Here is a 224,299-nt window from a genome sequence, read left to right as displayed (position 1 = left end):
CGCAGGCGTACCAGCAGAGAGATCACGGCCAGCACCACACAGGCGTTGATCAGCACGACCAGTGAGCTCGTCAACGCCGGGTGATAGGGAGCCAGGGCCTCGATCGCCAGGGGATTCGGGATGACCTCGGGCCAGCGGTAGGTGCTCGCGGGCGGAGTCGGCCGCACGGTGTTGCGCACGCCCTCGATGAGGGTCGCCGCCACACCGGTGATCGCCACCGGCAGCCAGCGGCGCGAGGGCAGGCGATCGTCCGGTGAGAGCAGCGGTATGAGGATCCCCAGCGCGCAGGCCCCGGCCGTCCAGCCCGCGATCGCCAGGATGCGCAGCCATCCCGCGCTCTCCAGGTCACCGGCCGCCGCCTGCGTGAACTGCAGCCCGGTCATCATCACGTTGACCGCGCAGCCGAGGCCGCCGGCGCACATCAGCCAGGCCAGCTTCAGGCGCGGACGGTACGCGATCAGGAACGCGCCGATCAGGGGGAACGTCAGGCCCGCGCCGTGGTCGGGCGCCATGGGCGGCCACGGCGCCCACGCGTCCGGCAGGGAGAACTGGATCGCGGTGCCGGCCACGGTCAGCGACACCGACAACACGGCCAGCACCGCGGACACCCCTCGCGCCCACGTCACCCACCGGGCGTCCGGGTGGCCCACACCCGGCTCACCGCCCCCACGCGGCTCACCGCCCCCGCCCGGCTCACCGCCCCCGCCCGGCTCGCCGCCCCCGGCTCCGGTCATCAGCGGATCGTCGCGGACGGTGTCGAGCCTGCCCACGACCTGGGCGTCATCGTGGTCGTCTGCCGCGCTGGTCACGCTCGCGGCGGACGTTCGGTCTCCTGCCCTTGATCGTGCTTCGCCGGAGGGCGTCGATCACCTCGTTGGCGGCGTGCGCCGGCACCTCCACGAGCGAGAACCGGTCGGCGATCTCGATCGCGCCGATGTCGCGTCCGCTCAGGCTCGACTCGCCGGCTATCGCGCCGACCAGGTCCTGGGGCCTGATGCCCGCGCTGCGGCCCAGGCTGAAGAAGAGGCGTGCCATTCCACCCGCCGGGGGGCGGCCGTATCGCTCGCCGTCCGAGGCGCCCTCCCGCTGCCCACGCCGCTTCTCCACGGGCCGCGCGGCGATCTCCGGAATCTCCTGCTCGTCGAGCGTGGCGCCACTGGACTCGTGCGCCAGCTTGACGGCGGCGAGCGCCACCTCCATGAGGTCGAACTCGTCGGCGAGCGACTCGACCACGGCGCGGAAGGGCTCCAGGTCGTCCTGCAGGAGGCATTCCTCCAGCGCGGCCCGGGTCAGCTCCATCCGGCGCGCCTGGAGGTCGGCGACGGTCGGCAGCCTCTCCACCGGGATCCGCTGTTTGGTCACCCGCTCGATCGCCTTGAGCATGCGGTGCTCGCGTGGCTCCACCAGGGTCAGCGCCACCCCTTCGCGGCCGGCGCGGCCCACCCGGCCGATGCGGTGGACGTACGCCTCGGGCGCGGACGGGACGTTGTAGTTGACGACGTGGGTGAGTTGTTCGACGTCGAGGCCACGCGCGGCCACGTCGGTCGCGATGAGCAGGTCGGCGGTCCCGGCCCGCAGGCGGGACATCACCCGGTCGCGCTGCTCCTGCTCCATCCCGCCGTGCAGGGCCTCGGCGCGGTGGCCGCGGCCGTTCATGGTCTCCGTGAGCTGGTCGACCTCCTCACGGGTGCGGCAGAAGATGATCGCGGCCGTCGGCGCCTCGATGTCGAGGAGGCGGCCGAGCGCCGCGGGTTTGTGCGCCCTGGCGACCAGGTAGGCGCTCTGCTCCACCAGCGGAGTCGTCTGACGGCCCTCCGCCGTGGTGTGCCCCATCTCTATCCGTACCGGGTCGCGCAGGTGACGGCGGGCGATGCCGTCGATGCGCGGCGGAAGCGTCGCGGAGAACAGCACGGTCTGGCGGTTTTCGGGGGTCGCCGCGAGGATCGCCTCGATGTCGTCGGCGAACCCCATGTCGAGCATCTCGTCCGCCTCGTCCAGCACGACCGTGCGCAGCCCCTCCAGGTCGAGCGTGCCCCGGCCGATGTGGTCGAGGGCCCGGCCCGGTGTCGCGACCACGACGTCCACTCCGCGGTGGAGCGCCTGCAACTGCCGCCCGATGGGCGCTCCGCCGTAGATCGGCAGGACGCGGGCGCCCAGCACGCGGCCATACCGATGGAACGCCTCCGAGACCTGTATGGCCAGCTCGCGCGTGGGCACGAGCACCAGCGTCACCGGCCCGGCGCCATCGCCGGGGCGGGGCATGCGCTGGAGCGTGGGCAACGCGAACGCCGCGGTCTTCCCCGTGCCCGTCGCCGCCTGGCCGAGCAGATCACGACCCTCCACCAACGGGGGGATCGCCTCCCACTGGATCGGGGTGGGCTCTTCGTACCCCAGGGTGGACAGGACGTCCAGGAGCTCGGCTCGGAGCCCCAGATCGGCGAAGGTGCCCTCGCCACCGGTCGCGTTCATGCTCATCTCCGACTCCTCACGAACTACCACATCCACGTCGACACCCCCGCTGCCGGTCAGCTCCCGGGAAGGGCTTCGACCCTCCTCTGCCTCCTGCGCACGCCGTCCGGCGAGAGGCCGGCGCGGGAGGCATCAGGGTGCGGACCCACCCCCGCGGAACACGGCGGGCGTGACCCTCAAGTCGCCTTCGATATTACGGCGATTTCGCAGGACACCGCCCCACACACCCTGAGTGACGATCAACGACTCAGGGTAAAGGGTCGATCGACGGTCCCCCCGATCATGGAGTGCGCATGGAACGAACGGTCCTCGCCGCGGTCGCGGAACGCCCCGACGCCGACACGGCTCTCGCCGAGCAGATCCGCCGCGTCAGCGCGGCGATGGACGACCTCGGCGTCCAGTTGCGCTGGACGCACCGCACCGAGGACGCGCTGGCGGTGGTCGGCTCGGACGCCTCGCTGGCGGGCATGCTGGCCGACTGGGACACGCCCGGCGCCGCTCAGGTGCTGAGGGCGGTCACCCAGCGCTTCCGCGGCCTGCCGGTCTTCCTCATGACCGCCGAGCAGGAGCTCCCCCTGTGGGTGTACGAGGTCATCCAGGGCTACGTGTTCCCGCTTGAGGACACCCCTGACTTCATCGCCGGCCGCATCGCGCACGCCACCGAGGAGTACACCGAGCGGATCCTCCCGCCGTTCTTCCGCGCGCTGCGCAAGCTGCAGGACCACCACCAGTACTCCTGGCACACCCCGGCGCACGCCGGCGGCGTCGCCTTCCTGAAGTCGCCGGTCGGGCGGGCGTTCTTCGACTTCTACGGCGAGCGCCTGCTGCGCACCGACCTGTCCATCTCCGTCCCCGAGCTCGGCTCGCCACTGGACCACACCGGCCCCATCGGCGACGCCGAACGCAACGCCGCCCGCGTCTTCGGCGCCGACCGCACCTTCTTCGTGATGAACGGCAACGCCACCGCCAACCGCATCGTCGGCCACCACGCCATCGCCCGCGACGAGACCGCACTGGTCGATCGCAACTGCCACAAGTCGCTCCAGCACGCGCTGACCATCAGCGGCGCACGCCCCGTCTACCTGGTGCCCGAACGCAACGGCCTCGGCCTGGCCGGCCCCATCCCGCCCGCCGCGCTGCGGGCCGGCACCCTGCGTGCCCGGCTGTCCGGCCACCCCCTCGCGGAAGGCGACCCGGCCTACGCCGTGATCACCAACTCCACCTACGACGGGCTCTGCTACGACGCCGTACAGGTCGCCGAGCTGCTGAGCGAGAGTGTCCCCCGGGTGCACTTCGACGAGGCGTGGTTCGCCTACGCCCGCTTCAACCCGCTCTACGCCCGCCGCTACGGCATGGCCGTGGACGAGCGGACACTGCCGGGGCCGGGCCGTCCCACCGTGTTCGCCACCCAGTCCACGCACAAGCTCCTGGCGGCCCTGTCGCAGTCGGCGATGCTGCACGTCCGGTCCGCCGGACGCGCCCCGGTGGACTACGAGCGGCTCAACGAGACCTACCTGATGCACTGCTCCACCTCGCCGCTCTACCCGATGATCGCCTCGCTGGACGTCGCGGCGGGGATGATGGACGGCCCGTCCGGGGCTTACCTGACGGGCGAGGCGGTCCTTGAGGCGGTCCGGTTCCGCCAGGCCATGGTCCGGCTGGCCGCCCGCATCCGGGAGGACGGGCGGCGTCCCGACTGGTACTTCGGCGTCTGGCAGCCCCCGCAGGTCACCGACCCCGGCACCGGCCTGCCCATCCCGTTCGCCGACGCCGATCCCGTGCTGCTGAGCACCGATCCGGCGTGCTGGACCCTGGAGCCCGGCGCCGCCTGGCACGGCTTCCAGGGGCTGACCGACGGCTACTGCCTGCTCGACCCCGTCAAGGTGACGATCACCTGCCCCGGCGCCGACGCCGCCGAGGGCACACTCGACTGGGGCATCCCCGCCCGGATCGTGGCCACCTACCTGCGGGGGCGTGGCATCGTCGTGGAGAAGACCGGCGACCACACGCTGCTGGTGCTGTTCTCCATGGGCATCACCAAGGGCAAGTGGGGCACGCTGATCGACGCGCTCACCGACTTCAAACGTGCCTACGACGACGACCTGCCCCTGGCCGAGGTGCTGCCGGGCTTCGGTCCGCCGGCGACCACGCTGCGCCGCTTCTGCACCGACGTGCACGACCGGCTCCGTGCCCTCGGGCTCGGCGCGCTCCTCGACCAGATCTTCACCACCCTGCCCGAACCCGTCCGCACCCCGGCCGACAGCTACCAGGCCCTGATCCGCTCGCGCACGGAACGCGTCCCTCTGGCCGACCTGCCCGGCCGCGTCTCCGCCGCCACCGTGGTCGTCACCCCGCCGGGGATCCCGATGCTGATCCCCGGTGAGGCGACGGGGCCCGCCGACGGCCCGCTGATGACGTTCCTGCACGCCCTGGAGGACTTCGACCGCTCGTTCCCCGACCTGGCCACCGACATCCACGGCGCGCACCGCGACGAGGGCGGCCGCTACCACGTCGAAGTCGAACGCTGAAGCCGAACGCCGAGGCCGAACGCTCGGATGTTGGTCATGGTCGAACACCGGCTGATGGCCGCGGCAGGTCGTGGCCGGTGAATCCCAGCTCGCGCGGTTTGAGGAAGCGGCGGCGTTCGGTGGCGTAGAAGGTTCCGGCGAGCCCGATGACGAGCCAGAGCGCGAGATGCGCCAGGCCGCCGGGCAGGCCCGCGTGCGCGCCACCGGCGATGGCGCGCAGGGCGGAGATCGCCCCGTGTGTGGGGAGCGACGAGGCCACCGAGGCCAGGGGGCCGGTCGACTGTTTGATCTCGGTCGCGGCGCTTTTGGCGCGGGCCTTCATGCCGTCGATGTCGCCGGCGATCGAGCTGAGGCGGTTCGAGGGAGCACTGGGCGCCGCCCTGGCGGCGGCCAAGGTGCCGTCGGACTCCCCCGAGCAGGCGCTGGCCCGCCAGACCATCGAGCTGTGGCGCGTCGGCGACTCCTGATCGGAGCGGGGGTCCCTTCCGACGGCGCGCGCGGCACCGTGGCCCATCTGCCCCCCGGCAAGAATGAGCACGTACGGGAGAGCACCACGAGGCGAGAGGGCGGCGCCGGCGCCCGCGTCACCAGTCGCGGCCGGCGACCAGCTTCTCCGCGTCCGCCTCCGCGAACCCGTACGCCGAGGCCACGAACCAGAAGTCCTCGGCGATCACCTCTCGCGCGACGGTCTCGATCTCACTGCCGGCCGCCTCGAACTCCGCCTCCAGGGCGTTGAACTCCTCCGTCGCGGTCCGCGTGAGCGCGTAGAGTGCCGCGAGCTCCGCCGGCCGCTCGGCCTCGATCCGCCCGCACAGCCTCAGCAGGATCGCCTTCGCCTGGTCGAGGACGTGATCCGGGTAGTAGTCGTCTGCGTACAGGTCCTTGAGAAACGCGTGCTTGGCCACCTGCTGGTTCGTGAGCGACATCTCGATCTCCCGTTCTGCGCGTACGGCTGAATCTCGATGCTGCACCACACCACCGCCCCGACGCCCACCGGCCGGTTCCGCGTTCACGCGCACCAGCCGTTGTCGCGCTTCGGGCCCTCCGGGCCTTCTGTAGTGGAACAGGTTCTATTACGCTCCTCGCATGCGGTTCACCTATGCCGAGGCCATGACCGATCCGTCGTTCCATCTCCCGCTGGCCAAGGCCGCCGAGGCGGCGGGCTACGCGAGCATCAGCGTCGCGGACTCCCTCGTGTATCCGGAGGAGTCCGACGCGAGCTATCCGTACACCGCGGACGGCGACCGGGCCTTCCTTGAGGACAAGAGCTTCATCGAGACGTTCGTCCTGGTCGCCGCCATGGGCGCGGTGACGTCGACGATCCGGTTCACGCCGTTCGTGCTCAAGCTGCCGGTCCGCCCGCCGGTGCTGGTCGCCAAGCAGGCGAGCTCGATCGCCTGTCTCACCGGCAACCGGCTCGGCCTCGGCGTGGGGCTCAGCCCGTGGCCCGAGGACTTCGCGGTCATGGGGGTGCCGTGGGCGCGGCGGGGAAAGCGGATGGACGAGGCCATCGAGGTGTTCCGCGGCCTGACGAGCGGCGGCTACTTCGAGTATCACGGCGAGTTCTACGACCTGCCGCCGGTGAAGATGTCACCGGCGCCCAGCGAGCCGATCCCCGTCCTGGTCGGCGGGCACAGCGACGCGGCGCTGCGCCGGGCCGCCCGCCTCGGTGACGGCTGGATGCACGGCGGAGGCGACCCCGGCGAGCTGGACACGCTGCTCGCCAGGCTGGCCGCCCTGCGCGCCGAGGAGGGCACGGCCGACCGGCCCTTCGAGGTGCACGTGATCTCCTACGACGCCTACACCGTGGACGGGGTGCGGCGGCTGGCCGACAAGGGCGTCACCGATGTGATCGTCGGATTCCGGAACCCGTACATCAAGGGGCCGGACACGGAGCCGCTCAGCAAGAAGATCGAGCACCTGGAGCGGTTCGCCGAGTCGGTGATCTCCAAAGTCACCCCTTAACCGGCGAACAAGAACGGGTTACAGTTTCGATGTGACTGATTCCACCGCCGTCACCTGGGACGCGCCGGACGACGACCACGCCGCGCGCCGGGCGGCCCAGGCGTCCATGGCCGCGGTCGTCGCCGGGCGCAGATCCGACTGGCTGGGCCTGTTCGGTCCGGACGCCCTCCTGGAGGATCCCGTCGGCCCCTCGATGCTCGACCCCGAGGGCAAGGGCCACCGGGGCCACCAGGAGATCGGCACGTTCTGGGACACCAACATCAGCTCGGTGCGCGCGTTCCGCTTCCACGTCAGCGACTCCTTCGCCAACGGGCCGTGCTGCGCCAACGTCGCCGCCATCACCATGACCATGGACGGCGGCACGACCATGACGGTCGACTGCGTGATCGTCTACACGGTCGACGACGCCGGCCTGATCACCTCCATCCGGGCCCACTGGGAGCCCGATCGTGCGATGGCCACCCTGACCGGCCCCGAGCGCCGATAGGCCGCGCACTCTCGGCCGCCACCTCCCGCATGCGGGCCGCATGACGCCGCTCAAGCCCGCGCGGCGTTCGTGCCGAGCGCGGCACCGGCGCGCAGGGCGGCCCGGAAGCCGGACGCGGCGGCGAGCTCCATGTTGCCGAGGTCGCCGAAGTAGTCACCGCAGAAGTGGACGCCGACGTCGGTGCGACGGCTGTGGCGGAGCATCGGCTCGAAGGAGAAACCGGGGCGGCGGTAGGGGATGCCGTGTTCCCAGCGCTGGATCCTGATCTCGCCCAGGTTGCCGCGCAACTGGGGGTAGACCCCGACGAGGTCGTCGGCGTAGCGCGACTCCACGCCGCTGTCCTCCAGGTCCAGCATCCTGCGGGCTCCGTCGCCTCCGGCGTACACCATGAGGCTGCCGCCGGGACGCCGGGTGCGGCCGGTGCGCAGCGGGTTGGCGTGGTTGAACATCATGTCGAAGGACTGTTCCGTGGCGGTGAGCGCGTAGACGTGGTCCCACGGCATCCGGCCGCGCTCGGTGGTGATGACGCCGGCGCTGACGAAGGGGCCGTACGTGATGTCGGCCAGCACGTCGGCGACGTCGCTGGGCAGGCCCTCGACCACGCGGTGCGAGACGTACGCCGGCGTGGCCATGATCACCTTGCGGGCGCGCAGCGTCTTCTCCTCGCCGTGTTCGCGCACGGTGACCGTGACGTGGCCGCCGTCCTCGCGGACCCTGGTCACGGCGGCGCCGTAGCGCACCAGGTGCCCGAGCTCGGCGGCCATCGCCTCGCCGAGCCGGCCGGAGCCGCCGTCGAGGTTGTACGACAGCAGGCTCTTGCGCCCTGCCCACACCCCGCCGAACAGGGCGCCGCCGGTGCTGACACTCTGCTCCTCCAGCTCGGAGGCGGCGCGGTGCCCGGCCGCGCGGAAGATGCCGTCCACCCGGGCCGGCGGGCGGCCGATCAGCTCACGGAACGACCGGTTGGCCAGGTAGCCGCCGAAGCGGTTGGCCGCCCAGCCGGGCCGCTCCCGCTGGGTGTCCTGCCACACCTTGACCGCGCCCACCGCGCGCAGGCCGACGTTGGACAGGGCGACCCGCTCGCGCAGGGACAGGGGCAGGGTGAACGGGTAGGTCTCGACGCGCTTGTTGGCGTACACCTTGCCGGCGAAGGTCAGCGCGAACTTGGCGCCCGGGATGCCGATGGTCTCCAGCCCGAGGGCCGACGTCATCCGCTCGACGTGCGAGCCGGCGCCCGGGAACAGGTGCGCGCCGAGGTTCATCCAGTAGTCGCCGCGCGGCAGCGACATCAGCCGGCCGCCCAGCCGATCGTCGGCCTCCAGCAGCACCACGTCGCGGTGCCGCAGCTGCCAGAGCGCCGAAAGCCCGGCGACTCCCCCGCCGACGATGACGACGTCGTGGATCTCGGCATTCATCGGATTTTCCTTTGCTGGAGACCCCGGGCTTCAGCCCTGGGGAGGAAGCGAACCTGCCGCGGAGCGGAGGTCAGGCGGCGCTGCCTTCGAATTTCGTGTGTTCGGCCAGGAACTTCCTGGTCAGCTGCTCCTGCGGGTTCTCGGCGATCTGCGCCGGGGAGCCCCGCTCGATGACCTTGCCGTCGGCGATCATCAGGATGGTGTCGGCCACGTCGAGGGCGAACTTCACCTCGTGCGTGACGATGATCATCGTCATGCCTTCGGCGCTGAGGTCCTTCATGACGTTGAGCACGTCCATGGTCGACTCGGGGTCGAGCGCCGAGGTCGGCTCGTCGAACAGCAGGGCCAGCGGGTTCATCGCGAGCGCGCGGGCCAGCGCGACCCGCTGCAACTGGCCGCCGGACAGCTGGCCGGGCATCGCCAGGGCCTTCTCCTGCAGGCCGACCTTGCCCAGCAACTGGATCGCGGTGTCCACCGCCTGCTCGTGGCCGGTGCGCAGGCTCCGCACCATGGGCAGGGCGACGTTCTCCACCACCGAGAGGTGCGGGAACACGTTCAGCCCCTGGAACAGCATGCCGACCTTCCGGCGCAGCGCGACCAGGTCACGGCCCTTCGCCGCCTTGCGGTCGGCGAACGCGGTCATCCCGCCCACGGTGATGGTGCCGCTGGTGGGGGTCTCCAGGAGGTTCACGCAGCGCAGCATGGTGCTCTTGCCGCTGCCGCTGCGGCCCAGCACGGCGACAACCTCACCCGGCTGGACGTCGAGGTCGACGCCGCGCAGCACCTCCAGGTCGCCGAACGACTTGTGCAGGTCTCTGATCTGGATCGTCGGTTCGTTCATCGGCCGACCTTCCCCCCTGTGGTCGCGGTGGCGGCCTGGGCGAGCTTCGCCCTTGTGATCCTGCGCAGCTTGCGGTTGGTCGGCGACATCGCCGTGCCCTCACGCAGGTGGGATTCGAGGTAGCCGGCCAGCCGGGCCAGCGGCCAGCTCATCGCCACGTAGATCAGGCCGATCACGATGTAGACCTCCAGCGGCTGGAAGGTCTCCGACGTGATGATCGTCGCCTGGGTCATCAGCTCGCCGCCGCCGATGGTGACCAGCAGCGCGGTCCCCTTCAGCAGGTCCACCAGCATGGTGGCGGTGGCCGGCAGCGCGAGCCGTACGGCCTGTGGCAGCTGCACCGTCATCAGCACCCGGGACGAAGTCAGCCCGAGGGCGCGAGCCGCCTCGGTCTGCCCCCGCGAGACGCCCTGCAGTCCGCCGCGGAAGATCTCCGCCAGGTAGGCGCCGTAGAACAGCGACAGCGCGAGCCAGCCGGCGGTGAAGGCGTCCAGGACGAGCCCGATGCCGGTCAGGCCGAAGTAGATGATGAAGATGCCGGTGATGATCGGCAGGTTCTTGAACAGCTCGGTGTAGAGGTAGCCGGCCGCCTTGATCACGCGGTTCTGCGACATCCGCAGCACCGCCACGACGAACCCGACCAGGCAGGCGCCGACGAACCCGATCGCGGTGAGCTGGACCGACTTGACCAGCCCGTCGACCAGGACGGGAACGTAACCGCCCCAGTCGACGGAGAACAAGCTCACTGACCCTCTCCGGCGGTGGGCGCCGTCCACGTGTCGGGCCGGTCGACGCCCTTGCGGACCGTGGTCATCTCCGGGGACGCGGTCAGGAAGTCGGTGGCGTTGACGCCCCACTTCGTGAGCACCTCACCGGAGGTCTTCGAGGCGAACCAGCCGTTGGTGACCTCGTCCAGCTTGCCGCACAGCTTCTCGGCCTTCTTGGAGCAGTACCAGACCACCTGGTACGGCCGGAAGCCCTGCAGGCCGGGGTTGGCCGCCACCTCCTCGTCGGTGGGCGGCGTCATTGTCTGGACCTCGAGGTCCTTCAGGTCCGGGCGGGTGTCGCGCAGGTAGACGGCGGTCAGCGGGTCGATGTTGATCGCGTCCAGCCGGCCCGCGGCCAGGTCGGAGATGGCCTGGGCCCAGGCGGGGTAGGTGCGGGCCTTGACGCCCGGGGTGGCGCGGACCGCCTCGTCGTTGATCGATCCGGTGACCGCGCCGACGTTGAGGCCCTTGAGCTCGGCGACCGAGGTCGCCTTGACCCCGGGCCGGGTCAGCATCAGGGCCGGGCTGTAGTAGACGGGATCGCTCATCACGCCCACCTGGGAGCGGTCCTTGGTCCAGGAGATGCCGCCGATGCCGATGTCATAGCGGCCTGCCTGGACACCGGCGATCATCGCCGAGAACTCCATGCCCTGCGCCTGCACCTCAAGGCCGACCTCCTTGGCGGCGAGCGTGAACAGTTCGCCCTCGACACCGGTCAGGGCCCCCTTCTCAAGGCCGACGTACGGCATCAGGCCGTTCATGAAGCCGACCGACACCTGACCGGGCTTGTTCACTCCGAGGTCCTCGGCGGCGGCGGCGGTGCCCGAGCCGGAGTCGGAGTCGGAGCCGCAGGCGGCGAGTCCCCATGTGGTGGCGAGCGTCAGGCACGCGGCCGCGACAAGCTTGCGGGATCTCGCGGCGTTCGGGGTGCGCGTCATTTTCGGTACCTCGTGTCCTTTGTCAACGGAACCAGCTGCCTCAGGTGCGGGGCACCGTCCACCACCGTCCGCGAGGGCTCGCGGTGGTCAATAGGCATACGTGGACCGCCGGCTTGTTCCTGGGGGCGGGACGATCACGATGTTCACGTGGCTGATCGAGCCCGTTTCAGCCCGATCTTGTTGTGGTAATTCGAGGGATTCTGCCCGTGAACATGTGGGTAACGTAGGAATCCGTGGGAACTTTGTCAAGGTGACCAGCGTCACAAGAGGCCGCAAAGCGCTGGCAAACCGGAAAAGATGCCATGTGACCAGCGTGAACATGAGGGTCTCAGGAGCTGCCAGTCCATCCGCATTGACAGCAACACACCGCAGAACCCACAATATCGGTCATGATCGGTCAAAGATTGCTCCGCCCGACGCGGAGGTGGTCCGGGTGCTAGCGGCGGAACGCCATGACCGGATCCTCACCCTCCTGGCCCCCACCGGGCACGCCCGCACGGAAGAGCTGGCCCGCTCGCTCGGCGTCTCGGACGAGACGGTCCGGCGAGACCTGTCCGCGCTGGAACGGCAGGGCGTGCTGGTGCGTGTGCACGGCGGAGCGACCCTGCGCGCGCCGATAGCCGGCGAGGAGGCATCCTTCCTCGACCGCGCGACCCTCGCCACGGAGGAGAAGGTGGCCATCGGCCGCAGCGCGGCCTCGCTGGTGCGCCCCGGGATGACGGTGATGATCGACGTCGGCACCACCTCCCTGGAGGTCGCCCGATCGCTGCCGAACGACTACCACGGCACCGTCGTCACCTGCTCGCTCCTGGTCGCCTCCGAGCTCGCCGGACGGGCCCGGATCGAGGTGCTGGTCTCGGGTGGCCGGGTCCGCGCGGGCGACCTGGCGCTGTCCAACGCGACGACGCTCGGCTTCTTCCAGGACCTGCGGCCCGACATCGCCTTCCTCGGCTCCGGCGGGGTGAGCGCCGACGCCGGCCTGACCGACTTCCACGTGGACGAGGTCGCGACCAAGCGCGCCGTGCTCGCCACCTCGGCCCGCTCGTACGTGCTGGCCGACTCCACCAAGCACGGCCGGGTCGCCGCGTTCCGCGTCTGCGACCTCGACGGCTTCACCGGGCTGATCGCCGGCACGATGACCGACACGGCGCTGACCGAGGCGCTGCGGAACGCCGGCTGTCACGTGGTGACCAGCAACGACCTGTCCGGCCGGCCATGACCGCGATTCTGGCCGTCGACCAGGGCACCTCGGGCACGAAGGCGCTGGTGCACGACGGTGAGCGCACGCTGTCGGTGGTGGAGGTCCCGGTGCGGCCCGCCTACCTGGACGGCGGGCGTGTCGAGGTGGACCCGCTCGACCTGCTCGAATCCGTGCGGCAGGCCGGGACCCGCGCGCTGCGCGAAGCCGGAGACCCGCCGCTGGCCGCCGTCTCGCTGGCCAACCAGGGAGAGTCGGTGCTCGCCTGGGATCCCGCGACGGGCCGCCCGCTGTCGACCGTGCTGGTCTGGCAGGACGGCCGCGCCCAGGACGTCTGCGCCGATCTCGGCGAGCACGCCGAACTCATCCGGCGGCGCACCGGGCTCATGCTCGACCCCTACTTCTCGGCCCCGAAGATGGCCTGGCTGCGCCGCCACGCCACCCGCGCGGGCGTCGTCACCACCACCGACTCGTGGCTCGTCCACCAGCTCACCGGTGAGTTCGTCACCGACGCGACGACCGCGAGCCGGTCGCTGCTGCTGGACCTCGACGAGGTCGCCTGGGATCCCGGACTGCTGGCCCTGTTCGGCCTCGACGACGAGGCGCTGCCCCGGGTGGTGCGCTGCGACGAGGTGGTGGGCGGCACGTCGATGTTCGCTTCGGGGTCCGGCGCGTCGGGGTCCGGCGCGGAGGTCCCGGTCGCCGGGCTGGTCGTGGACCAGCAGGCCGCGCTGGTCGCCGAACGCTGCCTCGACCCCGGCATGGTGAAGTGCACGTACGGCACCGGCGCTTTCCTGCTCGGCGCCACGGGCGAGCGAGCGGTGCGGTCCACGCGCGGGCTCACCTCGTCGCTCGCCTGGTCGCTGCGGAAATCCACCGGCTACTGCCTCGACGGACAGGTCTACACCGCCGGCTCCGCCGTACGGTGGCTGGTCGACCTGGGCCTGCTGTCCGCGCCGGACGCGCTCGACGCCGAGGCGGCCGGCGACTCCGGCGGGGCCTGCTTCGTGCCCGGCCTGGCCGGACTGGCGCAGCCGTGGTGGAACCCGGAGCCGTGCGGCTCGTTCACCGGCCTCGGCCTGGCCACCACGCGGGGCCGGCTGGTCCGCGCCGTGGTCGAGGGCCTGGCGGCGCAGGTCGCCACCCTGGCCCAGGCGATGAGCACCGACATCGGCGTGCCACTGACCCGGCTGCGGGTGGACGGCGGGCTGACCCGCTCGCATGCGCTGATGCAGGCCCAGGCCGACCTGCTGCAGGTTCCGGTGGACGTCTACCCGTCACCGCACGCCACCGCGCTCGGCGCCGCGGCTCTGGCCCGGCTGGCGCTGGACGACGAACTGTCCCTGCCGGGCGCGATCGACGTGTGGTCGCCTGCCAGGTCCTTCGAACCGATCTGGACCGAGCAGAGGGCCGCCGAGGCGATGGCGCGCTGGGAGCAGGCCGCTCGTTCCGCTGCGGCCCGAAAGGACAACGCGTGAAGATCCACGATGTCGCGATCATCGGCGCCGGGGTGGTCGGCTGCGCCGTGGCCCGTGAGCTGGCCGCGTTCGAGCTGGACGTGGTGCTGATCGAGGCCCGTGACGACGTGGGCGACGCCACCAGCAAGGCGAACACCGCGATCCTGCACACCGGCTTCGACGCCACCCCCGGCACGCTGGAGTCGCGGCTGGTGCCGCGTGGCTACGCACTGCTGTCGCGGTACACCGGCGAGACGGGCATCTCGGTCGAGCCGACCGGGGCCGTCCTGGTCGCCTGGGACGACGACCAGCTCGCCGCGCTGCCGGGGCTGCGGGACAAGGCCGTCGCCAACGGCTATCACGCCGCCGAGATCGTCGGCCGGGACACCGTCTACGAGACCGTCCCCGCCCTCGGACCGGGGGCGCTCGGCGGGATGACCGTGCCCGGCGAGTCGATCATCGATCCGTGGTCCACCACGCTCGCCTTCGCCTACGACGCGCTGGCCCGGGGCATCGACCTGCGGCTGGGCACCCGGGTCGAGTCGGTGCAGGCCGGACCGGAGCTGACCACGCTGCGCACCTCGCGGGGCGACGTCACGGCCCGGTGGGTGGTCAACGCGGCCGGGCTCGGCTCGGACGTCATCGACGCCCTCTTCGGCCACCGGCGGTTCTCCGTGACGGCCCGGCGAGGCGAGCTGATCGTGTTCGACACGGCCGCCCGGCCGCTGGCGCCGAAGATCGTGCTGCCGGTGCCGACCTCACGCGGCAAGGGGGTGCTGATCAGCCCGACCGTGTTCGGCAACGTGATGCTCGGCCCCACCTCCGAGGACCTGCCGGACCGCACCGACACCTCCACCTCCGAGGCCGGCATCGCATCGCTGCTGGAGAAGGGCCGCCGGATCATGCCGTCACTCCTGGAGGAAGAGATCACCACCTCCTACGCCGGGCTCCGCGCCGCCACCGAGCACGGCGACTACGTCGTCGACGTGGACGCCGGGCAGCGCTACGCGTGCCTCGGCGGGATCCGCTCCACCGGGCTGACGGCGAGCATGAGCCTCGCCGAGCACCTGCGTGACCTGCTGGACGAGGCCGGGCTGCCGCTCAAGCCGCGCTCCGACCTGCCGCCGCCGGTGCGGGTGCCGGTCCTCGGCGAGGCGTTCGCCCGGCCGTACCAGAGCGACGAGCTGATCAGGGCGGACGCCGAGTACGGGCGGATCGTGTGCTTCTGCGAGAAGGTGACGCGGGGCGAGGTGCGCGACGCGTTCGCCGCGCCGATTCCGCCGCGCGACCTCAACGGACTGCGCCGCCGCACCCGCGCGACGCTGGGCCGCTGCCAGGGGTTCTTCTGCGGCGCCGAAGTCGGCCGGCTGTTCGGCGAGGCCACCGGAACGGGGGACTGAGGCATGGAGACGATGAGGCCCGCGGTGGCCGTCGTCGGCGCGGGGCCCGCCGGGCTGACCGCCGCCGCCGAGCTGGCCGGCCGGGTCGACGGCGAGATCCTGGTGCTGGAGCGCGAACGCGTGCCGGGAGGCATCCCCCGGCACAGCGACCACACCGGCTACGGCCTGCGCGACCTGCACCGGGTGATGAACGGGCCGGGATACGCCCGGCTGCTGCACCGCCGCGCCGAGCGAGCCGGGGCGCGCATCCTCACCGAGGCCACGGTCACCCAGGTGTCCGACGGCCGCGAGCTGGAGGTGACCACCCCGTCCGGGCTGGTGCGCGTCGAGCCCCGCGCGCTGGTGCTGGCCACCGGCGCCCGCGAACGGCCCAGGCCGGCCCGGCTGATCACCGGTGACCGGGGCGCCGGGGTCTACACCACCGGGCACCTGCAGAACCTGGTCCACCTCCAGCACGGGCGGCCCGGAAAGCGGGCGGTCATCGTCGGAGCAGAGCTGGTGAGCTGGTCGGCGGTGCTGACCCTGCGCGAGGCGGGCTGCCGCACGGTGCTGATGACCACGTCGCAGCCGGTCCCCGAGTCCTACGCCGCCTTCCACCTGCCGGGCCGGGCGCTGCTCCGGGTGCCCGTGGCCACCGGCACCCGCCTGGTCTCCGTCGAGGGCGACGCCGGCCGGGTGAGCGCCGTGGTCGTCGAGCAGGTCGGCACCGGGCGACGGCGCCGGGTCGAGTGCGACACCGTGGTGCTGACCGGCGACTGGATCCCCGACCACGAACTCGCCCGGGGCACCGGGCTCGCCCTCGACCCGCGCAGCCGCGGCCCGGTCGTGGACACCGCGCTGCGCACCAGCCGTCCGGGCGTCTTCGCCGCCGGCAACCTGATCCACCCCGTCGACACCGCCGACATCGCCGCCCTGGACGGCCGGCACGTGGCCGCCGCCGTGCACCGCTGGCTGGCCGACGAGCGGCCCGGCGAGGTCGCCTTCGACATCGAGGTGGACGCCCCGCTGCGCTGGGTGGCCCCGTCGGTGGTCCGCCTCGGCGACCCGCCCCCCTCACGGGGCCGGCTGCTGCTGTGGACCGACACGCTGGTCCGCTCCCCCGTCGTACGGGTGCACCAGGCCGGGCGCCCTCTCGCCCGGCGCCGGCTCCCGTGGCCGGCGTCTCCCGGCCGGGTGTTCCGGGTCCCCTGGTCGCTGCTCGCGCGGGCGGAGCCGGGTGCCGGGCCGGTACGGCTCTCGCTAGACGGATGACGCATTCACGACTTGTCGTACACACCTCTATGTATTGGACAGAACAATGAGCAGTAAGGTCGGCGTCCGAGTATGAGCGCCCTCTCATCGGTCACCGTCGTCGGCGGCGGCGCGGTCGGCCTGGCCACCGCCTACTACCTGCGGAAAGCCGGCCTCGACGTCACGGTCGTCGAGTCCGGCCGGCCCGGCCGGTCGACCTCGTGGGGCAACGGCGGCTGGCTCAGCCCGGTGCTGAGCATCCCGACGCCCGGGCCGGGCATGCCGAGGATGGGCATCGTCGAGTCGTTCCAGCGTGACTCCGCCGTGGCGGTCCGGCCGCACGCCGCGCCGAGCATGATCCCGTGGCTGCTGCGGTTCGCCCGCCACTGCACCCGGTCCGCCTTCGAGAGCGGCTCGGCCCGGCTCGGCGCGCTGTCGCGGGAGATGTTCGACGGCTTCGACGAGCTCGCCGACCTCGGCGTGCCGGTCGAGGTGCCGCGCCAGGGCAACCTGCGCGCCTGCCTGACCGAGGCCGAGGCCCGCCACCAGCTCGCCGGGCTGGCGCCGATGCGCGCCGCCGGCTACGCCGTGCCCGACCGGATCATGGGCGCCGAGGAGATCCACGAGCTGGAGCCGGAGCTGTCCGACAACGTGCGCTACGGATTCAACCTGCCCGAAGAGCGGCACGTCGACCCGGGGGCGTTCTGCGACACGCTGGCCGATCACCTGGTCAAGCAGGGCGTGCGCCTGCTCACCGACACCCGGGTGACCGGGGTGCGCGCCGCCGGCGGCCGGGTCACCGCCGTCGAGACCACCGGCGGGCAGGTCCGGGCCGACGCGCTGGTGATCGCCGCCGGGCTGGACACCCGCCTGATCGCCGGCTGGCTCGGCGCCCGGCTGCCGATCCGGGGCGGCAAGGGATACAGCTTCTTCGTACCGTCCGAGCACTCCCCCTCCCACCCCCTCTACCTGTCGCACACCAAGGTCGGGGTGACCCCGCTCCAGGGTGGTTACCGGGTGCTGGGCGGCATGGAGCTGGCCGACGAGACGCTGCGGATCAACCCGCGGATGATCCGGGGCATGATCCGCGTCGCCCGCCGCTACCTGCGGCACATGCCCGCCGACGAGTCGACGGCGGAGCTGCCCGACCTCTGGGCGGGCCTGCGCCCGATGACTCCCGACGGCCTCCCGGTCATCGACCACCTCCCCAACCTGTCCAACGCCTATGTCAACTCCGGCCACGGCATGCTCGGCGTCGGCCTGTGCATGGTCTCCGGCGCCGCCCTCACGGACTTCATGGTGAGCGGCCGCCGCCCCCACGTCCTGGCCCCCTTCGGCGCGAGCCGCTTCTGACGCCCTTCGGCACGAGCCGCTTCTGACCCCCTTCAGCCGCCCAGGGCACCCGGGCGGTGACGTGGCGCGTGCCCCATGTGCCCGGGACACCGGGCGGGCGAGGCTTCAGGTGTTCGAAGAGCCGGGATCACCGGCTCGGAAAACCCGAGAAAGGGAAACGCTCATGAAGCGCATGCTCGCCGCCGCAGGGTTCCTGATCGCCCTGGCCGGCTTCGCCCAGACCGCCGCCGCGCAGACCACCGAAGCCCGGCAGCCGGGCACGGTGGTATCGGCCGCGTCGCCCGCCGACCTGCCCGTGCACCGGGGCAAGTTCTGGTTCCACAGCGACTGCATCACGGCCGGCCAGCAGGGGGTCGACCGCGGGCACTGGTCGCAGTACCAGTGCGCGGAGGGCTGGATGTGGAACCTGTGGACCGATCGCTGACGGCCGGATGACGGGGGCTCGGGATGTCCCCCCTCCGGTCATCCCGAGCCCAGCCCCGCGTCACGGGCCCGGACGATCGCCGCGGCCCGGTCGGGCACCCGCAGCTTGGCGAAGATCGAGCCGACGTGGTTGCGCACGGTCTTGTCCGTGACGAACAGCCGCTGGGCGATCTGCCGGTAGCCGAGCCCCTGGGCCAGCAGGTCGAGGATCTCGCGCTCCCGGGCGGTCAGGGTGGGGAACGCCTCCTTGGCCGGGGCGCCCGAGAAGGCGGCGAACAGCCGGGCCAGACGTTCGGCCATGTGCGGGCTGAATACCGCGCCTCCCCGGCAGACCGTGCGCAGGGCCAGCAGGATCTCCTCACGTACCGCGCCCTTGAGGAGGTAGCCGCGGGCCCCGGCGCGGATCGCCGCCAGCAGGTTGTCGTCGTCCTCGGACATCGTCATGACCATCACCCGGATGCCGGGATGGGCCCGCAGCAGGTCACGCGTGGCCTCGATGCCCGACCGTCCCGGCAGGTTGAGGTCCATGACGACCAGGTCGGGGGCGGTGCGGGCGGTCTCGGCCAGGGCCTCCTGGCCGGTGGCCGCCTGCGCCACCACGGTGAACTCGGCGTCCAGGCCGACCGCCGCGGCCAGCCCCTCCCTGAACAGGGGATGGTCGTCGACCAGCAACACCCGCCAGACGCGTGGCCCGGTCTCACTCATGGGGATCTCCGAGGGTGGTGGGCAGAGTGGCGGTCACGGTGGTGCCGCCGGGCGCGGTGGCGATCGTGGCCGCGCCGCCGATCTCCTCGGCACGTTCGGCGATCGACGACAGGCCGGTGCCGGGCACGGTGTCCGTGCCGAAGCCGGTGCCGTCGTCAGTGACGGTGACGGTGAGCGCGCCGGGGCCCGCGGTGAAGGTCACCTCGACGCCGCGCGCCCCCGCGTGACGCACGGAGTTGGTCACGGCCTCGGCGGTGATGCGGTAGGCGGCGGTCTCCACCGCCGGAGGCAGGACGGGCAGCGGGGTGGCCGGATCGGTCACCGCCACGCGTACGGCGTCTGTGGTGAGGCGGTGCGCCAGGATCCGGGTCGCGTCGAGCAGCCCCCGGTCCACCAGGGTGGCCGGGGTCAGCCCGGCCGTGATGCGGCGCACCTCGGCCAGCGCCTCGCCGAGGACCTCGACGGCCTCGCGCAGGTGGGCGTCGGCGGCGGACGGCGGGCCGCACGCCTGCGCGACGCCCAGCCGGAGCCGGACCGCGGCGAGCTGGGGCCCGAGGCCGTCGTGGATCTCGCGGCGCAGTCGTCTGCGCTCCTCCTCCCGGGCCAGCACCAGGCGCTCGCGGGCGGCCCGCGCGTCCTCGGCCAGCCGCAGCGCGGCCAGTGCCGGGCTGGCCTGGTCGGCCAGCAGTGACAGGAGCTCGGTGTCGCGCTCGGCCGGCGTGCTCGCGCCGTCGCGGGCCACCTCCAGGCGGCCCACCACCTGCCCGTGGTGGCGCAGCGGGAAGACCTGCCGGGGCCCGCTCACCGGGGAGCCGGCGGCGGCCAGGACGCGCGGGCCCGCCCGGGTCTCGACGCCGATCCGCGCCCCGGACAGGCCCAGATCCTCCACGACGCTGCGGCAGATCTGCTCGGGCACGGAGCCGGGATGGGGGGCCTGCTGGAGGCGTACCGCCAGCGCGCGGACGGCTTCGTGCGGGCGGGCGCGCGGGCCGTAGAAGGCCCGCTCGATCGCCATGACGGCGTGCCGTACGACCGGCCGGGCGGCCCAGCCGGCCGCCAGCGCGCAGCAGGCGGCGATCACGGTGGCCCCGGTGCGCGCGGTGGGAAAGGCCGCCCACGCTCCCGTCGCGGCGCACGTCACGGCGATGACCAGCACGGCCAGCACGAACGCGCGGGCCATCCGATGGCTGGTGACCCGCTCCAGCCGCCACATGCCGCCCCGGGAGGCGGCCAGGCAGATCATGGCTCCCCACAGCGTGACACCGGCCGCCCGCGCCACGACCGTCCAGGTCTCTCCCCCCAGGTCGGACAGCAGCAGGCACACATAGAGCGGGTACGCGGTCGCGATCAGCCCTCGGACCCCGCGCCCCTCCCCCGCGGGCGCCCGCCACGCGCCGCGCGCCAGATCGACCGTCATCGCCACGGTCACGGCCAGAGTCACCCAGTCGAGGAGGGCGTGGCTGTCGTGCAGCAGGTCTGAGGCCCACTCCCCCGCCGCCGTCTCCAGCCACGGGCTGGCGAATCCGGGGAGGCCCGGGGTGCCCAGCGTCCAGATCACCGCGTACTGGACGCTGGCGGCGACGGCCACCAGCACCACGGTCCGCCGCCACCGGCGCGAGGCCGAGCCGGGCAGCAGGCACAACGGGAACAGGAGCACGGTCAGCGGCTGGCAGACGGCCCCGACGGTGCCCAGCAGGATCGCGGCGGCGGCCACGGGAGCCGCGGGGCTCCGCAGGTGCGCGAGCACGTCGGACACGGCGGGCAGCACGATCCACGCGACCCCGGCGGCCAGCACCAGCCGGCCCCTGCGGAACGCGTAGCGGTCGGCGAGCAGCAGCACCGCGACCACGCACACCGGCAGCCCCACCACCAGCCGGGTCACCTCGGCGGTCACCCGGGCCGGGCCGGGCGGCGACAGCCCCTGTAGCCCCCAGTCCGGCAGCATCACCGCGAACCTCGCCACCAGGACGGCGAGCAGCAGCGCCGAGGCCATTCCGGCCAGGTGCGCGCCACGGGTGTGCCACCGGACGGTGGTGACGAGATCCGAGGTCAGTCCACCCAAAGGTCCCACGTGCCGAGGTAGAAACGGATCGACTTCACACAGACGGGGTTGGTCCAGTGCCCCTTCCTCACCCCGTCACGGGCGGCCGCCCGGCACCCGGACTCGGAGTAGTAGGAGGCGATGTAGCGCTTGGCGGCGGACTCGGCGGCCGCGGCGGCCCCGGCGGGCGTCAGCACGGCGCCGGCGACCGCCAGGCAGGCGAGCACTCTGAAAGAGGTGCGCATGGGGAGCTCCAATGAAGGAGGGATCACGAGGTGTGATCGTTCGATAACTCATCGTAGCAACGAGCTGCGGGGGATCCCCTGTTTCCGCCGATCCGCAGGGGCTTCCCACCCCTGCCGGGTCATCGATCTTCGTGAACGCCCGACAGATCGCAGTGGCAGCCCCATCGGCGGCGCCAGGCGCTCAACTCCCCCGCCTCCCGTACGCCGGTCCGCGTGAAGGTGCGCAGCGCGGAGCGCCAGAGGTCGTGCGCGGACGCGCAACCGTCGAGCAGGGAGCGCGCCGCGCCCAGGTCCCGGCGGGTACGGGCGGCCCAGAGATCGTGTTCCATGTCCTCCCACGCGGCCAGGGCCAGGTGGAGGTGGTCGAGCGCCTGTTCGGGACGTCCCGCCGCGAGATGCGCCTCACCGAGGGTCCGCAGGGCGAGTGCCGTGCCGAACCGGTCACCCAGCTCGGCGCTCACCTCCAGCCCCGCGGCGAGCAACCGCTCGGCCTCCGCCGTTCTCCCGGCGCGGAGCCAGACCTTGGCCAGGGCCTGGCCGGTGTAGCAGCGCAGGTGCCGGTCGGCGAGTCCGGCCGCCCGCCGGTGGGCCTCCGCGCACCACTTCTCCGCCCCCACGAGGTCTCCCCTGGCTCGGAACACCAGGCCGATGCCGCGGATGGCGATGATCTCCCCGGGATGGTGTCCGGCCAGGCGGAACGCCCCCGCCGCCAGGCTCAACCGGCCGAGCGCCCGCCGATCCGCGCCCAGCTCACGATCCGCGACGCCCAGGCCGTAGCTCGCGTGCGCGACGCCCTCGACGTCGCCGAGCTCCTCGCACATCCGCCACCCCCGGGCCAGCAGCGGTCTCGCCTCCTCGTGCTCGCCGAGCTCCTTGTGCACGGTTCCCAGGCCGTTCAGCGCGTTCGCCTCACCGCACGCGTCGCCGAGCTCCCGGTAGAGGACCAGCGCGCGGGTGAAGTGCCGTTTGGCGTCGGCGAACCGGTCCTCGCAGTAGCGCAGCTGCCCCAGCCCGCTCTCGGCGGTCGCCTCGACCCGGCGGCTGCCGCCGGCGCGCGCGGCGGCGTGTGCGGCGGCGAGCGCGCGGTTCCAGGGATCGAACCGGTTGCGGACGGCGAAGAGGGCGTGCACCAGCGCTTCGGTGAGGGCGTAGGCCAGCTCGTCGAACCCGGACCGCGCGACGCGCTCGACCAGGCCGACGAGGAACTCCTCCTCGGCGGCGAGCCAGTCGGGAGGGGGGATCACGGTGGGCTCGGTGGGCTCGGGCGGGTGGTGTCTCCTCGGCAGTGTCAGGGGCAGCCGCGCGACCATCGTCCCCATCGTCCGCAGACCGGCGACGGCCACCCGTTCGATCGCGGCGGCCGCCTTCGCGGGGAGCTCCACCTCCGCGGCCCGCTCGGCCGCGTAGACCCGGACGAGGTCGTGCGTACGGTAGCGCGCGCCGGCCCCCCGGCCGCCGACGATCTCCAGGAGCCGGTGGTCGGCCAGGTCCTCGACCAGTTCGAGTGCCCGGCCGGGCGGCAGGTCGAGGAGCGCGGCGACGGCCCAGGCGCCGAACGCGGGCGATCCCAGCAGGCTGATCAGCCGCAGGGCCCGGCTCCGGTCCGCGGCCAGGCTCCGGTAGCCGAGCGCGATGCTCGCCCGGACGTCGAGATCGTCCACGGTCAGTTCGTCCAGGCGGTGGCGCTCGTCCGCGAGCCTGGCCGCCAGGTCCGAGATCGCCCAGTGCGGGCGCGTGGCGAGGCGGGCCGCCGCGATGCGCACGGCCAGCGGCAGTCCGGCGCAGAGCCGTACGACCTCGGCGGCGTCGCGGGACTCGGCCCGCACCCGCTCGTCACCGGCGACGTGGCTCAGCAGGCGCACGCCCTCGGCGTCGGAGAGCACCCGCATCTCGACCCGGGCGGTGCTCGGCAGGCCGGCCAGCCATCGGCGGCTGGTGACGATCACGCCGCAGCCGGGGTCGCCCGGGATCAGCGGCCGGATCTGCTCCACGCTCCCGGCGTCGTCGAGGACGAGGAGCAGCCGCCGCCCGTCCAACGCCTGCCGGAACCGTCCGGCCGTCTCGTCGAGACCGGCGCCGTCGCCGGGCGCCTCGACGCCCAGGCTGCGGAGCAGCCGTTCCAGCGCCTCCGCCGGCGGCAACGGCTGCGCTTCGGTTCCCCGCAGGCCGATGTAGAGCGACCCGCCGGGATAGGACTCCCGGAGCCGGTGCGCCGCGCGCACCGCCAGGGTGCTCTTGCCCACGCCGCCCTGTCCCGTCACGACGACCACCGGCACCGCGCTGGACTCGGCTCGCGGGTTCCGGTCCGACAGGTGCTTCTCGATCAGGGCGAGCTCGTCGTCGCGGCCCACGAAGTCGCCGATGTCCGGCGGTAACGGGCTCGGCGGCCCCTGCAGGCCGGGCAGCAGGCGTACGTCGTCGGTGAGCATGCGCCGGTGCAGCTCCTGCAACTCGGCGCCGGGTTCGAGCCCCAGTTCGGCGACGAGCTCTCCCCGGATCCGCTGGAAGATCTCCAGGGCCTCGCCCCTGCGGCCCGCCCGGTAGAGGGCGAGCATCAACTGGGCGCTGAACCGCTCGTGCAGTGAGTGCCGGCTCGCCAGCCCGGACAGCTCCGGGATCAGCGTGGTGTCCCGGCCGAGCGCCAGTTCCGCCTCCGCGCGGCGCTCCTGCGCCGCGATGCGCAGCTCCGTGAGCCGGTCCGCCTCGAAGGCGAGAGGCGGGCATTCCGGGAAGTCCGCGTACGGCTCGCCCCGCCAGAGCGCGAGCGCCTCCCCGAAGCGCTCGACCGCGCGGGCGGGGCTGCCCTCGGCCAGCGCGGCGTCTCCCTCACCGGTCAGCCGCCGGAACGTGGCCGCGTCGATCTCCTCGTCGGCCGCGTCGAGGGAGTACGCGTCCCGGTGTCCGATGATGCGGTCCCGGCCGAGGGCGCGCCGCAGCCGGTGCACGTACAGCTGGATGTTGCGCCGGGCCGAGGGCGGGGGGTCGTCGCCCCACATGGCCTCGGTCAGCCAGTCGATGGGGGCCGGTGCGCGCGCCCGGGACAGGAGAAGGGCGAGCAGGAGGCGCGGCTTGCCCGCGCCCCCGATGTCGACGTCTCCGTCGGCGCCCCGGCCCGTGCCCCCGTCCGACACGGCCATCGGCCCCAGAATGCGGAACTCCACTCACGCCCCACGTTCGTGAAATTTCAATCAATGACCATCGCAGCGAGCCCGTCGCCCTGTCAAGATCACCCAAGGCGGGCCTCGTCGAGCCGTGACCGTACCACCTACATCTGCCGATATACCGGCGGTATACCGACATGCCGGATCCTCGCCCCGAACACTTCTCACCAACACCGGGGGCACAGTGAAACGACCTCTCCTCGCCGCGCTCGCGGCCGGCGTGGCACTTACGGCGCTCGCGGCGCCATCGGCCGCCTCAGCGTCGGCATCGGTCCAGAACGGGATCGACGTCAGGACGTCCAAGATCTCCTACCTGCAGTATCCGCAGACCGGCAAGGCCAGGGCGCAGCTGCGGAACATCACCGTCACCTGGCGCAGGGACCGGGTCGAGAAGCAGGTGTGGGTCACCGTGACCGCACAGCTGCGCGACTCCGGCCCGGGCGACGGGCACTGCGCGCGGATGACGCTCTCAGCGGACGACGGGTATTTCGCCGACTTCAGGGAGACCACGGCCAAGGAGTGCAACGGGGTCTGGCAGACGAGGTCTCTGGCCACCGCGCCAGGCAACTTCGAGGAGCCGGGCAGCTACGGAGCGACCAAACTCATCCTCCGCACGAACCCCAACGGATCCGGGACCTACTGGGGCCTGAAGAACCCCTGGGCCCCGAACTCCGGAAACCGCTGACGATCCGGCCAGGTCATCTCACGGGTCATCGCCCGTTCTTTGCGGCCGCAGTGGTCGCACCTGAGGTTGCGCACGGGGCCCGCACCCTCACAGCACGCCAGATCATCTCGACGCCGTCGCCCGGACGGGGAATCCGGGCGACGGCCACACCTCACCAGCACTGGGGGCACAGTGAAACGACTTCTCCACACCGCGCTCGTGGCCGGCCTGACGTTCACCGGGCTCTGCGCGACGTCGCCCGCCGCGTCGGCGCAGACGGGCGTCATCAGTAAGACGTGGAATCTCCCGAACCTGCAGAACCCGTCATCGGGCCGGGCGAAGGCGCAGATCCGGAACGCCAGGGTGACCTGGTACATCGACCGCACCGAAGGCCGGGAGTGGGTCACGGTCACCGCGCAGCTCCACGACTCCGGGCCGGGTGACGGCTGGTGCGCCCGGATCCGGCTCGTGGACTGGACCACGCCGGGTAACGAACCGGCTTACGCCAAGGAATGCAACGGCGTCTGGCAAACCAGGACACTCTCTGCGAATTACACGCATTACGCCCGCCCGTCTCACCGGGCCCGGGTCGACCTCGATCTCTACACCTCGAGCGTCAGCTACGGCACATTGCTGCACATCAACCGCCCCTGGTAGGGGCGCCTGAGGCGCGTCGGCGCCGCCGTCCGGACGGGGAAGCGGGCGGCGGCGCCGGCGTGCTGGTGCTCACCACCGCCCTGAGCGGCTCCAGGCATGAATCACGGGTTTAATCCGAGGTTTTTCGGCATGGGCTTGGCGATCTGCTCGAGAACCGCTTTCTGCTTGACGACGATTTCCCTTGCCTGGCCCACGTTCTGCTCGAGCTGAGACGTGAGCGGCTTCATGCCGAGGTCGAATTCATGGACGAGGGACCGGGATCTATTTTCCACCTCGCTGCGGTCACCCCCCATCGAGAACCAACGGGACCACCACCATCCCTCGGTGTCGTCCAGCGCCTTCTTGAGATCCAGAAGACTCAGCATGGCGGTCTCCTTGAAGGCGGAAAGGTTTCGATTCAGCGCCCAGACCGCTCCCCTCATCACCTCGGATGAGTGGGAGATTTCCCTGGCATTCTGCAGAGGAATGGAATCCCAGTACTCCAGGAAGGCGTCCAACGCCACCCCGTCGTTCTTCTCCCCCATCTCCTTGAACTGTTTTTTCAAGGCATCATTATCTTCCAGCTGCGCCAGCAGCACATCGCGCACATCACCCCAGGCCTCGAACGCGTCGTAGTATTCCGAGTTGTCGTCCGCCGGCCACTTGAATTGCATCACGCCTTTTTGGCCCCAGTGCGAGAGAAGCTTCTCCACCTCTTCATGATCTGCGAAGTCCAGGTAGTACGGAGTTCTGCGGAAGTCGATGTCGTTCACGACGTCTCCCCTTCCGGCCGATCAAGGGCCTTCTCAAGCCTGCCGTACGCTGCGGCGAGGTTGTGGTCCTCCACGGCGGTTTCTTTTTTGGCCATCCTGGCGAGCCCGTCCGACCCCCACGTGACCTGGCTCCGCAGGTTCGACAGCGCGTCCAGCACCGCCTTAGCCGCCGCATTGACCTCCACGGCGAGTCCGTCGGCATAGAACCACTTGTAGTGGTGCGGGATCGGATCGCGTTTGCCCGAGGGCCGGGGGGCGCGCTGGTCGTAAGTGCGATCATCCGTTATGGTCAGCTCTGTTACGGCACCCGCAATGCCCTCTATCGCTTTCGATCCTTTGTTGAGGGAATCGGGGTTCCACGTGGCGCCTTCGGGGCCGGCCAATCAACACTCTCCTTGTTCGGCGGCCGACGCCTTTGCAGCCGCGACGGACGGGATCGACAGCTCAGCGGTCTTGCGACAGTTTGGCGAGCGTTTCCTGGATCTCCCGCGTTCGATACGCGTACATCTGCGCGTTCTGCTCCAGGCTCTTCCGCAGGCGCTCCTGGATGTCGCGCGCCCGCTCCTCACGCAGGGGGGCGGTCGCTTGGGCGAAGCGGCGAAACCAGTCCTCCTGGGCGTTCCGCAGCGCCTCCGCAGCCAGCTCGGCCAGCTCCTCGGAGCCCCTGCGCATCACCCGGGGATCCATGTCGACGAGTTCGACCAGCCCGTCCCCGCCGATCGTCACCCGGACACTCCGGTCGCCCGAAAACCCCTGCCCCACCAGCTGAGCAGCCAACTCACGGGATTCGGGAAAGACTGATTGCATGGTGTGGCCCGCTTCAGCCGGGTAACGGTCGTTCATCTCTACTCCGATACGGCACTCGTCGTTCGCGATCGCAGGCAGGAAGCCATGACGACCGCTCGGGCGCAGCCGCGACGACGCTGATGCCGTCCATGCCCCTGGCCGCCAAGACCTGCCACCACCACAATCGCCTCCAGCTTCACCCCGCGCCCATCTCCACGACCGGGAACATCCTCACCGAATGGCATTCGGATTACACCAGGACCACAGAGGCACCGCACGCGAAGAGATGAGCCACCGCGAATGTCGTAGCGGCTCTGAAACCAGCATGATCCTATATAAAGATCGTCAAAAAAGGGGAAGAGTCGCACGATAGCCGTACATCGCGACCGACCTGAGGCCATCGATCAACGAAGCAGCCAGACCATGGTCAGCCGATGCGGAGCGTGCACGGCCGAGGACCTGGCCTGTGGCCTGGGTCACCGCGAGTCGAGGCGGATCCGGAGACCCGCAGTCGTGGAGGTGGGCCGTGGCGGCGGTCAGGGCTCGATGCCGCCGCGGAGCAGTCTCCACATGCGCCGGGCGGTCTCGGGCCGCTCGGCGGCTGGAAGGTTGGCGAGGAGGCTGGCCAGCATGCCGACGGCCAGGACCAGGTCCTCGGCCGTCACGTCGGCGCGGACGCGGCCGGCGTCGCGGGCCTCGGCCAGCCCGCCCTCCAGCAGCCTCGCCACGCGATCGCGCAGGACGATGACGCGCGGGTCGGGATGCGAGGGCGTGCTGACCACGGTGACGAACGCGGTCGAGGCGATGGTCTGCTCGGTGATCAGGGCCAGCACGTCGTCGAGATCGGCGCTGGGCTCGGCGGCCAGGGCCTCCAGGTCGGCGACGCTGTCCTCGAACACGGCCAGCGCGAGGCTGATGCGATCGGGGAAGTGCCGGTAGAGGCTGCCCTGCCCGACTCCGGCGGCGCGGGCGACCATGCTGAGCGGCGCGTTGTATCCGGCGTCGGCGAAGACCTCACGGGCCGCCGCTATGAGTGCCGCGCGGTTCTCCGCAGCGGCACTGGGCCCTCTGTTCGGTCGACGCGCGGCAGGCATAGCGGCTATCGTAACAACCGGACATTGTTGTCCGGTTGTTACGACCCGCGCCGCCTTCAGCGCTGTCCCGCACCCCCATCGGGAGGACGAACCCTTGACGACCAACACCTTCGACAACCGCGTGGCCCTCGTCACAGGCGCCGGCTCCGGCATCGGCAGGGCGATGGCCATCGCCTTCGCCAAGGCCGGCGCCCGCGTGGTGGTCTGTGACGTCAACGGCGAAAGCGCCGAGCTGACCGCCTCCGACATCGGGGAGGCCGCCATCGCCGTGACGGCCGACATCGGCGACGAGGCGTCGGTCGCCGACATGGTCGAGACCGCGATCAGCGCGTACGGACGGATCGACGTGCTGTGCAACAACGCCGGCATCATCGACAACATGGCCCTGCCCGCCGACCTGTCGATCGAGATGTGGGACAGGGTGCTGCGCGTCAACCTGACCGGCACCTTCCTGGTCACCCACGCCGTCCTGCCGCACATGCTGCGCGAGGGACGCGGCGCGATCGTCAACACCGCCTCCGAGGCCGGCATCCGAGGCGGCGCTGCGGGCGCCGCCTACACCGCCTCCAAGCACGGCGTGGTCGGCCTGACCCGCAGCGTGGCCTGGGCGTACGCCAAGGAGGGCATCCGCTGCAACGCCATCCTGCCCGGCCCCACCCTGACCAACATCGCCACGGCGGAGGGCGCCGCCGCCTTCGACACGGCCGGCGTCACCCGGCTCAGCCCCGTGCTCGCCCTCGGCGACCAGATGGCCCAGCCCGAGCAGATGGCCGACGCGGCCCTCTTCCTCGCCTCCGACGCCGCCTCGTTCGTCAACGGCGCCATCGTCCCGGTGGACGGCGGCTGGTCGGCGGGCTGAGGCCGGCGGTCCGCGCACCTGTTGACTCGGCGAACGCTCATCGCACAGACTACGAACCGTTAACCGGACAGAACTGTCCGGTTGGTGAGATCGCCTTCCGGGCCGTCTTCGCGTGAAACGAGGGAGCTTGATGACCGATCAGTGGGACGACCTCGTCGACGTACTCGTCGCGGGCTCAGGCGCGGCTGGCCTGACCGCGGCGATCGCCGCGGCCGACAAAGGGCTGACCGTCCTGGTGGTGGAGAGCACCCCGAAATGGGGCGGCACCACGTCCATCTCCGGAGGCGGGCTGTGGATGCCGGCCAACCCGCTCATGATCCGGGCCGGTGTCCAGGACTCCACCGGCGAGGCCCGCCAGTACATGGACGACGTGATCGGCGACGTCGGGCCGGCCTCCTCGCCCGAGCGCAGGACGGCCTTCCTGCAGACCGTTTCCGAGGTCGTGACCTTCCTCGGCCGCCTCGGCGTCAAGTGGAGAAGGTCCGCCGACTACCCCGATTACTATCCGGACCGGCCGGGCGGCAAGGTGGGCCGCTCCCTTGAGGTCGCGGCCTTCGACACCAAGCTGCTCGGCGACTGGTACGCCAGCTCGCGCGCCAAGGACAGCATCCCGCTCCCGCTCATGACCGACGACGTGTGGCTGCTGGCCCGCGCCTGGTCCACCCCCAGCGGCTTCGTGCGCGGCGCGCAGTTCGTCTTCCGCTCACTCGGCCAGCTCGCCGCCGGCAAGCGCCCGGTCGGCATCGGCGGCGCGCTCGCCTGCTCGCTCATGCACATCGTGCGCACCCAGCAGACCCCCGTCTGGCTCTCCACGCCGATCGTCGAGCTCATCGTGGAGGACGGCGACGTGGTGGGCGCGGTCGTCGAACGGGACGGCCGGCAGCGGAGGGTCCGAGCCCGGCACGGCGTCGTCCTGGCCGCCGGAGGTTTCGCGAACAACCGGGAGTGGCGCCTGAAGCATCACGGCGTCCCCGGACACTCCTCCGCCCCCGAAGGCGACCTGGGCACCGCCATCGAGGTGGGCGCCCAGGCGGGCGGCGCGCTGGCGCTCATGGACGACGCCTGGTGGGGCGGGAGCCTGATCGGCCCCGACGGCAAGAGCAGCTTCCTCGTCGCCGAGCGGTCGCTTCCCTTCAGCATCGTGGTGGACGCGAACGGCGAACGCTTCACCAACGAGTCGCAGTCGTACATCGACCTCGGGCATGACATGCTCCGGCACGACGTGCCCGGCCCGATGTGGATGATCACCGACGTCAGGCACGCCCGGCGCTATCTGAACACCGCCTATCTGGGCCAGAAGAAGAAGTGGATCGAGGCGGGCCTGCTCGTCGAGGAGCCGTCCCTGAAGGCGCTGGCCGCCAAGATAGACATCGATCCGGAACGGCTGACCGCGACCGTCGAGCGGTTCAACGGCTTCGCCCGCACCGGCGTCGACGAGGACTTCGGCCGCGGCCGGACCGTCTACGACAACTACTACGGCGACCCACGGGTCAAGCCCAACCCCAACCTGGGCGCGCTGGAGCGGGGTCCCTTCCGCGCCGTCCGCATCCATCCCGGCGACCTGGGCACCAAGGGCGGCCTGCTGACCGACGAGCACGCCCGCGTCCTGCGCGAGGACGGGTCGGTCATCCCGGGCCTGTACGCCGCGGGCAACACCACCGCCTCGGTCATGGGCCGCACCTACCCGGGCCCCGGCTCGACCATCGCCCCCGCCGTCGTCTTCGGCTACCGAGCCGCGCGGCACGCCGCGTCCCGCTGAGCCCGGGCTCGGGTCCGCGGATCGATCCTCACCGATCCGCGGACCGGAGCCTGGCCGTCATCACCCCACCCCTGAACGCTCCATCCCTGAAGCTCCATCCCTGAAGCTCCATCCCTGAACGCTCCATCCCTGAACGCTCCAGCGGGCGGGTCCGGGCGGTGGGTGGGGGCTCCTACCATTCGCGCATGACCACGCACGGATTCACGCTCACCGCCGAGGGGCCGTTCAGCTTCGACGCCTCGCTGCGTTTCGTCGAGGACTGGCCAGCCACCAGCGCGCTGCCCTCCGACGGGCGGGCGCTGCGCTTCGCCTACTGCGCGGAGACCGACTGGCGGCCGATCGGCGTGACCGTGACGGCCGCGCCGGGCGGGGTCGCCGTCGCCACGACGCGGGCCGCCGGGCCGGGGATCCGGGGCGAGGTGGCCCGGATCCTGTCCCTCGACGTGGACGGCGCCGGGTTCGCCAAGCTCGGCGAGGCCGACCCGGTCCTCGGCGACCTGCACCGCCGCAGCCCCGGCCTGCGGCCGGTGTGCTTCTGGAGCCCGTGGGAGGCGGCCTGCTGGGCGGTGATCGTGCAGCGCTCGTCGATGCTCATCGCCTCGCGGATCAAGCAGCGCATCGCGGAGCGATGGGGCGCGAAGGTCGCCCTGGACGGGCGGGAGTACCCGGTCTTCCCGCCGCCCGTGACGCTGCTGGACGCGGACGGGCTCGGTCTGCCCGCGCAGAAGGAGGAGTGGGTGCGCGGGCTGGCCCGCGCGGCGCTCGATGGCGTGCTCACCACCGAGCACCTGCGCTCCCTGGCTCCGGAGGAGGCCCTGGCCGAGCTGCGCGCCCTGCCCGGCGTGGGACCGTTCTCCGCCGGGCTCATCCTGATCCGCGGCGCGGGCGCGCCGGACGCGTTCCCGGGCGACGAGCCACGGCTGTTCGCGATCCTGCGCGAGGCGTACGGCCTGCCGGAGGACACCCCGCCGGCCACGTACCGCGGGCTCGCCGAAATGTGGCGGCCCTACCGCTCCTGGGCCTCCTTCCTGTTTCGGGCGTCCACCTATGGCGCCGTGGACGATCGCGCCGGCGCCCGGCGCCCGGCGCCCGACGACAGATGATCACTGACGGCGACCTTGACCGCACGTTCAGCAATGCGTCACAACTCCATTACAACCGCCCGCAAAGGACTTTCGGACACTGGCCCATATCCAGTGATACTGACACCGACAACATCAACGTCAATCAAGGCTCAGACCGCGCGGTGGCGGTCCGGGGCACAACCCAGAGCGGGTGGCTCTCTGGGCGATACGACCGTCTGTTCGCCGGCAGTTCACAAGACCCATGGCGTTCCAGTCGGCGTGAAGAACCCAAGGACGGCAGTGGAGATTGACCTCGTCATAGCCGGCGCCGGGCTCTTCGGCCTCACCGTGGCCGAACGATCAGCGCGCGAGCTCGGTTTACGGGTGCTCGTCGTCGAGCGCCGCGACCATATCGGCGGTAACGCCCACAGCGAGATCGAGCCGACCACCGGCATCGAGATTCACACCTACGGCACCCATGTCTTCCACACCTCCAACGAACGCGTCTGGGAGTACGTCAACCGCTTCACCGCCTTCACCCCGTACCTGCACCGGGTCTTCTCGGTGTTCAAAGGCCGCGTGTACTCCATGCCCATCAATCTGGGCACGATCTGCGAATACTTCGAACGCGTCCTGTCGCCCGGCCAGGCCCGCGCGCTCCTCGCCGAGCAGGCGGCGGAGTTCCCCGACCCGGCCAACCTCGAGGAGAAGGCCATCTCCCAGGTGGGGCGCCCGTTGTACGAGGCGCTCATCCGCGGCTACACGGCCAAGCAGTGGCAGACCTCGCCGCGCGACCTGCCACCGGAGATCATCGGCCGGCTGCCGGTCCGGTACACCTTCGACGATCGCTACTTCGACGACACCCATCAGGGCCTTCCGGTCGACGGGTACGCGGCCTGGCTGGAGCGGATGGCCGACCATCCCCGCATCGAGATCCGGCTCGGCACCGACTTCTTCGACCTGGACGCCGCGGGCGCCGTCCCCGTCGTCTACACCGGCCCGCTCGACCGGTACTTCGGCTACGCCGAAGGCGCCCTGACCTGGCGCACGCTGGACTACGAGATCGAGGTCGCGCCGACGGGCGACTTCCAGGGGACGGCGGTGATGAACTACGCCGACGAGGACGTCCCCCACACCCGCGTCCACGAGTTCCGCCATCTGCACCCGGAACGCGGCCATCCGGACGACCGGACCGTCATCATGCGCGAGTACTCCCGCTTCGCCGGCGCGGGAGACGAGCCGTACTACCCGATCGGGACCCCTGCGGACCGGGCCCGGCTGCAGGCGTACCGGAAGCGGGCCCGTAGCGAGCCCGGGGTGTTCTTCGGCGGCCGGCTCGGCACCTACAGGTACCTCGACATGCACGCCGCCGTCGCGTCCGCGCTGACCATGTACGACAACCGGATCCGCCCGCACTTCGCCACGGGCCGGCGTTGACCACGGGCGACGGCCCGGCCGACGCCGGGCTCTCGATCGTGATCCCCTGCTTCGACGAGGCCGACAACGTCGGCCACGTCTACGCCGAGGTGGTGGCCGAGTTCGGCGACCTCGACCTCGAAGTGATCTTCGTCGACGACGGCAGCGGCGACGGCACCCTGCCCGCGCTCAAGGCGCTGGCGGACGCCGATCCCCGGGTGCAGTACATCTCCTTCACCCGTAACTTCGGTTTCGAGGCGGCGTTCTCCGCCGGCTACCGGTACGCGAGCCGGCCGTGGGTCCTGCACCTCGACGCCGACCAGCAGTTCCCCGCCGCCGAGGCGCGCCGGCTGATCGAGGCGGCGGCGCGGGGGCGGCACGACGCGGTGTTCGGCGTCCGGGCCGGCCGCGACGACCCGTGGATCCGACGCCTCGGCTCGGCCGGCTTCCACGCCCTCGCCGCCCGGCTGGGGATCGAGGTCCCCCGTGGAGCCACCGCGTTCCGCCTGGTGCGCACGTCGCTGGCGCGCACCGTCGTGGACCTCCGGCTGGGCTCCCCGAACTTCCTGGCGACCGTGCCACGGCTGACGAACCGCTACACCACCGTCCCGGTGGGCCACCGCGCCCGCCTGCGGGGCACGTCGAAGATGAACGTGCGCGGGCTCGCGCGGCACGCCGTCGACCTGTACGTCAGCGTCGGCCGGCGGCTGACCACGGTGGTCACCGGCCTGGCCGTGGGCGCCGGCGCGGTGGCGCTGCTGTGCGCCCTCGCCACCGCGCTCGGGCTGCTCGGCCCGGCGGCCGGCCGCGCCGCCGGGTTCCTGCTCGCGGCGGTGGCGCTGGCGGTCCTCGGGTTCACCGTGCGTCACCTGGTCTCGATCGCGGCGGGCCAGGCTGCCCGTCCCAGGCTGTTCTACGTGCGGGAGTCGACCGTGCCGATCCGCGACGAGGACCGTCTGCTCGACCTGGCGGACACCACGAGGGCGCCGTCGTGACCACCGTGACGGTGGCCGTCCCCCGGACCGCGACGATCCTGCGGCTGCTGATCGGCCGGGGCGCGTTCCGGATCGGGGTCCAGGTGACCGCGGTCGCCCTGGTGGCCGTGTGGGACGGGCCCGCGTTCAGCCTCTACGCCGGCGCCGTCGGGCAGTGCGCGTGGCTGCTCCTGGCCGGCGACGCGCCGGAGAAGGCGGCGCTCAAGACGTTGCCCCGCACCAGGCGGCTCGGCCCCGCGGTGGCCCGGCTGTCGCTCGCCATGGCGGCCGTCCCCACCCTGGTCCTGCTGGCCGCGCTCGTCCCGGTGGCGGTGTTCGCCCCGCTGTCGGCGGCGACCGCCTACCTGGCCGCCGGGACCTGGTCGGCCTGCACCGGCCTGCTGATGGCGGTGTCCGGCCTGCACCGGCTGCGTGGCCGGCCGGGGCTGGACACGGTCGCGTTCGGAGCGACCGGCGGTGTGGTGCTCGCCGTCACCGCGGCCACCCTGCTGGTCGGCTGGGCGCCTCAGGTCCATCTGCTGCTGCTGCTCGCCGGCACCCTCGTGGTCACCGCCGCGGCCGTGGCGGCGCTCCCCCGCGACTGGCTGCGGAGACCGCCGGGCGCGCCGCGCCGGCGGCTGCTGGGCAAGCTGGCCCGCCTCACCTGGCTGCTCGGCGTCGCCGATCTGTGCGACGCGCTCTGCTTCGCGCTCGTGTACCTGGTGCTCGCCGTCTCCGGGCTGGCGAGCCAGAGCGGAACGCTCTATCTCGCCCTGCTCCCGGCGGTCGCGGTCTGTCAGGTGGTCGTCTACCTGCTGCGGGTGACGCAGCCGGCCACCTCCCACCGGCTGCGCGGCGTCCAGGGCCGCTCGGGCCGGTCCCGCGCCCGGCGGCTGCTGCGTCTCGGCGAGCGCCTGGGCGCCGGGTTCGCGGCGGTGTTCGCCCTGCTGCTGGCCGTACCGGTCACGCGGGGGCACCTGACCGCCGGCGAGCCGCCCGTGCTCGCGCTCGGGCTGCTGGTCGGCGTCGTGCTGATCCTCTTCCTGATCGTGATGTACGCCGGCTACCTGGTGGAGAACACCAACAACGACGTGCTCGTCGTGACCTCGTCGGGCGCGCTGGTCGGCCTGGTCGCGACGGGCCTGCTGGCCGCCGCCCTCGTGCCGTGGCTGGGCGCGCTCGGCGCCTTGGCGGCTTTAGCCCTATCAATCCCGATCAAGGCTCATACGATGCGGCGAATGATGATTTTCCGTGAATTGGAGCGAACAACATGTACGTACTAGGCATCTCCCGGGTGCACGACTCGGCCGCGGCACTGGTGCGCGACGGCGAGATCGTCGCCTTCGCCGAGGAGGAGAGATTCACCCGGGTCAAACACGACGGCCGGTTTCCCGCCCGTGCGATCGAGTTCTGCCTGGAGCAGGCCGGAATCGGCCTCGACGAAGTGGATCACGTGGCGTTCTACTGGCAGCGCTGGCGGGAGGCCGCGCACGCGGCGAAGGTGTTCGCCCGCTACTTCCCCGGCACCCTTGACGTGTTCCGCAACGAGCGCGAGAACGGCGCCAAGTCGGCCGGCCTGGTCGAGACCCTGCGCCACGGCGGTGGCCCCAAGAAGAACGACGACTACCACGTCGGCGGGGCGGTCCTGGCCCACATCAAGCGCACCTACACCCTCGCCGACGACGTCAAGGCGGCCGTCGGCCACACCGGGCCGACCAAGTTCAAGGTCCACCTCATCGACCACCACCGCTCGCACGCGGCCAGCGCGTTCTTCGTCAGCCCGTTCGACAGAGCCGCGGTCCTCACCCTGGACGGCGTCGGCAGCGACGGGACGACCACCTGCCTCGCGGTCGGCGACGGCAAGCGGATCAGGGACCTGAAGCGCATCCGGTATCCGCACTCGCTGGGCGCCATGTACGCGATCGTCACGGGCTACCTCGGCTTCTACTCCACCCGCGACGCGGGCAAGGTGATGGGCCTCGCGCCGTACGGGAACGACACCTACGTGGAGCAGTTCGCCGAGCTGCTGCACCTCACCCCGGACGGCGGATACGAGCTGGACCTGAGCTACTTCCAGCACCACCGCAACGGCAAGCACATGGTGTCGCGGAAGTTCATCGACACCTTCGGCCCGCCCCGGCCCCAGACCCGGATCACCCAGGACAATCCCGTCCCGCAGCACTACATGGACATCGCCTACGCCCTTCAGGCCACGCTGGAACGGGCCGGCCTGCACTTGGCCCGCTGGCTGCACGAGGAGACCGGGATGACCCGGCTCGCGGTGGCCGGCGGGGTGGCGCTCAATTCCGTGATGAACGGCCGCATCCTGCTGGAGACCGGGTTCGAGGAGTTCTTCGCCCAGCCGGCCTCCGCCGACGACGGGTCGTCGCTCGGCGCGGCGCTGGAGGTGAGCGTGGGCCGGTTCGACCGGCCCAGGCCGACGACCGGTTACGTCTTCACCGGTCCGGAGTTCACCGAGGAGCGGATGGAGCAGGCGTTACGCGACGCGGGCGTCGAGTACCAGCGGGTGGACGACATCGCCCGCCACACCGCGGCGGGGATCGCCGAGGGGCTGATCGTCGGCTGGTTCCAGGGCCGGATGGAGTGCGGTCCGCGAGCCCTGGGCAACCGGTCACTGCTGGCCGACCCGCGCGATCCCCAATCCAAGGCGCGGATGAACGAGAAGGTCAAGCATCGCGAGCCGTTCCGCCCGTTCGCGCCGTCCTGCCTGGAGGAGCGGTCCGGCGAGTACTTCGCCAGTGACCATCCGTCCGAGGTCATGCTGCTCGTCTTCGACGTGCTGGAGCACCAGCGGGCCGTGGTGCCCGCGATCACCCACGTGGACGGCACCGCCCGGGTGCAGACGGTGAGCCGCGCCGACAACCCGCTCTACCACGAGCTGATCAGCCGGTTCGACGAGCTCACCGGGGTGCCGATGCTGGTCAACACCTCGTTCAACGACAACGACGAGCCGATCGTGTGCACCCCGGAGGACGCGGTCGCCTGCTACCTCAAGACCGACGTGGACGCGCTGGCGCTCGGGCCGTTCTGGGTGCGGAAGCCGGCCGACGAATCGGGCGCCGGCCGATGACCTCCGTTCGCCCCGCCCGCCGCGGCACCGCCCGCGCCGACGCCTGGATCGCGGCGGCCCACCGGAACCGGAGCCGGCTGTGGCTGGTGTCCGGCGTCCCCACCGCCGTGCTCGCCGGGCTGATCATGCTCGTGCTGCCGCCCCAGCAGACGCTGGGCGACCTGGCCGACTGGGCCTTCCGGCTCAGCCCGTTCGTGTTCGGGGTGGTGACCGTCGCGCTGCTGCCCCTGCGGCGGTTCGGACCGCCGCTGCTGCTGGCCGCGGTCGTCTTCTACATGGGGGTCCTGGACACCGGTCTGGTGCTGCGGATCCTGCCCTTCGGCGCCGCGTCCGGCGATCAGCAGGACCTCCTGTTCCAGACCATCTACCAGTGGATCCTGCTGACCGTCACGTTCGTCGTGCTGTTCGCGCTGCTCGGCTACCGGATGGGGGGAGCCCGGACGACGTCGGTCCTCAAACTGGGGCTCGCCTCGGTCCTGGTGGTCATCTCCGGGCTGAACGATCTCACGTTCTGGCTCACCTACGACTGGCCCGACGGCCCGCCGTCGCACCTCCACTACGCCTCCCACATCATCGTCTTCACCGGTGGACCGCCCAGCATCGCGACCGCCGTCGTGTTCATGGTGATCCACCTGGCGCTGGCCGTCGCGGTGCTGTCGCTGCCGCTGGGACGCTACGTCGACCAGGCGGTCGCCCGGCACCGGAAGCACCTGTCATGACCTCACTACTGATACTCGGCGCCGCCGACGGCGCGCTGTCCACCTACCGCGTGGCGGCCGAGATGGGCTACCGGACGATCGCGGTGGACCAGTCGGCCACCGCGCCGGGCGTCGCCCTCGCCGACGAGTACCTGCCGGTCAGCACCCGCGACGCCGGGGCGATCCTGGCGGCACTCGGCGGCCGTACGGACGTGGCGGGCGTGGTGGCGCCGTCCAGTGACGTCGCGGTGCCGGCGCTGCGCGCGCTGGCCGTCGCGCTGGGGCTGCCGAGCCGGCTCTCCGAGGAGGCGGCCCGGGCCTCGCTGGACAAGTGGGTGGTGCGCGGCATCCTCGACGAACTCGGCGTGTCGTCCTATCCCTGGATCATGGGCGACGACCCGGCCGAACTCGCCGCGCGGGCCCGCGCGCTCCGCTTCCCCGTGTTCGTCAAGCCCGCCGACGCGCAGAGCGGGCGCGGGGTGACCAGATGCGCCTCCCCCGGCGCCGTCCTCTCCGCCGCGATGGCGGCCCGTGACCGCTCCTACAGCGGCATGATCATGGTCGAGGAGGAGATCCCCGGAGTCCTCTACAACTGCGAGTGCGTCGTGGACGACGGACGCGTGGTGTTCATGGCGGTGAGCCGGCAGACGGTGAGCCCACCGCCTCTGGTGCTGACCCTGCGCCGCGACATGCCGGTCGCGCTGCCACCGGACGTCGAGGACACCGTCCGCTCCGTCGTGGACAAGGTCTGCGCCCGCCTGGACTACCGGCGCGGGCCGCTGAACCTCGACCTGATCGTCACTCCGGACGGCGAGCCGTACCTCATCGAGCTGGGGCTGCGCACGGGAGGCAACGGAACCGACGACATGGTACGGCTCTGCCACGGCGTGGACCCCGTACGGGCCGCCGTGCAGGCCGCGACCGGTCTGCCGATCGAGCTGGATCCGCATCCGCCACGTCCGGTCCGATGGGAGGTGATCACCGCCGAGCGGGCCGGGACCCTGGTGTCGGTGTCCGGCGAGGAGCGGGTCAGGGCCGTCCCGGAGGTGGCCGAGCTGGTGGTGCTGGCCCGGCCGGGCCGGCGAGTCCGGCCCTACCAGGACGTGTCGGACCGGCTCGGCTGGTTCGTCGTGCGGGCGGCCACGACCGCCGCGCTGGACGCCTCGGCCGACCTCGTGGCCGGGACCATGAGGTTCGAGGTGGCCGGGCCGGAGAACAGTGATGCACACGGTTGACGTGCTCACCTCCATCGAGGGAGTGTCACCCGGCGAATGGGACTCGCTCCGCGGCGAGCTCCCTTTCGTCCGGCATCGCTGGCTCCACCTGGCCGAGACCGTCCTGGCCGATCACCGGCCCAGATATCTGCTGGTACGCCGGCAGGGAAGACTCGTGGCGGCCGCCGTCGGCGCGCTCGAACACCGGCTGCAGAACCCCCGGCTCGACGCGCGGTTCGGCCGGCTGCTGCGCCGCTCGCCCTTCCTGCACGTCGCCGTACCGATGACGGCGTCCCCGGGGCTGCTGGTGGGTGACGGCCCCGATCCACAGGCCGAGCTCGACGTGCTGCTCCGGGAGATCCGGGACCTCGCCAGACGAGAGCGGTCGCCGTTCTGCGTCGTCGACCATCTGCCCGCGCCGGATCCGGCCCATGCGGATCAACGCGGTTATCTCCGGCTCGGCTGGCTGCCGGACACCCGTCTGGATCTGACCTGGCCGTCGTTCGACGACTATCTGGCCGATCTGCCGAGCAAGAGGCGCCGTGAGATCCGCCGCACGCAGCGGCGCGCAGAACGCGAGGGCATCGTCGTCCGGCCGCTGATCCCGACGGCCGAGGACGGTCCGGCACTGGACCGGATGGTGGCGGACGTGACGCGCCGTCACGGCGCGGTCCGGCACTACGGGCCGGATCTGTTCGTCAAGGCGGCCACCGTCCTGGGCGCCGACCTGACCCTGCTCGCGGCCCACCGGGACGGCACGCTGGTCGGCTGCATCGCCCTGCTCCGCGATGACGACGACCTGGCGGTCAGGTGGATCGGGCGTGACTACGAGCGCACCGCCGGCACCGCCGCCTATCACGCCCTCCTGGCCGCCTGCGTGCGGAACGCCATCTCGTCGGGCGCCCGTACGCTGCGCTTCGGCGCGGCGGCCTACGAGACGAAGAAGCAGTTCGGGGTGAGCCTGGAACCGCGGAGCCGGCTGTTCACCGCCCGCAGCCGGGCCGTCACCTCGCTCATGGGCCTGTTCAGCCGTCGTTTCGACCCACCTGACCTCCCGGCCGGCTGAGGACGCACGCCACCACGGAGATCCGCTTCCGGCGGGCTCCGCGAGCTGGCGGGTTTCGCCTGACAGATCGGGGGCACCAGGCGGGCCAGGCGAACGGAGGGAACGGGGTGTCACGCAAGCTGGTGGCGATCGGCAATCCGGCCGCGGGCGGGGACGACGACGAGACCCGCCGGGCGGTGCTGCGCGCGCTGGGCGACGAGGCCGACGTGGTGACCTGCGTCGTGGAGGAGCCGGGCGACATCGACCGGGTGCTGGACCGGCACCCGGACCGCGCCCCCGTCGTCCTCGGCGGCGACGGCTCGCTGCACCGGGTGGTGGCCGCGCTGCGCGCGCGGGGCGAGCTCGGCACCCGGCCGGTGGGCCTGGTCCCGATGGGCACCGGCAACGACCTGGCTCGCACGCTCGGCATCCCGCTGGATCCGCGGCAGGCCGCGACGCTCGTCCCGCGCGGAGTGGAGCGGCCGCTGGATCTGCTCGTCGACGACCAGGGCGGGATCGTGCTGAACGCCGTGCACGTCGGGGTCGGCGCGCTGGCCTCCGAGCAGGCCACCCCGCTCAAGCCGTTGCTGCGGCGGGCCGCGTACGCGGTGGGCGCGCTGGTCGCCGGAACCCGCGCGCGGGGGTGGCGGCTGCGGGTCCGCGTGGACGGCCAGGTGATCGCCGACGGCCGCCGGCGGATCCTCATGGTGGGCGTCGGCAACGGCGGCTCGATCGGCGGCGGCACCCCGCTGGCACCGGCCGCCCGGCCGGACGACGGGCTGGCCGACGTCGTCATCTCCTACGCCGTGTCTCCCTGGTCCCGCCTCGTCTACGGGCTGCTGCTGCGGCGCGGCAGGCACGGCCGGCTCAACGAGGTCACGACCGTCAGGGGGACGTCGATCGCCATCGACGGCGAGCCTGTCCCGGCCAACCTGGACGGCGAGCTGCGCCCGGCCGCACCGCGCTGGTCCTGGACGCTGCGCCCCGCGGCCTGGCGGGTCATCGCCCCCGGCGGATGAGCCGGAAGTGGGCCGCCCACTGAGCTCCAAGCCGCGTACAAGAGCGCGCCGGTAGTCCTTGGGGTGACGACGACCCACTATCCCGGGAGACCCCTCATGCGCATCGCCGCCCGCTTTCTGACCGGCATGACCGCCGCCGCCATCGCCCTGGCCGTCCAGGGCGCCCCCGCCGCCGCTGATCCCACGTCCTGGAAGTGGGGTGGCGTCCACTCCACCGACGGCAAGGCGACCGCGTGGGGGCGCGTCGTGGCCGGGCAGTCGGGGCTGATCGTGAAGGGGTACCTCGACGACACCCATGGCAAGGGCTGCTCGTGGGTGCTCATCCGGCGCCAGAGCGGGCAGAACGGCCGCTGGCGGACGCACGGCGTGTACAACTGCGTGCCGGGCACGGGCTCGTTCAGCAAGAGCGTCGGCGGGGTGCTGCAGATCAGGGTGCAGGTGTGCCGAGGCAACGCGACGCGCCCGGTCGGCGAGTGCTCCCGCTGGAAGACGATCTACACCCAGGGGGGCTGACGCGCGAAAAACATATATTTCCGGCTTGTTTACTTCTGTAACCTGAGTGACTCGACGAGTCGAAGAGAGTCAGGAGACGGGAATGACATCGCCGGCCGATCCGTTCAGCGACACCAGCGACCAGGAGTTCAGCAGGCTACTCGACCGCTTCCGCCAGGAGACCGCGGAGCTGGAGCGGTTACGCGAACGGATCGCCGCGGTCCGGGGGCGGGGCGAGGCGGCGGAGGGGCGCGTCGTGGTCGAGACGACGCAGACCGGGGCCCTCGCCGGGCTCGTCATCGACTCGCGCGCCATGCGGCTCAACTCCGCCGAGCTGGCGGCGGCGATCCTTGAGGCGTCCGCTGAGTCGGCGCGGGACGCCCAGCGGGCGGCGGGCGACCTCATGGCGCCGTTCGTCACCGGCACCGTGCTGGACCACACCGGACCGCCGGGCGCCCGCCGCGCGCACGGGAGCCGCCCATGAGCGTCAACCCGGCCCGCATGAGCGTCTACGGCCTCGGCACCGTCGGCATCGCGGCCTTCGTGTTCAAGATGCTCGCGGTCGACTACCCCGAGGGCGACCCGGCGAAGGCGCGTCAGGCCGCCGCCGTCTGGTCACGGCTGGCCGACCGCATCGAGCGGACCCCGGACAAGACGTTCGCCGCCGCCGAGTCGGTGTGGAAGAAGAACGCCGGGGACGACGTGGCCGCCTACCGGAAGGCCGTGACGGCGGCGCTGTATCCGCAGCCTCTGGAGTCGGGCTTCACCGCCCAGGTCGCCCAGCGCTGCCGGCGGAACAGCGCGGCCTGCGCGGAGTTCGCCGAGGTGATCGAGACGGCCCGGCACGCGTACTGGACGCTCGCCCTGGCGAACTTCGCCAGTTTCGTCTACATCACCACCTTTCCCTGGCAGGCCGGCGCGGCCTACCAGATCACCCAGTTCCTCATGCGGCGGGCGCAGGCGGGCCTGCTGGCGAAACTGCTGGAGCACAGCCTCGCCCGGATCCTGCTGAGCAAGCTGACGGAGTACACGATCGGCAGCGCGTTCTTCGCCGTCGGGGACGTGACGGTGGTGGCGGGCGTCAAGGCGTTGTGGGGCGACGACACCGGCTCCCTCGGGGACAACGCGACCCAGGCCCTGAAGGAGTTCGCCGCGTCGTTCGCCTTCTACGGCGTGTTCGACGCCGCCGCGCCGCTGGCCAGAAAGGCGACGGCGAACGTGGACGTCCAGTACTTCCTGAACCGGCTGGCCGGCGGGTCGCTCGGCTACGGCCCCACCTACGACACCCTGAACGGCCAGGAGGGCTCGGAGCTCGTCCCCACCTGGAAGGAGACTCTCGGCCGGGTGCTGCTGTACTTCACCATGGCCCACAAACCGGCGGGCTGACGCGATGACGACGAGGAGGAGAGCGTGGAGAACCATCCGTCCCAGATCCGCTCGGCGGCCAAGGCGTTCGACATCGAGAGGGAGGAGCTCGGCGGGTTCGTCGACGACGTGGCGAAGGAGCTGGGCGCCATCGGCGCCTTCTGGGGGCAGGGCAAGGAGGGCGTGACGTTCTTCAAGGGCCAGGGCGGGGGCACGGGCTACGAGGCGGTCACCGGTCAGATCACCGAGGCCATCGAGATGATCCTCGACGCCCACGAGGAGATCCCGAGGCGGCTGCGCCTCATGGCGGACAACGTTCAGGTGACCGACTGGGCGAACGTGGCCCTCGTCCTCTCGGCGCTTCCCCGGGCCGAGCCCGGACAGCGGATCTGGGGGCAGCCGTAAGGGGATCTCGCGCGGCGTCTCCTCATCCTCGTTTAAGGATGGCCGCCTAGGGTGTGCGGCTGTGCTGACGCAAGCTGACACAGAGACGACGAGGCGGGCGCGGCCCCGCCGGGCGCGGGCCGCGCGGGTGGCCATCGGGGTGGCCGCGCTGTTCGCGGCGGGGACGGCCATGCGCGTGGGCGGGCTGGAGTGGGGCGTGTTCCTGGTGCCGATGGTCGCCTTCACGCCGTACTTCGGGGTCGCGGCGCTGGTGCTGCTGGCGATCGTGGTCGCCCTGCGGAACAGGGCGGCGAGCGCGCTCATGCTGGCGGTGTGCGCCTGCCTCGCCTGGTGCGTGGCGCCGCGCGCCGTGGACGCCGCCGCCGACGTCGCCGAAGGCCGGCCCTTACGGGTGCTGACCGCCAACCTCAACGGCGGGCGCGGGGACGTGACGGTGATCGTCGACCTGGTACGCCGGCTGGACGTCGACGTGCTGAGCATCCAGGAGCTGACCTGGTCGGCCCGGCAACGGCTGGACGCGGCCGGACTGGAGGGGCTGCTGCCGTACGAGGTCAGCCAGCCGGAGTCGCGCGGGCCGGAGGGCAGCGGCGTGTACGCGCGCCATCCGCTGCGCGAGCGCGGCGGGCTGTTCCGGCCGGTCGGGCACCACATGCCGGTGGCCGAGGTGGCGCTGCCCGGCGGCTCGGCGGTGGAGGTGGTGGTCGTGCACCCGGTCGCGCCCGTGCCCTCGACGGTGCCGGAGTGGGAGGCCGGCATCGCCACCCTGCCGCCCGCCCCGGCCGGGGGCCCGCCGCGGCTGCTGGCGGGCGACTTCAACGCGACGCTCGACCACGCGGTCTTCCGGCGGTTGCTGGCCACCGGCTACACCGACGCGGCGGCGGCCACCGGGCAGGGCCTGGTGCCCACCTGGCCGGCCGGGCGCGGGCTGCCGCCGCTGGTGGCCATCGACCACGTGCTCGGCGACTCCCGCGTCCGGGCGGTCGCCGTACAGGTGCACGACCTGCCGGGCTCCGACCACCGCGCCCTCTTCGCCGACCTCCGCGTCCGGCCATGAGCAAGCCCGAGGTGCGCTCCGGCCGTGGGGCGAGGCTCACCCCGCGGCCGCGAACCGGCGGCCTCGCCGCCGAAGGTCATTCGGCGGCGAGGCGGGCGACGTCCAGGTCGCCCAGCGCGCCCTGGTAGGTGCGTACGTCGTCGAGAGTGCCGGGCCAGTGACCGGCCATGACCCCGTCACGCAGGGCCCGGCCGAGCTGGAGCGGACCGGTGGAGTTCCAGGTGCTGGAGTGGTTCACCTCGGTGGTGGACACCAGGTGCCCGCCGACGTAGATCCGGAGCTTGTGCGCGAGCGCGTCGTAGACGCCCGCTACGTGCGTCCACTCCATCGCGTACGGCACGACGTCCGAGCGGGCCCGCACGACCGAAGCCGCGTCCGCGTCGGCGCCGGCCATGCCGAACATCCAGCGCGGGCCGTCGGCGGCGTAGCCGAGGACGAAGCCGCTGGCGCGGGTGCCGCTCTGGGCGACCGCGGCGGCGTCGCGGGCCGGCAGCGTGTCGAGCTGGGTCCAGGCGGTGACGGTGAAGCTCTGGTCGGTGCGCGTGGCGGCGCGACCGGCCTGGGCGTGGCCGCCGGCTCCGTCCAGCGAGAGCGCGCCGTCGAGCCAGCCGCTGGTCCAGGTCGCGGTCCCGCCCAGGGTGAGCGGGCCGGTCCGGGCGGCGGCGTCGGCGGCGGTGGCGCCGGACTCCTCGTCGAGCTTCCAGTGCCCGGTCAGCGTGGCCGCCTGGCTGACCAGCAGCGCGACCTCCTCGCCGAAGACCGCCCGGTCGTAGACCCGCACGTCGTCCACGTCACCGGGCCATGGGTCGGTCATGCCACCCTGGTAGAGGGCCCGCCCGAACTGCAGCGCGGTCGCCGGTCCCGCGCCGCCGTGGTAGGGCACGGGCCCGGCCGCCGGCGCGCCGTTGACGTACAGGAAGAGCGCCTTCGCCGCCGAGTCGTAGACGCCGGTCAGGTGGGTCCACTCGCCGAGTCGTGGCACCACCGCGGCGTTCAGCGCCCACACCGTCTGGGAGGTGCCGCCGGAGTGGTTCATCATGAACCCCCACGACTTGACGCCGGCCCGGTAGCCCAGCCAGAAGCCGCTGTGCAGCTCGCCGCTCTGGCTGATCGCGGCGACGTTGTACGCCGGGAGGGCCGTGCCGCCGAGCCGTACCCAGGCTGAGACGGCGAGGTTGTCCTCGGTCGGCACGATCGGCGCGCCGGTCACCGCGTGCTGCCCGGCGCCGGCGAAGCGCAGCGCCTTGCCCGCGCGGCCGTCGACCCAGGCGCCGCCGCCGAGCGTGGCCGGGTGACCGCCCGCCGAGTCGGCCGCCGCGGTCCCCTGTCCCTCGTCGAGGCGCCAGTGGCCGGCGGGGGCGGTGCCGTCCCTGACGTTGAAGACGTAGCTGCGGATCGGCCCCAGCCCGCCCGCGGCGTTCTTGCCGCGCACCGACAGGACGTTCGGCCCGTCGTCGCTCGGTGTGAGCCGGACCGTCGCCGACCCTCCGGGGGCGTCGGCCCGCACCTCGGTGGCCGGGCCGGTGTTGAGCCCGTAGAGGAACGCGGTCACGTCGGCGGCCCCGTTCGCGGCGAAGGTGAAGGTCCCGGCGCGGCCGACTCCGTCGCCCCAGCCGTTCTCCGGATACCGCTGTGAGGTCACCACCGGCTCGCGGCCGGGCTCGGTGGTGTCCACGTCGAGCTCGCACCACGGGCTCCACCCGCTGGTGGTGATGCCGTCCTCGGCGCGCACCCGCCACCGGATCACCGAGCCGTCGGCGTACGCGCCCGCCGGGACGCTCGCGGTGAACGCGTTGCCGGAGGAGGCCACGGGCGTCACCCACTCCCCCACCATGCTCCCGCCGGCGTCCTGCCACTCGAAGCGGCCCTTGACCGAGTCGTCGGCGTCACGCAGCTTGGCCCAGAGCTTCGGCGTCGCGGTGCCCACGACCGGCCGGGCGGCGCCCGAGACGCACGGGCCGCCCGGATCCGTCCAGGCGTCGGCCGCCACCGGCGTGGCCGGGACGCTGTTGTACTCGACGACGAGCACGGGGTTGTTGCGGAACTTCTTCCACGCGTACGTGTCGGTCTCGCTGGTCGCCCGCAGGCCGAGCGTGATCGTCCCCCAGTTGGCCGCCGCCGCCTTGACCGCCGCCGCCGTCGCGTCGAACTCGACGCCGCCTGCCGGGCACCCCGAGCTCCAGCCCTTGGCCACGGTCTCGGTGTCGAGCTTCTCCGACCACGACGGCTGGTTGTTCCAGGTGGTGGACTTGCTGATCGCGCCGGTGAGCCACAGCTCGACCGCCTTCTTGGTGCAGGACCACGACCAGGTCTCGTACGTGCGCAGCGTGGCCTTGATGATCTGCTTGCCGTGGATGGCGGTGCCGGTGTTCATCGTGAAGAAGGAGCGGTTGGTCTGGCCGGTCTCGTTCTCGTGGCCGACGCGGGCCACGTCGCTGGAGTTGAGGTAGTTGGTCGTCGGGTACTTCTTCCAGACCGATGTCCACGAGCCGCGCGGGGCCGACACCGACGGGTCCAGGTAGACCGGGTAGCGGGTGCCGGGCGCGGCCAGCATGGCCCGGTCGGGGACGAGCGTCAGCGTCTCGCCGGCCAGTTCCAGGCCCATCGCCTCGTGCCGCGAGCCCGGGCTCGGCCCTTCGCCAGGCCGGGTGGCCGGGGCGAGGCGGCGGCCGTCGGGAGTGGCGGGCGAGTCCCACATCAGCGGCACCGGGGCGGCGAACACCTCCGCGCCGGCCCGGTCGACCGCCTCGACGCCGCCGCCCCGGCTGCGCCGCACGGACAGCCCTTCGGCCCGGAGGGCGAACCGCAGCCGGTCCAGCCGGCCGTTCAGGGCTGCCTGCCGCGTCTTCACCACGAGCACGTGCGAGAAGCCGTCCACGTCGGCCGTGACCTGGAGGTCCACGCCGGGCAGCACCTCGGCGTAGGTGGCGGTGGGGCCGTCGAGGGCGGGCGCCGGCAGGCCGCCCGGCCAGGACACGGCCAGTGACTTGGCCCCGCGCGCGACCGTCGCCATCGGGGCCGCGCCGCCGCCGGAGAACCGCAGCCGCGCCGCCGTCGCGGCCGGGGCCACCGAGCCGTCGGGCAGGCGTCGCAGCGTCGTGTCCACCTCGGCCCAGCGGTTGTCCTGGCGCACGCGGATCGGGCGGGCGTGCTGTTCCAGTACGAGGGCGCCGCCGGGGGTGGCGTAGACCGTGCGCGTCTCGGTCCGCAGGGAGCCGACCTCGACCCGCTCGCCGGTCAGCCGCGCCGCCGACAGGGCTCCCAGCTCCGTGGCGGTGCCGGCCGCGGGCGGCTCGGCCCGCTCGGCACCGGAGGCGGGCGGCCCGGCCCGCTCAGCGCCCGAGGTGGCGGTCGCCGGCCGGACGACGGCGACGCCGGCAACGAAAAAAGCAGCCGCCATGGCGACTGCTGTGACACGTCGGGTGGTGTGACGGGGACCTGATGGGATGTGCCCTCTCGCCCGCACCGCTTCACCGCTCCGATAACGCGACGGGCGGGTGTCCGCATGGATCCACTCGACTCTCCTCCGGCTGGTACGGGGGCGGCCCGGGATGGCGTCCGACGAGGGAAGGGGCCGTCACGGCCGCCGGCCGATCCCGGCCGAACCACGATCTTGACCGCACTATACGACGCCGTGGTCATCCCGTCATCAGCCCGCCGCCGCGAACCCGTCCGCCGTCCTCCGGAAACGACGATCCGCGCCCCGCTGTGCGGGGCGCGGATGTCGTCCGGACGGGGGATCTCCGGCGGAGGGGGTCGGGAGGGGGCAGGCGGTCAGGCCTTGTAGGCGGGGTAGCCGTAGCCCGTGACCTGCGTCTTGGGCCGGACTCGCTCCTCGACCTTGCCGTTGCCGGTGTTGCCCTCGATCGCGGTGATCGTGCCGTCGCCGTTGTCCTTCTTGACCAGGCCGACGTGGTCGATGCCGCTGGTGGACTTGCCGCCGTTCCAGTCGTAGAAGACCACGGCTCCGGGCTTGGCGACGTCGCCCCAGCGCTTGTTGGCCTTGAACCAGTCGGCGTAGGTGACGGTGTAGGCGTCCCAGCCCATCGTGTGCCGGGCGCCGGCCTGCTCGCCGACCCAGGAGACGAACATGGCGCACCACGGGGCGTTGGCGTACAGCTTCGGGCTGCCGCCGCCGTCGCGGGCCAGGGTCTCGCCCGCGCGCGGCGAGGACATGTACCAGCTGTGGTACGGGGTTCCGCCGCCGGACTCGTTCTCCTTCACGCCGACCTGGGATTCGGCGATCTGGAGCACGCTCTGGGTGCTCACCTGGTTGGCGGGGGCAGCGGCGATCTGCTGCTGGGAGGGGTTGGTCTGCGCCGGGCGCTCGGCCGCCAGGGCCGGTGCTCCGACGAGGGCCGCGCCGGCCGCGATGGTCAGCCCGACTGCGATCCGGGAGGCGTTAGCCTTGATCTGGGCGCGGTTCAGGATGTTCTTGGCCATGCAGAGATTGCTCCTTGCTTCCATTCCGCCTACCGGGTTAGCTGCCGGGTTCGGGCGTGGAAGTGCCCTACGGACCGTCTCTGAGAGAGAGCGACCGATTCACCCCAGAAAAGAAGTGGGTCCCCGGTTTCGCGATGTCGCGGATTCGGCGGGCCACGTTGCTCTGCGTTGAAGGTTCACGCAGGCCAGGACGTGGTCTCCGGCAATTGAGCGGTAACGCGGGCATCTCGCTCGCCCCTGGCGTCTACCGCATATGTCCACCAAGGTATGCGCATCGTATAGAGCAATGCAAGCGCGGTTAGGGTCCCCCCAACGAAACCCCCTATCTCGTAAGGGGTGCCGGCTCAATCTTTTACCTTTCCACTCTCAAACGGGCCTCTCGGAAAGGTAAAGCAGAGGCGCTCCGCACCACCCCGCGATAGATCGAACCGATACCGGCATGGTGTTCGATGAGACCTGTCCCACTGTCGTGACGCCCGTGAGGGACCCTCATGCCGCTCTCCTCCGGCCCGTTCGCCGGCCGTACCGTCACCGAGCTCGCCCGCGACCTGCGCGCGGGCCGGACCACGTCGGCCGAGCTGGTCGAGCTGGCGCTCGACGCCATCGCCGAGCTCGATCCGCCGCTCAACGCGTTCGTGACCGTCGACGCCGACGGGGCCCGGGCGGCGGCGCTGCGGGCGGACGGCGAGCTGGCCGAGGGCGCCGACCGAGGCCCTCTGCACGGCGTGCCGGTGGGCGTGAAGGATCTGATCATGGTCGCCGGGCTGCCCGTGACCATGGGATCGCGGCACTTTTCCGGCCACGTCGCCGAGGCCGACGCCGAGTGCGTGACGCGGCTGCGCCGGGCCGGCGCGGTCATCGTCGGCAAGACCACGACCCATGAGTTCGCCTACGGCCCCACCGGCGACCGGTCGGCCACCGGCCCCTCACGCAACCCCCACGATCCGGCGCGCATGTCGGGCGGCTCCAGCGGCGGAAGCGCGGCCGCCGTGGCCGCGGGCATGGTCCCGCTGACGCTCGGCACCGACACCGGCGGCTCCGTGCGCATCCCCGCCGCGCTGTGCGGCGTCGCCGGCTTCAAGCCCGCGTACGCCGCCATCCCGGCCGGCGGCGTCTTCCCCCTGTCGAAGACCCTCGACCACGCCAGGCTCGCCGAGATCGTCGGCGCGCTGTTCGACCGGCACGACGTGCTCGCGTTGCCGACCGTGCCGCTGACCGCCCCGCTGCTCGACCGGCGCGAGACCGAGGTCGACGGCGAGCCCGTCGCCGTGCGAGCGGCCCTGCTCGCGCTGACCAGCCCGTGGAACGTGCTCGGCCTGCCCGCGCTGACCGTGCCGGCCGGCACCATCGACGGCCTCCCGGCCGGGCTGCAGCTGGTCTGCCGGCCCGGCCGGGAGCACCTGCTCCTCTCAGCCGCCGCTCGGCGGCCCGCGCCGCGTCGCTCCCCCGCCCCCGGCCCGGACGCCCGGCCCTGACCCTGATCAACGGAGACCCCGGACCTCCTCGGGCGGGACGGGCTCCTCTCCGGCCCGCGCGGCCAGCGAGGTGTAGACGGTTACCTCGTCGGGACTGATGAGCCCGTCCTGGATGGCGCAGATGAGCAGCTTCTCCTTGGTGGGCGCGGGCCGTCCCGCCGCCGCGTACTTGACCCGGGCCCGGTCGATGTACTGGCGCACGGTCCGCTCCTTGATCCCCATCCGGGCCGCCACCGACGCCTTCGACATCGACTGGAACCAGAACAGCAGGGCGGCCCGCTCCTTGTCCGACAGCTGCGGCCGGTGCGGGCTCTCGTCCGTGGCGATCGCCTGCGCCATCGGCGGCGTCACGCTCGGCCGGTCGGCGGCCACCTCCAGGACGGTCTCCAGGCAGGACTCGCGGGTGGCCCGCCCCTTGCCGATGAACGCCGAGGCCCCCGCGTCGAGCACGACGCGCACCGTCTCCGGCTCCTCGTGCTCAGAGAAGACGATGACCCGCTGCCCGCCCCCGCACAGCTCGGCGACGCGGTCGATCACCATGGTCCCGTTGAGGTGGAGATCGAGCAGCAGCACGTCGGCGGGCACGTCGCTGACGGACTCGATGGTGGGCCCCTGTGCCACCAGCTCCACCGGCCCCGGCGCGGCGAACCACGACCTGACGCCGTCCACCACCACCTGGTGGTCCTCCACCAGGGCGACCGTCACGGGCCCTGCCAGATGCTGTTGATCCATACCTCCCCTTCCTGCCGCTGGTACGTGACGACGACCCCACTGGGCTCGCGCACCGAGGTCGCGCTGATGGGCAGGTCGTCGTTGTCGGCCACGACGGCCACGCTCACCATCGTGGACATCGCGGACACGGTGACCCTGGCCCGCGACCTGGCCCCGTCCAGCGCCCGGATCGGCGCCCTGAGCAGGTCCTCCCGCACGCCGTCGGGCAGGTGGGGCAGGTGCTCGCCGAACGGCGGTGCCGTCACCAGCACCCTGCGCCGCTCGGCCGCGTCGATGCGCTCGCGCAGCGCCGACACCAGCTCGTCGGGCACGTCCTCCCGTTCGGTGATGAGGCGGCGCAGCCGCATGGCCCCGGCCGTACAGTCCGCCCGCACCCGCGGATCACCGGGATCGGCGCCGTCGGCGAGCTCCCTGAGCAGTGACTCGGCCGCGTCGCGGATCACGGCGTACCTGTGCAGCCGGTCGGCGTGGATGCGCCGGGCGGACTCCCGCCAGGCGTCGTCGGTGGCGAGCCTGCGGGCCAGCAGCACGGCGTCCTCGGCGCGCTGGCGCAGGGTGTGGCAGCCCGCCAGGTAGCCGAGTTGCAGGGTGACGGCGCCGACCATGACGACCAGGTACTTCGCGATGGAGACGCGGTCGTACGTCCCGGTCACGGCCATGGCCGCCAGCATGATGCCGGCGTTGGCGGCGAGGAACACGATCAGGTCGCGCCGCCGGCGCGGCCGGTTCCACACCAGCATGACGCCGAGCCAGCCCACCGAGCCCCAGCCCCAGTCGATCGGGCCGAGCAGGTCCTCCGGCCGGCAGGACACGATCACCGCGACGTCCACGGCCAGCACGGCGACGGCGAGTTCGCGTGCCCTGGCCGGCGGGCGGGAGCCTCGCAGCATGGCCAGCGCGGCGATCACCCCGATGGCGGTGTAGACGATCCAGGCCACCGCCGCCAGGGCGGGCCACCGGAAGGACTGCCAGCCGGTGACCGTGACCGTGAGGTCGTAGCCCGTGTGCCAGACCGCCGCGATCACCACCGCGCCGATCGCGGTGTAGCGGGAGTAGCGCTGGGCGACCTGCTCGATGTCGTCGGTCATGGCCGCCACCACAGGCTGACGCGGGTGCCGTGGCCGCCGGAGGAGATCTCGGCGCCGCCGTTCGGGAGGGAGCGCATCGTGGCGAGGATCGACCCGCGCACGCCGAACCGGTCGGACGGCAACCGGTGCTCGTCGAACCCGCGGCCCGCGTCCGCGACCTCCACGCGGACTTCGCCGTCGCGCCTGCTGGAGACCAGCTCCGCCTCGCCGACGCCGGCGTGCAGGGTGACGTTCGCCAGGGCCTCGGTGACGGCGCGGGCGAAGCTCTCGGCCACGTCCCCGGGCACCGTCCCGGGCGTCAGCCGCCGGTGGACGACCAGGCCCGACGCCCGCCCGGCCACCTCGTCCAGCAGCGCGTCCAGGGCGATGGGCGCGGAGGTGGCCCGAGGGATGTCGCGCAGCTTCTCCAGCGCCGCCAGGTCGGTCGCCACCTGCTCCCGCAGGGTGGGCGACGGCTCGTCATAGGTGCCCAGGCCGACCATCGTCAGCGTGTGCAGCGACGTCTCGTGGATGCTGCCGACCTGCCTCAGCTCGTCCTCGCGCCGCAGCCGTTCGACCATGAGCGCGATCCCGGCGCGGGCGCTCTCCCTCAGGAAGGCGTCGGCCAGGGCCGCGGAGCGGCGCAGCAGCGTCATCAGCACCGCGATCGACACGATCTGGACGAGGTGCACCCCCAGGGTGCCGGTCACGTCCTGGCCCGGGGACGCGAGCCGCACACCGGCCAGGTAGGCGCCCGCCACGACCAGCCCGGCGGGGACGGCCACCCTGGGCCGCCAGGAGAGCCCGGTGACGACGATGCTCATCGTGGCCAGCCCCGCGACCCAGCTCGCGCCCCCTTCGAGGGCCTCCTCCGCCACGAGATGGCGCTGCGCGAGGCAGAGCGCGACGGTGACGGCCACATCACCGGCCACCAGCCAGCCCGGCAGCGGCCCGCCGCGCCAGGCCAGGCGCAGGAACAGGGCGGTCGCCACGAGGTCCGCCGCGAGCATGGGCACCAGCCACAGGGCCGAGACCGGCGGGTCGGCGCCGAGCGTCGCGGCGACGACCGCCACCAGGCCCACCGCGCCCCGCGCGCCCGCGCCGGTGCGCGCGACGGCCTTGTCCAGTTGCCTGGTCGCCGAGTCGTACCTCGTGGAGGGGAGAGCCATGTGCCGTCCGCCCGTTATCAGAGCACAAGACGGACTTCACCCTAACGCACCCGTTAAAGAGGAGAAGGGAGTGCAAGAAGGTTTCTCCGGCCGTCGCGGCGGACGGGATGCTGGGTCGCATGGCTGATCCCTCGGTCCGGCTCGGCTGCGGTCTTCACCGCCTTCTCGCACCCTGGCCCGCCGATCTCCAGGCGGCATGACGGTCGATCGGCCGTCAGTCGCCGCGCCCCGCGCGGGCGTCTACTGGACGCCTATCGCGATGACCTCGTCGCAAGGGGGGCCTATGACCTTCATCGTGATCACGATCCTGCTCGCCTGCCTGCCCGTGATGGCCGTCAGCGGCCGTCGCGCCGCCTGGCCGCCCGGCCTGCCGGTGCCGCGGCCGCGGCTAGTGGCGGCGGGCGGCACGTACGAGGGCTCGCACGGCCACCCCTCCGACGCGTACGTCATCCAGGAACGGCTGATCGCGGTGGCCGACGGCGGGGGCGGCGCCGGACTCGGCCCGGCCGCCGCGGCCCTGGCGCTGAGCGCCGTGGTCGCCGCCGTCCCCGACCACGCGGGCACACGGGAGGAGGACCTCGACGGCCGCGCCCGGGCGGCGCACCGCGCCGTGCGCACCGCGGCCACGGGCGACCCCGTCAGGTCCGGCCTGGTCAGCACGCTGGACCTGGTCATGCTCGATCCCGGCGAGAACCCGTGCCTGCGCTTCGCCCACGTCGGCAACGGCGCGATCTGGCACTTCGCGAAAGGTGAGGCGCCTCAGCCGCTCACCACGTCGCACTCCTTCGGCGACGGCCCGCCGCTGCACGGGATCGGCTCGGCCTCCGCCCTGGCTCCCGAGGTCGGCACCGTGCCCCTGCGGCCGGGCGACCGCGTCGTCATCGTCACGGACGGCGTGATCCAGGCCGTCGGCATCCCGCGCATGGCCGAGCTCTTCACCGACGGCTCCTCCCCCGCCGCCTGCCTCGACCGGCTGTTCGACGAGATGGCCGCCATCGAGCCGAAGGACGACGCCACCGTGGTCATCGCGGAGTTCGTCACGGTCTGAACGGCTCGAACCGGGCCGCCCCGGTCAGTACGGCGGGTGAGCGAGCCGGTCGAGACGCTGGAACAGGCCGTACACGAAGAGGGCGCGGTAGTCCGTGTCCTCGTGGACGAAGTCGACCGCCCAGTGCTGCGGGGCCGACCCCTCACGCTGGGCGGCCCCGGGGAAACTGGTGCCGACATCGCCGACGACGCACCGCCACGGAACGAGGTCATCGAAGGCCAGTGCCCTGTCGCCGCCGGGGCGGACGAACCACTGGTTCCACACCTCGCCACCGGGACCGGACAGCACCTCGAACTCCAGACCGGGCCAGGACGGCAGCGCCCAGCGGGCCACCCGGCAGGTCACGCTCCCGATCGGCCTCGTGCCCTCGTACGACGGCGGCCCGAGTGCCGTCCGCAACGCGGCCCGCCCCCGGGGAGCCCGCACGGCGTAGGCCCTCCTCGTCCACTGGGCGTGCGCCGCCCGCACCTCGGCCCGGGACGCGCCCATGTCACCGAGCGCGTCCTCCACCCTCTCGGCGTTGAGGTCACGCATGCGATGCATCAAGGTCAGCTCGAACTGACGAACCCCGAATCCCATGGCGACCAGCCTGCCAGGCCCCGGGAGCGACCCAGGCCGTGTCAGGTCCGGCCGAACCGGGTCAGCGTTCCTGGTCGGGCCCGTCCCGCCGGCCGCGCCGCAGCCTGATGCCGACCGCCGAGGTGGTCACCAGGACGACGCCCGCGATGATCAGGGTGACCGAGCCGCCGACCGCGCCGCCGGTCCAGTCCCACACGGCCTCCGGGATGGCCAGGGTGAACCCGATCACGCTCGCCACGAGCAGCACCCAGGCCCGTTCCCGCCGGTAGAGCAGCAGGCAGGCCAGCGCGACCGCGAACGTCAGCCCGTACGCCCACGCGGCCGTGTGCTCCTGGCCGAGTGCCCACTGGCCGCCGAGCAGTGCCATCGCGGCGCCGAGTCCCAGCCCCAGCCGCCGTTGCCTGATCACCCCGGTCAGCACCAGGACGGTCCAGAGCACGCCCGCGCCGATCATGGACAGGCCCACGGCCAGCGCCGAGTGGGTCAGCTCGCCGGCCAGCGTGCCGGCCGTCAGGACGGCGAAGGCGGCGCAGGCCAGCGCTCCCGGCACGGCGGGAAGCAGGGCGTAGCCCGCCGCGGCCAGCACCAGGCCGGCCGTGGCCGCGATGACGCCCCCGTCGGCGGGCAGCACGTCGGCGGCCAGTACGTCGGCCGCCAGCGCGCCCGTGCCGGAGGCCAGGGCCAGCGACACCGCGGTCGAGCGGGCCTGCGCGCGCCCGGCCCGCGCGGGCGGACGCCAGGGCAGCCGCACGCCGCCGAGTGCCACCCCGGCGGCGAGCAGGCCGCCCGTCGCGGCCAGCAGGATCACGATCCGGGCGGTGCGGGTCAGCTCCGCCCAGGACAGGCCGACCAGTGAGAGGGCGCCCATGAGCACCAGGCCGCCCCCGACGTATCCGGCCACCTCCACCCACCGCGCCCCGGCCGGGCGCGGCTCCGCCTCGTCGAGCGCCCGGCCGACGGCGGCCGCCTGCTCGGCGGACAGCACGTTCTCGCTCACCAGACGCCGCAGGACGTCGTCACGGCTCTCGGCCACGGCCTGCTCCCTCCCGCATCGTCGGCGCAGGCTGACCTCCTACCCCGTCGCGGTCGCGCATCTCCGCGCGCGACCGGCGGGACGTCACCAGGACCACGTCTCGATCAGCGGGCCTCGCGGTGGTCGGCGGCGACCCCGATCAGCGCGATGAGGCCCGAGGCGAACTCCATCGCCTCCTCGTGCCCCTCGCTGAACGGCGGCTGGAAGCCCACGCCCTCCCATTGGCCGGTCGCGGGGTTCCACAGGTCGCTGCCCACCTCGAAGTCCCAGCCGAAGACGCCGTAGTCGTACCAGAGCTCGTCGGCGGAGTTGCCGGCCGCCGAGTAGAGCACGTCGGTCACCGGCCCGGTCTGCTGCGGCCAGGTGACGGTGCCGCGTTCGGCGGCGATGGCCTCCTCGATCGTGCGGGCCGAACGCAGGAAGTACGCCTCCTGCGCGGCCGTGGGCCGGGGCAGGGTGACGCGGCCGTCGAGCTTGTAGGCGCCGGGCGGCCACATGAAATAACCGCCGTAGCTGTGCACGTTCAGCGCGAACCTGATGTTGCGGTACTTCTGCGCCAGCCAGATGACGTTGCGGCTCTCGGGCTCGGAGTGCTCGGCGGGCCCGGCGAACGTGCCGCTCTGGCAGTTGGCCGAGGCGCCGAAGTAGCCGTCCGAGAGCGAGCCCACGGCGTAGTTGCGGTTGACGTCCACGCCCCACGTGTTGCGCAGCGCCGGGTCGGACTGCTGCGGCGGGCAGTGGTTGGTCATGTTCTTACGCTGGGAGTTGAAGTCGTAGAAGCTGTAGTTGGCGCCGTCGGGGTTGACCGTCGGCACGATGAACACGTCGGTGCTCCTCAGCAGCCTGCGCGTCGCCGCGTCGCGCGCGTGGTTGCGCAGCAGCCGCTCGGCCGCCTCGATGGTGACCAGCGGCGTCACCCACTCCCTGGCGTGCTCCTGGGCGTAGGCCAGCACGCCGGGGCGCGAGCCGTCGCGGTGCACGCCGATGCGCAGGGCCAGCACCGGCATGGGCCGGCGCGAGACGTCGGCCGGGGCCTGGAGGAAGTCGCTGAGCTGGGTGAGCGGCGCGGGCGCCATGACGCCGGCGCCCGGGTCGGTCCGATAGGTCGAGGCCTTGACGGGGCTGCCCGGCGCGCCGCTGATGGCCGCCGCCACCTGGGCGGCGGTGCTGGTGACCACGCCGGAGCCGTCGGTGGCCAGGCTGACGGTGATCTGCTTGCCGTTCACCGTCACCTGGAGCGGCCGGTCGGGCGCGCCGGGGGTGACGAGCTCGACGGCCAGGTCGTTGCCGCCCTCGGAGCCGTAGGCGCCCGAGGTGACCACGACGGCGGCGCCGGGCGGGGCGCCGATCAGCGCCTGGGCGTGCCGCCGGTAGCCGTTGGTCGGGTTGGGCAGCGTGATGATGTCGGTGAGCTGCGGGAAGCGCCGGTGCAGCGCCTTGATCCGCTCGTTGAGCTGCGCGGGCGGCATGTACTGGCTGACGAAGTCCTTCTGGTAGCCGGGGCCCGTGCGATCGGGCCGCTCGCCGTCGGGCCACTCCCTGACGCGCGCCTCCGCGCTGCCGCCGCCCGCCGAGGTGACGGTGACCCACTGCGGCTGGTCCGTGGCGGGCACGGGGGTGCTGAGCTGGTGGCCCAGGTACGCCCCCGCGTCGACGTACGGCACCATGGGCGCCTGCCCGGTGGAGCCGCGCCTGCCCTTCCAGGTCACGCTGAGCGTGGCCGCCGCCCCGGCGCCGCTGGACGCCTCGACCGACAGGAAGTAGCCGTCGCGGGACTTGAACCAGACGGCGCGCTCGACCACGATCTGGTCCCTGGCCGTCGTGCGCTCCTGCGCGGGGCGGGACTCGGAGGGCGAGCCGGGCGCGAGGGTCGCACCGAGCGAGCGGAGCCCGGCCAGCTGGCTCGGCGTGACGACCGCGTCGATCTGGATGCTGCCGTCGGGCTGCGGGCGTACCCGCTCGGTCAGGTCGGCGCCCGAGGCGACCAGGCGCTCCATCGCGGCCAGGTCCGGCACGGAGAGCGTGACCAGGGAGGCCGGCTCCGGGTCGGCCGGGCCGGCGACCGCCGGCGTGGACGGCCCTGAGGACAGGGCCGTCGCGAGAACGATCGTCAGTAGTACCGCGGACGCCCGTAAGCCACGCATCGGCTCCTCCAGATCACCGGTATGGGGATCATTGAAAGCCGACTTGGCCCGACCGGCAAGACCCAGTCAGGCCGTGAGGGTGTCACTTGCCGAAGCCGACGGTCAGGCCGCTGACGAGCTGGCGGCGGCCCACCACGTAGAGGAGCAGGATGGGCATCGTGGTGAGGACGACGGAGGCGAGCACGGCCGGCACGTTCACGCTGTACTGCCCCTGGAAGGTCCACAGGGCGAGCGGCAGGGTCCGCTTGTCGGGACTCTGCGTGAGGATCAGCGGCAGCAGGAACCCGTTCCAGATGGTCAGCGCGTTGTAGATCGACACCGTCACCACGGCCGGCCGGGTGAGCGGGAACGCCAGCCGCCAGAGCGTCATCCACTCGGTCGCGCCGTCCATCCGCATCGACTCGAACAGCTCCCTGGGCACGTCGCGGATGAAGTTCGACAGGACCAGCACCGACAGCGGGATCGCGAAGGCGATCGACGGCAGGATCAGGGCCAGCAGGGAGTCGTAGAGCTGCAGCCGGATGATGATCAGGTAGACGGGGATGATCGTGGCCTGGAGCGGGATGGCCAGGCCCATGAGGAACAGGCCGTTCACCGAGCGCAGGAACCTGCCGGAGCCGCCCCGCACGATCGCGAAGGCCGCCATGAAGGAGATCACGACCGCGGGGACCACCGCGCCGACGGTGGTGATGAGGCTGTTGAGGAAGTACAGCGGGAAGTCCGACTCGATGACCATCTGGTAGTTGCGCAGGGTCGGCTCGCCGGACGGCACCAGCGGGTTGGTCGCGTAGTAGGTGCTCTGCGACTTGAAGCTGGTGATGACGATCCAGTAGATGGGCACGATCACGACCGCCAGCCAGAGCCAGCCGGCCAGACCGGCCGGCCAGTTGCGGCGACCGGTGGCCGGGCCGCGCCGGGCGTGTCTGGGCGGCCGCGCGGCGGCCCGCTTGGGCCGGGTCGTCAGCGTCGTCTGCATGATCAGGCGCCTTCCAGCTGGCTGTGGGCGGCGTTGCGGCCGCCGAGCCGGCGCAGCAGCAGCGCCAGAACGAGGCCGACGAGGACGAGGATGACGGCGATCGCGCTGGCCGGGCCCATCAGGTTGGCCTGGAAGCCCCGTTTGTACATGTCCAGGGCGAGCACCCGGGTGGTGTCCCCCGGACCGCCCGCGGTCAGCACGAAGATCAGGTCGAAGAAGGTCAGCGAGCCGACGACCATGAGGGTCGAGGACGTGATGATCGTGTACTTCAGCTGCGGCAGGGTGATGCTGAAGAACTTGCGGACCCGCCCGGCGCCGTCGAGCTCGGCGGCCTCGTACATGGAGCGGGGGATCTGCCGTACACCGCCCTGGTAGATCAGCGCGTGGAACGGGATGAACTGCCAGGACACCACGAAGATCACCACGCTGAAGGCGAGGACGGGCTCGCCGAGCCAGTCCTGGACGAGCAGGGGGACCCCGAGCCCCGCGCCCAGCCCGAAGTTGGGGTCGAGCAGCGCCTTGTACGTGATCGCGATGGCCGCCGAGCTGAGCAGCAGCGGGATGAAGTACAGCACCGACAGGAAGGCGCGGTAGCGCTGGTCACCGGCCAGGAACGTGCCCAGCAGGATGCTCGCCGGCGTCTGGACGGCCCAGGACGCGGCCATCACCAGGAACGTCACCCACAGCGCGTGCGGCAGCTGCGGGTCGGCGAGCACGGCCCGCCAGCTGTCGAGGCCGCTGAAGCCGATGTCGCCGAGCCCGTCCCACGAGGTGAAGCTGAGCACGAGGACTCCGGCCAGCGGGATCAGACCGAACCCGGTGAAGAGGACCAGGGCCGGCACGGCCAGCCACGCGAGCGAGCCGGAGCGGCCCGCTCGCCTGGTGGCCGTGGCGGAGGTCATGACCGTGCTCACTTGCCGATGACCGCGTTCATGTTCGTGGCGAACTCCTTCGGCGAGATCGACAGCTGGAACAACTTGGAGATGTTGTCCAGCAGCACCTCGGCGGCGGTCGGGCTGAGCGCCTGGTCCCAGGACTGGGCGAACGTCTTGGCGTTGACGGCGATGCCGTAGACGAACTTCAGGAACTCGGCGTCCTCGGCGCCGCCGAACGCGCTGTCGGCGCCCTTGACGATCGGCACCGCGCCGGTCCCGACCCACTCCTTGATCGCCTGGTCGCCCATCAGCTCGGTGGTGAAGAACTTCTTGGCGATCTCCTTCTGCTCGGGGGTCGCCTGGGAGGAGATCGACATGTACTGGCCGGGGTTGCCGACGGTGTTGCCGGGGTCGCCCGTGCCGCCGTCGACCGGCGGGAAGTTCATGTAGCCGAGGTGGCCGCCGGAGACGAAGTCGCCCCCGTCCTGCTTCATGCCGCCGTAGGTCCAGCCGCCGTGCAGCATCATCGCGGCCTTGCCGGTGTAGAGCAGCGCCTGGTCGGCGTTGGAGTCGGCGGTGATCGAGGAGAAGCCCTTGATGAACCCGTCGGCCTTGACCAGCTCCTGCACCTTGCCGAGGGCGTCGAGGGCGATCGGGTTGTTCCAGGCGTCCTTCTCCTCGTCGAACACGGCCTGGAACACCTCGGGTCCGCCCATGCGGTCGAAGAGGAACTCCAGCCACATCATGTTGGTCCAGCGCGACTGCCCGCCGAGTGAGAACGGCGCGATGCCCTTGGCGTTGAACTTGGGGACCAGGTCCATGATGTCGCCCCAGGTCTGGGGCGGCTGCGCGCCGATCTTCTCGAACACCTGCTTGTTGTAGTAGAGGACGATCGGCTGCATCGTCTCGCAGGGCATCGCGTAGATCTTGCCGTCGATGGTGGCGGCGCCGAAGGAGGAGGGGAACAACCGGTCCTTGAGGGCGGTGTTCTGGTCGAACCACGAGGTGAGGTCCTCGACCTGGCCGGCCTGCACGTAGCTGCGCAGGCCGCCGCCGCCCCAGCCCCAGATGAGCGTGGGCGCCTGGCCGGCGCCGATCGCCGTCTTGATCTTCGTCTTGAAGGCGTCGTTCTGGAGGATCGTCCCGACGATCTTGCCGTTGGGGTTGGCAGCGTTGAACCGCTCCATGGTCCTGGTGCGGACGCCTTCCTGCGGCTGGGTCGACAGGTACCAGTAGGTGGCGGTGGCGCCACCCCCGCCACCGCTCGGGCCGGCGCCGGGTCTGGTCGGTCCCGAGGTGCCGCACGCCGCGAGCGCGGCTCCGAGCGGCAGGCCCATCGAAAGGCTGAGGAACGTACGGCGGGATGTTGTCCTGGAATCCACGCTGATCTCCGTACTCGAATGCCGGGGGCGGGCCGCGGCGCGTTGATCATCGGTTGCGGTGGCCGGCGGTCATGGACCAGCACCCCCCGATGCCGCTCCTCCCATCCTCTGAGCAGGTCTCGAAACTTTTCCGAAATGACCGCGCGGCACGTCAATCTAGATTTCGGCCCTTGGCCTGTCAACCCCCTGCGGGGACACGAAATCGGCTCGGCGGAGCGCAGGTCGTTGGGGTACCCTCGCATGGGCGCTTAGCTGGTTATCCAGGTCAGGGACAGACCTCCCGGTCAGCCCGCCCGACAGTACCGAAACATTGCGAAACATGTGTCAGGAACCGTCTGTTAAGGAGACCAACAATGACGGCGCTCGATCGGACCCCCACCGCGGGTCAGGACCTCCGCCCTTGGCAGGACCCCACCCTCCCCGTGGCCGACCGGGTGGAGGTCCTCCTGGCGGAGATGACGCTGGAGGAGAAGATCGCTCAGCTCGGCAGCCTGTGGGTGGGCAACCACACGCGAGCCGGCGACGGGCCGGCCGACGCCTCCCTTGACGGCCCCGAATTTGACGGCCCTGGACGTGACGGCCCCGGACTTGACGGCCCCGGCTCAGAGGCCGAAGGGACGCCGAACGTGGCGCCGGCGCAGGACACGTTCGCGGCGTTCGGGGCGCTCCCCTTCGACGAGGCCACCCGCCACGGGCTCGGTCACCTGACCCGCGTGTTCGGCAGCGTGCCCGTGACCGTGGCCGAAGGCGCCGCGGAGCTGGTCCGGCTGCAGCGCTCGGTCGTCGAGCGCTCCCGGCTCGGCGTTCCCGCGCTCGCCCACGAGGAATGCCTCACGGGCTTCACCACGTACGGCGCGACCGTCTATCCGGCGGCCATCGCCTGGGGCGCGACGTTCGACCCCGAGCTGGTGGAGCGGATGGCCGCCGCCATCGGCCGCGACATGCGCGCGGTGGGCGTGCACCAGGGCCTGTCCCCGGTGCTGGACGTGGTGCGCGACTACCGCTGGGGCAGGGTCGAGGAGACGATGGGCGAGGATCCGTACCTCGTCGCGATGCTCGGCGCGGCCTACGTCCGGGGCCTGGAGAGCGCCGGCGTCATCGCCACCCTCAAGCACTTCGCCGGCTACTCCGCCTCGCGCGCGGCCCGCAACCACGGCCCCGTCCCGATGGGGCGGCGCGAGCTGATGGACACGATCCTGCCGCCGTTCGAGACGGCCATCACCGAGGGCGGGGCTCGCTCGGTGATGAACTCCTACTCCGACGTCGACGGCATCCCGGCCGCCGTCGATTCCTGGCTGCTGACCGACCTGCTGCGCGAGGAATGGGGGTTCACCGGCACCGTCGTCTCCGACTACTGGGCCGTGCCGTTCCTCGCGACGACGCACGGGGTCGCCGCCGACATGGACGACGCCGGCGTCCAGGCGCTCACCGCGGGCCTCGACGTGGAACTCCCCGAAACTCTCAGCTTCGGCCCGCACCTGGCCGAGCGGGTACGCCGGGGCGAATTGCCGGAGTCGCTGGTGGACCGGGCGGCACGCCGCCTGCTCACCCAGAAGGCGCAGCTCGGGCTGCTCGACCGGGACTGGACCCCCGAGGGCTCGGTCGCCGCGGCCGGCGACGTGGACCTCGACTCGCCGGCCAACCGCGCGCTGGCCCGCGAACTGGCCGAGCGGTCCATCGTCCTGCTCGACGCCGGCACGGCGCTGCCCCTGCTCGGGGAGGGGCGCCCGGCACCGCGCCGCGTCGCCGTCGTCGGCCCCGCCGCGGCCGACCCGCGCACCTTCATGGGCTGCTACGCCTTCCCCAACCACGTGCTGCCCCGCCACCCCGGCCTCGGGCTCGGCATCGACGCGCCCAGCGTTCTCGACGCCCTGCGGGCCGAGTTGCCCGACGCCGAGATCGTCCACGAACGGGGCTGCGACGTCCGGGACGACGACCGCTCGGGCTTCGCCGCCGCGGCGGCCGCGGCCCGCGACGCGGACCTGTGCGTCGCCGTCGTGGGCGACCTCGCGGGCATGTTCGGGCAGGGGACCTCGGGCGAGGGCTGCGACGCCGAGGACCTCCGGCTGCCCGGGGTGCAGGAGGACCTGCTGGCCGGCCTCGCCGCGACGGGTACGCCGCTCGTCGTGGTCGTCGTCTCGGGCCGCCCGTACGCGCTGGGCGAGACGCACGCCAGGGCCGCGGCGCTCGTGCAGGCGTTCATGCCTGGTGAGGAGGGCGGAGGGGCGATCGCCGGTATACTTTCCGGACGTGTCCAGCCCGCAGGCAAGCTGCCCGTGCAAATCCCCCGCCGGCCGGGCGGTCAGCCGGGCACCTATCTGCAGCCACCGCTGGGCGCCGACAGCCAGGGCATCAGCAACCTCGACCCGAGCCCCCTGTTCCCGTTCGGCCACGGCGCCTCCTACACCACCTTCGACCTCGGTGACCTGCGCGTCAGCGACACCGAGGTGCCCACAGACGGCGAGTTCACCGTGTCGGTCCGCGTCCGCAACACCGGCGGCAGAGCGGGTGAGGAGGTCGTCCAGCTCTACCTGCGCGACGTCCTCGCCCAGGTCACCCGGCCGGTGAGGCAGCTGACCGGCTTCGCGCGGGTCCGGCTGGAGCCCGGCGCGAGCACCGAGGTGAGCTTCCGCGTCCACGCCGACCGCACCGCCTTCACCGGCCGCGACCTGCGGCGGATCGTCGAGCCCGGCGACATCGAGGTGCTCGTCGGCACGTCCGCGGCCGACCTGCCCTGCCGCGGCGGCATCCGGCTGACCGGCCCGACGCGGGTCGTCGGCCACGGCCGGCGGCTCGTCACGCCCGTGGACGTGGGTTCGCCGCCGGGCGCAGCCGCCCGGCGACAGGAAGGAAGAGATGCAGGTCAGTCCTAGACGCACCACGCTGGCCACCGTCGCGGCCTCGGCCGGAGTGTCCGTCGCGACCGTCTCCAAGGTGCTCAACGGCCGCAGCGACGTCGCGCCGGCGACCCGCTCGCTGGTGCAGGCGGTGCTGCGGCAGCACGACTACGTCGCGCCGTCACCGCGCCGGGCCGAGGCCACGCCGTCCGCCACGATCGAGGTGCAGTTCGACACCGACCTCAACGCCTACTCCACCGAGATCATCCAGGGTGCGGTGGAGGCCGGCGCCGAGGTCGGCGCCGGGGTCGTGGTCAGCATCCGCAAGGGCACCGACCGCACCGCCGCCTGGGCCCGCGACCTGGTCGCCGCCGGTCGGCAGGCGCTGATCGCGGTCACCAGCGAGCTGACCTCGGGCCAGCTGGCCGCTCTGTCCCGGGCCCGGCTGCCGCTGGTCGTGATCGACCCGCTCAACCTGCCGCGCGCCCGCGTGACCAGCGTCGGCTCGACCAACTTCGCCGGCGGCCTGGCCGCGACCCACCACCTGCTCTCGCTCGGGCACCGGCGCATCGCCTACATCGGCGGCCCGGCGACGGCCGCCTGCAACCAGGCCCGCCTGCACGGCTACCGCGCCGCCATGGAGGCCGAGGGAGTGCCCGTGCCGCCGGGCTACGTGCAGACGGGGCACTTCCGCTACCCCGACGGCGTGGCGGGCGGCGCCACCCTGCTCGACCTGCCCGAGGCGCCGACGGCGATCTTCGCGGGCAGTGACGAGACCGCCCTCGGCGTCATCGAGGCCGCCCGGGCGCGCGGCCTGCGCATCCCCGAGGACCTGAGCGTCGCGGGTTTCGACGACACCCAGATCGCCCGGATGGCCTCGCCGCCCCTGACCACCGTCCGCCAGCCCCTGCGGGAGATGGGCCGCGTCGCCCTGCGCACCGCGATGCGGCTGGCGGCCGGCGAGCAGGTCGACTCCCATCATGTCGAGCTCGCCACCGAGCTGGTCGTACGAGGATCGACCGCCCCCGCGTCGGCCGCGTCGGGCGAGCGGCCCGGACACCCGGGAGCGTGACGCGGGCCGATCACGGAGCCGGACCCCGAGCGCCTGACCCGGCAAGATTGATGAGATGCCCTCATGTTTGGGCCTTGTAGAGGCGCCGGCGGGGGCGGATGCTGGCGATGGGTCCGGTACCCCCGTCCTGTGTGAGGTGTCCGTGATATCTCCCCGCCCCCTCGCCCACCGCCTCGCCCGTCAGGCGGTCGCCGTCGTCCTCATCCTGTCCGCCTCGCTGGTCTCGCTGGTCTCGCAGGCGGAAACCGTCGCGGCGACCCCGCCGAAGGCCGTCGTGGCAGCCCCGCCGAAGGCCGTCGCGACCGCCGGCGGCGACGTCCGCGGGTTCGTCGACGCGCACAGCCACCTGTTCTCCTACGAGGCGTTCGGCGGCAGCCTGATGTGCGGCAGGCCGTTCCACGCCGAGGGCATCGCCAAGGCCCTGACGGACTGCGCCGACCACCACCCCAACGGCGAACTGGCCTGGTTCGAGAACTTCACCCGCACCGGCTCGCCGACCGGCACCCACGACCCGGTGGGCTGGCCCACCTTCCGCGACTGGCCGGCGCACGACTCGCTCACCCACCAGCAGGCGTACTACACGTGGGTGGAGCGGGCCTGGAGGGGCGGGCTGCGGATCATGGTCAACCACCTGGTGGCCAACCGCCAGCTGTGCGCGATCTACCCGCTCAAGAAGAACTCCTGCGACGAGATGAGCTCGATCAGGCTCCAGGCGCAGCGGGCCCGCGAAATGCAGGACCATATCGACGCCGAGCACGGCGGGCCCGGCCTGGGCTGGTTCCGGATCGTGCGCGACACGGCCGAGGCCAGGCGCACGGCCGAAGCCGGCAAGCTCGCCGTCGTCCTCGGGATCGAGACCTCCGAGCCGTTCGGCTGCCGCCAGACCCTCGGCATCCCGCACTGCACCAAGGGGCAGATCGACCGCGGCCTGAACGAGATGTACGAGCTCGGCGTCCGCAGCATGTTCGTCTGCCACAAGTACGACAACGCCCTGTGCGGGGTCCGCTTCGACTCCGGCACCCAGGGTGCCATCGTCAACCTGGGCAACTTCCTCAGCGGCGGCTCCTTCTGGAAGGCGCGCACCTGCACCGGGCCCTATCACGACAACCCGATCGAACCCGGCGGAATCCTGCCCGACCAGCTCGCGGGACTGCTGCCCCCCGGCATCTCGCTGCCGGTCTATCCCCCCGCTCCCCACTGCAACACCAAGGGCCTGACCTCTCTCGGCGAGTACATGGTCCAGGGGCTGATGCGACGGGGCATGCTCGTGGAGGTCGACCACATGAGCGTGAAGGCCGCCGACCGCACGCTCGGCATCCTCGAAGCCGCCGGCTACCCCGGCGTGATCTCCTCCCACAGCTGGACCGACCCGGGCTACTTCGACCGGATCTACGCCCTCGGTGGCATGATCACGCAGTACGGGCATGACGCGTCGGACTTCGTCGCCGAGTGGCGCCGCACCGAGCCGCTCAGGCAGGCGCGCCAGATCACCGGGTACGGCTACGGCCTGGACGTCAACGGCATGGGCCAACTGCCCGGCCCTCGCGCGGGCAACTCCGCCGCCCCGGTCACGTACCCGTTCGCCTCCTTCGACGGAAGCGTGACCCTGGACCGGCAGCGGACCGGGCAACGGGTCTGGGACGTCAACACCGACGGGGTCGCCAACTACGGCCTGGTGCCCGACTGGATCGAGGACATGCGGCTCATCGCGGGCCCGGACCTCGTGCGGGACATGGCGGCGGGCGCCGAGTCCTACCTGCGCACCTGGGAGGCGGCCACGGCCCGCGCCCAGCGGTGAGCCACCCTGCCACGTTCCGTAACGTCCTGGCACCGGGTCCGCACGGGAGGTGGTGGCAGGCTGGCGGCGTGCGCCGCCAGCCCCTGCGGGAGATGGGCCGCGTCGCCCCGCGCACCGCGATGCGGCCGCCGAAATGGCTGGATGATCTAGGTTGACGTTTCGTTCCGGCTAGGGCTTGGATGATTGCCCGTGAGCCGGTGTGCGGCGAAGGGGGCCGATGAAGCCGTTACGCGTTCTCGTGGGGGTCGTGGTGGCGGCGGGAGCCGTGGTGGCGGGGGTCGCGGTGTTGCCGTCGCTGTGGGACGGCGCCGGCGGGACGCCCGCCCGAGACCGGCTGCCGGTCGCGCCCATGGTGGTGCGGAAGAACGTGTGGCTGGACGCCCAGGGGACGGTCGTCGAGGAGCTTCCCGACGACTGCGCGGACAGCCGGCACCCCTACTTCTGCCAGCGGGTGAAGACGGAGGTCGGCACACATGACGAGCGGCTTCTCGCCCGCGGCGGCCTGACCATCAGGACGACGCTCGACCAGACGATGCAGGAGGCGTCACAGCGGGCCGTCGACGCCTACGTCCACCGCGACGATCCGCAGGTCGCCGGCCAGGCGATGGTCGTCCCGGGCAGCGGTGAGATCAGGGCCCTGGCCACCAGCAGGGGCACCGGCGAGCCGCGCGGCCTCCAGCAGGGCAGCACGGCGATGGCCTACACCCTGGCCGCCGCGTTCGAGAACGGCCTGCGATCGGAGGACGGCTTCGCCGTCTCCGGCAGCTACCGGATGCCCGGCTTCGCGGCGTTCAGGGACTGCCAGGACAGGAAGGTCGGCGATCCGACCCACGAGGTCGTCGACCCGCGGCGAGCCGACCGGTTCCACACTCTGCGGTCGGGCACCCGGGAGACGGTCCCCACCTTCTTCATGAGGCTGGAGGAGAAGGTCGGCCTGTGCGAGACGGTGGAAATGGCGCGCCGGCTCGGCCTCGCCCGCGCCGACGGCCATCCTCTGAGCGAGTACGCCACCTTCACGCTCGGCATCAACGAGGTGGATCCGGTCTCCGTCGCCACCTCCTACGCCACCTTCGCCGCCCGCGGCCGGCACTGCGCCCCGATGGCGGTTACGGAGATCCGCGCCGACTCAGGCACCGTGCGCTCCTTCGTGCCGCGCTGCCGGCAGGTGCTGGACCCGGCGGTCGCCGACGCGGTGACCGGCGTACTGTCCGACGCGGCCGGGGACGCGGTCAAGGGCATCGGCCGTGACGTGGCGGGCCTGCCGGGGACGGTCGACGCCCACGCCGCGGCCTGGTACGCGGGCTACACCCCGGGTCTGGCCTCGGCGGTCGGCCTCGGCGACTCTCGCGGCGGCTTCCGGCATCCGCTGACCGACGTGACCATCGGCGGCCGCCTTTACTCCAGCGTGCCCGGCAGCTCGATTCCCGCCCGCATCTGGAAGGACTCCATGACCGCGGCGGTGCGCGGCACCGAGGAGACGGCGTTCGTGAAGCCCGATGCCGGGCGGTTCGGCGGCTGCCGCGAAGCCTGCGCGAGGTGACGGCCCCCTGGTCTCGAGAGGCTCGAGCCCGCGAAGGGTAGCATCGCTGAGTGACACCTCTGCTACCGGCGGTGACCGGTGCGAGCGAATCCATTCGGAGAGGGGCTCAACCATGCCACAGGACTTCGGCAAGCTCCCGCAGCCTCAGTCGGTGCGGCTCATCGACTTCGACGAGGCGAAGGTCGTACCCGGGATCGTTCCCGGCACGTTCATCCTGATCGTGAGCGGCGAAAAGCCCTATCAGAACATGAAGGTCCGGCTCTCGCCACTGGTGTACGTCCAGCGGCCGGAATACTGGGGCATCGAGGTCATCGGGATGCTTCCCGGCATCGGCCTGCCCGCGCTGGCGCCGTACACGGAGTCGCTGCCGCTCGACAGCGTCCTCGGCACCAAGGGGATCGAGGTCATCGGCGCGACCACCCGCGAAACCTTCGACGTTCCGTAGCTCTCTCCGCACCGGGTCCCGCGCGGGAAGTGGTGGCAGGCTGGAGAGATGCGCCTGGCGGCATGGAACGTCAACTCGGTCAAGGCACGGCTGCCCCGGCTGGTCGACTGGCTGGCCGGGGTCCGGCCCGACGTGGTCTGCCTGCAGGAGACGAAGTGCGCCGCCGAAGGCTTCCCACGTCGAGGTGTCGATCAGGTAGGGGAAGGTCAAACGTCGAGGCCGTGCCACTGCCGGACGGCGGCCAGGTGGTCGGGCCGGCCGATCGCCACGAGGTTGGAGCGGTAGAGGCCGATCGCGTCAGGGCTGTCGAGCTCGGCTCGCGTGCACGGCCGCAGGACACCGTCCAGCTCGTCCACCAGGAAGACCCACCGGTAGTGGGCGAAGACGAGGTCGAGCAGTTCGCTCGCGTCACAGCCGCAGTTCGCCTGGAGCTCGGGGTGCAGTTCGAACAGCAGCGTCGGCGAGGCGGCCAGGGCCTGGGTCGCGCCGCGCAGCACGAAGCCCTCGTAACCCTCGACGTCGATCTTGACGAGGTCGGGAGGGGCGAGGCCGCGGTCGGCGAGGTAGGCGTCGATCGACGTCATGGGCACGGTGATCGTCTCCACCGGCGTCCCGACGTTCGCCGCGGCGGCCGAGTGCTTGCCGGACTGCTCGCCCGACAGGTGCACGGTCAGCTCGCCGGGCGACTCCCCGACGGCCAACGGCTCCACGGACACGCGGCCGATCAGCTCGTTGCGCTCCACGTTGCGTCGCAGGTAGGCGAGGTTCTCCGGCACCGGCTCGAAGGCGACCAGCCGGCCACCCCGCGCGACCCGCGCCCCACCGGTGCAGGCGTAGACGCCGATGTTCGCCCCGACGTCGAAGATCGACTGACTGACCGAGGCCAGCCGCTCGAAGACGCCGACCTCGAACTCCTCGTAGTAGCCCCCCGAGACCGACGGCATGATCGTCGCGTCCCACACCGGGCCGGCCAGCACGACTCCCCGGTAACGCGCCTCCATGTCCCGATCGCCGGTGGCGACGCCCAGCCGGAACACGGCGTGGTAGATCCGGTTGACCAGGGGGAAACGCCGGACGCTGCGACCGCGCAGCAGGACGCGGGCCGGCCGGCTCCGGTTCGCCGCCCTCGCCGCCCGCATCAGCCCGATGGCGATCCTTTTCCGCACTCGCCTCATTGCCTTGGTCACGTTGTGAAGTTTGATCGAGTCACCGCCACATAGGGCGGACAATCGACCAGACTGTTCTCCTTTCTCGGGAATCGCCGTACCCGATGGATGCACGCCGATTCGAGCAATTTGCAGGCATTTTTCACCATAAATACCTTGAACGTCCCCAGCTCTTCCGCAGGCGGGCCGGCTACGAGGCGAGGAGGCCCGGCGAGGAGGCCCGGCGAGGTCGCCGGGCGGCCTCACGCCGGGCCGGTCGCCCGGCTCTCCGAGGCGCGCAGGGCGGCTCGCGCGTGCGCCAGCGCGCCGGTGGCGCGGGGGAACTCGGTGAGCCGGCTCGCGAGCAGGTCCAGCGCGGGATAGAGGGTGCTCGCGGGGACGCCGCGGGCCGTGAGGATGCCGGCCATCCAGGTGAGGAAGCCGCCGAAGAGCTCGGGGTCGTTCAGGTAGAGCGCGGTCGCGAGAAAGTCGACGAGGTGGGCGATGTCCTCGGCGGTGTGGCGGCGCTGCTGGACGGTATAACGCGCCATCTCCGGGACGCGCTGTTCCAGCTCGCTCATGACGTGCCTGACCAGCCGCGAGGCCGACCGGGTGACCAGGGTGTACTCCTGGTCGTCCAGGTGCGGCAGATCGTCGGTGGAGTGGCGGCTCGCGGGCGCGACGGCGGGCAGGTCACCGTCCAGGCGGTCGGCGGCGGCGCGCGCGTCGGGGGCCCAGGCGTCGGCTCCCAGCAGGCGGGCGTAGCGGCCGTCCGGGCCGAAGGCGGCCCCGCCGACCAGCACCGGCGTGCCCGTCGCCTGGCAGGCCGTGATGGCGGCGTGCGCGGTGGGCAGCCGGGTGGCGATCGAGCTCGACAGCGCCACCGCGTCGGGGCCGGTGCGGTGCAGGTGCGCGATCAGGTGCGGGGTGGGTACCTGGGCGCCGAGGTGGTCGACCCGCCAGCCGCGCAGCCGCAGCACCTCGGCCAGCAGCCGGGCGGGGAGCCCGTGCCACTCGCCGTCGACGCACGCCACGGTGATCCTGCCCCGGCCCGGTTCGGCGCGTGCCGCGTCGCGCGCGGCCGGGTGGAGGGCCAGCGCGGCGATCACGCGTTCGTTCACGGCGGTCGCGGAGTGCTCCTGCGCGACCGTGATCCGGTTGGCGGCCCACTCCTGCCCGACGCGCGCCTGGACCCGGGCCACGACCTCGATCAGCAGGGTCTCCATGCCGACGCCGTGGTCGAGGGCGGCCAGGGCGGCGTCGGTCGCCGCGTACTCGTCACCGGCCACGGCCGCCTCCCAGAGGCCGTCCGTCCAGGTCGCGAGGCCGTCGTTGCGCTGTGCGACGTCGGTCAAGGGATCTGCCCCTCCTGGCCGGCCGTCCGGGCCGGACGGGCCGCGGTGATGGCGATGACGGCCATGTCGTCGTGGTCGCCGTCGCCCGCCCACTGGGACGCCAGCATCTGCACGCGTTCGGCGAGCGCCTCGGGCGGCATGCCGGCGCACTGCGCGAGCTCCTCGCGCAGCCGCCGCTCGCCGAACATCTCGTCGCCCAGCGGGCCGCCTCTCGCCTCGGTGATCCCGTCGGTGTAGAGGACGCAGGTCTCGCCGGGGTCGAGCAGCACGGTGTCGGTCGTGCTGGTGATGGTCTCCAGCATCCCGATCAGGGTGCCGCCGGTGCGGGCCGCCTCGACCCGGCCGTCGGCCCGTACGATCAGCGGCGGCGGGTGTCCGGCTCCGGTCAGCCGGAGCGACACCCGCGTCCCCACGCGCCGCGCCGAGGCCAGCACGAGCGTGACGAACAGCGACCGGTCGCCGCTCAGCAGCGCGCCGTTCAGCAGTTCGAGCACTCGGTGGTGGTCGTCGGCCATCGGCAGCAGCGCCTGCAGCGTGTTGCGGATCGTGCCGGTGAGCACGGCGGCCTCCAGGCCCTTGCCGCACACGTCGCCGAGCACGATCAGCGACTCCTGGCCTTCCTCCGGGGCGGGGTGCAGGTCGTAGAAGTCACCGCCGACGCGCTCGCTGAGCCCGGAGGGCCGGTAGCGGGCCGCCAGCTCCACGCCGTCCAGGTGCCGCGTCCGGGGCGGCAGCAGCTCCCGCATCAGGGTCTCGGTGATGGACGCCTGCTCGGCGTACAGGCGTGCCGCCGACATCGCCGCGCCGGCCCGTGCGGAGAACAGCCGGGCGGCCACCTCCTCACCCTCGGAGAAGCCGGCCTGTCCCGAGCGCCGCAGCAGCACCAGCGCGCCCGCCGACACGCCGTGGCCCGGGAGCGCGGTCACCACCATGGAGCCCAGCTCGCCGAGCCCCTGGCGGGCCACCCAGCCGGGAGCGGCGGCGGGGTCGATCCAGCGTGAGGGCATCGGCGGGAACCCCTGCAGCGCCTCGGCGAGGCCCGGCAACTCGTGGGGGTCCACGGCCAGGTGCTCACGGACCACGCGGCCGTCGGGGCCGCAGTAGGCGACGGGATGGCGGCGTCCGGCCAGCGGGAGGATCACCAGCGCGGCGTCGGCCAGGTACCGCGTGGCGAGGCGCGCGACCACCTCCATGCAGCGGTCGAGGTTGAGGGAGGCCAGCAGTTCGTTGGACGCGTCGACGAGGAACGCGGTGCGTTCCCTCTCGGCCCGTAGCGCCTCGGCGACCCGTTCGTGGTCGGTGCGGTCGGTCAGCCACCACACCAGGCCGTCGTGGTCGTCGTCGCGGACGGGCCGCGCCTCGAACACGCGATCCCCGATCGGTCCGCGCACCGGGCCGGAACCGGCTTCCTCGACGAGCCATGCCGGTGCGACGGCGGCCAGCGGCACTCCGGGGGCGGCACCGGGCAAAATCAGCCGCGCCGGCTCGTTGAGCTGCTCGATGACGCCGTCGGCGTCGACCACCAGCACCGGATGCGGCGCGGCGCGCCACACCGCACCGGTCGCCTCGCGGCCCAGCCCGCTCGTCAGCCCAGCCACAACAGCGAGCCCGCGCGGGGCTCTGCCTCCCTTGACGACATATCAGCATTTACTAGGGTCAAGCTGCCATTCTAGTCGAGTATCCCGTTCTGCCGGTGAAGGCGGGGCGCGAGGCGGGGGGCGAATGACCCACATTTCACGAAACACGGGCGCCGCCCAGGGGGTCGCTCGCGGACGGGCGGGACCACCCGGGCGATGATGGTCGGCGAGTTCGCCAGCACGTGACGGGAGCCATGCATGCGGATCGGTGTCGTCTTTCCCCAGACCGAGATCGGGGCGGACGTGGGCGCGGTGCGCGCCTACGGCCAAGCGGTCGAGGAGCTCGGTTTCCAGCACGTCATGGCCTACGACCACGTCGTCGGGGCCGACCCGGAGGTGCACCAGGGCTGGCAGGGGCCCTACGACGTGCGGAGCACGTTCCACGAGCCGATGGTGCTCTTCGGCTACCTCGCCGCGCTGACCTCGCTGGACCTGGTCACCTCCATCATCATCCTGCCCCAGCGCCAGACGGCTCTGGTGGCCAAGCAGGCGGCCGAGGTCGACCTGCTCAGCGGCGGGCGGCTGCGGCTGGGCGTGGGGCTCGGCTGGAACAGGGTCGAGTACGAGGCGCTCGGCCAGGACTTCACCACCCGGGGCAGGCGGATCGAGGAGCAGATCGCGTTGCTGCGCCGGCTGTGGACCGAGCCGTCGATCACGTTCGACGGCGCCTACGACCAGGTGACCGGAGCGGGGCTGGCGCCCCTGCCGGTGCAGCGGCCCATCCCCGTCTGGTTCGGCGCCTTCTCGCCCCCGGCGTACCGCCGGGCCGGGCGGCTGGCCGACGGCTGGTTCCCGCAGATGTCCCCGGGTCCCGAGCTGGACGAGGCCAAGGCGATCGTGGACGGGGCCGCCGCCGAGGCCGGCCGCGACCCCGCCACGCTCGGCATGGAGGGCCGGGTCAACTGGACGGGCGACCCCGAGGCGCTGGCCGGCCTGGCCGGCCGGTGGCGGGAGGCCGGCGCCACTCACCTCGCCGTCAACACCATGGGTGCCGGCCTCGGCTCGGTCGACGGCCACCTGACCGCGCTGGCGCTCACCGCCGAGACGCTCGGTCTGGGCAAGGGCTGACGCCCGCGGGCCGGCGACCTGGTCACCGGCCCGCGGGCCCGAGGTCAGGGCGTGGTGACGGCCGGGGCGGTCACCGAGGCCGACCAGTACAACGCCCTCGCCACCTGCGGGAACGATCCCTTGGGGTGGTTGCGGAACATCGGCTCGGTGCCGAACAGCACCACGGCCGCGCCCCGCTCGTCACGCCCGCTGACCACGGCCGCCTGGTTCCTGGCCGCGTCCTGGCCGCCGGTCCCGTTGGCGTTGGGCCGCCAGTGGCCGGAGACCAGCGGCCCGTCGGCCGCGTACGACTGCTCGACCGTGACCTCGGGGCCGAGGCCGGTGAACCAGCGCGGCGAGTAGACGAACGAGTGCTCCGGCGAGCCGTTGCCGACGGGTCCGGCCGACGAGGTGACCCGCACGACACCGTTGGCGTCGCCGCGCCCGGCGACCGCCGTCGCGGTGAGCAGCCCGGCGGCGGCGTTGAAGGTGGCGCCGGTGCCGCCCCGGGTGACCACGCCGCCGGTGGCGAGGAACCCGTCGAGCGCCGCCCGGGCCGCCGGGTTGAGCGCCGCGTGGCTCAGCCCGCTGGAGACGAAGAGCACGTCGGTCCCGCTCCAGTCGAAGCCGGCGTTCAGGACCGCGGTGGAGACCGGGGTGACGGCGAAGCCCATCTCACGCAGCGTGAACAGCTCGTCGGCCGAGACGGCCGCGGCGATCCGCACCGGGGAGAGCGGGGTGCCCGTGGTCGCGCCGGCCGGGGTGAACGCCACGCCGTACGTGCCGGACACCGCCCTGGCGGCGGCCCGCGCGGCGGCCGGCACGATCGCGGTGCCGTCACTCGCCCAGGTCACGGCGACGCCCTGGGCCAGCAGCTCGTTCAGCGCCAGGACCTCCTTGGCGTCGGTCACCTTCAGCGCCAGCGCCCCCGGAGCCTTCGGGACCGAGCCGGTCGGGGCCGCCGCCCTGACCGGCTCGCCGGACACGCGGAGGGAGCCCGAGGTGACGGTGTCCACGGTGGCCCCCCAGATCAGGGCGTGGCTCCAGCCGGAGATGTCGTACATCGCGTCCACCCTGGGCGAGATGTCGGCGCCGGGCTCCAGCATCACGTTGGCCAGCCCGCGCTTGGGCTGGTGCATGTCCACGACGTACGAACCGGCCGGGTAGGTCTTCCCGTTCAGCGCGAACGACCGCCTCGCCCGCTCCACCCTGACGTCGTTGGCGACCAGGTGGTCCACCAGGCGTGCGGCGGCCGTGGCCGAGCGCTGCCCGGCGCCCGCCGGGATCACGTACGCCCGGGGGTAGGTGGTGGTGTAGACGTCCTCGGGGCCGAAGCCGGGCACGATGCCGAGCGGCACGGTCCTGGCCGGCTCGCCCGCCGCGCCGCGCCGGAAGACCTCGATCTGGTCCGCGATCAGCTGGTCGTGCCTGTCCCGTACGAAGCCGTGCGTCGCCCGGATGGCGGCGGCGGCGATCTCGGTGTTGATCGCCGAGCGGCGGCGCAGCTCCTCGGCGGGCAGGTTGGCGTAGTCGGAGCCGTTGACCCGCAGCGGGATCTCGACGGTGTGCGAGGCGACCGCGCCCTGGAACGGCGCGTACTGCGGGGTGAAGATCGGCGGCCAGTCGTCCCAGCCCTCCGGGGAGTCCCGGAACGGGATCTGCGGGGGGAACACCCCGTCGGCCTCGGGCGTGTGCCCCAGCGCCTTGACCGCGGCCTCCATGCCGAGCCCGTTGGCGTAGGTGTTCCTGATGAACAGGTCGTACTCGTAGTTCGCGCCGTGCGGCGGCGTGGTGGGCTCGATGAGCGTGCCGTTGACGTAGCCGTGCAGGTCGACCATGGCGACGGGCTGGGTGTCGATCATCACCTGGCGCATCGCCCTGACCTCGGGCTGCGAGGCGGTGACGAAGTCGCGGTTCAGGTCGAAGCCGGCGCCGTTGGCGCGCACCCCGTTGAACCGGCCGTCGGGGTTGGCGGTGACGTTGAGGTGCAGCCGGGTCCGGCCGAGCAGGTCGGCGACCTTGCGGTCGGTGCTGGTGGCCAGTTCCTCGATCACCCGCAGGGAGGCGTCGGTGCCCTCCCACTCGTTGCCGTGGATGTTGCCGTTGACGAAGATCGGCGCCTTGTACTTCTTCGCCAGCCCGCGGTCGCGGGCGGCGGCGGCCGGGTCGTTCTCGATGCGCTCGCGGATCCGGTCCTGCTCGCGGGCCTCGGCGCGGTTCTCCGGCGCGGTGACGGTCACGAGGTAGAGGTCGCGGCCCTGGTGGGTGCGGCCGATGACCTCCACGCTCACCCGCCTGCTCCGCTTCTGCAGGTCGTTCAGCCTGGGCGCGATGCCGTGGTACGGCACCAGGCCGAGCTTGATGGAGGCGTCGGCGGGATTCTCCGCGGGCACCGGCAGCAGGGTCTGCCGGGGATACCCGCGGTCGCGGTCGGGAACGTGCCGGAACGGCTCCTCGGCGGGGGCGCGGAGCGCCTCGGCCCGCTCGGAGACACCGGCCGCCTCCTCGCTCCGCTCGGGACCGTTGCCGAAGTCCCGGACGGCGGGGGTGGGTGGCGCGACCGGATCGGCGGCCGCCGCCCCGGGAGGAAGGAGAAGAACGGCCGAGACGGCGACGCTCAGGAGGGCGATGGGTAAACGCAAGAGGACCTCCACGGGAGAAGTGCGTCTCGTACGCAATGATCTGGACGGATCCGACACAAGATGCCGTGATCAGAGCGACGCACAATCCATGCCAATCCGTCACAGAACGCCGCCGCATCAGCGTCCGCCTGTCACCTTCGGCGCCCCCGCGGGTTCCCGCCTCGGCGTCCCGCGATCAGCCGCGTGGCCTCCGGCTCCACAAGGCAGCCCGCCCTGGGACAGCCTGGCTGCACCGCCAGGCCTCATTTGCGCGACCGATACAGCGTGGTGTTATTTCATTGCGGGGCTTTCTCCCGGGCAGGCACTTTGAGGCCGGGGGCGGATCGCCTTTTCCAGAGAAAGTATGGTCGTTCGCCGGTCTTTTTGTGACCATAGGATCATGTCCTCACGGCGGAAGTGGCCGAAGAGATTTCTGCGTCAGCTTCAGCTGTGGGGGTTGCCGGGCTCGTTCTCGCCTTTGCTTCCGCACTTTCGCTGATCACGGGCGACAGCAAATCGATGCTGGCCCTGATTCCGGTGTTCGTTCTGGCGTTCGCAGTCCTCCCTCGTGCAGGGCGGGGTCATCCCCTCACTCACCCGGAGGGGGACGCGGTGGCAGGTGATCCCGCCGTTCCAACCAGGCGGACAGCCCTTCGCCGCTTTGGCGCAGGTGTTGGCCCAGCTGCCGCCCGTGACCGACGCCGATACGCTGGAGCCCGAACTGCGTACTGGCGGCTACCAGGCCCTCGGACGGCGGCTACGGGCAGTCGCAGGGCAGCATCGCCGGCTGATCGTGATCGACCAGTTCGAGGAGCTGTTCACTCTCGCAGGACGGGCGGAGACCGAGGAACTACTCGACCTCCTGCACGAGACGCTGCGACACGACCTGAACCTGTGGGTCGTCGCCACCATGCGGTCGGAATTCCTGACCGAGCTGCTCAGCTCCAGGTTCGCGCACCTGGCGCACAACCCCGTGACCGTAGGGGTGCTCGACGGGCACGCGCTCAGCGAGGCCATCGAAGGGCCGGCCGCACTGGCCGGGATCATGTTCAGCCCCGGGCTGGTCAGCCGAATGGTCACCGACACGGGCGGCGGAGACGCACTGCCATTGCTGGCCTATCTGCTCCAACAGCTGTACGAACGCTCCCGAGGACGGCAAACGCTCAGCCTCGAGGACTACGAGCGGTTCGGAGGGGTCCGAGGAGCCATCTCGCGACGGGCCGAACGGCTCATCGGCGAATTGTCCAGCACCTTCGGCGAAGCCGAGGCGCTGCGGATGCTGCTGAAGTTCGTCACCTGGGAAGGGCCCGAGCCGACCCGCCGCCGAGTACGCCGGACTGACCTGGCCGACGACGAACAGCAGATCGCAGACGCCTTCGTGAATGCACGGCTGCTGACTAGCAAGACCGACGGCGAGGACACGGTGCTGGATGTGGCTCACGAGGCACTGTTCCGGCACTGGGTGCCCCTGCGCCAGGAGGTCGAGTCGCACGCCGACGAACTCCGACGGCGCACTCAGCTGGAACGCTGGGCGGCCGAATGGGTCAGGTCGAACCGGCAAAAGGCGTTCTTGCTACGCGGCGAACGCCTCGACACCGCGATGCGGTGGGCCGAGCAGAACGCCGACCACGAGGTATCCGAGGTTGCCGAGTTCCTCGCTGCCTCGCGCAACGACGACCTGGTCTGGCGTGAACGGCTATCGGACTCGTTGGCCGGGCAGGCTATGCTGACCGCCGGACATGACCCTGAGCTGGGGATTCTGCTGGCCATAGCGGCCATTGAGGAGTGCGCACCGCGCGTCCCGGCGTTCCGCGCGCTTGGACGAGCAGGCAGCGGATCCAGCTGCGTGGGCACGACGACTGGGTGTGGGGCGTGGCCTGGTCGCCGGACGGCACGACGCTCGCCTCGGCGTCACACGACCACACCATTCGGCTGTGGGACGTGAACGGATCGCATGAGGTGAGGGTGCTGCGAGGGCACTCAGACCGGGTGTCCAAGGTTGCATGGTCACCGGACGGGACGCGGCTGGTGTCGACTGCGTACGACCAGACAGCACGTGTGTGGGACGTCGCCAGCGGTGCCGAGATGTTCGCTCTTGCCGGGCACACGAACCGGCTGGAGTCGTGCCACTGGCGGGCGGACGGGCAGATGATCGCCACCTGCGCGCGCGACGGCCAGGTGCGTTTGTGGTCGGCTGAGAACGGTGCACCGCTCGACACACTGATCGGGCACGAGGACTGGGTGCAGGACGTCGAGTTCTCCCCGCACTCTGTGAGCTTGGCCTCGGCATCGGGGGACGGCACGGTCGGCGTGTGGTCGCTCGGCTCGGACCGTCCGCCGGTCATGCTGCGCGGCCATCGCGACTGGGTCGAGGCCGTCGTGTGGTCGCCGGACGGCACACTACTCGCCAGCGGTTCGCGGGACATGACCATCAGGGTCTGGAGCGTTTCCCGCTCCGAACAGCGACTGCTGATGCGCGGGCACGAGAGCAACGTCGAGTCGCTCGCCTGGTCACCAGACGGCACCCGGTTGGCGAGCTGCTCACGTGACGCGACCGTCCGGCTGTGGACGGCCGGCGAGGGCGAGGAGGAAGCCGTGCTGCGCGGCCACGGCGACTGGGTGGAGGACGTCACTTGGTCACCCGACAGCCGCCGTGTCGCCAGCGCGTCCCGCGATGGGACGATCCGCGTCTGGGACGCCGCGCCGTCCCCCGAACGCGTCCGTCTCACCGGCCACACCGGCTGGGTCCGCGCAGTGGCCTGGTCTCCTGACGGCGTAGTGGTCGCCACCGGCGTCGAGACCCGCCGCCTTACCGGCCACGAGGAAGGAGTCCGCCGAGTCTTCTTTTCACCGTCTGGTGACCGCGTCGCCACCTGCGGCCGCGACGACACCATCCGACTCTGGAACCCCGCGTCCGGCGAGCAGACCGCGGTCCTGCGCGGTCACCGGGCGCTAGTCCGCTCCCTGGCCTGGTCTCCCGATGGCACCCGCCTGATCAGCGGCTCCAACGACGGCACCGCCCGCCTGTGGTCAGCTGAGTCCGCTATCGAACTCGCCGCCTTCGCCACTCATACTGACTCGGTGACTGGCGTCGCATGGTCCCCCGATGGGGAAACGGTTGCCACCGGCTCCCGAGACCGCCGCCTCCTCCTTTGGAACCCCGCAACGTTCGACCTCATCAAGGACCTGGGCCAACAGGAAGAGGTTGTCCGCGACATGTCATGGGCCCCCAGCGGCAACCGGCTGGCCCTGGCCCTCGACGATGGCACCGCCCGGGTCTGGGACACCGACCTGGCGGTCGAACTGGCCATCCTCCGCGGCCACCGAGCTTGGTCCGAGGGCGTCTCCTGGTCCCCCGATGGCACCTCCTTGATCACAGCCTCAGGCGATGCGACCGCTCGCGTCTGGCCGGTAATCCTCAACACCGAAGCTCTGCTCGCCCTGGCCCGCTCCCGCGTCTTCCGTCTGCTCACCCCCGATGAACGCCACCGCTTCTTCCTCCCGATCGCTCCTTGAACCGGGGTCCCTGAGGGATGATCCGTCGCCGCGCCGCACGGCTCACGCCCCGGAAGGGGACGCGAGCCGTGCGGGAACCGAGGGTCAGTGCGAGAACGCCTGGAACTCCGCCGCCCGGATCTGGTCGCGGAGCGGGCTGGCGGTGGCGCAGTCGGTCGCGGAGTTGGGGTCCTCGTCCTGCTCACCGGCGTAGCGCGGGTTGCCGGTGCACTGGCTGGTGACCGTGCGGAGCATCAGGTGGGTGGCGGTGGTCGGGGGGACGCGGAACGACTTGATCAGCAGGTCCGCTCCCCTGGGCCGGGGCAGCGTGGCGTCGAACGCGTCCGCCGGGCTGGTGTAGATCTTCGTGAAGCCGGCCGGGGTGGCGCAGTCCTGCTTGCAGGCGAGCACCTCGAAGGAGCGCAGCGCGCTGAAGCGGTTCTGCCCGCCGGGGTCGGCCGGGTCGCCGACGTTGGGCCTGAGCATGGCGCTCACCTGGACGCGGCGGACGGTGACGGGGCCGTCGCCGGCCAGGTCCACGGTGACCGCCTTGCCTGCGGGGGCGCCGGTGAGGGAGGCCCAGTTGGTGGCCTCGGTCTCGTCGATCAGCTTGGCGTGGTTGACGCCGTCGCCCGTCGCCGTGGCGCCGGCCGTGGAGGAGGCGTGGTTGCGGGACAGCGGCAGCGGAAGGGGCAGCTTGACGCCGCCCACGACGACGAACTTCAGCCGCGTGTGCCCGAACCCGTTGCCCGTGACCACGAAGTCGTAGACGCCGGGCGTCATCTCCACGGTGTCGCCGAGTTCGGTGGCGGGATCGGTGTCGGCGACCGGGACCACGCGTCCCTCGTAGTCGCCCACGTAGAGGCGCAGCGCCGCGCCCTTGGCCTCGCCCAGCGGCTTGAGCTGCAGGGAGCCGTTCTTGCCGGCCGGGTTGACGAAGCTCGGCGTCGGGTCGGGGTCGTTCGGGCCGTTGCTGGCCGCGGCCTGGCCGAGGCCGTGCTCGGCGAACGCGCGCCACATGATGTCGTGGTTCTTGCCGCCGAACCGGATCGTGTCGGCCGCGAGCAGCGCGTCGCGGTGGTCGACGTAACTGACCGCGCCCGAGGCCATCAGCAGCAGGGCGTCGAAGGAGAGCTGGGCCCAGCGCCGGTTGCCCGGGCACTCGGCGACCGGCTTCTGGCCGTCCGCGCAGGCCCGCTGCTGCTTCGCGGTGCCCGTGCCGTACCTCTTGACGAAGCCCGCCCGTACGTCGAACTGGGTGGCCGACCAGATCTCGCCGTCGGCGTGGACCTGCTGGCCGACGAGGTCGTAGGCGATGTCGCTGTAGTTGAGCGGCGACTTGGACATGTCGTAGTTGCGGATGCCCCGGCCGGGGTCGCCGGTGACGTATCCGCCGGTGACGTACGGGGTGAGGCCGGCGGGACGGAAGCCGTACTCGAACAGGTACTCCATGGCGACCAGGTCGGAGTTGCTCTCGTTCATCGCGCCGGCCTGCGCGCCGCTCCATCCGGCGTTCGGGCCGCCGATCATGCGGCCGGAGATCGCGTGCGTGTACTCGTGGCCGATGACCGACATGTCGTAGTCGCCGTCCGTGCACGGCGAGTAGAACGAGCCGGCGATCGGCTGCCACAGGTACATGTTGGTGATCGGCGCGACGCCGTCGGGGCCGGTGATCTGGTTGGCGTTGTCGCGGACGGACAGGACGCGCGCGCCCGCCTGGGCGTTGCCCTGCTCGGGATCGTTGCCGAGCCCGCCGCGGTCGCCGTTGTCGGTCTGCATGTTCCACGCGGTCTCGGTGAAGCCGAGCCGGTAGGACCAGTCGTGCATGCGGTTGTGCATGGAGTGCAGGTTGGAGATCGAGGCCTCAAGGTCGTTCTCGCCCGGCTGGTCGAACACCGCGGGGTTGCACTTGGCCTGGTGCCAGGTGTTCTGCCACGGATAGACGTACTCGCGGCTCGGCGTCGCCACGTTGCCGCGGGTGCCGACCGTGAACGGGTCGCCGCTCGCCCGGTTCTCGAAGGTACGTGCCGCGTTGCCGAGGCTGGTGTTGCTCGGCGTCTGCGTGGCGTGGTCGACGTCCCAGGCCCGGCCGGTCGCCGGGTCGCCGCCCACCACGAGGTCGCAGCCCGGACCGGCGACGAAGCACCAGGTCTGACGGGTGTCGGTGGACGAGTAGTCGGCCGGCGGGTTCGCCGGGAAGGCGGCCCACTGCGGGTGGTCGGGGTCGAGGTGGTCGACCAGGTTCTCGCGCACCAGGATCTCGCCGCTGACCGCGTCGACATGGGTGGTGTAGGCGGCGGGCTCGGCCTGGTCGCCGCCGATCAGCACGACCTGGTACGCGCTGTGCACGCCGTCCGGCGCGGGCACGGCCACCGCGGTGGCCTGCTTGGTGAGCGCCGTGGCCAGGTCGATCCCGCCGTCACGGGCGGCGATCTCCAGTGCCCGCTGCCCGGTGATCGCGGCGGCCGGGGGCGCGGCCGTTTCACGCGAGAGCGAGGAGGTGACGTGCCTGACCTTCCCCTCGGCCACGCCGACCGAGACGAGCCCGTCCACGCCGGCCGGCAGGTCACCGAAGCGCTGGCGCAGCAGTACGGCGTGCCCCGCGCCGATCGGGTTGACCGCGACCTTCTCCAAAGCGTCGACCGAGGCGGCGGACAGGCCGAAGAGGCGCTCGTTGTCCTTGAGGTACGCCCGGGCGGCCTGCTCTGGGTCGGCGGCCAGGCCCTCGGCGAGAGGTTCGGCGCCGGTGACGACGGCGGGCGTGCCGAGCGTGTTCCAGCGGATCTCGGCCGCCGGTCCGGCGGTCCGCGCGTTGGCTCCGGCGGGCGGCGGGACGCTGCCGCGCCGGTTGTCGAGATCGGGCTTGCCGTGCTCCTCGGCCTGGAAGTCGTGGACCACGGACGCCGTCCCGCCGGGTTCGCCCCGAGCGGCCCCGGCGATGGGGAGGGCCAGGGCGGTGACGGCGATGACGACGGTGCTGCGTAACCAGGGTCTGGTGGACAATGTACCCCTCCATGCACGCGTAGAACGCGCGAAATTACACGCGTCCCCGCAAGAGGTAACACTGCTTTTATTGCTTGACAAGATCTTGTAAAGGCTGACATATCAGCGTATGGGGGATATCCAGATGACACGCTCACATGAAATTACGGGTGTGTAAGCGGGACAGCTCGACCGCCTCGTCAGCGGGGAACCCGAGGCGGACCAGCCGGTTCCTGCGCCCCTCGAACATCTCCTCCTGCAGCCGCAGCACCGCCGCGTGCCCCCGGGCGATCGCGGCCGGGCTCCACTCGCCCGCGGCCAGCACGGTCAGCGCGTCGAGCACGTCCTCGTTGATGCCCGCCGTGTCGGCCAGCGCGTCGTGCCGCCGTTCGATCGCGGTCCTGAGCCGGCCCCGGAACACCGGGTCGCGCCGGGCCTGCTCCTCCAGGTGGGCCATGCCGAACGCCACGTGCCGGGCCTCGTCCTGGTGCGCCAGCGCGACGACCCGCCGGGTCACCGGGTCGGGCGCGTGCCGGTCCAGGAAGGACAGCAGGTTGAGGAAGCTGCCCTCGCCCAGCACCGACAGCAGGAACGAGGCGAGGGAGAAGTCGGGCTCGGCCAGCAGCGACATCAGGGAGGCGCGACCGCCGGCCGAGGAGGTGCCCAGGTCGTCGCCCTTCAGCGTCGCCCGGCGGGTGAACACCTCGACGTGCCGGGCCTCGTCCGCCGCCTGCACGGCCAGCAGCTGGGTCACCTCGCGGAAATGCGGATGCACCCGGGCCAGCAGCCGGGCCGGGACGACCAGGGCCGCCTGCTCGTTCTCCACCAGGTAGGTCATCACCTGGACGACCGCCGCCTCGATCTCGGCGGGCAGCTCGAACGGGGTGTCCCAGGCCACCGCCGCCTCCGGGTCCCACTGCCGCGCCGCCGCCTGCGCGTACAGCCGGGGCGCCAGCTCGGCCCAGACGGTCTCCTTGCGGTCGAAGTCGAACGGCGTCTCGGGGCCGCCCGACTCGACCAGGGCACCGCGGGCCGCCAGGCCCCAGTGGGACGGCGGCCGGGACACCACGCGGGCGGGGGACGACCCGCCGGCCCGTTCGGCGCCGGCCCACCGGTCGTGACCGGCCCGGCCGCGCACCACCCACGCCCGCGCCCCGTCCTCGTCGCCGCCGGTGACCGGCCCGCACGCGTGCCCCTCCTTCCGGCACCAGGCGGCCAGATGCACGACGAGCGCTTCGTGCGCGCCCGCGACGCGGAGCCGCCCGCCGACCGGCAGGCGGGCCAGCTCCCGGCGCAGAATGAGGTGCGCGCCCTGGTCGAACCCGAGCTCCCGCAGGTCGGCGACCGGGTCCGTCACGGCCGGTAGCCGTCCGCGGTGATCCGGCCGGCCCGGTCGTAGAAGCCGCACGCGTCGACGGCCGCCTCCAGCTCGCCGTAGCCGGTCGTGCGGCCCTCCACCCAGGCGGTGAGCCCCTCCAGGTCGAGCAGGGGCCGCACCTCCGGATCGGCGTAGGACATGCCGGTCAGCAGGGCACCGAACCGGCGCACCGGCTCCTCCGGCGCCGTGTCGACGACGGTCATGTTGCAGTGGTCGTACGGCTCGGTGGTCGTGAGGATCCGGGTGGACCCGGCGGGCAGGGTGCCCTCGCGGCTGAAGAGCAGGTGGTCGGCGTCGAGCAGGCAGGCCGCGGCCACGTCGCCGGACATCAGCGCCCGGGCGGCCTCGCGCTCCCCGCCGATGTGGTCGCCGTGCAGCCCCACCCCCACCTCGAAGCGCCGCACGTCGAACTCGCCCCCCAGGCTCCGCAGGTGGTGCAGCGGCAGGAGCGTGGCCTGCGGGGAGTCGACGGCGCCGGTGCCCACCGTCCGCCCCTTGAGGTCGTCCACCGAGAAGATGCCGGAGTCCGACCGTACGACGACGACCGAGCGCAGGTCGCGGTCGGTGTCGCGCATCACCAACGGGGAGACCGAACAGCCCTGGGCGGCGGCCAGGCGCTGGGCGCGGATCCAGGCCAGCGGTGAGTTCCACGCGGCGTGGACGCGGCCCGCGACCAGGTCCTCGACCTGCCGCTCGTACGTCGAGTAGAGCACGAAGTCGAACGGCAGCCCGTGGCGCAGGAACCAGGAGCGGAACCCCGACCAGATCGGCACCACCTTGGCGTCGTAGGCGACCGCCCCCATCAGCAGCGTCATGACGCCGCTCCGTCGAACAGCGGCAGGCCGAGGCAGACCCGGCCGACGAAGTCGTCCAGCGCCTCGGTGGTGGGCGCCATGACCCGGGCCGCGAGCGCGTCGCGGAAGTGGCGCTCGATGCCGAGGTCACGCCGCAGCGCCGACCCTCCGCACAGGCGCATGACGTCGTCGCCGATCGCGGCCGCCGCCTCCGCCGCCACCGCCTTCACCTGGAGCACGCGGAGCGTCGCGTCCTCGCGGCCCGTCTCCAGAGCGGTCAGGGTGTCGTCCAGGAACGCCCGCGTCTGGTCGGCGCGGGTGCGGATCCGGGCGAACGCGGACCTGCCCTGGGGCTGGTCCGCCAGCCGCTGCCCCAGGTGGGCCAGGTGCGTCCTGGACAGGTGCTCCCCGGCCTTGGCCGTCAGCGCCTCGATGACGCCCACGGAGCAGGCGGCGTTGAGGACCAGGAAGGTCGGCAGGACCGTGGCCAGCGCGATGTCCAGCCCGTCGCCGTCGGCCCCCAGCATGGCGTCGGCGGGCACCCGCACGCCGTCGGCCTCCATCGGGCTGGAGGCGTTGGCGCGCAGGCCGAGCCCGTCGAAGGAGCCGGCGACCCGCAGCCCCGCCGCGTCTCGCGGCACCAGCCACAGCGTCATGGGGCCGGGCCGGGACAGGGGCCGGCTCGACCAGACGTAGCCGTCGGCCTCGCCGGCGGCGGTGACGAAGCTCTTGCGCGCGTCGAGCCGCGCCTCGCCCCCGTCGGCCGTGGCCGTGCTCACCGGGGCCCAGAAGTGGCTGCGCGAGCCGGTCTCGGAGAACGCCAGCATCGCCAGGTAACGGCCCTCCGCGATGGCCCGGCGCACCTCCTCCGGGCCGTGCGCCTCGAGCGCGGCGGTGGCCGAGTAGTGCATGAGGGTGATCATCGCCGTGGATCCGCAGACCGCCGCCAGCGCGGTGACGACCTCGGCGGCGGCCCGCAGGCCCTGCCCACCGCCGCCCACCTCGACGGCGCTGGTCAGGCCGAGCAGCCCGGCCTTGCCCAGGGCTTCGAGCCCGGCGCGCGGGAAGGCGCCGGTGCGGTCGGTCTCGGCCGCGGACGGGGCGATCGCGTCAGCGATCACGGCGTCCAGATCGGTGCTCACGGGTGACCTCCAAGGATCTTCGTCATCCCCGGCCACGGCACGCCGAACCGGCCACGGTCATCCGTGGCTGTGACGTCAAAGGAGGCGTTTCGCGAGAACGGGCCGCCCAGGAGCGGCCGGGGCCGGCTACGTCCTGAACGTACTTGAGCCGTTGGAGATGATCAAGGTTTTGCCCGACCCATGGTCGACATGTGGCCCGAAATGGAAGTTCTGGATCTCCATTAATGGCGCCTTTCCCCCTTGCCGTCACCGGGACGTCGCGGCCCGATGGCGAGGCGCGGCCCGGTGCGGAGGCGCGGCCCGATGCGGGGGCCCGGCCCGGCGCGGGGGCCCGGCCCGGTGCGAGGGCCCGGCCGCACAAGCGGGCGGCAATCCGGGTGCAAGCCGATGTCACTACTGTTCCGGGCATGTCACGACGATGGGTGCCCGGTGCGACCGCGACGACCGCGGTCGCCGCGCTTCTGATCGCGTCCTTCCCGGCGGCCGCGAACGCGGCGGCCCGGGCGGGCACGTCCACCCCGGCGACGACGGTGTCGCCCGCGAAGACGGCTTCACCGGCGAAGGTGTCCAATGCGTTGTTCCGCGCCTGGAACGCGCGCGACCGAGCGGCGGCGGCCCGGGTCGCCACCCCCTCGGCGGTCAGGTCGATCTTCGCCTACGTCTACCGGACCCCCGACGTGTTCGCGGGCTGCGCCGGCAACGCCTGCCGGTTCACGCACACCAGCGTGCGCGTGCCGGGCGGGCACAACGGTCTGCTCCTGGTCGTCTCCGGCTCGAAGGTGACCAGGGTCTACCAGTCGCGGCACGTGACCAAGCCGTCCACCGCCGCCGGGCACCTGTTCAGGGCGTGGCAGAAGGGCGACCGTAACCTCGGCCTCGAAGTGGCGGCCAGACCGGCCGTCAACACGCTCTTCCGCGTGCGGTTCGACCCCAGGGGCGTGCCCTACTTCTTCCAGGGCTGCACCAAGGAGAAGACGGGCTACGGCTGCGCCTACTCCTACGAGGGCGGGGCCATGTTCATGCGGGTCAAGGGCTCGGCCGTGCGCGGTTACGAGGTCCGCTCGATCGACTACATCGCCGACTGACGGGGCTCGCCGGGATCCGCCTCGTATGCCCGGGCGAGGCGGTCCTGGAGCTTGGCGTGGCGGAACTGGTACACCGCTCCCACCTCCCGGAGCAGGCCGACCCGGTGGGCGTCGTCCAGGAAGCGCATCAGCCGCCGCGGCACCTTCCGGCGGGCGTACAGGAGTGAGAGGGCGGCAGCACGGCCAGCGTGGTCTTGCCCGCGCCCGCCTCACCGAGGATCACCAGCCGCCGCCGCGCCAGCTTGCGGAATCGCCGGGCCATCTTGTCCATCCGGTCGGTACGCCCGCTGAACCGGACACCGGCCGGCCGGAGCCAGGCGCGCAGCAACCGGGAGACGTCGGCCCGCTCCCCGCCGTCGACCTCACCGGGTGACCGACACCAGCTGGGCGACGTTGGCGGCGGTCGGCAGGTCACTCCCCCGCAGGGCGAGCCCCATCGCCGCCACCATGAGCGCCAGGCCGCCCATGCCCACCACGACCACGACCACCCGCCAGCGCGAGCCACCCCCTGCCGCCATGCCGCCCCCTCACTCCGCTCGCCTCCATCGGTAGATCGTGCGGAACGGCGCGACTGTGACCCACCGTCTTCTCGCAGGCGGCCCGGCACCACGCACCACACGGAGGCCGGGCACGCCGACCAGGGAGCGGCTGCTCGCGCTTTGCGCGACTTTGCCTGCTATACCGGGTCATAGCCCTCTACCATCTCGCGGATGCGAATGATCGGTACTCTGCTCGTCGCACTTGCCGTGACCGCGGCGGCCTGCGCCCCCTCGAACGGTGGTAAGGCCACCACGCCGACTCATCCGAGCGACGCGCCCACGGTGTCCGCACCCGAGGAGACGCCCGAAGGGGACGATCCCGAGGAGACGCCCACACCGGGGCCGGTCGCCATGCCCACCGGTGACGGCGCCGGCTGGCGGTACGCCTACATCAGCAAGCAGCGGAAGACCGAGCTTACGGATGTCACCGTGGCGGGGCCGAAGGAGGCCTGGGCGGTCGGAAGCTCGGGAACCAAACTGCTGCTGCTGCGCTACGACGGCAGGCGTTGGCGGGAGGTCGATCCTCCGGCGGAGCTGAACGGGGTCCTGCCACCGACGTACCCCCCGGCCTCGGACGAGGGATTGCTTCCGGGCGAGGAATCGCCCCCGAATGCGGAACCGACATGGGGCGACGTACACGTGGCCGCCTCGGCGCCGGACAACGTCTGGCTCCTCGTTCCGAAGGGGCCGCTCCCGGCGGACGGCAACTACTTTGCTTTCCGCTGGAACGGGTCACGCTGGCTAAAGATGCCAACCATGCACCATACCGCGCATGTCGCCGATTTCAAGGTATTCGGCCCCGACGACGCCTGGACTCTCCACGGCTACTACAAGCCCGACGCCATGCACTGGAACGGCCGGTCCTGGCGCAGGACACGGCTCCCCGCGGATGCGCACTCGCTCAGCGGCACGGGCCCTGAGGATGTGTGGGCCGTGGGCGCACGAGATTCCGGACCAGCGGTGACGGGCGCCGAGCTGAACCAGCCCGCCACGATGCACTGGAACGGCCGCTCCTGGCGTCTGATACCCACCCCGACCTACGCGTTCGCCGAGCCGAAGCCTCCGGAAGGGAGCGCCGTACTGTCCTCGGTGGTCGCACTGGCCCGCGACAACGTGTGGGCCGCCGGCAGCCACAGCTACAACCACGGCGAGGGGAGGGACCTTCCTGTCGATCCGCCGCCGATCCTCCTGCACTGGGACGGTGAACGGTGGACCAAGCACACGGCCCCAGGCTGCTGTGGAACAGACCTTGCCGCAGACGGATCCGGCGGGATCCTCCTCTCGACACCAGGAACCTACCCATTCCACACGTCGCGATTGAGCCCCACGGGTCAGTGGGGGGATGTGCCGCGGCCGCCAGCCGCACCAAATTTCCAGTACCTACGAGACATCGATGTGAAGGCGCTGGCCAGCGCGCCGCGCAACGGATCAGCCTGGGCCGTCGGCCGACTGTTCAACCGTAAGTCCCAACGCGCCGTCATCATCGGTTATGGCTGATCATCGTGACTCAGATCGAGCTCGTCAGCCCGACCCGTCACGAGTCCACGCGGGCGCGGGTGGGCGACGAAGCGGCCGAAGCCGCCCTGGTGGTAGAGGAGGGGACGGCCGGGGCGGTACACGGTCGCCTCGGCGACCAGGCCCACCACGAGGATGTGGTCGCCCACGCCGACGGTCTGGTCGGGGAAGCAGACGAGGTGGGCGGACACGTCCTGCAGCAGGGGCGCGCCGAGGGGGCCGCGCGGCGCGAGGCTCTGCCGTATTTCCTACTAAAGCAGTCTTTTTAATCGGTTTTGTGGGGAGTGTGTGGGAGCGGTGATCCGCGGCGTCGGGCTTCGCGTGGGAGGCGTGCTCCTGCTGGCCGGGATGCCCGCGCCCCGGCGCCGCGAGCGCGCCGCCGAGCTGCTGGAGCTGGTCGGGCTCTCCGACTCCGCCGGGCAGCGGCCGTACGAGCTGTCGGGCGGGATGCAGCAGCGGGCGGCCATCGCCCGCGCGCTCGCCCCCGATCCGGCGATCCTGCTGATGGACGAGCCGTTCGCGGCCCTGGACGCGCTCACCCGCGAACGTCTGCAGGAGGAGATCCGCAGGATCTGGCAGGCCACCGGCAAGACCGTGCTGTTCGTCACGCACAGCGTCGACGAGGCCGTCTACCTCGGCACCCGGATCCTCGTCCTCAGCAGGCGGCCCGGCCGGCTCGTCCTCGACCGGGCCTCTGACCTGCCACTGGCCTCTGACCCGCACACCCATCCCGCGTTCACGAGTGTGCGGGAGACCATAGCGGCAGCCGTACGGCGATCCGCGTCCGACGAAGAGGTGACCTGATGCGTTTCCACTGGTTCCTGCCGACGACCGGCGACGGCCACGACGTCCGATCCGCCATCACGACCACCGACAGCTTCCGCCCCGCCGCGCGGGCCGCCACCGTGACGTACCTGACCCAGGTGGCCAGGGCCGCCGAGGAGGCGGGCTTCGAGGCGGCGCTCACGCCGGTCGGGGCCGGCTGCCCCGACCCGTGGATCGTCTGCGCGGCGCTCAGCCAGCACACCGAACGGCTGAAGATGCTGGTCGCCTTCCGGACCGGCTACACCCTGCCCACCCTGCTCGCCCAGCAGGCGCAGGCGTTCCAGCAGGTCTCCGGCGGGCGGTTGCTGCTGAACGTCGTCACCGGTGGCGACCCGGTCGAGCAGCGCTCCTACGGCGACTTCCTGGACCACGACGCCCGCTACGGCAGGACCGACGAGTTCCTCGACGTGCTGCGCCGCACCTGGGCCGGCGAGCCGTACGACCACCGGGGCGAGCACTACCACGTCGAGGCGGGCGGGCTGGCCGAGCCGCTCGACCCGGCGCCCGACGTCTACTTCGGCGGCGCCTCCCCCGCCGCCGAGCAGGTCGCCGCCCGCCGCGCGGACGTGGCGCTCATGTGGGGCGAGCCACCCCAGGCCGTGGCCACGCGCATCGCCCGCCTGCGCGACCTGGCCGCCTCCCTGGGCCGCGCGCCGCGCTTCGGTCTGCGCGTGCACGTCATCGCCCGCGACACCGCCGCCGAGGCCTGGGCCGAGGCCGGCCGCCTGCTCGCCGGCATGGACCCGGCCCGCATCGCCGAGGCGCAGCGCCGCTTCGCCCGCTTCGACTCGGTCGGGCAGCGCCGCATGGTCGACCTGCACGCGGGAGGCACCCGCGACCTGGAGATCCACCCCGGCCTGTGGGCGGGGGTCGGGCTGGTCCGCGAGGGCGCCGGCACCGCCCTGGTCGGCTCGTACGACGAGGTCGCGGCGCTGCTGCGGGAGTACGCGGCGCTGGGCGTGGAGGAGTTCATCCTGTCGGGGTGGCCGCACCTGGAGGAGGCGTACCGGGTCGGCGAGTACGTCCTCCCCCGCCTGCGACGCCTCTCCGTCGCCTGACGGCACATTCGGGCGGCGGCGAACATCGAACACGCGCCCGCCTCGCCCATGCCAAGGCGACGCGGAGCGAGCCCAGGCCGCATCACCGCGCATTTACAGTCTCTCGGGGTGAACGCTTTCGGCATCGACCTGTCGCCGAAGATGGTCGCTGTCGCGCGCCGAAGCCATCCGGATCTGCGGTTCGAAGAGGGATCCATGACCGCGATGGACCTGGCGGTCCGGAACCTTTACGCCGACCCGAAACCAATTCTAATGTGAAGTTCCACTATCAGGAGGGGTGACGTGGGCGTTCTCGCGGGCAAGGTGGCCGTCGTGACCGGGGCGAGCAGGGGGATCGGAGCCGCCATCGCGACCCTGTTCGCCGCCGAAGGAGCCCGGGTGGTGGCCGCCGCCCGGACCCTCGAACCGGGGCAGAGCCGCCTGGAGGGGACGCTGGCCGACACCGTCGCGAAGATCGAGGCCGACGGCGGCACCGCGTTCGCCCAGCCGGCCGACCTGTCGCGGCCGGCGGATCGCCAGGCGCTGATCGAGGCCGCCGAGAGCCGCTACGGGCCGGTGGACGTGCTGGTCAACAACGCGGCCGTCACCTACTTCACCCCGGTGACGGACTTCACCGACCGGCGTTACGAGCTGATGTTCGAGGTGCAGGTGAAGGCGCCGTTCCATCTGTCGCGGCTGGTCGCGCCCGGCATGCGCGAACGGGGCCGGGGGTGGATTCTGAACATCTCCTCGATCGCGGCTCGGCACCCCGACTTCCCGCCGGGCCCGTACGCGGCGCTCGGCGGGACGGTGTACGGCATGTGCAAGGCGGCGCTGGAGAGGTTCACCACCGGGCTCGCCGCCGAGCTCTACGCCGACGGCGTCGCGGTCAACGCCCTGTCACCCAACGGGATCGTCCCGACGCCGGGCACCCTCTTCCACCACCTGACGTCGGTGGACGCCCCGGACAACGAGCCGCCCTCGGTCATGGCGGACGCCGCCCTCGCGCTCTGCCACCGGCCCGCCACCGAGCTCACCGGCCGGATCGCGTACTCGCAGGACCTGCTGGCGGAACTGGCCGACCGGCACTGACCCGCGCGGGTCAGGCGGGCAGGGTCAGGTCGGGCGGGAAGCCGCCGGTCGCGATGGGGCCCCAGCGGTCGATGTGGATGCGGATCAGCGACTTGTCCTGCCGCCGCATGGCGGCACGGTACTCGTCCCAGTCGGGATGCTCCCCGGCGATGGACCGGTAGTAGTCGACCAGCGCGTCGAGGGCGTCAGGCATGTCCAGCACCTCGGCGCGCCCGTCGACCTGGACGTAGGGGCCATCCCAGTCGTCGGACAGCACGCAGATCGAGGCTCGTTCGTCACGCCGGGCGTTGCGCGTCTTGGCCCGCGTCGGATAGGTGGACACCACGATCCGGCCGTGGTCGTCCACGCCGCATGAGACGGGCGAGACCTGGGGCCGCCCGTCCTGGCGGGCGGTGGCCAGCAGGCCCCGGTGCCTGGGGCGCAGGAATTCGAGGAGTTCGGGCAGGTCGACGCGGCGCGCGGTGGCGATCCTGGGAGCCATACCGGCAGCCTTCCACATCCGCTTCGTCCAGCGCCCGCCTGGCGGGCCTCGGACTCACTGAACGGCTCGGCGGGCCGCTCCCCTTCTGCGGATGGTGAGGATGGCGAGGTCGTCGCGCGTCGGCGACTTGGTGAAGTCGGACAGATCTGCGCTCAGGGTCTGGGCGAGCCGCGCGGGCGGGTCCCGGGCCCAGGAGCGCAGTCGCTCCTCCAGCGGATAGAACGCGCCGGCGCGGTCGCGGGCCTCGGTGACGCCGTCGGTGCACAGCAGGACGGTCGCCCGTGCCGGGAAGGCGAACCGCGCGACCCGGCGCGGCTCGGGGGATAGTTCGGCCAGGCCGAGGGGTGGCCCTGGCTCTCCGATGTCCACCTGCCCCGCGTGGCCGTCGTGGATCAGGTAGGGCGCCATGTGCCCGCAGTCGACGACCTCGGCCCACCGCCCCGGCCCGATGCCGAGCACGAGAGCGGTGACGAAGCGCTCGGGCTCGCCGGTGCGCGCGACGGACGTGTTCTGCCTCGCCACGGCGCTCTCCAGCGCGTCGACGACGCCGAGGAGCGTGGGCTCGCGGTGGGCCGCCTCGCGGAACGCGCCGAGGACGACGAACGCGGTCCCGATCGCGGTCAGCCCCTTGCCCTGCACGTCGGCGATCAGCACCCGGGTCCCGTACTCGGAGGCGGCGACCTCGTACATGTCGCCGCCGATCATGGCGTCCTCCTCGACCGGCCGGTAGACGCCGTCCACGACGACGTCCGCGGTGCGCAGCGGCAGCGGGCGCAGGATCTGCCGCTGCAGGGCCGACGCCGCCGAGCGCAGCCGGCGGATCTCCTCGTCGCGCCGGGTGCGGTAGCGGCAGCCGAGCACGCTGAACAGGCCGAACAGGGCGGAGAACCCGGTCGCGAGCAGGTTGCCGAGCAGGTCCCCGCCAAGGTAGGTGACGGACGCGGCCACCACCAGGGCCACCCACACGGAGGCGAAGGCCGTCTGCCCTACGGTGCCGAGGCCGGACACGATCGCCGGCAGGAACACCAGCAGCGGCACCAGCCACGCCGCCGAGGCGGTGATGAGGTCGAGCCCGACCACCACCCCGGTGACGACGACGAGCAGGACCGCGAAGTTCGCCGGCGACATGAGGGGCCGCCACCTGCTCGGCCCCCCGGTCTCCCACACGACTCCTCCTCACCCTCTGGCACTTTTACCCGGGGCCGGTCCATCCCCTACCCGCGAACACGCCCGTTCCGGGCCAAGGACGGCCCATGCCGCAGGATCTGCGCATCCGCCCCACGGATCGCCGGAACCGCAGGTCAGAGCCGTCCCTGTACCCTGAAGGTCAGGACGCTCGCCGGTCGATCCCGGGCGCTGCCGCGGGGGACGGCGGGCACGACTCGCACACGTGCGGGAGGTGGGGCCGATGCGGCTTCACGATGCACGGCTCACCGGGACGATGAGCGCGATCATGCTCGCCGCGGCCCTTGCCGGGTCGCCCGCGGCGATGGCACGCACTCCGGACCTGGGGGAGCACAGACCGTCCCAGCAGGAATGCACCCCGCCGCCGCTGCCCGGCAAGGTGGTGGACGTGACCGTGAGCGACCAGCCGTCGGGCGGCAAGCGGATGACCCTGTCGGTCAAGCCGGACCAGGTTCCCGCGGGGACCGTGTCGCTGCGGGTGTACAACAAGGGCCCCGACCTGGCGCACGAGGCCGTGGTGCTGCCGCTGCCGTCCGGGCAGGCCGCCGGGAAGCGGGCGGTCGACTCCCAGGGGCGGGCCGACGAGACGGGAGCCCTCGGTGAGGCGGCGCGCAACTGCGGCGCCGGCGAGGGTGCGGGCATCGCTCCGGGTTCCGTGGGCTGGACCACGGTGACCCTGCGTCCGGGCCGTTACGAGATCATCTGCAACTTCCCCAGCCACTACGGCGCGGGCATGTTCGCCGAACTCGACGCCACCGGACAGTGACCTACGCGACGTTCCCGAAGGGTGATCAGTGGGTGCGAAACTGGTCAAGTTAGGTTAGCCTTCCCTAAAAGGAGGCAAAGAATTGACCACGCCTTTTCGCATGTTCGGCGTACGGGTGAGCAGGCTGGACCGGCTGAGCCCGTCGTTCCTCCGGGTGACGTTCGCCGGGCCGGACCTGGCCCGGTTCGCCGACAACGGTTACGACCAGCGGATCAAGCTCGTCCTGCCGCTCCCCGAGCACGGCCTGACACACCTGCCCATGGGCTCGGACTGGTTCCAGCGCTGGCGGGAGCTGCCCGAAGAGCTGCGCAATCCGTTCCGCACGTACACCGTCCGGGTGGCCCGCCCGCAGGCGTGTGAGGTGGACGTCGACGTCGTGCTGCACGAGGGCGACGGCCACAGCGGCCCCGTGGCGCGCTGGGCGGCGAACGCCCGGCAGGGCGACCTCGCGGTGTTGTGCGGCCCGAACGCCGACTATCCGGGAGAGCAGGGCGGTCTGGAGTTCCGGCCACTCGCGGAGACGGGCCCCGTCCTGCTGGCCGGAGACGAGACGGCCGTGCCCGCCATCGCCTCCGTGCTCGAACGGCTGCCCGCCGGCTGCACGGGCGAGGCGCTGATGGAGGTGCCCTACGCCGCCGACTCGCTCGACGTCCTGACCTCCAGCCAGGTCAAGGTCACCTGGCTGCCCAGGGACGGCGCCGAGCGCGGGAGCCTGCTCCGGCCCGCCGTGGCCGCCGCCGCCGACCGGCTGCTCCCCCCGCCGCCCGGCCCGGACTCAGGTCAGGAGGGGGGCCGGAACGGGTTCCAGGACGTCGACGTCGACGCGGAGGAGCTCTGGGAGGTACCGCAGGAGGAGCGGCCACCCGGCCCGCTCTACGCCTGGCTGGCCGGCGAGGCGTCGATCATCAGGGCGCTCCGGCGGCACCTGGTCGCCGAGCGGGGCATGGACCGCCGCTCCGTGGCCTTCATGGGGTACTGGCGCCTCGGCCGCGCCGAGCTCTGACCGGCCGTTGACCTCCCCCGCCATGCCCAGGGGGTCCGAGTCGGCCGGCGAAACCGTTCGATCGGGCGAGAGCCCCGTGTTCAAGGAGAGAGCATGGCCCACCCCCCGCGACGCCGCCTCATGGCCATGGGCGTCGCCGCCCTCATCGGCGTCGCCGCCTGTGGCGGCACGTCCGCGCCGCCGGCCGCCGCTCCGTCCGCCACGGCCCAGCAGAGCGCCTGGACCTGGACCGACGACCGTGGCAAGAACGTCTCCACGCCGCAGCGGCCGCAGCGCGTGGTGGCGCAGTCGGGAGCGGCGGCCGCGCTCTGGGACTTCGGCGTGCGGCCCGTCGCGGTGTTCGGCCCGCACAAGCTCAAGGACGGCGGCCGCGATCCGGAGGTGGGCGAGGTCGACATCGCCACGGTCGAGTCGATCGGCAACGTCTGGGGCGAGTTCAACGTCGAGAAGTACGCCTCGCTCCAGCCTGACCTGCTGGTCGCGGGCATGTACCAGCGCGACACCCTGTGGTACGTGCCCGAGGAGTCGGCCGCGGCGATCGACCAGATCGCTCCGTCGGTGGGGGTGCAGCTCAGCGGCAAGCCCCTCGTACAGATCATCGAGCGTTACGGCGAGCTGGCCGCCGCGCTGGGCGCCGACCCGCGGGCCGCGCCCGTGACCGAGGCCAAGGCCCGGTTCGAGGCGGCCGGCGCCGCGCTCAGGACGCTCGGCGCGGCCAAACCCGACCTCAAGATCATGGTCGTCACCGGCACCCCCGAGTCCCTTTACGTCGCCTACCTGCCCGACCACCCCGATCTCTCCTACTTCGGCGAGCTGGGGCTGAACATGGTCTCCCCGGCCAAGCCCACCGAGAGCGAGGGCGGCTTCTGGGAGGTGCTGAGCTGGGAGAACGCCGACAAGTACGCGGCCGACGTCATCCTGGTCGACGCGCGCGCCCAGTCGATGAAACCCGCGGAGATGGCCGCGAAGCCGACCTGGGCCAAGCTTCCCGCGGTCAAGGCCGGCCAGGTGTATCCGTGGCACGCGGCCGAGAGGTACAGCCACCTCGGCTACGCCAAGGTCATGGAGGAGCTCAAGGGCCACCTGGAGAAGGCGCGCGACGACGTCGTCAACTGAGCCGCGCCGCCCGAGCGCCCGCGGCCCGAGCGCCCGGCCGGCCGTACCCGCCCCCGGGCACGGCCGGCCCCGGGATCAGCCCGTGACCACGCCCTTCACGTCCATCAGCCCGCGACCACGCTCTTCACGTCCAGCGGGTCCTTGAGGTAGCCGTAGTCGCGCATGAGGTCGGCCACCCGCTGCAGCCTTCTCTCGTCCATCACTTTTCCGGTGGCCATCACGGGAGGGTAGACGCCGAGCCTGGTCTGCGCGGCGCTGTCGGCGTCGATCTTGAGGTAGGTCGGCAGCACCGCCTCGACCTCGGCGCGGTCGCCGGCGGCACGCTGCCCCGCCGCGATCCCGCGTTGGAAGGCGGCCAGCGTGGCGGGGTTGGCGGCCCTCCATGTGCCGGCGGCCACCCAGCCGCCGACCGGCAGGTCGGCCAGGTCCCCGGTCATGGGGTCGGCGAGCCGGCGCAGCGAGCCGCTCCGCTGGCCGGAGGTGCCCCAGGGCTCGGGCAGCCAGGCGGCGTCGACCTCGCCTGCGGCGAGCCGGCGCTCCATCTCCGGGAAGGGAACCTCGATGAATTTGACGTCTTTCTTCGTCAGACCCGCGCCCTTGAGTGTGGCCTCACTGGCGAGCATGCCGATGCTCAACAGGTTGTTGACCGCGATCGACTTGCCCTTGAGCCCGGCCACGGTCCCGACCCGCGAATCGGCCTTGACCATCAGGCCGAAGGCGCCAGGCGCCGCCTGGTACAGGTCCGCGATCACCTTGACGTCCTCATCGTGCCGCTGGACCAGGAGGGCCGTGACGTAGTCGGCCTGAGTGAGGTCCAGCGCGGCACTCTTGAGTTGAGGTATCGCCGCGGCGCCGCCCGTGATCATGGTCGCCTTGACCGTCAGTCCCTCCCGCTCGAAGTAGCCCTTGGCCATGGCCAGATAGAGAGGCGCCGAGTCGGCGCTCGGCACGACCCCCACCGTGATGACGCTCTTCTCAAGCGGAACCTTCTTCGGCGAGGGCTCCGCCGGGCCGCTACAGGCGACCGTCATCACGGACAGGACGATGGCGGCGGCAATTCCCCGGCCACGAGTCACGCGTGTCATCGGACTGGCTCCCCACGTAAGGCGATCATGGCGGCGAAGCGTAGCCGCCAGCGATCACGCCCGAGAATGGAACGCCTTTATTGATGAAATTTCGCGACTTCAGCCGAAATTAAAGCTTTTATCGGAATTGTCCGCTACCAGGCGACTTCCAGCGAGGCCAGGCCGTACACGATGTTGAACGAGCGGAACCGCGCCTCGGGACCGGCCAGGCGGAGCCCCGGGAAACGCCGCAGCAGCGCCGGGAAGGCGATCCGCATCTCCATCCGCGCCAGTGGCGCCCCCAGGCAGTGATGCACGCCGTGACCGAAGGCCACGTGGCCCGGCTCGCCCCGGGTGATGTCCAGCCGGTCGGCGTCGGGCAGCAGCGCCGGATCGCGGTTGGCGGCGGGCAGCGCGCACGCCACCAGCTCCCCCGCCCCGATGGTCTGGCCGGACAGCTCGACCTCCGTGGTGGTCACCTTGAAGGTGCCGGAGTGGACGATGCTGAGCCAGCGCAGCAGCTCCTCCACCGCGGCGTCGATCCGTTCGGGCTCCTTGCGCAGCAGCTCAAGCTGGTCAGGGTGGCGCAGCAGGGCCAGCGTGCCGAGCGAGAGCATGTTGGACGTGGTCTCGTGCCCCGCCAGCAGCAGCAGGGCGCCGATGCCGATCAGCTCGTTCGCCGTCAGCTCGTCGCCGTGCTCGCGCACCAGCATGCCGAGGAGTTCCTCGCCGGGCTCGGCCCGGTTGCGGGCGACCAGCCCGGCCATGTAGGCGCGTGACTCCATCTGCAGCGCCATCCGCTCCTGGATCGGCACCGACATGTCGAGCATCCGGGTCGTGCGGTGCTGAAACCCGTCCCGGTCCTCGTACGGCACGCCCAGCAGCTCGCAGATGACCAGCGACGGGATCGGCAGCGCGAACGACGGGACCAGGTCGGCGGGCGAGCCGGCGCTCTCCATCGCGTCCAGGTGCTCCTCGACGATGCTCGTGATGCGCGGCTCCAGCCGGCGCATCCGGCGGATCGTGAACTCCGGTGTCAGCATCCGGCGCAACCGGGTGTGCTCGGGAGGGTCGACGCCGAGCAGGTTGCCCGCCCGCAGCACGGCGAGCTCCTCGTCGCTCAGCTTCGGCGCTCCGGGCAGCTCCGCGATGCCCCTCTGGGCCAGTTTGAAGCGCTCCGCGTCGCCCAGCACCTCGCGCACGTCGGCGTGGCGGGTCACCAGCCAGGCATCGATGCCGAACGGCGTGCGGACGCGGGCGATGCCCTCCTTGTCGCGCAACGCCCCCAGCTCCGGAGCCGGGTCGAACTCACTACGCCGCATGTAGAGCGGCAACGTCTCGGACTCGCTCATGTAGCCCCCAGGATCGGCTCGTCGTCCCGGCCCCGGAATCGGGGCGGGGCCTTCTCCGCTCTGATCTCTCAGGCTCCACTCTGGCCGCTGCGCCCGAAGTCCGCCAGGGGGCGCCACGAGGCGGTCCGGGCTCCCGCGCGCCGATCTCGCGGGTCAGGCCGGGCAGGGTGACGAGCAGGTGAGCCACTGCCACGGGCCTGATGACCGGATCACTCAGGTGAACTTCCCGGTGACGGCGACCTGACGCGCCGGGTTGACAGGCGTGCCGGGCTGGTCTTCTCTGCAACGAGACGCACGACGTGGGGGCGCGTGCCGGTGCCGAGAGGGAGCATGGCATGCCCACAGCCCGCACACCCCGCACTGTCCGATCGTTCCGGCGGTTCGCCCTCGCCCTGGCCGTCGTGGCGTCGCTGGTCACGGTCCCCGCCGTTCCGGCGGCGGCCGGTGGCCCGGCTCCCGGGGGCCCCGGAGCGGCCTCGCACTTCGGCCTGGCGCGCAAGGACTGCGTGGGCACGGCGACCGGCAGGGCGTCCAAGGTCTGGTACACCGTGGCCGGCGGCGTCCTGTCCGACGTGTACGAGCCCACCATCGACAACACCAACGTCGAGACCATGCAGTTCGTCGTCACCGACGGCCGCACGTTCACCGAGTTGCAGGCCCGCGACACCACCTACCAGGTGGCCACCGACCGCTCCGGCATGACCTGCACGATCACCTCCTCCAGCAGGACCGGCCGCTACCGGCTGACCACCACCTACGTCACCGACCCGGCCGGCGACGCGGTGGTGGTCCGCACCCGGCTCCAGCCGGCCGGACTGCGGCTGTACGTGCGGCTGGACGCGAGCGTGAACGGCAACGGAGGCGGCGGCCCGGCCAACGGCGGCGCCGACAGCGGCGTGGTCGACGGGCGCACCGGCGCCCCGGTGATCTCCGACGCGAACACCGAGACCTCGGCGCCCGCCCGCGACTACGCGGTGCCGACCCACCTGGCGCTGCGCGCGGAGCGGCGGCTGCCGGAGGCGAGCGTCGGCTACGCGGGCACGCCGAGCGACGGCGCCGTGCGGCTGGACGCCGACCGCGCGCTCGCTCCCTACACCTCGGCGCCCGGCGGCAACGTGGTGGCCACCGCCCGGCTGCCGATCGACGCCCGGGGCGAGGCGACGTTCGCGCTCGGCTTCGGCCGCACCGCCGCCGACGCGCTGCGGACCGCCGGCGACGCCGCCGCCCGCCCGTTCGAGGCCACCCGGGGCCGGTACGAGGCGGGCTGGGCGGCGTACGACGCCGGGCTGCGCAGGCCGCCCGCCGCGCTCGCCGGCCGTTACCGGCTCTCGGCCAACGTGCTGAAGGCCAGCGAGGACAAGACGTTCCCCGGAGCCGTCGTCGCCTCGCTCGCCAGCCCATGGGGCCAGGCGGTCGGCGCGGGCACCGAGGCCGGCGGCAAGGCCGTCTACTTCGGCTCCTACCGCGAGATCTTCGCCCGCGACCTGTACCAGGCCTTCACCGGTTTCCTGGCCGCCGGGGACCTGGAGACCGCCCGGGCCACGGTCCGGTTCCTGCTGGAGCGCCAGCAGCTGCCCGACGGCCGGCTGCCCCGCAACTCGCTGCTCAACGGCCGGCTCGCGCCCGACTCGGGCGGCGACCAGCTCGACGAGACCGCCTATCCGCTTCTGATGGCCTACCAGGCCGGACTGGCCGGCGACGCCGGGCTCTGGGAGAGCGTGCGCGCCGCCGCCGACTTCCTGGTGGCGCACGGCCCCGAGTTCGGCGTCGAACGCTGGGAGGAGCAGTCGGGCTACTCGCCCTCCACGATCGCCGCCGAGATCGCCGGGCTCGTCGCGGCCGGGGAGATCGCGGACCGGCAGGGCGACCCGGGCCGGGCCAGGCTCTACCGGGCCACCGCCGACCACTTCGCCCGCTCGGTCAAGACATGGACGGTCACCACCACCGGCCCGTACGGCCCTCGCTACTTCCTGCGCCTGTCACGCGCGGGCGACCCCGACGCGGCCGTGTCGTACAACCTGGGCAACGGAGCTCCGGCCGAGGACCAGCGACGGGTGGTCGACGCGGGCTTCCTGGAGCTCACCCGGCTCGGCGTGCTGCCGCCCACCGACCCGGACGTGCTCGCCAGTCTGGCGGTCGTGGACCGCGTGATCCGGCGCACGACGCCGAACGGGCCCGGCTGGTACCGGTACGGCTCCGACACCGCCGGCACCGAGGACGGCTACGGCGACTGTCACGAGCCCGACCCCACCTCCTGTGCGCCGTCGGGCGCTCCCTGGCCCACCACCAACACCGGCTCCGGCCACCTGTGGCCCGTCCTGTCCGGCGAGCGGGCCGAGCACGCCCTGCAGACCGGCGACACCGGCACGGCCACGTCGCTGCTGACGGCGATGCACGCGATGTCGTCGGGCACCGGCCTGATCCCGGAGCAGGCGTGGGAGAACCCCGGCCTGCCCGCCTCCCCCTACGGCAGCGACCCGGCCACCGCCTCGATCGGGCTGCGCACCGGTGAGCCGGCCGGCTCGGCGTCGCCTCTCACCTGGGCGCAGGCGCAGGAGCTGCGGCTGATCCTGTCACTCGGCGCCGGTCGCCCGGTCGAGCAGCCCGACGTCGTCCGCCGCCGCTACGCCGACCACGGCATGCCGTCCGCCGCTGCGCTCACCGTCACCGCCCCGGTCGACGGCGCCGCGGTCGCCGGCGCGTCGGTCACGGTCCAGGGCACCACCACACCCGGCGCGCGGGTCGACATCGCGGCGGCCCCAGTCGACACCGGCGCGCCCGCCCGGGTCGTCTCGGTGCGGGCCGGGGCCGGCGGCGGCTTCACCGCCGAGGCGCCGGTCTCGTTCGGCGAGGTCGTGCTCACCGTGACGGCGACCGCCGGCGGGCGCACCGCCTATGACCAGCGGACGGTCGTCGGCGACATCGTCGGCGCCACGACCGTGCTGGACGTCGCCGACCCCGGCGGCGACGACGACGGCCCCGGCACCTACGCCTATCCGACGGCCACCGACTTCCGCCCGGGCGCCTTCGACCTGCGCCGGTTCCAGGTCATCACCGACGCGTCCACCGTCTACCTGCGGGCCGAGGTCCGCGACCTCACTCCCACGTTCGGCAACCAGATGGGCGCCCAGTTGCTCGACGTGTACGCCCAGGATCCGGCCGTGGCCGCCCGGTCCACGGCTCCGGCGTTCCCGCAGCGCAACCACCGCATCGCCGAGCAGGACGCCTGGACGCAGCGGGTCGAGGCGCAGGGCTTCGCCGCCCCGGCCTGGGTGACCGCCGCCGGGGACGCCCAGGCCGGCGCCGCCGTACGCTCCTCCGGGACCACCCGCACGATCACCGTCGCGCTGCCCAGGGCCACGTTCGGCACGCCCGGGCCGGGCTGGCGGTTCGCGGTGGTGCTCACCGGCCAGGACGGGTTCAGCGCCGACCAGGCCAGGGGCTTCGGCGCCACGCCCGAGCCGTACCGGTTCGGCGTCTGCGCGCCCGGCGGCACCGCGCCGCTGTGCTCGTACGATCCGGGCGCCGTGCCCAAGGCGCTCGACGTCATCACCCCGCCCGGACAGTCACAGGCCGACCTGCTGAACCCCCTGCTCGGCCCGGTCACCCTGCGGGCCGTCACCGTCCCCTGACCGTTCTCTCCGACAGCCCTTGACCGTGCTCCGATGGGGCGGACAATGGAGGGCGCTCCACCGTCACCGCGCGAACCGACAACGCCGACCGAGCGAGGCGAGTCACATGGCGCCACTCGCACGACTGGGGAGACTCTCCGGGCTGATCCTCCTGATGGCCGCCGTGGTGGTGGCCGCCGGAGGCTGCGTCATCAAGAAGAACCAGCAGTTCGAGGTGGACTACACGGTGCGCCGGGTGCGCATTTACATCTTCGAGAAGCCGACGTACCAGATCGCCTGGCAGTTGCGTGACTACTGCAGCGCCCAGAACGGCGGCAACCGCGAGCGCACCGGCCGGTGCATGCTGAAATTCCTGCGCGAACAGATCGACCTCAACGACAGCGGCGTCATCGGGGAGATCTCCGAGCGGACGGCCGAGACCGAGTGGAACCTGTTCACCCGGGGCGGCTTGTGGAAGGACATCATGTCCGCGACGGACGACGTGCGCCGCGCCGGCACGGGCACGGACTCGCGCGGTCAGAAGTACGCGCGGCGCTGCCTGACCGGTGACCGGCACGTCTTCCGGTCCGCCAACTGGACCTACCGGGCAGGCGGCGACAGCCACTGCAAGCGGGGCACGTACGGCGCCCGGTGACGCGATCGGCCTGAGCGACCGCGTGGTCTTCCGACCCAGGTCAGTCGGCTCTCACAGGCGTCGCTGGACACGGGTACGGCCGCCGGGAGCGGGGTGCCGGGCGCCTTTGCGGCAGATGCCGGTGGCGCCGAGGCCGCGCCGGGCGTAGAAGTCGTCCACGGCGGCCAGGACGTTGGCGATCGTCGCCGGGGCGTACCCGCGGTCCCTCAGGTGGCGGTCGTAGTCGTGGGCCGTCACGATGGCCGCGGACATGTCGGCCAGTGGGCCGCGGGTGTGCCCGCCGTCGGCCTCGGCCGTCCAGGCCAGGAAGCAGCTGACGTGGGAGAGATATTTCGCCTTGCTGGAGGGCTTCAGCGGCGAGCCGGCCAGGGCGGCCGCGTACGCGGACAGCATCCCGCCGTAAGGGGGCGGGAGCTGCCGCGAGGAGGAGCTGATCATGCCTCGAACGCTAGGGACGGGCCGGTGCCGCCGCCACGGGCGCAGGTCCCGTGGCGGAGGGACTTCCGGCCCTATCGGACGACCGCGGTGATCGAGCAACCTGGCCGGTCACCGTCGTGAGAAAGGGACCGGGGTCCACACCCTTCGGGACCTTCGTCACTACAGCCCCGCGCCTCCGGGCTGATGGACTTCTTGCCGGCCCGCGAGTGGGGCCGACCGGGAGGACCCGGAGGGGCGCGTAACCGGCCTCCGGGCGGAGCGTGGAGGTAGGACATCGTGCTGAGCTGGGCTGACCCGATCCGGGCCCGACGTGGCTGAGGCGAAGTGGCCCGTCCTGATCCAGGGCGGCATGGGCGTGGGAGTGTCCGGCTGGCGGCTGGCCCGCGCCGTCGCGGCCACGGGACAGCTGGGCGTGGTGTCGGGCACGGCGCTGGACGCGACACTGGCCCGGCGGCTGCAACAGGGAGACCCGGGCGGGCACCTGCGCCGGGCGCTGGCCGCCTTCCCGGCGCCCGAGATCGCCGGGAGGGTGCTGGACCGCTACTTCGTGGCGGGCGGCACCGGGCCGGACGTCCCCTACCGGCCCGTCCCCCGGCTCGGCGTACGGCCCGGCCGGGCCCGTGACGAGCTGGCCGTGGTCGCCAACTTCGCCGAGGTCTTCCTCGCCAAGGAGGGGCACGACGGCCTCATCGGCGTCAACTACCTGGAGAAGATCCAGCTGGCCACGCCGGCGGCGGTCTACGGGGCGATGCTCGCCGGGGTCGACTACGTGCTGATGGGGGCCGGGATCCCGGCCGAGATCCCAGGGCTGCTCGACGAGCTGGCCGCGCACCGGCCGGCGGAGATCACGGTCACCGTGGCGGGCGACGGCGAGGCGCGGCACACGGTGGGCCTCGATCCGCGGGCGCTGCTCGGCCGCGCCCTGGCGCCGCTGCCCCGGCCCCGGCTGCTGGCGATCGTCTCCTCCCACGTGCTCGCCGGCTACCTGGCCAGGTCGCCGCGGACCCGGCCGGACGGGTTCGTGCTGGAGTCGCCCGTGGCGGGCGGGCACAGCGCGCCGCCCCGGGGGCGGATGCGACTGGACGCGGACGGCGAGCCTGTCTACGGCCCCCGCGACGAGGCCGACACCGGCAAGGTGGCGGCGATCGGCCTGCCGTTCTGGCTGGCCGGCGGGTACGGCGCGCCCGGCGGGCTGACCCGGGCGCTGGAGGTGGGGGCCACCGGGATCCAGGTGGGGTCGGCGTTCGCGCTGTGCCGGGAGTCGGGACTCGACGAGGACCTCAGGCGGCGGATGCTGCGGAGGGCGGCCCAGGGGGTTCTGGAGGTCCGCAACGACCCGTGCGCGTCCCCGGCGGGCTTCCCCTTCAAGGTCGCCCAGGTGCCCGGCACCCTGTCGGATCCGGAGGTCTACGAGGAGCGGCCCCGGCTGTGCGACCTGGGCTATCTACGCACGCCGTACACGAAGCCGGACGGCGGGCTCGGCTACCGCTGCCCGGCGGAGCCGGTCGAGGTCTACGTGCGCAAGGGCCGCCCGGCCGAGGAGGCGGCCGGGCGGCGGTGCCTGTGCAACGGGTTGCTCGCCGCCATCGGGCTCGGCCAGCGACGGCCGGACGGCTACGAGGAGCCGCCGCTGCTCACGCTCGGGCAGGACGTCGGCTTTCTCGCCGGGCTCCCGGAGGACCACTCGGCGGCCGACGTCGTGGCGAGCGTCCTGGGGGCACGGCTGCCGGGGTGACCGAGCCCAGCGGGGCACGGCTTCCGGTGCGACCGAGCCCAGCGAGGGTGCGGCTCCCGAGGGTGACCGGGCCCCCGGCGGGGGCCCGGTCGAGGGTGGGTCAGACGGAGATCCGGCCCGCGCCGGCGCCCGCGGTCACGATGGACTTGACGCCCGAGGCGCCGTCGAGCGAGTAGGAGTAGGGGATGGACGCCACGCTGCCGCCCGACTGGCCGGTGCCGGAGTTGACGAAGTGGTTGGAGCGGGCGACCAGCGTGCCGGGGCCCGAGTCGCCCTCGCCGAGGTGGAAGGGGTCCTCGGTGTTCTCGAAGTAGTTGCCCTCGACGAGCACGCCGGCGCCTTCGGTGGAGGCCACGCCGTAGGAGCCGATGCTGCCGTAGTAGTTGTTGTAGACGTGCACGGGGTTGCCGAAGCGGACCCGGGGGTGGCGCTGGTTGGTGCCGTCGAACCAGTTGTGGTGGTAGGTCACCCGCAGGTGGCCCCGGTCCTCGCCGCCGTTGCCGTCGTCATGCCCGAGCAGCATGCTCTTGTCGTGGTCGGTGACCTTGTTCCAGGAGACGGTGACGTAGTCGCTGGCGCGCTTGATGTCCACGGCGCCGTCGTAACCGTCGCTGAAGGTGTTGTGGTCGATCCATACACGGGTCGAGTACTGCACGTTGATGGCGTCGTCGTTCCAGCCGCGGAAGGTGAGGTTGCGGACGATCACGTTGGACGCCTCGGCGATGTTGAACCCGCAGCCCACGATGGCCGCGCCGGAGTTGCCCAGCACGCTCTTGTTGGAGGTGACCCGCAGCATCCCGGAGCAGGAGATCGTGCCGGACACCCGGATCACGGACGTGCCGCTCGCCGACAGCGCACTGGTCAGCGCGGACGCGGTGGAGACGGTCACCGGCGAGGCGTTGCCGCCGCCCGTGGTGCCGCCGCCCTGGGTCGCCCAGCCGACCAGGCCGGTCGGGTTGCCCGGGGGCGTCGTGATGGTCGGGGTCGGCGTGGGCGTCGGGCTCGGCTGCGACCCGGCGGGAACGAGCCGCCACTGCTTGGTCGCCACCGAGTCGCAGGAGTTGGTCTGCACCAGGGCGCCGGAGGACGTGGAGTTGTCCTTGGTGTTGAGGCACTTGCCGCCGTTGGCATTGGCCACCCGGTAGGCGGAGCCCGACTCGGTGAGGTTCCACGTCTGGGAGGCCGTGCCCGAGCAGCTCTCCTGCTGCACGGCCTTGCCCGCGGAGGTGCTGGCGTCCTTGACGCCCGCGCACTTGCCGGTGTGGGCCGCCCTGAGCTGGAAGGAGCCGCCGGCGGCGACCAGGTTCCAGGTCTGGGCCGCGCCACCGCAGCCGCTCTGGGTGAGCTGCACGCCGTCGGACGTGCTGCCGCCCGGCACGGTGAGGCACAGCCCGCTGCCGTCGTTCACCACGGTGTACGCCCCGGGCGCGGGGGCGGCCGAGGCGGGCGAGGCGGTGGCGACGCCTGCCACCGCCGTTCCCGCTAAGGCGATGACACCGGCGATGACCGCGGCCGTTCTGCCGCTGACTCTCTGTCGCACGATTGAGCTCCTTGCTGGCCCGGCAGGCCCTGGTGGCCTGCTCCTCGGTGTCCCCCCAGCGAGATCTCGTTCATGTACGTGAACGCCATACGTATGAGCGAACACCTGCAAGATAGGTAAGCGCTTTCCCAGTGTCAACAAGCCGTGAAACTTTCATAACGGGCCCGGTCAGCCCCCGGTCAGACGACGCCCGCGTAGACCCAGCGGCCGTCGAGCCGGACGAAACGGCTGTGCTCCTCCAGCTGCCCCGGCCGCCCGCGCTCGACGAAGCGAGCCCGGAAGCGCACGGTGCCCTCGGTGTGGAAGACGGTGCCGCCGGTGGTCTCCAGGATCTCCAGGCTCACCCAGCGCAGCCCCTTGTCGGAGCCGGCCCGCGGCGGACGGACGTCCGGATGCCAGGTGCGCAGCAGGTAGGCCTCGTCGCCCACGCCGAACGCGCTGAACCGCGACCTCATCAGCTGCTCGGCGGTGGTGGCCGCGCCCTCGCCCCGGTGCAGCCGGCCACAGCAGGCGGAGTAGGGGGCCGGCAGGCCGCAGGGACAGGAGGCGGTGGCGGAGCGGGACATGGCCCTCATTCTGTCGCAGAACCCGCCGTGAGGCGGCCCGCGAGAGCGCTCAGCGTCTCGCCGAGCGGCGCGTCCAGGGTCAGCGTGGCGTCGGCGTCGCCGCCGGTCGGCCCCTGGTTGACGATGGCGATCGGGATGCCGAGCGCGGCGGCCCTGCTGACGAACCGCAGACCCGACCTGATCGCCAGCGACGAGCCGAGCACGAGCACCGCCCGCGCCCCGGTCACCAGCGCGAAGCACTCCTCCACCCGGGGGCGGGGCACGTTCTCGCCGAAGAACACCACATCGGGCTTGAGCAGGCCCCCGCACCCCGCGCAGTCGGCCACCTGGAACCCCGCGACCTCGTCGTCGGTGAGCACGGCGTCGCCGTCGGGGTTGATCTGGCCACTGGCCTCCCAGCCGGGATTGGCCGACCGCAGCCGGCGCTCCAGCTCATGGCGTGGAGTCCGCTCCCGGCACGACAGGCAGACGACCCGGTCGAGCCCGCCGTGCAGCTCGATCACCCCGCGCGCCCCCGCCGCCTGGTGCAGCCCGTCGACGTTCTGGGTGACGATGCCGTCGAGCAGCCCACACCGCTCCAGCTCGGCCACGGCCCGGTGCCCGGCGTTGGGCGCGGCCAGGCCGATCTGCCGCCAGCCGACATGGCTGCGCGCCCAGTAGCGCCGCCGCGCCTCGGCGCTGCCGACGAACCGCTGGTAGGTCATGGGCTCGGCCCGGCGGGCACGGCCGGTGGGCCCCCGGTAGTCGGGGATGCCCGACTCGGTCGACAGGCCCGCCCCGCTGAGCACCACCACGCCACCCTCCGCCAGCAGCCCGGCCAGCGAATCGAGGGATCCACGGGTTTCGGTCACAGTCACATGGTGCCCGATCCGCGGTGGCGCTCGGTGGCCGCGGTGGCGCGTTGGACGTCTCCGGCCGCGATGGCCTCGACCAGCTCGGCGTGGATCTCGACCCGCAGGCCGAGGTAGCCGTCGCCCGGCCCATCGGGGTCGGAGCCCGCGCGGGTGGCCAGGTCGGCGATGCAGCGGGACATGCTGAGGTAGACCGCGCGGGCGAGCGGGTTGGGCGAGATCTCGGCGATCCGCTCGTGCAGCTCCCAGTTGGCCCGCATGAAGCGGTCGGCGCCCCCGGCCGCGGCCCGCCGGAGCCTGGTCAGCAGCTTGCGCAGGGCCGTGATGTCCTGGGCGGTGCGATGGCGGGCGGCGTCGGTGACGATCAGGAGCTCCAGCGCCTCGCGTACGGCGATGGCGTCGGCGACCGTGGTGGGCTGCCGGCGGACGGTGAGCAGGGTGTGCCGGAGCCGGACCACCGGGTCGGGGTCGGCCACGAACAGCCCGCCGCCCCGGCCGGGGCGGATCCGCACGGTGCCCCGGTCGCTGAGCAGCCGCGCTGCCTCGCTGATGGTGGCGCGGCCGAACCCGGATCGGTCGCGGAACTCGTCCATCGTGCCGATCGGGTCGCCCGGCCCGAGCCCCTTTTCGGCGATCATCCGCTCGATGTCGGCGGCGAGGACTTCGGCTCGCGTCTGGGGTGCACCGATGACCACCTGCGCGAATCTACCAGATCACTGGCTCTCGACCTGGTCTGACGCTACGCTCCTGGATTTAATAAACCAGCGAAAGGTACGGGTGTTTATGCGCGCGCCTGATGGCGACCCGCTGCTGCGGCAGGTGTTACGCGGGGTCAACGGATCCGACGAGCGGCTGAACGAGGTCGTCTCCTCGCTGATCACCCACCTGCACGCCTTCGTGGCCGACGTGCGCCCGACGGAGCACGAGTGGCTGGCCGGCCTGGCCTTCCTGGCCGAGACGGGACAGCGGTGGTGCGGCCCGCATCGTGACGAGTTCATCCTGCTGTCGGACATGCTCGGCCTGACCACGGCGGTCGACGACGTGAACCACTCCGGCCCCGAGACGATGACGCCCTCGTCGGTGCAGGGCCCGTTCCACTCCCCCGCGCCGCCCCGCGAGCTCGGCGACTGGATCGCCCACGGCCCCGAGCGTGAGCGCGCGACCCCGGCCGTGGTGCACGGCCGGGTCCTCGACTGCGACGGCGCCCCGGTGCCCGGAGCCGTCGTCGACGTGTGGCAGGCCAACGACACCGGCCTGTACGACAGCCAGGACGACGCCCAGGAGCTGGGCAACCTGCGCGCCCTGCTGACCGCCGGCCCCGACGGCGGCTACTGGTTCCGCACCGTCCGGCCCGCCAGCTATCCGGTTCCCACGGACGGCACCGCCGGCCGGCTGCTGAAGGCGATCGGCCGGCACCCGATGCGGCCCGCCCACGTGCACGTCCAGGTCACCGCCCCTGGCTACCGGCCGCTGACCACCCACGTGTTCCTGGCCGGCGACCCCTACCTGGACTCCGACGCGGCCTTCGCGGTCAAGCCCGAGCTGATCTGCCATGCCGTGCGCCGGGAGTCCCCCGGCGACCTGCGCCGCCGGCAGATGGACGGGCCGTTCGAGGAGATCGAGTTCGACCTGCGGATGGTGCCGCTCGACTGGGCGGAGGAGCGGCCGTGAGGCTCGTCGGCGCGATCCTGCCCGGCCACGACCAGGTCCAGGTCGCCCGGCTCGACGGCGACGAGGTCCGCCCGGTCGCGGAGGTGGACCGGTTCTGGTCGGACACCGCGCGCTGGACCGCGCGGGCCGCCGCCGCCCCCGGCGACGCCGTCCCGGCCGAGTCCGTGCGGTTCGTGCCGCCGGTGCCGCCGACGGCGCGGGTGATCTGCGTCGGCCTCAACTACCGGGCCCACGCCGCCGAGGGCTCGTTCGCCGTACCGGAGCATCCGACGCTGTTCGGGCGGTGGACCGCGTCGCTGAGCGTCGGCGGCGTGCCCGCGCCGGTCCCCGTGGACGAGGCCGGTCTCGACTGGGAGGGCGAGGTCGCCGCGTACGTCGGCGCGCCGCTGCGCGAGGTGGACGCCGACACCGCGCGGGCCGCCGTGCTGGGCTACTCCACGTTCAACGACCTCACCGCGCGCCGCGCCCAGAAGCTGACCACGCAGTGGACGCTCGGCAAGAACGGCGACCGCACCGGCCCGATGGGACCGGTCGTCACCGCCGACGAGGTCGGCGACCTGCGCGACGGGCTGCGGGTGCGCACCCGCGTCAACGGCACGCTCGTGCAGGACGGCGACACCAGGGACATGATCTTCGAGGTGGGCGAGGTGCTGTCGCTGATCAGCCGCACCCTCACCCTCAACCCCGGTGACGTCGTCGCGACCGGCACCCCCGAGGGCGTCGGGTACGTCCGCACCCCGCCCTGGCTGCTGCGCCCCGGCGACGTCGTCGAGGTCGACGTCGACCGCCTCGGCGTCCTGCGCACTCCCATCACCGGCCCCTCCGGTCTCTGACAGCCCGGCCACCAGGAAGAAGCCCCACCAGTGATTGAACCCATCGAGACCGAGGTCGTGATCGTCGGTGGCGGCCCGGTCGGCCTGACGCTCGCCCACGAGCTGGGCTCACGCGGCGTCGCGTGCGAGCTCGTGGAGCCGCGGCCGGAGGCGGGCCAGGGCTCGCCGCGATGCAAGCAGATCAACCCGAGGTCGATGGAGATCTTCCGCCGGCTCGGCGTGGCCGGGGCGATCCGCGACAACGCGCGGCTGCCGTTCGGCTGGTCCGACACGGCGGTGTTCTGCGCGAGCCTGACCGGGCACCGCATCGAGCGCTTCGACGGGATCTTCGGGCTGTCCGACATCCAGCGCGACGAGCTCGCCGAGCCGGCCCAGTGGTGCGGCCAGAACCGGGTCGAGGAGGCACTGCGTGGCTGCCTGGACCGGCGTCCGACGGTGTCGGCGCGCTGGGGCTGGACGGTGGACGGCCTCCGGCAGGACGCGGACGGCGTCACCGCCGAGGCGGTCGACGCCGGCGGGGAACGCCGGCTGATCAGCGGCCGCTACCTCGTCGGCGCCGACGGCGGGCGCAGCGTCGTCCGCCGCGAGCTGGGCATCCGGCTGTCCGGACAGACCCACGAGGTCCGCAACGTGCAGGCGGTGTTCAGCGCGCCGGGCCTGTCGCAGGCCCACCCGCACGGCCCGGCTGTGCAGTACTGGGTGGTCAATCCCGAGGTCAACGGCCTGATGGGGCCCCTCGACACCGAGGGCACCTGGTGGGCGATCATCATCGGCGCCCCCGAGGACCCGACCGCCGCGTGGGTGGAGCGGGCGCTGCACACGATGATCGGCGCCGCCCATCCGCTGGAGGTGCGGCTGCTGGACCCCTGGACCTCCCGCATGCTGGTGGCCGACCGCTACCGGCAGGGCCGCTGTTTCCTGGCCGGCGACGCCGCGCACCTCAACCCGCCGTGGGGCGGGTTCGGCGCCAACACCGGCATCGGCGACGCCGTCGACCTCGGCTGGAAGCTCGCCGCCGACCTGCGCGGCTGGGCCGGACCCGGGCTGCTGGACGGCTACGAGACCGAGCGGCGGCCGATGGCGGTCCGGGCCATCGCCGAGGCGGCCAACAACATGCGCGTCCTCACCGGCGAGCTGGCCCGGCCCGCGCTCGACGACGACACCGAGGAGGGCGGGCAGGCCCGGCTCAAGGCGGCCGAGCTGGTCAGGCGGACCAAGTCCAGCGAGACGTACACGCTGGGTTTCGTGCTCGGCGCCACCTACGCGGGGTCGCCGCTGGTCGTGGCCGACGACGGTCCGGCCCCGGAGTCGCGTACCTCGGTCTACCGCCCGTCGGGCGCGCCGGGCGGGCGGCTGCCACACGTGTGGCTGGGCCGTGACCGCTCGCTCTACGACGAGCTGGGGCCGGGGTTCACGCTGGTCGAGGTCGCGGCCGAAGCGGCCGACGCGCGCTGGGAGAGCGCCGCCCGTGAGCGCGGCGTGCCGTTCACCCGGCATCACCTGCACCGCCCCGACCTGACCGGCCTGTACGGCGCTCACTACCTGCTCGTCCGCCCCGACCAGCACATCGCCTGGCGCGGCGACGACCCCTCCCCCGACGCGGGCGCGATCCTCGACCGGGCGCGGGGCGCGAGCTGACCCGCCCGTAGCTGTCAGACGATCATCCGGCGGGCCACGGTCGTCCGGGGATCGCCTGACCGGCCCATCGTCAGGTGATCACTCGATGTGGCCGGGAGAGGTGGACCCGGCGGATGTCCTCGCGGCCGGCGATCCGGTCGATCTGCGACCGGGTGAGCCGGGCCGAGACGACGGTCGCCAGCACGTGGGGTCGGACGTCGGCCGCGCCGAGCCGTTCCAGATCGGCCACGATGCCGGCCAGCACGTCACCCGTCGCCCTGGGCAGGTCGCCGGCGTCGGGGATCGCCGTCGCGGGGGTGACGTGCTCGATCAGCACCGTGACCCGGGCGGGACCGGCATCGGAGGACTCCTCCGCGAGCCGGTCCAGCTCGCGGAAGACGTCCTCGTCGACCTTCGCGCGCACGATCACACCCCCTTGCCGAGCCCGCCCATCAGCGCGCCGAGCGTGTTGACCAGACCATAGCCGGTCTCGTTCGGCGCGAACGGCAGCGGCTCGGCGCTCATCTCCAGCAGCTTCTTGACCTGGGCCGGACGCGCTCCCGGGAAGCGCTCCAGCATCAGCGCGGCCAGTCCGGCGACATGCGGCGCGGCCATGGAGGTGCCGCTGAGCGCCACGAATCCGCCGCCCAGCGCGCACGACGTGATGGTCTCTCCCGGCGCGGCCAGGTCGGGCTTGGTGAGCCGCGTCGGCGACGTGGGACTGAGCCGCCCGGAGCCGGGCCCGATGCTGGAGAACGCGGACAGCTGCTTGGCCTTGTCGACCGAGGCCACCGTGATGACCCGCCTGGCCGCGCCGGGGTGCCGGATGTTCGACAGGCCGGGCGGGGCCAGGGCGCCCTCGTTGCCGGCGGCTACCACGACCGTGACGCCGAGCCGGGCCGCGTTGTCGGCCGCCTGGCAGAGAATGCAGTCGGCGTTGTCGCAGAACCAGCCGTGGAAGTACTCGCTCCAGCCGAGGCTGAGGTTGACGACGTCCGCGTTGCGCCGGACGGCCTGCTCCAGCCCCGCGACGACGTTCGCCGGCTGGCCGAATCCGAACGAGGTCAGCACCTTGATGTCGATGATGCTGCTCTGGTAGGCCACACCCTGGTAGACGGCGTCGTTGCCGGCGATGATGCCCGCCACGTGCGTGCCGTGCGCGCCGGGGACGATGCCCTCGCCGGACGTGTCCACCTGCTCGACGACCTTGCCGGACAGGGCGGGGTGGCCGCCGTCCACGCCCGAGTCGAGCACCGCGACGCGCACGCCGCGCCCGTTGACGGCGAACTCCTCGCGTCCGCCGGCCACCTCGATCTCCACCGCGCTCTCGTTGAGCGTGGTGACGGCGTCCATGCGTTCCAGCCGAACCACCTTGACCTCGTCGAGTTCGGCGACCTGGGCGATCTGGGCGGGAGTGAGCGTGGTGGTGACCGCGTTGGTGAGCGTGTGCTGCACCACCGCTCCCTCCGGCGCGAGGTCGCTCAGCCGGTCGAGGATCGCCTGCTGGCTCGGGCGGGTCCGGACGCGGAGCTCCTCCAGCGCGTCCTCTCCGTGCCGCCCGAGGCCCCCGGCCTCGGGGGCGAGGACCGGTTCCTGGTGCGAGATCGTGACCCGGAACCGTTCGGTGCGGTCCACGTCGGCGGCCAGGTCGCCCTGCGCCGTGGCGCGCGTCTTCTCGTGCTCGATCGCCTCGATGAGGCGTGGTTCCATCTTTCCCGTCAGCATCGCTCAGCCTTTCGCCTGGATCGCTGGGAACGGTCCAGACGCTACGGATCGGCGGCCCGCCGTCGCATCAGGGCGGCTCCCGGGAAAGTCCCTAGGCCGGGGCGTCACCGTGCCCGATCAGCACCCGCGCCCATGGTCGTTTCACGGAGAACACGAGCCTGGAACAGGACGCCTGAGGGGGCCGGTCCGGGTGGGCCGGCCCCCTGCGGACGACCGGTCAGGAGCCGAAGGCCTTCACCTCCAGCAGGCCGACCGAGGAGGTGCCGTTGCCGGTGAGGAGCACGCGCAGGCGACTGGTGCTCGTGGCCGTGAAGGTGACCGGGTTGTACTGGTTCTTGGCCAGTGTGTACGCGCTCGCGCCGGGCACGTCCACGTACGCGGTGCCGTTCCAGTACTGCAGTTTCCACGACGCCGGCATGTCGATGCCCTGGTCGTCGTCGAAGAAGTACACCTCGGCCCGGTTCATGGTCTGGGCCGAGGGCCAGGTCAGGTCCACCCACTGCTGCCCGGTCTGCGGCCAGCAGCCCCAGCGCGGGTTGACCGTGTCGTTGGAGGAGGGCGGGTCGATCCCGTCGTTGACGGCGGCGACGCTCTCCCAGGCGGAGGTGTAGGAGGCCGTCGGCGTGGCGGAGCCCGCCAGGTTGCCCGGCGGCTGGACGCCGCCCCGGTTATGGATCTTGATCTCGGTGAGCCCGGTCTTGGCGCCGGAGGCGTTGGTGGCGAGGAGCCGTACCCGCTGCGCGGTGACCGCCGGGAACCGCACCAGGTTGTAGTTGGCCCGCGGCGTCGTGGGCGTCTTGGTCTGGCCGGCCACGTTCACCCAGGTGCTGCCGTCGTGGTACTGGACGGTGTAGGAGGACGGCGCCCGATAGGTGGCGCTCGCGGGGCGGCTGTCCTTGAAGTAGAGCCGGACCTCGTTCAGGGTGCGGGCGGTGCCGAAGTTCAGCTCGTACCAGTCCTGGCTGTTCGGGGAGCCGCCGGCGCCCCAGAACGGCTCGTTGATGGGATAGCCGTCGATCGCCCCCGGCAGGCTGCTGCCGGAGCCGGTGTGGGAGGCCGAGGCGGTCGCGCCGGCGGCGAGGTTGGCGAGGTCGGCGGTCAGGTCGACGCCGGCCTTGGCGAGCAGGTCCACCACGCGGCCGGCGGTCTGCGTCACCTGGGCGGGCGACCGCAGGCCGGGCACGGCGACGTGGTGGGTGACGGTGCCGCCGGTGGTGACGTCGCCGGTGGCCGGGTCCCAGGTGAAGGGCACCAGCGAGGAGACGGTGGCGGCGCGGGTGCCGTTGACGTAGATCGAGTAGCCCTCCGGCACGCCGGGGTAGCGGACGACGCCGTCGGCGGGGTCGTCCCAGACGATGGTCAGGTCGGCGTTGCGGTAGCGCAGGTTGTTGACGGTGAAGTGGGTCCAGCCGATGCCGATCGGCGAGAGCTCCACCTTGGCGTCGTTCCGGGGGCGCAGGCCGGCCACGTCCTCGATCACGGTCCAGTTGGCGCTGCCCAGGATGTTGTGGTGGATCCAGGACCGGTAGGTGATCGACGAGCCGTTCCAGTCGGCCCAGAACTCGTTGGCGTCGGGCCACTGGGTGTTGCCGCCGACGTACTGCGCCCAGGTGTTCCAGTAGAGCAGCTTCTTGTAGTCGGTCGCGCTCATCCAGGAGTTGGGGTAGTTGCGCAGCACCGAGGAGTAGAGCCGGAACTGCACGGTGGAGTTGATGGTGGAGAAGTTGTTCGAGCCGGGGTTGCCCGCCGCCGCGGCGGCTGCCTTGTCCACCTGGTTGGCCGTGTAGAACGGGAAGATCGGGTAGTGCGCGGGGTCGGCGTACAGGCGCAGCGCCTGCTTGTAGGTGGCGGTGTTGGGGATGGCGCCGACGGCGAACGGGTAGTAGTTGTTGATCTCCTTCCAGGGCACCCACTCGCCGGTCGACTTGAGCCGGTGCTCGAAGAGCTGACGGCTCGGGTTCCAGAGCACGTTGACGATGGCGTCCTTGATCTGGGTCGCCAGCGTGTTCATCTCGGCTGCCTTGGCGGTGTTGCCGACGGCCTGGTAGGCCTGCGCGGCGGCCAGCGCCCCGCTGTACTGGTAGGCCGCCTCGGCGCGGTCCATGCGGCCGCTCTTCCAGTGGAAGGAGACGGCGTCGGCGTCGTTGCCGGTCAGCGCGCCCCAGTCGTACTCGATGAGCTTGTTGTTGTCGGTGTCGTAGTAGGCCAGCTGGCCCTTGACGTCCTGCTCGGCGTAGCGGGCCAGGTTGCCGGCGATCGCGGGCTGACCGCCGTGGATCTGGTAGCTCTTCCAGGCCGCCTCGGCGATGTACTGGGTGTAGCTGTTGGACCAGTTCTCCGGGTCGCCCGGGTTGTCGAGGAAGCGGCCGTTCTTGGAGGTCTGGCCGACGCTCAGCCAGTTGCCGAAGGCGTAGCTCGGGTCGCGCAGATACTTGAGGTCGTCGATGTGCATGGGCTGGGTGAGCGCGATCGCGTTGTTGTAGCCGAGCACGCCCTCCATCGAGGTGGGGAACTGGAACGTCTGCCCGGGGATGTCGGCGTCGAGGTTGTTGAAGCGCATCAGCCACCAGCGGTAGTAGATGTTCTTCTTGATCGCGGGCTCGGGCACGTCGATGTAGGGCACGTTCTGGGCCCACCACCGGTTGTAGGCGCGCACGTGGGTGGCGAAGGCGGTGGCGGGGGTGTAGCCGGCGTAGGCGTCGTACTCCGTGCGCGAGTCGGCGATCTCGTTCGTGACGAAGCCCATGACCACCTTGGCGGTGACGGTGGCACCGGCCGCGACCGTCACCGACCGGTTGAGGCCGCCGCTGGAGACGGTGAAGCCGTCGCCGGTGAGCCGTGGATACAGGGTGGTGAGATTGTTGTACGCGTTGACCTGCCCGGTCAGCTCGGCGCCGGTGCCGGTGGTGGCGTGCGGCGAGGTGGCCCGCAGTTGCAGCGTCGTCGAGGCGGAGCCGTTGTTGGTGATCGCCAGGTTGGTCACGGCGACGTTGCCGGCCGTGATGAACTTCGTCTGCTCCACCCTGATGCCGCCGCTGGTGTGCACGCTCTTCCAGTGGCTGGGCGCCTGCCAGCGCGAGCTCACCTGCTCGGTGAAGGTGCCCGGGGTGAGGGCGATGGTGTAGGCGTTGCCGGTGCCGATGCCTTCCCAGTACGCCACCTGGCCGGCGAAGCCGAGCGTGCCCGGGGTGTGCGTCTTCATGAACAGCGCCCGGCCCCGCGACATGAGCCAGGTGCCGGCCGGGTCGTTGCCGGCGCGGGCGAGCAGGCGGTCCATCCAGAAGTCGGTGCCCGAGCTCTCGGCGTCGTAGATGGCCTGCATCATGTCGCCGGTGGTGTAGGCGGCGGGCGCGGCCGGGATCGCCGGGCCGCTGAACGTGGGGAACCCGATGGTCTGGTCGGCGCGCGCCGGGGCGCCCGCCGTGAGTAACCCGGCGACGAGGAGGAGTGCGGTGAGGGTTCGTCTCATGGCGGAGTCATCCGTTCGAGGTCGAGGCGGCCGCCGGCAGCGCCATCCATTCGAGGACTCCGGTGGAGAAGCCCGTCCTGGAGGTGATGTTCAGCCGCAGCCTCGTCGTGGAGACCGGGGTGAACGTCGTGACGTTGTAGGTGTGGGGGGACACTCCGCAGGCCGACTGGCCGGGCACGTTCACGTACGCGCTGCCGTTCCAGTACTGCACCTGGCAGGAGGCGGGCAGGTCGATGCCCTGGTCGTCGTCGAACCAGTAGGTGGCGACCCGGCCGACGGTCCGCGCGCTCGGCCACCGATACTCCAGCCATTCGGTGCCCTGGTGGTTCCAGTTGCCGTAGGCGCCGTGGCCGCGGTCGGCTGAACTGGTGGGGACGTACCCGTCGTTGACCGCGGCGAGCGTCTCCCACGGTGAGACGTAGGAGGTGGACGCGGTCGCGGTGAGCGCGAGGTTGGTGCCGGCCGGTGGCTGGCCGCCGCCGGAGCCGCCGGTCTGGACGACCTTCCGCATCGTGCCGTCGGTGTTCCAGTAGAGCTTGTCGAGGGTCACCGAACGGCGGAAGTTGCCCCCGCCGGGGGCCGCGGCGTTGTGGTAGACCATGTACCACTCCCCCTTGAACTCGATGATGGCCGGGTGGTTGGTGGTCGAGGAGACCTGGTCCAGCACCACTCCCCGATGGGTCCACGGCCCGAGCGGGTTGCTCGCGGTGGCGTAGCGGACGCAGGCGTAGCCCGGTGCCGCGCAGCCGGAGTCGTTGGCCGCGTAGGCCAGGTAGTAGACGCCCGCGCGTTTGAACATCCAGGGCGCCTCCCAGAAGTTCGTCACGCCGCTCGGGGTGATCACGGAGCCGTTGATCGAGGTCATGCCGGGGTTGAGCCTGGCGGCCCGCAGCCCGTAGTAGGAGCCCCAGTAGAGGTAGACCTGGCCGTCGTCGTCGGTGAACACGGTCGGGTCGATGTTGAGCGGTGAGCTGTTGGGGGTGCTGTCGCTGATCAGCGGGCCGCCCTTGGCGTCGGTGAACGGGCCCAGCGGGCTGTCGCCGACGGCGACCCCGATGTCCATCCAGCCCGCGCCGTTGCCGTTCACCGGCACGTACCAGTAGTAGCGTCCGTCGGCCCCGCGCTCGACCTCGCCCGCCCAGGCGTCGGCGCCCGCCCACGAGAAGTTCGAGATCGACAGCTTCGCGCCCTGGTCGGTGAAGGTCGCCGCGTCGGGCGAGGTGAAGACGTGCCAGTCGCGCATGACGAAGTTGGCGCCTCCGGCGGGCGCCTCGTCGTGGCCGGTGTAGACGTACAGGGTGTCGCCGGCCACGAGCGCGGCGGGGTCGGCGGTGTAGATGGCGGTGGTGATCGGGGCCGCCGCGGTCGCGGGCTGACCGGTGGCGAGGACGAGCACGAGGGCCGCGGCAGCGGCTGCCGGCCATCGTCGTTTCATGTGCGCTCCTTACAACCTAGCGATTGCTTTGGTTAGCGTTAACATTTCTGGCCTGAAACGATGGCCGTCACAGCACGGAGAGGAGCCGCTCGGGTAATCGGCTCTCCATGACCAATCCTCCCTTCCCGAAGGGCCGAATATAAAAGGTTTTCGGGAAGGTAGACCGGATCCGCCGGACCTGTCAATCGGCCACATCGCCTGAATTTCCTGCGGGGTGACCGCAGGACGGCCGCGATCAGCCAGCGAGCCCCAGGTGACATTTACCTATCGGACCGAAAAGGATTTCGCCTTGTGTCTCGCCCACTTCTCTTACGTCCGCGGCCGGGACGTGGGCACGACCGCGACCGGGCATGAGGCGTGCTCGGCCATCGCGCGGACGACCGTCCCCAGGCGGCCGTGGCGGTGCCGGGTGCGGTCCGCTCCGACGACCACGAGAGTCGCCCCGGCCGACGCCTCGCCCAGGACCTCCCCGGCCGCGCCGATGACGGCCCGTGGCTCGGCCGGCACCCCCGGATGTCTGTCACGCCACGGCGCCAGGCGCTCCTCCACCTGCTCCCGCCCGGCCTGGACGAACACGTCGGTGTCGGGCAGCGGCGGTATCGGCATGCCCCACGACATGGCGGGCAGGCGCACGGCGTACACGGCCACCAGGCGCGACTGCCGCACGGCGGCCTCGCCGAAGGCGAAGTCCAGCGCCTCGCCGGGCGTGGCCGGACCCAGGCCCAGCACCACCGGCCCCGGGTTCGCCGGCTGAGGGAGCGGGCCCGGGCCGCGCACCACGATCACCGGGGCGCTCGCGTGCGCCGCGACGTAGGCGGTGACGGAGCCGACCACCGACCGGGCCAGCGCGCCGAGGCCACGGCAGCCGATCACGACGAGTTCGGCGCCGGCGGACAGCTCGACCAGCCGCTCGCCGGGCGAGCCCTCGTACAGGTCGGCGGTGATGCCGGTGATCGTGCTGGACGAGCGCGCGCACTCGACGCCGTGGCCGAGCACGTGCTCGGCGGCCTTGCGCAGGTGCAGCTTGGCCTCCTCGGGCGCCTCCCCGTACGGCCAGCGCCACGCGTGGCTGAGCGTCAGCGGCAGCCCGCGCAGCTCGCACTCGTCGATCGCCCAGTCCAGGGCCTGCATGGAGAAGTCCGAGCCGTCGTAACCGAGGACGACTCCGCGTGGATCGGTCATGGTCAACACCTCGCATCCGATCAGTGACGTCCCGACGGGTCCTCATCCCGGCGAGATGCTCATCCCTCCGTCTGGCGGGCGTTCACGACGCGGAACACCGGAATCCGCGCCGCGACCCGCTCGAAGTCCTCCGGCGGGGCGTGCCGGTCCACCGGAATGTGCGGGCGCGTCCGGGGTGCGACGGCCGGATAACGCCGCAGGACGGGCGCCCGGAGACCGGTTTCGACCTCTTCGAGACGTACGCGCTCCTGGCGGCCGTGCCGCAGCACCACCCGACCCTCGGCGGCCCGTACGTTCCGTACCCAGTTCGTGTCCTCACCGAGCATGGCGACCCGGGGCGCTCCTCCACCGGGTGACGGCGGCGATCGCCAGGACGCCCGCGACCGTCCAGCCCGCGAGCACGGCGAGGTCCGCCCACGGCCACGGCCGGCCCGCCGGGTCCAGCGCGGCGAGGAGGGCGAGGGCGGTGTGCTTGACCGGGAAGAGGTCACCGACCGCGCGCAGTCCGGCGGGCAGGGTCCCGCCGACCACGAACACCTCCGAGACGAACGCGAGCAGGAGGAACGAGCTCAACGTGACCGCGTTGGCCGTGGCCCCCTTGGAGACCAGCGTGGAGACCAGCGCGCCCAGCACCGAGAAGCAGGCGACCCCGAGCACGATCGCCACCAGCGCTCCGGGGAGCATGCCGGGGCGCACCTCCGCGCCGAAACCGAGCACCGCCACCGCGACCAGGACGACGGCGGTGGCCAGGGTCACGCAGAGCCCGGTGGTCGCCGCGCCCGTGTAGTAGGCCCAGCGGGGCAGCGGCGTGCCGGCCAGCCTCTTGACGATTCCCCGGTCCTTGTCGGTGCTGATCGTCTCGGCCAGGTTGACGTAGCCGGCGATTCCGATCACATAGGTGATCATGGATGCGATCATGAACTGCGCCAGCCGTACCCCTTGCATCCGCACGTCGCCGAAGACCAGCGAGATCAGCACGAGGATCAACACCGGCAGGATCGCGGTGAAGAACGCGGTGGCCGGGTCGCGGCGCAGCCGTGAGAGCGCGTGCGCCACCTGGCCCCGCACCAGCCGTCCAGGCGTCGGCCGCCCGTCCGGCGGCTCCGGGCGGTCCCCCCGTCCAGCAGGGACCGCAGGGACCGGGCGGGCCGGGCGGGCCGCGCGGTCCGTGGCGACGCGCTCCGGCGGCCGTTCCCACTGGAAGCGCCAGAGCGCCACGGCGGCGCCCGCGATCCCCCAGGCGGCGAGCACGGCCAGGTGGTCGCCGTGGAACCCCGTCCCGGGCAGGAACGGGTTGAGATCGTCGCCCACGGCGTTGGCGAAGTGCCGCAACGGGAAGATCCAGCCGATGACGTCCAGCCAGCGTGGCAGCGGAGCGTTCTGCAGGAAGATGTCGGAGACGAAGGCCAGCGCCAGCAGCAGTCCGGTGCCGGCCATCTGCACCGCCGCCCCGCGCACCAGCGCGGCCAGCGCGAAGCCGAGCGCGGCGAAGCACCCGGCTCCGACCAGCAGGGTCAGCACCAGGGCGGGCAGGGTCCGTCCCACCAGGCGCAGGTCGTAAAAGATCATCCCGGTGCCGAGCAGCAGCACGACGGCCACCATCGACACGACGAGCGCCGCCCCGACCAGGCCGGAGATCACCGCCCAGGCCGGCACCGGGGTGCCGCGCAGCCGCTTCAGGTAGCCCCGGTCGCGCAGGTCGGCCAGGTGGATCGCGAGCGTGCCGAAGCACGCCTGGGCGATGCCGAACACCGCCAGCACCGGGATGACGAACTGCATCACCCGGACTCCCGACCGGGCCTCGATCACCGCGTTGCCCACCCCCGCGCCCAGGATGACCATCATCATCATCGGCAGCGCGAGGGTGAAGACGGCGGCGATCGGAGCCCGGAAGAACGACACGGTCTCGTGCCGGACGAGGCAGAGCACCAGCCGCGCGTTCATGACCGCACCTCGTCGGCGCGGCTCTCGCCGGTCAGCTCCAGGTAGACGTCCTCCAGGCTGGGCCGTGTCACCGTCAGGGAGTCGAGTTCCACGCCGCGTTCGAGCGCCCACCCGGTGAGGGTGTGCATGTCGTGGGCGGGCCTGGAGGTCCGTACGGCGATGGCCGCGCCGTGCGCCTCGACCTCCCCGGCCAGGCCCGGCAGGTCGGCGACCACGGTGCCCGGCGGCAGCCGGAAGGCGAGCACGCTGCCGTGGCCGCCGGAGACGCCGAGCGTCTCGGGCGTGCCGACGGCGATGAGCCTGCCCTCCTTGAGCACCGCCACCCGATCGGCCAGGTGCTGGGCCTCGTCCATGTAGTGGGTGGTGAGCAGGATCGTGGTGCCCGACGAGCGCAGCCCGTCGACCAGTTCCCACGCCCGGTGCCGGGCCGACGGGTCGAACCCGGTCGTCGGCTCGTCCAGGAACAGCAGGTCCGGCCTGCCCACGAGCCCCAGCGCCAGGTCGAGCCGGCGGCGCTGACCGCCCGAGAGAGTGCGCACCCGCGCGTTCCGCTTGTCCGTCAGCCCGACCTGCTCGATCACCTCGTCGGGGTCGCGGCCGTGCGGGTAGAACCCGGAGAACAGACGTACGGACTCGGCGACGCTGAACTCGTCCTCGAAGCCGGCCTCCTGGAGCACGATGCCGATCCGCTCGCGGAACTCACGACCGCCGGTCGCCGGGTCGAACCCGAGCACCGACACCGTCCCGCCGTCGCGTCCCCGGTGCCCTTCCAGGATCTCCACCACCGTGGTCTTGCCGGCGCCGTTCGGCCCGAGCAGGGCGAACACCTCACCGGGCTCGACGGTGAAGCTGACGCCGTCGACCGCCCGTGTCGAACCGTAGTGCTTGCGTAAGTCCTGGACGATGACCGCGGACATGGACGTCACCTCGGCTTCGCTCTCTGAGGGAGGACTTCCCTCTGCTGAGGGAGCTCTTGACGGGAGTTCGCCTCTCTCTCACTGTCACTGTCCGCGGGCACGGGAGCCGGGGCCGAACGTCATGACCTCTGCGGCGTTGGTCCCGGATTTGCCCCTTCATACCCCCCTGGGTATGGTGAAGCCATGGAACTGAACGAGGCCATGCTCGGCGACGCCGTGACACGGCTCCGGCGCGCACAGGGACAGCTCGCCGGGGTCATCTCGATGATCGAGGCGGGCGAGGACTGCACGAAGGTGCTCACCCAGCTGGCCGCCGTCTCCAAGGCGCTCGACCGGGCCGGCTTCAAGATCGTCGCGACCGGGCTGCGCCACTGCCAGAGCGCCCAGGAGCGCGGCGAGCAACCGCCGATGAGCGTGACCGAGCTGGAGAAACTGTTCCTGGCGCTCGCGTAGGCGAGCACGGGCGGGCGAGAGCCCGCCCACTTTTTTACCGCATCTATACCCCCGGGGGTATTCCCTGGGAAGGGACGTGCCATGGATGTCATCTCTTTCCGCACCGACGGGCTGGGCGACCAGAGCCACCTGCTGGTCCACGAGGGCAGGGCGATCCTCGTCGACCCGCAACGCGACATCGACCGGTTCCTGCGCGCGGCCGAGGAGCGTGACCTGGAGCTTCGCTTCGTCCTGGAGACCCACCTCCACAACGACTACCTCTCCGGCGCCGAGCAGGCCGCGCTCCGCACCGGCGCGGAGCTGGTGCTCCCGGCGGCGGCCGCGGCGGCCTACCGGCACAGGCCCGCCTACCACCTGGAGGACATCGAGGCCGGCGACGGGCTGACCATCCGGCCCATCCACACGCCCGGCCACACCCCCGAGCACACCAGCTACCTGGTGGTGGTCGACGGGGCGCCGGTCGCCGTCTTCTCCGGCGGCAGCCTGCTCGTGACGTCCGCCGGGCGCCCCGACCTGCTGGGGCCCGAGCGGGCGCGGTCGCTGGCCAGGCTGCAACACGACTCGCTGCGCCGGTTGGCGGCGCTCCCCCGAGAGGTGGGCCTGTTCCCCACCCACGGAGAGGGCTCGTTCTGCACCACGACCGGCGTCGGCCGCCACACCTCCACCATCGGGGACGAGCTGGACGGCAACCCGTTGATCGGCATCGGCGAGGCCGACGCGTTCGCCGACCGGCTGCTCGCCGCCCCGCTGCCCATCCCCGCCTTCTACCGTCACATGGGCCCGGCCAACACGCTGGGCGTGCCGCCCATGCCTCCGGTCACCGCCCCCGAGCTGTCACCCGGCGACCTGCCGGCCGACGTCCAGGTGATCGACATCCGCCCGCGCGCGGCCCAGGCGGCGGGCATGCTGCCGGGCTCGCTCGGCATCGAGCTCGACACCGACTTCGGCAGCTGGGCCGGCTGGCTGGTGCCATACCGGGCGCCGATCGCGCTGGTGGCCGAGCCCGGCCAGGACACCGCCGAGGCGATCACCCAGCTGGCCCGGATCGGCGTGGACACCGTCCGGGGGATCATCCGCGATCCAGGTGACTGCGCCACCCAGCGCTTCGACCTGGTGGACCTGCCCGGCTTCCTGACCCGTCTCGCCCGGCCGGCGACCCAGTTGCTCGACGTGCGCATGCCGTCGGAGCGGGAGGAGGTCCGGGTGGACGGCGCGATCGAGCGGTTCCTCCCCGATCTGGTCACCGAGGGCCTGCCGGCCGAGCTCGACAAGGACCGGCCGGTGCTCGTGGCCTGCGCGACGGGCCGGCGGGCGACCGTGGCGGCCGGCGTGCTGGCCCGCGAGGGCTACCAGCCGGTCGCGCTGACCGGCGCGGGCATCGCCGAGGTCGCCGCCGCCCTCACCACATCCGGCACCCCCTGACCGACCAGGTACAGGCAGACCCACCACCCACGCGATACAGGAGATTCACCCATGAACAGCACAGCCCTCATCGGCGTCGAGGCCATGCGCTCGCTCGTCGCCGCCAACCCCGACGTGCTCGTGGTCGACGTCCGCACCCCGGCGGAGTTCGGCACCGCGCACATTCCGGGCGCGCTCAACCTGCCGTTGGAGCAGGTCGACGCCCATCTACGGCGGATCGTCGCCGACGCCGGCGGCAGCATGGTGCTGATCTGCCAGTCCGGGGGCCGCGCCGCCCGGGCGCGAGAGGCGCTGGAAGGCGCGGGCCTGACCGACGTCGCCGTGCTCGACGGCGGCATCAACGCCTGGATCGCGGCCGGCGCCCCGGTCACCCGCGGGAAACAGCGGTGGAGCCTGGAACGTCAGGTCCGTCTCACGGCCGGAGGCATCGTGCTCGCCTCCGTCGTGGCCGGCGCCTGGCTGCCCGCGGCGACGGTCGTGGCCGGGCTGGTCGGGGGCGGGCTGACCGTCGCGGCCCTCACCGACACCTGCGCCATGGGCATGCTGCTGGCGCGGCTCCCCTACAACCGGCGCGGCGGCGCGGACGTCGACGCCGTCATCGCGCGGCTGCGCCGGACCCCCGCCACATCATGACCTTCATATACCCCCGGGGGTGTCAGCCATGATCGCCATCACCCTCGCCGCCGCCGTCGTGGTCGGCGTGACCCTGGGCTTGTTCGGCGGCGGCGGCTCGATCCTCACCGTGCCACTGCTCATCTACCTGGCCGGGCTGCCGGCCAGGACGGCCATCGCGGTCTCCCTGTTCGTGGTGGCGGCCACCAGCCTGGCCGCCGCCGTCGGTCACGCCCGCGCCGGGCGGATCCGGTGGCGAACCGGGCTGATCTTCGGCCTGGCCGGCATGGCGGGTGCTTACGGGGGCGGCCTGCTCGGGCCCCACCTGCCCGAGCCGCTGCTCCTGACCGGGTTCGCCGTCATGATGTCGGCGACCGCCATCGCCATGATCCGGGGCCGCCGTCCCCGAGAGCCCCGCCCGCCCGGCTCCGACCTGCCACTCGCGCACGTGGTCGTGGAGGGCGTGGCGGTCGGGGTGGTCACGGGACTGGTCGGCGCCGGTGGCGGTTTCCTGGTGGTCCCGGCGCTGGTGCTGCTCGGCGGCCTGCCGATGGGCATCGCCGTGGGGACCTCGCTGGTGGTCATCGCGCTGAAGTCGCTGGCCGGCCTGGCGGGCTACCTGCAGAGCGTCACGATCGACTGGACGTTGGCACTGCCGGTGGCCGCCGCCGCCGTGGCCGGAGGTCTGCTCGGCGGCGCACTGGCCGGGCGGATCGACGGCGACCGATTGCGTCGCGCCTTCGGCTGGTTCGTGCTGGCCATGGGCGGGTTCATGCTCGTCCAGCAGGCGCCCGCGCCGCTCGGCGCCGCCCTGGTGATCGTCGCGGCCCTCGGCGGCCTGGCGGTCCTGGCCTGCCGGGTCCGGGAACGTCGAAACGCCCACCCCCCTCACCTGGGGTGGGCGCTTCGAGCGTGCCTGCTACTGCAGGTACGGGGTGCGGCGGACGATCGGTAGGTTGCCCAGGCCGAGCGTGGTGCCGGCACCGCCGAGGGCCAGGCCGACCAGCACGATCGCGTAGATGATGTGGTCGTCCATGAACGGGTTGGTGGTCAGGGGCAGCGCGGCCGCCCACATCATGAGCAACAGGAGGGAGCCGGTGACGGCGGCGATCCGCAGGCCGACTCCGAGGATGAGCGCGGTGCCGATGCCGAGCAGGCCGAGCATGAACAGCCAGTCCACCCAGACCTGTCCCGCCAAGGAGCCGAAGAAGCCGCCGAGCGCGTTCTCGCCGGTGCCCTTGAGGAAGCCGGTCGTCGGGCTGCCGCCCGCGACCCAGGCCCGCTCGGCCGGAGTGGCGAAGCCCCAGCCGAAGGTCTTGTCCAGGAACGCCCACAGGAAGACCCAGCCAAGCGAGATCCGCGTGATCGCCCACACGTAGTCGACAGGGCGGCGCGCGGTCGAACCCGCGTCCACTTGCATCACGTGGTCGGAGGTGGTGGCCATGACGGCCCCCTTTCAGTACGGGTTATTGTCCTTCGCATCTCAATCACATCGTGTCCGGCGAGGCCGGTGCAAGTGCCGTAGGCCCTGCCCTGCCGGGACTTTCGCCCTTTACCCGGCATCGGACGCGTCCATTCCGGCCACCACCGCCAATTTAGGACTTCAATCCCTAAAGTCCGGGCTTGTCCGGATTTGTCATGCATTAACCCGCAAGGGGGGTGGGTGTGAACGCGATCATCCGGCGGCCGTCCGCCGTCTCGGCCGGGCTCAGCCCTCGCCGGCGAAGCCGTCCAGGGCGGCCGGGACCGCCTTGCGCATCGTGTCGCTGCCGGTGTGACCCGAGTCGTCCACCACCACGAGCCGTGCGCCTGGCCATGCCTCGGCCAGCTCCCAGGCGTTCTCCAGGGGACAGCCCAGGTCGAAGCGTCCGTGGATGAGCACCGCCGGGATGCCGGCCAGCCGGTGCGCGTCGCGCAGCAGGACGCCTTCGTCCAGCCACGCGGCGTTGGAGAAGTAGTGGCTGCAGATGCGGACGAAGGCGAGGAGCGCGGCGGGCGGCCGATCACTGTATGAGCCCGGCTTGCCGTTGACCTCCAGCGAGATCACCGCGTCCTCCCACGCCATCCAGTCGTGGGCGGCCTTGGCCCGCACGTCGGGGTCGGGGTCGGACATGAGCCGCGCGTAGGCGGCGAGCAGGTCGCCGTCGCGCTCCGCCTCGGGGACCCCGTCGCGAAAGCGCCGCCACTGCTCGGGGAAGAACCGGCCCACGCCGCGATAGAGCCAGTCGATCTCGGAGCGGCGGGTCATCGTGACGGCGCAGATGACCATCTCCGACACCCGCTCGGGATGGGCCTCGGCGTAGGCCAGCATCAGCGTCGAACCCCATGAGCCACCGTAGAGCAGCCACCGGTCCACGCCGAGATGCTCGCGCAGCCGTTCCATGTCGGCGATCAGGTGGTGGGTGGTGTTGGTGGTCAGATCGGCGTCCGGGTCACTGGCGTGGGGCAGGCTCCGGCCGCAGTTGCGCTGGTCGAACTGGATGATGCGGTAGCGCTCGGGGTCGAAGCCGCGCCGCGCGTTGGGCGTGCAGCCCGACCCGGGACCGCCGTGGACGACCAGCGCGGGCTTGCCCTCGGGGTTGCCGCTGACCTCCCAGTAGACGAGGTGACCGTCGCCGGTGTCGAGGTGCCCGTGGTCGTAGGGCTCGATCGGGGGATACATCGCTCCACCCTAGAACGACGGACCGATGAGGCCGGACAAGTCCAATATTCCCTCAAGTGAAGGACTTTGGTCCCTGTCGCCGGAGCCCGCCATGGCCGACCGTGTGGGGATGCCACTCGATTCACCCGCTCCAGCGTCGCTGGAGCGGGAGTTACTGCGCCGGATGCTCCGGATCCGGCGCTTCGCGGAGCATTGCGCGGATCTGCTGCCTCCGCACGCCGGCGGGGAAGCCGTGGCCGTCGGCGTCTGCCAGGCGCTGACCCCGGACGACGCGATCGTCTGCACCCACCACGAGTACGGCCCGGCCCTGGCCCGGGGCGTACCGGCCCGGGAGATCGTGGCGACGCTGCACCACGCCGCCCGTGGCCCCCTCGACGCCCCCGCCCACGTCTCCGACACCGGTCGCCGCTTCCACGGGGGCGGCCTGCCCGTGGCCGTCGGCCTGGCGATCGCCGACCAGCTCCTCGACCGCCGCCGGCGCGTGACGGCCTGCTTCTTCGGCGAGTGCGCCCCGGCCGACGCCGAATGGCTCGTGCTGGCCGCGCAGTGGCGGCTGCCCATGCTCTTCGTACGCGAGAGCGACGGCGCGCGGCACCCCTCCCCGCCGGCAGGCGCCGGGCCCGGCCTCGTGCCCTGGCCCGGCGGCCTGACGGCCCGGACGGTCGACGGCGTGGACGTGTGGGCTGTCATCGCGGCGGCCGAGCAGGCGTGCGAGTCCGTGCGCGCGGGCGCGGGTCCCCGCTTCCTGGACCTTCGCACCGCCCGCACCTCCTCGGCCCTCCCTCCGGGCCCGGACGGGGGCGAACGGGATCCGCTCACCCGGATCATGCCGGCCCACACGGACCTGGCCGCGCTGGAGCGGGAGATCGCCCAGGAGCTGAACGAGGCCCTCACCTCATGGCAGGGCCCGCAGGCCGACCCACTGGCGAGCGTCCGGGCCTGACCGGCCCCGCGCCTCGGACGGCCCGCGCCTCGGACGGCCCGCACCTCGGACGGCCCGCACCTCCCAGGCTTGCTCCGCGGCGCTCGATCGCCTGTCAGGCCGAGCCGACGAGCGTCACCTCCGGCAGCCTGGAGACGACGGCCGGCACCGGAGGCACCACGACCACCGGGCACGGCGGGCGGCGCAGGCACGACAGCACCACCGGGCCGAGGTGCCCGTCTCCGGCCTGGTTCGCGGCCGAGCCGAGCACGAGCAGTTCGGCTCCCTCGGCGCTGCCCGCCAGCACGACCTCCGGCCGTCCCCTGACGAGCTCGGGGCGTACCGACAGCCCGGGATGCGTGTCGCGGACCGCCGCGACCGCGCGGTCGAGTGCGGCGGACGCGCACGACCGCTGGAAGGACAGGTCACGATGCCAGGTGTAACGCGCGTAGGGCGCGTGATGCTCGGCCGGTACGCCCCACGCGTGGACGATCACCAGCTCGGCCTGGCGGCGGACCGCCTCGTCGGCCGCCCACGCGAGTGCGGTCTCGGACTGCGGAGTGCCGTCGGCGCCCGCCACGATGCGACGAAGCTTCATGCCCACATGGTCGCGCGCGGCGGAAGGGGGCTGGTAGGGCCGTTCCTCCCCTGCTCCCGGGACTTTCGTCAGTCGCGGGAGCAGGGGAGGAACGAGGTCACTCGGGTGAGCGCCGGCCCCTCCCCCAGACCAGGTAGGCGACCGGACCCACCGGCTGGACGAAGATGGCGGGCCACCACAGCTCCTTCCGCCCTCGGATCAGGTCCCGGGGGCGGAACCACAGATCGACGACGGCGGTCGCGGTGAGCGCGATCTCGGTGGAGATCAGCGTCAGCATGACGAACTGCCGTTCCTTGGACATCTCATTCCACCGCATGCCCTGCTCCCCTCGTCCGTTTCTTCCGGTCTACTCCTCGCGGAGCCGGCCCTCGTGCGCGTGCACGCGGGGCCGTACGACGGCCACCGGGCAGTGCACGTGGTGCAGGACGCCGTGGCTGACCGAGCCGAGCACCGCCGAGGCGAAGCCGCCCCGCCCGCGCGTGCCGACCACCACCAGGTCGGCGGACTCCGCGGCCTTCGCCAGGGCGGCCACCGGGTGCTCGCCCACCTCCTCGTTGAGGATCCGGACGTCGGGATTCCGCTCCCGCCAGGGCACCACCCGCTCGCGGGCGACGCGTACCTCCTCCTGGTAGGCCTCCTCCATGAGGCTGCCGTACGCGGCGGCGTACGGCGAGAACAGTGGCAGCCGCCAGCCGTAGACGACCAGGAGCTCGGCGTCGCGGACCCGCGCCTGCTCGACGGCGTAGGCCATGGCGGCGTGAGAAGGCTCCGACCCGTCGTAGCCCACGACGATCCGGCCGTGCCGGCCCCCTGTGGCCGTACGCACGACCACCACGGGCCCTTCGGCGTGCGCGGCGACGCCCATGCCGACCGACCCGAGCACCATCCCGGCGAACCCGCCGAGGCCCCGGCTGCCCAGCACCACCGAGTCGGCCGCCACCGATTCGCCGATCAGCGCGTCGACCGCGTTCCCGGTCAGAATCTCGGTGCTCAGCTCGACGTCCGGGGCCACCTCGCGCGCCCGGTCCTGGGCGCCCTCCAGCATCCCGGCGCAGTACTGGGTGCCGCCCAGGCCGCGCGCCCACTTCTCGCAGACGTGCACGAGCCGCAGAGCCCTGTTCCGGCGCCGGGCATCGCCGGCCGCCCATTCCACCGCCGCTGCCGCCGACGCGGACCCGTCCACTCCGACCACGATTCGTCCAGTCATGATCCCCTCCTCACCTTCAGCCTGACCCTGTGAACGACCCGGCACGCGGGGACGAAGTCCCCGATCCGCGGGCCATTGGTCCCAAAGCGCACCGAACTAGGCCGCTTCGCCGCCGGTGAGCGAGAAGTAGGCCTCCTCTTCCTGTGCGAAGTGCAGGGTCAGCACCGCGTGCAGCCCGTAGAGGCAGGCGCGCAGGTCGTCCAGTTGCTCGGGGATCGGTCCGTGGTCGTGGGCGAGGCGCAGGTGGGCGCCCAGCCGGTTGGTCAGCCGGATGATCTCCGCGTGGGCCCTGCTCATGGTGACGGTCGCCTCCGGGTCTCCGAGCAGCCTGCTCAGCGCCGGATACAGGCGGGTGTCCTCCTCCTGCTCGTGCGGGAGCACCTCCTCGGTGAGGAGCCGGTGGGCGTGCTGGAGCAGCGCCAGGGAGTCCGGGCCCGGCCGGTCGAGCGCGTCGGCGGTCTCGCGCAGCAGGTCGAGCACGGGCCGCAGGCCGGCGTGCTCCCGGTCGAAGCGCTGCAGCAGCTCGCCGGTGGCCTGGTCCACTCTCAACCGCGTGCCCCGTACGGGACGCAGGGCGCGCAGCGCGTTGACGATGACCGCGACGTCGATGCCCTCCTGCAGGAAGGCGCCCGCGACCGGCGGCAGCCAGCCGAGGGCGGCGGCGACCATGGCCACCAGTGACATGCCGATGCCCACGCCCGCGCTCTGCACGGCGATGCGGCGGGTGCGGCGGGCCACGTCCATCGCGTCGGCCAGCCGGTCGAGCCGGTCGGCGGTCAGCACCACGTCGGCCGCCTGCGCCGACGCCGCCGAACCCCTGGCCCCCATGGCCACGCCGACCTGGGCCGCGGCCAGGGCGGGGGCGTCGTTGATCCCGTCGCCCACCATCACGGTCACCGCCCGCTCGGCCTCCTCGCGTACCCCCACCACCTTCTCGGCGGGGCTGCGCTCGGCCAGCACGCGGTCAATGCCCAGGATCCCGGCGACGCTCTCGGCGACCTCCGCGCGATCTCCCGTGAGCATGACCACGCGCTCGATGCCGGCCGACCGGAGCCTGCGCAGCGTCCGGGCCGCGTCGGCGCGCACCGCGTCACGCAGCAGGACCACTCCGGCGACGTCGTCGTCGACGCACACCCAGACGGTCATCGCGCTGTCGAGGGCCGCCCTGGCCCGCGCGGCGGCCATCCAGGGCGAGGAGGTGCCGGGCGGAGCCTTGCCCACGCTCACCTTGCTCCCGTCGACCATGCCCGTCGTGCCGACCCCGGCCCGTTCGCGCACCTCCTTGGCGATGGGCTGTTCGACGCCGCGCAGACGGGCCGCGCGCACGATGGCCGCCGCCAGCACGTGTGACGACATCTGGTCGACCGCCGCCGCCAGCCCCAGCACGTCCGGCGAGGTGAACTCCTCGGCGGCCACCACGTCGACCACCTCGGGCCGTCCCTCGGTCAGGGTGCCCGTCTTGTCCAGCACGAGGGTGCGGGCCCGGCCGAGGGTTTCGAGCGCCGCTCCGCCCTTGACCACGACGCCGTGGCGGGCCGTTCGCGACATTCCAGAGGCGATCGCGGCGGGCGCGGCCAGCAGCAGCGGGCAGGGCGTCGCCACCACCAGCACGGCCACGGCCCGCACCGGCTCACCCGACAGCGCCCAGGCCAGGCCCGCGATCAGCAGCGTGGCCGGCAGGAACCAGGCGGCGAACCGGTCGGCCAGCCGCACCACCGGAGCGGTGCCCGCCTCGGTCTCGCGGGCCAGCCTGACCACTCCCGTGTACGTGCTCTCCTCGACCGTGCCGGTCGCCCGCAGGTCGAACGCGGAGCCGGCGTTGACGACACCGCTGCGCACGCTCTGGCCCTCGTCGTACTCCACCGGAAGCGACTCGCCCGTCAGCGCCGACTCGTCCAGCATCGCCGTGGCCCGTTCGACCACGCCGTCCACCGGCACCAGCTCGCCCGGTGGCACCAGCAGCAGGTCGCCGCGGCGTACCTCGCCCACGGGCACCACGTGCGGGCCGCCGTCCTCGTAGCGGTGTGCCGAGCGGGGCGCGCGCTCGTACAGCGCCGTCAGGTCGCGCCCGGCCCGCCGCATCGCGTAGTCCTCCAGCGCGCGGCCGGTCGCCAGCATCACCGCGATCACCGCGCCGGCGGCGTACTCCTGTACGGCCAGCGTCCCGACGAGTGCCAGCACCGCGATCGCGTCCACGCCGAGCCGTCCCGCGCGCAGCGCGGAGATCACCCACCACGCGGCGGGCGGCACCGCCACGACCGTGCCCGCCATCCAGCAGGCGTCCCCGGCCACCGGGTAGCCGGCCAGGTGCAGCACGGCTCCAGCCACCAGAGCCGCGATCGTCCCACCGAGAAAGGCCGTCAGCCAGAAGTGCTTCACCCTGTCACCCTGCCCCTCAGTCCGGAAGACACCCAGCGAGCTTGGCGCCTCTGACCAGGGCCGATCGCCATCGCCCGCCGACACCGGCCTTCCACGCCTCACGGCCGGGCCGTGGTGTGCCGCGCCGCTTCCGGGTCGTGGTCCCCGCGCCGGCGCCGGGTCGCCGGTCCGGCTGTCAGGGCCGGTGCACGACGGCGACCGGGCACGGGGCGCGGTGGATCATGGCCTGACTGATCGAGCCGAGCAGCAGGCCGCGCATCCCGCCGACCCCGCGCGACTCGCCGCCCTTGCGGGACCCGACGAGCCCGCGTGACCCGCCGAGCCCGCGCTGCCCGACGACTCCGCCCGGCCCGACGACGAGCAGGCTCGCCTTCTCCGCCGCCGCCGTCAGCGCCTCGCGGGCGGGCTCGTTGACCAGCTCGACCTCGGCCTCCAGGCCGGGGTGGTCGCGCTTCAGAAGCACCAGCTCGTCCCTTGCCCGGTCTTCGGCGCGGGCCTGCGGATCCTCCCTGCCGGCCTCCTCGCCACGGTCACGGCGGGCGACGACCACCCGCAGCCCCACCTCCCGCAGGTGCGCCTGGTGCGCGGCGAACCGGAGGGCGCCCATCGCCGCCGGTGACCCGTCGAAGCCCACGACCACGTCGCGGGCCGGATCCGCCTGGCCGCGCACGACGATCACGGGGCAGGTCACGCGGGCGGCGACCTGGGCGCTGACCGATCCCGCCAGCAGGCCGGCCAAGCCCCGGTAGCCACGGCTGCCGACCACGACCAGGCCGGCCGTACGGGACAGGTCGATCAGCAGGGCGGCCGCCGTGCCGCGTTCGAGCACGGTGTTGACCGGCACCCCGGGGTGATGGCGCCGGGCCCAGGCGGCGGCCAGATCGAGCAGGCGCGCGGCGGGGCGGCGGGCCAGTTCGAGCGGCACGATCTCGCCCGGCCACTCGTGGTAGGGCCACTCCCAGGCGTGGCACACGGTGAGGGGCAGTTTCCTGGCCTCGGCTTCGGCGGCGGCCCAGCGCAGGGCTCGCCTGCTCGACGGCGAGCGGTCGACCCCGATCACGATTCCCAGGTCTTCTCGCATGACGATCGCCTCCCTGCCCCTTACGATCGGGCGCCGCGAGGACGGCGGTCAGGGTCGTCCCTCCTCACCGGGAGGGACTTTCGTCCCGGCGCCGCGCAGGCGGACCGGAATAGGACCAAAGGCGGACACGACCTGGACCTTCGGCACTGCCGTCCGCCGGCCGGCGGGTGATGACATAGGGGCATGGAGAGTCGTGACATACGCGGATGGCCACGAGTGGCGCTCGCCGGGGCGGCCTCGCTGGCCGCGTACCTGCTGCTGGTCCGCCCGAGGTTGCTGCACTGGGGAGCCACTCCTGACGAGGTTCGCCGGCCGTTCCCGGGAGACGCCATCGTGCCCCGGCCACACATCCGGGCGACCCGCGCCATCACGATCGACGCGCCGCCCGAGGCCGTCTGGCCGTGGCTGGCGCAGATGGGCGGCGCTCCCCGGGCCGGTTGGTACGGCTACGACCTCGCCGACGAGGGCGGCCCGAGCGCCGACCAGATCATCCCCGACCTGCAGAAGCTCACGGTGGGCGACCTGCTGCCGACCGGCCGGCCCGGCACCGGTTACCTGGTCGAGCAGGTGGAGCCCGGCCGGGCGATCGTGCTGGCCATCCACGCCTTCCACGTCACCGAGACGTGGGCGATCGTCCTGGCGGGCGAGGGCTCACGCACCCGGCTGCTGTTCCGGCACCGGGTGCTGTGCCGGCCGGGCGTGCTCGGGCTGGTCTATCTGCTGCTGTCGCACGCGGGCGACTTCCTGACCGTCAGGAAGCAGCTCACCACGATCAAGGCCCTGGCCGAGCGGACACCGTGGCCGCTCGTGCACGGGAGCGAGCCCGTCAGCCTCTCGGCCGACCCCCGCCCGGCGCCCTGACCGCACCCGGCGTCTCGGAGTCCGACGGGGCCCGCGAGTCGTCCGGCGGGTCGGGGACGTACGGGGGGAGGCCGAAGCGGGCGCGGATCATTTGCTGGATGGTGATCTTGTCCGCGCGGGCGTCGACCGTCATGACGTACTCCTTGCGCCGGAACAGCTCCACGACCGGGTCGATCTTGTCGTGGTACTCGCGCAACCGCCTGGCCAGTGCCTCGGGCGTGTCGTCGGCGCGGGTGACGAGCTCACCGCCGCAGACGTCACAGACGCCCTCGATTTCGGGACGGTCCGCGATCAGGTTGTAGTCCATGCCGCAGCGCGAGCACAGCCGCCGGGCGAGGACCCTGCGCCGTACCTCCTCGTCGGGCAGTTCGAGGTAGATCACGCCGTCGATGTCGTAGCTCTCCAGGAAGAACTCCGCCTGACCCCGGCTGCGCGGGAAGCCGTCGATGACGAACCCGTAGTTCCAGTCGTGCTGCTGCAGCCGCTCCCTGACGACCTCCTCGACCAGGTCGTCTCCGACGAGTTCGCCGGCGGCGACGAGGCGGCGGACCTGCGCGCCGAGCTTGGTGTGGTGCTGCACGTGCCAGCGGAAGATGTCGCCGACGCTGATGTGCACGAGGTCGAGATCGCGGGCGAGCAGTTTGCTCTGCGTGCCCTTGCCACTCCCCTGCACGCCCATGATCACATATTTCCGCATACTCCACCCTCCACTGATCTCATCACCCTCCCACGTACCTGGTCCTGCTTCACGGAACGAGCGTCGCCCCCGTAACGCCAACCATCACGCGTCCCGGAGCGTCCGAGACGCCCGCGCACCCTCCGGCGGCGGAACAGACCTTGCCGCCCCCGGAGGGCGACGAGGTCCTGACGCTGCCGCCCGCGAGCTCCGCACCCGCCACGGTCAGGATCGAACACGCGGGCAGCGGCACCATCATCGTCCACGCCTACGGGGACGACTCACGCGACATCCTGGCGAGCGAGATCGGCGCCTACCGCGGCGAAGTGCCGCTGCCTGCCGGGACCTCTCTGGTGACGATCACAGCCGACGGCACCTGGTCCCTCACCGGGATGTGACCACCGCGAAGATCGCCGCCGGACCGGTGACCGGGAGGCGGAGTTCGACTCATGGGTCCAGGGGGCGCATACTGATACCAGTGAAGCCCAGAAAAGCCGCGGCCCGGCGCCCTCTGCCCGGAAGTCCCTTCAACGTCCCTGCGGTTCCTCCGCCGCCGGTCGAGCAGTTCGTGCTGCAGGACCGGGTCAGTCACGACAAGTACGGTCTCGGCCTGGTCATCGGGGTCGAGGAGGATGTCGCCGTGCTCGTCGACTTCGGCGCTGAGACACACCGCATCATCGCCCCCTACAACAAGCTGTTCAGGCTCTGAGACCTCAGGTCCTCACCGACGGGAACAACCGTCAGGCGAGGGCGCGCACGACGGTCGTGAAGAGTCCCGGCAGGCGCTGCGCCGCCGGGACGACGAGACGAGCCGTCCCCGGCCGGTGGGCGGCTCGCACCAGCGCGCCGGTGAGCACCCTGTGCGCCAGTGACAGCCGGCGCCAGGCCCCCTCGTAGTCCTGCGGCCGGTCCCGCTGGAGGCAGCCCACCAGCGCGCGGGCGCACTGCACCGCGAGCGAGATCCCTTCCCCGGTGAGCGCGTCGGTGTAGCCGGCGGCGTCGCCGACCAGCAGCACGCGCCCGGCGACCCGGGCCCGCACGCGCTGACGCAGCGGCCCGGCGCCGCGCACCGCCGTCGCGGGCGCGCCGTCGAGGCGAGCGAGCAGGCCGGGGAAGCCGCCGAGGTGCTCCTGGTAGTCGCAGCGCCGCGCGCTGAGGATCGCCACCCCGACGAGTTCGTCGCCCACCGGCGTCACGTACGCCTCACCGCGGCCCGACCAGTGCACCTCGACGAAGTCGGTCCACGGCGCCAGCCGGTAGTGCCTGCGCAGGCCGTACCTGCGGGGACCGCGATCGGGCAGGCCGAGGCCCAGCGAGCGGCGCAGCGGCGAGTGCAGGCCGTCGGCCGCGACGAGCCAGCGGGCCCGCAGCCCGGCGGCCTCCACCCAGGCGCCGTCCTGGCGGGCGCCGGTGATCCGGCCGGTGACGGTCTCGACGCCCAGCTCCGCCGCCCGCCGCGACAGCGCCGCGTGCAGCGCGGTGCGCCGCACGCCCATGCCCGTCTCGTGCCGGAAGGCGGCCCGCGCCTGGTGCCGTCCGTCGAGGTAGTGGATGCCGCGCAGGGGCATCCCCGGCACCTGTACGCCCATCGCCACCAGGGCGGCCACCCCGCCGGGCATCAGGCCCTCGCCGCAGGCCTTGTCCACCGGCGCGGGGCGCGGCTCGACCACCACCGCCCGCATGCCGGCCAGCGCGGCGTGGATCGCGGTCGCCAGCCCGGCCGGGCCGCCCCCGGCGACCAGGACGTCGATCACGGCCCGGCTCCCGCCGCGGCGAGGGCGGTGTTCTCGCACCTGACGCGGACGGTCAGCAGCACCGCGTTGAGCACGGTGAACACGACCGCGGTGATCCACGCGGTGTGCACCAGGGGCAGCGCGAACCCCTCCACGATCACCGCGACGTAGTTGGGATGGCGCAGCCAGCCGTGGCGGTAGGGGCCCCCGGTCACCAGCGGCAGCCCCGGCACCACGATGACCTGGGTGTTCCAGCGGCGGCCGAGCGTGGCGATGCACCACCAGCGCAGCGCCTGGGCGGCCACGACCAAAACCAGCATCGGCCAGCCGAGCGCCGGCAGGAAGGGCCGGTCGGCCAGCGCGACCTCCAGCGGGGCGCCGGCCAGCAGGCCGGTGTGCAGGACCACCATCCACGGGTAGTGGCCCTGGCCGCTGACGACGCCGCCGCGCTCCAGGCTCCACCGGGCGTTGCGCCGGGCGATGACCAGCTCGGCGAGACGTTCCAGCCCAACGAGCAGAACGAGAACCAGATACCAGGACATGCCGGTCACCAGCGCAGCAGGACGAGTTCGGAGCAGAAGCCCGGGCCCATCGCGACCAGCAGGCCGTACGTCCCGGGCTCGGGCGGCCGGAGCGCGAGCGTGTCGCCCAGCACGTCGAGCACCGACGCCGACGACAGGTTGCCGTTGGCGGCCAGCGAGCGCCAGGTCAGGTCGAGCGCTCCCGCCGGCAGCGCGAGCGTCTCGGCCACGGCCTCCAGAACCTTCGGTCCGCCCGGATGGCACACCCAGGCCGTGATGTCCTGAGTCGTCAGCCCGTGGTCGGCGAGGAAGCCGTGCACGTCGTCGGCCAGGTAGCGCCGGACGACGTCGGGCACGCCGGCGTCGAGCAGCACGCCGAACCCGGTGTCGCGCACCTGCCATCCCATGACGTGCCCGGAGCCGGGATACAGGTGGCTGCGAGTGGCCAGCACGGTGCCGCCCGGCCCCGCCGCCGGCCCTCTGCCCTCGCCGCAGGCGACCACGGCGGCCGCTCCGTCGCCGAAGAGCGCGCTGGCCACCAGGTTGGCCGGTGAGACGTCGCCGCGCTGCACGGTGAGGGAGCACAGCTCGACCGACAGCAACACGGCCACGTGGCCGGGCCAGCCGCGCAGGTAGTCGTACAGCCGGGCGATGCCCGCGGCCCCCGCGACGCAGCCCAGCCCGAAGACGGGCACCCGTTTGACGTCGGGCCGCATCCCCAGCCGCTCGACCAGCCGGGCGTCCACCGAGGGGGCGGCGATGCCGGTGACGGAGGTGAACATGATCATGTCCACGTCGGCCGGGGTCAGCCCGGCGGCCTCCACCGCGGCGGCCACGCACTCGGCGCCGAGGTCGACGGCGGTCGAGATGAAGGCGTCGTTGGCCGCGCCGAAGCCGTCGAGCTTGTCGTACTGCTCGATCGGCAGAGCGAGGTTGCGGAAGTCCACCCGGGCGCTCAGGTGCAGGCGATCGAGAAGACGGCGGTCGGCGCCCTCCGGCAGGCACATCCGCGCCGCCATGTCGGTGAGCTCGGCCTGAGGGTAACGGTTCGGGGGAAAAGCAGTACGAACGGCTGTAATACGTGTCATGTAGCCTCTCCCGGCACGTGGCGCCGAACACTTCCGACCTCCGGGACGCTTCCCGGCCCAGCAGCGGCTAAGCCACCAGCGGGCGGGAATGGCCTCCGAGATCTACGATCGTGGCTGTGGCGGACAGGGCGTCGAGCCTCCTTCAGACGGTCGGCGGGCTCGCGCGCGCCTGCCACCCCGGCCCCACCCTCGCGGTCACCGCCATGGTCACCGCGCTGGCGACGGCCGTCGGGCGTGACGCGGGCGGGGTCGCGCTGGTCGCCGCCGCCGTCCTCACCGGTCAGCTGTCGGTCGGCTGGTGCAACGACGCGGTCGACGCCGGGCTCGACACGACGGCCGCGCGGGCCGGCAAGCCGGTCGTGGCCGGCGCGGTGAGCGCGCGAACCGTGTGGATCGCCGCCGTCGCCGCCCTGATCGCCTGCGTGCCGCTCTCCCTCGCGTCGGGGGTGGCCGCGGGGCTCGTTCATCTCGCCGGGGTGGGCGCGGCCTGGGCCTACGACCTCGGGCTCAAGGCCACCATGCTGTCGTGGGTCCCATACGCGGTGGGGTTCGGATCGCTGCCGGCCTTCGTAACGCTCGGCCTGCCAGGGCGGCCGTGGCCGGCGTGGTGGGCGGTCCTGGCCGCGGCCCTGCTCGGGTGCGGCGCCCACCTGGCCAACACGCTCCCGGACATCCCCTCCGACCTGGCCGCCGGGGTGCGCGGCTGGCCGCAGCGGCTCGGCCCGATGCGGGCACGGCTGCTGGCCCCGTTCCCGCTGCTGGCCGCGTCGTTCCTGCTCGTCCTCGCCCCGCCCGGCGGCCCCGGCACGGCGGGCTGGCTCGCCCTGGCCGCCGCCGCGGCCCTGTCCGGTGCCGGGCTGCTCCTGCACGGCCGCTTCCCGCGAGCCCCCTTCGCCGCGGCGATCGCCGTGGCCGCGGTGGACGTCGCCCTTCTGCTGGGCAACGGCGCCGCCCTCACCACCTGACGGATGCCGGACGGACGCCGGACGGGCGTTCCGGCGAACTCCGACGGGCGCGAACGCCGACGGCCGCTCAGACGGTCACCACCGGGTGGTCAGGTGAACGTGTCGCGGAGCCAGCGGCGGCCGACGGCCAGGGCGATCGGGAGGGGGACGAGGCCCGCGCCGAGGCCCACGTCGACGAGCACGTCGAACATCTCCTCGCGGTGGGCGGCCGTGCCGATGGCGGCGTCGATGAAGCCGGGCGACTGGGCGAGACGGGCGAGCACGTCGGTGGTGCGCAGATGGCGCCCGAGAGCCGCCCGGAGCTTGCGCAGGTAGGCGGGCAGCGGGTCGTCGGCGGCCTGGACGGCGGCCTCGCCGGCGAGCCGGCCCGACAGCAGGGCGTAGTAGATGCCTTCGCCGGTGAGCGGGTTGATCAGGCTCACGGCGTCGCCGGCCAGCATGACCCGCCCGGCTCCGGCCTTCGGCCGCCCTGACGACAGCGGCAGGTGGTGGGCGCGCAGGTCGCGGGCGGGCTGGTCGGGCAGCAGGCGGGCGAGCCGCCCGTGCAGCACCTCCCGGCCAGGCAGCCCCGTGGCGTGCAGCCGGGGCAGGAGCATCCCGAAACCGACGTTGGCGGTGCCGTCGCCGATGGGGAACGACCAGGCATAGGCCGGCCAGCCCTCCTTCTGCATGGCGATGAGCTGCACGTCGTCGGATACGGCGACGTCGGAGTAGCCGCGTACGGCGATGGCGGTGTGCCGGTCGGGAGAGGCCGGCAACCCGATGAGGCGGCGCACGGCCGAGTTGGCCCCGTCGGCGGCGACCACGGCGCGGGCCGTCAGACAGCCGTCGATCACGACATGCGGGCCGCTCTCCGCGAGCGCGCGGACGCGGTGGCGGCGCACCTCGACGCCCCGGGCCCGGGCGGCCTCGACGAGGCGGGCGTCGAACACCATCCGCGGGACCACGTGGTTGGGCCGCGCCGCCGTGGCCGACACCCGCGTGCCGCCGGGGGCGACGACCGTGAGGCGGGAGGTGGGCCGGTAGTCGTCGAGCAGGCCGGGCAGGCCGAGCAGGGCCAGCTCGTCACGGCCGTGGGCCGCGATGCCGTCGCCGCAGGCCTTGTCGCGGGGGAAGTCGGCCTTGTCGAGCAGGAGGATCCGCCCGTCCGGCCGGAGTTGCGCCGCGCGCAGGGCCGCCGCCGCCCCGGCCGGCCCGCCGCCCACCACCACCAGGTCCCAGACGTCGTTCACATCCGGACTCTGCCCGGCAGGCGGCCCTGGAACCGTGGCCGCCCGGCCCGTGTAGTGTCCGAACATGGCCGGCACACCAGGAGGTGCGCGATGAGCCGTACGAAAGAGCCCGGACCGTTCCGGAATCCCGCTTCGTGAAGGTGGCGCTGCTGGGGCCGGTCGCCTGGCGGACCCCTCCTCGCCACTACGGCCCCTGGGAGCAGGTCACGAGCCTGCTGGCCGAGGGGCTGGTCGCCCGGGGGATCGACGTGACACTGTTCGCCACCCTCGACTCGATCACCTCCGGATCGCTCGACGGCGTGTGCCCGCACGGTTACGCCGACGACCCGTCCCTCGATGGCCGGGTGTGGGAGGCGATGCACGTCGCCCACGCGCTGAGCCGGTCGGGTGAGTTCGATCTCGTCCACAGCCATCTCGACTGGCTGCCCCTGGCCTTCGCCGGCCACTGCCGAGCCCCGCTGCTCACCACGGTTCACGGGTTCTCCGGAGCGGGGATCCTGCCGGCCTACGCGCGTGCCGGGTCCGCCTACGTGTCCATCTCCGACGCCGACCGCGCCCCGGAGCTCGACTACGTCGCCACGGTGCATCACGGCGTCGACCTGACGTCCCTGCCCTTCGACCCTGTCGGCGGGCGGCGGCTCGTGGTCTTCGGCCGGATCCATCCCGACAAGGGGACCCACACCGCGATCGAGATCGCACGACGGGCCGGGCTGCCCCTGACGATCTGCGGGATCGTCCAGGATGAGCGCTACTTCGACGAGCAGGTCGCGCCGCACGTCGACGGCGGGCAGGTCGTGTTCCTCGGTTCGGTGGGGCCGGAGCGGCGTGGCGAGATCCTCGGTGGCGCCCTCGCCCTGCTGCATCCCATCGCGTTCGACGAGCCGTTCGGCCTGTCGGTGGTGGAGTCGATGGCCTGCGGCACGCCCGTCATCGCCTACCGGCGCGGTTCCATGGCCGAGGTCGTGGATCCCGGTGTGACGGGCTTCCTGACGGATTCCCTCGACGAAGCGGTCTCCGCGGTGGCGCGCATCGCCACGATCGACCGGGCGGGCTGCCGTGCCCAGGCCGAGCGCAGGTTCGGCGTCGACCGGATGGTGACCGACTATCTCCGGATCTACCACGCCATATTGGCGAAACAGGAGCCTGATACCGTTCAGGTGATATAGGCCCTGCCGTCGGCAACGGGTCGCTACGCCGGGCCCGCACGAGGGCGGCTCCCGGTGCCAGGCTCAGGTCCATCCGCGCACACGCTGCCTGATGGACGTCTTCACCGCGTGAGGCCGCACCACGTTCCGGGGCGGCCGAATACCGGAAGGCATGACTGTTGGCCTGCACATACGGCTTTCTCAGCACCCATCCGCCGACACAGTGCGGACTCGCGACCTTCAACTCCGCCCTGGCCGCCCACCTCACCAGGGGAGGCACATCCGGCGGCATCGTCCGTGTCGCCGCGGAAGGCGATGACATACGACTTCTTCCCGAGGTCGTGCACACGTGGGCTCCCGGCGGGCCCGGCGGCTGGCAGGCCGCCGCCTCCGCCCTCGGCGACTTCGACGTGGCCATCGTCCAGCACGAATACGGCATCTACCCCGGCGCGGACGGCCGTGACGTCCTGCCGCTGATCCGCAGCCTGACCGTGCCCGTCATCGTGGTCCTGCACACCGTCCTGACCGAGCCCACCATGGCGCAGAGAGCGCTGCTCGAACAGATCGTGGCCGCCGCCGACGCGATCGTGACCATGACCGGAACCGCCCGCGACCGGTTGCTGGCCGGCTATCACGTCGACGCCGGCAAGGTGTCCGTCATCCCGCACGGCGCGCCCGACCATACGCGAGTCCGGGCGCGGCGGCGCCTCCGGCCGCACCTGCTCACCTGGGGACTGCTCGGCCCCGGCAAGGGCATCGAGTGGGCATTGCGGGCGCTCTCCCTCCTGACGGACCTCACACCGCCTCCTACCTACACCGTTGCCGGGAAGACCCACCCCAAGGTGCTGGAACTCCAGGGGGAGGCCTACCGCGACAGCCTGTTCGAGATCAGCGAACGACTCGGCATCTCCGGCGCCGTGCGGTTCGACCCCCTCTACCGGGACGAGGCCTCACTGCGGCGGCTGGTCCGCTCGGCTGACATCGTGGTACTCCCCTACGACTCCCCCGAGCAGGTCACCTCCGGCGTGCTGATCGAGGCCGTGGCCGCCGGCGTGCCGGTCGTCGCCACCTCCTTCCCGCACGCCGTGGAACTGCTCTCCGGCGGGCCGGGGCTGCTCGTCCCGCATGGCGATCCCGTCGCGCTGGCCGCCGCCATCCGCCGCGTCATCACCGAGCCCGGCCTGGCCGGGGAACTCGCCGCCCGGACCCATGCGCTGGTCCCGGCGCTGTTGTGGCCGGCGGTCGCGGCCCGTTATCACGCCCTGGCCCGGTCCCTCCTCGCCGAACGCCCCGTCGCCGTGGCGGCGGCGCTGCCATGAACGGCGCTCTACCCGGCTTCGGGCACCTGGTCCGGCTGAGCGACGACACCGGCCTGTACGAACACGCCCGGCACGCCGTCGTACGCCGTGAGCACGGTTACTGCACCGACGACGTCGCGCGCGGGCTCGTCATCACCAGCCGGGAGCCGGCCCCGGCCCCCGGAGTGCGACGGCTGGCCGAGTGCTATCTGGCATTCCTCACCCACGCCCAGGACGGCTCCGGCGGGTTCCGCAACCGGCTCGGCTTCGATCGGCGCTGGAGCGACCGGCCCGGCGTCGGCGACTGGTGGGGACGAGCGCTGTGGGGGCTGGGCACGGCGGCGGCCCGCGGCTCCGCCCCCTGGATCCGGGCGGAGGCGCGGCTCGCCTTCACCCTCGGCGCCGCGCAGCGGTCACCGCATCCGCGTTCCATGGCGTTCGCGGGGCTCGGCGCCGCCGAGGTCCTGCGCGTCCATCCGGACGACAGCGTGGCCGCCGCCCTGCTGACGGACGCCGCCCGGGTGATCGGCACTCCCGCGGAGGACCCCGGCTGGCCGTGGCCGCAGCCGTACCTGTCCTATGCCAACGCCGCCCTGGCCGAGGTGCTCATCGCCGCCGGGCACCTGGGCGGCGACCGGCAGTCGCTCACCGGCGGCCTGCGGATGCTCGACTGGCTGTGCGATGTCCAGACGAGGGACGGCCGGCTCACGGTCGTCCCCGTCGCCGGCTGGCGGCGGGGCGCGCCGCGCGAACGCTACGACCAGCAGCCGATCGAGGTCGCCGCGCTCGCCGACGCCTGCGCCACCGCGGCGGCCGTCACCGGCGACCCGCTCTGGCAGGAGCGTCTGCGGCGGCCGGTGGCCTGGTTCCAGGGCGCGAACGACGCCGGCGCGCCGATGTGGGATGCGGCGACCGGAGGCGGGTACGACGGGCTGACCGCGCATGGTCCCAACCTCAACCAGGGGGCGGAGTCGACCATCGCGCTGATCTCCACCATGCAGCACGTCTCGTGGCAGTCGTGACCGGCCGGGACCTGGCGACACGGCTCGGCCCGACACTCGCTCCCGACGCGCGAAGAGTGATCATCAAGCTGTTCGTGCCCGGCGAGGACGCCGCCCTGACCCGTACCCGGGCGGCGGCCCTGATCGACCGCATCGGCCTCCTCGGCCCTGACGAGACCACCGGGATGCTCCAGGACACGCTGCGGCGATTCGCCGGGAGGCACCACGATCTCGAAGCCACCTTCGCCCACCACTATGACCTGGTCCGGCACCGGGTCCGGCGCCACGTCGACCTCCCGCTCCCGGCTCGGCTGCTCGTCGGCGCCTACTTCAGTCACGAGTACGCCGTGGAGGGCGCCGCGCTGTGCAATCCCTCCATGGCACCTCACCCCGACCAGTCCGGCCTGGACACCGGACAGCTCCGTGTGGTGGTCAGCCTCCGGCAGATCGGCGAGGGCCACCTGTCCTCCATCGGCTTCGCCACGGCACTGCTCGGGCCCGGCTCCGACCTCACCGTCGTCGACCGCTCGGGACCGTTGACCGTCGGACGCCGGATCGGCACCCACCACCGGCGCGACCTGTTCGCCGCCGGGCTCACCGACGAGGGCTGCGACAACGAGGTCTCCGCCACGGTGCTCGATTCCCTGCCCGAGCACTTCGACGACGACGACTTCGAACACGCGGTCGCCGGTCTTCCCACCGACCTGCTCACCCGCACCACCACGCACCGGACTCTGGAGGAGCTGCGCCGCGCGACGCGCTCCGCCTACGCCGTCACCTTCCCCGCCGACGTTCCCCTCCACCGGCGGGTGCTCTGGCCGGCCACGGCGGCCGAGAGCAACGGCATGGAGGACGCCCGGTTCGTATGGGCGCACAACGAGGACGGCCTGCCGTCGTACCGCGCCACCTACACCGCCTACGACGGGCGGCGCATCCGCTCCCACCTGCTCGCCAGCGACGACCTCCGCCGGTTCGAGATCACACCGCTGCACGGTCCCGCCGCCGCCAACAAGGGCATGGCGCTGTTCCCGCGTCCTGTGGGCGGGCGAACCCTCGCGTTGTGCCGCTCCGACGGCGAGACCATCGGCCTGGCCGCCTTCGACCGGCACAGCAGGTGGCAACCGGTCGCGCCTCTCCGCATCCCCCGCCGAAGCTGGGAACTGACGCAGACCGGCAACTGCGGGTCCCCGATCGAGACCCGGTTCGGCTGGCTCGTGCTGACCCATGGGGTGGGTCCCATGCGCGCGTACGCCATCGGAGCGCTGCTTCTCGACCTGCACCAGCCGCACCGCGTCATCGCCGAACTCCCCCGCCCGCTTCTCACCTTCGACGACACCGAACGCGAAGGTTACGTGCCCAACGTCGTCTACTCCTGCGGGGGCCTGCCGCACGCCGGCGCTCTGTGGCTGCCGTACGGGGCGAGCGACACCCGCGTCGGGTTCGCCCGCGTGGCACTCGGCACCCTCATCAAGGCGATGGAACGTCCGTGAAGGTGGGTGACCTGTCCTTCGAAAGCCCCGCCGGTCCAGCCTGGTGCTCCAGCCAACGGCGGCCGGCCGCTCCGCAGGGTAGACTCAAGAGACCGAGGACATTCCGTACGTTGGCATTCAGGTTGGCGTCGCCCGCGGCGATACACCGCTTTGGACCCTTTCGAGGATCTGGACAGGCCAGGCGATCATGACGCCAACGATCCTTTCGCATCTCAAGCCGATGAGCGCCGTCGCCACCGCGATTCCCACGACCGACTCCATGGTCCGCGTCAGCCTCGATCCCGTCCTCGGACGAAGGAACATGGTGGACGGGGCCTGGTGGCCCTACTCTCGTGACGCCGCCGCCGAACTTCCCGGCCTGATCTCCGCCGTCGACCAGCGACTCGGCCGCACCACGCTGCGCGTCGGCCTGCACCTCGACTCGTGGGACCACATCCCTCGCCGCGTCCCGGCACGAGGCCGCCAGGTAAGGGTCGGCTGGTTCCGCGTCGGCGACCCCCGCGTGATCACGCTGATCCTCGCGGGCACCGAGTACATCACGCTGCTGGTCATCCCACCGGGCGCGCCGAACGGTTCGGCCGCGCTCGAACTCGCGGCCGGCGGCACGCCCGGCCTCCATCCGGCCGACATCCTCGACACCGCCCACCGCCCGGTGATGACGGGCGCAGGCACGCCGGACGAGAACGATCCGTCCGGCTGGGAGAACGAGGGCGGGCACCTCGCGGGCCGTACGGCCCCTCTTCGGACCTCGACGACCTGACCCCCCGCCACCTGGCAGGGGCCCATCCGCCACCGACGCCCGGCGACCGGCCTGCATGGCCGGCTCCGGGCACCTGGCCACCTCTCTTCTCTTCTTCTCTCACGCCGCTCCGCGGCGGGTTCGCCTTCCTCCCCAGGGCTGAAGCCCGGGGGCTCCAGCAAAGGAATCCGATGGCCATCCTCGAAACCGTACCCGCCGGCAGAGCCGGCCCCTCGGGCCCGACCATCGTCCACCTGTCCGGCGAGATCGACATCTTCACCAGCAAGGCGTTTCGCATCCAGTTGCTGGACGCGCTCCGCTCCTGCACGAACACGCTGATCATCGACCTGTCCAAGGTGTCCTTCTGTGACGCCTCCGGCCTGGCCATCCTGATCGGCATCCAGAACCGTGCCAGAGCCATGGGCATCGTCCTCGCCCTGACCGAGCCCCGCCCGTACATGTCCAGGCTGCTGCACATCACCGGCCTGAACCGCAGCTTCGCGATGGCGACCTGACGCGGCCCGAGCCGCCCGCCTCACCCCCGACACCGGCCCCTAAGGTGGAGATCTCCCGCTCCGCCCAGGGAAGGCGCACCATGCACATCGTCACGGCCGACCTGTACGACGAGCGCGGCGACGAGCTCGGCTCCTGCGACCTGCAACTACGCCAGTACGGCGGGCGGCGCGCCTTCCACGGCACGATCACGACCGTGCGCTGCCACGAGGACAACGCCCTGCTGAAGGCGGTGCTGTCGGAGCCCGGCCGGGGCCGGGTGCTGGTCGTGGACGGCGGCGGCTCCCTGCGCTGCGCGCTGGTCGGCGACGTCATCGCGGGCCTCGCCGTGACCGGCGGATGGGCCGGTGTGGTCGTCAACGGCGCCGTCCGCGACGTCGCCGCCCTGCGGGAGCTGGACCTCGGCCTCAAGGCCCTCGGCTCCAACCCCCGCAAGGGCGGCAAGGAGGGCACCGGGGAGCGCGACGTCCCGGTGATCTTCGGCGGCGTCACCTTCGCCCCCGGCGCCGAGCTCTACAGCGACGACGACGGCATCCTGGTGACCCGCGCGTAGGCCACCGCTGCCCGGCGGCGTCGATGAGACCTTGGACGTCGAACTTCCGCATGCCGAGCATGGCCTTCAACAACGCGTCGAACACCCGCTGGCCGGATCGACACCGTGTGCGGGATCTCTCTGGTGGATTGCGGAGCGGAGGCGGACGGGAATCGAACCCGCCGCGCCGAGGTGCTCGGCGCCACCGATTTTGAAGACCGGGGGGGCCACCAGGCACCCGGACACCTCCACGACCCAGCCTAGCGATCAAGCCTCCACCGCCGCGAATCCGCCATCCCTCAGGCGCGGCGGCCCCGTTCCCGCCGCGCCCGCCGGTCCGTCAGGTGCAGGGCCGCAGATTGACACGGCAGATGCACAGTGCTCCGCTTCTCCAGTAGTCGCAGCAGTCGAAGCGGTACAGCGTGCTGCCGATGTAGGCGCAGCTCGTCCAGCACTGTTTGCCACCGCAGGTGGTAGCACCGCTACAGCCGCTGCTGCAGCACGTCGTGGAGCTGCAGCAGGCGCAGGTCGGCGCGCCGGAGCAGCCGTTCGGAGCCGCTTCCGCCCGGCCCGGGAACCACGCCTTGGTGGCCACGCCCACCAGGCTCGCCCCGGCGACGGCGAGGAACTTGCTCCTCGACAGCCGGGTCTTCCGTACATGCTCGACGATCATGCTTGGGTCTCCTTCGCTACGACCGTTCTCTGTTCCCACAACACCTCGAGGGCGGCGGCGCTGTTGGCGTCGCCGCCCTGGGCCACGGCCACCATGAATCCGTCGCGCTGCAGGATGGCGCTCGGCCAGATGGCCATGGGCAGTTCCTCGTCCACGGCCGCGGCCTCTGCTCCCCGGACGACCGTGACGTCCGGCGGAAGCATGGCGACGAGTTCGGCGCTGGAGTCGCCGACCACGCACGCCACCACCTGGCGGTCCGAGACCTTGCCGAGCTCGGCTGCCAGGCCCAGGCAGGTTCCGCAGGTGCTCGACATGAAGACGATCAGGGTGTCCAGCCTCGGGTCGGGGATCAGCCCGACGAGCCGCTCGGGCAGTTTCCTGCCGATGATCAGCTGGCTGGACGGATCGACGCCCCGCCCGGTGAGGCGCAGCCTGAGCTCCGCGATGCCCCGCAGGCAGGCCAGGAAGGCCACCGTGAGGACGACGCACGCCACCACCACGGCGACGGCGAGGACGCGATCCATCAAGCCCGCCCGGTCCGCCGCATGAAGTGGACGGTCAGGGTGCCGTCGACCCGGTTGTCGAAGCACTCCAGGGTGACGACGTCCCCGACCTTGAGGGGTTCGGCCAGCGGCTTGGCGGACGGTTCGCCCGCCATCCCCTCGTAGTGCACCGTGCGCGGGTCGAGCCGGCACACCTGGCCCTCGACCGTGATCCGACCGGCCGCGACGGCGGTGACGCGCCCGGCGACGTTGCGGTGCAGGGCCACCGCGACCTTCGTCCCGGGGGTGGTCTCGTCGAGCACGACGAGGTCACCGGGCCGGAGCGTCCAGCCGTACGGCAGTTCCTCGGCCTGGGCGGCGACGGGCTCCGCGGCGATGCGGCTCGCGGAGTTGCCGTAGCCGCGGACGGTGACGTCCCGGCCGGAGCCGGTGACCAGGACGCCGAGGGGGGCGTCTGCCGGGGGCAGCGGCGAGTCGCCGGCCTTGTCGCGGAAGATCCCGCCGAACAGGGCGCGTCTGCTCGTTCCTTCCTCCATTGCTGCTTCCTCTCTGTGGGGTGTGGGTGGCGATACGTCGTCGGGGTTCACATCAAGGGGATGAGAACGGTGAGAAGCGCGCCCAAGGCCAGACCGGCGACCAGGTCGGCGACCAGGCGGGCGCGGGTGATGCCGCCGTCGATCCAGATGCCCGCCGCGGCGAGCAACGCCGAGCCGCCGACCCTGCTCACCGCGAAGGCGGCGTACCCGGCCGCTCCGAGGACCGGGTCGGCCACGACGAAGGCGGTCAGCGGGACGAGGTAGAACAGCCAGAAGCCGATCCGCGTGGTGAAGCCGAGCCCGAGCGCGACCCCGTTGTACGCGGCGGTGCGCCAGTCCTCGTAGCCGAGCCAGTCGGTGTCGGTCTCGCGGTCGAGCTGCCACGGCACCGGGCGGGACACGGCACCCACGGCGACGGCCGACGCGGCGGCCAGGGCGAGCAGCGCCCGCATCCCGGGCTCCAGGGCCGCTCCGAGGAGGCCGAGGAGGGCCCCGGTGAGCGCCGCCGCGCCGATCGCGCTCAGTACGAGCACCGCGCCGGCCACCACCGGGGAACCGAAGCACCCGGACACGCGGGCGCGCGTGATCATGATGATCACGTTCGGGCCTCAAGGGAGGGTCTGCTGAGCGAGGCCCACGATCAGCGCGGCCGTGACGAGCAGCGCCCACGGCCGCGGTCCGGCCTGCTGCCCGGCGAGCACCCCGACTCCCGCCAGCGGGATCGCCAGCGCCATCCTGAACAGCGGTTTAGCGGCCAGGCCGCCCATCTGCGTCTCCTCAGGGGTTCATCGTGGAAGCGGCCGTGCCGTAACCGGCCCGCCGGAGCTGTTCCAGGTCCTCCGCGTAGCGCAGGACGCCCTTGCTCACCACCAGGCCGTCCGACACCGCGACGCCGAACGGTCCGGAGTGCACCTTGTACCGCTGCCTGACCGCGACGGCCTCGTCCCCCATCAGCACCCGCGCGCCGGCGGGCAGGAGGTCGCGGACGCCGGCCCCCGAGCCCGGCGTGGCGCCGTCGCTCACCACGCACGCGTAACGGCCGGGGTCCGCCGAGCGCGCCACCTCGGCCGCCAGTTCGTGGCAGGGCGCGCAGTCGCCGAAGAAGAACAGGACCACGTCGTCGGAGCGCAGGCCGGGAAACCGGGGAGCGAGCGCGCCGATGGCGAGGCCGTCCGCGGGCGAGGCTCCGCTCACGGCCACACGGTCCTGCAGGATCGACAGCTCACGTCGTACGACGAGGAGTCCGAAGGAGAGAAGGAGTAACCAGACGAGCGCCGCGAGTGTCACTCCGGTGTATCCCATGCCGTCATCCCCGCCCGTCGATCCGGGTGCTGAATGGTTTGACGACAGCCATCGTCGATATCAGCAAATATGCACAAGTCAATAGCGTTCCGGCCAGAATTCCAGAAATACGCTGATCCAACGTGGGAACCCCTGGCGCGAACGCGACGTACAACGCCACACCCATCAGGACGAGGTTTCTGACCACGGTGGCCGGCGAGGTCCGCTCCCCCGTTCCGAAACAGGCGCACTCCACGCTCCGCCCTGCCGCGAGCGACCGCAGGACCACGGCCGTGAACGCGACCAGCAGAAGGAGAGCCGCGATCGACGTGGGGAACAGGACGGGACTCACGGCGACGGCCACGCCGACCGCGACCTCGACGGCTCCGAGGAGCCTCCCCAGGCCGGGGCGGACCCTGCCGACGACGCCGAAGCGGACGAGCGCGATCGCGAGGTCGAAGGGGCGCCTGATCTTGGGAACGCCACTGGCGATGAACAAGGCCGCGAGGAGTCCGCAGCCGAGACCGACTAAATCGGCTGAGTTCATGGACGTGATCGTAATTGGACGAGATACTTTGATCAATGCCTAGATCAATAGTTATTCCGCTATTGGCGGCGCTTATCCTTTCATGCGGACAAATCGCCTGTTCGGCGGACCGGCCGCCCGCGAAACAGGCAGCCGGCCCGCCATCCGCCGAGCAGGCGCCGAGCGTGGTCGGCTGGACGAGCCCCGTGTCCCCGCCGGCCACCCCGAAGGACGGCGTCCCATGCGTCGACGCCGATCAGGCCGGCGAGAAGGGCGCCTCGGCGGGCGGGGTCCGCGCCGGCCCCTTCGGCGCCGCGCTGCGGCGGCAAAGCGGCGGGGTGGCCAAGTTCTGGGTCGCCCAGGCCCGCCGGCGAGGGCCGGCGGACGCGCTGATCAAGGTCGACCACGTCGACTCGGGCACGGTCGCCTACTACGTCCGGGACGCCGCGGCCACCGCCACCACGCTCGGCGACGACGGCAGGCCCACCAAGGACAAGATCTACCCCGGCTCGGTCCTGCTCCCCGCGGACGGGCGGATCCGCATCACGATCACGATCGGCCCCGCCTCCGGCTGCTTCGCGCTCACCCTCTGAGAGCCACCCTCTTGGCGCCGCCCCTCTGAGGAGCGTGGAGCGGCGCGCGCCGCTCAGCGGGTCAGCTTCGAGGCCGTCTTGGCGGCGGGCGGCGGCTTGATCGAGACCTTGGCGCCCCAGCCCGTGTAGCGGGTCTCGACCTTGTACGTCCTGTCCTCCCCGCCGGCGCTCAGCCCCGTCGCCTGCCACGACGTGCTCAGGCGGCTCGGCAGGCCCTTGCGGTCGAGCGTGAGGTTGTACCTGACGTCGGTTTCGGGCGTGGTGAAGATCGGCGTAGCACCGGCCCGGAACGAGGGAGAGACCTTGCCGAGCTCCTCGAAGGTGAGGGTGCCGCTGTAGCCGGACGTGCCACGCTCGCCCTTCTTCACCAGGGCGGCGAGGGTCGATGGCTCGGCCGGGTTCACTACCTGGGACACCAGCCCGGTGATGGCGCCGCTGGCGACGACGCCCGGTTGCTTGTACCAGGTCTTGCCCTTGGGCAGGCCCGACTGGTAGAGGCCGCCCGTCGTCCAGGAGGTGCGGCCGATCGTGATGGTCCGCTCGGGCTTCTCCCGTTTCCCGGTGGCGAACCTGCCCGTGACGTCGGAGGCGACGACCTTGCCCTTGCCGAACTGCAGGGTGCCGGAGCGCCGGACGACCGCGCTGGACTTGCCGTCGACGACCTGCTTGACCGTCTCGCTGAACCGGACGCCGTGCCCGGACACCAGCTGCGCCTTCACCGCCTTGACCGGATCCTTGGGCGCGGCCTGGGCCGGAGCCGACGTGAGGAGCACGGCGGAGCCGGCCACCATGATCGAAAGGAGGAGTTTCATAGTGCGTGATCTTGTCAGGGGCCGGTCACGGTGGCGTTTCGAGCCGGCCCCGCCAACGCTCAGCGGGCCAGGAAGTCGCGGACCTCCGCCTCGTACGCCCGTGCCGCGAGTTCGCGCTCGCCGCCGCCCCAGCTCCGGCGGGCCAGCGCGACCATGCCGGACGGCTTGCCGAGCAGACCGGTGGCCAGGCCGGTGGCGACCTCGGCGAGGTCGGCCGGCGGCACGACGACGGCCGCGCCGAGCCGGTCGAGCACCGGGGCCTCGACGCGCTCGGACGTGAGCAGGGCTCGCCTGGCCATCGGGGGCGGCAGCAGGCGGCTCAGCACGGCGTAGCCGACCGTGACCCCGACGTCCAGCTCGGGCACCCGCAGCCAGGCGTCGTCGGCGAAGACCGCGACGTCGGCCGCGGCGGCGAGCAGCGCCCCGGCCCCGATCGCGGGCCCCTGGACGGCCACGACGACGGGAGCCGGGCAGCGCAGGACCGCGGCCAGCGCGCCGGCCCCCTCGGTGAGGCTCTCGCCGAGGCGGCCGTCCGCCGTGGCCCGCTCGTGCTCCCGGAGGTCCTGGCCGGCGCTGAAGGCGCGGCCCGCCGCGTCGATCAGCAGGCACTCCTCCGGCCGCGTCCCCGCCGCGACCTCGCCCAGCCGCCGGTAGGTCCCGGAGTCGAGGGCGTTGACCGGCGGCCGGTCGAGCGTCGCCCTGACCAGCGCGCCCTCGCGCCGGACCCGCAACGGCTCGCCCATCAGTAGGACCGGGGCAGGGCCAGTCGCTTGTGCGCGATGTGGTTGAGCAGCATCTCGGTGCTCACCGGCGCGATGCGGAACAACCGCACCAGGCCGGACAGGGTGGCCAGGCCGTACTCGCGGGACATGCCGTTGCCGCCGAGGGTCTGCATGGCGCTGTCGAGCGCCATGGAGGCCGCCTCTGATGCCGACAGTTTGGCCATGGCGGCCTGGATGCCGCCGGGCTCGCCGCGGTCGAACGCCTGGGCGGCCGCCGCGGTCAGCAGCCGGGCGCCGGCCAGCGCGGTCTCGGCCTTGGCCAGCGGGTGGGAGATGGCCTGGTGGGCGCCGATCGGCACGTTCCAGACCGTGCGCTTGCGGGCGTAGTCGGCGGCGATGTCGATCGCGTACCTGGCGATGCCGTTCAGCAGGGCGGCGCTCACGATCCGCTCGGGGTTGAGCCCGGCGTAGAGGACGGCCAGGCCGGCGTCGGGGCCGACCACCGCGTCGGCGGGCACCCGGACGTCGTCGAAGAAGACGGAGTACTGGCGTTCCGGGGAGACGATCTCGACCTCGATGGGGCTGGTCGTGATGCCCGGCGCGTCCGCGGGCACCAGGAAGGCCTTCAGCTCGGCATCCTCGGCGCGCGCGACGACGAGGAGGGCGTCGGCGTTGTCGACGTGGGACACGTAGTACTTCTGGCCGGACAGCACCCACGCGTCGCCCTCGCGGCGAGCCCTGGTCCGGATGTTGTGGGTGTTGGACCCGGCGTCGGGCTCGGTGATGGCGAAGCCGAGCACCTTGGACCCGTCGGCCAGCCCCGGCAGCCACTCGGCCCGCTGCTCGTCGGAGCCGAACCTGCCGAGGACGGTCGCGCACACGGCCGGGGAGAGGGCGAGCAGCATGATGGGCGAGCCGGCCTCGGCCACCGCCTCGGCCACGACGGCGAGCGCCTCGATGCCGGCGCCGCCTCCCCCGTGCTCCTCGGGGATGCCCACGCCGAGCGCGCCGATCCGGCCGAGGGCATGCCAGAGCTCCCGGGCGTTGTCTCCCGCGTCGCTGGAGCGCACGTAGTAGTCGTGGCCGTAGTCGCGGCAGCTCCGCAGGACACTCTCCCGCAGGTCGGCGAGCTCCTCGCCGTGGGCGTCGGGGATGCGAAGCACGTTGGGTCCCTCCTGGTGGGTGGTGGGGGCGAGGGGAGTCGTCTTCCTCGCACGCGGCGGCCTGTGATCGGGGGTACGCGCGCACCGCGACTCGCCCGTAAAAGCCTGACGTATTGCATGCTACTCGACCCGCCGCAGCCGGTCGAGAGGCGTCCTCCGCACCCCGCCCCCCTCCCCGCAGGGAGCACGACGGTCATCGCAACACAAATTTAACCAACCGTCACATAGCACCGAGACCGATCCCAAACAGGGGTTTCTCTACCTGGCGGAAAGCACGGAGGCCCTGCCCCACAGGCACAGCGAAGATCCCCCGGCTCGTGACCGGCCGGCGACCCGCGATCACCCAAGAGAGCGCCCGCCGAAGAACGTCACATTCAAGGCCTTGTTTTCCACGAAACCTATGCTGCAAGATCTGACGTATTCACATCCGGGTTTCGCGGGGGCGCGAGGTCGACGAGTCGACGGCCCGGCGTTCTTTGAGGAGACAGCATGAGAGCACCTATGCGTGGCCGCTCGGTCCTCGCGGTACTCGCCGCCGCAGCCCTGACGGCAACCGCCTGTGGCACGTCTGATTCGAATAAGTCTGACGCATCCAGCGACGGAGCGGGCAGCACCTACACCATCGGAGTGCTCAACTCGACCACCGGCGAGCTCGGCGCGGTCGGCCAGCAGGAGGCCAAGGGCATGGACCTGGCCGTCGAGGAGATCAACGCGGCCGGCGGCGTCAACGGCCACCAGCTCAAGCTCGAAACCGTCGACGACCAGGGCTCGGTCAACCTGGCCACGGCCGGCTTCAAGAAGCTCGCCACCTCCAGCAAGGTCCCCATCGTGATCGGCCCCGGCATCTCCGCCACCGCCAAGGCGGTGGCCCCCCTCGCCGACCAGTACGACGTCACGCAGATCCTGCTCGTCGCCCAGCCCGAGGTCGCCAACGGCACCAAGAACGTCTTCGAGGTCCCCCTGCCCGGCACGGCCAACGCCGAGGCCGTGGTCAAGTACGCCGCGTCCAAGGGCATCAAGAACGCCTCCATCATCTGGGCCAACAACCCCTACGGCCAGGCGGGCAACAGCGACATCACCGCCGCCGCGAAGAGCGCCGGCATCTCGATCGTCAACTCCGAGGGATTCGACCCGGCCAAGTTCGACTTCACCGCCCAGGCCGGCAAGGTCGCGAGCGCCAACCCCGAGGCCGTCTTCCTGTGGGGCGCCGGCGGCGCCGCCGACGCCCTGGTGCTCAAGGCCGTCCGCGCCTCCGGCTACAAGGGCAAGGTCATCGGCGACCTGACCTACTCCACCTCCACCATCCCGGAGGCCGCCGGTGAGGCCGCCGACAGCGTCGTCTCCCTGACCGCGGTGAACTACGGTGCGCCCGAGGGCGAGACGAAGAAGCTGATCGACGCCTACAAGGCCAAGTACAACAACGAGACGCCCACGGTGCTGAGCGTGTACGCGTACGTCGCGGTCAAGCTGGCCGCCGCCGGCATCGAGAAGGCGGGCACGTTCGAGGGCCCGGCGATCTCCGCGGCGATCCAGTCGCTCAACTTCGAGAGCGTCGTCGGCAAGATGGAGTACACCGACACCTACCGCGGCGGCCCCAACGCTGACGCGTTCAAGCCCGTCAGTTTCAAGAACGGGGAGTTCGCGCCTCCTGCCGAATGATCCGCTCCAGCAGAGACGCCGGTGACCAGGCCGCACGCGGCCCGGTCACCCTCCGCTTCGCAGGAAGGTGCCCGTGCACATCCTTGACCTTCTGGTGTCCGGCCTGACGCTGGGCTCCATCTACGCGCTCGTCGCCCTGGGCTTCCACCTCGTCTTCAAGATGACGGGGATCATCGACTTCGCCCAGGGTGACAAGGTCGTGATCGGCGGCCTGCTCGGCCTGACGCTCGTCCAGCAGGGACTGTCCACCGTCATGGTGGTCATGCTGCTCGTCGTCGTGGCCGGGCTCCTGCTCGGCATCGCCTACGACGCGATCGTCATCCTGCCGACCCAGCGCAATGGCGCCCTGGCGGCCATGGCCGCCACCGTCGGCATGACCCTCGTCCTCGCCCATGGCCACCACCTCGTCTGGGGGCCGGACCCGAAGCCGTTCCCGCCGGTCTTCGAGGGCGGCCTCGAGCTCGGCCCGCTGCGGGTGAGCTTCCAGAGCATGGTGATCTGGGCCGTGGTCATCGCCGTCGGCGTCGGGCTGGCCCTGCTGATGGGCCGCTCCCGCACCGGCCGGGGCATGGTCGCCGCCGCGACCGACCCGCTCGCGGCCACGGCCGTGGGCATCAACGTCTCCCGCATGCGCGCCCTGTCGTTCGCCCTCGCGTTCGGGCTGGCGGCGCTGGCGGGCGTGCTGGTCGCGCCGATCACCCTCGCGGGCGGCTCCATCGGCACGGCCCTCACGATCAAGGGCTTCACCGGCGCCGTGCTCGGCGGGCTCAACAGCACCAAGGGGGTGGTCCTCGGCGCGCTCCTGCTCGGCGTGGTCGAGAGCCAGCTCGCCGCCGTGCTGCCCAACGGCAACGTCGACCCGGTCGTGTTCGTCGCCCTGGTCATCATTCTGCTATTGATGCCGAACGGCCTGTTCGGCCTGAGGAGGCAGCGACTTGCCTGACAAAGCATTCGCCGTCAGGGCGGGGCGGCATCTCGCGCCCACCCTGATCGCCGCGGTGATCCTCATCGGGTTCGTCTTCACCGATCCCGGCCCCAGCGGGCTGGCCCTGGGCGTGAACATCGCGGTCGCCGCGATCGCCTCGGTCGGGCTGACCCTGGCCATCGGCGGCGCGGGACAGTTCTCGCTGGGACAGGCCGGCTTCATGGCGATCGGCGGGTACGGCACCGCCTATCTGATGCTCGCCCACGAGGTGCAGTTCCTCTGGGCGCTGCTCGCCGCCGTCCTGCTGGCGCTGGTCGTCGGCTCGCTCGTGGGCTACATCGCGCTGCGCCTGCACGGCAACTACCTCGCGATGGCCACCCTCGCGGTCAGCAGCGGCATCTACGCGCTCCTGGTGCTGCCCGGCGAGCTGGGCGGCGCCAACGGCTACGCGCCCATCCCGTTCCCGGAGATCTTCGGCCACAAGTTCATCGACCCCGTCGACCAGTACCTGCTCGTCGCGGTGACGCTGATCCTCGTGCTGCTCGTCTCCAACTGGCTGCTGGCGTCGCGAGGCGGCAAGGAGCTCGCCGCGATCCGCGACGACGAGGTGGCCGCCCGCGCCGTCGGCGTCAACATCACCGCCCGCAAGGTGCAGATCTTCGCGCTCTCGGCGGCCATCGGAGCCGTGGCCGGCGGCGTCAACGGCCCGCTCCAGACGGCCATCGACCCGTCGCTCTACTCGCCGGCCGTGTCCATCCAGATGTTCGTCATGGTGATCCTCGGCGGACTGGGCAACATCTACGGCGCCGTACTCGGCGCCGCGCTCGTCACCTGGCTGATCGCGGCCGTCCCGGGCAACGGCTCCTGGGCGCTGACCATCCTCGGCATGGTCGTCATCGCGTTCATGGCGCTGCTGCCCGACGGCTTGTCCGGTCTGCCCAAGCTGGCCAGGTCGCTGCTCGGCAGGTTGCGCGGGCGTACTACAGAGGGCTCGATCGCGGGGGGCTCGAAATGAGGACACCAGGCACGGCCGAGGCGCGCGGCGTCACCCAGCGCTTCGGCGGGCTCACGGCGGTCTCCGACGTGAGCTTCTCCGTCGGCGCCGGCGAGATCCACGGAATCATCGGCCCCAACGGCGCGGGCAAGACGACCCTGCTGAACATCCTCAGCGGCCTGCAGCGCCCCACCAGCGGCTCCGTCATCGTCGGCGGCGACGACGTCACGCGCTGGCCCAGCCACAAGCTGGTGGCCAAGGCCCGGCTCGTCCGGACCTTCCAGACCGTACGGCTCTTCTCCAGCATGACGGTGCACGAGAACCTGATGATCGCCGCCCGTACGGTCGCCGGGCCCGCCGAGGCCAGGACCCGCGTGGACGAGGCCCTCGACCGGCTGGCGCTGACCTCGCTGGCCGCCGAGCGCGCCACTTCCCTGTCCTACGGCCTGCAGCGGCGGGTCGAACTGGCCCGGGTGATGGTGTCCGACCCGGCGGTGGTGCTGCTCGACGAGCCGGCCGCCGGCCTGAACCCGCAGGAGCGCCGCGAACTCGCCGACACCCTGCACGCGATGCGGGACTCCGGGGTCACGGTGGTGCTGGTCGAGCACCACATGGACCTCGTCCACGCGGTCTGCCAGCACTGCACGGTGCTCGACTTCGGCAAGGTGATCAGCCGCGGCACGCCCGACGAGGTCACCCGCGACCCGGCCGTCCTCGAGGCCTATCTCGGAGGCAAGCACCACCGGGCCAGCGAGGTCGACGCCGTCATCCCGGAGGACCTGGAAGGAACGTCGAAGTCATGACCGCCACGGCACAGGACAGCCCCCTGCTCGAACTGCGGGGCATCGTCTACAAGTACGGCGCGATCAGCGCGCTGCGCGACGTCGACCTGAGCGTGCGCAAGGGTGAGGCGGTCTGCGTCATCGGGCCCAACGGCGCCGGCAAGACAACGCTGGCCCGGGTCGCCGGCGGCCTCTACCGCCCCGCCAAGGGCAAGGTGCTGATCGGCGGCGAGCCCCTGCCCCGGAGCCCCCATGACGTCGTGGTCCGCGGCATCGGCAGCGTGCTGGAAGGCCGCCACCTGTTCGTCGAGCAGACGGTCACGACCAACCTGGAGCTGGGCTGCTACCGCAGCGGCCTGGACAAGGCGACCGTCGAGGAACGGCTGGAGAAGATCATGACGCTCTTCCCGGTGCTCAGGGAGCGGGCGGACCAGCGGACCTCGACCATGTCCGGCGGCGAGCAGCAGATGGTCGCGATCGGCCGGGCACTGATGGCCGAGCCGCAGATCCTCATCCTCGACGAACCGTCCATGGGGCTGGCGCCGAAGATCACCGGCGAGGTGTTCGACGCGCTGGCGTCCCTGCGCGAGGGCGGCCTGTCCATCCTGCTGATCGAGCAGAACGCGCCCCTGGCGTTCGAGCTGGCCGACCGCGGCTACCTCATGCGGCAGGGCGCGGTCGTGGTCGAGGGCAGCATCGACGAGCTGACCCACGACGACGTCGTCCGCTCCGCCTACCTGGGGGCCTGATGACCACCGGCCCGGGGGCGCCGCTCTCCGGCGACCTGCTGCGCGACCTCGACGAACGGCTCTGCCGGCTCGACCTGGGCGAGCAGGGTCTGCCAGGTGCCCTCTACCAGGGCGATCCGCCGTACGGGACCGCATCGGTCTCCCCGGACGGACCGGACGGCCGGACGGTCCCGTACCAGCGCGCGGGCGGCGAGGACGAGTCCGTGCTGGGCATGGGAGCGGCCCTGCGTGACGGGCGGCTGACGCCGCTCGGTCTGCTCGACCGGACGCTGGAGCGGATCGCCCGCTCCGACGGCGAGATCCGCGCCTGGGCGCACGTCGACGCCGATGCCGGGATACCGGCGGAGCCGGGCTGGGACGGGCGGCCGTTGCACGGCATTCCCGTCGGTGTGAAGGATCTGATCGACGTGGCCGGCGTCCCGACGGGCGGCGGCTCCCACCACCTCTCGGGCCCCGGCCGCGAGCGGCTCCCCGCCGCCGACGCGGGCTGCGTGGCGCGGCTGCGCGCGGCCGGCGCGGTGATCGTCGGCAAGACCACCACGCACGAGTACGCCTTCGGCGGCACCACTCCCCCGACCCGCAACCCGCACGACCCGGCCCGCATCCCGGGCGGCTCCTCGGGCGGCTCGGCCGCGGCCGTGGCGGCCGGGCACGTGCGGGTGGCGTTCGGCAGCGACACGGCCGGCTCGGTGCGGATCCCGTCCTCCTACTGCGGGACGGTCGGCCTGGTCCCGTCACCGGGGCGGCTGCCGGACGACGGCGTGCTGCCGCTGTCCTGGTCGCTGGACCGGGTGGGACTGATCACCGCCTCGGTGGAGGACCTCGCCCTGTCGGCGTACGCCCTCGGGATCAGCCCGCTGATCGACCTCGACGGGCCCGCCACGTTCGAGGGCGTCCGGATCGGCGTGCCGATCGGCGCGCTGGACGAGCCCATCGACCCCGACGTGGCCGAGGCCGTCGAGAGCGCCTTCGCCACCGTCCGCGCGATGGGCGGCGAGATCGTCGAAGTGGAGATCCCGCACGGCTGGGCGGCCACGGCCGCCGGGATGACGATCATTCTGGCGGAGTGCCTCGACTACCACCGCGAGCGGCGCCGCGACGGCCGGGACGAGCTGTTCGGCGCCGACGTGCGGGCCATGCTCGACCTCGGCGAGCGGGTCCCCGCCGGCGCGTACGTACGGGCGCAGCGGCTGCGGCACGTGCTGCGCGCGGAGGCGCTGGCCGCGCTGTCCGGCGTCGACGTGCTCGCCATGCCGACCATGCCGTGCGTCGCGCCCCGGATCGAGGACGCGAACGAGGGCGTGCTGCCGGTGGGCGGGACGCGGGTGAGCCTCGCCGAGGCCCATCTGCGGTACAACGTGCTGGCCAACCTGGCCGCGCTCCCCTGCGCGACCCAGCCGGTCGGCGTGGACTCCGCCGGGCTGCCGATCGGCCTGCAGTGGGTGGCCGCGCCGGGCGACGACGAGAGGCTGATCACCTCCATGACCTCCTTCTCCCGCCATGGCCGCTGACGCCAACCGGGTCATCGACTCGCTCCGGCTCGACGACACCTTCCTCGACGAGGAGCACCGCGCCCTCCGCGAGGTCCTGCGGAGATTCGTGAACGAGCGGATCGTCCCTCGCGCCGGCGACTGGGAGGCGGCGCGGCGGGTGCCCGGCGAGGTGTTCCGGGAGCTCGGCGAGCTGGGCCTGCTCGGCCTGTCGTTCCCCGAGGAGCTCGGCGGAGGTGGCGCGGGCACGCGCGGCGCGGTCGTGTTCAACGAGGAGCTCGGACGCTCGACGTACGGGGGCGTGGCCACCTCGATCACGGTGCACACCGACTTCTCCGCGCTGCACCTGGCGCGGGCCGGCGACGACGAGCAGCGCCGGAGGTTCCTGCCTGACGTCCTGGCCGGGCGGCGGATCTGCGCGCTCGCGGTGACCGAGCCGGACGTGAGCTCCGACCTCACCCGCCTCGCGACGCGCGCCCGCAGGGACGGCGACGACTACGTGCTGGACGGCCGCAAGACGTTCATCTCCAACGCCAACATCGCCGGTCTGTTCTTCGTCGTCGCCCGTACCGGTGAGCCCGGCTCGGGACGGCACGGGCTGTCGCTGTTCGTCGTGGAGCGGGGGACGCCAGGCCTGTCCAACGGGCGGACCTTCACCAAGGGCGGCTGGCACAGCGCCGACACCGGCGAGCTGGTGCTCGACGGCTGCCGGGTCCCGGCGCGCAACCGGCTGGGCGAGGAGGGCGCCGGGTTCCGGTGGATGATGCGAGGGCTCGACCACGAGCGGATCGGCCTGTCGGCGCAGGCGGTCGGCCTGGGCGAGGCGGCTCTGGCCGCGACGGTCGGCTGGCTGCGCGAGCGGCCCGCCTACGGCAGGACGCTGTGGGACCTGCAGGCGCTCCGGCACGAACTGGCGCGTTTCACCGCGCGGCTGTCGGCCGCCAAGACGATGCTCTACCACGCGGCGGCCAGGGCGGACGCCGGCCAGGACCCGCGCACGCACGCGGCGATGCTGAAGGCGTCGATCCCGGAGCTGGTCAACGAACTGGTCTACAAGTGTGTGCAGTTCAGCGGCGGCTCGGGCTTCGTGACCGGCTCGGAGGTGGAGCGGATCGCGCGTGACGCCCGGTTCCTCGCCATCGGCGGCGGCTCGACGGAGGTCATGCTCGACGAGATCGCGCGGCTGATTTGACCGGGCGGCCGGAGGCTGCGGGGCCGGCGGGTTCGTCAGCGCTGGCGGAAGCAGAAGTGCGCGCCGTAGCGGGAGCGCAGGCCGAGACGGGGACCGTCGGCGGTCGCGACGATTCCGGTGGACTCGCCGTGGGAACCATCGGCCAGCCGGCCGGCCAGCGCGGCGAGGTCGTCCATGGCGCATTCGGCGACCACTCTGGGCACGGCGGTCATCGGGCGCGGCGGGTGACCCGGCAGGTGCTGGATGAACTCCAGCCGGGCGTTGCGCGACCTCGGGCCGCGCGTCAGCACGGCGTCGAAGCCCTCGCCGGGGCCGAGTGTGAGCAGCCGCTCCAGCGCCTCGCCCTCGAACCGGCCCGAGAAGTAGATCCGGCCGCCGAGGACGTCCTCGGCGAACGTCCGCGCGGCGGACAGGTCATCGGTGGCGAACACCACGGCGTTGACCTCGCTCACGTCGACCTCGGGCCGCTCCCCGAGGACACAGCGGGTGCGGCCCTCGCGGTAGCCGACGAACGCGTGCAGCAGCCCCGAGGAGGTCTGGTCGAGCATCCGCTCCCGCACCGGGTGGGCGGTGCCGGGCAGCAGGTAGTCGACCGGGTCGCTGACGAACCGCCAGCCCCGCTGCTCGATCACGGCCTCGGTCTCGCCGGGGTGGCGCAGGTAGAAGTCCAGCGCGTACGGGCCGGGGCGGTCGGGGATCCCCGCCGCGTCGGGCGCGGGCAGGCCGGGCACGCCGACGAGCCTGATCCAGCCGCCGTGGCTGCCGGGCTTGCCGAGCAGCAGCGAGCTCGCGGGCGGCGACGGCAGGTCCCAGATGCGCGCCCACGACTCGAGCTCGCGCACCGGCCCGGCCTCGATGACCTCGAAGCCCATCGCGTCGACGTACAGCCGCCGTAGCGGGCCGGTGTCGGCCACGGGCAGGACCACGACGTCGATGCCATCGAACATCAGGCGGACTCCCTCAGTCATGCGGCCCGCGTGGCGTCGCTTGGCCGTGGATAAGTCTGAGGTATCTCGATAAATCCTGTCAAGCAGGCCGTGGGCTACTCGCTCCCGGTCATCGCCATCCCTGCCCGCAGTCCACCGACCTTCGCGGACTCCCTCTCTCCCCCAGGACTTCAGCATGTCGACCCAGCTTTCATCCGACTTTTATCACGCGATTACCGGACAGAACGACCACGCCGGCCACGGCACTCCGTCTGCCGGTCGGCTTCGCGTCGCCGAACCAGCAGCACGCCTCCCGCCCGCGTTCCACGCCTGGAAGCGGGCCCCCGCCGTCATCTCGGCCGGTCACCTCACAGGGAGGTCTGAGGTTTATTCGACGGCTTCGCCACCACGCGTTTACGGCGCGCTTGACGGCGATCACGGCCCACGGTTCGCGACGGCTGTGGAACAATGACCCACGGCCCTGGAGCTGCTGGGCAAGGCCGCGTACTCTTGATGTCAGACCTATGTGAACCACTGTCTGACAAGAGAACGTACGGTCACAGCGGGCCACGGGCCGCGAAACGGCGGGGCAATGCGGGGAATGCGCGAGAGTTCCAGCTCTGAAGAGTTCATCACGGCTTCTCCGCATTGATCACCATTCACGAAGGCGAGACCATGGGGCAGGGCAACACGTCCAGTGCGAAGGAGAGCGGCGCCGAGCGCGCGGTCTCTCCACCGACGCCGCACACACTGCCGGTGAGCCGGTTGCGCCCGGCGTACCAACAGGTCGCCGACCAGCTTCGGGAGCTGATCCTCAACGGCTCGCTGGCCTCGGGTGACCGGCTGCCTCCCGAAGGCGACCTGGGGAGCAACTTCGGGGTGAGCCGGAGCACGGTTCGCGAGGCGCTGCGCGTGCTCGCCTCCCAGGGGCTGGTCAAGACGGTCCGGGGCACCACCGGGGGCACCTTCGTCTCGCGGATCGAGCCGGCCCAGATCAGCGACTACCTGGAGACCAGCATCGGCCTGATGTCGGGCTCGGCCGCGCTGCGGCTGTCCGACATCCTCGAAGGCCGCGAGCTGCTGGAGGTGCCCGCCACCGCCCTGGCCGCGCAGCGGCGCGAGCAGCGGCACCTCGACGCGCTGCGCGACGCCGTCGAACGCGAGAAGCACAGCCGGGGCCGCAGCGTGAAGTTCCGCGAGCACCGGCACTTCCACGGCATCATCATCGAGGCGAGCGGCAACGGCCTGCTCGCGATGATGACCGAGCCGGTGTTCCGGGTGCTCCAGACCCGCTTCCTCAACACCGATGCCCCGCCCGAGTTCTGGGCCAGGGTCGACCAGGAGCACGAGGCGATCATCGAGCGCATCGAGGCCGGCGACGCCGAGGGCGCCAGCGCCGCGATGCAGGCCCACCTCAGCCGCATCCGCGACGCCTACCAAGAGGGCTGAGGCCGGACGGCCGGCCCCGACGAGTTGGGGAGCTTACGAGACGTGAAGACGACATCGCGGGCCGGGGCCGGGGGCGACGGCTCACGCTCGGTCCTCCTGCCGGTCGACCGCATCCGTCCGGCCTACCAGCAGATGGCCGACCAGCTGCGCGACCTGGTGATCAGCGGCGGCCTGGCCCCCGGTGACCGGCTGCCCGCCGAGGGCGAGCTGGCCGGCATGTTCGGCGCCAGCCGGAGCACCGTGCGGGAGGCCCTCGGGCTGCTCGCCACGCGCGGCCTGATCACCATGGGGCCCGGCGGCAGTTTCGTCAGCCGGATGGAGTCGTCGCAGGTGAGCGACTATCTGGAGACGAGCCTCGGGCTCATGTCGGGTTCCGAGGGCATCTCGATGGCCGACATGATGGAGGCCCGCGAGATCCTGGAGGTTCCCGCCGCCCGGCTGGCGGCCACCCGCCGCGACGAGCTCCATCTCACCCTCCTGCGCGCCACGCTGGAGCGTGAGGCGCACACCCACGGGCGGGAGGCCAAGTTCCAGGAGCACCGGAGCTTCCACAAGCTCATCGTGGCCGCGGCGGCCAACGACCTCCTCACCGTGATGACCGAGCCCGTGTTCAAGGTGCTCGAGACCAGGTTCGTGCGCCCCGACATCCCCGGGAAATTCTGGCCCCAGATCGACGGCGAGCACGCCGAGATCCTGGGCCACATCGAGCGGGGCGAGGCCGGCCTGGCGGCCGACGCCATGCGCCGGCACCTCGCCGCGCTGCGCGGCGTCTACCACGACACGGCCTGAGCGGACGTCTGCGGCGGCACCGCCTCAGCGGGAGTCAGAAGCGGTGCCGTGGCACCCGGGTCAGCTCCAGGCCGGCGCGCGGTTCTCCCGCCACGCCCGGTAGCCCTCCTGGGCGTCGGAGTCCGCCGGGGTGACGTAGGCCACGAACTCCTCGATCTCGGGCCCCAGCGCCTCCTCGGCGCTCAGTCCCTCGGCCGCGGCGAGCTGCCGCTTCAGCGCGGCCAGGCAGGCGCGGGACTTGCCGGCGAACTGGGCCGCGAGCTCGTCCGCCGCCGCGGCGAGCCGCTCGTCCGGCACCATCTGCAGCGCGATGCCGAGCTCCACCGCCTCGGCGGCCGGGATCCACCGCCCGGTGAGAAAGATCTCCCTGGCCCGCTGCCTGCCGACGATCCGCGGCAGCCGGGAGGTCGAGCCGCCCGCCGGGATCACGCCGAAGGTGGTGTGGGCGTCGGCGATCCGCGCGGAGGCGGCGACCAGCACGAGGTCGCAGGCCAGGATCAGCTCGAACCCGCCGGCCCGGGCCAGGCCGTTGACGGCCGCGATCACCGGCACCGGCGACCGTTCGAGGCGCAGGGTGAGCGCGGCGACCCGTCTGATGATTCGCTCCCACACCGCCCCGTCGTCGAAGGCCTGGTCGAGCAGCGCCCGGTCCAGCCCCACGGTGAACGCCTTGCCGGTGCCGCCGATGACGAGGGCGCGCACCTCGGGGTCGGCCTCGACGGCGTCGAGCGCCGCGTCGAGATCGTCGAGCACCTGCTCGGTCAGGCTGTTGAGCGCCTCGGGCCGGGTGAACGTGATGCGCCCGACCCGGCCGGTCACCTCCAGCGTCATGGTCTCGTACGCTCCCACGCCCGCACCCCTTCCGGCACCTGTGCTGAATATCTCTGACGTATCCTCGCCCGAGTATCGCCGCTGACCCACGCACGTGGCAACATCGCCAGTTGAACACGGATAAAGCGTGACATTTGAGCTCGGGTCGGATAAAAATCTGACATATCGAGAGTTCAATCCGAAGCATGATCGGCGAGGTGGTGTCTTGAACGAGCTCAGCGTCCCCCCGCGGCCGCCGGACCCGGCCGTGCTCGACGAGATCCAGCGGCGCGTGCTGTGGCTGGCCACGCGCATCGTGGACGCCGCCAACCGCGAGCGCGACACCGGCGACGGCGTCAAGGTAGGCGGTCACCAGGCGTCGAGCGCGTCGCTCGTCACCGCGATGACCGCGCTCTGGTTCGCCCACCTCGGCGCCGAGGACCGGGTCGCCGTCAAGCCGCACGCCTCCCCCGTGTTCCACGCCGTCCAGTACCTGCTGGGCAACCTCGACCGCTCGTACCTGACCCGGCTGCGGGCCCGCGGCGGCCTGCAGTCCTACCCCAGCCGGACCAAGGACCCCGACGGGGTCGACTTCTCCACCGGCTCGGTCGGCCTCGGCGCCGCCGCCCCGCTGTTCGCCGCGGTCACCCGCAGGTACGTCGACGCCCACTTCGGCGAGCGGCCCGCGTCCCGGTTCGTGGCCCTGATCGGCGACGCCGAGCTGGACGAGGGCAACATCTGGGAGGCCGTGGCCGACCCGTCCACGGCCGGACTGGGCAACGTCATGTGGCTGGTCGACTTCAACCGCCAGTCCCTGGACCGGGTGGTGCCCGGCATCCGCATCGACCAGTGGCGCGGCCAGTTCGAGGCCGCCGGCTGGCACGTGGCAGAGGTCAAGTACGGCCACCGGCTGCGCGAGGTCTGCGCCCGCCCCGGCGGCGGCCACCTGCGGGCCTGGATCGACGCGATGCCGAACGAGCAGTACCAGTCGTTGTTCGGCCTCGACGGTCCCGCCCTGCGGGAGCGGTTCCTGGACGGGGCGCCCGCCGAGGTCGCCGAGTTCGCCGCCGGCTTCAGCGACGAGGAGCTGGCTCCGCTGGTCACCGACCTGGGCGGTCACGACCTCGATGCCATGCTGGAGGCGTTCGCCGAGTGCGACGTCGTGCGCGACCGGCCGAGCGTGGTCTTCGCCTACACGGTCAAGGGCTGGGGCCTGCCGATGGCGGGCGGCGCCCGCAACCACTCGGCCCTTCTGTCCGGCGAGCAGATCGACGACCTGCGGGCGCGGACCGGGCTGGACGTCGCCACCGAGTGGGACCGGCTCGACCCGGCCTCCCCCGCCGGCGAGTGGGCCGCCCGGCGGAGCGCGGAGCTGGCCCGGGCGCCGCGCCGACCGGCCGCGCCGGTCAAGGTGCCCGCGGCCACCGGCGTGCGGGTGACCAAGCCGGTCTCCACCCAGGAGGTGTTCGGCCGGGTGCTGACGGACCTCGCCCGCGACGAGGCGGTGCTGCCGCGCCTGGTCACGACGGCTCCGGACGTCGCCACGTCGACCAACCTGGCCGGCTTCATCAACAAGACCGGCGTGTTCTCCCCGGCCAGGCGCCGGTCGTGGACCGAGGACCGGCTGGTGCGCTGGTCGGAGAACCCGGCCGGCCAGCACATCGAGCTGGGCATCTCGGAGATGAACCTGTTCCTGCTGCTCGGGCAGCTCGGGCTGTCGTGGGACCTGTCGGACCAGCCGCTGCTGCCGGTGGGCACCGTCTACGACCCGTTCGTGCTGCGCGGCCTCGACGCGTTCGTCCACGGCGTCTACTCGGGCGCGCGGTTCGTCGTGGCGGGCACCCCGTCGGGCGTGACGCTGGCCCCGGAGGGCGGCGCGCACCAGTCGACGATCACCGCCTCGGTCGGGATGGAACTGCCCGGCGTGACGTTCGTCGAGCCGGCCTACGCCACCGCTCTGGACTGGCTGCTCTGCGACGCGCTGGGCCGGATCGCCGCCGCTCCCGGCGGGCGCGGCTCCGGCGACGGAGACGCCGAGGACGGGGAGGGCGCCTACTACTTCCGGCTGAGCACCCGGCCCGTGGACCAGGCCCCCTTCGCGGCCGCCCGGTCACGGCTGGGCGACGAGACGCTCCGGCGGCAGACACTCGCGGGGGCGTACCAGCTCAGGGACGCCCACCACGACCATCCCGAGCTGCGTGACGGCGGCGCGCCCGTCGTGCACCTGGCGGCCTCGGGCGCGGTGCTGCCCGAGGTGCTGGAGGCGGCGGCGGAGCTCGCCGACGAGGGGATCGCCGCGCATGTGGTCGACATCACCTCGGCCGGCCGGCTCTACCGGTCCTGGCAGCGCTCGCTGCGCGAGGGCGTGCGGACCGCCACGACGCGGCGCCCTCCCGGCGCGCTGCGCGCGGCCTTCCCCGTGCGGGCTCCCGTGGTGACGGTGCACGACGCGGCCTCGCATGCGATGTCCTGGCTGGGCACGGCTCTCGGGGTGCCCGGCGTGCCGCTCGGCGTCGACGAGTTCGGCCAGTCCGGGACCGTGCGGGACCTGTACGAGCTGCACGACCTGCTACCTGGCAGTATCGTCAACGCAGCCCTGGCAGCTCTCGACCTTTATTCCTCTGATGTATAAGCTACGAAGGCGTCCAGCGCCTCTGAGCTGGACAAGGTGAGGTGCCGATTCCAGCGCGGGGCAACCCCCGCAGATTCTTGGACAGGGTTACCTGGCATGCTCTACACTTTATATGTCTGACTTTAACCTTTCATGGTGCGAAGCGAAGGGAAGCCGATGACGGCCAAGGATGGGTGGAAAGGGCGATTCTTCGAGGACTTCGAGGTGGGTGACATCTACCGGCATCCGCTCGGCCGCACCGTCACGGAGACCGACAACACCTGGTTCACGCTGCTCACGATGAACACGAACCAGATGCACTTCAACAGCGAGTACGCCGCGCGCTCCGAGTTCGGCAAGCCGCTGGTCGTCTCCACGCTGACCGTGGCCATCGCGGTGGGCCAGAGCGTCACCGACACCACCCAGAACGCGTTCGCCAACCTGGGCTGGGACGACATCAAGATGACGCACCCGGTCTTCGCCGGCGACACCCTCTACAGCGAGTCGCTGGTCCTGGAGAAGCGCGAGTCCAAGAGCCGCCCGCACGCCGGCATCGTCTCCATCCGCACCCGGACCCTCAACCAGGACGGCGACGAGGTGTGCTCCTTCAAGCGCACCTTCTACGTCTACAAGCGCGGCGCCGAGCAGTTGGAGAACCTCTTCCCCACGGCCAAGAAGCCCTTCACGGCCGAGGACGACGCGTGAGGATCACCTACGCGCCGTGGGGTGAGACCCTGGCCGAGCTCATGGACGTGGCCCGCCGCGCGGAGGCCGCCGGCGCCGAGGTCATCTGGGTCCCCGAGCTGCACCGCAGCGCCACCGTGGCCGCGGCCGCGCTGGCCACGGTCACCAGCCAGGCCCGGATCGGCACCGCCATCGCGCTCGCGTTCACCCGCAGCCCCATGATCACCGCGCTGGAGGCGCTGGACGTCGACGAGCTGTCCGGCGGGCGCTTCGTGCTCGGCCTCGGCACCGGCGTGCAGCGGCTGAACGAGGACTGGCACAACGCCCGCTTCGGCAAGCCGGTCGGCCACATGCGCGAGACGGTGCGCAACATCCGCCACTTCTGGGAGAAGTGCACCACCGGCCAGCAGATCGACCTGCCCGGCGAGTACGAGCCGATGCGCATCCGCGGCTACGAGCGGCCCTTCGGCGTCCAGCGCACGGACATCCCGATCTACCTGGCCGCGATGGGACCGGCGATGACCCGGCTGTCCGGGGCCATCGGCGACGGCTGGATCAGCCACGAGCTCTGCTCGCCGCGCTACCTGAGCGAGCGGATCCTGCCCGAGCTGGAGACCGGGATCGCGAGTGTGCCCGGCAAGAAGCGGGAGGACGTCGACGTCGTCGTCTCCGCCTGCTGCTCCGTCTCGAAGGACCGGCGCACGGCCGTGCGCCGCGTCACGGGCCTGGTCGGGTTCTACGCGAGCGTCCGCACCTACGCCGACTTCTTCGCCTTCCACGGCCTGGCCGACCAGCAGCAGGCCGTCATCGACGCGTTCCGCCAGGGCAAGGGCGCCGAATACCTCGCCGACTCCGTGTCCATCGAGATGGTCGACGCGCTCACCATGGCGGGCGACCGCGACCAGGTGGCCGAGCGCATCGCCGCGTACGAGGGCAAGGCCGACTCGGTCAAGCTGAGCCCGCCCACCCACGGGCTCACCACCTCCGAGACGCGCGCGGCACAGGACGAGCTCCTGTCCCTCATGGCAGACCTCACAGGGAGCGGATCATGAAACCACTGGAAGACGTTCGGATCATCGCCGTCGAGCAGTACGGTGCCGGGCCGTTCGGCAGCGTCCACCTCGCGGACCTGGGCGCCGAGGTCATCAAGATCGAGGACCCGCGGGCGGGCGGCGACGTCGGCCGCTACGTCCCGCCGTACGGCGAGGAGGAGGACTCCCTCTTCTTCGAGACCTTCAACCGCAACAAGCGCAGCCTGTCGCTCGACCTGTCGACGCCGGCCGGCCGCAAGGTCTTCGAGGACCTGGTGAAGGTCTCCGACGTGGTCTACTCCAACCTGCGCGGCGACGTTCCCAAGAAGATCGGCATCACCTACGACGACCTCAAGCACCTCAACCCGGCCATCGTCTGCTGCTCGCTCACCGGGTTCGGGATGACCGGCCCGAGGAGCAAGGAGCCGGGCTACGACTACATCCTGCAGGGCCTGGCCGGCTGGATGGACCTGACCGGCGAGCCCGACGGGCCGCCCACCAAGTCGGGCCTGTCGCTGGTCGACTACTCGGGCGGGTTCGTCGCCGCCATCGCGCTGCTGGCCGGGCTGCACGCGGCCCGCCGCGACGGCGTCGGCATGGACTGCGACGTCAGCCTGTACGACACGGCCATCGGCCTGCTGACCTACCCGGCGACCTGGCACCTGAACGCCGGGTTCACCCCGGTCCGCACCCGGCACTCGGCGCACCCCTCGCTGGTGCCGTTCCAGGTGTTCCAGGCCGGCGACGGCTGGCTGGTGGTCGGCTGCGCGAAGGAGAAGTTCTGGGCGCGGCTCGCCAAGGTCGTGGGCCACCCCGAGTGGGCCGAGCCCGGCTCCCGGTTCGGCTCGTTCACCGACCGGCAGCGCAACAGCGCCGAGCTGCTCCCGCTGCTGGAGGAGATCTTCAAGCAGCGCACCGTGGCCGAATGGCTGGAGGTGCTCTACGCGGCCGCCATCCCCTGCGGTCCGATCAACGACGTGGCCCAGGCCATGGAGGAGGAGCACACCAAGGCGCGCGGCCTGCGGGTGACGACCGAGCACCCGCGCTTCGGCACGGTCGAGCAGATCGCCTCCCCCGTACGGGTCGGCGACCAGCCGCCGTCCTACCGCCGGGCGCCGCTCCGCAACGAGGACTTCGAGCTGGTGGTGCGCGACATCGCCGGCTACGACGAGGCGACGATCCGCGAGCTGGCCGCGCAGGGCGCCTTCGGCGCCCCCGGCACGGTGACCGGCGTCGAGTCGGAGGCGTCCGCGCGATGATCGCACGGGAGCTGGCGGTGTGGGGGCTCGGCGTCACCGAGATCCCCGAGCCGGTGCGCCGGGCCGCCGTCCGGCACCTGCTCGACGGGTTCGGCACCGCGCTCGGCGCCTGCCGCACCGGGGCCGCGTCGCCCGCGATCGAGGTGGCGCGCGGTCTCGGCGGGCCGCCCGAGGCGGCGGTGCTGGGCTCTGGCGAGCTGCTCTCGGCGCCCGCCGCCGCCCTGGCCAACGGCACGCTCGTGCACGCCCTCGACTTCGACGACACGCACGCGGGCGGGCTCGTGCACGCGACCGCCGTCGTGCTGCCGGCCGCGTTCGCGGTGGGCCAGCAGGTCGGCGCGACGGGCCGCGAGGTGCTGACCGCCGCCGTGGTCGGCTACGAGACCGTCTGCCGGGTGGCCGCCGCCGCCCCGCACGGCTTCCACGCCCGCGGCCTGCACGCCACCATGGTCGCCGGCGTCTTCTCCTCGGCCCTGGTCACCGCGCGGCTGCTCGGCCTCGACGCCGAACGGGCGGTCGCCGCGCTGGGCATCGCGGGCAGCCAGGCGGGCGGCCTGCTGGCCTTCCTCGGCACCGGGGCGTCGACCAAGCAGCTGCATCCGGGGTTCGCCTCGCAGTCGGGCATCATCGCGGCCCGCCTGGCCGCGGCCGGCGCGACCGGGCCCGAGACGGTCTTCGACGGCCCGCACGGCGTGTTCGACACGCTCTCGGCGGTCCCCGCCGACCTGCCGTCGATCGTGGCCGGCCTCGGCGAGAGCTGGGAGACCACCCGGATCGGGATCAAGCCGTACGCCGCCTGCCAGCTCTCGCACGCGACCGTGGGCGCGACGCTGGAGGCGATGGCGCGCGAGCCGTTCGGCCCCGGCGACGTCGCCGAGATCCGCGCCCAGGTCCACCCCGACTCGGCCTCGGTGGTCTGCGACACCTCCCGCGACCTCACCCGCCCGGCCAGCCCGTACGCCGCCAAGTTCTCGCTCCCGTGGACCGTGGCGGCGCTGGTGACCGACGGCGGGCTGAGCCTCGGCACGTTCGAGACCGGCTCCATCGCCCGGCCCGAGGTGAGCGAGCTGGCCGCCCGGGTCCGCTGGGACGTGACGGACGTCCCCGGCGTGGTCGCCGCCGACGCCCCGGGCCGCGTCACCATCACGCTCAAGGACGGCCGCGAGCTGACCGGAGCCGTCCGGCGCAGCGAGGGCGGCGGCGACAACCCGCTCAGCCGCGCCTCCCTGATCGCCAAGTTCGAGGGCAACGCGGGCGGCCCGGCGGCCGACCTGGTCGAGGCGATCGAGTCGCTCGACGAGCAGCCGGACGCCACCGCGGTCATGCGGGCCGCGGAGCGGTTCATCCACAGCAGGCAGGAGATTCCATGACGTTGCGAGCGATCAAACCCGCCGAGTTCCCCTGGTTCCCGTACGAGGGGTTCACCTTCTGCCTCGGCCTGACCGAGGACGGCGTCGCCTGGTCCTCCGGCCACACGGCCGCCGCGCACGACAAGGCAGTCGGCAAGATGACCGTCTCGGGCACCATGCAGGAGCAGGCGCGCATCGCCTACCGCAAGGTGCTGACCATCATCGAGGCCGCCGGGCTCGGCCCGGACGACGTCGTACACGTGACGGAGAACGTCACGGTCGCCGGGCTGGCCGACTACGCGGCGGCCGCGGCCGTGCGCGAGGAGGTCTTCGGCGCGCACCGGCCGACGGTCACCACGGTGGTCGTCGAACGCCTGGTCCGCTCGGCCGCCCTGCTGGAGGTCGAGCTGCACGCCGTGCCCGGCGGCGGCACGGAGCTGCTGGCGGCCAGCGAGCCGCGCGCGGCCGGCACGTGGGTGTCGTCGCCGGTGCGCGAGGGCCACGACGGCACGGTCCACCTGCCGACCATGGTGCCGATCGACGAGTCGGGCGACGTGGTGAGCCCCGGCGACTTCGCCGGCCAGTACGCCTACTGCCTGGACCGGGCCGACGCGCTGCTGCGCGAGGCCGGCCTGTCGCTGGACAACGCGGTCACCACCTACGACTACTCGACCCCGGCGACGCGCGAGGTCTACCGCAAGAGTCACCGGGTGCGCAAGGAGCGCCTCGGCGGCGCGGGCGTCTACCCGGGCGCCGGCGGCATCCTGATGAGCCGCCTGCACCACCCGGAGGCGCTGGTCGCGATCGACGTGACGGCGTCGCGGCACCCGCTGGAGCTGGTGAACCCGGGCTGGTCCCGCTACGACACCCTCACCTACGCACCCGGCGTCCGGGCCGGCCGGACCCTGTTCATGTCGGGGTTCGCGGCGCTCGACATGGAGACCCAGCAGGCGCTGCACCCGGGCGACCTGCGGGCCCAGGCCGAGGAGACCTACGGCGCGATCCTGCACCTGCTCACCCACGCCGGTCTCGGACCGGCCGACCTGCTGTCGACGATCGAGTTCTGCGTCGAGTCGGCGCTGCCCGACTACCGCGTGGTGGCTCCGGTGCGCGAGCGGCTGCTGTCGCCGCCGTGGCCGGCCTCGACCGGGGCGATCTGCAAGGAGCTGCTGCGGCCGGAGTTCCTCCTTGAGGTGTTCCCGACCGCGCTCTACCCGGAGGACGCGTCATGACGCTGCTCACCGAGGACATCCGGGCGCTCGTCGGCCGCAGGAAGGTCTACACCGCGCCCGAGGAGTTCGGCGCCGCCGCGGGCCGCTACTTCGGCCTCGCGATCGGCGACCTCAACCCGCTCTACTCCGACCCGGAGTACGCCCGCGCGCAGGGCCTGGCCGGTGTGACCGCGCCGCCGACCCTGATCTGCGAGACCAACCAGTACGCCAACCTGCCGTTGACGCCCGACGGCGACGCGGGGCACAACTGGGGCATCGAGATCGCGGGCACCCGCAAGGTGCGCGGCGGCAACTCCTACACCTTCCACCGCCGGATCCGTCCCGAGGACGTCATCACGGCTACCTGGGAGATCGCGGACGCGACCGAGAAGACCACCCGGTCCGGCTCGGAGATGCTGATCATCACCTCGCGGGCGACGTACACCGACCAGCACGACGAGGTGCTCGCGGAGAACGAGGAGACCATCATTTTCGTTTCGCTGGAACCAGGGGCGTCGGGAGCCGGGGCATGACGTACGAAGCCGGACAGGAGCTCCCTCCGCTCGAACGCCGGATCGGGCTGGCCGACATGATCGCCTACGCCGGGGCCACCTGGGACTGGTACCGCCTGCACTACGACCCCGAGTTCGTCGCCCGGCAGAAGCTGCCGGCGCCGGTCGTCGACGGGCAGGTGTTCGGCGCGCTGCTGGTCGAGCAGATCCAGGACTGGCTCGGACCGCGCTGTTTCGTGCACAAGCTGGACTTCTCCTTCAAGGCGCTGGTGTTCGCCGAGGAGATCGTCCGCTGCGAGGGCACGGTGACCGAGGTCGGCGACGGCTACCTGGTGCTGGAGCAGCGGGTGGTCGTGGTCGGCCCCGACGGCGGCGTGGACCGGGTCGCCGCCGGCCCCGCGCACGCCAGGGTGCTGCTCGGCACCCCGGACGGGCCGGGCGCGACTCCGGGCACGACCTCAGGCACCGCCTCGGGCAGGGCCTCGGGTGCGGCCTCGGGTGAGGCGGGGGCGCGATGAGCACGGGTGTCGCCATCGCCGGCGCCGCCGAGTGCGACCTCGGCGTCACCGGCAAGTCGATCCTCGGGCTGCAGGCGCAGGCGGTCAGCCGGGCGCTCGCCGACGCGGGGCTGAGCCTGCGCGACGTCGACGGCCTCGCCACGACCGGGGTCTCCCGGTTCTCGGCGACCCAGCTGGCCGACTACTTCGGGTTGCGGCCGCGCTGGACCGACTCGACGTTCGCGGGCGGCTCGGCGTTCGAGATGTTCGTGGCCAGAGCCACCCAGGCGATCCAGGCCGGCCAGGCCGAGACGGTCGTCATCAGCTTCGCCTCCAACCAGCGCTCGGCCCGTTCCCGCTCGCTCGGCGGCGTGGTCGAGGAGCACACGCCGGAGGCGCAGTTCGAGACCCCGTACGGCCCGCTCTACCCGCTCTCCTACTACGCGATGGCCGCGCAGCGCTACCTGCACGACTTCGGCGGCACGCACGAGGAGCTGGCCGAGGTCGCGGTCGCGGCGCGCGAGTGGGCGCTGCTGAACCCGGCCGCCTTCCGCTACGACACGCGCCCGCTGACCGCGGCGGAAGTGGTCGGCGCGAAGCCGATCTCCAGCCCGCTGACCGCGCTGGACTGCTGCCTGGTCACCGACGGCGGCGGCGCGATCGTGCTGACCACCCTGGAACGGGCCCGCGACCTGCGGAAGAAGCCGGTCGAGATCCTCGGCTACGGCGAGCGGACCACCAACACCTCCATGACCGCCGTACCGGACCTGACCGTGACCGGCGCCGTCGGCTCCGGCGCGGACGCGTTCGCCCGGGCGGGGGTGACCCCGGCCGACATCGACGTGGTCCAGGTGTACGACTCGTTCACGATCACGGTGGCGCTGACGCTGGAGGCGCTGGGCTTCTGCGGCCGGGGCGAGGCGCTCGGCTGGATCGCGGGCGGCCGGATCCGTCCCGGCGGCGACTTCCCGCTCAACACCTCGGGCGGCGGCCTGTCCTACTGCCACCCGGGCCAGTTCGGCATCCTGCTGCTGACCGAGGCGGTGGCGCAACTACGCGGCGAGGCGGGAGCCCGCCAGGTTCCGGGCGCGCGGCTCGCGCTCGCCCACGGCACGGGAGGCATCCTGTCCACGCACGCCACGGTGGTGCTGGGGGTGGAGGCATGAACCCGCCCGAGGTCCCGGCGCCCGACGAGATCACCGCGCCCTGGTGGGAGGCCACCGGGGAGCATCGGCTGCTGGTGCAGACCTGCGTCCGCTGCTCCGGAGCGCAGCATCCGCCGCGGGCGCTGTGCGTCCACTGCGGCCACGACGCCCTGGGCTGGTCCGAGTCGGCCGGGCTGGGCGTCGTCGACTCCTTCACGGTCGTGCACCGCGCGCCGCGTCCGGAACTCGAGGTCCCGTACGTCATCGCCCGCGTCCGCCTGGCGGAGGACGTCATCCTCCTCACCCGGCTCGAAGGCCGCGACCCCGGCGCGTGGACCATCGGTGACCCGGTCCGGGCCACCTGGGTCGGCCTCGACGACGGCCGCGCCCTGCCGGTGTTCGTCCCCGCCGGCCCTTCACCCACGACGGAGCCCGAGCCGGCTCCGGAGCAGAGAGGCAGCTAAGTGGATTTCCAGTTCAACGAGGACCAGCGTGAGTTCCGCGCGCTGCTGCGCGAGTTCGTCGACCGCGAGATCGTCCCGGTGGCCCGCGACTGGGAGCACTCCGGCCGCTACCCGACCGAGATCGTCGACGGCATGCGCGAGATGGGCCTGTTCGGGATCACCATCCCGGAGGAGTACGGCGGCCTCGACCTCGACCCGGTCTCGTTCGCACTGGTCTTCGAGGAGATCGCGCGCGGCTGGATGGGCATCGCCGGCATCCTGGGCAGCCACTCGCTGGCCTGCCGGATGATCGCGATGCGCGGCACCGAGGAGCAGAAGCGTAAATACCTGCCCGACCTCGCCGCCGGCGTGCGCCGCACCGGCATCGGCCTGACCGAGCCCGACGCGGGCACCGACCTGCAGGGCATCCGTACGACGGCGCGGCTCGACGGCGACCACTACGTGGTCAACGGCACGAAGACGTGGATCACCAACGCCCGCTACGCCGACCCGCTGCCGGTCCTGGTCAAGACCGACCCGACCACCACCCCGGCGCACAAGGGCATGAGCATCCTGCTGGTGGAGTCGTCCCTGGACGGCTACGAGGTCACCAAGGACCTGCCGAAGCTCGGCTACAAGGGCACCGAGTCGTGCGAGATCGTGCTCGACAACGTCCGCGTGCCCAAGGAGAACCTGCTCGGCGGCGTCGAGGGCAAGGGGCTGCAGCACGCGCTCTCGGCGCTGGAGTGGGGCCGGGTGAACATCGCCGCCCGCTCGGTCGGCATCGCCCAGCGCGCCCACGACGAGGCGTTCGCCTACGCCAAGCAGCGCAAGGCGTTCAAGCAGCCCATCTCCGACTTCCAGGCGATCCAGCTCAAGCTGGGCAACCTGTCGACACAGATCCAGGCGGCCCGGCTGATGGCGTACTGGGCGGCCGACGCGGTCCGGGCGGGCCGGGCCGACGGCGCGACGGGCATGGCGAAGATCTTCTGCTCGGAGGTCGCGCTGGAGGCGTCGATCGACGCCATGAAGATCCACGGCGGTTACGGCTACTCCACCGAGTACGAGGTCGAGCGGCTCTACCGGGACGCGATCCTGATGAGCATCGGCGAGGGCACCAACGACATCCTGCGCACCGTGGTGGCGAAGTCGGTGCTCAGCGGCGAGACGGTGGTGCGGTGAGCCGCGCCGGAGCGCTGCCGCGCAGCTACCTGTTCGTCCCCGGCGACGCCCCGGACAAGCTGGCCAAGGCGCTGGGTCGCGGCGCCGACGCGCTGATCGTCGACCTGGAGGACGCCGTCCCGCCGGAGGGCAAGGAGGCGGCCCGGCGCGCCGTCGTCGCCTGGCTGCGCTCGGGCCTGGAGACGGGCGGCGCCCAGCTCTGGGTCCGGGTCAACAGCGGCCACCTGCGGGTGCCGGACGTGCGCGAGCTGGCCGGCATCCCCGCGCTGACCGGGCTGGTGCTGGCCAAGGCGGAGGACGCGGCCGAGGTGACGACCGTCGCCGAGCTGCTCACCGCCTCGGGCGACGACGACACCCTGCTGATGCCGCTGCTGGAGACCGCGGGGTCGATCCTGGACGCCCGGGAGATCGCCCGCGCTCCCCGGGTGCATCGGCTGCAGATCGGCGAGGTGGACCTCACGGCCGACACCGGGCTGCTGCCCGGCCCGGACGAGGCGGAGCTGGCCTGGCCGCGGAGCATGGTCGTGCTGGCCAGCGCGGCGGCCGGGATCGACCCGCCGGTCGGGCCGGTCTCGCGGCTCACCAGCGATCCGGAGGCTCTGACGCTGTCCACCGAGCGGGTGCGCAGACAGGGCTTCATCGGGCGGGCGTGCATCCATCCCGCGCAGCTGCCGATCGTGCACCAGGTCTTCACGCCGTCCGCCGCGGAGATCGCCGAGGCCCGGGAGGTGCTGGCCGCGTTCGACCGGGCCTCGGCCGCCGGCTCGGGCGTGGTCCTCGACTCCCAGGGCCGCATGCTGGACGCCGCGGTGATCCGGCTGGCCCGCAGGACGCTCGGCACCCCCGGCCAGTCCATCTCGGCGAAATAGATCTGACATATACGGGACACACCTCTGCCACCATCCAGCAACAGCAGTTTTAGGCTAGCTAAGCCGAAAGATCAGACGATAACCTGGCGGCGGTGGGTCAGGGCTCGTAGCCCAAGAGGAACAGGAGTGTCAGGCAGCAATGGCGGACATGAACATTGCCAGCGGGATCCGCGAGTTCGCGATCAGCACACCGGGTGCCACAGCGGTGGTCGACGGTGACAGGCGGCTGACCTTCGCCGAGCTCGACGATCGCAGCAACCGGGTGGCCAACCTGCTGGTGGACGCCGGGCTCAAGCCGGGCGACCGCGTCGCCGTGCTGTGCGGCAACCGGATGGAGTACGTCGAGATCGCCGCGGCCGCCGGCAAGGCGGGCATCGCCATGGTGCCGCTCAACCCGCGCGGCACCGCGCAGGAGCACGCCTCCCTGATCTCCCGGTCCGGCGCGCAGGGCCTGATCGCCGACGACGCGTACGAGGCCAACGTGCCCGAGATGGCCGAGATCCTGCCGCTCGCCCTGTCCCTCGGCAAGCAGGACTGGGGGCGCCCGTACGAGCAGGCCCTGGCGGGCGCCCGAGCGGTCGACCCGATGGTCCGGGTCAGCGAGACCTCCCCGTTCTGCGTGCAGTACACCTCCGGCACGACCGGCCTGCCCAAGGGCGCGCTGCTCACCCACCGCTCCCGGGTCCTCACCATGTTCGGCTGCGCCGTCGACTTCGGCCTCGGGCCGGGCAAGCGCACCGCGGCTGTCGCGCCGATGGCGCTCGGCGCCGGGTTCGCCTTCGCCTACGCGGGCCCGTTCATGGGCGGCCAGACGTCCATGCTGCGCCGCTGGGACCCCGAGCAACTGCTGGCCATGATCGAGCGCGACCGGCTGCAGACCATCTTCCTGGTGCCGACCCACGCGATGACGCTGCGCCAGGTGATGGAGGGGTCGTCCCGGACGTACGACCTGTCCAGCCTGGAGACCCTCTACTTCAACGCCGCCGCCCTGCCGGTGCCGCTGAAGGAGTGGGTCGTCGAGACGTTCCCGCACGTCGGCGTGCACGAGCTCTACGGCTCGACCGAGGCCGGCATCGTGTCCAACCTGCGGCCCGCCGACGCGCTGCGCAAGGCCGGGACCGTGGGGCACCCCTGGTTCATGACCGAGGTCAAGCTGCTCGACGAGGACGGCCGGGAGGTGCCGCCCGGCGAGCCGGGCGAGCTGTTCGGCCGCTCGCCGTACAACATGATCGGCTACCTCGACGACCCCGAGGCCACCGCCGAGGCGATCCGCCCCGACGGCTTCCTCACCTCGGGTGACGTGGCCGTGCGCGACGAGGAGGGGTTCATCCGCCTGGTCGACCGCAAGAAGGACCTGATCATCTCCGGGGCGGCCAACATCTACCCCCGCGAGGTCGAGAACGTGCTCCAGACCTGCGAGGAGGTCGCCGAGGCCGCCGTGATCGGGCTGCCCGACGAGACCTGGGGCGAGCGCGTGGCGGCGTTCGTCGTGCCCCGGGAGGGCCACGACGTCGACTTCGACGCCCTCGACGCGACCGTGCGCGAGCACCTGGCCGCCTACAAGGCGCCGAAAGAGTGGCGGACCATCGACGAACTGCCCAGGAACGCCAACGGCAAGATTCTCAAGCGGGTTCTGCGCGACACGTACAAGAGCTGACACCCACCCCCAAGCCGCGAGGAACCCATGACGACCGACCTGACCGGCTCGCTGCGGCCGGTACTGCCCGTGGCGTTCGCGAAGGGCGCCCGGTTGCGCACCCCGGGACGCACCCTGAGCGACGGCGACTTCTCCGCGATCATCAACGCGACCTGGGAGAACGGCCCGCTCCACACCGACGACCGATACATGGCCGGCACCTCCTTCGGCCGCCGGATCCTCGGCGGGCCGTGCCTGGTCGCGATCACCGCCGGGCTCACCTCCACCACGATGTACGCGAGCTGGGCCGCCGCCGGGGTCGACTGCCACGCGGCGCTCGGCATCGACGAGGTCCGCTACCTGGCCCCGGTCTACGTGGGCGACACGATCACCGTGGAGATCGAGGTGACCCGGTTCGAGCCGACGCCCGGCGGCTCCGCCCTGTTCGGCGAGGTCCAGGACGTGCTGCGCAACCAGGACGGCACCGCGGTGCTCCGGATGCGCCGCGGCTACCTGCTCAAGCCCATCGAAGAGCCCATCGAAGAGCCCAGCGAGAGGCCGGCGGAGAAGCCGGCGGAGGAGCCCGCGTGAGCGTGCCCGTCGAGGAGCTGCCCTTCGCCACGCTCCGGGTCAGCCGCGAGGACCGGGTCCTGCTCGTGGTGATGGACCGGCCCGAGGTGCTCAACGCCTACGACGGGCGGATGGTGGCGGAGCTGCGCACGGTCTGGCGGGCCTTCCGCGACGACGACGGCCTGCGGGTCGCCGTGCTGACGGGCGCCGGCGACCGCGGCTTCTCCACCGGGCTCGACGTCGACGACACCCTCGCGACCGGCGTGGCCAGCCCCTCCCTCGACGAGGACGGCCGGGTCTCGATCACCCACCGCGACCTCAGGGTGAACAAACCCGTCGTCGTCGCCGTCAACGGTTTCTGCTGCGCCGGCGGCTGGCACTTCGTCAACGACGCGGACATCGTGCTCTGCTCCGACAACGCCACCTTCTTCGACACGCACATCGACGTCGGGCTGGCCAACCCGGTCGAGGCGGTCGGGCTGCTCAGCCGCCTGCCGCTGACCGAGGTGCTGCGCATGGTCGTGAGCGGGCGCTCCTACCGGCTGGGCGCCGAGCGGGCCCGCGAGCTGGGCCTGGTCACCGAGGTGCTGCCACGGGCGGAGCTGACCGCCCGCGCCATGGAGATCGCCCAGACCGTGGCCCGCCACCCCTCCGGCCTGCTGGCGAGCAGCCTGGAGACCATCTGGACGGCGGTCGACGACCAGCGCGCCCGCGCCGAGGCGCTCGGCCTGGCCCTGCTCGCCCGCGGCTCCACCGACGCCGCCGGGCGCGGATCGCTGCTCGCCTTCCGCGAGCCAGGTCCCGGCCTGTCGTCCCCGTCCTGAGAGAGGCACGCCATGGACATCGGAATCTTCGGCCACGTCGAGAGCATCGACCAGATCACCGCCGACCTGCGCTCGGCCGCGGACGACGGCATCGCGAGCTACTGGCTCACCCAGGCGTTCGGCACCGACACGCTCAACGTGATCGGCGCGGTCGCCCGCGACCTGCCCGGCCTGCGCGTCGGCACGGCGGTGGTGCCGGTCTACCCCCGCCACCCGATGGCGCTCGCCCAGCAGGCGCTGACCACCAACCTGCTCGTCGGCGGGCGGCTGACCCTGGGCATCGGGCCGTCGCACCCGAACGTGGTGGAGCCGTGCTGGGGCATGTCGTACGAACGTCCCGCCCGCTACATGCGCGAGTACCTGCAGGCGCTGACCGGCGCGCTGACCCAGAAGGTGCGGTTCAGGGGCGAGGTGCTGACGGCACGCGGCGACCTGGACATCCCCGGCGCCCCGATCCCCCGGGTGCTGGTGGCCGCGCTCGGCCCCAAGATGCTGGAGATCACCGGCACGCTGGCCGACGGCACCGTGACCTGGATGGTCGGCCCGCGCACCCTCAAGGAGCTGACCATCCCGGCCATCCGGGAGGCCGCGGCGGCGGCCGGCCGGCCCGAGCCCGAGATCGTGGTCCCACTGCCGGTCTGCGTCACCCGCGACCCCGCCACCGCCCGCGCGCTCGCGGAGGAGAACCTCCGCTGGTACGGCGGGCTGCCGTCCTACCGGGCCATGCTCGACCGCGAAGGCTACGAGACGCCCGGCCAGATGGCCGTCATCGGCGACGCCGACAGCGTGGCCGCCGAGATCGAGAGCCTGGCCGGGCTCGGGGTGACCACGTTCGCCGCGAACATCTTCGGCGACGAGGACGAGAAGGCGGCGACGCGCGAGCTGGTCGCCCGCCTGGCCGCCGCCCGCCGGTAGCCCGCGCACGCGGAACGGGCCGTCCTGGAGGGGGCGGCCCGTTCACGTCCGCCGGCAGCCCGCGCACGCGGAACCGGCCCTCTCGGAGGTGCGGCCCGTTCGCCGATCGCACTCAGCCTTCGGCGGGCTCCGGGGGGGTCCAGGCGCGCAGGACCTCGTCCACCGTGTTGACCCAGCCGAAGGTGAAGCCGATGGTGGTGAGCGCGTGCTCGTGCCGGGCCGGGTCGAACTCGGCGGTCGCGTCGCGGATCACGTGCGCGAAGTAGTCGCGCTGGCCGGCGTCCCTGGCGGTGGTCTCGACGCAGATGTTCGTGGTCACGCCGGCGATGACCAGCGACCGGATGCCGAGCGAGGTGAGGATCGGCTCCAGGCGGGTGCCGTAGAACGAGCTCGGCCGCGCCTTGTCGATGACGATGTCGCCGGGTGCCGGGGCCAGCTCGTCGATGATCTCCGCGTCCCAGGATCCGGCGGCCAGCGAGTTGACCTCCTTCATCGCGGGCACGAGGACCGTGGGGAGCAGTCCGGCGTCGGTGTAGTCGGGGTGGTAGACGTAGCGGGTGTAGATGACCGGCACGCCGGCCTCGCGGGCGGCCTCGATCAGCGTCTTGCAGCCCGCCACCGACGGGCGTAGTTCCTGGTACGGCATGCCGATCGCGGCCATCGAGCCCTTGGCCTCGATGAAGCCGTTCTGCATGTCGATGACCAGCAGTGCCGTGTTCTCGCGGGTGATGTCCACCGGGTCTCCTGTCAGGGTCAGTAACTTCTCGGCAGGCCCATGGACTCGCCGAGAATGTTGCGGATCATCTCGTTGCTCACCGGGCTGAACAGCTGCAGCCGCGCGTCCCGGAAGTACATCTGCATCGCCGACTCCTCGGCCAGGCCGGACGCCGCCATCGCGCGCATGCCGCGATCGACGATCCGCGCGGTCGACTCGGCGGCGACGAGCTTGGCCATGGCCGACATCGCCAGTGACGGCTCGCCGGCCTCGATGGACCGGACCGCCGTGTTGACCAGCGCCCGCGAAGCCGTGAGGTCGGCGATGGAGTCGGCGGCGGCGTGCTGCAGCGCCTGGAACCCGCCGATCGGCCGCCCGAACGCCTCCCGCTCCTTCAGGTGCGACACGTGCAGGTCGAGCGCCGCCCGCCCGATGCCCAGGCTCAGCCCGGCGGCGAGCACGCGTTCCACGTCCAGCGTCTTGCCCAGGATCGACATCGCCCGCCCGCGGACACCGACGAGGTTGTCCAGCGGGGCCACCGCGTCGTCGAGGAAGATCTCGCAGGTCCCGGCGGCCCGCATGCCGGCCAGGTGGACCCGGCGGACGGTGACCCCTTCCTGGTCGAGCGGGACCGCGATCACACTGAGGCCGCGCGACTTCCGGTCTCCCTCGGGCGGGTCCGTACGGCACAGCACGAAGGCGACCTCGGCCTCGTGGGCGAGCGAGATCCACAGCTTCTGCCCCTTGATGACCCACCGGTCGCCGTCCACCCGGGCCGAGGTGCGCAAACTCAGCAGGTCGGTACCGACGTCGGGCTCGCTCAGCCCGAACGCGCAGACCTTCGCACCGGAGGCGATCTCGGGCATCCAGCCGGCCACCGGCGAGCCGGCCCCGTCGCCCAGCATCCGCATCGCCATGCCGCAAACCACGTAGTCGACGGCCAGGCTGGGCAGCACCCGGGCGATCTCCTCCACGACGGCGACGGCGTCGCCGACGGTGCCTCCCGAGCCGCCCGAGGTCTCGTCGCCGCCGAGGCCGAGCAGCCCCGCCTGGCCGAGCGCCTCCCAGGCCGCCGAGGCGAACGCCCCCTCACGATCCACCGCGAGCGCCCGGTCGGCGGGCAGGTGCCTGCCGAGCAGGGATTCCACCAGCTCGCGCAGGTCTCCCCGTTCGGGCGACTCCTGGAATGGCCTCGTGTTGAGCACGTCCCCTCCTCGTCAGCAAAAATCTGATGTATGCGCTCCAGAATGTCAAGGGATGCCACCTCATGGATAGACCACTGATGAGGTGGTTTCAGCCAGAGCTTCCCGCCCATTGACAGGTACGCCTCGACCGAGGATATCGTTACGTCTGACATATGCGGGCGAAGAGAGGGGCACCAGATGGCGGGCGAGGTGACGATCGTCGACGGCCCGGCTCTTCCCTGGGTGAACGGCCGGGCGGTCTACGACTCGATGGAGCCGGCCTTCCGGGACAATCTCGGAGACCCGGACCGGGTCCTGGACCTGTTCTCCCGCTACTGGATGCGGTCGCTCTGGCTCGATCCGGCGACCTCCCGCCGCATCGACCACGTGCGCACGGAGCCGGGCTATCGCGACCTGTGCGAGGCGTACCACGACAGCGTGGAGGAGGCCCTATTCCTCGGCGGCGACGCCACGCTCAGCGCCGAGGGCGACTTCCAGGCGGGCGACTACTTCTGGCGCCCGCCCGGCTGGGTGCACGCCGCCGCGTCCGACCAGGGCTTCGAGTGCGTCCTGATGATGGAGGGCGAGGCGCCCGCCGAAGACAGCGGCCGGGTCTCCCGGGTGATCCGCCCCGACGAGGATGCGGGCCACAACCCGCTCGCCGGCGCCGCCGACCCGATCGGGCCGCGCGGCTACGTCCGCCGGAGGGAGAGCCGCTTCATGGTGTGGCGCGACCACGACGACTCGGTGACCCGGCTGACCACCCCGGACGGCCCGGCCCTTACCTCCAAGACGCTGAGCGACAACGCCGCCACCGGCAGCGCCTCCGTGCTCGTCCAGGTGCCTCCCACGTGGACCGGCACGGTCGCCGCCACCGACCGCGAGCGCTTCCTCATCCTCACGGAGGGCTCGCTCACCGCCGGCGACGCGACGCTGGAGCCGTGCTCCCTCGTCCACATCCCGGCCGGCGCGCCGGGCCCCTCGATCGGCAGCGCCGGCGGCGCCACCCTCCTCGTCAAGGTGGGATCACCTCGATGAGGACGACCGGCGGCTACGCCGACACCGAGTGGGGCCAGGTCCACTACCGGCGCAACGGCGACTCCGGCCCGTGGATCGGCCTGTTCCACGAGTCCCCGCTGTCCTCCCGCGTCTACGAGGCCGTACTGCCGCTGCTCGGACGGCACGCGCGCGCCGTCGCCTTCGACACGCCCGGCTACGGCGCGTCCGACCCGCCGCCGAGCCGTCAGACCGAGATCCCCGACTACGCCCGCGTGCTGGCCCAGGCCGCCGCGCACCTCGGGATGGAACGCCCCGTGCTCGGCGGCGTGCACACCGGCGCGTCCCTGGCGATCGAGACGGCGGCGGCCCTGCCCGGCGGCGTCTCCGGCCTGGTGCTGAGCGGCGTCGCGCTGCTCGACGACGCGGAACGCGCCTCCTACCTGTCCCAGTGGACCCCCGAGGTGCCCTTCGACGATCACGGGGCGCAGTTCGGCTGGGGCGTCGAGCGCTACCGCCGCATCTGGGGCGCGGACGTGCCGCCGGAGATGCTGCACCTGGCCGTGGTCGAGCTGATGCGCACCCATGACCGCTACGACTGGGCCTACCAGGCGGCCTTCCGGCACGACCCGGCCGCCTCGCTCGCGGCCGAGCCGGCGCCGGTGCTGCTGCTCGACGCGGAGTTCGACCTGCTCGCCGACAAGGACCCGCTCGCGCTGGAGCTGGCGCGCGACGCCCGGCTCGTCACCCTGCCGGGCCTGCCCGGCCAGCCCCACCTGCGCGTCCCCGACAGGTACGCGGCCGAGATCCTGGCGTTCGCCCGCGACATCACGCCCGAGGAAAGGAACCGCGTCCTATGACCACCGTCGAGACGCACGTGACCGGCACGGTCATGACGATCACTCTCAACGGCCCGGACCGGCTGAACAGCCTGTCCCCCGAGGTCATCGACGGCCTGAACACCGCCCTCGACGCCGCCGAGCGGGACGCCTCGCTCCGGTCCATCGTGATCACCGGCGTCGGCAAGGCCTTCTGCGTCGGGATGGACATCGGCTTCCTCGGCGAGTGCTTCGAGGATCCGGCCGGGGTGTTCGTGCCGTTCATCCGCCGCTTCCACGAGTTCCTCGACCGGCTCGAGGCGTTCCCGCTGCCCTCGGTCGCGGCCGTCAACGGACTGGCCCGCGCGGGTGGCTTCGAGCTGCTGCTGGCCTGCGACTTCGTGGTGGCCGCCGACGAGGCGCGGGTCGGCGACACGCACAGCGACTTCGGCATCATCCCCGGCGCCGGCGCCTCCCAGCGCGCCCCGCGCAAGCTGGGCGACCAGCGGGCCCGCGCGCTGCTGCTCACCGGCCGCTGGCTGACCGGCCCGGAGCTGGTCGGCTGGGGGCTCGCCCTCGCCAGCGCCCCGCTGGCCGACCTGGACGACGAGGTGGCCCGCCTCACGGACTCGCTGGCCGGCCGTTCCCGTACGGTCACCGCGACCATCAAGCAACTCCTGAACGCGGCCCCCGACCTGCCGCTGGCCGAGGGCCTTCGCCTGGAGCGCGAGCTGTTCACCCGTTTCCACGAGGAGGTGGCCGACGCCGACGAGGGCTACCGGGCCTACGTGGAGAAGCGCAAGCCCGTCTGGGGCGACGCCCGATGAGCGAGACGTTCAGCACGCCGTCCGTCGAGGTGACCCAGCCTCTCATCGACGGGCTCGTCGGCCTCGGCGGCTACACCCACCCCCTGTTCAACCCGGCCGCCAACGAGCTGTCGCAGGGTGTCCGCGCCCCGATGCCCGGCCAGGGCGTGCTGCTGCTGGCGGGTGGCCTGGTCGAGCAGTCGGGCCTGCTGGACGACGCGATCGCGCTGGTCGAGCTGCGCGAGGTGCGCTTCCTGAAGATGCTCAAGGCGGGCACAACTCTCCGCATCGACCTGACGCCGGGCACGTCCAGCCGGACCAGCAGTGGGAAGATCCTCCGGCATTACCGGTGGTCGGCGGTCGACGGCCACGGCGACCAGATCCTCGAGGCCACCGCCGTCATGCTCCTGCGTCCCCCATCGCCACCGGCGCCGATGGACCGTCCGTGATCAGGATGGCAGGCGCCCCTTGATGGAGGCCAGCGCACGCACGGCGGCTTGCTGGTAAAGCTCGTCGCGCCAGGCGTCGCGTTCTGTTACGCGGGCCCGGCCGTGCGCGATGGTCTCCAGCGCCGGCACGGCCTCCGCCGGGCCGATCATGCCCAGCGCCTCCACCGCGAGCAGTTCGGAGGCGGACCCCCAATATCCCTGATCGGGCAGCGGTCTGGCTGTGACGGCCTCCAGCAGCGGTGTGACCAACCCTTCGCCGGCACCGGTGATCGCCCACAGCGCTCGCGCGATCGCCACCCGGTCGTACAGATGGCCATGTTCAGCGTCATGGAAGTGCTCGCGCAGCACTGGGATGGCGATCGCGGCGGCGGGACCCAACTGTTCGAGCATCGGGGCGACGTCGCGCGCCGCATGGCCGCCGTAGCGTGCGAGGTGGTCGGCCAGCAGCGCCGGGGCATGCCCCGGCTCACCAGTGATCCGCCACAGTGCCCAGGCCGCCTCGGCCCCGTGATGCTCATCGTCGAGCAGGGCACGCACCTGCGTCTCGGCATCGGCGGCGGCCACCGGACCGATAGCCCCGAACAGCGGCAGTGCGAACGAAAGGTACATCGGTGACAAGCGGGCGACGATCGCCGGAACCAACGGCGCCGCCACCGCTCCCCATGAGACCAGCGCGTCGATGCAGTCAGCGCTCTTCATGCCGCCGTACCGTTCCGAAGGGTCGAGAAAGGCTCGCAGGGCGGGCATCAGAGCGTCCGCGTGCGTCACCATGGGCGGGATCATTTCTCGGACATTGAGATGCTTCACGTGACCGTACTCGTCAAGGAGGGCGGCGGCGAGCCAGGGGACGCAACGGCCGTCCCCGAGCCGGGCCAGCCCTTCCACCGCGGGAGCGGCCGCGTCCGGCCACGGCTCGGCGGGGTCTCCGGTCAACATCTCCCACAGCAGGTCGGCGTACGCCGCGGCGGCCTGCCCAGACTCGGCGATCAGCCTGGCCGCGCACACCAGCGGGTCCTGCCACCCGAGCCTGCGCCGTTTTGACGGTGACCGGTTCCGCTGTGGGGTCGGCCAGCGCGAGCCCTGCCGCAGCCGTGGCGCGCAGGTCGCGGTGCGCAGCGGTGGAATCGAGCAAGCCCGTGAACCACTCCGCGTGATCGGTTGCCGCCAGCCATGCCACGGCCAGCACACAGCCCACCGCTCCGGCATCGCTCGCCCGCCTCACCTCCTTCTCCGCCCGCGTGCGCAACGCGGGAAGACTCTCGGGCGCAGCCTCAGGCAGGCAGGCCAGCAGGCGTGCCACCTCCGCCACCACCTTCGGGGATACATCGTCCAGCAACCGCACGATCGCCTCGATGCGGTCGACCATGGCCACCCGTGCCAGCGCCGCGTGATCGGGTTCGGGCCCGAGAGCTGGATCACGGAACACGTCACGATGTGGCTGCGCCACCGCGATGTCGACCATCAGGTCCACGACCAGCCCTCGATGGGGCTGCCGGGCGATCCCGGTCACCTCTACCAGGTACGGCACCAGATACGGGGCCGCGCCGAACACCTCCCGGGCATCGAACGCACGGAACAGCCCATCCCGCAGCCGCCACACCGGCGACTTCACGCGTGTGCCCGCCGGCGCAGCCGCGATCTTCCGCAGCAGGCCGGACACCGAATCCGGCTCGCCGGACCAGTGCCCGAGCCGCGCCCACGGGACCTCGTCGACACCCTCTAACACCGCATCGCCTCTCCGGCATAGAAATCGCGACACTCCTCCACGACAACCAGCGACAAGCATCACAGATCAACGTGGTCATGGCCGCCGGCTCCTCAAGCTGGGGGCGTCTCATGCTCGGCCTGCCCCGTGGCGAGCACCGGGCATCCTTGAGCACCACGAACCACGACAGGGTCGAAAGAATCGCGGAAATCGCGTAATCCAGGCGAGCGGATGGACTCCTTCTCATTGACTGAAGGGAGCTCAGATTGAGCAAGATGAGATCCATCCTCATGCTGCCGCTGCTGTTGTCGCTGGTAGGGGCGGTCCTGGCAGTGCCGTTGCCCGCGTCGGCAGCGGCCCCGGCGGCCACGTCGAGGTTCGCCTGCGACGACGTGGACACGAAGGACAAGGGCTGGGTGCTGCCGATCCGTTCATTCTCTACGGCCCTTACACCGGCTCAGCCGATCAGCGCATCACTCTCGTGGACGGCTGATGCGCGAGGGGGTGGCGCGCACGTGGTCCGGCCGGTCCAAGGTCCCGTCATCGTGGATCAAAGCTTCTAACCCTCCCAACCCCTTCTGTCTGATTTGGGGTATTCCACGACGTGGAAACCCTTCGGGCGCGTCCGGTACGGGCGCGACCGTCGACACAGGAGGAAATAATGCGAAATCAGGGGCAGATGAGTCCCGAGATGCAGCGATGCATCGACGCCTGCATGGAAAGTCACCGGTCCTGCGAGCAGACCATGAGCTACTGCCTGCAGCAGGGCGGCAAGCACGTCGACATGGCGATGATGGGCGCGCTCATGGACTGTTCGGACATCACGCGGATCTGTGCGGACATGATGATGCGCCAGTCACCGATGGCGATGGAGATGGCTCGGATGTGCGCCCAGGTGGCCACCAGGTGCGCCGAGGAGTGCATGACCATGAGCAGCGACGCGACGATGAAGCGCTGCGCCGAGAAGTGCAAGGCCTGCGCCGACGCGTGCAAGGCCATGGCGGCCATGCCCGCCTGAGAACCTGCCCCATCCGGTCCCGCCCGCGCCTCTCCCGATCACCGCGAGAGGCGCGGGCGTCGGCCTGCGGTCGGCGCCGTCGCATCATCCTGCCGAGGAAGGGGACGCGGATGCCCGTGAACGACTCGCTCCGCGCTAGGTGGGTTCCGTCGGCGGTCGCGGACGGGGTGATGCCGCCGAGCAGGCCGGGGCTGAGGACCTGCTCCACCCGGCGCGGCGCGCGACAGGGTTCGACGGCGAGCACCTTGGGACGGAAGGTCATGGGCCTGCCGTTCTCCGGGTGCGTGCGCGGCGTCGGCACCCTCCCGCCGCCTTGGTCCGAGCCGAACGGGTTCCCGTTCTGGTAGTCCGCGAAGCACGGAACCTCAGGTCCATCGGCGGCCGAGCCAGGCCACGGTGGTCCGGCGGGAGTGCTCGCGGCGATCGCGCAGGGTCTGTCCAGTCCTCCTACCCACCCGGATCGGCGGCCTCCGGCAGGGCGTAGAGGTCCGGCGGCTCCGTCCCCGGGAGGGATGTCCGCTGGAGCGCGCGGAGCTCGTCGTCGGTGGCGCCGCGGTCGAGGGCGCGCTTGGCGCGCCTGAAGAGGGCGCAGCGGGCCTCCAGCTCGCGCAGGTCGCACGGTTCGATCATGGCGGTCATGGTGCGCCACGGTCGCGGACGGTGGCGGCCGACTTGGCGGAGACTTTTCAGCCTCATCTAGCGAGGAATCCCGGGCGTTTACCCCTTGGCCGGCCGAGAAGCCGGCGTCAGCAACTCCACCGTGCCCCGCTCGCCGTCCACCCGGACACGGTCGCCGTCGTGCAGGCGCATGGTGGCGTTGCCGGTGCCCACCACGGCGGGGATGCCCAGCTCCCTGGCCACGATCGAGGCGTGCGACAGTGGCGCGCCCAGGTCGGTCACCACGGCCGCCGCCCGGGGGAACATAGGCGTCCAGCCGACGTTCGTCAGCGTCGTCACCAGGATCTCGCCGGGCCGCAGCCGGTCGCCGTCCTCCGGGCCGGACAGCACCCGGGCCACGCCCTCGACGACGCCCGGGGCGCCGGGGAAGCCGGTCACGGTGTCGCTGACGGGCACGCCGCCGCCCCGCGCGTCGTAGAGGTCCGCGCGCCTGTCAGGGTCGGCGGCCCAGCGAACCGGGTCGAAGCGGCCGACGATCAGCGCCGGGTACGGCGGCAGCGAGGCGTACCTGAGGTAGGTCGCGCGCCGCACCGGGATCCGGGCGAGCGGCTCGGTGGAGCCGCGCAGGACGGCGAGGATCTCGTCCAGGTAGAGGTGGAACAGGTCGTCACCGTGTCCGGTCAGTTCCCCGGCGCGCAACGTGAACGCCCGGAGCGCCCAGAACGCGCGGATGACCTCCGAGCGGGTCGACTCGCGGTCGCGGACGACCGCGTTCCAGCGCGTGACCCGTGCGCGCATCCTGGCCTCCTGGCGCGGGTGACGGCGGGCGAAGCGCGCCCAGGCGGCGTCGCGGGCCTCCTGCTGGCGGGCGAGCAGCGCCGCGGTGTCGTCGCGCAGGTCACGCAGGCCGGCGAGCGCGCCGTCGATCCAGGCGGGGTCCTCCCCCGGGCGCGCGATGGACACCTCGAACTCGTGCGGCCCCCGGTGCCCGTAGACGCGGGCGAACGTGTCGCGGTCGATCTCGCCCCTGGCCAGGCGGTTCAGGCCCATGACGGGGCCGAGGCTGGCGAGCTCGCCGCCGACGTTGACGCCGGTCAGCATGGCCTCGGCGTCGACGTCGCCCATCATCGCGCGCAGCCGGTCGCGGGTGAAGACGAGCGTCGTGCCACCCTGCCGGCCGGCCGCTTCCAGCATCTGGGAGGCGGTGACGAGGTACGGCTCGACGTCGCTCTCCCACAGGCCGGCCAGCTCGGCGGGCTCCGTGGTGGCCGCGATGCGGTCGCGGACGGCCTCGCCGCGCCGCCGGGCGGTGGCCAGGAAGGCGGGCATCTCCCTCAGGTTGTCGCGGACCCGCCTGCGGATGCGGACGGCCATGGGCAGGACCCGCTTGACGATCTCCCAGCGGGACACCTTCAGCAGCGGCACGTCCAGGCCGGGCGGCATCCTGCCGAAGATCTGCTCGACCGCGCCGAGCCTGCGCCGCATGCCCAGCGCTCCGGCGACGGAGTGCATCACGCTGAGGTTCATGTAGAAGCGGCCGCCGATGTTGCCGACCAGGTCGAACCCGGGCAGCGTCGAGGCCGACATCGCCTCCCGGATGAACAGCTGGACGAACGACCAGGTGGCGGGTGTCATCACGTCGGGGATGGCCTCACCGAGGTTGCCGCCGGTCCACAGGTATTCGCCCTTGAGGCTGTCGTTCCACTCCTCGACCTGCTCGGTGAGGCCGGTGACGGGCCGGGCCTGGAGGATGCGGAACTCGCCGTCGCGCCGGGCCCACTCCACGTCCATCGGCGTGCCGTACAACTCCTGGACGCGCGAGCCGATCGCGGCGAGCCGGACGGCCTCCGCCTCGTCCAGCACGGGCGCCTCGCGAAGGCCGGCGGGCACCGGCCGCTCGGTGGTGCCGTCAGGCGTGCGTACGGTCATGACGGTCTTGTCGCCGACGCGCGCCTCGGTGACGACGCCGGCGGACACCACGATCGTGTCGGGGGTGACATGGCCGCCGACGACGGCCTCGCCCAGCCCCCACGAGGCGTTGATCACGGTCCGGTCGCGGGCGCCGCTGACCGGGTCGGCGGTGAACATGACTCCGGCCGCGTCGGCGTCCACGAGCTCCTGCACCACCACGGCCAGCGCGACGTCGTCGTGGGCCACGCCGTTCTGCTCGCGGTAGGCGATGGCGCGGGCGTTCCACAGCGAGGCCCAGCAGCGTCGGACCGCGTCGGGCAGCGCCTCGCCCCTGACGTTGAGATAGCTGTCCTGCTGCCCGGCGAACGACATGCCGGGCAGATCCTCGGCGGTGGCCGACGAGCGCACGGCCATGGGGACGTCGTCGCCCAGCTCGGCGTGAGCCTCGCGGATCCCGGCGGCGAGCGCGGCGGGCACGTCGTGCGCGGCGAACAGGTCCGCGATCCCGCCGGCGTCGCCCCGGGACGCGGCCTCGACGATCTGGTGGTGGAAGTCCGCCACGTACGCCCGGTAGGCGGCGGTGGTGATGAGGAACCCGCCGGGGACGGGCAGTCCGGCCCTGGCCAGCCTGGCCAGAGAGGCGCCCTTCCCGCCTGCTGTGGCGAGGTCGGCGGCGGGGTCGTCCAGAGGGAGGAGTAATACCTCCATGTGACACGCTCCTTACGAGCCCAGGGAGGTCGCGAGCTTGTTTCGCGCGATCTCCACCACGGTGTCGAGATAGCGGGCGGTGGCCCGCGCGATGGCGTGCGAGGCGGCGGCGGGCGGTGCCGAGCCCGCGCCGACGGCCAGGTCGGCGGTTTCGGCGATCAGCTCCACGAGCCGGTCGTCCGGCATCCGCATGGTCTCCGGCAGGTTGTTGCGCGTGAACAGGAACCCGTAGATGACGGCGCCGATCACCGTGAGCTGCTCACGCGCGGGCCGGTCGGCGTGGACGGCGCCCTGCTCGCGCAGCTCGGCGAGATACGCCTCGAAGGCGGCGCCCAGCTCCGGCGTGGTCTCGCTGTGCCGCTTCTGCCGGGTCAGCTTGCCGAGCACCTCGGAGTCGCCCAGCGCGATGGCCTTCATCAGCGGCCTGCGCACCAGCTCCGCGGCGAGCTCCCCGATCAGGTCGCGCAGCGTGGCGGGAGCCTGCTCGCGCACCTCTTCGAGCATGCTCAGCCGCTCGCGGCGCAGCAGCGCGGCGAAGAGCTCGTCACGGGTCCGCCAGTGCAGGTAGATGGTGCCCTTGGCCACCCCGGCATGCCTGGCCACGTCGTCGATCGTCGTCTTGTCGTAGCCCCAGCGCTCGATCAGCCCGGCCGCGGCGTCGAGGATCCGGTGCGCGCGCTCCAGTTGGCGTGCCGGATCCTGCGGCGGTCGTCCTGCCTTGACCATCCCGTCTCACCTCAAATATTTGACCAAATCAGATTATGTGGTCATTTAATTAACCGCAACCCGGATGCCGGTCCAGCTCAGGCTTGCGGCGAACGCGCTCTTTTGGTCTGCGCGCACCGGGAGCCGGTGGAGCGCCGTAGCGTAGTGCCCATGGGTAGAGCGTTCTGGATCGATCAGGAGTTCGACAGAGATCGTGGCGGGCGCTATGCCGTGCACGTGCGCAAGAACCTCGAAGAGTTCGAGTGGGGCGACATCGCGCCGGTCAGGTTCGCCTGCGCGGCCTGGCGGCTGGCCACTCCGCCGTCGCTCAATCCCGGCTACGTGCGCTGGGACCGGCGCGTCCTTGAGGCGACGTGCCACCGCAACACCTGGGACGGCACCCTGAACGCACAGGTCAGGCTGGTCTCGCCGCTCCCCGAGGAGCTCACCCGCTCCCGCGCCTGGTGGCGCGACCGCGGCTGGCTGGGCTGGCAGGAGACGTTCGGCCAGTACGTCGAGCCGACGCAGCAGGACCTGGCCAGGATCCCGTTCCTGCGGGCCACCCTGCTGGTCGAGGTGCCGGTGCCGCTCGACGACCTGCCGCCCGAGCCGGAGGGGCCGCACGACAAGGTGGAGGAGTCGGCCGACCGGGCCCTGGTGGTCCTGGTGCGCGAGCTCAACGCGCTCGTCACGCCGATCCTCGACCAGCTCGACTAGAACTCGATCACACCGGGCGCCCCGCTCGGCCGGCGTGCCCCCTGCTCGTGCCGCCCGGTCCGGCGCGCCTCCGCTCGCCCTGGACGGCGGGCGTGCCGATTCTCCGCGCCGGCTCCAGAGTGCCGCGTTCCTGGACGGGTAGATGCGGCCCATGAGAACCGCCCTCGCGGCACTCGCCTTGCTGCTCGCCGCGGGCTGTGCCGTGGACACGGCCGCTCCCGCCCGCGCGGCGGCGCGGTTCCACGCCGCGGTGGCCGCGCACCAGGACGAGGCCGCGTGCGCGATGCTGACCCGGCAGACCGCGAGGAAGCTGCCCGACCCCGGCGAGACGTGCGCCACGGCCCTCGGCCAACTGCGGCTGGGGCCGGGCGGCCGGGTCACCTCGGTCGAGGTGTGGGGCGACGACGCCTTGGTGAGGCTGGCCGGTGACACGGTGTTCCTGCACCGGTTCACCGACGGCTGGAGGGTGCGGGCCGCCGGTTGCGAGCCGGAGCACGACCTGCCCTACGACTGCGAGGTGGAGGACTGATGCGTGTCGTGTTCGTGCTCACCGTGGTCATCATCGTGGCGGGCCTGGTGTGGTTCTTCGCGCTGGGGGTGGCTCATCTGTGAGATGGATCCGGGAGAACGCGCTGTCGCTGACGTTCATGACGCTGTTCGTGCTCGCCCTGGCGGGGCAGGCGGTCGCGGGCATGCTGGAGTTCAACGACCAGCAGTTGGTCAACGGCCTGCAGCCGGTCTCACTCCTCGCGTACGTGACGTCGTCGGCGTTCGCCGTGGACGTGTCGGAGAACTGGCAGTCCGAATACCTTCAGTTCCTGCTGTTCATCATGCTCACCGTCTGGCTGGTCCAGAAGGGGTCACCGGAGTCGAAGCGGCCCGGTGAGGAGGGTCCCGGTTCGGACGAGGAGCAGTTGGTCGGCCCGTACGCGAAGCCCGGCTCCCCTGCCTGGGCCAGGGTGACCGGGCCGAGGCTCCACCTGTTCGGCAACTCGCTGGGGCTCGCGATGGGGACCGTCTTCGTGCTGTCGTGGCTGGCGCAGTCGGTGTCGGGACTGGCGGCCGGCAACGCCCAACGGCTGACCGACCTGCGCGACCCGATCTCGTGGGGTGCGTACATCACCTCGCCGGAGTTCTGGAACCGGTCCCTGCAGAACTGGCAGTCGGAGCTGCTGGCCGTGCTGTCGATGGTGGTGCTGTCCATCTACCTGCGCCAGCGCGGGTCACCCGAGTCGAAGCCGGTCGGGGCGCCTCACTCGGCGACGGGGATCGAGGGCTGACCGGTGACGACGGCGACGATGCGGGTGCCGTCGGGGAAGGCGCCCTGCCGGACGCGGTCGACCAGGCCGTAGAGCATCTTCGCGACGTACACCCCTTCCACCTGATATTTCGCGATAAATCCGTCCAAGGTGGGTGTTGACCGGGCGTACCCGCCGAAGTGGTAGTCGAGGTCCACCGACCAGTTGTCCCAGACCCGCCCATACGCCTCGCGCTGCAACCGGGCCACCTCCTCCACGAGAAATCCCGCCCCCTTCAACACCGCGAACCCGATCGCCCGCTTGCCCGGTGGCAGCCCCGCCGCGATGCCGGCCAGCGTGCCCCCGGTGCCCACTGGACAGCAGACCACGTCGTAGTCGCCGTCGATCTCCCCCGGCAGCTCGGCGCAGCCGCGCACGGCCGCCGCGTTGCTGCCGCCCTCGGGCAGGACGAACACGTCTCCCCACTGCTCGCGCAACCGCGCCAGCACCTCGGGCGTGTGCTTGCGCCGATAGGCGGCCCGGTCGAGGTAGGCGAGCGTCATCCCGCAGGCGGCGGCGTAGGCGAGCGACGGGTTGAGCGGCAGCCGCTCCTCGCCGCGGATCACCCCGATCGTCTCGAAGCCGTGCCGCCGACCGGCCGCGGCCACCGCCCGGATGTGGTTGGAGTAGGCGCCGCCGAAGGTGAGCACGCGCGCGTGGCCCAGGTTGTACGTGAGCTTGCGCGCCTTGTTGTCGTCGTGCTTCAGCAGCACCCGGACGGAGGTCGTCGCGAGATCCAGCAGTTCCTCCACTCGCGCTAGTCTACGAAAGGTCGATTGTTGAGGAGTGTTTGATTATGCGCGTTGTTGAAGCTTTCCGTACGGCCTTCGGCGCGGACCCGGCGACCGTCTGGCACGCGCCCGGCCGGGTCAACCTGATCGGCGAGCACACCGACTACAACGACGGCTTCGTCCTGCCGTTCGCGGTGCCCTGGGGCGTCACGGCCGCGATCAGCCCGCGCGCCGACCGGACGATCCGCCTCCTGTCGCTCCAGTCCTCCCCCGGCCCCGTCACGATCACCGAGCACGGCGACGCCCAGGGCTGGACCCGCTACGTCGTGGGCGTGCTCGCGATGCTGGGCGATCAGGTGCCGGGCGCCGACATCGCGATCGACGGCGACGTCCCGCAGGGCGCCGGGCTCAGCTCCAGCGCCGCCCTTGAAGTGTCCGTCGCCGCCGCCCTCAACGACCTGCACGGCCTCAGCCTGACGCCCATGGAGCTCGCCCTGCTCGGCCGGCGGGCCGAGAACGACTTCGTCGGCATGCCGTGCGGCATCATGGACCAGGCCGCCTCGGCGCTGTGCGAGGAGGGCCACGCGCTGTTCCTCGACTGCCGCTCGCTCGGCCACCGCAGGATCCCGCTCGACCTGGCCGCCCACGGCCTGCGCCTGCTCGTCATCGACACCCGGGTGCACCACGAACACGCGGGCGGCGAGTATGCCAAGCGCCGGGCCGAGTGCGAGTCGGCGGCCCGCAAGCTCGGCGTGGCCGCGCTGCGCGACGTCACCGACCTGGCCGGGGCCCTCGACCGGTTGCAGGGCGCCGAACGCAGGCGCGTCATGCACGTCGTCACGGAGAACCACCGGGTCGAGGCGCTCATCGGCCTGCTCCGCGCCGGCGCCGTGACGGAGATCGGCGCCCTGCTCAACGCCTCGCACCTGTCGCTGCGTGACCAGTACGAGGTGTCGTCGCCCGAGCTGGACCTCGCGGTCGAGGCGTCACTGCGCGGCGGGGCGCGCGGCGCCCGCATGACGGGCGGCGGCTTCGGCGGGTCCGCCATCGCGCTGGTCGCCGAGGACCGCCTCGAATCCGTCCAGCGGTCCGTCGAGGACGCCTACGCCGCCCGTTCCTGGCAGCCGCCGCGATTCCTGCCCGCCGTCCCGTCCGCCGGGGTCCGCCGGGTCTCCTGACGAAGGGGACTACAGGGGCGGGAAGTCGGGCAGCCGGCGTTCGAGGAAGCTGCCCACGCCCTCGGCGAAGTCGGGCCGGCCGAAGGAGGTGACCATCTCCTCGATGGCGGTCTTGGCCGACTCGTCGAGGGTGACGTTCCAGTCGTTCCAGACCTGGCGCTTGATGATCGCCATGGACGCGGGCGAGCTGTGCACCGCGAGCTCCCGCGCGTAGTCCTGGGCCTCGGCCAGCAGCGACTCCCTCGGCACCGCGCGGTTGACCAGCCCGAGTTCGAACGCCTCGGCGCCGGTGAACGTGCGACCGGACAGCAGGATGTCCATCGCCCGCTGCTGCCCCATGATCCGCGGCAGTATCCAGGACAGCCCGTACTCGGCGACCAGACCACGGCGCGAGAAGGCGGTCGTCCACTTGGCCTCGGCGGCGGTGAACACCAGGTCGCAGACCAGCGCGTGCACCATGCCGAGCCCGGCGCAGGCGCCGTTGACCGCGGCGATGATCGGCTTGCGGATCGTGATGGGGAACGTGTTGGGCCGCGGATCGGGCTCCTCGTCGTACGCGCCGGTCTGGATGTCGTTGAGCATCTGGAAGTCCGCCCCCGAGCAGAAGCCCTTGCCTGCGCCGGTCACCACGACGGCCCGCACCCCGGGGTCCTTCTCGGCCTCTTCGAGCAGGTCGAAGTAGCGCCGCCCCATCGCGTCCGTCCAGGCGTTGAGCCGGTCGGGGCGGTTGAAGGTCAGGGTGAGCACGCCGCGGTCGACCGAGGAGAGCACGAGTTCAGCCATGGGGTAACAGAATCATGTTCTATCCCTTGGACGCAAGGCGGGCTCTTCAACGGTGGTGGACGTAGGCGGGCGTGAGGGTGCGGTTGTCGTAGTAGCGGTGAAAGACCGGCGTGACCCCGCCCGAGATGGGCGGGACGATCCACGACCAGTCGGCCGGGCACACGCGCCCGGCCTTCTCCTCCCTGGCCAGGTGGGTGAGGAAGCGGGCCGACTCGGTGTGGTGGTCGGTCATCGTCACCCCGGCCCGCTCGAACGAGTGCAGCACCGCCACGTTCAGCTCCACCAGTGCGTGGTCGCGCCACAGTGACCGCTCGGTCGAGATGTCGAGACCGAGCCGCTCGGCCACCACCGGAAGCTGGTCGTAGCGGGTGACGTCCGCCAGGTTGCGGGCGCCGATCTCGGCCCCCATGTACCAGCCGTTGAACGGCGCGCACGGGTAGCAGAGGCCGCCGATCTCCAGGCACAGGTTGGAGATCGCGGGCACGGCGTGCCAGCGCAGCCCGAGCTCCTCGAACCACGAGTACTCCGGATGGACGATGGGCACCTCCAGCACGGCGTCGCCGGGCAGGTTGCAGAGCAGTTGCCCGCCCCCGCCGGGCTGGACGACCAGCGGCAGCACGTCGAACCGGCCACCGGCGCCGCGCCAGCCGAGCGCCCGCACCCGCTTGGTGAAGTCCACATAGCGCGGGTCGCCGGTGATCGCGCCGTCACCGTCGCGGTATCCGGCGTAGCGGATGAGCTGCTCGTTCAGCACCCGCGGCCCCGGCATCCCGGGCGTGTCGGGAGGGAACACGGTGATCGTGGGCCGGACCTTCCCCTCACTCGTCGCCTCGCGCAGGTGCGCCACGCACTCGATCGCCACCCCCTCGGCGCTGAAGACCTGCCTGCGGTCGCGTACCTTCAGCGACCGCCAGTAGAGCCGTCCGATGCAGCGGTTGTTGTTGCGCCAGGCCACCCGCGCGCCGAACTGCAGCTCCGCGTAGGTGTGCGTGTAGGTGCCGTAGCGAGCGATCTCGCCGGCGACCTCCCGCAGCCGCGGCCGCGGGTCGCCCGCGGCGGGGTTCTCCTCATGGAAGAGCCTGATGAAGCGTTCCGCCTCACGGACGTCGATCGTCCGGTCGACGGTCGGTAGGGCGATGGCATCGAAGGAACGCAGGGACCTGATCCAGGTACGCACGCAGTAACCAGCACTTTTCCGGTAGACGGAGCGCCCCGCCGATTCCGGGTCGGCGACGCCCTCCTGCCGGCGGCGCCCTTTCCACACCGCCCAGATGGATGCCCGCGGCTACCGCGCCCTACTCGGGCACGGCTTCCCCATCCTTCCTCGTGATCCCGGGTTTGTCCCGGCAAATGGAAAATCGCGTGACCTTAAAGCTACAAAGCGTGACATCACCACTCGGCATCAGGGATCAACAGGACGCACAGCGGAAAGGCGCTTCCCGGCGATGACGACTACGCGGGTCAGTTGTTCTTTCCAACTGACTGCGATATCGTCCGCGTACCAGTTAGTTGGAAAATCAAACTCGGAGGCTGCTCTTGCGTCCCCCAGGCACTCCGGCCGCCCTCTGGGTCCTGAACGCCTACGCCGTGGTGCTCACGGCCCTGCTCGTCTCCGCCGGCCGGACCGGCCCCGGGCGCGCGCACCCGGCCCGGAGCGGCTCGTGACTCCTCCCGGCGCACTGCTGCGAGCGGCGCCCTTGGACGATCTGATCGAGACCGGCGCGCATCTGCGGGGTTTCGGCGGCGTCCACGGTGGGTTGACCCTCGCCCTGCTGACCACCGCGATGGCGGAACGGGCACCGGGCGCGCTGCTCCAGAACGTCACGGCCCGCTACCTTCGGCCGCTCGGCGGCGAGTTCAGGATCGAGGTCCCGGAGGAACGAACCGGCCGCACCATGACCGCGCTCGCCGCGCGGGCCGTGACGGAGAAGGGGGTCCACGTCGACGCCTCGGCGATCTTCGCGGCGCCGCGACGGGCATCCTGGCCGCCTGTCACCCCATCGGCGCCCGCCGCTCCGCCGCCAGAGGACTGCGAGGTCTTCACGATCCCGCCCGAGTTCGTGGCGATCTCCACCTCCATGGAAATCCGTCCCGTCGGCCCGAACCGGCCGTACGCGGGCGGCGCCGAGCCCGAGCTGACCGCGTGGATCAGGCTGCTGGAGGACGACGAGCCGCCGGACGTCCACCGGCTGACACTCCTGCTGGACGGCCTGGCGCCCTCCTACGCGGCCGTCCTGTCGGAGCTCGCGCTCCTTCCCACCGTGGAGTTCGCCGTCAGGCCCGCCATCGGACTCCAGCGGACCGCCTCGCCGTGGGTCCTGCTGCGTGCCCGTACGCATCGGGCGAGCGCCGACGGCTGGGTCGACGAGGGCATCGACGCCTGGGGACCGGACGGCGACCATCTCGGCAGTGCCAGGCAACTGCGCCTGGTACGCCCCATGTGAAGGAGTGAGCCTTGTTCTCTTCAGCCCGGCACAGCGAGTTCGACGACGAAATGGAGGCAGGATCATGCGGGACGCGGTGATCGTAGAAGCGGTTCGCACTCCGGTGGGCAAGGGCAAGCCGGGAGGGGTGCTGCACGACGATCATCCCGCCGACCTCCTCGCCCGCACACTCCAGACGCTGGTCGAACGGGCGGGCATCGACCCGGTGCTGGTGGACGACGTCATCGGCGGCGTCGTGACGCAGGTCGGCGAGCAGGCCGTCAACATCACCCGTACGGCCGTCCTGTCCGCCGGGTTCCCCGAGAGCGTGCCCGGCATGACCGTCAACCGGCAGTGCGGCTCGTCCCAGCAGGCCTTGCACATCGCCGCGCAAGGCGTGCGGAGCGGGGCATACGACATCGCGATCGCCTGCGGTGTCGAGTCGATGTCGCGGGTCCCGATGGGCTCGGCCATCCTGCCGGGCAGCGACCCGTTCGGCCCGATGCAGGCCCGGCGCTACCCGGACGGGCTGGTCGGGCAGGGCATCAGCGCCGAACTGATCGCCGCCCGCTGGAACCTGTCCCGGACGGAACTGGACGCCTACGCGTGCGAGTCGCATCGGCGCGCCGCCGAGGCCTGGAAGAACGGCGAGTTCGACCGGGAGGTCGCCTGGGCCGGCGTCGACGAGACCATCCGCCCGGGCAGTTCGCCGGAGATCCTCGCCGGTCTCAAGCCCGCCTACTACGACCCGGCGATCGCCGCCCGTTTCCCGGAGATCGGCTGGGAGATCACCGCGGGCAACGCCTCCCCGATCAACGACGGCGCCGCTGCCGTGCTGGTCATGGGCGCCGACACCGCCGAACGGCTCGGGCTACGGCCGCGCGCCCGTTTTCACTCCTTCGCCGTCGTGGGCGACGACCCGCTCCTCATGCTGACCGCGATCATCCCCGCGACCGAGAAGGTCCTGGCCCGCGCCGGCCTGACGCTTTCGGACATCGACCTGTTCGAGGTGAACGAGGCGTTCGCCTCCGTCGTGCTGGCCTGGGCGCGGGAGACCGGCGCCGATCCGTCCCGGGTCAACGTGCGCGGCGGGGCGATCGCCATCGGTCACCCCCTGGGCGCCAGTGGCGCCCGCATCATGACCACCCTGCTCCACGCCCTGGAGGACCGCGACGGCAGGTACGGCCTGCAGACCATGTGCGAGGCCGGCGGCATGGCCAACGCCACCGTCATCGAGAGGCTCTGATCACGACCCGGTCAGGCCCGGCATCTACCCCGGATAAGCTGCGCAGCATGCCGAAGGACGCACAACCGCGCGAGTGCTCCATCGCCGAGACCCTGGACCTGGTCGGCGAGCGGTGGAGCCTCCTCGCCATTCGCGAGCTCAGCTACGGCATCCGGCGTTTCGACCAGATCGTCCGCAACACCGGCGCGCCGCGCGACATCCTCACCACCCGGCTCCGCAAGCTGGAGCTGGGCGGGGTCATCCAGCGCGAACGCTACAACGATCATCCCGTCCGGCATGAGTACCATCTCACGCCCGCCGGCGTGGAGCTGTGCGACGTCCTGATCACCCTGATGAAGTGGGGCGACCGTCACCTGCACCCCGACGATCCTCCCGTCCGGTGGCGGCACTCCTGTGGCGAGCCCCTTGACCCCCTGCTGATCTGCCGCCACTGCGGCGGCGAGGCCCGGGTGGGCGCCCACACGCCCACGGGCCGAGGTGCCCTGATCTCCTGATGCCCCGCACCGGCGCCCCTCGCCGACTCCCGGAACGACTCAGGCCCCCTTCCTTGATCAAGGAAGGGGGCCTGAGCTGTAAGGCTTTTGGTGAAGCTCCCGCGATAGGACTCGAACCTATAACCTGCCGGTTAACAGCCGGCTGCTCTGCCGTTGAGCTACGCGGGATCGAACATCTGCGCTGCCTGGTAGGGGTTTGGGCCCCTCCGGTCGGCGCACGACTACATTAGCGCACTCGGGGAGTGCGTGTCGCATCCTGATCGGGGTAGAGCCGGAGACAGCGGAGGTGCAAAATGCGCTATCGAATGACATTCGTTGTCGGGCTGGCTGCCGGTTACGTGCTGGGCAGCAAGGCCGGCCGCGAACGCTATGAACAGATCAAACAAGCGGCCCAGCGTGTCGCGGACAACCCGAGGGTCCAGGGGGCCGCGGGAGTGGTCGGCGCGCAGGTGTCGAAGGCGGCCGACGTGGCCAGACACAGGGTGGGTGACACACTGCACCATCGGATCCCGTTCCTGGGCGACAAGGAGCGTCCGGACGACGGCACGGGCTGGCCCAAGGGCCAACCCGAACCACACAAGTCCGAACAAAAGGCGAGCAAGACCGGCATCCCCTACTGACCACCGGCTACTGACGACCGGCGCGGCGTGGGCGTGTGCGATCACACGCCCATGCTGCGCCGCACTCCTTCCAGGGCCTGCTCCGCCTGGGCGCGCAGTCCGGGGTCGTCGGGGTCGAGACCGTCGTCGAAGACGAGAGTCCAGCCGAGCACCTCGCCGCCGGGCCGGCGCCGGGCGACCAGCCGCACCCCGCCGCGAGGCAGCACGACCCGCTTGTTCACCACGATCGTGGAGTTGACCCGCTCGCGGAGGGTCTCGGGCAGCAGCCGTGGCTCGCCGACCCGCTCGTGGCGCCGCTCACCGTCGGCGGTCACGACCCTCAGCCCGTCGTCGTCCCAGCTCGCCCGGTCGATCGTCTCGTACGGCACGCGGGTCCCGTCGGACAGGAACAGCGCCAGGGTGGTCGCCACCACGTAGCCGCCGTCGGCGCCGGCGAACGTCAGCACCCGCTCCCCGGGCTCGATGGCCAGGCTCTTGCGGACGTCGGACGGCAGGCGGCGCAGGAAGCTCATGCCCCAACGGTATCCGCGAGCAGGTCCAGGGTGAGCGCCGCGCTCCAGGAGAAGTCACGGCACCCCCGGCCGCTGCCGTCGAACGGATCGAAGCACTCGCGGAAGCCCGCCTGCCGGACGAGGCGCAGGGTGCCGTTGGTGAGCTGCTCGCGCAGCGGCCCGAGGTCGTGCACGGCGGCCGCCCGGCGCAGCAGCCAGTTGGTGTTCACCCACGACGGGCCGCGCCAGTAGCGGGTGCGGTCGAACTGGGTGGCGCGGATCTCGCAGCTGGGCACCGGGTAGCCGGTCGCGCCCATGAACCGGGCCGATTCGAGGATCTCGACGACCGCGCTGACGTGCTCGCCCGGCAGGCCCGGGTCGAGCAGGGGGCCGAACCCGCCGACGGTGCGCACCCGGATGAGCCGGTCGGCGCGCAGGTCGCGGGCGTAGAAGCAGCCGTCCCAGAGACGGTCGAGGAGGGCCCGCCTGATGCGCTCGGCCCGCTCGGCGTGCGGCGCGGGATCGGCCTGGGCGAGCGGCGCCAGCTCGGCCATGGCCTGGCAGGAGGCGAGCCAGATCCCGTTGAACATCGGGTCCTCGATGGCGAACGGGTGCTCGTCCCGCAGGTACTCGGCCCGGTAGCCGGCGTTGCGGTAGCGCAGGGCCAGCCAGACGTAGCGGTCGTGGTCGCTGTCCGGATGCCGCTCGTCGAGATCGACGTTGCGGTAGCCGTACCTGATCTCGGGCAGGGCGGCGAGCGCGGAGTCCCAGACGGGACTGTCGTCCATGCCCGACTCCCAGGGGTGCACGATCGCGGCCAGCCCGGCGCCGCCCAGGTCGCGCGCGGCGGCGAGGTAGCCATGCTGGGCGGCCAGCGCCGGGTAGGCCCGCCGGACGAAGTCGGCGTCGCCGGTGTGCCGGTAGATCCACCACAGGGCCAGCCCGTGCAGCGGCGGAGAGGTGAGACCCGAGGTGAGCAGCCGCGGCGCGGCGTCGTGGTCGTGCGAGCGCCAGACGGACGGCCCGGGGAAGTACGCCTCGGGGGTGTGGAAGACGATGTGCGGGACCATCCCGGTGGCCCACTGCCCCCGCAGCAGGCTGAGCAGTTCGGTGCGTGAGCGGTCGGGGCGGTACCGGGCCAGCCCCATGGCGATGAAGGCGGAGTCCCAGCTCCACTGGTGCGGGTAGAGCCCTGGCGCGGGCACGGTGGCGGCGCCCGTCCAGTTCGCATCGAGCACGGAAAGGGCCTCGCGCCCGAGCGCGGCGTCGTCGACCGCGGGCCGCGCCTCCATCAACCCACTATGCGCCGGTATGCGGGCGGAAGCTATGTCCTCGCGAACCACTTCGTGAGGAGCACCACGCCGAGCGCGGCGGCGCCGAGGATGAGCGCCCACTTGAGCAGCGTGAAGACGAAGCCCACGAGAGGGCCGAGCAGGAAGAGCGCGGCGACGATCACCGCGGCGATGATGAGTATGCGTCCCATATCCGTGACGATAAGAGATCATTTAAGTCATCTGCAGGTGAGTCAGGGTTGAATCAGGGACAAGTCAGGGTCCGCCGTACTACGCAGGAACCAATCCGACGCATCTGCCGTTGTCCGGGTTGAGCGGGTGTCGGGGACCCGGTTCACGGGGAGCGTGAGGACTCTGGGACCACCCATGAGCAGGGAGGGCGCCGAGTACGCGCTGCGTGCCCGGGCCGACGAGCGTGACCGCATCTCGGGAGACCTGCTCGACCTGGAATCGCACACCACGTACCAACTGCTCAAGGGCTCGTCCCTGCGCGGGGCGACCCAGCGGCGGTGGGCCTCGGCGCAGGCCGCGCTGGCCACCCTCTGGGTGCTCTACGACGCCTACCGGGGGGTGCTCCGGGAAGCCGAGCGGATCAGGGCCACGCGCAGCCGGATGGGGGCCGAGCAGCTGGCCGAGCTGACGGCGCTGCTCGCCGGGCCGTCCGTGGTGCTGAAGGCCGCCGCCAGGCCCGTCGAGCAGCGCTCGCTGTTACCCGAGGCGGACGAGCGGCTCACCCTCGACCAGGCCGTGCTCCGGATGGACGCGGCCTTCCAGGAGGCCACCGACGCGCTGGCCGAGATCGACACCGCCTGGTCGGCCTCGCTCCCCGGCCTCGACGCCGCGGCCACCGACCTGCGTACGGTGACCGGCCTGAGAGACCGGCTCGGCGAGCCGCTCGACCTGGACCTGACGGCGGGCGAACTGGGCCGGATGCGCGCCGCCGCCCTGGAGGACCCGCTCGGCTCGCCCCCGGCCGAACACGAGCTGGACCGGATCACCACCCTGCTCGCCCGCTGCCGCGCCGACCTGGAACAGGCCCTGCGGGTCAGGGAGGAGTACGGCAGGCGGCGCGAGGACCTGGCGGCCGCGTTCGACCGGGTGCGGGCCGCGGAGAGCGACGCCCGGCTGGCCCACGGCACGGTCGTCGTCAAGATCGCTCTTCCCCCGCAGGCCGGCCCCAGGAGCAGAATGGCGGAGCTGACCGGCGAACTCGACGCCCTCGACGTCTCGACCGAGGGCTGGCTGCGGCGGGCCGCCCGGCTGACCGCCCTGGAGCGGGCCGCGCAGGAGGCGGCCGGCCAGGCGCGGACCACCGCGAAGGCGTTGTTCGGGCTGATCGCCCGGCGAGACGAACTACGCGGGCGGCTCGGCGCCTGCCAGGCGATGGCGGTGCGCAAGGGCCGGGCCGAGGACCCGGAGGCCGCCCGGCTGTACGAGCGGGCGCGGTCACTCCTGTGGACCGCTCCCTGTGACCTGACGAAGGCGGCCGAGGCCGTCGACCTCTACCAGCGTTCGATCAACGGAGGTGGACGATGACCAACTGCCGGCAGACCGGCTGCACCGGCACCATCGAGGACGGCTACTGCGACCTGTGCGGTCACGCGGAGAGCGCCGCGGCGGCGCCGGCCGCGGCGGCCTCCTCGTCGTCCCCGGCGGTGGACTCGCATCACACCCGGCCGGTGAGCCGGCCCATGACCAGCCCGGTCAGCAGCGGGCGGTCCCGGGCGGGCGTGCTCGCCGAGATCTCCGACCTGCCCTCGGTGCCCTACCGCGACCCGGCGAGCGCGGTCATGGCCGATCCGCAGGTGGCCGAGGAGAAGCGGTTCTGCGCCAACCCGGCCTGCGGACAGCCGGTCGGACGGTCCCGGCAGGGGCGGCCCGGGTTACCCGACGGGTTCTGCCCGCACTGCCGCACGCAGTTCTCCTTCACCCCCAAGCTGGGCAAGGACGAGCTGGTCGCCGCCCAGTACCGGGTGCTGGGCTGCCTGGCCCACGGCGGTCTCGGCTGGATCTACCTGGCCGCCGACGAGAACCTGGACGGCCGCTGGGTGGTCCTCAAGGGCCTGCTCAACACCGCCGACGCCGAGGCCCTGGCCGCGGCGGAGGCCGAGCGCAGGTTCCTCACCACCGTCGACCACCCGAGCATCGTCAAGATCTTCAACTTCCAGCGCTCGGCCGGGCTCGGCTACATCGTCATGGAGTACGTCGGCGGCCAGTCGCTGCACGAGCTGCGCCGCCAAGGCCCGCTGCCGCTGCGCGAGGCCCTCATGTACGGGCGCGAGATCCTGCGCGCGTTCGGCTACCTGCACGAGCAGGGCCTGGTCTACTGCGACCTCAAGCCCGCCAACGTGATCCGGGTGGGCAAGCGGCTCAAGCTCATCGACCTGGGCGCGGTGCAGCGGCTCGGCTCGCCGCCCGGCACGTCGTGGGCCACGGTCGGCTACCACGCGCCCGAGCTGGACACCCACTCCTCGTCGGTGCCCTCCGACCTCTACACGGTGGCCAGGACGCTCGCGGTGCTGGCCATCCCGTCGTTCAGCCCGGCCAAAGGCGGCGTGCCCGCCCCGCTGCCGGACGACTGCGGCAACGAGTCCTTCGCGCGGCTGCTCCGGCGGGCGACCGCGGCCGATCCGAACGCCAGGTTCCAGAGCGCGGAGGAGATGGAGGCTCAGCTCGTCGGCGTGCTGCGCGAGGTCAGCGCGATCGCCGACGGCGTGCCGTACCCCGCCCACTCCCCGTTGTTCGGGCCCGAGCGGGTCGCGGCGGGGGCGGCGCTGTCCGCCGACCCGCGGACGATCTTCGACCCCCTCGACCCGCGTGCGGCGGCCGAGGCGTTGCCGGTGCCGCTCGCGGACCCGGCGGATCCGGCGGCGGGCGCGCTGGCCGGTCTGGTCGGCCACGAGCCGGAGGAGCTCGTCGCCCAGGTGGCGGCGATGCCCAAGTCGCCGGAGACCCTGCTGACCCGGGCCAGGCTGCTCGCCGAACAGGGCTCCGACCAGGCCGTCCAGGCCCTGGACGAGGCCGAGCGGACACTGCCCGGCGACTGGCGCGTCACCTGGTACCGCGGCGTGCTGGCGCTGGCCCAGGGCCAGGCCGCGCGGGCGGTCCCGCTGTTCGACGCGTGCGTCTCGCTGCTGCCCGGCGAGCTGGCGGCCAAGCTGGCGCTGGCCTTCGCCCTGGAGTGCTCCGGCCAGGACCCGGTCCGCTGGTACGAGACCGTGTGGCGGACCGACCACGGCCACGTCAGCGCCGCCTTCGGGCTGGCCAGGGCCGGGCGGGTGGCGGTGCTCGACGAGGTGCCCGCGAGTTCGAGCCACCGGGTCGCCGCCCAGCTCGCCCTCGTGGCGTCCGTCGCCAGGCAGGCCCGGCCGGACACGGTCCGGCCCGAGCAGCTGACCGCCGCGGCCGACCGGCTGGACCGCCTGCCCGACCTGGCCCCGCGCCGCCGCGAGTCGATGACCGCCGAGGTGCTCCAGACCGCGCTCGCCTGGCTCGGCACCGCCGGTTCCCCGCCCGCCGGGTTGAAGGTGGCCGGCGCCGCCTTCACCGAGCCCGGCGTGCGCAAACGGCTGGAGGGCATCTTCCGCAAGCTGGCCGTCGCCGCCGACTCCCGCGATGAGCGGCACGCCCTCATCGACCAGGCCAACGCCGTACGCCCCAGGACGTGGCTGTGAACTGCCCGGTCTGCGAGGCTCCGGTGCTGGCCGGAGACTCCTTCTGCGAGGCGTGCGGCCAGCGGCTCGACGCGCCCGCCTGCGCCGGCTGCGGCGCGCCCGCCGTGGACGCCGACGGCTACTGCGAGCGGTGCGGCCTGCGCCAGCCCACCGGCCGCGACCATGCCGAGATCGAGCTCCCCGGCGGCGCGGCCGGGGTGACCGACAAGGGCCTGCGCCGGGCCCGCAACGAGGACGCGATGGCGCTGCTGTCCACCGGCACGGCGACCGTCGCGGTGGTCTGCGACGGCGTGGGCAGCTCGCCGCGCGCCGACGAGGCCTCGGCCGTGGCCGTGGAGACGGCGGCCGCCGCCCTGGCCCGCGGCGCCCCTGCCAGGGAGGCGTTCGAGCTGGCCGGGCGAGCGGTGACCAAGCTGGCGAGCTCCGTGGACCACGCCCCCGCCTGCACGTACGTCTCGGCGGTGGTCACCGGCGGCGAGATCACGATCAGCTGGGCCGGCGACACCCGCGCCTACTGGCTGCCCGCCGGCGAGCCCCTGGCCACCGACGACACCCGCCCGGTCGGCGAGCCCTTGACCACCGACGACACCCGTCCGGTCGGCGCGCCGCCGGCCGCGGACGGCACGGAGCCGACCGGCGAACCGCTGACCGAGGACGACGCCGCGCCGACCGGCGAGATCACCGCCTGGCTCGGTGCCGACGCGGGCGACGTCGAGCCGCGCGTGCGCACCCTGACCCCGGCGGGACCGGGCCTGCTGCTGGTCTGCAGCGACGGCCTCTGGCGCTACCTCGGCGGATACGCCTTCCCCCGGTCCGGCACCCCGCTGGAGATGGCCCGCGCGATGCTGCGCCACGCGCTCGACTCCGGCGGGCAAGACAACGTGACCATCGTCCTGATCCCCCTAGGAGGACCGCATGGGTGACCAGCCCACCTTCAGTCTGCACATCGACCAGAACAAGTTCCTGTCCACGGACGGGCGCGAGGTCCACGCCATCCTCACCATCGGCTCCACCGGCGCGGTCACCACGACGTCCGCCGCCCCCGCCGAGGCCGCCGAAGTGATCATCGTGGACACGTCGGGCTCGATGAGCGGCGGGAAGATCCGCGAGGCGCGGCAGGCGGCGTCGACGGCCGTGCAGAGTCTGCGTGACGGCGTGTTCTTCGCGGTGGTGTCCGGGACCGACACGGCCAGGGTGATCTATCCGCAGGGCCGGCAGCTGGTCCGCGCCTCGCGCGCCACCCGTACGGAGGCGCAGAACGCGATCGGGCGGCTGAGCGCCCACGGCGGCACGTCCATCGGGCAATGGCTGCTGCTGGCCGCCGACCTGCTGGCCGCGCACCCCAACGCGATCAGGCACGCCATCCTGATGACCGACGGGCAGAACAACGAGCGCGCCGACGTGTTCGCCGCCGCGCTGGCCCGCTGCGAGGGCGCGTTCGTCTGCGACAGTCTCGGCGTGGGCGCCGACTGGGTGCCCGGCGAGTTGCGGAAGGTCGCCGAGGCGCTGCTCGGCACCTTCGACTTCGTCAGAAACCAGGGCGACCTCGCCGACTTCTTCCGCAAGATCACCAAGACGTCGATGAGCAAGACCGTTGCCGAGCTGGTGATGCGGGTGTGGGTGCCGCAGACCGCGACGCTCAAGTTCGTCAAGCAGGTCTCCCCCACGCTGCTCGACCTGACCGGCAAGCGCACCGACGTGAACCCGCTGACCGGCGACTACCCCACCGGCTCCTGGGGCGCGGAGGAACGCGAGTACCACCTGTGCGTCGAGGTGCCGCCCGGCCAGGTCGGCAGCGAGATCCGGGCCGGCTGGGTGAAGCTGCTGCGGCCCGACACGCAGGAGGTTCTCGCCAGCGGCAACGTCCTCGCGCAGTGGACCGACGACCTGGCCGCCTCGACCCAGATCAACCGGAAGGTCGCCCACTACACCGGGCAGGCCGAGCTGCACGAGCTGATCCAGGACGGCCTGAGCGCGCGCGCCGCCGGTCAGGTCGAGGTCGCGACCGCCCGCCTGGCCAAGGCCAGGCAGCTGGCCACGGAGTCGGGCCGCTCGGACACCGCGCGGCTGCTGGACAAGGTCGTCGAGGTCGACCCGCACAGCGGCACCGCCCGGCTGCGCCGCGGCGTGGACAAGGCAGACGAGATCGAGCTCGACACCGGCTCCGTCCGCACCAGCCGGCTGCGCAAGGATGGGGAGGGCCGCTGATGGCGACCTGCCCCCAGGGCCACGCGTCGGGTGCCGACGACTACTGCGACACCTGCGGCACCCAGATGTCCGGCGCCCCGGCCTCCACCTCCGCCTCGCCCGCGTCGGCTCCAGCGGAGGCGGCCGCCGAGAGCTGCCCGATCTGCCGGACACCGCGCGCCGGGCAGTTCTGCGAGGTGTGCGGCCACGACTACAGCGGCGGCACACCCGTTCAGGTGCCGTCCACCGGCGCCCGCTGGGAGGCGGTCACCGCGGCCGACCGCGCCTACTACGACGAGATCATCGCCCAGGGCGGGCCCGACGCGAGCGCCGTGGCGTTCCCGCCGTACTGCCCCGAACGCTCCTTCGCCCTGGCCGGCGAGCAGGTGCGCGTCGGGCGGCGCAGCCGGGCCCGCGACGCCCGGCCGGAGATCGACCTGACCGGCCCGCCAGAGGACCCGGGCGTCTCCCACCTGCACGCGGTGCTGCTCGCCCAGCACGACGGCTCGTGGACGCTGGTGGACCCCGGCTCCTCCAACGGCACTCGGGTCAACGGCAGGCCGGTCGCGGTCAACGTGCCCGTCCCCGTGGCCGCCGGCGACCGGATCCACGTCGGCGCGTGGACCGTCATCACCATCCGGGAGGGCACGCCGTGACCATGGTCCAGACCCGGCCCCCGGCCGCGCCGGCCCGCCGCCACAGTGTGCCCGCCCGGATCCGGGTCATCACCGGCGTGACGGTCGCCTCGCTCGCACTGCTCTTCGCCGCGCTGGCCGTCGGCAGCGCGAGCGCCGGTGACGGGCTGCGGGTCATCGGACGCGACGCGGGCCCCCAGGTCGTCGCCACCGCGGGCCTGTATCTCGGGCTCAGCGACATGGACGCCCAGGTCGCCGACGCCCTGCTGATGGGCAGAGAGTACGGCCAGCAGCGCCAGGCCGCCCTCGCCAGGTACGAGCAGCGGCGCTCCGAGGCCAACCAGGCGCTCATGAAGGCGTTCGAGCTGTCCGGCGACAACCCGGCCGAGCGGCAGACCGTGCAGTCGGTGCTCGACGGGCTCGGCCGCTACGAGCGACTGGCCGGGCAGGCGCTGCTGCTCGACACCCGCGCCGGCCACGCCGCCGGGCCGCCTCCCGACGAGGTCGTCGAGATCTACCGGCAGGCCACCGACCTGATGCGGCGAGTCCTGCTGCCCCAGGCGTACAACCTGACGCTGGAGAACGGCACGATCGTCCGCGAGACCTACGACGACAAGAACGTGACGGTGCCCGCCGTGCGGGCCGCGGTGGTCGTGGCGGGGCTGCTGGCGCTCGGCTGCCTGATCTGGCTGCAGGTCTTCCTGACCCGGCGGTTCCGCCGGGTGTTCGGGCCCGCGCTGCTGGTCGCCACGCTGGTGACCGCCATCGCGCTCGTCACCGGAATGAACGTGCTCGGGCAGAACACCGGCGACCTGCGCACCGCCAAGTCCCAAGGGTTCGACTCGATCCTGACGGTGGCCAGGGCGCGGGCCATCAGCAACAGCATGCAGGGCGACCAGAGCCGCTTCCTGCTGGACAAGGTGCGGGCCGACACCTACGAGCACACCTACCTGGACAAGGCGCAGACCGTGTTCTACCTGCCGGCCGGCAACCTCGACACCTACCACGCCGCGGTCCGGAGCGGGAGCGAGGGCTACCTCGGCCTGATGGGCGCGCAACTCGGCGGCGCGGACGGCCGGCGGGCACTGGAGGCGTACACCGCCTTCCAGGCCGCCGACACGAAGTTCCGCGAGCTCGCGGTGAGCGGCCGGAACAGCGAGGCGGTCGCCGCCCGGCTGGGTCCGGTGCGCGAGGCGTTCGACGCCTACGACAAGACGCTGCTGGCCATCGCCGAGCGGCACCAGACGGTGTTCGAGCGGGCCGTCGGCTCCGGCGAGAGCGCGCTGGACAACCTGTGGCGGCTGCTCCCGTTCGCGATCGGCGGCATCGGCCTGCTGGTCCTCGCGGGAGTCTGGCCCCGGCTGAAGGAGTACAGATGAAGCGGCTGCCGTTGGTGGTGCTGGCTGTGGCCGCGCTGCTCGCCGGGTCCTGCGGCACCGGCGGGCAGAAGTCGGCCCTGGACAAGGACACCGTCGTCATCGGGGTGCGCCCGGACCTGCCCTCGGTCGGCCAGCGCAAGGCCGACGGGACGTTCGAGGGCTTCGACGTGGACGTGGCCCGCTACATCGCCCGCAAGCTCGGCAAGAAGGCGGAGCTCGTGCCGGTCCTGGCGGCCGATCGCGAGCGGGTGCTCACCTCCGGCACGGCCGACCTCGTCGTGGCCACCTACACGATCAGCATGGACCGCAAGCAGAAGGTGCTGTTCGCCGGGCCGTACCACATCTCCTACCAGGACATCCTGGTGCGCAAGAACGAGACCGGCATCCGCAACGTGCGCGACCTCAGGGGGCGGCGCATCTGCGAGGTCAAGGGCGCCAACGCGGCCCAGCGGGTGGTCGAGGAGCGCAAGGTGGCGGCCCAGGTCGTGCCGGTGCCCGACTACGCCGCCTGCCTGGCCGCGCTCAAGGCGGACCGGGTCGACGCCATCACCACCAACGACGTCATCCTGGCGGGCCTGGCCACCCAGGACGGGACCGGGCTGCGGCTGGTCAACGCGCAGTTCAACGAGCAGCGGTCGGGCGTCGGCATGCGCAAGGGCGACGTCGAGGGCTGCGAGGCGGTCAACCGGGCGATCACCGCGATGTACCAGGACGGCACCGCCTCCCGGCTGTTCCACCAATGGTTCGGCGCCGCCGGGCTGGACCTGTCCATCATCGCCGTGCCCCAGTTCGAAGGCTGCTCGTAGGGAAGAGGACCGCACCGGACGGTTCGGGGGCTGCTCAACGGTTCGAGGGCTGCTCGCAGGAGAGGACCGCTCCGCTCAGCGGGCTGAAACGCGCCGACGTGCGGCGGGCCCGGGCCCGCCGCACGTCGGCGTGGAAGCTCAGTCCAGGTAGTCGCGCAGCATCTGCGCCCGCGTCGGGTGGCGGAGCTTGGCCAGCGTCTTCGACTCGATCTGCCTGATGCGCTCCCTGGTGACGCCGAACTCCCTGCCCACCTCCTCCAGCGTGCGGGGATGCCCGTCGGCCAGGCCGAAGCGCAGCTGGATGATGCGCTGCTCACGCTCCGACAGCGTCGCCAGGATGTCGTCGAGCTGATCCTGCAGCATGATGAAGGCCGCGGCCTCCATGGGCACGACCGCGTCCGCGTCCTCGATGAAGTCGCCGAGGTCGGAGTCCTCCTCGCCGATCGGCGACTGCAGAGACACGGGCTCCTGGGCGATGCGCTGGATCTCCACCACGCGATCGACCGGCAGGTCCATCTCCTTGGCGATCTCCTCGGGCACGGGCTCGCGACCGAGGTCCTGGTGTAACTGGCGCTGGACCCTGACCAGCTTGTTGATCGTCTCCACCATGTGCACCGGGATCCGAATGGTGCGCGCCTGGTCGGCTATCGCCCGGGTGATCGCCTGCCGGATCCACCAGGTGGCGTAGGTGGAGAACTTGTAGCCCTTGGTGTAGTCGAACTTCTCGACCGCCCGGATGAGACCGAGATTGCCCTCCTGGATGAGGTCCAGGAACAGCATGCCGCGGCCTACGTAGCGTTTGGCGATCGACACCACGAGCCGGAGGTTGGCCTCGATGAGGCGCTGCTTGGCCCGCGTCCCCTGCCAGACGAGCTCTCTGAACTCCGGGTAGGCCAGACGCGCGATCCCGTTGGTCAGCTTGTCCTCGGCGAACAGACCGGCCTCGATCGACTTGGCGAGCTCCACCTCCTCCTCGGCGGTCAGCAGCGGCACTCGCCCGATCTCCCGGAGGTAGATCCGGACCAGATCGCTGGTCGGCGCCCGCTTGCCTACATCCTCCTCATCGGCGCGGGTGGTCTCCTCGTCGCCCTGGGGCTCGAGGACCTCCACACCGTTCTCGGCGAGCATCCGCACGACGCGTTCCAGCGCGTCGGACGGCAGCTCGGATCGGTCAAGCGCGGCCGCGACGTCATCGACGGTGACGCTTCCGCGCTCCCTTCCCTTCGCGACGAGGTCCGCCACCTGATCTACGGAGGGCGGTCCACTTGGCAGCACCGATGCACCCACGGGACACAGTCTGCAGGATTGGTTCCATAAAATGGCAGACCCATTTTTGTCACCGAAGGTAAGGCGTTGGGCATTACCAAATCGAGATCTATTACAGGTTTGGCCGAAGTTTGATCAGGAAAGTAAAGTCAATTACGCGATCCGGTTTGCGCGCGCCCGGCCACGAGTTCGGCCGGACGCACTTCGCAGCTTGCCCGGATAGCCGCCTACCAGGGCTTTTGCCAGGCCCTTCGCGGCCCGCTGACCGGCCTCGCGGCGTTGATGAGAAAAATTTTCTGGCACAACCACCCAGATATGCCACTTTGGCCTCGCACCGGCGGTTGCGCCACGCGCGCCCCTTCAGCGGTCTTCTGTACGGCCCGCGTTCCCCGCATAGTTGATCCTTACTCGCGGCCCGGCGAAGATCCTCGCCGGTGCCATCGGGAGGGTTGATACGGCCGCCCGTATCACCATCACGGACCCCGCTGCATCTCTGGATCGGTCCACCCTGGCCGCCCGGCGAGCGTCACGGCACCGCCCCGCGTCAGCTGTGGGCGTCACGGCACCGCTCGCGATGGCTCGGCTACGGGCGTCACGGGACCGCTCGTGATGGCTCAGCTGCGGGCGTCACGGGACCGCTCGTGATGGCTCAGCTGCGGGCGTCACGGGACCGCCCGCGATGGCTCAGCTGCCGGCGGCCCGGTCTCGCAGCACCCGGCGCTGCTGCTCCAGGGCGACCAGCTCACCGAAGAGCCGGTTGTACTCCTGCTGCTCGTCCACCGGGTTGAGCCGCTGGATGCGCGACTTGACCTGCGCGATGGCCCGGTCGACCGCGATGGCCTCGATCGCCGCCAGCATCGCCGCGCCGTAACGCTCCTCGGTGTGGGAGTCGGCCTGGATCGCCTCCACGGCGAATCGCGTCACCAGCACCCGCGCCACCTCGTCGAGCGCGTGCTCCAGCAACCGCTCGACCCACTCCCTGCCGCCGTGGCCGGCCGCGGCCGTGCCGCCGGCCGCGGCGATCACCTGATGCAGCGTCACGTGGTCGGGCGCGGTGAACGCCTGCGGCTCGAGCGCGTCGAACCGCGGCCCCAGCAGGGCCGGGCGTTGCACGGCCAGTTTGAGCAGCTCGGCCTCCACCCGCACGCCCGGATCGAGCGGCGCGGCCCGCCGCACCGGCTGAGGACGCCCGCGCTGGGCACCGCCCACCTCGGCGATGCGCTGCATGACGAACCGCTCGTCCATGAACCCGAGCCACCGGTCGAGGTCGATGGCGTAGCGCTTGCGCAGGCCGACGTCCTTGATGGCGGCCACGATGGGCGCCGCCGCGTCGAGCGCCGCGATCTTGCCCTCGTTGCTGCGGAGGTCGTAGCGGGCGACGGTGTCGCGCAGGGCGAACTGGAACAGCGGCTCGCGGCTGGCGATGAGGTCGCGCACCGCCGCGTCGCCCTGCTTGACCCGCAGGTCGCACGGGTCGAGCCCGTCGGCCTGCACCGCCACGTAGGTCTGGGTGACGAACTTCTGCTCGTCGGCGAACGCCCGCAGGGCGGCCTTCTGGCCGGCCGCGTCGCCGTCGAACGTGAAGATCACCTCACCGCGGAACTCGGCCTGGTCGAGCAGGAAGCGCCGCAGGATCTTGATGTGCTCCTCGCCGAAGGAGGTGCCGCAGGTGGCCACGGCGGTCGGGACCCCGGCGAGGTGGCAGGCCATCACGTCGGTGTAGCCCTCGACGATCACCGCCTGGGACCGCTTGGAGATCTCACGTTTGGCCAGGTCGATGCCGTAGAGCACCTGGCTCTTCTTGTAGAGCGGCGACTCGGGGGTGTTGAGGTATTTGGGCCCGTCGTCGGAGTCGAGCAGCTTGCGGGCCCCGAAGCCGATCACGTCGCCGGTGGCGTCGCGGATCGGCCAGATCAGCCGCCCGCGGAAGCGGTCGATCGGCCCCCGCCGCCCCTCCTTGACCAGCCCGCCCTTGATCAGCTCGTCGGCGGTGAACCCGCGCCCCATGAGGTGGCGGGCCAGCGCCTCCCACTCGGCGGGCGCGAAGCCGACCCCGAACGTCTCGGCGTCGGCCCGCTCGAACCCACGCTCGGACAGGAACCGCCGTCCCACGGCGGCGTCGGGGCCGAGCAGCTTGCCGGCGTAGAACTCGGCGGCGGCCTTGTGCGCCTCGACCAGCCGGGCGCGCTCGCCGTGGTCGCGCCGCGGCACGTAGCCGCCCTGTTCGTACTGGAGCTGGATGCCGGCCCGCTGGGCGAGCCGCTCGACGGCCTCACCGAACCCGAGGTGCTCGATCTTCTCGACGAACGTGATCACGTCGCCGCCCTCGGAGCAGCCGAAGCAAAAGTACATCCCCCGCTCGGGCGTGACGTTGAAGGACGGGCTCTTCTCGTCGTGGAACGGGCACAGCCCCTTGAGGTTGCCACCGCCGGCGTTGCGCAACTGGATGTGCTCGCCGATGACCTCGGCGATGGGTGATCGCTCGCGAACGAGCGCGATGTCGACGTCACGGATACGGCCAGCCACGCCGGTGAGTCTATTGCGGCCGGCCGACATTCCCCGCCTCCCGGTCCACCGGACAGAGAGTTGGATATCACCTCAAGGACCGTAAAGCGGAAAACGTGTCCTCCCCGTTGCCCTCGTCGGCTACAAAGGTAAAGCTCGCGCTGTATACGGTGACACGGGTGGAGATCATGCTTTCGGGGCAGATAGGACGATTGGCGGCCGCCGCGGGCGCCGTGTTACTGACCGGCGCCTGCGCCCAGGCTCCCGGGGTGGCAGGGGTGAGCGCCCAGTCGCCCGAATCGGCCCCGCCCACGCAGGCCACCCAGGCCACCCCTGTCGTGACCGCGACGATCCCCAAGGTGGCCCCGTCGCGGCAGGCGCCCGTGGCGCCGCCCAAGGGAGACGCCCCGGTCAAGGTGCCGCCGCCCAAGCTGTCCAAGCACACCTACACCTTCCCCGTCCAGGGCTGCCGGGTCAGCTACCAGCGCAAACTGCTCACGCTGCCCAAGACGACGATCTGGGCCGCCCGGGGATGCGCCTTCGTGGCGCCCGTCAGCGGCGTGGTGGACGAGGTCAACACCAGGAACCGGTGGGTCCCCACGACCGACGCGGGCGCCCACCGCGAGGGCCGGTTCGTCACGATCATCGGTGACGACGGCGTCCGCTATCTCGGCGGGCACCTCGACGCGGTCGCCGACGGCATCCGGCCCGGCGTGCGGGTCGGCACCGGGCAGCTGCTCGGCCGGGTCGGCTCGTCCGGCAACGCCCGCGACACCGGCACCAACCTGTACTTCGCGATCTCGTGGAAGACCGGCTCCTCCTCCTGGTGGGTCCGCCGGGGCATGGTCAACCCGTGGAACTACCTCGACTCCTGGCTGTCGGGCAACCGGACGCTCTCCCCCCGGGACGAGACGATGGCGCTGCGCGGCAGGCTGGGCGAGACGCCGCGCTGCACGGTCCAGTGCACGTCGAAGAAGGTGGTCAAGCCGACCAAGGAGCCCGAGGAGGAGACTCCCGACCCGATCACGGTCGATCCGACGTGAGCTCCTCCGGGCGGCGGCGGACGGTCATCCGGAAAGCCGCCGGTGCCAGGTGACGGCCGACGTGTCGGTGAGGGAGGCGATCTGGTCGATGACCACGCGGACCCGGGCGGCGTCGTCGGGCGCGCCGAGGTAGTCGGGGCGGAACGCCGGCTCCAGGGTGCGCGGCGCGCCGAGGGTGATCAGGGAGGCCAGCTCCGTGATGAGCTCGCGCTGCCTCGCCTGGTTGGCGTGGTGGTCGTCGGTGGTCATGACGTAGTGGGCGGTGATGCCCTTGAGCAGGGCGCACTCCAGTTGCGTGGTGCGGGGCACCACCAGGTCGGCGCGGTGCCGCGCGACGTCGGCGTCCTTGGTGGCGGTCTCGGCGGACCGGCAGAAACGGCCGATGAGGCCACTGGTGAGGGCCTTGAGCCCGGCCAGGTCGGCGAAGGTGGCGTCGAAGCGGCGCGGCCAGAGCGGTGAGGCGATCAGCCTGCCGAAGACCTCCTCCAGCTCGCCCAGGTCGGTGTCGGGGGCGTACCAGGAGGCGGTGAGCTCGCACACCTGCCTGCGCTCGATCGGCGACATCAGCGCGTCGGGGGTGACGTGGCCGGAGTGCAGCGCGTCCTCCAGGTCGTGCACGGAGTAGGCCACGTCGTCGGCCCAGTCCATGATCTGGGCCTCGAAGCTCACCCTGCCGGGCGGCGCGCCCTCCCTGATCCACTCGAAGACCGGTAGGTCGTCGTCGTAGACGCCGAACTTCGGTGACTTCTCGCAGGTCCAGGGGTATTTGATCGAGGCGTCGAGCGCGGCGCGGGTCAGGTTGAGGCCCGCGCTCCCGCCGTCCTCGGTCAGCACCTTGGCCTCCAGCCGGGTGAGCAGGCGCAGGCTCTGCGCGTTGCCCTCGAACCCGCCGCAGGGGCCGGCCAGCTCGTTGAGCGCGACCTCGCCGTTGTGCCCGAACGGCGGGTGGCCAAGGTCGTGGGCCAGGCAGGCGGTCTCCACCAGGTCGGGATCGACGCCGAGCGTGGCGCCCATCTCCCTGCCGACCTGGCCGCATTCGAGGGAGTGGGTCAGCCGGGTGCGCGGGATGTGCTGGCCGCCGCCGAGGGTCTCGACCGGGCCGACCACCTGCGTCTTGGCCGCCAGCCTGCGCAGCGCGGCACTGTGCACGATGCGGGCGCGGTCGCGTTCGAACGCGCTGCGCTCGGGGTTGCCGGGTGCTTCGGGAACCCATCGTGCCTGGTCGTGCTCGTCGTAGCGGGCCATTAGTGCAGTGATTTTATCCACCTTTCGGTCTCCGCTAGTGTCAGGTTTCGCGAGAACCCCTTCCCCGGGAGCCCTGCCTCATGACGACAGCGTTCCGTGCGGTGCTGGCCTGTGCGCTGCTCGCGGGTTTCTACCTGCTCGCCGGCCTGGTCGTGGCGGCGGCCGTCTTCTTCGACGTGTTGCTGGTGGTCGACTTTCACCTCAACGGGCTGCGGGCGGCGATCGCGTTCACCCTGGCCGCCGGTGTGCTGGTGCGGGTCCTGGTCGTGGTGGGCCGCCGCGAGGACGGCGGGCAGCCGGGCGTGGCGGTCACCCGGGAGGAGGAGCCCGCGCTCTGGCAGACGGTCGACGATCTGGCCCGGCGGGTGGGCACGGCCCCGCCCGACGAGATCCGGCTGGTGCCCGAGGTCAACGCCGCGGTCTCGGAGGACACCCGGTTCCTGGGGCTGAGGTCCACCCGGCGGCGGATGTTCATCGGGCTGCCGCTGCTGCGGACGCTGACGATCGACGAGACGCGGGCGGTGCTCGGCCACGAGCTGGGCCACTACAGCGGCGCGCACACCCGGCTGGGCGCCCCGGTCTACCGGGGGCGGGTGGCGCTGCTCGCGACCGTGGCGGCCCTCGACCGGCATCCGGTCATCCGGCGGCTCTTCGCGCTGTACGCCCGCCTCTACCTGCGGCTCTCCCAGGCCGTCTCGCGCAGGCAGGAGCTGGAGGCCGACCGGCTCGCGGTGGCCGTCGGCGGCCGCCAGGCGATGGCCGGCGCGCTCCACAAGATCCACGGCACCGCGACGGCGTGGGACCTCTTCACCGCCGACTACCTGTCGATGACCGGCGCGGGCGGCTGCCGTCCGGCGATGGTGTTCAGCGGGTTCCAGGCGATGGTGAGCGACCCGGTCAGGCAGGCCGACATCGCCAGGCTGGCCGAGCGGCCCGCCGAGACCTCTCCGTACGACTCGCATCCGAGCCTGGCCGAGCGGCTGGCCGCGATCGAGTCGCTGCCCGAGCCGGAGCACGTGCCCGACCCGCGCCCGGCGGAGACCCTGCTGCGCGACGCCACGGCGGCCGCTCAGGCGGTCGAGCGGTCGATGTGGCGGCCCGAGGTCCTGAACCTGCGGCCGGTGTCGTGGGACGAGCTGGTGGCCCAGGGGACGTACTCCACGCGCAACGCCGAGGCGCTGCACGACCTGGCCGAGGCGGGCCGGCGGGTGGTGGGCGCGGACCGGCCCTACCTCGACGCGGCCTTCGAGGCGATCGCCCGGGGCCGGCAGGCGGAGCTGGAGGAGCGGCTGCGCGAGCTCGGCTGGCAGTCCTCCGAGAGGCTGCTGGCCGCGGTGCTCGGGCAGGCGCTGGAGGCCGTGCTCATCCAGCACGGCCAGGCGCGCTGGACCCTGTCCTGGTCGGGCCCGGCGCGCCTGCTGTTCGAGGACGGTGAGGAGGTCACGCTGGCGGAGTACGCGGCCCAGGTCGCGGCCGGCCCGCCGGCCGTTGCCGGGCTGCGGCAGTGGCTGGGCGACCAGGGCGTGCGTCACGACTACGTGCCGGACCCCCAGCGGGTACGGCACGCGCCCGTTTGACATCCTCCCCCGCCTGAAGGCGGTGGATTCCAACGGCGACTACCCCATGAGGAGGAGGTCGCGTTGAGGTTCGCGGTTCATCGGCTCGCCCAATGGCGAGCCTCCCCGCGCAGCAACCGCATGCCCCGCGGCCGTGTCGCGTA

At 72.1% G+C, this 224,299-nt stretch carries 214 protein-coding genes, 2 tRNA genes and 1 riboswitch (1 of these 217 cut by a window edge); of the genes, 119 read left to right on the top strand and 97 right to left on the bottom strand.

All coding sequences use genetic code 11. The annotated features are described in order from the left end of the window. A protein-coding gene (locus tag AB0I38_RS16080; RefSeq protein WP_358467558.1) for a sensor histidine kinase crosses the window boundary here: on the bottom strand, positions 1 to 809 show its beginning. 1,414 nt of this gene lie to the left of the window's left edge; the window shows 809 of its 2,223 coding nt (coding positions 1–809); it begins with the start codon at positions 807 to 809; its stop codon lies off the left edge, out of view. Further along, positions 781 to 2,475, bottom strand: a complete 1,695-nt coding sequence (locus AB0I38_RS16075; protein ID WP_358467556.1) for a DEAD/DEAH box helicase — start codon at positions 2,473 to 2,475, stop codon at positions 781 to 783. Before AB0I38_RS16075 ends, AB0I38_RS16080 begins: the two co-directional genes overlap by 29 nt. A 287-nt stretch (positions 2,476 to 2,762) precedes the next feature. Between AB0I38_RS16075 and AB0I38_RS16070 the strand changes: the two genes are divergently transcribed. After that, positions 2,763 to 4,997: an Orn/Lys/Arg decarboxylase N-terminal domain-containing protein gene (locus tag AB0I38_RS16070; RefSeq protein ID WP_358467554.1), complete on the top strand. Its 2,235-nt coding sequence runs from the start codon at positions 2,763 to 2,765 to the stop codon at positions 4,995 to 4,997. Between the two features lie 34 nt (positions 4,998 to 5,031). Here the strand turns inward: AB0I38_RS16070 and AB0I38_RS16065 are convergent, their stop codons facing one another. Next, positions 5,032 to 5,319, bottom strand: coding sequence for a hypothetical protein (locus AB0I38_RS16065; RefSeq protein ID WP_358467552.1), 288 nt, complete (start codon positions 5,317 to 5,319; stop codon positions 5,032 to 5,034). Positions 5,320 to 5,326: 7 nt separating this feature from the next. Between AB0I38_RS16065 and AB0I38_RS16060 the strand changes: the two genes are divergently transcribed. Beyond that, positions 5,327 to 5,464, top strand: coding sequence for a hypothetical protein (locus AB0I38_RS16060; RefSeq protein WP_358467550.1), 138 nt, complete (start codon positions 5,327 to 5,329; stop codon positions 5,462 to 5,464). 117 nt (positions 5,465 to 5,581) lie between these two features. On the opposite strand, the gene AB0I38_RS16055 is transcribed toward AB0I38_RS16060, so the two are convergent. Continuing rightward, positions 5,582 to 5,923 (bottom strand): DUF5713 family protein, encoded by a 342-nt coding sequence (locus AB0I38_RS16055; protein ID WP_358467548.1) that lies wholly within the window; start codon positions 5,921 to 5,923, stop codon positions 5,582 to 5,584. A 160-nt stretch (positions 5,924 to 6,083) separates the two neighbouring features. On the opposite strand from AB0I38_RS16055, the gene AB0I38_RS16050 reads away from it, so the two are divergent. Both AB0I38_RS16050 and AB0I38_RS16045 read left to right on the top strand, forming a co-directional pair. Further along, on the top strand, positions 6,084 to 6,962 hold the full coding sequence (locus tag AB0I38_RS16050; protein WP_358467546.1) for a TIGR03619 family F420-dependent LLM class oxidoreductase: 879 nt from the start codon (positions 6,084 to 6,086) through the stop codon (positions 6,960 to 6,962). A gap of 31 nt (positions 6,963 to 6,993) precedes the next feature. Further along, the gene (locus AB0I38_RS16045) at positions 6,994 to 7,449 is read left to right on the top strand and encodes a nuclear transport factor 2 family protein (RefSeq protein WP_358467544.1); all 456 of its coding nucleotides are present in this window, start codon (positions 6,994 to 6,996) and stop codon (positions 7,447 to 7,449) included. 50 nt (positions 7,450 to 7,499) lie between these two features. Here AB0I38_RS16045 and AB0I38_RS16040 read toward each other — a convergent pair whose 3' ends face one another. The 4 genes from AB0I38_RS16040 to AB0I38_RS16025 all read right to left on the bottom strand — a co-directional run bounded on the left by AB0I38_RS16040 (position 7,500) and on the right by AB0I38_RS16025 (position 11,410). Continuing rightward, the gene (locus tag AB0I38_RS16040) at positions 7,500 to 8,864 is read right to left on the bottom strand and encodes an NAD(P)/FAD-dependent oxidoreductase (RefSeq protein WP_358467542.1); all 1,365 of its coding nucleotides are present in this window, start codon (positions 8,862 to 8,864) and stop codon (positions 7,500 to 7,502) included. 70 nt (positions 8,865 to 8,934) lie between these two features. Further along, positions 8,935 to 9,705 (bottom strand): amino acid ABC transporter ATP-binding protein, encoded by a 771-nt coding sequence (locus AB0I38_RS16035; protein WP_358467540.1) that lies wholly within the window; start codon positions 9,703 to 9,705, stop codon positions 8,935 to 8,937. Beyond that, complete coding sequence (locus tag AB0I38_RS16030; RefSeq protein WP_358467538.1) at positions 9,702 to 10,451, bottom strand: amino acid ABC transporter permease; 750 nt, start codon at positions 10,449 to 10,451, stop codon at positions 9,702 to 9,704. The genes AB0I38_RS16035 and AB0I38_RS16030 overlap by 4 nt, the downstream gene beginning before the upstream one ends. Continuing rightward, on the bottom strand, positions 10,448 to 11,410 hold the full coding sequence (locus tag AB0I38_RS16025) for a substrate-binding periplasmic protein (protein ID WP_358467536.1): 963 nt from the start codon (positions 11,408 to 11,410) through the stop codon (positions 10,448 to 10,450). Before AB0I38_RS16025 ends, AB0I38_RS16030 begins: the two co-directional genes overlap by 4 nt. Before the next feature lie 433 nt (positions 11,411 to 11,843). Between AB0I38_RS16025 and AB0I38_RS16020 the strand changes: the two genes are divergently transcribed. From AB0I38_RS16020 to AB0I38_RS15995, 6 genes are all read left to right on the top strand, one after another. Next, entirely contained in the window at positions 11,844 to 12,629 is a 786-nt protein-coding gene (locus AB0I38_RS16020) for a DeoR/GlpR family DNA-binding transcription regulator (RefSeq protein WP_358467534.1), read from the top strand. Next, positions 12,626 to 14,086, top strand: coding sequence for an FGGY family carbohydrate kinase (locus AB0I38_RS16015; protein WP_358467532.1), 1,461 nt, complete (start codon positions 12,626 to 12,628; stop codon positions 14,084 to 14,086). The genes AB0I38_RS16020 and AB0I38_RS16015 overlap by 4 nt, the downstream gene beginning before the upstream one ends. Next, entirely contained in the window at positions 14,083 to 15,465 is a 1,383-nt protein-coding gene (locus tag AB0I38_RS16010; RefSeq protein WP_358467530.1) for an NAD(P)/FAD-dependent oxidoreductase, read from the top strand. Before AB0I38_RS16015 ends, AB0I38_RS16010 begins: the two co-directional genes overlap by 4 nt. A 3-nt stretch (positions 15,466 to 15,468) precedes the next feature. Continuing rightward, the gene (locus AB0I38_RS16005; RefSeq protein WP_358467528.1) at positions 15,469 to 16,716 is read left to right on the top strand and encodes an NAD(P)/FAD-dependent oxidoreductase; all 1,248 of its coding nucleotides are present in this window, start codon (positions 15,469 to 15,471) and stop codon (positions 16,714 to 16,716) included. Between the two features lie 72 nt (positions 16,717 to 16,788). Continuing rightward, positions 16,789 to 18,048 carry an NAD(P)/FAD-dependent oxidoreductase gene (locus AB0I38_RS16000; RefSeq protein WP_358467526.1) on the top strand — a complete coding sequence of 420 codons (1,260 nt, stop codon included), beginning with the start codon at positions 16,789 to 16,791 and terminating at the stop codon, positions 18,046 to 18,048. A gap of 163 nt (positions 18,049 to 18,211) precedes the next feature. Beyond that, entirely contained in the window at positions 18,212 to 18,472 is a 261-nt protein-coding gene (locus AB0I38_RS15995; RefSeq protein WP_358467524.1) for a hypothetical protein, read from the top strand. Positions 18,473 to 18,510: 38 nt separating this feature from the next. On the opposite strand, the gene AB0I38_RS15990 is transcribed toward AB0I38_RS15995, so the two are convergent. The 4 genes from AB0I38_RS15990 to AB0I38_RS15975 all read right to left on the bottom strand — a co-directional run bounded on the left by AB0I38_RS15990 (position 18,511) and on the right by AB0I38_RS15975 (position 24,623). After that, positions 18,511 to 19,176, bottom strand: coding sequence for a response regulator transcription factor (locus tag AB0I38_RS15990; RefSeq protein ID WP_358467522.1), 666 nt, complete (start codon positions 19,174 to 19,176; stop codon positions 18,511 to 18,513). Continuing rightward, positions 19,169 to 21,247: a sensor histidine kinase gene (locus tag AB0I38_RS15985; protein WP_358467520.1), complete on the bottom strand. Its 2,079-nt coding sequence runs from the start codon at positions 21,245 to 21,247 to the stop codon at positions 19,169 to 19,171. The genes AB0I38_RS15990 and AB0I38_RS15985 overlap by 8 nt, the downstream gene beginning before the upstream one ends. After that, positions 21,226 to 21,462 carry a hypothetical protein gene (locus tag AB0I38_RS15980; RefSeq protein WP_358467518.1) on the bottom strand — a complete coding sequence of 79 codons (237 nt, stop codon included), beginning with the start codon at positions 21,460 to 21,462 and terminating at the stop codon, positions 21,226 to 21,228. The genes AB0I38_RS15985 and AB0I38_RS15980 overlap by 22 nt, the downstream gene beginning before the upstream one ends. Before the next feature lie 119 nt (positions 21,463 to 21,581). Then, positions 21,582 to 24,623: an AfsR/SARP family transcriptional regulator gene (locus tag AB0I38_RS15975; RefSeq protein WP_358467516.1), complete on the bottom strand. Its 3,042-nt coding sequence runs from the start codon at positions 24,621 to 24,623 to the stop codon at positions 21,582 to 21,584. 184 nt (positions 24,624 to 24,807) lie between these two features. Here AB0I38_RS15975 and AB0I38_RS15970 point away from each other — a divergent pair, with 184 nt between their 5' ends. Beyond that, the gene (locus tag AB0I38_RS15970) at positions 24,808 to 25,308 is read left to right on the top strand and encodes a hypothetical protein (protein ID WP_358467514.1); all 501 of its coding nucleotides are present in this window, start codon (positions 24,808 to 24,810) and stop codon (positions 25,306 to 25,308) included. Positions 25,309 to 25,506: 198 nt separating this feature from the next. After that, on the top strand, positions 25,507 to 25,944 hold the full coding sequence (locus AB0I38_RS15965) for a hypothetical protein (RefSeq protein WP_358467512.1): 438 nt from the start codon (positions 25,507 to 25,509) through the stop codon (positions 25,942 to 25,944). Between the two features lie 101 nt (positions 25,945 to 26,045). On the opposite strand, the gene AB0I38_RS15960 is transcribed toward AB0I38_RS15965, so the two are convergent. From AB0I38_RS15960 to AB0I38_RS15945, 4 genes are all read right to left on the bottom strand, one after another. After that, positions 26,046 to 26,696, bottom strand: coding sequence for a hypothetical protein (locus AB0I38_RS15960; protein WP_358467510.1), 651 nt, complete (start codon positions 26,694 to 26,696; stop codon positions 26,046 to 26,048). Next, entirely contained in the window at positions 26,693 to 27,079 is a 387-nt protein-coding gene (locus AB0I38_RS15955; protein ID WP_358467508.1) for a hypothetical protein, read from the bottom strand. The genes AB0I38_RS15960 and AB0I38_RS15955 overlap by 4 nt, the downstream gene beginning before the upstream one ends. Before the next feature lie 61 nt (positions 27,080 to 27,140). Beyond that, a complete protein-coding gene (locus AB0I38_RS15950) occupies positions 27,141 to 27,539 on the bottom strand; it encodes a YbaB/EbfC family nucleoid-associated protein (RefSeq protein ID WP_358467506.1) in 399 nt (132 codons plus the stop codon). A gap of 479 nt (positions 27,540 to 28,018) precedes the next feature. Further along, a complete protein-coding gene (locus AB0I38_RS15945; RefSeq protein WP_358467504.1) occupies positions 28,019 to 28,576 on the bottom strand; it encodes a helix-turn-helix domain-containing protein in 558 nt (185 codons plus the stop codon). A gap of 94 nt (positions 28,577 to 28,670) precedes the next feature. Between AB0I38_RS15945 and AB0I38_RS15940 the strand changes: the two genes are divergently transcribed. The 16 genes from AB0I38_RS15940 (at position 28,671) to AB0I38_RS15865 (ending at position 45,031) form a co-directional block, all read left to right on the top strand. Beyond that, positions 28,671 to 29,435, top strand: a complete 765-nt coding sequence (locus AB0I38_RS15940; RefSeq protein ID WP_358467502.1) for an SDR family NAD(P)-dependent oxidoreductase — start codon at positions 28,671 to 28,673, stop codon at positions 29,433 to 29,435. Positions 29,436 to 29,565: 130 nt separating this feature from the next. Beyond that, entirely contained in the window at positions 29,566 to 31,194 is a 1,629-nt protein-coding gene (locus AB0I38_RS15935; protein WP_358467500.1) for an FAD-dependent oxidoreductase, read from the top strand. A gap of 185 nt (positions 31,195 to 31,379) precedes the next feature. After that, entirely contained in the window at positions 31,380 to 32,297 is a 918-nt protein-coding gene (locus AB0I38_RS15930; RefSeq protein WP_358467498.1) for a DNA-3-methyladenine glycosylase family protein, read from the top strand. A 261-nt stretch (positions 32,298 to 32,558) separates the two neighbouring features. Continuing rightward, on the top strand, positions 32,559 to 33,695 hold the full coding sequence (gene glf, locus AB0I38_RS15925) for a UDP-galactopyranose mutase (protein WP_358467496.1): 1,137 nt from the start codon (positions 32,559 to 32,561) through the stop codon (positions 33,693 to 33,695). Continuing rightward, on the top strand, positions 33,692 to 34,669 hold the full coding sequence (locus AB0I38_RS15920; RefSeq protein ID WP_358467494.1) for a glycosyltransferase family 2 protein: 978 nt from the start codon (positions 33,692 to 33,694) through the stop codon (positions 34,667 to 34,669). The genes glf and AB0I38_RS15920 overlap by 4 nt, the downstream gene beginning before the upstream one ends. Continuing rightward, positions 34,666 to 35,931, top strand: a complete 1,266-nt coding sequence (locus tag AB0I38_RS15915) for a hypothetical protein (RefSeq protein WP_358467492.1) — start codon at positions 34,666 to 34,668, stop codon at positions 35,929 to 35,931. Before AB0I38_RS15920 ends, AB0I38_RS15915 begins: the two co-directional genes overlap by 4 nt. Then, positions 35,919 to 37,739, top strand: a complete 1,821-nt coding sequence (locus AB0I38_RS15910) for a carbamoyltransferase family protein (protein ID WP_358467490.1) — start codon at positions 35,919 to 35,921, stop codon at positions 37,737 to 37,739. Before AB0I38_RS15915 ends, AB0I38_RS15910 begins: the two co-directional genes overlap by 13 nt. Next, a complete protein-coding gene (locus AB0I38_RS15905; RefSeq protein ID WP_358467488.1) occupies positions 37,736 to 38,458 on the top strand; it encodes a hypothetical protein in 723 nt (240 codons plus the stop codon). The genes AB0I38_RS15910 and AB0I38_RS15905 overlap by 4 nt, the downstream gene beginning before the upstream one ends. Beyond that, entirely contained in the window at positions 38,455 to 39,672 is a 1,218-nt protein-coding gene (locus AB0I38_RS15900) for an ATP-grasp domain-containing protein (RefSeq protein WP_358467486.1), read from the top strand. The genes AB0I38_RS15905 and AB0I38_RS15900 overlap by 4 nt, the downstream gene beginning before the upstream one ends. Continuing rightward, entirely contained in the window at positions 39,659 to 40,717 is a 1,059-nt protein-coding gene (locus AB0I38_RS15895) for a GNAT family N-acetyltransferase (RefSeq protein ID WP_358467484.1), read from the top strand. The genes AB0I38_RS15900 and AB0I38_RS15895 overlap by 14 nt, the downstream gene beginning before the upstream one ends. A gap of 107 nt (positions 40,718 to 40,824) precedes the next feature. Then, entirely contained in the window at positions 40,825 to 41,715 is an 891-nt protein-coding gene (locus AB0I38_RS15890; RefSeq protein WP_358467482.1) for a diacylglycerol/lipid kinase family protein, read from the top strand. A 96-nt stretch (positions 41,716 to 41,811) separates the two neighbouring features. Beyond that, on the top strand, positions 41,812 to 42,228 hold the full coding sequence (locus tag AB0I38_RS15885; protein WP_358467480.1) for a hypothetical protein: 417 nt from the start codon (positions 41,812 to 41,814) through the stop codon (positions 42,226 to 42,228). Positions 42,229 to 42,310: 82 nt separating this feature from the next. Continuing rightward, the gene (locus tag AB0I38_RS15880) at positions 42,311 to 42,691 is read left to right on the top strand and encodes a YbaB/EbfC family nucleoid-associated protein (protein WP_358467478.1); all 381 of its coding nucleotides are present in this window, start codon (positions 42,311 to 42,313) and stop codon (positions 42,689 to 42,691) included. Then, a complete protein-coding gene (locus AB0I38_RS15875; RefSeq protein WP_358467476.1) occupies positions 42,688 to 43,593 on the top strand; it encodes a hypothetical protein in 906 nt (301 codons plus the stop codon). Before AB0I38_RS15880 ends, AB0I38_RS15875 begins: the two co-directional genes overlap by 4 nt. Before the next feature lie 24 nt (positions 43,594 to 43,617). After that, positions 43,618 to 43,977 carry a hypothetical protein gene (locus AB0I38_RS15870; RefSeq protein ID WP_358467474.1) on the top strand — a complete coding sequence of 120 codons (360 nt, stop codon included), beginning with the start codon at positions 43,618 to 43,620 and terminating at the stop codon, positions 43,975 to 43,977. 61 nt (positions 43,978 to 44,038) lie between these two features. Then, positions 44,039 to 45,031 (top strand): endonuclease/exonuclease/phosphatase family protein, encoded by a 993-nt coding sequence (locus tag AB0I38_RS15865; RefSeq protein WP_358467472.1) that lies wholly within the window; start codon positions 44,039 to 44,041, stop codon positions 45,029 to 45,031. 76 nt (positions 45,032 to 45,107) lie between these two features. Here the strand turns inward: AB0I38_RS15865 and AB0I38_RS15860 are convergent, their stop codons facing one another. Next, on the bottom strand, positions 45,108 to 48,431 hold the full coding sequence (locus tag AB0I38_RS15860) for a LamG-like jellyroll fold domain-containing protein (protein ID WP_358467470.1): 3,324 nt from the start codon (positions 48,429 to 48,431) through the stop codon (positions 45,108 to 45,110). A gap of 374 nt (positions 48,432 to 48,805) precedes the next feature. After that, positions 48,806 to 49,474 carry a CHAP domain-containing protein gene (locus AB0I38_RS15855; protein WP_358467468.1) on the bottom strand — a complete coding sequence of 223 codons (669 nt, stop codon included), beginning with the start codon at positions 49,472 to 49,474 and terminating at the stop codon, positions 48,806 to 48,808. 11 nt (positions 49,475 to 49,485) lie between these two features. Then, positions 49,486 to 49,635: riboswitch (cyclic di-AMP (ydaO/yuaA leader) on the bottom strand. Positions 49,636 to 49,965: 330 nt separating this feature from the next. On the opposite strand from AB0I38_RS15855, the gene AB0I38_RS15850 reads away from it, so the two are divergent. Next, the gene (locus AB0I38_RS15850) at positions 49,966 to 50,949 is read left to right on the top strand and encodes an amidase (protein WP_358467466.1); all 984 of its coding nucleotides are present in this window, start codon (positions 49,966 to 49,968) and stop codon (positions 50,947 to 50,949) included. Between the two features lie 6 nt (positions 50,950 to 50,955). Here the strand turns inward: AB0I38_RS15850 and AB0I38_RS15845 are convergent, their stop codons facing one another. Genes AB0I38_RS15845 through AB0I38_RS15835 form a run of 3 tightly spaced genes read right to left on the bottom strand, consistent with a single transcriptional unit; the run spans position 50,956 to position 53,917 of the window. Further along, positions 50,956 to 51,681, bottom strand: coding sequence for a DNA-binding response regulator (locus tag AB0I38_RS15845; protein WP_358467464.1), 726 nt, complete (start codon positions 51,679 to 51,681; stop codon positions 50,956 to 50,958). Then, positions 51,651 to 52,769 (bottom strand): hypothetical protein, encoded by a 1,119-nt coding sequence (locus AB0I38_RS15840; RefSeq protein ID WP_358467462.1) that lies wholly within the window; start codon positions 52,767 to 52,769, stop codon positions 51,651 to 51,653. Before AB0I38_RS15840 ends, AB0I38_RS15845 begins: the two co-directional genes overlap by 31 nt. Beyond that, positions 52,766 to 53,917, bottom strand: coding sequence for a sensor histidine kinase (locus AB0I38_RS15835; RefSeq protein ID WP_358467460.1), 1,152 nt, complete (start codon positions 53,915 to 53,917; stop codon positions 52,766 to 52,768). Before AB0I38_RS15835 ends, AB0I38_RS15840 begins: the two co-directional genes overlap by 4 nt. 283 nt (positions 53,918 to 54,200) lie before the next feature. On the opposite strand from AB0I38_RS15835, the gene AB0I38_RS15830 reads away from it, so the two are divergent. Continuing rightward, a complete protein-coding gene (locus AB0I38_RS15830; protein ID WP_358467458.1) occupies positions 54,201 to 54,965 on the top strand; it encodes a SpoIIE family protein phosphatase in 765 nt (254 codons plus the stop codon). A 24-nt stretch (positions 54,966 to 54,989) separates the two neighbouring features. Here AB0I38_RS15830 and AB0I38_RS15825 read toward each other — a convergent pair whose 3' ends face one another. The 6 genes from AB0I38_RS15825 to AB0I38_RS15800 form a co-directional block, all read right to left on the bottom strand. Continuing rightward, positions 54,990 to 55,544: a hypothetical protein gene (locus AB0I38_RS15825; RefSeq protein ID WP_358467456.1), complete on the bottom strand. Its 555-nt coding sequence runs from the start codon at positions 55,542 to 55,544 to the stop codon at positions 54,990 to 54,992. Positions 55,545 to 55,605: 61 nt separating this feature from the next. After that, on the bottom strand, positions 55,606 to 56,577 hold the full coding sequence (locus tag AB0I38_RS15820) for a hypothetical protein (protein ID WP_358467454.1): 972 nt from the start codon (positions 56,575 to 56,577) through the stop codon (positions 55,606 to 55,608). Between the two features lie 104 nt (positions 56,578 to 56,681). Then, positions 56,682 to 58,721, bottom strand: a complete 2,040-nt coding sequence (locus AB0I38_RS15815) for a M14 family zinc carboxypeptidase (RefSeq protein WP_358467452.1) — start codon at positions 58,719 to 58,721, stop codon at positions 56,682 to 56,684. Positions 58,722 to 58,803: 82 nt separating this feature from the next. After that, positions 58,804 to 59,697 (bottom strand): carbohydrate ABC transporter permease, encoded by an 894-nt coding sequence (locus AB0I38_RS15810; protein WP_358467450.1) that lies wholly within the window; start codon positions 59,695 to 59,697, stop codon positions 58,804 to 58,806. A gap of 2 nt (positions 59,698 to 59,699) precedes the next feature. Continuing rightward, positions 59,700 to 60,599 carry a carbohydrate ABC transporter permease gene (locus AB0I38_RS15805; protein ID WP_358467448.1) on the bottom strand — a complete coding sequence of 300 codons (900 nt, stop codon included), beginning with the start codon at positions 60,597 to 60,599 and terminating at the stop codon, positions 59,700 to 59,702. Between the two features lie 8 nt (positions 60,600 to 60,607). Next, positions 60,608 to 61,954 (bottom strand): extracellular solute-binding protein, encoded by a 1,347-nt coding sequence (locus tag AB0I38_RS15800; protein WP_358467446.1) that lies wholly within the window; start codon positions 61,952 to 61,954, stop codon positions 60,608 to 60,610. 353 nt (positions 61,955 to 62,307) lie between these two features. Here AB0I38_RS15800 and AB0I38_RS15795 point away from each other — a divergent pair, with 353 nt between their 5' ends. From AB0I38_RS15795 to AB0I38_RS15770, 6 genes are all read left to right on the top strand, one after another. Continuing rightward, positions 62,308 to 64,827, top strand: coding sequence for a glycoside hydrolase family 3 N-terminal domain-containing protein (locus AB0I38_RS15795; RefSeq protein WP_358467444.1), 2,520 nt, complete (start codon positions 62,308 to 62,310; stop codon positions 64,825 to 64,827). Continuing rightward, complete coding sequence (locus tag AB0I38_RS15790) at positions 64,811 to 65,863, top strand: LacI family DNA-binding transcriptional regulator (protein ID WP_358467442.1); 1,053 nt, start codon at positions 64,811 to 64,813, stop codon at positions 65,861 to 65,863. The genes AB0I38_RS15795 and AB0I38_RS15790 overlap by 17 nt, the downstream gene beginning before the upstream one ends. A 142-nt stretch (positions 65,864 to 66,005) precedes the next feature. Then, positions 66,006 to 67,661, top strand: a complete 1,656-nt coding sequence (locus AB0I38_RS15785; RefSeq protein WP_358467440.1) for a Coagulation factor 5/8 type domain-containing protein — start codon at positions 66,006 to 66,008, stop codon at positions 67,659 to 67,661. Between the two features lie 217 nt (positions 67,662 to 67,878). Further along, complete coding sequence (locus tag AB0I38_RS15780) at positions 67,879 to 69,201, top strand: hypothetical protein (RefSeq protein WP_358467437.1); 1,323 nt, start codon at positions 67,879 to 67,881, stop codon at positions 69,199 to 69,201. 112 nt (positions 69,202 to 69,313) lie between these two features. Further along, the gene (locus AB0I38_RS15775) at positions 69,314 to 69,646 is read left to right on the top strand and encodes a hypothetical protein (RefSeq protein WP_358467435.1); all 333 of its coding nucleotides are present in this window, start codon (positions 69,314 to 69,316) and stop codon (positions 69,644 to 69,646) included. Between the two features lie 48 nt (positions 69,647 to 69,694). After that, a complete protein-coding gene (locus tag AB0I38_RS15770; protein WP_358467433.1) occupies positions 69,695 to 69,931 on the top strand; it encodes an endonuclease/exonuclease/phosphatase family protein in 237 nt (78 codons plus the stop codon). On the opposite strand, the gene AB0I38_RS15765 is transcribed toward AB0I38_RS15770, so the two are convergent. From AB0I38_RS15765 to AB0I38_RS15755, 3 genes are all read right to left on the bottom strand, one after another. Continuing rightward, on the bottom strand, positions 69,853 to 70,812 hold the full coding sequence (locus AB0I38_RS15765) for an FkbM family methyltransferase (protein ID WP_358467431.1): 960 nt from the start codon (positions 70,810 to 70,812) through the stop codon (positions 69,853 to 69,855). The two genes, AB0I38_RS15770 and AB0I38_RS15765, sit on opposite strands and share 79 nt — an antisense overlap. A gap of 242 nt (positions 70,813 to 71,054) precedes the next feature. Further along, positions 71,055 to 72,146 (bottom strand): cobalamin B12-binding domain-containing protein, encoded by a 1,092-nt coding sequence (locus AB0I38_RS15760; protein WP_358467429.1) that lies wholly within the window; start codon positions 72,144 to 72,146, stop codon positions 71,055 to 71,057. Next, complete coding sequence (locus AB0I38_RS15755; RefSeq protein ID WP_358467427.1) at positions 72,143 to 73,744, bottom strand: PP2C family protein-serine/threonine phosphatase; 1,602 nt, start codon at positions 73,742 to 73,744, stop codon at positions 72,143 to 72,145. The genes AB0I38_RS15760 and AB0I38_RS15755 overlap by 4 nt, the downstream gene beginning before the upstream one ends. Before the next feature lie 237 nt (positions 73,745 to 73,981). Here AB0I38_RS15755 and AB0I38_RS15750 point away from each other — a divergent pair, with 237 nt between their 5' ends. After that, entirely contained in the window at positions 73,982 to 74,851 is an 870-nt protein-coding gene (locus AB0I38_RS15750) for an LLM class F420-dependent oxidoreductase (RefSeq protein WP_358467425.1), read from the top strand. Between the two features lie 44 nt (positions 74,852 to 74,895). On the opposite strand, the gene AB0I38_RS15745 is transcribed toward AB0I38_RS15750, so the two are convergent. After that, the gene (locus AB0I38_RS15745) at positions 74,896 to 77,472 is read right to left on the bottom strand and encodes a M14 family zinc carboxypeptidase (protein WP_358467423.1); all 2,577 of its coding nucleotides are present in this window, start codon (positions 77,470 to 77,472) and stop codon (positions 74,896 to 74,898) included. A gap of 547 nt (positions 77,473 to 78,019) precedes the next feature. Here AB0I38_RS15745 and AB0I38_RS15740 point away from each other — a divergent pair. Together AB0I38_RS15740 and AB0I38_RS15735 are read left to right on the top strand one after the other, a co-directional pair. Continuing rightward, a complete protein-coding gene (locus tag AB0I38_RS15740; protein ID WP_358467421.1) occupies positions 78,020 to 79,396 on the top strand; it encodes an nSTAND1 domain-containing NTPase in 1,377 nt (458 codons plus the stop codon). Further along, on the top strand, positions 79,324 to 80,967 hold the full coding sequence (locus AB0I38_RS15735) for a WD40 repeat domain-containing protein (protein ID WP_358467419.1): 1,644 nt from the start codon (positions 79,324 to 79,326) through the stop codon (positions 80,965 to 80,967). Before AB0I38_RS15740 ends, AB0I38_RS15735 begins: the two co-directional genes overlap by 73 nt. Before the next feature lie 84 nt (positions 80,968 to 81,051). On the opposite strand, the gene AB0I38_RS15730 is transcribed toward AB0I38_RS15735, so the two are convergent. The 4 genes from AB0I38_RS15730 to AB0I38_RS15715 form a co-directional block, all read right to left on the bottom strand. Beyond that, on the bottom strand, positions 81,052 to 83,949 hold the full coding sequence (locus AB0I38_RS15730; protein WP_358467417.1) for a M36 family metallopeptidase: 2,898 nt from the start codon (positions 83,947 to 83,949) through the stop codon (positions 81,052 to 81,054). A gap of 133 nt (positions 83,950 to 84,082) precedes the next feature. Continuing rightward, complete coding sequence (locus tag AB0I38_RS15725; protein ID WP_358467414.1) at positions 84,083 to 85,285, bottom strand: hypothetical protein; 1,203 nt, start codon at positions 85,283 to 85,285, stop codon at positions 84,083 to 84,085. Continuing rightward, positions 85,282 to 86,121 (bottom strand): phosphate/phosphite/phosphonate ABC transporter substrate-binding protein, encoded by an 840-nt coding sequence (locus AB0I38_RS15720; RefSeq protein ID WP_358467412.1) that lies wholly within the window; start codon positions 86,119 to 86,121, stop codon positions 85,282 to 85,284. Before AB0I38_RS15720 ends, AB0I38_RS15725 begins: the two co-directional genes overlap by 4 nt. Beyond that, positions 86,118 to 87,242, bottom strand: a complete 1,125-nt coding sequence (locus AB0I38_RS15715; RefSeq protein WP_358467410.1) for an acyl-CoA dehydrogenase family protein — start codon at positions 87,240 to 87,242, stop codon at positions 86,118 to 86,120. The genes AB0I38_RS15720 and AB0I38_RS15715 overlap by 4 nt, the downstream gene beginning before the upstream one ends. A gap of 407 nt (positions 87,243 to 87,649) precedes the next feature. Here AB0I38_RS15715 and AB0I38_RS15710 point away from each other — a divergent pair, with 407 nt between their 5' ends. Next, a complete protein-coding gene (locus tag AB0I38_RS15710) occupies positions 87,650 to 88,327 on the top strand; it encodes a hypothetical protein (RefSeq protein ID WP_358467408.1) in 678 nt (225 codons plus the stop codon). Here the strand turns inward: AB0I38_RS15710 and AB0I38_RS15705 are convergent. Genes AB0I38_RS15705 through AB0I38_RS15695 form a run of 3 tightly spaced genes read right to left on the bottom strand, consistent with a single transcriptional unit; the run spans position 88,312 to position 88,845 of the window. Further along, positions 88,312 to 88,455 carry a hypothetical protein gene (locus tag AB0I38_RS15705; protein ID WP_358467406.1) on the bottom strand — a complete coding sequence of 48 codons (144 nt, stop codon included), beginning with the start codon at positions 88,453 to 88,455 and terminating at the stop codon, positions 88,312 to 88,314. The genes AB0I38_RS15710 and AB0I38_RS15705 overlap by 16 nt on opposite strands. Continuing rightward, positions 88,455 to 88,655, bottom strand: coding sequence for a hypothetical protein (locus tag AB0I38_RS15700; RefSeq protein ID WP_358467404.1), 201 nt, complete (start codon positions 88,653 to 88,655; stop codon positions 88,455 to 88,457). Before AB0I38_RS15700 ends, AB0I38_RS15705 begins: the two co-directional genes overlap by 1 nt. A gap of 34 nt (positions 88,656 to 88,689) precedes the next feature. Then, positions 88,690 to 88,845, bottom strand: a complete 156-nt coding sequence (locus AB0I38_RS15695) for a hypothetical protein (protein WP_358467402.1) — start codon at positions 88,843 to 88,845, stop codon at positions 88,690 to 88,692. 192 nt (positions 88,846 to 89,037) lie between these two features. Here AB0I38_RS15695 and AB0I38_RS15690 point away from each other — a divergent pair, with 192 nt between their 5' ends. Next, on the top strand, positions 89,038 to 90,363 hold the full coding sequence (locus AB0I38_RS15690) for a hypothetical protein (RefSeq protein ID WP_358467400.1): 1,326 nt from the start codon (positions 89,038 to 89,040) through the stop codon (positions 90,361 to 90,363). Here AB0I38_RS15690 and AB0I38_RS15685 read toward each other — a convergent pair. Further along, positions 90,354 to 90,572, bottom strand: coding sequence for a flavin reductase family protein (locus AB0I38_RS15685; protein WP_358467398.1), 219 nt, complete (start codon positions 90,570 to 90,572; stop codon positions 90,354 to 90,356). The genes AB0I38_RS15690 and AB0I38_RS15685 overlap by 10 nt on opposite strands. 97 nt (positions 90,573 to 90,669) lie before the next feature. On the opposite strand from AB0I38_RS15685, the gene AB0I38_RS15680 reads away from it, so the two are divergent. Genes AB0I38_RS15680 through AB0I38_RS15665 form a run of 4 tightly spaced genes read left to right on the top strand, consistent with a single transcriptional unit; the run spans position 90,670 to position 93,335 of the window. Further along, positions 90,670 to 91,185, top strand: coding sequence for an ABC transporter ATP-binding protein (locus AB0I38_RS15680; protein ID WP_436838747.1), 516 nt, complete (start codon positions 90,670 to 90,672; stop codon positions 91,183 to 91,185). Beyond that, entirely contained in the window at positions 91,185 to 92,264 is a 1,080-nt protein-coding gene (locus AB0I38_RS15675) for an LLM class flavin-dependent oxidoreductase (RefSeq protein WP_358467396.1), read from the top strand. The genes AB0I38_RS15680 and AB0I38_RS15675 overlap by 1 nt, the downstream gene beginning before the upstream one ends. Before the next feature lie 48 nt (positions 92,265 to 92,312). After that, positions 92,313 to 92,522 (top strand): class I SAM-dependent methyltransferase, encoded by a 210-nt coding sequence (locus AB0I38_RS15670; RefSeq protein ID WP_436838746.1) that lies wholly within the window; start codon positions 92,313 to 92,315, stop codon positions 92,520 to 92,522. Positions 92,523 to 92,546: 24 nt separating this feature from the next. Beyond that, on the top strand, positions 92,547 to 93,335 hold the full coding sequence (locus tag AB0I38_RS15665; protein WP_358467394.1) for an SDR family NAD(P)-dependent oxidoreductase: 789 nt from the start codon (positions 92,547 to 92,549) through the stop codon (positions 93,333 to 93,335). 10 nt (positions 93,336 to 93,345) lie between these two features. Here the strand turns inward: AB0I38_RS15665 and AB0I38_RS15660 are convergent, their stop codons facing one another. Then, entirely contained in the window at positions 93,346 to 93,816 is a 471-nt protein-coding gene (locus tag AB0I38_RS15660; RefSeq protein ID WP_358467392.1) for a PPOX class F420-dependent oxidoreductase, read from the bottom strand. Between the two features lie 54 nt (positions 93,817 to 93,870). Further along, a complete protein-coding gene (locus AB0I38_RS15655; protein ID WP_358467390.1) occupies positions 93,871 to 94,983 on the bottom strand; it encodes a PP2C family protein-serine/threonine phosphatase in 1,113 nt (370 codons plus the stop codon). A gap of 241 nt (positions 94,984 to 95,224) precedes the next feature. On the opposite strand from AB0I38_RS15655, the gene AB0I38_RS15650 reads away from it, so the two are divergent. The 3 genes from AB0I38_RS15650 to AB0I38_RS15640 all read left to right on the top strand — a co-directional run bounded on the left by AB0I38_RS15650 (position 95,225) and on the right by AB0I38_RS15640 (position 97,886). After that, on the top strand, positions 95,225 to 95,767 hold the full coding sequence (locus AB0I38_RS15650; RefSeq protein ID WP_358467388.1) for a hypothetical protein: 543 nt from the start codon (positions 95,225 to 95,227) through the stop codon (positions 95,765 to 95,767). 82 nt (positions 95,768 to 95,849) lie between these two features. Continuing rightward, entirely contained in the window at positions 95,850 to 96,770 is a 921-nt protein-coding gene (locus AB0I38_RS15645) for a siderophore-interacting protein (RefSeq protein ID WP_358467386.1), read from the top strand. Positions 96,771 to 96,863: 93 nt separating this feature from the next. Continuing rightward, positions 96,864 to 97,886 carry an ABC transporter substrate-binding protein gene (locus tag AB0I38_RS15640; RefSeq protein ID WP_358467384.1) on the top strand — a complete coding sequence of 341 codons (1,023 nt, stop codon included), beginning with the start codon at positions 96,864 to 96,866 and terminating at the stop codon, positions 97,884 to 97,886. 104 nt (positions 97,887 to 97,990) lie between these two features. Here AB0I38_RS15640 and AB0I38_RS15635 read toward each other — a convergent pair whose 3' ends face one another. Together AB0I38_RS15635 and AB0I38_RS15630 are read right to left on the bottom strand one after the other, a co-directional pair. Beyond that, entirely contained in the window at positions 97,991 to 98,971 is a 981-nt protein-coding gene (locus tag AB0I38_RS15635) for an ABC transporter substrate-binding protein (protein ID WP_358467382.1), read from the bottom strand. 134 nt (positions 98,972 to 99,105) lie between these two features. Then, the gene (locus AB0I38_RS15630; protein ID WP_358467379.1) at positions 99,106 to 100,302 is read right to left on the bottom strand and encodes a cytochrome P450; all 1,197 of its coding nucleotides are present in this window, start codon (positions 100,300 to 100,302) and stop codon (positions 99,106 to 99,108) included. Between the two features lie 335 nt (positions 100,303 to 100,637). Between AB0I38_RS15630 and AB0I38_RS15625 the strand changes: the two genes are divergently transcribed. Both AB0I38_RS15625 and AB0I38_RS15620 read left to right on the top strand, forming a co-directional pair. Beyond that, positions 100,638 to 103,934: a glucodextranase DOMON-like domain-containing protein gene (locus AB0I38_RS15625; RefSeq protein WP_358467377.1), complete on the top strand. Its 3,297-nt coding sequence runs from the start codon at positions 100,638 to 100,640 to the stop codon at positions 103,932 to 103,934. Between the two features lie 106 nt (positions 103,935 to 104,040). Beyond that, entirely contained in the window at positions 104,041 to 104,568 is a 528-nt protein-coding gene (locus AB0I38_RS15620; protein ID WP_358467375.1) for a hypothetical protein, read from the top strand. 51 nt (positions 104,569 to 104,619) lie between these two features. Here the strand turns inward: AB0I38_RS15620 and AB0I38_RS15615 are convergent, their stop codons facing one another. Then, positions 104,620 to 105,006, bottom strand: coding sequence for a hypothetical protein (locus tag AB0I38_RS15615; protein WP_358467373.1), 387 nt, complete (start codon positions 105,004 to 105,006; stop codon positions 104,620 to 104,622). A gap of 310 nt (positions 105,007 to 105,316) precedes the next feature. Here AB0I38_RS15615 and AB0I38_RS15610 point away from each other — a divergent pair, with 310 nt between their 5' ends. Continuing rightward, positions 105,317 to 106,741, top strand: a complete 1,425-nt coding sequence (locus AB0I38_RS15610) for a nitronate monooxygenase (protein WP_358467371.1) — start codon at positions 105,317 to 105,319, stop codon at positions 106,739 to 106,741. 100 nt (positions 106,742 to 106,841) lie between these two features. On the opposite strand, the gene AB0I38_RS15605 is transcribed toward AB0I38_RS15610, so the two are convergent. From AB0I38_RS15605 to AB0I38_RS15590, 4 genes are all read right to left on the bottom strand, one after another. Continuing rightward, positions 106,842 to 108,281 carry an RICIN domain-containing protein gene (locus AB0I38_RS15605; protein WP_358467369.1) on the bottom strand — a complete coding sequence of 480 codons (1,440 nt, stop codon included), beginning with the start codon at positions 108,279 to 108,281 and terminating at the stop codon, positions 106,842 to 106,844. 179 nt (positions 108,282 to 108,460) lie between these two features. Then, positions 108,461 to 108,847 (bottom strand): YchJ family protein, encoded by a 387-nt coding sequence (locus AB0I38_RS15600; protein WP_358467367.1) that lies wholly within the window; start codon positions 108,845 to 108,847, stop codon positions 108,461 to 108,463. A gap of 5 nt (positions 108,848 to 108,852) precedes the next feature. After that, complete coding sequence (locus AB0I38_RS15595; protein ID WP_358467365.1) at positions 108,853 to 109,698, bottom strand: NAD-dependent protein deacetylase; 846 nt, start codon at positions 109,696 to 109,698, stop codon at positions 108,853 to 108,855. 2 nt (positions 109,699 to 109,700) lie between these two features. After that, positions 109,701 to 110,393: a FadR/GntR family transcriptional regulator gene (locus AB0I38_RS15590; protein WP_358467362.1), complete on the bottom strand. Its 693-nt coding sequence runs from the start codon at positions 110,391 to 110,393 to the stop codon at positions 109,701 to 109,703. 88 nt (positions 110,394 to 110,481) lie between these two features. On the opposite strand from AB0I38_RS15590, the gene AB0I38_RS15585 reads away from it, so the two are divergent. From AB0I38_RS15585 to AB0I38_RS15575, 3 genes are read left to right on the top strand one after another with little or no spacing between them, the layout of a single operon-like run. Further along, positions 110,482 to 111,369 (top strand): dioxygenase, encoded by an 888-nt coding sequence (locus AB0I38_RS15585; protein ID WP_358467360.1) that lies wholly within the window; start codon positions 110,482 to 110,484, stop codon positions 111,367 to 111,369. Beyond that, a complete protein-coding gene (locus AB0I38_RS15580) occupies positions 111,366 to 112,202 on the top strand; it encodes a fumarylacetoacetate hydrolase family protein (RefSeq protein WP_358467358.1) in 837 nt (278 codons plus the stop codon). The genes AB0I38_RS15585 and AB0I38_RS15580 overlap by 4 nt, the downstream gene beginning before the upstream one ends. 30 nt (positions 112,203 to 112,232) lie before the next feature. Further along, positions 112,233 to 113,840, top strand: a complete 1,608-nt coding sequence (locus tag AB0I38_RS15575) for an FAD-dependent monooxygenase (protein WP_358467356.1) — start codon at positions 112,233 to 112,235, stop codon at positions 113,838 to 113,840. Between the two features lie 70 nt (positions 113,841 to 113,910). On the opposite strand, the gene AB0I38_RS15570 is transcribed toward AB0I38_RS15575, so the two are convergent. The 8 genes from AB0I38_RS15570 to AB0I38_RS15535 all read right to left on the bottom strand — a co-directional run bounded on the left by AB0I38_RS15570 (position 113,911) and on the right by AB0I38_RS15535 (position 124,491). Beyond that, positions 113,911 to 114,243: a hypothetical protein gene (locus tag AB0I38_RS15570; protein ID WP_358467354.1), complete on the bottom strand. Its 333-nt coding sequence runs from the start codon at positions 114,241 to 114,243 to the stop codon at positions 113,911 to 113,913. A gap of 2 nt (positions 114,244 to 114,245) precedes the next feature. After that, positions 114,246 to 115,544, bottom strand: coding sequence for a S8 family peptidase (locus tag AB0I38_RS15565; RefSeq protein WP_358467352.1), 1,299 nt, complete (start codon positions 115,542 to 115,544; stop codon positions 114,246 to 114,248). Between the two features lie 217 nt (positions 115,545 to 115,761). Then, on the bottom strand, positions 115,762 to 119,013 hold the full coding sequence (locus AB0I38_RS15560; RefSeq protein ID WP_358467350.1) for a discoidin domain-containing protein: 3,252 nt from the start codon (positions 119,011 to 119,013) through the stop codon (positions 115,762 to 115,764). Between the two features lie 7 nt (positions 119,014 to 119,020). Then, positions 119,021 to 120,448, bottom strand: a complete 1,428-nt coding sequence (locus tag AB0I38_RS15555; RefSeq protein ID WP_358467347.1) for a glycoside hydrolase family 43 protein — start codon at positions 120,446 to 120,448, stop codon at positions 119,021 to 119,023. 309 nt (positions 120,449 to 120,757) lie between these two features. Then, positions 120,758 to 121,630 carry a universal stress protein gene (locus AB0I38_RS15550; RefSeq protein WP_358467345.1) on the bottom strand — a complete coding sequence of 291 codons (873 nt, stop codon included), beginning with the start codon at positions 121,628 to 121,630 and terminating at the stop codon, positions 120,758 to 120,760. Between the two features lie 59 nt (positions 121,631 to 121,689). After that, positions 121,690 to 121,956: a hypothetical protein gene (locus tag AB0I38_RS15545; protein WP_358467343.1), complete on the bottom strand. Its 267-nt coding sequence runs from the start codon at positions 121,954 to 121,956 to the stop codon at positions 121,690 to 121,692. Next, a complete protein-coding gene (locus AB0I38_RS15540; RefSeq protein ID WP_358467341.1) occupies positions 121,946 to 123,574 on the bottom strand; it encodes an ABC transporter permease in 1,629 nt (542 codons plus the stop codon). The genes AB0I38_RS15545 and AB0I38_RS15540 overlap by 11 nt, the downstream gene beginning before the upstream one ends. Next, positions 123,571 to 124,491, bottom strand: coding sequence for an ABC transporter ATP-binding protein (locus AB0I38_RS15535; protein ID WP_358467339.1), 921 nt, complete (start codon positions 124,489 to 124,491; stop codon positions 123,571 to 123,573). Before AB0I38_RS15535 ends, AB0I38_RS15540 begins: the two co-directional genes overlap by 4 nt. A gap of 183 nt (positions 124,492 to 124,674) precedes the next feature. On the opposite strand from AB0I38_RS15535, the gene AB0I38_RS15530 reads away from it, so the two are divergent. From AB0I38_RS15530 to AB0I38_RS15515, 4 genes are all read left to right on the top strand, one after another. After that, on the top strand, positions 124,675 to 124,944 hold the full coding sequence (locus AB0I38_RS15530) for a metal-sensitive transcriptional regulator (RefSeq protein WP_358467337.1): 270 nt from the start codon (positions 124,675 to 124,677) through the stop codon (positions 124,942 to 124,944). Positions 124,945 to 125,025: 81 nt separating this feature from the next. Further along, the gene (locus AB0I38_RS15525; protein ID WP_358467335.1) at positions 125,026 to 126,366 is read left to right on the top strand and encodes an MBL fold metallo-hydrolase; all 1,341 of its coding nucleotides are present in this window, start codon (positions 125,026 to 125,028) and stop codon (positions 126,364 to 126,366) included. A gap of 51 nt (positions 126,367 to 126,417) precedes the next feature. Next, the gene (locus AB0I38_RS15520) at positions 126,418 to 126,999 is read left to right on the top strand and encodes a rhodanese-like domain-containing protein (RefSeq protein ID WP_358467333.1); all 582 of its coding nucleotides are present in this window, start codon (positions 126,418 to 126,420) and stop codon (positions 126,997 to 126,999) included. A gap of 28 nt (positions 127,000 to 127,027) precedes the next feature. Then, positions 127,028 to 127,933, top strand: a complete 906-nt coding sequence (locus AB0I38_RS15515; RefSeq protein WP_358467331.1) for a sulfite exporter TauE/SafE family protein — start codon at positions 127,028 to 127,030, stop codon at positions 127,931 to 127,933. Here AB0I38_RS15515 and AB0I38_RS15510 read toward each other — a convergent pair. Further along, complete coding sequence (locus AB0I38_RS15510) at positions 127,898 to 128,422, bottom strand: hypothetical protein (protein ID WP_358467329.1); 525 nt, start codon at positions 128,420 to 128,422, stop codon at positions 127,898 to 127,900. The genes AB0I38_RS15515 and AB0I38_RS15510 overlap by 36 nt on opposite strands. 264 nt (positions 128,423 to 128,686) lie before the next feature. Next, complete coding sequence (gene pip / locus AB0I38_RS15505; protein WP_358467327.1) at positions 128,687 to 129,640, bottom strand: prolyl aminopeptidase; 954 nt, start codon at positions 129,638 to 129,640, stop codon at positions 128,687 to 128,689. Positions 129,641 to 129,749: 109 nt separating this feature from the next. Between pip and AB0I38_RS15500 the strand changes: the two genes are divergently transcribed. Then, positions 129,750 to 130,583, top strand: coding sequence for a thiamine pyrophosphate-dependent enzyme (locus AB0I38_RS15500; RefSeq protein WP_358467325.1), 834 nt, complete (start codon positions 129,750 to 129,752; stop codon positions 130,581 to 130,583). A gap of 94 nt (positions 130,584 to 130,677) precedes the next feature. Here AB0I38_RS15500 and AB0I38_RS15495 read toward each other — a convergent pair whose 3' ends face one another. The 5 genes from AB0I38_RS15495 to AB0I38_RS15475 all read right to left on the bottom strand — a co-directional run bounded on the left by AB0I38_RS15495 (position 130,678) and on the right by AB0I38_RS15475 (position 135,827). Then, positions 130,678 to 131,160 (bottom strand): universal stress protein, encoded by a 483-nt coding sequence (locus AB0I38_RS15495; RefSeq protein WP_358467323.1) that lies wholly within the window; start codon positions 131,158 to 131,160, stop codon positions 130,678 to 130,680. A gap of 97 nt (positions 131,161 to 131,257) precedes the next feature. Beyond that, on the bottom strand, positions 131,258 to 131,476 hold the full coding sequence (locus AB0I38_RS15490) for a PLD nuclease N-terminal domain-containing protein (protein ID WP_358467321.1): 219 nt from the start codon (positions 131,474 to 131,476) through the stop codon (positions 131,258 to 131,260). Between the two features lie 30 nt (positions 131,477 to 131,506). Further along, positions 131,507 to 132,367, bottom strand: a complete 861-nt coding sequence (locus tag AB0I38_RS15485) for a universal stress protein (protein WP_358467319.1) — start codon at positions 132,365 to 132,367, stop codon at positions 131,507 to 131,509. 96 nt (positions 132,368 to 132,463) lie between these two features. After that, entirely contained in the window at positions 132,464 to 134,746 is a 2,283-nt protein-coding gene (locus tag AB0I38_RS15480; protein WP_358467317.1) for a heavy metal translocating P-type ATPase, read from the bottom strand. 175 nt (positions 134,747 to 134,921) lie between these two features. Beyond that, positions 134,922 to 135,827 carry a universal stress protein gene (locus tag AB0I38_RS15475; protein WP_358467315.1) on the bottom strand — a complete coding sequence of 302 codons (906 nt, stop codon included), beginning with the start codon at positions 135,825 to 135,827 and terminating at the stop codon, positions 134,922 to 134,924. Positions 135,828 to 136,010: 183 nt separating this feature from the next. On the opposite strand from AB0I38_RS15475, the gene AB0I38_RS15470 reads away from it, so the two are divergent. Then, entirely contained in the window at positions 136,011 to 136,688 is a 678-nt protein-coding gene (locus AB0I38_RS15470) for an SRPBCC family protein (RefSeq protein WP_358467313.1), read from the top strand. Here the strand turns inward: AB0I38_RS15470 and AB0I38_RS15465 are convergent. Beyond that, entirely contained in the window at positions 136,654 to 137,385 is a 732-nt protein-coding gene (locus AB0I38_RS15465) for an adenylate kinase family protein (protein WP_358467311.1), read from the bottom strand. The genes AB0I38_RS15470 and AB0I38_RS15465 overlap by 35 nt on opposite strands. Before the next feature lie 140 nt (positions 137,386 to 137,525). Here AB0I38_RS15465 and AB0I38_RS15460 point away from each other — a divergent pair, with 140 nt between their 5' ends. Next, complete coding sequence (locus tag AB0I38_RS15460) at positions 137,526 to 137,762, top strand: hypothetical protein (RefSeq protein ID WP_358467309.1); 237 nt, start codon at positions 137,526 to 137,528, stop codon at positions 137,760 to 137,762. A gap of 80 nt (positions 137,763 to 137,842) precedes the next feature. Beyond that, complete coding sequence (locus AB0I38_RS15455; protein WP_357687906.1) at positions 137,843 to 138,073, top strand: hypothetical protein; 231 nt, start codon at positions 137,843 to 137,845, stop codon at positions 138,071 to 138,073. Positions 138,074 to 138,104: 31 nt separating this feature from the next. Here AB0I38_RS15455 and AB0I38_RS15450 read toward each other — a convergent pair whose 3' ends face one another. The 3 genes from AB0I38_RS15450 to AB0I38_RS15440 are packed head-to-tail and all read right to left on the bottom strand — an operon-like array spanning position 138,105 to position 140,706. Next, entirely contained in the window at positions 138,105 to 139,118 is a 1,014-nt protein-coding gene (locus AB0I38_RS15450) for an NAD(P)/FAD-dependent oxidoreductase (RefSeq protein WP_358467307.1), read from the bottom strand. Next, positions 139,115 to 139,639, bottom strand: a complete 525-nt coding sequence (locus AB0I38_RS15445) for an isoprenylcysteine carboxyl methyltransferase family protein (RefSeq protein ID WP_358467305.1) — start codon at positions 139,637 to 139,639, stop codon at positions 139,115 to 139,117. The genes AB0I38_RS15450 and AB0I38_RS15445 overlap by 4 nt, the downstream gene beginning before the upstream one ends. A 5-nt stretch (positions 139,640 to 139,644) precedes the next feature. Further along, entirely contained in the window at positions 139,645 to 140,706 is a 1,062-nt protein-coding gene (locus AB0I38_RS15440) for a type III polyketide synthase (RefSeq protein ID WP_358467303.1), read from the bottom strand. Between the two features lie 116 nt (positions 140,707 to 140,822). Here AB0I38_RS15440 and AB0I38_RS15435 point away from each other — a divergent pair, with 116 nt between their 5' ends. Continuing rightward, complete coding sequence (locus tag AB0I38_RS15435; protein ID WP_358467301.1) at positions 140,823 to 141,671, top strand: UbiA family prenyltransferase; 849 nt, start codon at positions 140,823 to 140,825, stop codon at positions 141,669 to 141,671. An 89-nt stretch (positions 141,672 to 141,760) separates the two neighbouring features. On the opposite strand, the gene AB0I38_RS15430 is transcribed toward AB0I38_RS15435, so the two are convergent. Further along, positions 141,761 to 142,903 (bottom strand): NAD(P)/FAD-dependent oxidoreductase, encoded by a 1,143-nt coding sequence (locus tag AB0I38_RS15430; protein WP_358467299.1) that lies wholly within the window; start codon positions 142,901 to 142,903, stop codon positions 141,761 to 141,763. 134 nt (positions 142,904 to 143,037) lie between these two features. Here AB0I38_RS15430 and AB0I38_RS15425 point away from each other — a divergent pair, with 134 nt between their 5' ends. The 7 genes from AB0I38_RS15425 (at position 143,038) to rraA (ending at position 149,642) form a co-directional block, all read left to right on the top strand. Further along, complete coding sequence (locus AB0I38_RS15425; RefSeq protein ID WP_358467297.1) at positions 143,038 to 144,069, top strand: glycosyltransferase family 4 protein; 1,032 nt, start codon at positions 143,038 to 143,040, stop codon at positions 144,067 to 144,069. Between the two features lie 158 nt (positions 144,070 to 144,227). Beyond that, on the top strand, positions 144,228 to 145,367 hold the full coding sequence (locus AB0I38_RS15420; RefSeq protein WP_358467295.1) for a glycosyltransferase: 1,140 nt from the start codon (positions 144,228 to 144,230) through the stop codon (positions 145,365 to 145,367). Continuing rightward, positions 145,364 to 146,368 carry a glycosyltransferase gene (locus AB0I38_RS15415; RefSeq protein ID WP_358467293.1) on the top strand — a complete coding sequence of 335 codons (1,005 nt, stop codon included), beginning with the start codon at positions 145,364 to 145,366 and terminating at the stop codon, positions 146,366 to 146,368. The genes AB0I38_RS15420 and AB0I38_RS15415 overlap by 4 nt, the downstream gene beginning before the upstream one ends. After that, positions 146,356 to 147,837 carry a glycosylase gene (locus tag AB0I38_RS15410; protein ID WP_358467291.1) on the top strand — a complete coding sequence of 494 codons (1,482 nt, stop codon included), beginning with the start codon at positions 146,356 to 146,358 and terminating at the stop codon, positions 147,835 to 147,837. Before AB0I38_RS15415 ends, AB0I38_RS15410 begins: the two co-directional genes overlap by 13 nt. A 220-nt stretch (positions 147,838 to 148,057) precedes the next feature. Continuing rightward, entirely contained in the window at positions 148,058 to 148,597 is a 540-nt protein-coding gene (locus tag AB0I38_RS15405; protein ID WP_358467289.1) for a DUF5994 family protein, read from the top strand. Between the two features lie 170 nt (positions 148,598 to 148,767). Further along, entirely contained in the window at positions 148,768 to 149,091 is a 324-nt protein-coding gene (locus AB0I38_RS15400) for an STAS domain-containing protein (RefSeq protein ID WP_358467287.1), read from the top strand. 80 nt (positions 149,092 to 149,171) lie between these two features. Continuing rightward, the gene (gene rraA, locus AB0I38_RS15395; protein ID WP_358467285.1) at positions 149,172 to 149,642 is read left to right on the top strand and encodes a ribonuclease E activity regulator RraA; all 471 of its coding nucleotides are present in this window, start codon (positions 149,172 to 149,174) and stop codon (positions 149,640 to 149,642) included. A 136-nt stretch (positions 149,643 to 149,778) separates the two neighbouring features. Here the strand turns inward: rraA and AB0I38_RS15390 are convergent. The 7 genes from AB0I38_RS15390 to AB0I38_RS15360 form a co-directional block, all read right to left on the bottom strand. Then, positions 149,779 to 149,871 (bottom strand) — tRNA-Sec (locus AB0I38_RS15390). A 419-nt stretch (positions 149,872 to 150,290) separates the two neighbouring features. Then, positions 150,291 to 150,818, bottom strand: a complete 528-nt coding sequence (locus tag AB0I38_RS15385; protein ID WP_358467283.1) for a hypothetical protein — start codon at positions 150,816 to 150,818, stop codon at positions 150,291 to 150,293. Continuing rightward, positions 150,818 to 151,333 carry a DUF5666 domain-containing protein gene (locus tag AB0I38_RS15380; RefSeq protein ID WP_358467281.1) on the bottom strand — a complete coding sequence of 172 codons (516 nt, stop codon included), beginning with the start codon at positions 151,331 to 151,333 and terminating at the stop codon, positions 150,818 to 150,820. Before AB0I38_RS15380 ends, AB0I38_RS15385 begins: the two co-directional genes overlap by 1 nt. 47 nt (positions 151,334 to 151,380) lie before the next feature. Continuing rightward, entirely contained in the window at positions 151,381 to 151,923 is a 543-nt protein-coding gene (locus tag AB0I38_RS15375; protein WP_358467279.1) for a hypothetical protein, read from the bottom strand. Between the two features lie 18 nt (positions 151,924 to 151,941). Continuing rightward, positions 151,942 to 152,100: a hypothetical protein gene (locus AB0I38_RS15370; RefSeq protein WP_358467277.1), complete on the bottom strand. Its 159-nt coding sequence runs from the start codon at positions 152,098 to 152,100 to the stop codon at positions 151,942 to 151,944. 10 nt (positions 152,101 to 152,110) lie between these two features. Then, a complete protein-coding gene (locus AB0I38_RS15365) occupies positions 152,111 to 152,635 on the bottom strand; it encodes a hypothetical protein (RefSeq protein WP_358467275.1) in 525 nt (174 codons plus the stop codon). A 4-nt stretch (positions 152,636 to 152,639) separates the two neighbouring features. Beyond that, complete coding sequence (locus AB0I38_RS15360; RefSeq protein ID WP_358467273.1) at positions 152,640 to 153,161, bottom strand: MauE/DoxX family redox-associated membrane protein; 522 nt, start codon at positions 153,159 to 153,161, stop codon at positions 152,640 to 152,642. A gap of 185 nt (positions 153,162 to 153,346) precedes the next feature. On the opposite strand from AB0I38_RS15360, the gene AB0I38_RS15355 reads away from it, so the two are divergent. Continuing rightward, positions 153,347 to 153,733 carry a hypothetical protein gene (locus tag AB0I38_RS15355; RefSeq protein WP_358467271.1) on the top strand — a complete coding sequence of 129 codons (387 nt, stop codon included), beginning with the start codon at positions 153,347 to 153,349 and terminating at the stop codon, positions 153,731 to 153,733. Positions 153,734 to 153,786: 53 nt separating this feature from the next. On the opposite strand, the gene AB0I38_RS15350 is transcribed toward AB0I38_RS15355, so the two are convergent. From AB0I38_RS15350 to AB0I38_RS15340, 3 genes are read right to left on the bottom strand one after another with little or no spacing between them, the layout of a single operon-like run. Further along, on the bottom strand, positions 153,787 to 154,545 hold the full coding sequence (locus AB0I38_RS15350; protein WP_358467269.1) for a hypothetical protein: 759 nt from the start codon (positions 154,543 to 154,545) through the stop codon (positions 153,787 to 153,789). Positions 154,546 to 154,604: 59 nt separating this feature from the next. Further along, positions 154,605 to 155,288, bottom strand: a complete 684-nt coding sequence (locus AB0I38_RS15345) for an enoyl-CoA hydratase-related protein (RefSeq protein WP_358467267.1) — start codon at positions 155,286 to 155,288, stop codon at positions 154,605 to 154,607. Continuing rightward, positions 155,288 to 156,421: an acyl-CoA dehydrogenase family protein gene (locus AB0I38_RS15340; RefSeq protein WP_436838749.1), complete on the bottom strand. Its 1,134-nt coding sequence runs from the start codon at positions 156,419 to 156,421 to the stop codon at positions 155,288 to 155,290. The genes AB0I38_RS15345 and AB0I38_RS15340 overlap by 1 nt, the downstream gene beginning before the upstream one ends. A gap of 498 nt (positions 156,422 to 156,919) precedes the next feature. On the opposite strand from AB0I38_RS15340, the gene AB0I38_RS15335 reads away from it, so the two are divergent. From AB0I38_RS15335 to AB0I38_RS15305, 7 genes are all read left to right on the top strand, one after another. Beyond that, a complete protein-coding gene (locus AB0I38_RS15335; RefSeq protein ID WP_358467263.1) occupies positions 156,920 to 158,089 on the top strand; it encodes an ABC transporter substrate-binding protein in 1,170 nt (389 codons plus the stop codon). Between the two features lie 73 nt (positions 158,090 to 158,162). Beyond that, positions 158,163 to 159,032: a branched-chain amino acid ABC transporter permease gene (locus AB0I38_RS15330; protein ID WP_358467261.1), complete on the top strand. Its 870-nt coding sequence runs from the start codon at positions 158,163 to 158,165 to the stop codon at positions 159,030 to 159,032. Further along, on the top strand, positions 159,025 to 160,029 hold the full coding sequence (locus AB0I38_RS15325; protein ID WP_358467257.1) for a branched-chain amino acid ABC transporter permease: 1,005 nt from the start codon (positions 159,025 to 159,027) through the stop codon (positions 160,027 to 160,029). The genes AB0I38_RS15330 and AB0I38_RS15325 overlap by 8 nt, the downstream gene beginning before the upstream one ends. Then, positions 160,026 to 160,811 (top strand): ABC transporter ATP-binding protein, encoded by a 786-nt coding sequence (locus AB0I38_RS15320; protein ID WP_358467255.1) that lies wholly within the window; start codon positions 160,026 to 160,028, stop codon positions 160,809 to 160,811. Before AB0I38_RS15325 ends, AB0I38_RS15320 begins: the two co-directional genes overlap by 4 nt. After that, positions 160,808 to 161,539: an ABC transporter ATP-binding protein gene (locus AB0I38_RS15315; RefSeq protein ID WP_358467252.1), complete on the top strand. Its 732-nt coding sequence runs from the start codon at positions 160,808 to 160,810 to the stop codon at positions 161,537 to 161,539. The genes AB0I38_RS15320 and AB0I38_RS15315 overlap by 4 nt, the downstream gene beginning before the upstream one ends. Beyond that, positions 161,539 to 163,050: an amidase gene (locus tag AB0I38_RS15310; protein WP_358467250.1), complete on the top strand. Its 1,512-nt coding sequence runs from the start codon at positions 161,539 to 161,541 to the stop codon at positions 163,048 to 163,050. Before AB0I38_RS15315 ends, AB0I38_RS15310 begins: the two co-directional genes overlap by 1 nt. Next, positions 163,040 to 164,221, top strand: a complete 1,182-nt coding sequence (locus tag AB0I38_RS15305) for an acyl-CoA dehydrogenase family protein (RefSeq protein WP_358467248.1) — start codon at positions 163,040 to 163,042, stop codon at positions 164,219 to 164,221. Before AB0I38_RS15310 ends, AB0I38_RS15305 begins: the two co-directional genes overlap by 11 nt. 35 nt (positions 164,222 to 164,256) lie before the next feature. Here the strand turns inward: AB0I38_RS15305 and AB0I38_RS15300 are convergent, their stop codons facing one another. Next, on the bottom strand, positions 164,257 to 165,168 hold the full coding sequence (locus tag AB0I38_RS15300; protein WP_358467246.1) for a hypothetical protein: 912 nt from the start codon (positions 165,166 to 165,168) through the stop codon (positions 164,257 to 164,259). 627 nt (positions 165,169 to 165,795) lie between these two features. Between AB0I38_RS15300 and AB0I38_RS15295 the strand changes: the two genes are divergently transcribed. Both AB0I38_RS15295 and AB0I38_RS15290 read left to right on the top strand, forming a co-directional pair. Then, positions 165,796 to 166,596, top strand: coding sequence for a FadR/GntR family transcriptional regulator (locus tag AB0I38_RS15295; RefSeq protein WP_358467244.1), 801 nt, complete (start codon positions 165,796 to 165,798; stop codon positions 166,594 to 166,596). A gap of 42 nt (positions 166,597 to 166,638) precedes the next feature. Then, positions 166,639 to 167,385 (top strand): FadR/GntR family transcriptional regulator, encoded by a 747-nt coding sequence (locus tag AB0I38_RS15290; RefSeq protein ID WP_358467242.1) that lies wholly within the window; start codon positions 166,639 to 166,641, stop codon positions 167,383 to 167,385. 60 nt (positions 167,386 to 167,445) lie between these two features. Here AB0I38_RS15290 and AB0I38_RS15285 read toward each other — a convergent pair whose 3' ends face one another. Continuing rightward, complete coding sequence (locus AB0I38_RS15285) at positions 167,446 to 168,234, bottom strand: enoyl-CoA hydratase/isomerase family protein (protein ID WP_358467240.1); 789 nt, start codon at positions 168,232 to 168,234, stop codon at positions 167,446 to 167,448. A gap of 187 nt (positions 168,235 to 168,421) precedes the next feature. Here AB0I38_RS15285 and AB0I38_RS15280 point away from each other — a divergent pair, with 187 nt between their 5' ends. The 16 genes from AB0I38_RS15280 (at position 168,422) to AB0I38_RS15205 (ending at position 184,933) form a co-directional block, all read left to right on the top strand. Continuing rightward, positions 168,422 to 170,827: a transketolase-like TK C-terminal-containing protein gene (locus AB0I38_RS15280; protein ID WP_358467238.1), complete on the top strand. Its 2,406-nt coding sequence runs from the start codon at positions 168,422 to 168,424 to the stop codon at positions 170,825 to 170,827. Between the two features lie 156 nt (positions 170,828 to 170,983). Continuing rightward, positions 170,984 to 171,511, top strand: a complete 528-nt coding sequence (locus tag AB0I38_RS15275) for a MaoC family dehydratase (protein WP_358467236.1) — start codon at positions 170,984 to 170,986, stop codon at positions 171,509 to 171,511. Beyond that, complete coding sequence (locus AB0I38_RS15270; protein ID WP_358467234.1) at positions 171,508 to 172,542, top strand: LLM class flavin-dependent oxidoreductase; 1,035 nt, start codon at positions 171,508 to 171,510, stop codon at positions 172,540 to 172,542. Before AB0I38_RS15275 ends, AB0I38_RS15270 begins: the two co-directional genes overlap by 4 nt. Continuing rightward, a complete protein-coding gene (locus AB0I38_RS15265) occupies positions 172,539 to 173,780 on the top strand; it encodes a CaiB/BaiF CoA transferase family protein (protein ID WP_358467232.1) in 1,242 nt (413 codons plus the stop codon). Before AB0I38_RS15270 ends, AB0I38_RS15265 begins: the two co-directional genes overlap by 4 nt. Then, entirely contained in the window at positions 173,777 to 175,150 is a 1,374-nt protein-coding gene (locus AB0I38_RS15260) for an MmgE/PrpD family protein (protein ID WP_358467230.1), read from the top strand. Before AB0I38_RS15265 ends, AB0I38_RS15260 begins: the two co-directional genes overlap by 4 nt. Beyond that, the gene (locus AB0I38_RS15255) at positions 175,147 to 176,361 is read left to right on the top strand and encodes a Rid family hydrolase (RefSeq protein WP_358467228.1); all 1,215 of its coding nucleotides are present in this window, start codon (positions 175,147 to 175,149) and stop codon (positions 176,359 to 176,361) included. The genes AB0I38_RS15260 and AB0I38_RS15255 overlap by 4 nt, the downstream gene beginning before the upstream one ends. After that, complete coding sequence (locus tag AB0I38_RS15250) at positions 176,358 to 176,873, top strand: FAS1-like dehydratase domain-containing protein (protein WP_358467226.1); 516 nt, start codon at positions 176,358 to 176,360, stop codon at positions 176,871 to 176,873. Before AB0I38_RS15255 ends, AB0I38_RS15250 begins: the two co-directional genes overlap by 4 nt. Then, the gene (locus AB0I38_RS15245) at positions 176,870 to 177,370 is read left to right on the top strand and encodes a MaoC/PaaZ C-terminal domain-containing protein (protein ID WP_358467224.1); all 501 of its coding nucleotides are present in this window, start codon (positions 176,870 to 176,872) and stop codon (positions 177,368 to 177,370) included. The genes AB0I38_RS15250 and AB0I38_RS15245 overlap by 4 nt, the downstream gene beginning before the upstream one ends. Continuing rightward, positions 177,367 to 178,515, top strand: a complete 1,149-nt coding sequence (locus AB0I38_RS15240) for an acetyl-CoA acetyltransferase (RefSeq protein WP_358467222.1) — start codon at positions 177,367 to 177,369, stop codon at positions 178,513 to 178,515. The genes AB0I38_RS15245 and AB0I38_RS15240 overlap by 4 nt, the downstream gene beginning before the upstream one ends. Next, positions 178,512 to 178,958 (top strand): Zn-ribbon domain-containing OB-fold protein, encoded by a 447-nt coding sequence (locus AB0I38_RS15235; RefSeq protein ID WP_358467220.1) that lies wholly within the window; start codon positions 178,512 to 178,514, stop codon positions 178,956 to 178,958. Before AB0I38_RS15240 ends, AB0I38_RS15235 begins: the two co-directional genes overlap by 4 nt. Continuing rightward, positions 178,959 to 180,119, top strand: a complete 1,161-nt coding sequence (locus AB0I38_RS15230) for an acyl-CoA dehydrogenase family protein (protein WP_358467218.1) — start codon at positions 178,959 to 178,961, stop codon at positions 180,117 to 180,119. Next, positions 180,116 to 180,988 (top strand): HpcH/HpaI aldolase/citrate lyase family protein, encoded by an 873-nt coding sequence (locus AB0I38_RS15225; RefSeq protein ID WP_358467216.1) that lies wholly within the window; start codon positions 180,116 to 180,118, stop codon positions 180,986 to 180,988. Before AB0I38_RS15230 ends, AB0I38_RS15225 begins: the two co-directional genes overlap by 4 nt. A 148-nt stretch (positions 180,989 to 181,136) precedes the next feature. Next, entirely contained in the window at positions 181,137 to 182,645 is a 1,509-nt protein-coding gene (locus AB0I38_RS15220) for a class I adenylate-forming enzyme family protein (RefSeq protein ID WP_358467214.1), read from the top strand. 27 nt (positions 182,646 to 182,672) lie between these two features. Continuing rightward, entirely contained in the window at positions 182,673 to 183,215 is a 543-nt protein-coding gene (locus AB0I38_RS15215; RefSeq protein ID WP_358467212.1) for a MaoC family dehydratase, read from the top strand. Further along, on the top strand, positions 183,212 to 184,018 hold the full coding sequence (locus AB0I38_RS15210; protein WP_358467210.1) for an enoyl-CoA hydratase/isomerase family protein: 807 nt from the start codon (positions 183,212 to 183,214) through the stop codon (positions 184,016 to 184,018). Before AB0I38_RS15215 ends, AB0I38_RS15210 begins: the two co-directional genes overlap by 4 nt. A 12-nt stretch (positions 184,019 to 184,030) precedes the next feature. Then, the gene (locus AB0I38_RS15205) at positions 184,031 to 184,933 is read left to right on the top strand and encodes a TIGR03564 family F420-dependent LLM class oxidoreductase (protein ID WP_358467208.1); all 903 of its coding nucleotides are present in this window, start codon (positions 184,031 to 184,033) and stop codon (positions 184,931 to 184,933) included. A 112-nt stretch (positions 184,934 to 185,045) separates the two neighbouring features. Here the strand turns inward: AB0I38_RS15205 and AB0I38_RS15200 are convergent, their stop codons facing one another. Both AB0I38_RS15200 and AB0I38_RS15195 read right to left on the bottom strand, forming a co-directional pair. Continuing rightward, positions 185,046 to 185,669: a cysteine hydrolase family protein gene (locus AB0I38_RS15200; protein ID WP_358467206.1), complete on the bottom strand. Its 624-nt coding sequence runs from the start codon at positions 185,667 to 185,669 to the stop codon at positions 185,046 to 185,048. Between the two features lie 17 nt (positions 185,670 to 185,686). Further along, positions 185,687 to 186,853: an acyl-CoA dehydrogenase family protein gene (locus AB0I38_RS15195; protein WP_358467204.1), complete on the bottom strand. Its 1,167-nt coding sequence runs from the start codon at positions 186,851 to 186,853 to the stop codon at positions 185,687 to 185,689. 177 nt (positions 186,854 to 187,030) lie between these two features. Here AB0I38_RS15195 and AB0I38_RS15190 point away from each other — a divergent pair, with 177 nt between their 5' ends. The 4 genes from AB0I38_RS15190 to AB0I38_RS15175 are packed head-to-tail and all read left to right on the top strand — an operon-like array spanning position 187,031 to position 189,901. Further along, positions 187,031 to 187,870 (top strand): hypothetical protein, encoded by an 840-nt coding sequence (locus tag AB0I38_RS15190; protein ID WP_358467202.1) that lies wholly within the window; start codon positions 187,031 to 187,033, stop codon positions 187,868 to 187,870. Beyond that, on the top strand, positions 187,867 to 188,688 hold the full coding sequence (locus tag AB0I38_RS15185) for an alpha/beta fold hydrolase (RefSeq protein ID WP_358467200.1): 822 nt from the start codon (positions 187,867 to 187,869) through the stop codon (positions 188,686 to 188,688). Before AB0I38_RS15190 ends, AB0I38_RS15185 begins: the two co-directional genes overlap by 4 nt. Next, positions 188,685 to 189,473, top strand: coding sequence for an enoyl-CoA hydratase/isomerase family protein (locus AB0I38_RS15180; protein ID WP_358467198.1), 789 nt, complete (start codon positions 188,685 to 188,687; stop codon positions 189,471 to 189,473). The genes AB0I38_RS15185 and AB0I38_RS15180 overlap by 4 nt, the downstream gene beginning before the upstream one ends. Next, positions 189,470 to 189,901, top strand: a complete 432-nt coding sequence (locus tag AB0I38_RS15175) for a hypothetical protein (RefSeq protein ID WP_358467196.1) — start codon at positions 189,470 to 189,472, stop codon at positions 189,899 to 189,901. Before AB0I38_RS15180 ends, AB0I38_RS15175 begins: the two co-directional genes overlap by 4 nt. Here AB0I38_RS15175 and AB0I38_RS15170 read toward each other — a convergent pair whose 3' ends face one another. Together AB0I38_RS15170 and AB0I38_RS15165 are read right to left on the bottom strand one after the other, a co-directional pair. Continuing rightward, entirely contained in the window at positions 189,902 to 190,672 is a 771-nt protein-coding gene (locus tag AB0I38_RS15170; RefSeq protein ID WP_358467194.1) for a hypothetical protein, read from the bottom strand. Positions 190,673 to 190,721: 49 nt separating this feature from the next. Continuing rightward, positions 190,722 to 191,561, bottom strand: coding sequence for a hypothetical protein (locus tag AB0I38_RS15165; RefSeq protein WP_358467192.1), 840 nt, complete (start codon positions 191,559 to 191,561; stop codon positions 190,722 to 190,724). Between the two features lie 736 nt (positions 191,562 to 192,297). Between AB0I38_RS15165 and AB0I38_RS15160 the strand changes: the two genes are divergently transcribed. Next, positions 192,298 to 192,624 (top strand): four-helix bundle copper-binding protein, encoded by a 327-nt coding sequence (locus tag AB0I38_RS15160; protein ID WP_358467190.1) that lies wholly within the window; start codon positions 192,298 to 192,300, stop codon positions 192,622 to 192,624. Between the two features lie 447 nt (positions 192,625 to 193,071). Here AB0I38_RS15160 and AB0I38_RS15155 read toward each other — a convergent pair whose 3' ends face one another. The 3 genes from AB0I38_RS15155 to AB0I38_RS15145 all read right to left on the bottom strand — a co-directional run bounded on the left by AB0I38_RS15155 (position 193,072) and on the right by AB0I38_RS15145 (position 196,587). After that, the gene (locus AB0I38_RS15155; RefSeq protein ID WP_358467188.1) at positions 193,072 to 193,254 is read right to left on the bottom strand and encodes a hypothetical protein; all 183 of its coding nucleotides are present in this window, start codon (positions 193,252 to 193,254) and stop codon (positions 193,072 to 193,074) included. A gap of 87 nt (positions 193,255 to 193,341) precedes the next feature. After that, positions 193,342 to 195,861, bottom strand: coding sequence for a PEP/pyruvate-binding domain-containing protein (locus tag AB0I38_RS15150; protein WP_358467186.1), 2,520 nt, complete (start codon positions 195,859 to 195,861; stop codon positions 193,342 to 193,344). 12 nt (positions 195,862 to 195,873) lie between these two features. After that, complete coding sequence (locus AB0I38_RS15145) at positions 195,874 to 196,587, bottom strand: TetR/AcrR family transcriptional regulator (protein WP_358467184.1); 714 nt, start codon at positions 196,585 to 196,587, stop codon at positions 195,874 to 195,876. A 150-nt stretch (positions 196,588 to 196,737) separates the two neighbouring features. On the opposite strand from AB0I38_RS15145, the gene AB0I38_RS15140 reads away from it, so the two are divergent. The 3 genes from AB0I38_RS15140 (at position 196,738) to AB0I38_RS15130 (ending at position 198,563) form a co-directional block, all read left to right on the top strand. Beyond that, positions 196,738 to 197,283: a hypothetical protein gene (locus AB0I38_RS15140; RefSeq protein WP_358467182.1), complete on the top strand. Its 546-nt coding sequence runs from the start codon at positions 196,738 to 196,740 to the stop codon at positions 197,281 to 197,283. Positions 197,284 to 197,434: 151 nt separating this feature from the next. Next, positions 197,435 to 197,812, top strand: coding sequence for a hypothetical protein (locus AB0I38_RS15135; RefSeq protein WP_358467180.1), 378 nt, complete (start codon positions 197,435 to 197,437; stop codon positions 197,810 to 197,812). Between the two features lie 79 nt (positions 197,813 to 197,891). Beyond that, positions 197,892 to 198,563 (top strand): DUF6766 family protein, encoded by a 672-nt coding sequence (locus tag AB0I38_RS15130; RefSeq protein WP_358467178.1) that lies wholly within the window; start codon positions 197,892 to 197,894, stop codon positions 198,561 to 198,563. On the opposite strand, the gene AB0I38_RS15125 is transcribed toward AB0I38_RS15130, so the two are convergent. Continuing rightward, positions 198,536 to 199,333, bottom strand: coding sequence for a 1-aminocyclopropane-1-carboxylate deaminase/D-cysteine desulfhydrase (locus AB0I38_RS15125; protein ID WP_358467176.1), 798 nt, complete (start codon positions 199,331 to 199,333; stop codon positions 198,536 to 198,538). The two genes, AB0I38_RS15130 and AB0I38_RS15125, sit on opposite strands and share 28 nt — an antisense overlap. 44 nt (positions 199,334 to 199,377) lie before the next feature. Between AB0I38_RS15125 and galK the strand changes: the two genes are divergently transcribed. Continuing rightward, entirely contained in the window at positions 199,378 to 200,490 is a 1,113-nt protein-coding gene (galK, locus tag AB0I38_RS15120; protein ID WP_358467174.1) for a galactokinase, read from the top strand. Positions 200,491 to 200,499: 9 nt separating this feature from the next. Here galK and AB0I38_RS15115 read toward each other — a convergent pair whose 3' ends face one another. Together AB0I38_RS15115 and AB0I38_RS15110 are read right to left on the bottom strand one after the other, a co-directional pair. Then, positions 200,500 to 201,273 carry an enoyl-CoA hydratase-related protein gene (locus tag AB0I38_RS15115; protein WP_358467172.1) on the bottom strand — a complete coding sequence of 258 codons (774 nt, stop codon included), beginning with the start codon at positions 201,271 to 201,273 and terminating at the stop codon, positions 200,500 to 200,502. Positions 201,274 to 201,319: 46 nt separating this feature from the next. Beyond that, a complete protein-coding gene (locus tag AB0I38_RS15110; RefSeq protein WP_358467170.1) occupies positions 201,320 to 202,450 on the bottom strand; it encodes a nitric oxide synthase oxygenase in 1,131 nt (376 codons plus the stop codon). 359 nt (positions 202,451 to 202,809) lie between these two features. On the opposite strand from AB0I38_RS15110, the gene AB0I38_RS15105 reads away from it, so the two are divergent. From AB0I38_RS15105 to AB0I38_RS15090, 4 genes are all read left to right on the top strand, one after another. Continuing rightward, the gene (locus AB0I38_RS15105) at positions 202,810 to 202,938 is read left to right on the top strand and encodes a hypothetical protein (protein ID WP_358467168.1); all 129 of its coding nucleotides are present in this window, start codon (positions 202,810 to 202,812) and stop codon (positions 202,936 to 202,938) included. Next, positions 202,935 to 203,717, top strand: coding sequence for a thioesterase family protein (locus AB0I38_RS15100; protein WP_358467166.1), 783 nt, complete (start codon positions 202,935 to 202,937; stop codon positions 203,715 to 203,717). Before AB0I38_RS15105 ends, AB0I38_RS15100 begins: the two co-directional genes overlap by 4 nt. A gap of 64 nt (positions 203,718 to 203,781) precedes the next feature. After that, the gene (locus AB0I38_RS15095) at positions 203,782 to 204,942 is read left to right on the top strand and encodes a thiolase family protein (RefSeq protein ID WP_358467164.1); all 1,161 of its coding nucleotides are present in this window, start codon (positions 203,782 to 203,784) and stop codon (positions 204,940 to 204,942) included. Positions 204,943 to 204,989: 47 nt separating this feature from the next. Then, positions 204,990 to 205,436 carry a winged helix-turn-helix transcriptional regulator gene (locus AB0I38_RS15090; protein ID WP_358467162.1) on the top strand — a complete coding sequence of 149 codons (447 nt, stop codon included), beginning with the start codon at positions 204,990 to 204,992 and terminating at the stop codon, positions 205,434 to 205,436. A gap of 96 nt (positions 205,437 to 205,532) precedes the next feature. Here AB0I38_RS15090 and AB0I38_RS15085 read toward each other — a convergent pair. Beyond that, positions 205,533 to 205,604 (bottom strand) — tRNA-Asn (locus tag AB0I38_RS15085). A gap of 125 nt (positions 205,605 to 205,729) precedes the next feature. On the opposite strand from AB0I38_RS15085, the gene AB0I38_RS15080 reads away from it, so the two are divergent. Beyond that, positions 205,730 to 206,056, top strand: coding sequence for a YtxH domain-containing protein (locus AB0I38_RS15080; RefSeq protein ID WP_358467160.1), 327 nt, complete (start codon positions 205,730 to 205,732; stop codon positions 206,054 to 206,056). Between the two features lie 41 nt (positions 206,057 to 206,097). On the opposite strand, the gene AB0I38_RS15075 is transcribed toward AB0I38_RS15080, so the two are convergent. Genes AB0I38_RS15075 through AB0I38_RS15065 form a run of 3 tightly spaced genes read right to left on the bottom strand, consistent with a single transcriptional unit; the run spans position 206,098 to position 208,030 of the window. Further along, positions 206,098 to 206,568: a hypothetical protein gene (locus AB0I38_RS15075; protein WP_358467158.1), complete on the bottom strand. Its 471-nt coding sequence runs from the start codon at positions 206,566 to 206,568 to the stop codon at positions 206,098 to 206,100. Further along, positions 206,565 to 207,839 (bottom strand): amylo-alpha-1,6-glucosidase, encoded by a 1,275-nt coding sequence (locus tag AB0I38_RS15070; protein WP_358467156.1) that lies wholly within the window; start codon positions 207,837 to 207,839, stop codon positions 206,565 to 206,567. Before AB0I38_RS15070 ends, AB0I38_RS15075 begins: the two co-directional genes overlap by 4 nt. A 32-nt stretch (positions 207,840 to 207,871) precedes the next feature. After that, on the bottom strand, positions 207,872 to 208,030 hold the full coding sequence (locus AB0I38_RS15065; RefSeq protein WP_358467154.1) for a hypothetical protein: 159 nt from the start codon (positions 208,028 to 208,030) through the stop codon (positions 207,872 to 207,874). Between the two features lie 175 nt (positions 208,031 to 208,205). On the opposite strand from AB0I38_RS15065, the gene AB0I38_RS15060 reads away from it, so the two are divergent. The 7 genes from AB0I38_RS15060 to AB0I38_RS15030 are packed head-to-tail and all read left to right on the top strand — an operon-like array spanning position 208,206 to position 216,520. Beyond that, a complete protein-coding gene (locus AB0I38_RS15060; protein ID WP_358467152.1) occupies positions 208,206 to 209,375 on the top strand; it encodes a hypothetical protein in 1,170 nt (389 codons plus the stop codon). After that, complete coding sequence (locus tag AB0I38_RS15055) at positions 209,372 to 211,513, top strand: tetratricopeptide repeat protein (RefSeq protein WP_358467150.1); 2,142 nt, start codon at positions 209,372 to 209,374, stop codon at positions 211,511 to 211,513. Before AB0I38_RS15060 ends, AB0I38_RS15055 begins: the two co-directional genes overlap by 4 nt. Beyond that, positions 211,504 to 212,436: a PP2C family serine/threonine-protein phosphatase gene (locus AB0I38_RS15050; protein WP_358467148.1), complete on the top strand. Its 933-nt coding sequence runs from the start codon at positions 211,504 to 211,506 to the stop codon at positions 212,434 to 212,436. Before AB0I38_RS15055 ends, AB0I38_RS15050 begins: the two co-directional genes overlap by 10 nt. After that, positions 212,429 to 213,721, top strand: a complete 1,293-nt coding sequence (locus AB0I38_RS15045) for a vWA domain-containing protein (RefSeq protein WP_358467146.1) — start codon at positions 212,429 to 212,431, stop codon at positions 213,719 to 213,721. Before AB0I38_RS15050 ends, AB0I38_RS15045 begins: the two co-directional genes overlap by 8 nt. Beyond that, positions 213,721 to 214,356: an FHA domain-containing protein gene (locus AB0I38_RS15040; RefSeq protein WP_358467144.1), complete on the top strand. Its 636-nt coding sequence runs from the start codon at positions 213,721 to 213,723 to the stop codon at positions 214,354 to 214,356. The genes AB0I38_RS15045 and AB0I38_RS15040 overlap by 1 nt, the downstream gene beginning before the upstream one ends. A 2-nt stretch (positions 214,357 to 214,358) precedes the next feature. After that, positions 214,359 to 215,714 carry a hypothetical protein gene (locus tag AB0I38_RS15035; RefSeq protein ID WP_436838748.1) on the top strand — a complete coding sequence of 452 codons (1,356 nt, stop codon included), beginning with the start codon at positions 214,359 to 214,361 and terminating at the stop codon, positions 215,712 to 215,714. Next, positions 215,711 to 216,520 (top strand): glutamate ABC transporter substrate-binding protein, encoded by an 810-nt coding sequence (locus AB0I38_RS15030; RefSeq protein WP_358467140.1) that lies wholly within the window; start codon positions 215,711 to 215,713, stop codon positions 216,518 to 216,520. The genes AB0I38_RS15035 and AB0I38_RS15030 overlap by 4 nt, the downstream gene beginning before the upstream one ends. 138 nt (positions 216,521 to 216,658) lie before the next feature. On the opposite strand, the gene rpoD is transcribed toward AB0I38_RS15030, so the two are convergent. Together rpoD and dnaG are read right to left on the bottom strand one after the other, a co-directional pair. Further along, complete coding sequence (rpoD, locus tag AB0I38_RS15025) at positions 216,659 to 217,762, bottom strand: RNA polymerase sigma factor RpoD (protein WP_358467138.1); 1,104 nt, start codon at positions 217,760 to 217,762, stop codon at positions 216,659 to 216,661. Between the two features lie 708 nt (positions 217,763 to 218,470). Beyond that, the gene (dnaG, locus tag AB0I38_RS15020) at positions 218,471 to 220,312 is read right to left on the bottom strand and encodes a DNA primase (protein WP_358467136.1); all 1,842 of its coding nucleotides are present in this window, start codon (positions 220,310 to 220,312) and stop codon (positions 218,471 to 218,473) included. 167 nt (positions 220,313 to 220,479) lie between these two features. Here dnaG and AB0I38_RS15015 point away from each other — a divergent pair, with 167 nt between their 5' ends. Then, positions 220,480 to 221,334, top strand: coding sequence for a M23 family metallopeptidase (locus tag AB0I38_RS15015; RefSeq protein WP_358467723.1), 855 nt, complete (start codon positions 220,480 to 220,482; stop codon positions 221,332 to 221,334). Between the two features lie 24 nt (positions 221,335 to 221,358). On the opposite strand, the gene AB0I38_RS15010 is transcribed toward AB0I38_RS15015, so the two are convergent. After that, positions 221,359 to 222,579, bottom strand: coding sequence for a deoxyguanosinetriphosphate triphosphohydrolase (locus tag AB0I38_RS15010; RefSeq protein WP_358467720.1), 1,221 nt, complete (start codon positions 222,577 to 222,579; stop codon positions 221,359 to 221,361). Between the two features lie 80 nt (positions 222,580 to 222,659). Between AB0I38_RS15010 and AB0I38_RS15005 the strand changes: the two genes are divergently transcribed. Further along, on the top strand, positions 222,660 to 224,156 hold the full coding sequence (locus AB0I38_RS15005; RefSeq protein ID WP_358467134.1) for a M48 family metallopeptidase: 1,497 nt from the start codon (positions 222,660 to 222,662) through the stop codon (positions 224,154 to 224,156). Positions 224,157 to 224,299 lie beyond the last annotated feature (143 nt).

It is taken from the genome of Nonomuraea cavernae, from assembly GCF_040655715.1.
In the GTDB taxonomy this organism is placed as follows: Bacteria; Actinomycetota; Actinomycetes; order Streptosporangiales; family Streptosporangiaceae; genus Nonomuraea; species Nonomuraea cavernae_A.
The sequence above is the reverse complement of the archived record's forward strand: the minus strand, read 5'-3'. Positions and strand labels throughout refer to the sequence as shown.

Bases quoted from the DNA above. Each gene is read 5' to 3' on its own strand.
- AB0I38_RS15335 (WP_358467263.1), top strand. From the start codon at position 156,920: ATGAGAGCACCTATGCGTGGCCGCTCGGTCCTCGCGGTACTCGCCGCC.
- pip (WP_358467327.1), bottom strand. From the start codon at position 129,640: ATGTATCCCCCGATCGAGCCCTACGACCACGGGCACCTCGACACCGGC.
- AB0I38_RS15380 (WP_358467281.1), bottom strand. From the start codon at position 151,333: ATGGAGGAAGGAACGAGCAGACGCGCCCTGTTCGGCGGGATCTTCCGC.
- AB0I38_RS15880 (WP_358467478.1), top strand. From the start codon at position 42,311: ATGACATCGCCGGCCGATCCGTTCAGCGACACCAGCGACCAGGAGTTC.
- AB0I38_RS15815 (WP_358467452.1), bottom strand. From the start codon at position 58,721: ATGCGTGGCTTACGGGCGTCCGCGGTACTACTGACGATCGTTCTCGCG.
- AB0I38_RS15260 (WP_358467230.1), top strand. From the start codon at position 173,777: ATGATCGCACGGGAGCTGGCGGTGTGGGGGCTCGGCGTCACCGAGATC.
- AB0I38_RS15265 (WP_358467232.1), top strand. From the start codon at position 172,539: ATGAAACCACTGGAAGACGTTCGGATCATCGCCGTCGAGCAGTACGGT.
- AB0I38_RS15365 (WP_358467275.1), bottom strand. From the start codon at position 152,635: ATGGGATACACCGGAGTGACACTCGCGGCGCTCGTCTGGTTACTCCTT.
- AB0I38_RS15510 (WP_358467329.1), bottom strand. From the start codon at position 128,422: ATGGCCACCACCTCCGACCACGTGATGCAAGTGGACGCGGGTTCGACC.
- AB0I38_RS15310 (WP_358467250.1), top strand. From the start codon at position 161,539: ATGACCACCGGCCCGGGGGCGCCGCTCTCCGGCGACCTGCTGCGCGAC.
- AB0I38_RS15525 (WP_358467335.1), top strand. From the start codon at position 125,026: ATGGATGTCATCTCTTTCCGCACCGACGGGCTGGGCGACCAGAGCCAC.
- AB0I38_RS15840 (WP_358467462.1), bottom strand. From the start codon at position 52,769: ATGACCGACGACATCGAGCAGGTCGCCCAGCGCTACTCCCGCTACACC.
- AB0I38_RS15560 (WP_358467350.1), bottom strand. From the start codon at position 119,013: ATGAGACGAACCCTCACCGCACTCCTCCTCGTCGCCGGGTTACTCACG.
- AB0I38_RS15320 (WP_358467255.1), top strand. From the start codon at position 160,026: ATGAGGACACCAGGCACGGCCGAGGCGCGCGGCGTCACCCAGCGCTTC.
- AB0I38_RS15860 (WP_358467470.1), bottom strand. From the start codon at position 48,431: ATGGCGGCTGCTTTTTTCGTTGCCGGCGTCGCCGTCGTCCGGCCGGCG.
- AB0I38_RS16070 (WP_358467554.1), top strand. From the start codon at position 2,763: ATGGAACGAACGGTCCTCGCCGCGGTCGCGGAACGCCCCGACGCCGAC.
- AB0I38_RS15600 (WP_358467367.1), bottom strand. From the start codon at position 108,847: ATGTCCCGCTCCGCCACCGCCTCCTGTCCCTGCGGCCTGCCGGCCCCC.
- AB0I38_RS15175 (WP_358467196.1), top strand. From the start codon at position 189,470: ATGAGCGAGACGTTCAGCACGCCGTCCGTCGAGGTGACCCAGCCTCTC.
- AB0I38_RS15885 (WP_358467480.1), top strand. From the start codon at position 41,812: ATGCGCATCGCCGCCCGCTTTCTGACCGGCATGACCGCCGCCGCCATC.
- AB0I38_RS15620 (WP_358467375.1), top strand. From the start codon at position 104,041: ATGGCGCCACTCGCACGACTGGGGAGACTCTCCGGGCTGATCCTCCTG.
- AB0I38_RS15415 (WP_358467293.1), top strand. From the start codon at position 145,364: ATGAACGGCGCTCTACCCGGCTTCGGGCACCTGGTCCGGCTGAGCGAC.
- AB0I38_RS15055 (WP_358467150.1), top strand. From the start codon at position 209,372: ATGACCAACTGCCGGCAGACCGGCTGCACCGGCACCATCGAGGACGGC.
- AB0I38_RS15705 (WP_358467406.1), bottom strand. From the start codon at position 88,455: ATGCGCTTCCTGGACGACGCCCACCGGGTCGGCCTGCTCCGGGAGGTG.
- AB0I38_RS15835 (WP_358467460.1), bottom strand. From the start codon at position 53,917: ATGGCTCTCCCCTCCACGAGGTACGACTCGGCGACCAGGCAACTGGAC.
- AB0I38_RS15240 (WP_358467222.1), top strand. From the start codon at position 177,367: ATGAGCACGGGTGTCGCCATCGCCGGCGCCGCCGAGTGCGACCTCGGC.
- AB0I38_RS15695 (WP_358467402.1), bottom strand. From the start codon at position 88,845: ATGGCGGCAGGGGGTGGCTCGCGCTGGCGGGTGGTCGTGGTCGTGGTG.
- AB0I38_RS15690 (WP_358467400.1), top strand. From the start codon at position 89,038: ATGCGAATGATCGGTACTCTGCTCGTCGCACTTGCCGTGACCGCGGCG.
- AB0I38_RS15550 (WP_358467345.1), bottom strand. From the start codon at position 121,630: ATGACCGATCCACGCGGAGTCGTCCTCGGTTACGACGGCTCGGACTTC.
- AB0I38_RS15635 (WP_358467382.1), bottom strand. From the start codon at position 98,971: ATGACACGCGTGACTCGTGGCCGGGGAATTGCCGCCGCCATCGTCCTG.
- AB0I38_RS15250 (WP_358467226.1), top strand. From the start codon at position 176,358: ATGACGCTGCTCACCGAGGACATCCGGGCGCTCGTCGGCCGCAGGAAG.
- AB0I38_RS15710 (WP_358467408.1), top strand. From the start codon at position 87,650: ATGTCACGACGATGGGTGCCCGGTGCGACCGCGACGACCGCGGTCGCC.
- AB0I38_RS16050 (WP_358467546.1), top strand. From the start codon at position 6,084: ATGCGGTTCACCTATGCCGAGGCCATGACCGATCCGTCGTTCCATCTC.
- AB0I38_RS16040 (WP_358467542.1), bottom strand. From the start codon at position 8,864: ATGAATGCCGAGATCCACGACGTCGTCATCGTCGGCGGGGGAGTCGCC.
- AB0I38_RS15135 (WP_358467180.1), top strand. From the start codon at position 197,435: ATGAGAACCGCCCTCGCGGCACTCGCCTTGCTGCTCGCCGCGGGCTGT.
- AB0I38_RS16005 (WP_358467528.1), top strand. From the start codon at position 15,469: ATGGAGACGATGAGGCCCGCGGTGGCCGTCGTCGGCGCGGGGCCCGCC.
- AB0I38_RS15615 (WP_358467373.1), bottom strand. From the start codon at position 105,006: ATGATCAGCTCCTCCTCGCGGCAGCTCCCGCCCCCTTACGGCGGGATG.
- AB0I38_RS15205 (WP_358467208.1), top strand. From the start codon at position 184,031: ATGGACATCGGAATCTTCGGCCACGTCGAGAGCATCGACCAGATCACC.
- AB0I38_RS15060 (WP_358467152.1), top strand. From the start codon at position 208,206: ATGAGCAGGGAGGGCGCCGAGTACGCGCTGCGTGCCCGGGCCGACGAG.
- AB0I38_RS15490 (WP_358467321.1), bottom strand. From the start codon at position 131,476: ATGCGGTGGAATGAGATGTCCAAGGAACGGCAGTTCGTCATGCTGACG.
- AB0I38_RS15485 (WP_358467319.1), bottom strand. From the start codon at position 132,367: ATGACTGGACGAATCGTGGTCGGAGTGGACGGGTCCGCGTCGGCGGCA.
- AB0I38_RS15275 (WP_358467236.1), top strand. From the start codon at position 170,984: ATGACGGCCAAGGATGGGTGGAAAGGGCGATTCTTCGAGGACTTCGAG.
- AB0I38_RS15255 (WP_358467228.1), top strand. From the start codon at position 175,147: ATGACGTTGCGAGCGATCAAACCCGCCGAGTTCCCCTGGTTCCCGTAC.
- AB0I38_RS15215 (WP_358467212.1), top strand. From the start codon at position 182,673: ATGACGACCGACCTGACCGGCTCGCTGCGGCCGGTACTGCCCGTGGCG.
- AB0I38_RS15555 (WP_358467347.1), bottom strand. From the start codon at position 120,448: ATGAAACGACGATGGCCGGCAGCCGCTGCCGCGGCCCTCGTGCTCGTC.
- AB0I38_RS15090 (WP_358467162.1), top strand. From the start codon at position 204,990: ATGCCGAAGGACGCACAACCGCGCGAGTGCTCCATCGCCGAGACCCTG.
- AB0I38_RS15995 (WP_358467524.1), top strand. From the start codon at position 18,212: ATGAAGCGCATGCTCGCCGCCGCAGGGTTCCTGATCGCCCTGGCCGGC.
- AB0I38_RS15155 (WP_358467188.1), bottom strand. From the start codon at position 193,254: ATGATCGAACCGTGCGACCTGCGCGAGCTGGAGGCCCGCTGCGCCCTC.
- AB0I38_RS15650 (WP_358467388.1), top strand. From the start codon at position 95,225: ATGCGGCTTCACGATGCACGGCTCACCGGGACGATGAGCGCGATCATG.
- AB0I38_RS15990 (WP_358467522.1), bottom strand. From the start codon at position 19,176: ATGAGTGAGACCGGGCCACGCGTCTGGCGGGTGTTGCTGGTCGACGAC.
- AB0I38_RS15035 (WP_436838748.1), top strand. From the start codon at position 214,359: ATGGTCCAGACCCGGCCCCCGGCCGCGCCGGCCCGCCGCCACAGTGTG.
- AB0I38_RS15520 (WP_358467333.1), top strand. From the start codon at position 126,418: ATGAACAGCACAGCCCTCATCGGCGTCGAGGCCATGCGCTCGCTCGTC.
- AB0I38_RS15875 (WP_358467476.1), top strand. From the start codon at position 42,688: ATGAGCGTCAACCCGGCCCGCATGAGCGTCTACGGCCTCGGCACCGTC.
- AB0I38_RS16065 (WP_358467552.1), bottom strand. From the start codon at position 5,319: ATGAAGGCCCGCGCCAAAAGCGCCGCGACCGAGATCAAACAGTCGACC.
- AB0I38_RS15005 (WP_358467134.1), top strand. From the start codon at position 222,660: ATGACGACAGCGTTCCGTGCGGTGCTGGCCTGTGCGCTGCTCGCGGGT.
- AB0I38_RS15805 (WP_358467448.1), bottom strand. From the start codon at position 60,599: ATGACCTCCGCCACGGCCACCAGGCGAGCGGGCCGCTCCGGCTCGCTC.
- AB0I38_RS15770 (WP_358467433.1), top strand. From the start codon at position 69,695: ATGCGCCTGGCGGCATGGAACGTCAACTCGGTCAAGGCACGGCTGCCC.
- AB0I38_RS15045 (WP_358467146.1), top strand. From the start codon at position 212,429: ATGGGTGACCAGCCCACCTTCAGTCTGCACATCGACCAGAACAAGTTC.
- AB0I38_RS15385 (WP_358467283.1), bottom strand. From the start codon at position 150,818: ATGGATCGCGTCCTCGCCGTCGCCGTGGTGGTGGCGTGCGTCGTCCTC.
- AB0I38_RS15080 (WP_358467160.1), top strand. From the start codon at position 205,730: ATGCGCTATCGAATGACATTCGTTGTCGGGCTGGCTGCCGGTTACGTG.
- AB0I38_RS15375 (WP_358467279.1), bottom strand. From the start codon at position 151,923: ATGATCACGCGCGCCCGCGTGTCCGGGTGCTTCGGTTCCCCGGTGGTG.
- AB0I38_RS15095 (WP_358467164.1), top strand. From the start codon at position 203,782: ATGCGGGACGCGGTGATCGTAGAAGCGGTTCGCACTCCGGTGGGCAAG.
- AB0I38_RS15810 (WP_358467450.1), bottom strand. From the start codon at position 59,697: ATGCAGACGACGCTGACGACCCGGCCCAAGCGGGCCGCCGCGCGGCCG.
- AB0I38_RS15900 (WP_358467486.1), top strand. From the start codon at position 38,455: ATGACCTCACTACTGATACTCGGCGCCGCCGACGGCGCGCTGTCCACC.
- AB0I38_RS15360 (WP_358467273.1), bottom strand. From the start codon at position 153,161: ATGAACTCAGCCGATTTAGTCGGTCTCGGCTGCGGACTCCTCGCGGCC.
- AB0I38_RS15910 (WP_358467490.1), top strand. From the start codon at position 35,919: ATGTACGTACTAGGCATCTCCCGGGTGCACGACTCGGCCGCGGCACTG.
- AB0I38_RS15850 (WP_358467466.1), top strand. From the start codon at position 49,966: ATGCCGCTCTCCTCCGGCCCGTTCGCCGGCCGTACCGTCACCGAGCTC.
- AB0I38_RS15855 (WP_358467468.1), bottom strand. From the start codon at position 49,474: ATGGCCAAGAACATCCTGAACCGCGCCCAGATCAAGGCTAACGCCTCC.
- AB0I38_RS15445 (WP_358467305.1), bottom strand. From the start codon at position 139,639: ATGTCCTGGTATCTGGTTCTCGTTCTGCTCGTTGGGCTGGAACGTCTC.
- AB0I38_RS15010 (WP_358467720.1), bottom strand. From the start codon at position 222,579: ATGGCCCGCTACGACGAGCACGACCAGGCACGATGGGTTCCCGAAGCA.
- AB0I38_RS15170 (WP_358467194.1), bottom strand. From the start codon at position 190,672: ATGGTGACGCACGCGGACGCTCTGATGCCCGCCCTGCGAGCCTTTCTC.
- AB0I38_RS15190 (WP_358467202.1), top strand. From the start codon at position 187,031: ATGGCGGGCGAGGTGACGATCGTCGACGGCCCGGCTCTTCCCTGGGTG.
- AB0I38_RS15345 (WP_358467267.1), bottom strand. From the start codon at position 155,288: ATGGGCGAGCCGTTGCGGGTCCGGCGCGAGGGCGCGCTGGTCAGGGCG.
- AB0I38_RS15315 (WP_358467252.1), top strand. From the start codon at position 160,808: ATGACCGCCACGGCACAGGACAGCCCCCTGCTCGAACTGCGGGGCATC.
- AB0I38_RS15180 (WP_358467198.1), top strand. From the start codon at position 188,685: ATGACCACCGTCGAGACGCACGTGACCGGCACGGTCATGACGATCACT.
- AB0I38_RS15790 (WP_358467442.1), top strand. From the start codon at position 64,811: ATGCAGGTCAGTCCTAGACGCACCACGCTGGCCACCGTCGCGGCCTCG.
- AB0I38_RS16060 (WP_358467550.1), top strand. From the start codon at position 5,327: ATGTCGCCGGCGATCGAGCTGAGGCGGTTCGAGGGAGCACTGGGCGCC.
- AB0I38_RS15980 (WP_358467518.1), bottom strand. From the start codon at position 21,462: ATGCGCACCTCTTTCAGAGTGCTCGCCTGCCTGGCGGTCGCCGGCGCC.
- AB0I38_RS15545 (WP_358467343.1), bottom strand. From the start codon at position 121,956: ATGCTCGGTGAGGACACGAACTGGGTACGGAACGTACGGGCCGCCGAG.
- AB0I38_RS15040 (WP_358467144.1), top strand. From the start codon at position 213,721: ATGGCGACCTGCCCCCAGGGCCACGCGTCGGGTGCCGACGACTACTGC.
- AB0I38_RS15945 (WP_358467504.1), bottom strand. From the start codon at position 28,576: ATGCCTGCCGCGCGTCGACCGAACAGAGGGCCCAGTGCCGCTGCGGAG.
- AB0I38_RS16035 (WP_358467540.1), bottom strand. From the start codon at position 9,705: ATGAACGAACCGACGATCCAGATCAGAGACCTGCACAAGTCGTTCGGC.
- AB0I38_RS15220 (WP_358467214.1), top strand. From the start codon at position 181,137: ATGAACATTGCCAGCGGGATCCGCGAGTTCGCGATCAGCACACCGGGT.
- AB0I38_RS15530 (WP_358467337.1), top strand. From the start codon at position 124,675: ATGGAACTGAACGAGGCCATGCTCGGCGACGCCGTGACACGGCTCCGG.
- AB0I38_RS15115 (WP_358467172.1), bottom strand. From the start codon at position 201,273: ATGGCTGAACTCGTGCTCTCCTCGGTCGACCGCGGCGTGCTCACCCTG.
- AB0I38_RS15300 (WP_358467246.1), bottom strand. From the start codon at position 165,168: ATGTTCGATGGCATCGACGTCGTGGTCCTGCCCGTGGCCGACACCGGC.
- AB0I38_RS15830 (WP_358467458.1), top strand. From the start codon at position 54,201: ATGACCTTCATCGTGATCACGATCCTGCTCGCCTGCCTGCCCGTGATG.
- AB0I38_RS15370 (WP_358467277.1), bottom strand. From the start codon at position 152,100: ATGGGCGGCCTGGCCGCTAAACCGCTGTTCAGGATGGCGCTGGCGATC.
- AB0I38_RS15440 (WP_358467303.1), bottom strand. From the start codon at position 140,706: ATGACACGTATTACAGCCGTTCGTACTGCTTTTCCCCCGAACCGTTAC.
- AB0I38_RS15470 (WP_358467313.1), top strand. From the start codon at position 136,011: ATGGAGAGTCGTGACATACGCGGATGGCCACGAGTGGCGCTCGCCGGG.
- AB0I38_RS15565 (WP_358467352.1), bottom strand. From the start codon at position 115,544: ATGCTGACGGGAAAGATGGAACCACGCCTCATCGAGGCGATCGAGCAC.
- AB0I38_RS15895 (WP_358467484.1), top strand. From the start codon at position 39,659: ATGCACACGGTTGACGTGCTCACCTCCATCGAGGGAGTGTCACCCGGC.
- AB0I38_RS15780 (WP_358467437.1), top strand. From the start codon at position 67,879: ATGAAGCCGTTACGCGTTCTCGTGGGGGTCGTGGTGGCGGCGGGAGCC.
- AB0I38_RS15075 (WP_358467158.1), bottom strand. From the start codon at position 206,568: ATGAGCTTCCTGCGCCGCCTGCCGTCCGACGTCCGCAAGAGCCTGGCC.
- AB0I38_RS15640 (WP_358467384.1), top strand. From the start codon at position 96,864: ATGGCCCACCCCCCGCGACGCCGCCTCATGGCCATGGGCGTCGCCGCC.
- AB0I38_RS15935 (WP_358467500.1), top strand. From the start codon at position 29,566: ATGACCGATCAGTGGGACGACCTCGTCGACGTACTCGTCGCGGGCTCA.
- AB0I38_RS15145 (WP_358467184.1), bottom strand. From the start codon at position 196,587: ATGGTCAAGGCAGGACGACCGCCGCAGGATCCGGCACGCCAACTGGAG.
- AB0I38_RS15015 (WP_358467723.1), top strand. From the start codon at position 220,480: ATGCTTTCGGGGCAGATAGGACGATTGGCGGCCGCCGCGGGCGCCGTG.
- AB0I38_RS16055 (WP_358467548.1), bottom strand. From the start codon at position 5,923: ATGTCGCTCACGAACCAGCAGGTGGCCAAGCACGCGTTTCTCAAGGAC.
- AB0I38_RS15305 (WP_358467248.1), top strand. From the start codon at position 163,040: ATGGCCGCTGACGCCAACCGGGTCATCGACTCGCTCCGGCTCGACGAC.
- AB0I38_RS15515 (WP_358467331.1), top strand. From the start codon at position 127,028: ATGATCGCCATCACCCTCGCCGCCGCCGTCGTGGTCGGCGTGACCCTG.
- AB0I38_RS15535 (WP_358467339.1), bottom strand. From the start codon at position 124,491: ATGTCCGCGGTCATCGTCCAGGACTTACGCAAGCACTACGGTTCGACA.
- AB0I38_RS15405 (WP_358467289.1), top strand. From the start codon at position 148,058: ATGAGCGCCGTCGCCACCGCGATTCCCACGACCGACTCCATGGTCCGC.
- AB0I38_RS15160 (WP_358467190.1), top strand. From the start codon at position 192,298: ATGCAGCGATGCATCGACGCCTGCATGGAAAGTCACCGGTCCTGCGAG.
- AB0I38_RS15750 (WP_358467425.1), top strand. From the start codon at position 73,982: ATGCGGATCGGTGTCGTCTTTCCCCAGACCGAGATCGGGGCGGACGTG.
- AB0I38_RS16000 (WP_358467526.1), top strand. From the start codon at position 16,789: ATGAGCGCCCTCTCATCGGTCACCGTCGTCGGCGGCGGCGCGGTCGGC.
- AB0I38_RS15065 (WP_358467154.1), bottom strand. From the start codon at position 208,030: ATGGGACGCATACTCATCATCGCCGCGGTGATCGTCGCCGCGCTCTTC.
- AB0I38_RS15675 (WP_358467396.1), top strand. From the start codon at position 91,185: ATGCGTTTCCACTGGTTCCTGCCGACGACCGGCGACGGCCACGACGTC.
- AB0I38_RS15905 (WP_358467488.1), top strand. From the start codon at position 37,736: ATGACCTCCGTTCGCCCCGCCCGCCGCGGCACCGCCCGCGCCGACGCC.
- AB0I38_RS15500 (WP_358467325.1), top strand. From the start codon at position 129,750: ATGCCACTCGATTCACCCGCTCCAGCGTCGCTGGAGCGGGAGTTACTG.
- AB0I38_RS15030 (WP_358467140.1), top strand. From the start codon at position 215,711: ATGAAGCGGCTGCCGTTGGTGGTGCTGGCTGTGGCCGCGCTGCTCGCC.
- AB0I38_RS15185 (WP_358467200.1), top strand. From the start codon at position 187,867: ATGAGGACGACCGGCGGCTACGCCGACACCGAGTGGGGCCAGGTCCAC.
- AB0I38_RS15630 (WP_358467379.1), bottom strand. From the start codon at position 100,302: ATGAGCGAGTCCGAGACGTTGCCGCTCTACATGCGGCGTAGTGAGTTC.
- AB0I38_RS15825 (WP_358467456.1), bottom strand. From the start codon at position 55,544: ATGGGATTCGGGGTTCGTCAGTTCGAGCTGACCTTGATGCATCGCATG.
- AB0I38_RS15585 (WP_358467360.1), top strand. From the start codon at position 110,482: ATGCGCGCGCCTGATGGCGACCCGCTGCTGCGGCAGGTGTTACGCGGG.
- AB0I38_RS15465 (WP_358467311.1), bottom strand. From the start codon at position 137,385: ATGCGGAAATATGTGATCATGGGCGTGCAGGGGAGTGGCAAGGGCACG.
- AB0I38_RS15400 (WP_358467287.1), top strand. From the start codon at position 148,768: ATGGCCATCCTCGAAACCGTACCCGCCGGCAGAGCCGGCCCCTCGGGC.
- AB0I38_RS15540 (WP_358467341.1), bottom strand. From the start codon at position 123,574: ATGAACGCGCGGCTGGTGCTCTGCCTCGTCCGGCACGAGACCGTGTCG.
- AB0I38_RS15235 (WP_358467220.1), top strand. From the start codon at position 178,512: ATGAACCCGCCCGAGGTCCCGGCGCCCGACGAGATCACCGCGCCCTGG.
- AB0I38_RS15495 (WP_358467323.1), bottom strand. From the start codon at position 131,160: ATGAAGCTTCGTCGCATCGTGGCGGGCGCCGACGGCACTCCGCAGTCC.
- AB0I38_RS15350 (WP_358467269.1), bottom strand. From the start codon at position 154,545: ATGAAACTCCTCCTTTCGATCATGGTGGCCGGCTCCGCCGTGCTCCTC.
- AB0I38_RS15795 (WP_358467444.1), top strand. From the start codon at position 62,308: ATGACGGCGCTCGATCGGACCCCCACCGCGGGTCAGGACCTCCGCCCT.
- AB0I38_RS15140 (WP_358467182.1), top strand. From the start codon at position 196,738: ATGGGTAGAGCGTTCTGGATCGATCAGGAGTTCGACAGAGATCGTGGC.
- AB0I38_RS15070 (WP_358467156.1), bottom strand. From the start codon at position 207,839: ATGGAGGCGCGGCCCGCGGTCGACGACGCCGCGCTCGGGCGCGAGGCC.
- AB0I38_RS16075 (WP_358467556.1), bottom strand. From the start codon at position 2,475: ATGAGCATGAACGCGACCGGTGGCGAGGGCACCTTCGCCGATCTGGGG.
- AB0I38_RS16015 (WP_358467532.1), top strand. From the start codon at position 12,626: ATGACCGCGATTCTGGCCGTCGACCAGGGCACCTCGGGCACGAAGGCG.
- AB0I38_RS15845 (WP_358467464.1), bottom strand. From the start codon at position 51,681: ATGGATCAACAGCATCTGGCAGGGCCCGTGACGGTCGCCCTGGTGGAG.
- AB0I38_RS15775 (WP_358467435.1), top strand. From the start codon at position 69,314: ATGCCACAGGACTTCGGCAAGCTCCCGCAGCCTCAGTCGGTGCGGCTC.
- AB0I38_RS15720 (WP_358467412.1), bottom strand. From the start codon at position 86,121: ATGACGCTGCTGATGGGGGCGGTCGCCTACGACGCCAAGGTGGTGCCG.
- galK (WP_358467174.1), top strand. From the start codon at position 199,378: ATGCGCGTTGTTGAAGCTTTCCGTACGGCCTTCGGCGCGGACCCGGCG.
- AB0I38_RS15475 (WP_358467315.1), bottom strand. From the start codon at position 135,827: ATGCGAGAAGACCTGGGAATCGTGATCGGGGTCGACCGCTCGCCGTCG.
- AB0I38_RS15245 (WP_358467224.1), top strand. From the start codon at position 176,870: ATGACGTACGAAGCCGGACAGGAGCTCCCTCCGCTCGAACGCCGGATC.
- AB0I38_RS15625 (WP_358467377.1), top strand. From the start codon at position 100,638: ATGCCCACAGCCCGCACACCCCGCACTGTCCGATCGTTCCGGCGGTTC.
- AB0I38_RS16025 (WP_358467536.1), bottom strand. From the start codon at position 11,410: ATGACGCGCACCCCGAACGCCGCGAGATCCCGCAAGCTTGTCGCGGCC.
- AB0I38_RS15930 (WP_358467498.1), top strand. From the start codon at position 31,380: ATGACCACGCACGGATTCACGCTCACCGCCGAGGGGCCGTTCAGCTTC.
- AB0I38_RS15150 (WP_358467186.1), bottom strand. From the start codon at position 195,861: ATGGAGGTATTACTCCTCCCTCTGGACGACCCCGCCGCCGACCTCGCC.
- AB0I38_RS15950 (WP_358467506.1), bottom strand. From the start codon at position 27,539: ATGAACGACCGTTACCCGGCTGAAGCGGGCCACACCATGCAATCAGTC.
- rraA (WP_358467285.1), top strand. From the start codon at position 149,172: ATGCACATCGTCACGGCCGACCTGTACGACGAGCGCGGCGACGAGCTC.
- AB0I38_RS15660 (WP_358467392.1), bottom strand. From the start codon at position 93,816: ATGGCTCCCAGGATCGCCACCGCGCGCCGCGTCGACCTGCCCGAACTC.
- AB0I38_RS15670 (WP_436838746.1), top strand. From the start codon at position 92,313: ATGCCAAGGCGACGCGGAGCGAGCCCAGGCCGCATCACCGCGCATTTA.